This is a genomic window from Nocardioides sp. (assembly GCF_030150155.1).
GTDB lineage: Bacteria > Actinomycetota > Actinomycetes > Propionibacteriales > Nocardioidaceae > Nocardioides.
Genome location: NZ_JASLGR010000031.1, coordinates 1 through 162,083, shown reverse-complemented (window position 1 = coordinate 162,083; position 162,083 = coordinate 1). Strand labels below are relative to the sequence as shown.

174 protein-coding genes, 1 tRNA gene and 2 riboswitches are annotated in these 162,083 nt (G+C 70.2%); of the genes, 81 read left to right on the top strand and 94 right to left on the bottom strand.

Features of this window, described 5'->3' with window-relative positions; translation table 11 throughout:
• Window positions 1–245: 245 nt before the first annotated feature.
• Window positions 246–938 carry a Crp/Fnr family transcriptional regulator gene (locus Q1V88_RS09765; RefSeq protein WP_300680881.1) on the top strand — a complete coding sequence of 231 codons (693 nt, stop codon included), beginning with the start codon at window positions 246–248 and terminating at the stop codon, window positions 936–938.
• Between the two features lie 187 nt (window positions 939–1,125).
• Here the strand turns inward: Q1V88_RS09765 and Q1V88_RS09760 are convergent, their stop codons facing one another.
• Together Q1V88_RS09760 and Q1V88_RS09755 are read right to left on the bottom strand one after the other, a co-directional pair.
• A complete protein-coding gene (locus Q1V88_RS09760) occupies window positions 1,126–2,835 on the bottom strand; it encodes an amidase (protein WP_300680879.1) in 1,710 nt (569 codons plus the stop codon).
• A 10-nt stretch (window positions 2,836–2,845) separates the two neighbouring features.
• Window positions 2,846–3,250, bottom strand: coding sequence for a phage holin family protein (locus Q1V88_RS09755; protein WP_300680878.1), 405 nt, complete (start codon window positions 3,248–3,250; stop codon window positions 2,846–2,848).
• A gap of 57 nt (window positions 3,251–3,307) precedes the next feature.
• On the opposite strand from Q1V88_RS09755, the gene Q1V88_RS09750 reads away from it, so the two are divergent.
• Window positions 3,308–3,652 carry a hypothetical protein gene (locus tag Q1V88_RS09750; protein ID WP_300680876.1) on the top strand — a complete coding sequence of 115 codons (345 nt, stop codon included), beginning with the start codon at window positions 3,308–3,310 and terminating at the stop codon, window positions 3,650–3,652.
• On the opposite strand, the gene Q1V88_RS09745 is transcribed toward Q1V88_RS09750, so the two are convergent.
• Complete coding sequence (locus Q1V88_RS09745) at window positions 3,620–4,147, bottom strand: DUF1877 family protein (protein ID WP_300680874.1); 528 nt, start codon at window positions 4,145–4,147, stop codon at window positions 3,620–3,622. The two genes, Q1V88_RS09750 and Q1V88_RS09745, sit on opposite strands and share 33 nt — an antisense overlap.
• Window positions 4,148–4,181: 34 nt before the next feature.
• A complete protein-coding gene (gene nhaA, locus Q1V88_RS09740; RefSeq protein WP_300680872.1) occupies window positions 4,182–5,468 on the bottom strand; it encodes a Na+/H+ antiporter NhaA in 1,287 nt (428 codons plus the stop codon).
• A 114-nt stretch (window positions 5,469–5,582) separates the two neighbouring features.
• On the opposite strand from nhaA, the gene Q1V88_RS09735 reads away from it, so the two are divergent.
• A complete protein-coding gene (locus Q1V88_RS09735; protein WP_300680870.1) occupies window positions 5,583–6,593 on the top strand; it encodes an agmatine/peptidylarginine deiminase in 1,011 nt (336 codons plus the stop codon).
• A 47-nt stretch (window positions 6,594–6,640) separates the two neighbouring features.
• Here the strand turns inward: Q1V88_RS09735 and Q1V88_RS09730 are convergent, their stop codons facing one another.
• The gene (locus Q1V88_RS09730; RefSeq protein WP_300680868.1) at window positions 6,641–7,777 is read right to left on the bottom strand and encodes a GGDEF domain-containing protein; all 1,137 of its coding nucleotides are present in this window, start codon (window positions 7,775–7,777) and stop codon (window positions 6,641–6,643) included.
• Window positions 7,778–7,995: 218 nt separating this feature from the next.
• On the opposite strand from Q1V88_RS09730, the gene Q1V88_RS09725 reads away from it, so the two are divergent.
• Window positions 7,996–8,370 carry a nuclear transport factor 2 family protein gene (locus tag Q1V88_RS09725; RefSeq protein WP_300680866.1) on the top strand — a complete coding sequence of 125 codons (375 nt, stop codon included), beginning with the start codon at window positions 7,996–7,998 and terminating at the stop codon, window positions 8,368–8,370.
• Between the two features lie 81 nt (window positions 8,371–8,451).
• Here the strand turns inward: Q1V88_RS09725 and acs are convergent, their stop codons facing one another.
• The 7 genes from acs to Q1V88_RS09690 form a co-directional block, all read right to left on the bottom strand.
• On the bottom strand, window positions 8,452–10,428 hold the full coding sequence (gene acs / locus Q1V88_RS09720) for an acetate--CoA ligase (protein ID WP_300680865.1): 1,977 nt from the start codon (window positions 10,426–10,428) through the stop codon (window positions 8,452–8,454).
• A gap of 103 nt (window positions 10,429–10,531) precedes the next feature.
• On the bottom strand, window positions 10,532–11,173 hold the full coding sequence (locus Q1V88_RS09715; protein WP_300680863.1) for an acetate uptake transporter: 642 nt from the start codon (window positions 11,171–11,173) through the stop codon (window positions 10,532–10,534).
• A gap of 909 nt (window positions 11,174–12,082) precedes the next feature.
• Window positions 12,083–13,156 carry a matrixin family metalloprotease gene (locus Q1V88_RS09710; RefSeq protein ID WP_300680861.1) on the bottom strand — a complete coding sequence of 358 codons (1,074 nt, stop codon included), beginning with the start codon at window positions 13,154–13,156 and terminating at the stop codon, window positions 12,083–12,085.
• Window positions 13,157–13,445: 289 nt separating this feature from the next.
• Window positions 13,446–14,960, bottom strand: a complete 1,515-nt coding sequence (locus Q1V88_RS09705) for a cation acetate symporter (protein ID WP_300680859.1) — start codon at window positions 14,958–14,960, stop codon at window positions 13,446–13,448.
• Entirely contained in the window at window positions 14,957–15,364 is a 408-nt protein-coding gene (locus Q1V88_RS09700; RefSeq protein ID WP_300680858.1) for a hypothetical protein, read from the bottom strand. Before Q1V88_RS09700 ends, Q1V88_RS09705 begins: the two co-directional genes overlap by 4 nt.
• Entirely contained in the window at window positions 15,361–16,152 is a 792-nt protein-coding gene (locus tag Q1V88_RS09695; protein WP_300680856.1) for a LytTR family DNA-binding domain-containing protein, read from the bottom strand. The genes Q1V88_RS09700 and Q1V88_RS09695 overlap by 4 nt, the downstream gene beginning before the upstream one ends.
• Window positions 16,149–17,267, bottom strand: coding sequence for a histidine kinase (locus tag Q1V88_RS09690; protein ID WP_300680854.1), 1,119 nt, complete (start codon window positions 17,265–17,267; stop codon window positions 16,149–16,151). The genes Q1V88_RS09695 and Q1V88_RS09690 overlap by 4 nt, the downstream gene beginning before the upstream one ends.
• 91 nt (window positions 17,268–17,358) lie before the next feature.
• On the opposite strand from Q1V88_RS09690, the gene Q1V88_RS09685 reads away from it, so the two are divergent.
• Both Q1V88_RS09685 and Q1V88_RS09680 read left to right on the top strand, forming a co-directional pair.
• Window positions 17,359–18,018 carry a CDP-alcohol phosphatidyltransferase family protein gene (locus tag Q1V88_RS09685; RefSeq protein WP_300680852.1) on the top strand — a complete coding sequence of 220 codons (660 nt, stop codon included), beginning with the start codon at window positions 17,359–17,361 and terminating at the stop codon, window positions 18,016–18,018.
• On the top strand, window positions 18,011–18,553 hold the full coding sequence (locus tag Q1V88_RS09680) for a hypothetical protein (protein ID WP_300680850.1): 543 nt from the start codon (window positions 18,011–18,013) through the stop codon (window positions 18,551–18,553). The genes Q1V88_RS09685 and Q1V88_RS09680 overlap by 8 nt, the downstream gene beginning before the upstream one ends.
• A 40-nt stretch (window positions 18,554–18,593) precedes the next feature.
• Here the strand turns inward: Q1V88_RS09680 and Q1V88_RS09675 are convergent, their stop codons facing one another.
• A complete protein-coding gene (locus Q1V88_RS09675) occupies window positions 18,594–19,538 on the bottom strand; it encodes a 2-hydroxyacid dehydrogenase (protein ID WP_300680848.1) in 945 nt (314 codons plus the stop codon).
• Between the two features lie 143 nt (window positions 19,539–19,681).
• Here Q1V88_RS09675 and Q1V88_RS09670 point away from each other — a divergent pair, with 143 nt between their 5' ends.
• The 3 genes from Q1V88_RS09670 to Q1V88_RS09660 all read left to right on the top strand — a co-directional run bounded on the left by Q1V88_RS09670 (window position 19,682) and on the right by Q1V88_RS09660 (window position 22,661).
• Complete coding sequence (locus Q1V88_RS09670) at window positions 19,682–19,981, top strand: helix-turn-helix domain-containing protein (protein ID WP_300680846.1); 300 nt, start codon at window positions 19,682–19,684, stop codon at window positions 19,979–19,981.
• On the top strand, window positions 19,981–21,267 hold the full coding sequence (locus Q1V88_RS09665) for a HipA domain-containing protein (protein WP_300680844.1): 1,287 nt from the start codon (window positions 19,981–19,983) through the stop codon (window positions 21,265–21,267). The genes Q1V88_RS09670 and Q1V88_RS09665 overlap by 1 nt, the downstream gene beginning before the upstream one ends.
• Window positions 21,268–21,422: 155 nt before the next feature.
• Complete coding sequence (locus Q1V88_RS09660) at window positions 21,423–22,661, top strand: MFS transporter (protein WP_300680842.1); 1,239 nt, start codon at window positions 21,423–21,425, stop codon at window positions 22,659–22,661.
• Here Q1V88_RS09660 and Q1V88_RS09655 read toward each other — a convergent pair.
• On the bottom strand, window positions 22,607–23,518 hold the full coding sequence (locus Q1V88_RS09655; protein WP_300680839.1) for a class I SAM-dependent methyltransferase: 912 nt from the start codon (window positions 23,516–23,518) through the stop codon (window positions 22,607–22,609). The two genes, Q1V88_RS09660 and Q1V88_RS09655, sit on opposite strands and share 55 nt — an antisense overlap.
• 35 nt (window positions 23,519–23,553) lie before the next feature.
• Between Q1V88_RS09655 and Q1V88_RS09650 the strand changes: the two genes are divergently transcribed.
• On the top strand, window positions 23,554–24,276 hold the full coding sequence (locus Q1V88_RS09650) for an oxidoreductase (RefSeq protein ID WP_300680837.1): 723 nt from the start codon (window positions 23,554–23,556) through the stop codon (window positions 24,274–24,276).
• Here the strand turns inward: Q1V88_RS09650 and Q1V88_RS09645 are convergent.
• The 3 genes from Q1V88_RS09645 to Q1V88_RS09635 are packed head-to-tail and all read right to left on the bottom strand — an operon-like array spanning window position 24,269 to window position 26,417.
• Window positions 24,269–24,703: a hypothetical protein gene (locus tag Q1V88_RS09645; RefSeq protein ID WP_300680836.1), complete on the bottom strand. Its 435-nt coding sequence runs from the start codon at window positions 24,701–24,703 to the stop codon at window positions 24,269–24,271. The two genes, Q1V88_RS09650 and Q1V88_RS09645, sit on opposite strands and share 8 nt — an antisense overlap.
• The gene (locus tag Q1V88_RS09640) at window positions 24,700–25,920 is read right to left on the bottom strand and encodes a globin domain-containing protein (RefSeq protein ID WP_300680835.1); all 1,221 of its coding nucleotides are present in this window, start codon (window positions 25,918–25,920) and stop codon (window positions 24,700–24,702) included. Before Q1V88_RS09640 ends, Q1V88_RS09645 begins: the two co-directional genes overlap by 4 nt.
• Before the next feature lie 53 nt (window positions 25,921–25,973).
• Window positions 25,974–26,417, bottom strand: a complete 444-nt coding sequence (locus Q1V88_RS09635) for an Rrf2 family transcriptional regulator (RefSeq protein ID WP_300680833.1) — start codon at window positions 26,415–26,417, stop codon at window positions 25,974–25,976.
• 211 nt (window positions 26,418–26,628) lie between these two features.
• Here Q1V88_RS09635 and Q1V88_RS09630 point away from each other — a divergent pair, with 211 nt between their 5' ends.
• Together Q1V88_RS09630 and Q1V88_RS09625 are read left to right on the top strand one after the other, a co-directional pair.
• A complete protein-coding gene (locus Q1V88_RS09630; protein ID WP_300680831.1) occupies window positions 26,629–26,814 on the top strand; it encodes a hypothetical protein in 186 nt (61 codons plus the stop codon).
• Between the two features lie 8 nt (window positions 26,815–26,822).
• Window positions 26,823–27,578 (top strand): hypothetical protein, encoded by a 756-nt coding sequence (locus Q1V88_RS09625; RefSeq protein WP_300680829.1) that lies wholly within the window; start codon window positions 26,823–26,825, stop codon window positions 27,576–27,578.
• 290 nt (window positions 27,579–27,868) lie between these two features.
• Here the strand turns inward: Q1V88_RS09625 and Q1V88_RS09620 are convergent, their stop codons facing one another.
• Window positions 27,869–28,681: an HAD family hydrolase gene (locus tag Q1V88_RS09620; protein ID WP_300680827.1), complete on the bottom strand. Its 813-nt coding sequence runs from the start codon at window positions 28,679–28,681 to the stop codon at window positions 27,869–27,871.
• A gap of 54 nt (window positions 28,682–28,735) precedes the next feature.
• A riboswitch (cobalamin riboswitch) is annotated at window positions 28,736–28,881 on the top strand.
• Window positions 28,882–28,994: 113 nt separating this feature from the next.
• On the opposite strand from Q1V88_RS09620, the gene Q1V88_RS09615 reads away from it, so the two are divergent.
• The 10 genes from Q1V88_RS09615 (at window position 28,995) to Q1V88_RS09570 (ending at window position 37,005) form a co-directional block, all read left to right on the top strand.
• A complete protein-coding gene (locus tag Q1V88_RS09615; protein WP_300680825.1) occupies window positions 28,995–29,975 on the top strand; it encodes an ABC transporter substrate-binding protein in 981 nt (326 codons plus the stop codon).
• A gap of 1 nt (window position 29,976) precedes the next feature.
• Window positions 29,977–31,002: an iron chelate uptake ABC transporter family permease subunit gene (locus Q1V88_RS09610; RefSeq protein WP_300680824.1), complete on the top strand. Its 1,026-nt coding sequence runs from the start codon at window positions 29,977–29,979 to the stop codon at window positions 31,000–31,002.
• Window positions 30,999–31,817 (top strand): ABC transporter ATP-binding protein, encoded by an 819-nt coding sequence (locus tag Q1V88_RS09605; RefSeq protein ID WP_300680821.1) that lies wholly within the window; start codon window positions 30,999–31,001, stop codon window positions 31,815–31,817. Before Q1V88_RS09610 ends, Q1V88_RS09605 begins: the two co-directional genes overlap by 4 nt.
• 142 nt (window positions 31,818–31,959) lie before the next feature.
• Window positions 31,960–33,024 (top strand): septum site-determining protein Ssd, encoded by a 1,065-nt coding sequence (gene ssd / locus Q1V88_RS09600; RefSeq protein WP_300680819.1) that lies wholly within the window; start codon window positions 31,960–31,962, stop codon window positions 33,022–33,024.
• Entirely contained in the window at window positions 33,021–34,160 is a 1,140-nt protein-coding gene (locus Q1V88_RS09595) for a TadA family conjugal transfer-associated ATPase (protein ID WP_300680817.1), read from the top strand. The genes ssd and Q1V88_RS09595 overlap by 4 nt, the downstream gene beginning before the upstream one ends.
• Window positions 34,161–34,162: 2 nt before the next feature.
• Complete coding sequence (locus Q1V88_RS09590; protein WP_300680815.1) at window positions 34,163–34,924, top strand: type II secretion system F family protein; 762 nt, start codon at window positions 34,163–34,165, stop codon at window positions 34,922–34,924.
• Window positions 34,921–35,652 (top strand): type II secretion system F family protein, encoded by a 732-nt coding sequence (locus tag Q1V88_RS09585; RefSeq protein ID WP_300680813.1) that lies wholly within the window; start codon window positions 34,921–34,923, stop codon window positions 35,650–35,652. Before Q1V88_RS09590 ends, Q1V88_RS09585 begins: the two co-directional genes overlap by 4 nt.
• A 42-nt stretch (window positions 35,653–35,694) precedes the next feature.
• A complete protein-coding gene (locus Q1V88_RS09580) occupies window positions 35,695–36,054 on the top strand; it encodes a DUF4244 domain-containing protein (protein WP_300680811.1) in 360 nt (119 codons plus the stop codon).
• Window positions 36,051–36,446 (top strand): TadE family type IV pilus minor pilin, encoded by a 396-nt coding sequence (locus Q1V88_RS09575; protein ID WP_300680809.1) that lies wholly within the window; start codon window positions 36,051–36,053, stop codon window positions 36,444–36,446. Before Q1V88_RS09580 ends, Q1V88_RS09575 begins: the two co-directional genes overlap by 4 nt.
• A gap of 223 nt (window positions 36,447–36,669) precedes the next feature.
• Window positions 36,670–37,005, top strand: coding sequence for an Rv3654c family TadE-like protein (locus tag Q1V88_RS09570; protein WP_300680807.1), 336 nt, complete (start codon window positions 36,670–36,672; stop codon window positions 37,003–37,005).
• A 178-nt stretch (window positions 37,006–37,183) separates the two neighbouring features.
• On the opposite strand, the gene Q1V88_RS09565 is transcribed toward Q1V88_RS09570, so the two are convergent.
• Window positions 37,184–37,459: a hypothetical protein gene (locus Q1V88_RS09565; RefSeq protein ID WP_300680805.1), complete on the bottom strand. Its 276-nt coding sequence runs from the start codon at window positions 37,457–37,459 to the stop codon at window positions 37,184–37,186.
• Between the two features lie 70 nt (window positions 37,460–37,529).
• Window positions 37,530–39,809: a DEAD/DEAH box helicase gene (locus tag Q1V88_RS09560; RefSeq protein ID WP_366914074.1), complete on the bottom strand. Its 2,280-nt coding sequence runs from the start codon at window positions 39,807–39,809 to the stop codon at window positions 37,530–37,532.
• 43 nt (window positions 39,810–39,852) lie between these two features.
• Between Q1V88_RS09560 and Q1V88_RS09555 the strand changes: the two genes are divergently transcribed.
• Window positions 39,853–40,191: an STAS domain-containing protein gene (locus tag Q1V88_RS09555; protein ID WP_300680801.1), complete on the top strand. Its 339-nt coding sequence runs from the start codon at window positions 39,853–39,855 to the stop codon at window positions 40,189–40,191.
• Between the two features lie 94 nt (window positions 40,192–40,285).
• Window positions 40,286–41,773 carry a methyltransferase gene (locus tag Q1V88_RS09550; protein ID WP_300680799.1) on the top strand — a complete coding sequence of 496 codons (1,488 nt, stop codon included), beginning with the start codon at window positions 40,286–40,288 and terminating at the stop codon, window positions 41,771–41,773.
• Here the strand turns inward: Q1V88_RS09550 and Q1V88_RS09545 are convergent, their stop codons facing one another.
• The gene (locus Q1V88_RS09545; protein WP_300680797.1) at window positions 41,774–42,508 is read right to left on the bottom strand and encodes a hypothetical protein; all 735 of its coding nucleotides are present in this window, start codon (window positions 42,506–42,508) and stop codon (window positions 41,774–41,776) included.
• Window positions 42,509–42,605: 97 nt separating this feature from the next.
• On the opposite strand from Q1V88_RS09545, the gene topA reads away from it, so the two are divergent.
• The 7 genes from topA (at window position 42,606) to Q1V88_RS09510 (ending at window position 50,402) form a co-directional block, all read left to right on the top strand.
• Window positions 42,606–45,350 carry a type I DNA topoisomerase gene (topA, locus tag Q1V88_RS09540; protein WP_300680796.1) on the top strand — a complete coding sequence of 915 codons (2,745 nt, stop codon included), beginning with the start codon at window positions 42,606–42,608 and terminating at the stop codon, window positions 45,348–45,350.
• The gene (locus Q1V88_RS09535; RefSeq protein WP_300680794.1) at window positions 45,347–46,192 is read left to right on the top strand and encodes an alpha/beta fold hydrolase; all 846 of its coding nucleotides are present in this window, start codon (window positions 45,347–45,349) and stop codon (window positions 46,190–46,192) included. Before topA ends, Q1V88_RS09535 begins: the two co-directional genes overlap by 4 nt.
• Before the next feature lie 36 nt (window positions 46,193–46,228).
• Window positions 46,229–46,882: a dTMP kinase gene (gene tmk / locus Q1V88_RS09530; RefSeq protein WP_300680792.1), complete on the top strand. Its 654-nt coding sequence runs from the start codon at window positions 46,229–46,231 to the stop codon at window positions 46,880–46,882.
• Complete coding sequence (locus Q1V88_RS09525) at window positions 46,879–48,030, top strand: DNA polymerase III subunit delta' (protein WP_300680791.1); 1,152 nt, start codon at window positions 46,879–46,881, stop codon at window positions 48,028–48,030. The genes tmk and Q1V88_RS09525 overlap by 4 nt, the downstream gene beginning before the upstream one ends.
• The gene (locus Q1V88_RS09520) at window positions 48,027–49,592 is read left to right on the top strand and encodes an alpha/beta hydrolase (protein WP_300680790.1); all 1,566 of its coding nucleotides are present in this window, start codon (window positions 48,027–48,029) and stop codon (window positions 49,590–49,592) included. Before Q1V88_RS09525 ends, Q1V88_RS09520 begins: the two co-directional genes overlap by 4 nt.
• Window positions 49,593–49,670: 78 nt before the next feature.
• Window positions 49,671–49,746, top strand: a tRNA-Thr gene (locus Q1V88_RS09515).
• Window positions 49,747–49,946: 200 nt separating this feature from the next.
• Window positions 49,947–50,402 (top strand): hypothetical protein, encoded by a 456-nt coding sequence (locus Q1V88_RS09510; protein WP_300680788.1) that lies wholly within the window; start codon window positions 49,947–49,949, stop codon window positions 50,400–50,402.
• Window positions 50,403–50,458: 56 nt separating this feature from the next.
• On the opposite strand, the gene Q1V88_RS09505 is transcribed toward Q1V88_RS09510, so the two are convergent.
• Entirely contained in the window at window positions 50,459–50,749 is a 291-nt protein-coding gene (locus Q1V88_RS09505; RefSeq protein ID WP_300680786.1) for a hypothetical protein, read from the bottom strand.
• Between the two features lie 68 nt (window positions 50,750–50,817).
• On the opposite strand from Q1V88_RS09505, the gene Q1V88_RS09500 reads away from it, so the two are divergent.
• Together Q1V88_RS09500 and Q1V88_RS09495 are read left to right on the top strand one after the other, a co-directional pair.
• Window positions 50,818–50,997: a hypothetical protein gene (locus tag Q1V88_RS09500; protein WP_300680784.1), complete on the top strand. Its 180-nt coding sequence runs from the start codon at window positions 50,818–50,820 to the stop codon at window positions 50,995–50,997.
• Complete coding sequence (locus tag Q1V88_RS09495; RefSeq protein ID WP_300680782.1) at window positions 50,997–51,392, top strand: hypothetical protein; 396 nt, start codon at window positions 50,997–50,999, stop codon at window positions 51,390–51,392. The genes Q1V88_RS09500 and Q1V88_RS09495 overlap by 1 nt, the downstream gene beginning before the upstream one ends.
• A 300-nt stretch (window positions 51,393–51,692) precedes the next feature.
• Here the strand turns inward: Q1V88_RS09495 and Q1V88_RS09490 are convergent, their stop codons facing one another.
• The 28 genes from Q1V88_RS09490 to Q1V88_RS09355 all read right to left on the bottom strand — a co-directional run bounded on the left by Q1V88_RS09490 (window position 51,693) and on the right by Q1V88_RS09355 (window position 78,223).
• The gene (locus tag Q1V88_RS09490; protein WP_300680780.1) at window positions 51,693–52,607 is read right to left on the bottom strand and encodes a tyrosine-type recombinase/integrase; all 915 of its coding nucleotides are present in this window, start codon (window positions 52,605–52,607) and stop codon (window positions 51,693–51,695) included.
• A 1,910-nt stretch (window positions 52,608–54,517) separates the two neighbouring features.
• Window positions 54,518–56,620 carry a hypothetical protein gene (locus tag Q1V88_RS09485; RefSeq protein WP_300680778.1) on the bottom strand — a complete coding sequence of 701 codons (2,103 nt, stop codon included), beginning with the start codon at window positions 56,618–56,620 and terminating at the stop codon, window positions 54,518–54,520.
• Window positions 56,620–56,925 (bottom strand): hypothetical protein, encoded by a 306-nt coding sequence (locus Q1V88_RS09480; RefSeq protein ID WP_300680777.1) that lies wholly within the window; start codon window positions 56,923–56,925, stop codon window positions 56,620–56,622. The genes Q1V88_RS09485 and Q1V88_RS09480 overlap by 1 nt, the downstream gene beginning before the upstream one ends.
• A 22-nt stretch (window positions 56,926–56,947) precedes the next feature.
• Entirely contained in the window at window positions 56,948–57,124 is a 177-nt protein-coding gene (locus Q1V88_RS09475; protein WP_300680775.1) for a hypothetical protein, read from the bottom strand.
• Window positions 57,124–57,885: a hypothetical protein gene (locus Q1V88_RS09470; RefSeq protein ID WP_300680773.1), complete on the bottom strand. Its 762-nt coding sequence runs from the start codon at window positions 57,883–57,885 to the stop codon at window positions 57,124–57,126. Before Q1V88_RS09470 ends, Q1V88_RS09475 begins: the two co-directional genes overlap by 1 nt.
• Window positions 57,886–57,893: 8 nt before the next feature.
• Window positions 57,894–58,436 carry a M23 family metallopeptidase gene (locus Q1V88_RS09465; RefSeq protein ID WP_300680771.1) on the bottom strand — a complete coding sequence of 181 codons (543 nt, stop codon included), beginning with the start codon at window positions 58,434–58,436 and terminating at the stop codon, window positions 57,894–57,896.
• 71 nt (window positions 58,437–58,507) lie between these two features.
• Complete coding sequence (locus Q1V88_RS09460) at window positions 58,508–59,131, bottom strand: hypothetical protein (RefSeq protein ID WP_300680770.1); 624 nt, start codon at window positions 59,129–59,131, stop codon at window positions 58,508–58,510.
• Window positions 59,128–59,430 carry a hypothetical protein gene (locus tag Q1V88_RS09455; protein WP_300680768.1) on the bottom strand — a complete coding sequence of 101 codons (303 nt, stop codon included), beginning with the start codon at window positions 59,428–59,430 and terminating at the stop codon, window positions 59,128–59,130. Before Q1V88_RS09455 ends, Q1V88_RS09460 begins: the two co-directional genes overlap by 4 nt.
• Before the next feature lie 2 nt (window positions 59,431–59,432).
• Window positions 59,433–60,458 (bottom strand): hypothetical protein, encoded by a 1,026-nt coding sequence (locus tag Q1V88_RS09450; RefSeq protein WP_300680766.1) that lies wholly within the window; start codon window positions 60,456–60,458, stop codon window positions 59,433–59,435.
• Entirely contained in the window at window positions 60,455–62,701 is a 2,247-nt protein-coding gene (locus tag Q1V88_RS09445) for a hypothetical protein (protein ID WP_300680765.1), read from the bottom strand. The genes Q1V88_RS09450 and Q1V88_RS09445 overlap by 4 nt, the downstream gene beginning before the upstream one ends.
• Window positions 62,698–66,102 carry a hypothetical protein gene (locus Q1V88_RS09440; RefSeq protein ID WP_300680764.1) on the bottom strand — a complete coding sequence of 1,135 codons (3,405 nt, stop codon included), beginning with the start codon at window positions 66,100–66,102 and terminating at the stop codon, window positions 62,698–62,700. Before Q1V88_RS09440 ends, Q1V88_RS09445 begins: the two co-directional genes overlap by 4 nt.
• Window positions 66,103–66,171: 69 nt before the next feature.
• The gene (locus Q1V88_RS09435) at window positions 66,172–66,579 is read right to left on the bottom strand and encodes a hypothetical protein (RefSeq protein WP_300680763.1); all 408 of its coding nucleotides are present in this window, start codon (window positions 66,577–66,579) and stop codon (window positions 66,172–66,174) included.
• 74 nt (window positions 66,580–66,653) lie between these two features.
• Window positions 66,654–67,226 carry a hypothetical protein gene (locus Q1V88_RS09430; RefSeq protein ID WP_300680761.1) on the bottom strand — a complete coding sequence of 191 codons (573 nt, stop codon included), beginning with the start codon at window positions 67,224–67,226 and terminating at the stop codon, window positions 66,654–66,656.
• 78 nt (window positions 67,227–67,304) lie between these two features.
• Window positions 67,305–67,844 (bottom strand): hypothetical protein, encoded by a 540-nt coding sequence (locus Q1V88_RS09425; RefSeq protein WP_300680760.1) that lies wholly within the window; start codon window positions 67,842–67,844, stop codon window positions 67,305–67,307.
• A gap of 1 nt (window position 67,845) precedes the next feature.
• Complete coding sequence (locus tag Q1V88_RS09420; RefSeq protein ID WP_300680759.1) at window positions 67,846–68,046, bottom strand: hypothetical protein; 201 nt, start codon at window positions 68,044–68,046, stop codon at window positions 67,846–67,848.
• Window positions 68,047–68,064: 18 nt separating this feature from the next.
• The gene (locus tag Q1V88_RS09415) at window positions 68,065–68,508 is read right to left on the bottom strand and encodes a hypothetical protein (RefSeq protein ID WP_300680758.1); all 444 of its coding nucleotides are present in this window, start codon (window positions 68,506–68,508) and stop codon (window positions 68,065–68,067) included.
• Window positions 68,505–68,915, bottom strand: coding sequence for a hypothetical protein (locus tag Q1V88_RS09410; protein WP_300680757.1), 411 nt, complete (start codon window positions 68,913–68,915; stop codon window positions 68,505–68,507). Before Q1V88_RS09410 ends, Q1V88_RS09415 begins: the two co-directional genes overlap by 4 nt.
• On the bottom strand, window positions 68,912–69,361 hold the full coding sequence (locus tag Q1V88_RS09405) for a DUF6093 family protein (RefSeq protein ID WP_300680756.1): 450 nt from the start codon (window positions 69,359–69,361) through the stop codon (window positions 68,912–68,914). The genes Q1V88_RS09410 and Q1V88_RS09405 overlap by 4 nt, the downstream gene beginning before the upstream one ends.
• Window positions 69,362–69,363: 2 nt before the next feature.
• On the bottom strand, window positions 69,364–69,735 hold the full coding sequence (locus tag Q1V88_RS09400) for a hypothetical protein (protein WP_300680754.1): 372 nt from the start codon (window positions 69,733–69,735) through the stop codon (window positions 69,364–69,366).
• Between the two features lie 28 nt (window positions 69,736–69,763).
• Window positions 69,764–70,183 (bottom strand): hypothetical protein, encoded by a 420-nt coding sequence (locus tag Q1V88_RS09395; protein ID WP_300680752.1) that lies wholly within the window; start codon window positions 70,181–70,183, stop codon window positions 69,764–69,766.
• Window positions 70,183–71,238, bottom strand: coding sequence for a major capsid protein (locus Q1V88_RS09390; protein WP_300680750.1), 1,056 nt, complete (start codon window positions 71,236–71,238; stop codon window positions 70,183–70,185). Before Q1V88_RS09390 ends, Q1V88_RS09395 begins: the two co-directional genes overlap by 1 nt.
• A 28-nt stretch (window positions 71,239–71,266) precedes the next feature.
• Complete coding sequence (locus tag Q1V88_RS09385; protein WP_300680748.1) at window positions 71,267–71,698, bottom strand: head decoration protein; 432 nt, start codon at window positions 71,696–71,698, stop codon at window positions 71,267–71,269.
• Window positions 71,699–71,740: 42 nt separating this feature from the next.
• Window positions 71,741–72,241, bottom strand: a complete 501-nt coding sequence (locus tag Q1V88_RS09380) for a hypothetical protein (RefSeq protein WP_300680747.1) — start codon at window positions 72,239–72,241, stop codon at window positions 71,741–71,743.
• Window positions 72,242–72,587: 346 nt separating this feature from the next.
• A complete protein-coding gene (locus Q1V88_RS09375) occupies window positions 72,588–73,589 on the bottom strand; it encodes a hypothetical protein (protein WP_300680745.1) in 1,002 nt (333 codons plus the stop codon).
• On the bottom strand, window positions 73,586–75,112 hold the full coding sequence (locus tag Q1V88_RS09370; RefSeq protein ID WP_300680743.1) for a hypothetical protein: 1,527 nt from the start codon (window positions 75,110–75,112) through the stop codon (window positions 73,586–73,588). The genes Q1V88_RS09375 and Q1V88_RS09370 overlap by 4 nt, the downstream gene beginning before the upstream one ends.
• A 19-nt stretch (window positions 75,113–75,131) precedes the next feature.
• A complete protein-coding gene (locus Q1V88_RS09365; RefSeq protein WP_300680741.1) occupies window positions 75,132–76,808 on the bottom strand; it encodes a hypothetical protein in 1,677 nt (558 codons plus the stop codon).
• A gap of 7 nt (window positions 76,809–76,815) precedes the next feature.
• On the bottom strand, window positions 76,816–77,469 hold the full coding sequence (locus Q1V88_RS09360; RefSeq protein WP_300680739.1) for a hypothetical protein: 654 nt from the start codon (window positions 77,467–77,469) through the stop codon (window positions 76,816–76,818).
• 538 nt (window positions 77,470–78,007) lie between these two features.
• The gene (locus Q1V88_RS09355; RefSeq protein WP_300680737.1) at window positions 78,008–78,223 is read right to left on the bottom strand and encodes a hypothetical protein; all 216 of its coding nucleotides are present in this window, start codon (window positions 78,221–78,223) and stop codon (window positions 78,008–78,010) included.
• A gap of 266 nt (window positions 78,224–78,489) precedes the next feature.
• Here Q1V88_RS09355 and Q1V88_RS09350 point away from each other — a divergent pair, with 266 nt between their 5' ends.
• Genes Q1V88_RS09350 through Q1V88_RS09340 form a run of 3 tightly spaced genes read left to right on the top strand, consistent with a single transcriptional unit; the run spans window position 78,490 to window position 79,669 of the window.
• Window positions 78,490–78,840: a hypothetical protein gene (locus tag Q1V88_RS09350; RefSeq protein WP_300680735.1), complete on the top strand. Its 351-nt coding sequence runs from the start codon at window positions 78,490–78,492 to the stop codon at window positions 78,838–78,840.
• Between the two features lie 2 nt (window positions 78,841–78,842).
• Window positions 78,843–79,193: a hypothetical protein gene (locus tag Q1V88_RS09345; RefSeq protein WP_300680733.1), complete on the top strand. Its 351-nt coding sequence runs from the start codon at window positions 78,843–78,845 to the stop codon at window positions 79,191–79,193.
• Window positions 79,190–79,669 carry a MucR family transcriptional regulator gene (locus Q1V88_RS09340; protein ID WP_300680731.1) on the top strand — a complete coding sequence of 160 codons (480 nt, stop codon included), beginning with the start codon at window positions 79,190–79,192 and terminating at the stop codon, window positions 79,667–79,669. Before Q1V88_RS09345 ends, Q1V88_RS09340 begins: the two co-directional genes overlap by 4 nt.
• Window positions 79,670–79,724: 55 nt before the next feature.
• On the opposite strand, the gene Q1V88_RS09335 is transcribed toward Q1V88_RS09340, so the two are convergent.
• Together Q1V88_RS09335 and Q1V88_RS09330 are read right to left on the bottom strand one after the other, a co-directional pair.
• Window positions 79,725–80,072, bottom strand: coding sequence for a DUF6221 family protein (locus Q1V88_RS09335; RefSeq protein WP_300680729.1), 348 nt, complete (start codon window positions 80,070–80,072; stop codon window positions 79,725–79,727).
• Between the two features lie 13 nt (window positions 80,073–80,085).
• Window positions 80,086–81,591 (bottom strand): hypothetical protein, encoded by a 1,506-nt coding sequence (locus Q1V88_RS09330; RefSeq protein WP_300680728.1) that lies wholly within the window; start codon window positions 81,589–81,591, stop codon window positions 80,086–80,088.
• 383 nt (window positions 81,592–81,974) lie between these two features.
• Here Q1V88_RS09330 and Q1V88_RS09325 point away from each other — a divergent pair, with 383 nt between their 5' ends.
• Both Q1V88_RS09325 and Q1V88_RS09320 read left to right on the top strand, forming a co-directional pair.
• Window positions 81,975–82,100: a hypothetical protein gene (locus tag Q1V88_RS09325; protein ID WP_300680726.1), complete on the top strand. Its 126-nt coding sequence runs from the start codon at window positions 81,975–81,977 to the stop codon at window positions 82,098–82,100.
• A 221-nt stretch (window positions 82,101–82,321) separates the two neighbouring features.
• Complete coding sequence (locus Q1V88_RS09320; protein ID WP_300680724.1) at window positions 82,322–82,513, top strand: hypothetical protein; 192 nt, start codon at window positions 82,322–82,324, stop codon at window positions 82,511–82,513.
• 50 nt (window positions 82,514–82,563) lie between these two features.
• Here the strand turns inward: Q1V88_RS09320 and Q1V88_RS09315 are convergent, their stop codons facing one another.
• From Q1V88_RS09315 to Q1V88_RS09200, 24 genes are all read right to left on the bottom strand, one after another.
• A complete protein-coding gene (locus tag Q1V88_RS09315; protein ID WP_300680723.1) occupies window positions 82,564–82,902 on the bottom strand; it encodes a hypothetical protein in 339 nt (112 codons plus the stop codon).
• Between the two features lie 411 nt (window positions 82,903–83,313).
• Window positions 83,314–83,574, bottom strand: coding sequence for a hypothetical protein (locus tag Q1V88_RS09310; protein ID WP_300680721.1), 261 nt, complete (start codon window positions 83,572–83,574; stop codon window positions 83,314–83,316).
• Entirely contained in the window at window positions 83,571–84,074 is a 504-nt protein-coding gene (locus Q1V88_RS09305) for a hypothetical protein (RefSeq protein WP_300680720.1), read from the bottom strand. The genes Q1V88_RS09310 and Q1V88_RS09305 overlap by 4 nt, the downstream gene beginning before the upstream one ends.
• On the bottom strand, window positions 84,071–84,244 hold the full coding sequence (locus tag Q1V88_RS09300) for a hypothetical protein (RefSeq protein WP_300680718.1): 174 nt from the start codon (window positions 84,242–84,244) through the stop codon (window positions 84,071–84,073). The genes Q1V88_RS09305 and Q1V88_RS09300 overlap by 4 nt, the downstream gene beginning before the upstream one ends.
• Window positions 84,241–84,738, bottom strand: coding sequence for a hypothetical protein (locus tag Q1V88_RS09295; protein ID WP_300680716.1), 498 nt, complete (start codon window positions 84,736–84,738; stop codon window positions 84,241–84,243). The genes Q1V88_RS09300 and Q1V88_RS09295 overlap by 4 nt, the downstream gene beginning before the upstream one ends.
• Window positions 84,735–84,980, bottom strand: coding sequence for a hypothetical protein (locus Q1V88_RS09290; protein ID WP_300680714.1), 246 nt, complete (start codon window positions 84,978–84,980; stop codon window positions 84,735–84,737). Before Q1V88_RS09290 ends, Q1V88_RS09295 begins: the two co-directional genes overlap by 4 nt.
• Window positions 84,977–85,798, bottom strand: coding sequence for a hypothetical protein (locus tag Q1V88_RS09285; RefSeq protein WP_300680713.1), 822 nt, complete (start codon window positions 85,796–85,798; stop codon window positions 84,977–84,979). Before Q1V88_RS09285 ends, Q1V88_RS09290 begins: the two co-directional genes overlap by 4 nt.
• A 1-nt stretch (window position 85,799) precedes the next feature.
• Entirely contained in the window at window positions 85,800–86,684 is an 885-nt protein-coding gene (locus Q1V88_RS09280) for a hypothetical protein (RefSeq protein ID WP_300680711.1), read from the bottom strand.
• The gene (locus Q1V88_RS09275; protein ID WP_300680709.1) at window positions 86,684–87,349 is read right to left on the bottom strand and encodes a hypothetical protein; all 666 of its coding nucleotides are present in this window, start codon (window positions 87,347–87,349) and stop codon (window positions 86,684–86,686) included. The genes Q1V88_RS09280 and Q1V88_RS09275 overlap by 1 nt, the downstream gene beginning before the upstream one ends.
• Window positions 87,350–87,501: 152 nt before the next feature.
• Window positions 87,502–87,954 (bottom strand): hypothetical protein, encoded by a 453-nt coding sequence (locus Q1V88_RS09270; protein WP_300680707.1) that lies wholly within the window; start codon window positions 87,952–87,954, stop codon window positions 87,502–87,504.
• Window positions 87,951–89,969 (bottom strand): DNA cytosine methyltransferase, encoded by a 2,019-nt coding sequence (locus Q1V88_RS09265; RefSeq protein WP_300680706.1) that lies wholly within the window; start codon window positions 89,967–89,969, stop codon window positions 87,951–87,953. The genes Q1V88_RS09270 and Q1V88_RS09265 overlap by 4 nt, the downstream gene beginning before the upstream one ends.
• A gap of 11 nt (window positions 89,970–89,980) precedes the next feature.
• Window positions 89,981–90,157, bottom strand: coding sequence for a hypothetical protein (locus tag Q1V88_RS09260; protein ID WP_300680704.1), 177 nt, complete (start codon window positions 90,155–90,157; stop codon window positions 89,981–89,983).
• A 39-nt stretch (window positions 90,158–90,196) separates the two neighbouring features.
• Window positions 90,197–90,493, bottom strand: coding sequence for a hypothetical protein (locus Q1V88_RS09255; protein ID WP_300680702.1), 297 nt, complete (start codon window positions 90,491–90,493; stop codon window positions 90,197–90,199).
• A 186-nt stretch (window positions 90,494–90,679) separates the two neighbouring features.
• A complete protein-coding gene (locus Q1V88_RS09250) occupies window positions 90,680–91,297 on the bottom strand; it encodes a hypothetical protein (protein ID WP_300680700.1) in 618 nt (205 codons plus the stop codon).
• 62 nt (window positions 91,298–91,359) lie between these two features.
• Window positions 91,360–91,611 (bottom strand): hypothetical protein, encoded by a 252-nt coding sequence (locus Q1V88_RS09245; RefSeq protein ID WP_300680698.1) that lies wholly within the window; start codon window positions 91,609–91,611, stop codon window positions 91,360–91,362.
• A 128-nt stretch (window positions 91,612–91,739) separates the two neighbouring features.
• Window positions 91,740–93,194 carry a ParB/RepB/Spo0J family partition protein gene (locus Q1V88_RS09240; RefSeq protein ID WP_300680696.1) on the bottom strand — a complete coding sequence of 485 codons (1,455 nt, stop codon included), beginning with the start codon at window positions 93,192–93,194 and terminating at the stop codon, window positions 91,740–91,742.
• Window positions 93,191–94,750 carry a DUF6745 domain-containing protein gene (locus Q1V88_RS09235; RefSeq protein ID WP_300680694.1) on the bottom strand — a complete coding sequence of 520 codons (1,560 nt, stop codon included), beginning with the start codon at window positions 94,748–94,750 and terminating at the stop codon, window positions 93,191–93,193. The genes Q1V88_RS09240 and Q1V88_RS09235 overlap by 4 nt, the downstream gene beginning before the upstream one ends.
• Window positions 94,750–95,184 carry a hypothetical protein gene (locus Q1V88_RS09230; RefSeq protein WP_300680692.1) on the bottom strand — a complete coding sequence of 145 codons (435 nt, stop codon included), beginning with the start codon at window positions 95,182–95,184 and terminating at the stop codon, window positions 94,750–94,752. Before Q1V88_RS09230 ends, Q1V88_RS09235 begins: the two co-directional genes overlap by 1 nt.
• 32 nt (window positions 95,185–95,216) lie before the next feature.
• Window positions 95,217–95,585, bottom strand: coding sequence for a hypothetical protein (locus tag Q1V88_RS09225; protein WP_300680690.1), 369 nt, complete (start codon window positions 95,583–95,585; stop codon window positions 95,217–95,219).
• Window positions 95,578–95,781: a hypothetical protein gene (locus tag Q1V88_RS09220; RefSeq protein ID WP_300680688.1), complete on the bottom strand. Its 204-nt coding sequence runs from the start codon at window positions 95,779–95,781 to the stop codon at window positions 95,578–95,580. Before Q1V88_RS09220 ends, Q1V88_RS09225 begins: the two co-directional genes overlap by 8 nt.
• 97 nt (window positions 95,782–95,878) lie before the next feature.
• Window positions 95,879–96,235 (bottom strand): hypothetical protein, encoded by a 357-nt coding sequence (locus tag Q1V88_RS09215; protein WP_300680686.1) that lies wholly within the window; start codon window positions 96,233–96,235, stop codon window positions 95,879–95,881.
• 96 nt (window positions 96,236–96,331) lie between these two features.
• On the bottom strand, window positions 96,332–97,009 hold the full coding sequence (locus Q1V88_RS09210; RefSeq protein ID WP_300680684.1) for a hypothetical protein: 678 nt from the start codon (window positions 97,007–97,009) through the stop codon (window positions 96,332–96,334).
• 190 nt (window positions 97,010–97,199) lie between these two features.
• Entirely contained in the window at window positions 97,200–97,406 is a 207-nt protein-coding gene (locus Q1V88_RS09205) for a hypothetical protein (protein WP_300680682.1), read from the bottom strand.
• Window positions 97,406–97,645: a helix-turn-helix transcriptional regulator gene (locus tag Q1V88_RS09200; RefSeq protein ID WP_300680680.1), complete on the bottom strand. Its 240-nt coding sequence runs from the start codon at window positions 97,643–97,645 to the stop codon at window positions 97,406–97,408. Before Q1V88_RS09200 ends, Q1V88_RS09205 begins: the two co-directional genes overlap by 1 nt.
• A gap of 88 nt (window positions 97,646–97,733) precedes the next feature.
• Here Q1V88_RS09200 and Q1V88_RS09195 point away from each other — a divergent pair, with 88 nt between their 5' ends.
• Together Q1V88_RS09195 and Q1V88_RS09190 are read left to right on the top strand one after the other, a co-directional pair.
• Window positions 97,734–98,111 carry a helix-turn-helix transcriptional regulator gene (locus tag Q1V88_RS09195; RefSeq protein WP_300680679.1) on the top strand — a complete coding sequence of 126 codons (378 nt, stop codon included), beginning with the start codon at window positions 97,734–97,736 and terminating at the stop codon, window positions 98,109–98,111.
• Window positions 98,108–98,581, top strand: coding sequence for a hypothetical protein (locus tag Q1V88_RS09190; RefSeq protein WP_300680677.1), 474 nt, complete (start codon window positions 98,108–98,110; stop codon window positions 98,579–98,581). The genes Q1V88_RS09195 and Q1V88_RS09190 overlap by 4 nt, the downstream gene beginning before the upstream one ends.
• Window positions 98,582–98,600: 19 nt before the next feature.
• Here Q1V88_RS09190 and Q1V88_RS09185 read toward each other — a convergent pair whose 3' ends face one another.
• The gene (locus tag Q1V88_RS09185; protein WP_300680675.1) at window positions 98,601–99,893 is read right to left on the bottom strand and encodes a site-specific integrase; all 1,293 of its coding nucleotides are present in this window, start codon (window positions 99,891–99,893) and stop codon (window positions 98,601–98,603) included.
• A 219-nt stretch (window positions 99,894–100,112) separates the two neighbouring features.
• Window positions 100,113–100,718 (bottom strand): TetR/AcrR family transcriptional regulator, encoded by a 606-nt coding sequence (locus Q1V88_RS09180; protein ID WP_300680674.1) that lies wholly within the window; start codon window positions 100,716–100,718, stop codon window positions 100,113–100,115.
• Between the two features lie 97 nt (window positions 100,719–100,815).
• On the opposite strand from Q1V88_RS09180, the gene Q1V88_RS09175 reads away from it, so the two are divergent.
• The 3 genes from Q1V88_RS09175 (at window position 100,816) to Q1V88_RS09165 (ending at window position 102,596) form a co-directional block, all read left to right on the top strand.
• Window positions 100,816–101,760, top strand: a complete 945-nt coding sequence (locus Q1V88_RS09175; protein WP_300680672.1) for a chlorophyllase — start codon at window positions 100,816–100,818, stop codon at window positions 101,758–101,760.
• Window positions 101,761–101,867: 107 nt separating this feature from the next.
• Window positions 101,868–102,293 carry a universal stress protein gene (locus tag Q1V88_RS09170; protein ID WP_300680670.1) on the top strand — a complete coding sequence of 142 codons (426 nt, stop codon included), beginning with the start codon at window positions 101,868–101,870 and terminating at the stop codon, window positions 102,291–102,293.
• 123 nt (window positions 102,294–102,416) lie between these two features.
• Entirely contained in the window at window positions 102,417–102,596 is a 180-nt protein-coding gene (locus Q1V88_RS09165; protein WP_300680668.1) for a DUF1508 domain-containing protein, read from the top strand.
• Between the two features lie 56 nt (window positions 102,597–102,652).
• Here Q1V88_RS09165 and Q1V88_RS09160 read toward each other — a convergent pair whose 3' ends face one another.
• Window positions 102,653–103,807, bottom strand: a complete 1,155-nt coding sequence (locus Q1V88_RS09160; RefSeq protein WP_300680666.1) for an alcohol dehydrogenase catalytic domain-containing protein — start codon at window positions 103,805–103,807, stop codon at window positions 102,653–102,655.
• A gap of 48 nt (window positions 103,808–103,855) precedes the next feature.
• On the opposite strand from Q1V88_RS09160, the gene Q1V88_RS09155 reads away from it, so the two are divergent.
• Both Q1V88_RS09155 and Q1V88_RS09150 read left to right on the top strand, forming a co-directional pair.
• Window positions 103,856–104,638, top strand: a complete 783-nt coding sequence (locus Q1V88_RS09155; protein WP_300680664.1) for a glycerophosphodiester phosphodiesterase family protein — start codon at window positions 103,856–103,858, stop codon at window positions 104,636–104,638.
• A 9-nt stretch (window positions 104,639–104,647) separates the two neighbouring features.
• Window positions 104,648–105,571, top strand: a complete 924-nt coding sequence (locus Q1V88_RS09150) for an aldo/keto reductase (RefSeq protein ID WP_300680662.1) — start codon at window positions 104,648–104,650, stop codon at window positions 105,569–105,571.
• Between the two features lie 52 nt (window positions 105,572–105,623).
• On the opposite strand, the gene Q1V88_RS09145 is transcribed toward Q1V88_RS09150, so the two are convergent.
• From Q1V88_RS09145 to Q1V88_RS09110, 8 genes are all read right to left on the bottom strand, one after another.
• Complete coding sequence (locus tag Q1V88_RS09145; RefSeq protein WP_300680661.1) at window positions 105,624–106,223, bottom strand: HD domain-containing protein; 600 nt, start codon at window positions 106,221–106,223, stop codon at window positions 105,624–105,626.
• Between the two features lie 36 nt (window positions 106,224–106,259).
• Window positions 106,260–107,063 carry an ATP-binding cassette domain-containing protein gene (locus Q1V88_RS09140; RefSeq protein WP_300680659.1) on the bottom strand — a complete coding sequence of 268 codons (804 nt, stop codon included), beginning with the start codon at window positions 107,061–107,063 and terminating at the stop codon, window positions 106,260–106,262.
• Window positions 107,060–108,118 (bottom strand): ABC transporter ATP-binding protein, encoded by a 1,059-nt coding sequence (locus Q1V88_RS09135; protein ID WP_300680657.1) that lies wholly within the window; start codon window positions 108,116–108,118, stop codon window positions 107,060–107,062. Before Q1V88_RS09135 ends, Q1V88_RS09140 begins: the two co-directional genes overlap by 4 nt.
• Window positions 108,111–108,998, bottom strand: a complete 888-nt coding sequence (locus Q1V88_RS09130; protein ID WP_300680655.1) for an ABC transporter permease — start codon at window positions 108,996–108,998, stop codon at window positions 108,111–108,113. Before Q1V88_RS09130 ends, Q1V88_RS09135 begins: the two co-directional genes overlap by 8 nt.
• Window positions 108,995–109,936, bottom strand: a complete 942-nt coding sequence (locus Q1V88_RS09125) for an ABC transporter permease (protein WP_300680653.1) — start codon at window positions 109,934–109,936, stop codon at window positions 108,995–108,997. Before Q1V88_RS09125 ends, Q1V88_RS09130 begins: the two co-directional genes overlap by 4 nt.
• Window positions 109,937–110,019: 83 nt before the next feature.
• Window positions 110,020–111,621, bottom strand: a complete 1,602-nt coding sequence (locus Q1V88_RS09120) for an ABC transporter substrate-binding protein (RefSeq protein ID WP_300680651.1) — start codon at window positions 111,619–111,621, stop codon at window positions 110,020–110,022.
• A gap of 418 nt (window positions 111,622–112,039) precedes the next feature.
• Window positions 112,040–112,525, bottom strand: coding sequence for a DUF2231 domain-containing protein (locus tag Q1V88_RS09115; protein ID WP_300680649.1), 486 nt, complete (start codon window positions 112,523–112,525; stop codon window positions 112,040–112,042).
• 148 nt (window positions 112,526–112,673) lie between these two features.
• Complete coding sequence (locus Q1V88_RS09110) at window positions 112,674–114,152, bottom strand: malate:quinone oxidoreductase (protein WP_300680647.1); 1,479 nt, start codon at window positions 114,150–114,152, stop codon at window positions 112,674–112,676.
• A gap of 128 nt (window positions 114,153–114,280) precedes the next feature.
• Between Q1V88_RS09110 and Q1V88_RS09105 the strand changes: the two genes are divergently transcribed.
• The 7 genes from Q1V88_RS09105 (at window position 114,281) to Q1V88_RS09075 (ending at window position 123,005) form a co-directional block, all read left to right on the top strand.
• Window positions 114,281–115,363 (top strand): PLP-dependent cysteine synthase family protein, encoded by a 1,083-nt coding sequence (locus Q1V88_RS09105; protein WP_300680885.1) that lies wholly within the window; start codon window positions 114,281–114,283, stop codon window positions 115,361–115,363.
• 199 nt (window positions 115,364–115,562) lie between these two features.
• A complete protein-coding gene (locus Q1V88_RS09100; protein ID WP_300680646.1) occupies window positions 115,563–116,624 on the top strand; it encodes an MBL fold metallo-hydrolase in 1,062 nt (353 codons plus the stop codon).
• An 11-nt stretch (window positions 116,625–116,635) separates the two neighbouring features.
• On the top strand, window positions 116,636–117,115 hold the full coding sequence (locus Q1V88_RS09095) for a DUF3817 domain-containing protein (RefSeq protein ID WP_300680645.1): 480 nt from the start codon (window positions 116,636–116,638) through the stop codon (window positions 117,113–117,115).
• Window positions 117,116–117,160: 45 nt separating this feature from the next.
• Window positions 117,161–117,284: riboswitch (TPP riboswitch) on the top strand.
• On the top strand, window positions 117,274–118,374 hold the full coding sequence (locus Q1V88_RS09090; protein ID WP_300680643.1) for a thiamine ABC transporter substrate-binding protein: 1,101 nt from the start codon (window positions 117,274–117,276) through the stop codon (window positions 118,372–118,374). Its footprint overlaps the riboswitch before it by 11 nt.
• Window positions 118,350–119,972, top strand: coding sequence for an iron ABC transporter permease (locus Q1V88_RS09085; RefSeq protein ID WP_300680642.1), 1,623 nt, complete (start codon window positions 118,350–118,352; stop codon window positions 119,970–119,972). Before Q1V88_RS09090 ends, Q1V88_RS09085 begins: the two co-directional genes overlap by 25 nt.
• An 11-nt stretch (window positions 119,973–119,983) precedes the next feature.
• The gene (locus tag Q1V88_RS09080; protein WP_300680641.1) at window positions 119,984–121,021 is read left to right on the top strand and encodes a phosphatase PAP2 family protein; all 1,038 of its coding nucleotides are present in this window, start codon (window positions 119,984–119,986) and stop codon (window positions 121,019–121,021) included.
• 10 nt (window positions 121,022–121,031) lie between these two features.
• Window positions 121,032–123,005, top strand: coding sequence for an acyl-CoA dehydrogenase (locus tag Q1V88_RS09075; RefSeq protein ID WP_300680640.1), 1,974 nt, complete (start codon window positions 121,032–121,034; stop codon window positions 123,003–123,005).
• 92 nt (window positions 123,006–123,097) lie between these two features.
• Here the strand turns inward: Q1V88_RS09075 and Q1V88_RS09070 are convergent, their stop codons facing one another.
• Window positions 123,098–123,592: an inorganic diphosphatase gene (locus tag Q1V88_RS09070; RefSeq protein ID WP_300680638.1), complete on the bottom strand. Its 495-nt coding sequence runs from the start codon at window positions 123,590–123,592 to the stop codon at window positions 123,098–123,100.
• 81 nt (window positions 123,593–123,673) lie between these two features.
• On the opposite strand from Q1V88_RS09070, the gene dacB reads away from it, so the two are divergent.
• The 7 genes from dacB to folE all read left to right on the top strand — a co-directional run bounded on the left by dacB (window position 123,674) and on the right by folE (window position 132,281).
• A complete protein-coding gene (gene dacB / locus Q1V88_RS09065; RefSeq protein WP_300680636.1) occupies window positions 123,674–125,146 on the top strand; it encodes a D-alanyl-D-alanine carboxypeptidase/D-alanyl-D-alanine-endopeptidase in 1,473 nt (490 codons plus the stop codon).
• Window positions 125,143–126,180: a zinc-dependent metalloprotease gene (locus tag Q1V88_RS09060; RefSeq protein WP_300680634.1), complete on the top strand. Its 1,038-nt coding sequence runs from the start codon at window positions 125,143–125,145 to the stop codon at window positions 126,178–126,180. The genes dacB and Q1V88_RS09060 overlap by 4 nt, the downstream gene beginning before the upstream one ends.
• A 12-nt stretch (window positions 126,181–126,192) precedes the next feature.
• Entirely contained in the window at window positions 126,193–127,188 is a 996-nt protein-coding gene (gene tilS / locus Q1V88_RS09055; protein WP_300680632.1) for a tRNA lysidine(34) synthetase TilS, read from the top strand.
• Between the two features lie 47 nt (window positions 127,189–127,235).
• Window positions 127,236–128,963 carry an aldehyde dehydrogenase family protein gene (locus Q1V88_RS09050; protein ID WP_300680630.1) on the top strand — a complete coding sequence of 576 codons (1,728 nt, stop codon included), beginning with the start codon at window positions 127,236–127,238 and terminating at the stop codon, window positions 128,961–128,963.
• Window positions 128,964–128,989: 26 nt separating this feature from the next.
• Entirely contained in the window at window positions 128,990–129,541 is a 552-nt protein-coding gene (gene hpt, locus Q1V88_RS09045; protein WP_300680629.1) for a hypoxanthine phosphoribosyltransferase, read from the top strand.
• A 93-nt stretch (window positions 129,542–129,634) separates the two neighbouring features.
• The gene (ftsH, locus tag Q1V88_RS09040) at window positions 129,635–131,671 is read left to right on the top strand and encodes an ATP-dependent zinc metalloprotease FtsH (protein ID WP_300680627.1); all 2,037 of its coding nucleotides are present in this window, start codon (window positions 129,635–129,637) and stop codon (window positions 131,669–131,671) included.
• A 4-nt stretch (window positions 131,672–131,675) separates the two neighbouring features.
• Window positions 131,676–132,281, top strand: a complete 606-nt coding sequence (folE, locus tag Q1V88_RS09035; RefSeq protein ID WP_300680625.1) for a GTP cyclohydrolase I FolE — start codon at window positions 131,676–131,678, stop codon at window positions 132,279–132,281.
• 138 nt (window positions 132,282–132,419) lie between these two features.
• Here the strand turns inward: folE and Q1V88_RS09030 are convergent, their stop codons facing one another.
• Complete coding sequence (locus tag Q1V88_RS09030; protein WP_300680623.1) at window positions 132,420–134,615, bottom strand: methyl-accepting chemotaxis protein; 2,196 nt, start codon at window positions 134,613–134,615, stop codon at window positions 132,420–132,422.
• 152 nt (window positions 134,616–134,767) lie between these two features.
• Between Q1V88_RS09030 and folP the strand changes: the two genes are divergently transcribed.
• The 12 genes from folP (at window position 134,768) to Q1V88_RS08970 (ending at window position 146,298) form a co-directional block, all read left to right on the top strand.
• The gene (gene folP, locus Q1V88_RS09025; RefSeq protein ID WP_300680621.1) at window positions 134,768–135,586 is read left to right on the top strand and encodes a dihydropteroate synthase; all 819 of its coding nucleotides are present in this window, start codon (window positions 134,768–134,770) and stop codon (window positions 135,584–135,586) included.
• Between the two features lie 51 nt (window positions 135,587–135,637).
• The gene (folB, locus tag Q1V88_RS09020; RefSeq protein ID WP_300680619.1) at window positions 135,638–136,027 is read left to right on the top strand and encodes a dihydroneopterin aldolase; all 390 of its coding nucleotides are present in this window, start codon (window positions 135,638–135,640) and stop codon (window positions 136,025–136,027) included.
• The gene (gene folK / locus Q1V88_RS09015) at window positions 136,020–136,589 is read left to right on the top strand and encodes a 2-amino-4-hydroxy-6-hydroxymethyldihydropteridine diphosphokinase (protein WP_300680615.1); all 570 of its coding nucleotides are present in this window, start codon (window positions 136,020–136,022) and stop codon (window positions 136,587–136,589) included. Before folB ends, folK begins: the two co-directional genes overlap by 8 nt.
• Complete coding sequence (locus Q1V88_RS09010; RefSeq protein ID WP_300680613.1) at window positions 136,586–137,083, top strand: DUF3180 domain-containing protein; 498 nt, start codon at window positions 136,586–136,588, stop codon at window positions 137,081–137,083. The genes folK and Q1V88_RS09010 overlap by 4 nt, the downstream gene beginning before the upstream one ends.
• A gap of 9 nt (window positions 137,084–137,092) precedes the next feature.
• The gene (locus Q1V88_RS09005; RefSeq protein WP_300680612.1) at window positions 137,093–137,713 is read left to right on the top strand and encodes a hypothetical protein; all 621 of its coding nucleotides are present in this window, start codon (window positions 137,093–137,095) and stop codon (window positions 137,711–137,713) included.
• Window positions 137,714–137,861: 148 nt separating this feature from the next.
• On the top strand, window positions 137,862–138,833 hold the full coding sequence (locus Q1V88_RS09000) for a DUF2520 domain-containing protein (protein ID WP_300680610.1): 972 nt from the start codon (window positions 137,862–137,864) through the stop codon (window positions 138,831–138,833).
• Window positions 138,830–139,717, top strand: coding sequence for a pantoate--beta-alanine ligase (gene panC / locus Q1V88_RS08995; protein ID WP_300680608.1), 888 nt, complete (start codon window positions 138,830–138,832; stop codon window positions 139,715–139,717). Before Q1V88_RS09000 ends, panC begins: the two co-directional genes overlap by 4 nt.
• Window positions 139,718–139,743: 26 nt before the next feature.
• On the top strand, window positions 139,744–141,405 hold the full coding sequence (locus Q1V88_RS08990) for an L-aspartate oxidase (RefSeq protein ID WP_300680607.1): 1,662 nt from the start codon (window positions 139,744–139,746) through the stop codon (window positions 141,403–141,405).
• On the top strand, window positions 141,405–142,313 hold the full coding sequence (gene nadC, locus Q1V88_RS08985) for a carboxylating nicotinate-nucleotide diphosphorylase (RefSeq protein ID WP_300680605.1): 909 nt from the start codon (window positions 141,405–141,407) through the stop codon (window positions 142,311–142,313). The genes Q1V88_RS08990 and nadC overlap by 1 nt, the downstream gene beginning before the upstream one ends.
• Window positions 142,314–142,328: 15 nt before the next feature.
• Complete coding sequence (locus Q1V88_RS08980; protein WP_300680603.1) at window positions 142,329–143,111, top strand: type III pantothenate kinase; 783 nt, start codon at window positions 142,329–142,331, stop codon at window positions 143,109–143,111.
• Between the two features lie 76 nt (window positions 143,112–143,187).
• Complete coding sequence (locus Q1V88_RS08975; RefSeq protein ID WP_300680601.1) at window positions 143,188–143,511, top strand: Lsr2 family protein; 324 nt, start codon at window positions 143,188–143,190, stop codon at window positions 143,509–143,511.
• 213 nt (window positions 143,512–143,724) lie between these two features.
• Window positions 143,725–146,298: an ATP-dependent Clp protease ATP-binding subunit gene (locus tag Q1V88_RS08970; RefSeq protein WP_300680600.1), complete on the top strand. Its 2,574-nt coding sequence runs from the start codon at window positions 143,725–143,727 to the stop codon at window positions 146,296–146,298.
• Window positions 146,299–146,381: 83 nt separating this feature from the next.
• Here Q1V88_RS08970 and Q1V88_RS08965 read toward each other — a convergent pair whose 3' ends face one another.
• From Q1V88_RS08965 to Q1V88_RS08955, 3 genes are read right to left on the bottom strand one after another with little or no spacing between them, the layout of a single operon-like run.
• Entirely contained in the window at window positions 146,382–147,350 is a 969-nt protein-coding gene (locus tag Q1V88_RS08965) for a CU044_5270 family protein (RefSeq protein WP_300680598.1), read from the bottom strand.
• Complete coding sequence (locus tag Q1V88_RS08960; RefSeq protein ID WP_300680596.1) at window positions 147,347–147,889, bottom strand: RNA polymerase sigma factor; 543 nt, start codon at window positions 147,887–147,889, stop codon at window positions 147,347–147,349. Before Q1V88_RS08960 ends, Q1V88_RS08965 begins: the two co-directional genes overlap by 4 nt.
• Before the next feature lie 35 nt (window positions 147,890–147,924).
• Window positions 147,925–148,785 carry an A/G-specific adenine glycosylase gene (locus Q1V88_RS08955; RefSeq protein ID WP_300680594.1) on the bottom strand — a complete coding sequence of 287 codons (861 nt, stop codon included), beginning with the start codon at window positions 148,783–148,785 and terminating at the stop codon, window positions 147,925–147,927.
• Between the two features lie 82 nt (window positions 148,786–148,867).
• Between Q1V88_RS08955 and Q1V88_RS08950 the strand changes: the two genes are divergently transcribed.
• The 5 genes from Q1V88_RS08950 to Q1V88_RS08930 all read left to right on the top strand — a co-directional run bounded on the left by Q1V88_RS08950 (window position 148,868) and on the right by Q1V88_RS08930 (window position 155,413).
• Window positions 148,868–149,740, top strand: a complete 873-nt coding sequence (locus Q1V88_RS08950) for a hypothetical protein (RefSeq protein WP_300680593.1) — start codon at window positions 148,868–148,870, stop codon at window positions 149,738–149,740.
• Between the two features lie 286 nt (window positions 149,741–150,026).
• Window positions 150,027–151,583 carry a hypothetical protein gene (locus Q1V88_RS08945; protein WP_300680591.1) on the top strand — a complete coding sequence of 519 codons (1,557 nt, stop codon included), beginning with the start codon at window positions 150,027–150,029 and terminating at the stop codon, window positions 151,581–151,583.
• Between the two features lie 40 nt (window positions 151,584–151,623).
• Window positions 151,624–154,422 (top strand): LuxR family transcriptional regulator, encoded by a 2,799-nt coding sequence (locus Q1V88_RS08940; RefSeq protein ID WP_300680590.1) that lies wholly within the window; start codon window positions 151,624–151,626, stop codon window positions 154,420–154,422.
• Between the two features lie 235 nt (window positions 154,423–154,657).
• Window positions 154,658–155,089, top strand: a complete 432-nt coding sequence (locus tag Q1V88_RS08935) for a hypothetical protein (protein ID WP_300680589.1) — start codon at window positions 154,658–154,660, stop codon at window positions 155,087–155,089.
• A gap of 126 nt (window positions 155,090–155,215) precedes the next feature.
• A complete protein-coding gene (locus tag Q1V88_RS08930) occupies window positions 155,216–155,413 on the top strand; it encodes a hypothetical protein (protein ID WP_300680587.1) in 198 nt (65 codons plus the stop codon).
• Here Q1V88_RS08930 and Q1V88_RS08925 read toward each other — a convergent pair.
• Window positions 155,391–156,041 carry a phosphatase PAP2 family protein gene (locus Q1V88_RS08925; protein ID WP_300680584.1) on the bottom strand — a complete coding sequence of 217 codons (651 nt, stop codon included), beginning with the start codon at window positions 156,039–156,041 and terminating at the stop codon, window positions 155,391–155,393. The two genes, Q1V88_RS08930 and Q1V88_RS08925, sit on opposite strands and share 23 nt — an antisense overlap.
• A gap of 239 nt (window positions 156,042–156,280) precedes the next feature.
• On the opposite strand from Q1V88_RS08925, the gene Q1V88_RS08920 reads away from it, so the two are divergent.
• From Q1V88_RS08920 to Q1V88_RS08900, 5 genes are read left to right on the top strand one after another with little or no spacing between them, the layout of a single operon-like run.
• Window positions 156,281–157,561, top strand: a complete 1,281-nt coding sequence (locus Q1V88_RS08920; RefSeq protein WP_300680582.1) for an ABC transporter substrate-binding protein — start codon at window positions 156,281–156,283, stop codon at window positions 157,559–157,561.
• A 5-nt stretch (window positions 157,562–157,566) separates the two neighbouring features.
• A complete protein-coding gene (locus Q1V88_RS08915) occupies window positions 157,567–158,307 on the top strand; it encodes an ABC transporter ATP-binding protein (RefSeq protein ID WP_300680883.1) in 741 nt (246 codons plus the stop codon).
• Window positions 158,304–159,017 (top strand): ABC transporter ATP-binding protein, encoded by a 714-nt coding sequence (locus Q1V88_RS08910; protein WP_300680581.1) that lies wholly within the window; start codon window positions 158,304–158,306, stop codon window positions 159,015–159,017. Before Q1V88_RS08915 ends, Q1V88_RS08910 begins: the two co-directional genes overlap by 4 nt.
• On the top strand, window positions 159,017–159,889 hold the full coding sequence (locus tag Q1V88_RS08905; protein WP_300680580.1) for a branched-chain amino acid ABC transporter permease: 873 nt from the start codon (window positions 159,017–159,019) through the stop codon (window positions 159,887–159,889). The genes Q1V88_RS08910 and Q1V88_RS08905 overlap by 1 nt, the downstream gene beginning before the upstream one ends.
• Window positions 159,889–160,938 carry a branched-chain amino acid ABC transporter permease gene (locus tag Q1V88_RS08900; RefSeq protein WP_300680578.1) on the top strand — a complete coding sequence of 350 codons (1,050 nt, stop codon included), beginning with the start codon at window positions 159,889–159,891 and terminating at the stop codon, window positions 160,936–160,938. Before Q1V88_RS08905 ends, Q1V88_RS08900 begins: the two co-directional genes overlap by 1 nt.
• 77 nt (window positions 160,939–161,015) lie before the next feature.
• On the opposite strand, the gene Q1V88_RS08895 is transcribed toward Q1V88_RS08900, so the two are convergent.
• Entirely contained in the window at window positions 161,016–161,885 is an 870-nt protein-coding gene (locus Q1V88_RS08895; RefSeq protein WP_300680576.1) for a hypothetical protein, read from the bottom strand.
• Between the last annotated feature and the right edge of the window lie 198 nt (window positions 161,886–162,083).

The following is a 162,083-nucleotide window of genomic DNA, read 5'->3' as shown; positions in this document are numbered from 1 at the left end:
CGTGCGACACAAGCGCATGCACGAACGACGCAAGCAGGCGGCGGACCGAGAGTCACAGAAGTCGCAAAGCGCTCCAACATCTCGGCCCGCCAACACCAAGCCTACGAGCGTCCAGGTGGCTTGACGTTCCTTAGGAACTCACTCGCTGGCATCGCCGTGACATCGCCGAGCTTGTACCAGTGCGCGGACGTGAGTAATTCCACGGGTAGGATTCAGGTCACAGCCCCCTCGGGGGTGCCAGGTGAATGACGGAGGTTCCGGTGGACAACGACGTGCTGCGGCAAGCGCCGCTCTTCAGCGCGCTCGACGATGAAGCCGCCACCGCGCTGCTCTCGTCGCTTGTGGAGACGAAGCTGCGCCGAGGCGAGGTGCTCTTCCATGAGGGCGACTCGGGTGACCAGCTCTACATCGTCACCGACGGCAAGGTGAAGCTCGGACGTACCTCGTCCGACGGTCGCGAGAACCTGTTGGCCATCCTCGGCCCGGGTCAGATGTTCGGTGAGCTCTCGCTCTTCGACCCCGGCCCGCGCTCGGCGACGGTCACGGCCGTGACCGACTCGTCGTTCGCTGCGCTCAGCCACTCCGACCTGCTCCAGTGGCTCGAGGGTCGTCCGAAGATCGCCTCGGGGATGCTCGCCCAGCTGGCGGGTCGGCTGCGGAAGTCCAACGACGTCGTCGCCGACCTCGTGTTCTCCGACGTGCCCGGCCGCGTCGCCAAGGCGCTGCTCGACCTCGCCGACCGCTTCGGCCGCACCGCCGACGACGGGGTGCACGTGCACCACGACCTCACGCAGGAGGAGCTCGCCCAGCTGGTCGGCGCTTCGCGTGAGACGGTGAACAAGGCGCTGGCCGACTTCGTGTCGCGTGGCTGGCTCCGGCTGGAGCCGCGCTCGGTGGTCATCCTCGACCTGGAGCGCATGGGACGGCGCGCCCGCTGATCGAGTTCCGGGTTTCGCACGGTCGAGATCCGGGTTTGTCACAGTCGAGTCCCGCCGTCGGTACGCCGAGGGCGGGACTTCGGCGTTGGTGGGGGCTGCACGGTGGTGAACCCGGAAGTGGGCGGTGGTGAACCCGGAAGTCGGTGGTGGTGAACCCGGAAGTGGGCGGTGGTGAACCCGGAAGTCGCTAGAGGGGTGGCGGGGTGCGACGGGAGCCCGAGCCCGAGGCCTCGACCGCGACGCCGAGGCGGAGCAGGACGGTGTCGTCGTACGCGCGACCGGCCAGCGTCACGCCGACGGGCATCCCGATGTCGGCCAGGGTCCCCATCGGCACGGTGACGGTGGGGATGCCGAGGTGGCGTGGGACCAGGTTGCCGTTGGCTACCCAGACCCCGTTGCGCCAGCCCGCGTCGGCCGAGGCCGGGTTGACGTCCATGTCGGCCGGACCGATGTCGGCGACCGCAGGGAAGATCACCGCGTCGAGGCCGAGGGCGTCCATCCATGTCTCCAGGTCGATCCGCCGGGTCTCCTCCAGCCCGCGCACCCCTGCCTCCAGGGTGGGGATGTCGAGGAACGAATCGTACGGATGGGCGGCGACCTGCGCCGGATAGTCGGCGATGTCGTCCTCGAACCCGTCGTAGCGGTCCGGCAGCGCCCCCGGCGGGGCCGGGAAGATCGTGGCGCCGTCGACCCCGGCCAGGCCCGAGAGCGACGGGTCACCGTTGGCGGCCAGGAAGTCGTCCCACGCCCAGGCCGACAGGTCGACGATCTCGCGACGCAGGTACTCCGCCGAGACCAGACCCCGCGTGCCGATCGTCGGCGCCCCCGCCCGGTCGCCCTCGTAGTTCGTCACGACCGGCAGGTCGACCTCGACCACCTCGGCTCCGGCCGCCTCCAGGTCGGCCCGCAGGTCCGCCCACAGCTCCAGCAGCGAGGGCCGCGGCACGATCGCCTGGCCGGTCGGCCCGCCGATCCCGGTCGCCCCGACGCCGGCGTCAGGGTCGGTGCCGAGGTACATCCGTGGCACCCCCAGACGGCGTCCACGCAGAGCCGAGGTCGGCTCCGGGGCGCTCCCGAGGCCGACGTACGACGGCGGGCGCACCGCCTCCACGGGTGGGATCGTGACCCACGGCTGGGCCCGCCAGAAGTCCCCACGGACGATCTCGTCGGGGGCGACGATCACGTCGAGCACCTCCAGCAGGTCCGCCATCGTGCGGGTGTGCGGCACGACGACGTCCATCGTCGGCACCAGCGGCCAGTTGCCGCGCACCGAGATCACGCCGCGCGAGGGGGTGTAGGCGCACAGGGCGTTGTTCGAGGCGGGGCCGCGGCCTGAGGACCAGGTCTCTTCGCCCAGGCCGAACGCGCACAGCGAGGCCGCGACCGCCACCCCGGAGCCGTTGGAGGAGCCGGAGCCGAACGGCGCGGCCAGCCAGGCCGGGTTGTACGGCGACTCCGCCCGGCCATAGAGGCCGCGCTGCATCCCGCCGTTGGCCATCGGTGGCATGGTCGTCTTGCCCAGGCAGACCGCACCGCCGGCACGGAGCCGGGCGACGGTGAACGCATCCCACTGGGCGATCAGGTTGGCGAAGGCCGGGGAGCCGGCAGCGGCGCTCAGGCCGGCGACGAGGTAGGAGTCCTTGACCGTGTACGGGATCCCGTCGAGTGGTCCGAGCAGCGCCCCCGCGGCACGGCGGGCGTCGGAGGCACGGGCGGCGGTCAGCGCCGACGGGTCGTCGACGACGACGGCGTTGAGCCGGGGCCCGTCACGGTCGAGCCGAGCGATCCGGCCGAGGTAGGCCTCCACCAGGGAGACCGAGGTGGCCTCGCCCGACTCCAGTGCGGAGCGCAGCGTGGCGATGCCGGCCTCGACGACGTCGAACCCGGCCATCGTCATGCGTCCTGGCTCAGGCCTTGCCCTTGAAGGCCTTGGGGATCTCGCGGCCCTGCGCGATCGCCCGCTCGGGCGCCTTGACCTGCTTGACCTTCTTCACTCCGACGAAGACCAGCAGGCCCGCCAGGAGCAGGTAGAGCGCGAAGACGATCAGGAACGCCCACTGCAGGTCGAGACCCGAGCCGTTCCAGTGGATCAGGAAGCCGAGCGCGATGGAGAACATGATGATCGCCAGCACGGCCAGGAACCCTGCCGCGGCGAAGAGCGCGATGCCGATGCCGCCGTTGGTCACGCTGACCTTGAGCTCGGACTTCGCCAGCTCGATCTCCTTGGAGACCAGCGACGAGATGTCGCGGCTGGCTTCGGCGACGAGACGGCCAATGGTGGGCTCGGTGTCGGTCCCGCTCTGCTGCGTCATGCGGCTGACCTTACTAGGGTGAGGGCCGAGTCTTCGTCTTCATCTCGGGAGAACTCCATGATGACTTCACTCAGTGCACCTCGACGTCGATCCTTCACCGGGGTCGCCGCGGCGACGCTCGCCGTCTCCCTCGCGCTTCCACTGGCCCTCGCCCTGGCCCGCGTACTCGGGCTGGGGCCCGCTGCCTGGGCCGGGGAGACCCGGCAGGCCGTCGCCACAGCCACAGCGACAGCCACGGCCACGGCGACGAGCGACCAGGGTGACAGCGGCAACGGCTCCGCGACCGCGGTCTGGGTCGCGATCGCGGTGGTCGTGTTCCTCGCGGTGAGCGGCGGCGGCTGGCTCGCGCGGAGGTTCAGGGGTGGTCGTTCAGAACGCGACGGAGAAGATGACGTGCCGTGAGTCGGCGGCGGCCTGGGTGTAGAACCGGGTGAGCTCGGCGAGCCAGCCCCACGCGTAGTCGCCTTCGGACGTTCCGTACTCGGGGTTGCGCAGGTCCGAGGGCATCGCCCGGTAGAGGGCGAGGAACCGGTCGTGGTCGATCGTCTCCAGGAAGGCGGCGACCTCGGCGACCTGGGCGGGGTCGTTGTAGGTCAGGAGGGCGGTCTCCAGGTCGTCGTTCAGGACCCGGTGGCCGAGGATCGCGCCTCGCGCGGGCCAGGTGGCGGGGTCCGACCACCAGTCCTGGTCCGGTCCGATGCCGGCGTACGCGTTGGGGCACAGGGCGCAGCTGATCGGATCCCAGGCCTTGTCCAGCTCGCAGGCGAGCACGAGGCCGGCGTCCCACATCCGGTCCTCGATGTCGGCGACCCTCTCGTCGAGAGCGGCGTCGTCGGCAGCGGCCAGCAGGCTCTCAGCCGTCGCGTCGTCCAGTCCGAAGCACATCCCGCGCACCATCGCTCAAGACTCTCACGACGCTCACGCAGAGTCCTCAGGCGAAGACGTCCGGCGTGCCGTCCCCGTCGGCATCGACCGTCTCGGCGTCGGCGATCCGACGGTAGACCCGGTTGCGGTAGCGCAGCACGACCGAGGCCAGGGCGGCGGCCAGCACCGATCCGGCCAGGACACCGACCTTGACGTGCTCGTCGCGCAGCGAGGCAGGGCCGTAGGCCAGCTCGCCGATCAGCAGCGAGACGGTGAACCCGATCCCGCCGAGGATCGCCATCCCGACCACGTCGACCCAGGCCAGCTCGTCGTCGAGCTCGGCGCGGGTGAAGGTGGCCAGCAGCCAGGTCGCCAGGGTGATCCCGACCGTCTTGCCGACCACCAGGCCGACCACGATCCCGATCGCCACCCGGTCCGAGAGTGCGTCGGTGAAGCCGTGCCAGCCGCCGACCGTGACCCCGGCCGCGAAGAAGGCGAAGACCGGCACCGCGATCCCGGCGCTGATCGGACGCAGCAGGTGCTCGAAGTGCTCGGTCAGACCCGGCTTGTCGGTGTCGCCGTCACGGCGCAGCACCGGCACAGTGAACGCCAGCGCGACACCGGCGACGGTGGCGTGGATCCCGCTGGCGTGGACCAGGGCCCAGGTCGCGACGGCCAGTGGGAGGAGCAGCTCGGGACGACGTACGCGTCGTTGGACGAGGACGCCGAAGGCGGCCAGCGGGACCAGGGCGAGCAGCAGCCAGCCCAGGTGCAGGCTGGAGGTGTAGAAGATCGCGATCACCACGATCGCGAGCAGGTCGTCGACCACGGCCAGGGTGAGCAGGAAGGTGCGCAGCCCGCTGGGCAGGTGGGTCGAGATCACCGCCAGGATGGCGACGGCGAACGCGATGTCGGTCGCGGTCGGGATCGCCCAGCCGCGCAGGCCACCACCGTCGAGGTTGATCAGAGTGAAGAGCACGGCGGGCACGATCATCCCGCCGACGGCGGCGGCGACCGGGAGCAGCGCCCGGCGCGGATCGCGCAGGTCACCGGCGACGAACTCGCGCTTGAGCTCGAGTCCGGCGACGAAGAAGAAGATCGCCAGCAGGCCGTCGGCCGCCCAGGAGCCCAGGGAGAGGTCGAGGTGCAGCGAGTGCGGCCCGATGGTCCAGTCGCGCAGCGACTCGTACGAGTCCGACCGGGAGGTGTTCGCCCAGATCAAGGCGATCACGGCACCGGCGATGAGGAGCAGACCGCCGGTGGTCTCGGCGCGCAGGATCTCCGCGGTGCGGGAGTGCTCCAGCCAGCTGCCGCGGCGGAAGAGATGGGGGCGAGTGTGTCCAGGTGTGGTCATGGCGCCTTCGGGGTCGAGAACGTGACTGCCGACCAGACTTCCCGGCTCACCTGACTCCAGGATATCGCCGTTCGGCCCGTCGCCGGGCATCCACCGAGGTCGTAGGGTCGGGTCATGGGACCGCTGATGCCGCCCGAGTGGGCTCCGCAGGATCGGATCTGGATGGCCTTCCCGGCGCCGGGCTACTCGCTGGGAGACACAGCGGCCGAGGCCGCCGAGGCACGTACGGCGTGGGCCGCGGTGGCCAACGCCGCGGTCCGGTTCGAGCCGGTCACCGTCGTGGTCGACCCGAGTGAGCGGATCGCGGCCCGGGCCCTGCTCGACGACGACGTGGAGATCATCACCGCCCCGTTGAACGACGCCTGGATGCGTGACATCGGCCCCACCTTCGTCCATGCCGAGGACGGCTCGGTCGCCGCGGTGGACTGGGTCTTCAACGGCTGGGGTGCTGCGGAGTGGGCGGAGTGGGACAAGGATGCCGAGATCGGCCTCACCGTCGCGGCCGCGGCCGGCGTGCCGGTGATCGACTCCCCGATGATCAACGAGGGCGGCGGGATCCACGTCGACGGCGCGGGCACGGTGCTGGTCACCGAGACGGTGCAGCTGGGCGAGGGCCGCAACGCGACCTGGACCAAGGCCCAGGTCGAGGCCGAGCTGGCCCGCACGATCGGGGCGACCGACGTGGTCTGGCTGCCGCGCGGGCTGACCCGCGACTACGACCGGTACGGCACCCGGGGGCACGTCGACATCGTGGCGACGTTCGTCGCACCGGGCCGGGTGCTGGTGCACCAGCAGACCGACCCGGCTCACCCCGACTTCCTGGTCTGCACCGCCCTCCGCGAGCTCCTCGCCGAGCGGTTCGAGGTGATCGACCTGCCCGCTCCGCGTCAGCTGCGTGATGGCGAGGGATGGGTGGACTGGTCCTACGTCAACCACCTGGTGGTCAACGGCGGCGTGATCGCCTGCTCCTTCGACGACCCGCACGACGCCCAGGCGGTCGCCATCCTGGAGCGGGCCTATCCGGGGCGCGAGGTGGTCACCGTCGACGCCCGTCCGATCTTCGACCGCGGCGGCGGGATCCACTGCATCACCCAGCAGCAGCCGTCACGGCGCGGGGTGCGCTGAGCAGCAGAACCGCCGACCAGCACGCCCGGCGGCAGGGTGGCCGTGGGTCAGCCGCGGCGGGGCTGCGGGATGCTGGCCAGACCGCCCCCGCGGCGCTTGGCGGAGTACATCGCGCGGTCGGCCGAGATCAGCAGGTCCTCGACCTCGCCGTCGCCGTCGTACTCGGCGACGCCGACGCTGAGTCGGACCGCGACCTGGGAGTTGGTCACGGCCAGTGGTCCGGTGGCGTTGCTGACCACCTCGGCGGCCAGCTCCTCGGCCTCGAGTGAGTCCAGGCCGGGCAGGATCACGACGAACTCGTCGCCGCCGAAGCGCCCGACGGAGTCGCCGACGACGGACTTGAGCCGGCCGGCGACCTGATTGAGCACCTCGTCGCCGGTGAGGTGGCCGTGGTCGTCGTTGATGCTCTTGAAGTCGTCGAGGTCGATCACCATCACCGACAGCGGCGTGCCCTGGGTGCGGGCGTCGCGCACGGCGTGCCGCAGGACCGTGTTCAGTCCGCTGCGGCTCATCGTGTCGGTGACCGGGTCCCGCTCGGCCATCGTGGCCATCGCCTCGACCGAGTTGGGGTTGATCCGCAGGAAGGTCCCGGTCATGAAGACCATCGCCGCGAAGGCGCACGTCCCCATGATCCGTACGTCGGCCAGCTGGGCCCCGACGCCGACCAGGACCGACGCCGCGGCAGCCGAGGCCAGCCAGCGGTCGAGGCCGGTGGTGTTCTCGGCCCGGCGGATCGCGGCCGCGGCACCGATGGCGATCAGGAGCATCATCCCGACGCTGTGGATCTCGTAGCAGACGCCGTACTGCTCATTGCGCCACGGCGTCGTGGTCCAGAACAGCCTCTCCCAGACGTGCTCGGGCAGGAGCGCGGAGCCGGCAAGCAGCACCGGGGGCGCGGCCAGGAAGAGCTGCATCGGGCGGCGCGGCCACCAGGAGCGGAAGGTGACCCGGCGGGCGACCATCAGCCAGGCGGTGACGGCGACGGCGACGCCGGTCAGGTAGAGCGCGCTGATCCGGTAGGGGAGCGGGCCGACCAGGTAGTAGGACGCGCAGACGTTCCAGACCGCGACGCCGATCGCTCCACCGGCGAAGAGCCAGCGGTCCCGGAAGGTCGGACGGTGGAACCAAGGGAGGAGAGCCAGCACTCCGCTGAGCGCGGCCACCGTCCAGCCGTACGCGATCACGTCAGACTTGTCCCTCGTAGAAGTCCGTCCCGAGGCATCAATCGTTTGATGTGGTTGCCAGCGTAGTGCCAGGACGGTCCCGGTTCCCAGGACTATGCGGGGTCATTCGTACTAGGCGCATCGTGGCCCATTGGTCCTGAGGGCCCAGGACCGGGGCCCGGGTCGAGGACCGGGGATGCGCCCTTGACCAATGCTAGAACTCGTTCTAGTTTCGGGCTATGACTGCGAGCCGCGAGGCCATCCTCGAGACGATCAACTCCTACGTTTCCCTGGTTGCCTCCGGCACCGCCGACGAGATCCTGGCGCTGTATGCAGCTGGCGCCACTGTCGAGGATCCGATCGGCAGCGAGGTCCGCACCACGAGGGAATCCATCCACGAGTTCTACGCCGTGCTGGAGGACCTCCAGCAGGACGCCACGCTCCAGGTCGCCAAGGTGGGCGACGGCCAGGCGGCGTTCCTCTTCGAGCTGGTCACGAAGACCGACGACGCCACGTACACGGTCGCCCCGATCGACGTGATGACCTTCGACGACGACGCCAAGATCACCAGCATGCGGGCGTTCTGGTCCGACGAGGACTTCCAGGTCAGCTGATCCCTGAACGCGCCGGAGCCCGGGGAGAGCAGTGGTTGCTCTCCCCGGGCTCCGGTCTGGTATCGCCTGACCTCGGAGGGGTCAGTCCTCGGTCGAGGTGGCCGAGCGGGCCGAGATCAGGTCCATGATCGAGGCGTCGGCCAGGGTGGTGGTGTCACCCACGTCGCGCTTCTCGGCGACGTCGCGGAGCAGGCGGCGCATGATCTTGCCCGAGCGGGTCTTGGGCAGCTCGGGGACGATCATGATCTCGCGCGGCTTGGCGATCGGGCCGATCTCGGCACGGACGTGGTCGGAGAGCTGCTTCTCGATGCCGGATTCCGGACCGCCCGCGACTCCTTCTTTGAGGATCACGAATGCGACCACTGCCTGACCGGTGTCGGCGTCGGTGGCACCCACGACCGCGGCCTCGGCCACGGCGTGGTGGGAGACCAGGGCCGACTCGATCTCGGTCGTGGACAGGCGGTGGCCCGAGACGTTCATGACGTCGTCGACGCGACCCAGGACCCACAGGTCCCCGTCCTCGTCCTTCTTGGCACCGTCACCGGCGAAGTAGTAGCCACGGTCGGCGAACATGGACCAGTAGGTGTCGACGTACCGGTCGTCGTCGCCCCAGATCGTGCGGAGCATCGACGGCCACGGCTTGGTGATGACGAGGTAGCCGCCCGAGCCGTTGGGCACCGAGTCGCCCTTGTCGTCCACGACGTCGGCACCGATGCCCGGCAGCGGCGTCATCGCGCTGCCCGGCTTGCCGTGCGTGACGCCCGGCAGCGGGGAGATCATCAGGGCGCCGGTCTCGGTCTGCCACCAGGTGTCCACGACCGGGGTGCGGTCCCCACCGATGACACGGCGGTACCAGACGTACGCCTCGGGGTTGATCGGCTCACCGACCGATCCCAGAATGCGGAGCGAGGAGAGGTCGCGGGCGGCCGGGATGTCGTCGCCCTGCTTCATGCACGAGCGGATCGCGGTCGGGGCGGTGTAGAAGAGCGTCACGCCGAGCTCCTCGATGATCCGCCACCAGCGGCCCCGCTCGGGAGCGTCGGGGGTGCCCTCGTACATCACCTGGGTGACGCCGTTGGCCAGTGGACCGTAGGTGATGTAGGAGTGCCCGGTGATCCAGCCGATGTCGGCGGTGCACCAGTAGATGTCGGTCTCGGGCTTGAGGTCGAAGACCGCCCAATGCGACCACGCCGTCTGGGTCAGGTAGCCGCCGGTGGTGTGCAGGATGCCCTTCGGCTTGCCGGTGGTGCCCGAGGTGTACATCACGAACAGCGGGTGCTCGGCGTTGAACGCGGCCGGGGTGTGCTCGGGCGACGCGGCGTCGACCACGTCGTGCCACCACAGGTCCTTGTCCGTCCACGCGACGTCCTGGCCGGTGCGGCGTACGACGAGCACGTGCTCGACCTCGTGGCCCGCGTCCGACGCCTTGACCACTGCCTCGTCGACGGCCGGCTTGAGTGCTGCCGGAGCGCCACGACGGTAGCCACCGTCGGAGGTGATCACGAGCTTCGCGCCGCAGTCCTCGATCCGGGCCGCCAGGGCCTCGGCGGAGAAGCCACCGAAGACGACGGTGTGGATCGCGCCGATGCGGGCACAGGCCTGCATCGCGACGACGGCCTCGGGGATCATCGGCAGGTAGATCGCGACCCGGTCGCCCTCGCCGACACCGAGCTCGGTCAGGGCGTTGGCCGCCCGGGAGACCTCGTCCTTGAGCTGGGCGTAGGTCAGGTCGCGCTTGTCCTCCAGGGGCTCGCCGACCCAGTGGATCGCCACCCGGTCGCCGTTGCCGGCCTCGACGTGGCGGTCGATGCAGTTGTAGGAGACGTTGAGCTCGCCGTCGCCGAACCAGCGGAAGAACGGGGCGTTGGAGTCGTCCAGCACGGTGGTCGGGGGCGTCGCCCAGGTCAGGCGCTCGGCCGCGGTGGCCCAGAAGGCGACCGGGTCGGCCTCGGCGTCGGCGTACGCGTCGGCGGTGACGTTCGCAGCAGCGGCGAGGTCGGCCGGCGGTGCGAAGCGGCGCTCTTCGTGGAGCAGGTTCGAGAGGGTCTCGTCAGTCACAGGTGGGGTCCTTTCTGAGGATCCACGAACTCAAAGGGGGAGTGGCCCGGATCACAGTCTAGAACCCGGTGATCGCGCCCGGCCGCTCCCCCTTTTCGGTGGATCAGTGGGTGCGGACGACCGGTGCGCCGGTGGGCAGCACGGTGCGGCCGAAGGTGGAGTTCGCGACGCCGGCGAAGGACGTGTACCAGGCCACCACGGCGGTCGCGATGCCGACGAAGCCGCCGATCTTGGTCAGGTTCGGGGTCGTGGTCAGGTCACCGAGGGTGAGGAACGCGAACGTGATCGTCAGCAGCGTGAAGACCACCACCAGAGCGGTGTTGGTGCGGAACGACGAGATCCACATGTAGGCGGTGAAGATCGTCCAGCCGAGCAGGAAGAGGCCGACGCCGTGCTGAGCCTCGGCGGGGGCGAACGACGACAGGTCCGTGCGGGTCGCGAGGTACCAGAAGGCCAGCCAGAAGCCGCCGTACGAGGCGAACGCGGTGGCGCCGAAGGTGTTGCCCTTCACGAACTCCCACATCCCGGCGAGGATCTGGACGATGCCGCCGTAGAAGAGCGCGACGCCGAAGACGACCGGCTCGGCCTTGATGATGTCGGCGTTGGCGAAGCTCAGGATGAACGTGGTCAGGGCGAACGCCGCCAGGCCGAGCGGGCCCGGGTCGGCGAAGGAGGCTCCGGTGGCCGCCGGGGCGGACTCGGGGCTGGTGCGTGCGGCGGGGACGCTGGCATGCATGGCGGTCATGGTCGGCTCCTTGTCGAAGGGCGGCTCTCCGGGTGAGGGAGGGTGCCGCGGGATCTGGGATCGACGCTAAGACGGCATGTGATCGGCGTCACAGAGCCTGGAAGGTCGCCAGCGACGGGCGGTGACGTCGGTGCGACCAGTTGTCGGTCGTACGACGACGAGCGGTCGTTCTGTCGCGACGAACGGTCTCGTTCGTGGCGGTAGGGAATCAGCGGGCGCGTGTGATGCGGACTGCCTTGCTGTACCGCGAGACTCCGTACGGCGAGACCGCACGCACGCGGACGGCGCCTGGATGCCGAACCGTGATCCGAACAGTCCATGTGCCGGCGGGGCTCACGCGAACACTTCGGACATGCCGGAATCCGCGTCGTCCTTCCCGCCTCAAGGAGATGTCAACCGTGACGCCGGTAGGGGACGGTCGAGCCTTCCCTGTGATGCGTGCAGTCGTTCCCTTCCTTGTCGCGCGGATCGCCGAAGGGGTGGGCAGGCGTCCTTTCACAACGACTGTTGTCGACGTGGTGCCCGTCACGGCGAGTGTCTCTGGATCCAGCGTCTGGAAACGGAGAGGGTGTGCGCCGATGTACCTGAAGAGTCGGGTGTCTCCCAGAGTGACCTGGTGGGTGCCAGGATTCAGGACCTCCTGGCCTGGAGTGGGTTTCAGGTCCACCACGCGGATGGCGTCGCCGTCAACGATCTGGGCTTGTGCTGACCATCGCGTAGTGACGTCGGTGCTGACGATCGCCACCACCGCCTCGATCCGTCCGGAGAGCTCGGGGAGCGACACTGGTGCGATAGTCACTGATGCGTGGGGGGCGGCGGTGGCCGTCGGCAAGAGCGTGAACGCGCCGACGAGGGTGAGGAGCAGGCCAAGGATGGCTGCTGGTCGGCATAGCGGTGTCGTTCTCATGTTCACAGTGCCCCGTACATTGCTCGCACGCCGTTCCAGTCGCCGCGACCAATTTCTCGCGTGTTGTCCCAGCATGCGGCGATGGTCGGGGCCATGGCCTGATGGTAGGTCGACACATGGTTCAACCCGAGAGCGTGGCCCCATTCGTGAACCAGGACGCTCTCGAGGTCGTACTTTCCAGAGCACGATGGGCCGATGTCGTCGACTGCTGCCCATGGCTGGGCGCTGTTCAGGGCTATGGAGAAGCGGCCATCGCCCCACAGACAGGTTTGAGCGAGAACTGTGGTGCTCGATCCGAAGTTCGCCCAGGCGATGACGTTTGCTGTCGGACGTGACAAGCAGTTGCCGAGTGACTGCTGGTGGGCCGTGGTGCTATTTGCGCCACGCACCGTCTCGAGGAGGACATAGTGCGCAATTCCGCATTGCGCATAGATTGAGTTCCATGCCCAAGCAGCGTAGTGCAAACGGTTGTTCACGTTACTTGCGAGGAGCCCGGGGTTGCCGGCTGAGTTGTACGCCCAGTTGACTCGGTAAAGGCCGTTGACGAGGGTCGATGTCTGAGTAGTTCCAGACAATGCATACGGCGCCGCCGCACTGCACTTATCGGCGGGCTGGGGGTCGTTGATGACGCTAATTCCCACGGGGGCGGCATCGGCAGGCTGGGGTGTTGTCGCCGTCCCTTGTGTTGGTCCTTGGGGCGGGTGGATGTGACGCCTTTCGGCTTCCTTCAGGCGCAGCGATGCGAGCGAGGCTCCCTGGAGTCGCTGGGCATAGTCATCTACCTCGGCTCCGGTCCCTGATTTGGTGGGTCGGTGGGACGCCCTTGCTTCGGCGATATCAAGATCGCGTCCGAAGAACGATCCGTCTTGGAATCCGACGAGTGATCCGTCGGTGGTGCGGTAGAGGCCAACCTCTGTCTGTTCTGACTCGTTTGCTGCATCGATATATCCCATCACCCACTGCGACTCTGCTGGCGCGGCCAGACGCACGCCATTGTCGAAGGACACCGTTACGTCGCGAGGGTGACACGCGCGCTTGACTCCTTGTCCCATCGCATCTGCATCGCGACTGTTCACGGTGGCCGTCTCTGCGCACCCGAGGGGAGCCGCATTGGCGCTCATGAGTGGAAGGGCGCCGCACGATATCGCCGCCGTGAGGACTGAAGTTGCTAGGACTTGGAAAACGACCGTCCGCATGGGAGCTTCCTTGCTGCGCTGAGTGGCAGATGCGCAGCCAACCTTCCGGGTTGAGGCGCTGTTTCTCTCGCTGTCTCGGCAACCGGGCAGCAGGTGGTTGAGATCTTGTTATCCGCGTGACAAGTCTTGCTCGAAGCGGTGCCTCGGGATCTCCTGATCACCGGGGAGGTCAGGCCCGGGTGCGGAACCCGCTGCGGTCGACCGCGACGGACTCCGGCGCGTGCAGCCGGATCATGGTCCGCAGCACGTGCGCCGGGACCGTCGCCGAGGTCGCCACCGAGACCGCGATCATGACCGCGAACGCGAGCGGGACGGTGACCATCGCCGGCTGGGCCAGCAGCGCCCCGCCCAGACCGGCGGGGGTGTAGCCGGCCATCGCGCAGACCACCGCCACCCCGGACGTCGCACCGCCGACCAGGAGTCCGGCGACCGCTCCGGCGGCGGTCAGGCCCCGCCACCAGATCCCGAGCAGCAGCAGCGGACAGAACGTCGAGGCCGAGACCGCGAAGGCGAGCTCGACGGCGTGGGCGACGGCCAGTCCGGTGCTCAGCCAGGTCAGGGCCAGGGTGATCAGGGCGCCGCCGATCGCCGCCACCCGGAAGGACGCCACCGGCGGCAGTCGGCGCCCGACCACGTCCTGGCTCAGCACCCCGGCCAGGGAGAGCACCAGCCCCGAGGAGGTGGACAGGAACGCGGCGAACGCGCCAGCGGCCAGCACCGCGGTCAGGACGTCGGCGAGCGTCCCGCCGAACGCCGCCCCGGGCATGGAGAGCAGGCTGGCGTCGGGTGAGGTCGAGGTCCCGATCAGGTGCCGCCCCAGGACGCCGTACGCCGGCGGGAGCAGGTAGAAGACGCTGAGCAGGATCACCACGTTGACCGTCGTACGGCGGGCGGCGGCTCCGTCGCGGTTGGTGTAGAACCGCACCACGACGTGGGGCAGCCCCATCGTGCCGAGGAAGGTGGCGAGGATCAGGGAGTAGGTCAGGTAGAGCGCGTACGGGCCCTGCAGCGGCTCCAGCCAGGCGGCGTCCGCGGTGGCGTCGAGATGGCGCCACACCCCTGCCGACCCGCCACGCGCGCTGATCGCGAGGAAGGCCAGCGGGATCAGCAGCGCGGCCAGCTTCACCCAGTACTGCACCGCCTGACCGAGGGTGATCGAGCGCATCCCGCCGGCCGCGACGCCGACCACGACGACCACCGCGACCAGGGTCGAGCCGACCCACTCGGGGGCGCCGGTGACCAGGTGCAGGGTCAGTCCGGCGCCGCGGAACTGGGGGATCAGATAGAGCGCGGCGATGATCACGACCAGGCCGCTGGCCACCCCACGCACCACCGCCGACTCGAGCCGGAACTCGGCGAAGTCGGGCAGCGTGTAGGCCCGCGACCGGCGCAGCGGCGCTGCCACGAAGAGCAGCAGGATCAGGTAGCCGGCCGTCCAGCCGACCGGGTACCAGAGCATGTCGGCACCGCGGGCCAGGATCAGTCCGGCGACGCCGAGGAAGCTGGCCGCCGACAGGTACTCGCCACTGATCGCCGCCGCGTTGACCACCGGGGTGACGGTGCGCGAGGCGACGTAGAAGTCACTGGTGGTGCGCGAGACCCGCAGCCCGAAGACCCCGACGGCGAGGGTCAGCACCACCACCGCGCCGACGGCGATGACGGCCAGGGTGGCACCCGTGCTCACCGGCCGCCCGCCTCCGGTCCGGCGGTGTCGGAGAGGTCGGTGGGCAGCACCAGGTCGTGGAAGTCCTGCTCGTTGCGCTCGGCCCGGCGCACGTAGCCCACCGCCAGGGCGATCAGCACCGGGTAGCAGGCCACCCCGATCAGCACCCACGCCACCCGCACGCCGCCGACGTCGCCGGTGCGCAGCGCCGGGACCAGGACGAAGAGGAGCGGCAGCAGCCCGACCGTGAGCCCCAGCGCGACGGTGACGCCCAGGGCCAGCCGGAACTGGCTGCGCATCAGGGAGCGCAGGTACACCTCGCCGATCGGTGACTCGGCGTCGAGCTCGGAGACCACCGTCGTACGTCGTCTCCGGGCCGAGACCGGTGCGGTGACCCTGACCCGCGGTGGCGGATCGGGGTTCACGACGGTCCGCCCGTGCCGCCTGAGGCGTTCGTGCCGCCCGAGGCACCCGGCGTCCGGGTCCGGCGCAGCTGCTCGCGCACCGCAGGGGTGTGGCGTCGGCTGACCGGCAGGGTGTGCGGCCCGATCCGTACCGTCAGGCGCCCCTCGGCCTCGATGATCTCGTCGGCACGGCCCAGCGGCATCAGCACCGAGCGGTGGATCCGGAGGAAGCCGGCCTCGCGCCAGCGTTCCTCCAGCTGGCTGATCGGCATCCGGACCAGGTGCGACCCGGTCGCGGTGTGGAGTCGGGAGTAGTCGCCCTGGGCCTCGACCCAGAGCACCTCGGAGCGTTGCACCAGCCGGGTCACGCCGCCGAGCTCGACGGCGATGGCGTCGTCGGTGCTCGGTTCGGCGGTCGGTGTCGCGGACGCGTCGGCGAGACGGCGTACGGCCTCACGCAGGCGCTCCTCGCGGACGGGCTTGAGCAGGTAGTCCACGGCGTGCAGCTCGAAGGCGTCGACGGCGTGCTCGGTGTGGGCGGTGACGAAGACGATCGCGGGCGGCTCCTTGAACCGGCCCAGCACGGCGGCCAGGTCGAGTCCGGACAGGCCCGGCATGGCGATGTCGAGGAAGACCGCGTCGACCTCGCGGGTGCGCAGCGTCTCCAGGGCAGCGGTGCCCGACGAGGCGGTCAGCACGGTGCCGATCCGCTCGTCGCGGCCCAGCAGCCAGGAGAGCTCGGCGAGGTTGGGCTCCTCGTCGTCGACGACGAGCGCGACCAGGCCGGTCGGCGGGGGCTGGACGGTCATGGCCTCACTCCGCTGGCGAACTTGGGCACCCGCACCGTCACCTTGGTGCCGGCGCCCGGGGCTGTCTCCACGACAAGACCGTAGTCGTCGCCGAAGGTGGAACGCAGCCTCTCGTCGACGTTGAACAGGCCGACCGAGTCCAGGGAGGTGTCCCCGGCCAGGACCGCCCGGATCCGCTCGGGGTCCTCGCCGACGCCGTCGTCCTCGATGGTGACGATCGCGTCGCGGTCCCCGGCGGCCCCGTCGCGGGCCGAGATCACCACGGTGCCGCCGTCAGGGGCCGCCGCGAGGCCGTGCCGGACGGCGTTCTCCACCAGCGGCTGCAGGGAGAGCACCGGGATCGTGATCGGCAGGGTCTCGGGAGCGATCTGCAGCTCGACCTGGAGCCGGTCGCCGAACCGGGCCTGCTCCAGCACCAGGTAGCGCCGGATCGAATCCAGCTCCTCGGCGATCGTGGTGTAGTCGCCGAGGCGGCGGAACGAGTGTCGGGTGTAGTCGGCGAAGTCGAGCAGCAGGTCGCGGGCGCGACCCGGGTCGGTCCTGACGAACGAGGCGATCGCGGTCAGGCTGTTGTAGACGAAGTGCGGACTGATCTGGGCCCGCAGCGCCCGTACCTCGGCCTCCATCAGGCGGCGGCGGGAGGCGTCCAGCTCGCCGAGCTCGAGCTGGCCCGAGACCCAGTTGGCGACCTCGTCGGTGGCGCGCGCCAGTCCGGCGCTGGCGGTGTCGGCGTACACCTGGAGGGTGCCGAGCACCCGATCCTCGACCACCAACGGTGTCACGATCGCCGCACGGACCTCGCAGCTCGGCTCGGTGCAGCTCAGGTCGCGGCGGTCGAAGACGAGGGCGGTGCCCTTCTCGATCGCGACCGCCGCCAGGTCGGCGGCCTGACGGCCGTGGTGCTGGGCGTCGCCGTCCCAGGCCAGCAGCCGAGTGGTGTCGGTGAGCGCCAGCGCCGGGGTGCCGAGCAGGTCGTGGAGGTGCTTGATCGCCTTCTCGGCGCTGGTCACCGAGAGCCCCTCGCGCAGTGCCGGGGCGGCCAGGGAGGCGGTGTGCAGGGTGCGGAAGGTGGCGTGGTCGGCCTCGGATCCGAGGTGTCGTCTCTTGCGCCGCACTGGCTCAGCGTAGGACGAGCCCCGACCACGACACAGCCCGAACGGCGGTGCGGGTTGTGTCTCGGGGGTGTAAACGCGAGAGTCTGGACCCATGACGGCTCCCATCGGCTTGGCAGACCAGCGGGTGCAGTGGCGTACCTGGGCAAACCTGATCACCCTGATCCGCACCGTCGCGGCCATCGTGCTCGGAGTCGTCGCGATCGTGCAGGTCTCGGTCCCGATGCTGGCGATCGCGTACGGCGTCTACTGGGTCGGCGACTCCGCTGACGGCAACGCCGCCCGGATCCTCAAGCAGGAGACTCGCTTCGGTGCCGTCTTCGACATCCTGTGCGACAGGGCCAACTCGTCGCTGCTGCTCGTCGGCCTGCTGGCGATGCACCACGAGTTCGCGTGGCCGCTGGGGATCTACTTCGTCCAGTTCATGGTGATCGACCTCGTGCTCACGCTGTCGTTCCTGCTCTGGCCGCTGGTCAGCCCGAACCACTTCTACTTGGTCGACCGCACGGTCTACCGGTGGAACTGGTCGGTGCCGGCCAAGACCGCCAACACCACGCTGCTGATCCTGCTGCTGCTGGCCTCGGACCAGTGGGGCCTGCCGGTCTGGGTGGTCTCCCTGGTCGCGGTAGCCCAGCTGGCGGTCAAGGTGGTCTCCTCGTTCAGGGTCTACGCCCTGATCACCGAGCTCGAGTCGGCCCGCGCAGCCGTTCATGGCGCCGGGCTGCTCCCGTTGACGGAAACGGCGCGTGCCTGAGCTTCTCGGTGCCTGCCTGATCGCACTCGGGGTGGGCTACGCCTCGGCGCTGATCCCTCTGATCAACGTCGAGGCGATCGCGCTCGCCGGGGGTGCCGCCACCTCCGTGCACGGCGCGATCGCGGTCACCGCCGCGCTGGCGGTGGGCCAGACCCTGGGGAAGATCACGATCTTCTACGGCGTCCGCACCGGCCGGAAGGCGGCGGTCAAGAAGAAGGCCGAGGCCGCCCTGGAGGAGGCCGAGGAGACGCTGGAGGAGGACGAGGCCCAGCATCTGACCTGGCGTCAGATGACCTGGAAGGGCCGGATCGCCTGGCTGCGCTCTCTGATGATGGAGTCGCTGGCCCACCCGTGGCAGGGCCCCGCGGTCGTCTTCGTCTCCGGCTCGGTCGGCATCCCGCCGCTGCTGATCACCGCTGCTGCGGCCGGTATCTCGGAGATGAAGATCGTGCCCTTCGTGATCACGTGCTTCACCGGCCGCTGGCTGCGGCTGCTGGTGATCGCGGTGCCGGCTGCGCTGGCGTTGCACCACTGAGCAGCACCGACCGCCACTGGGCAGCACTGACCGCCGGGCGTCACGAGATGTTGAGCAGCTCCTCGCCGTTCGCGTAACGCCACAGCTGCTGGTGCACGAGCCGTAGCGCCCGGGGCCGCATCGCGGCCGACGTACCGCCGATGTGCGGTGTGATCAGCACGCCGGGCGTCCTCCACAGCGGGTGGTCGGCGGGCAGGGGCTCGGGGTCGACCACGTCGATCGCGGCGCTGATCCGGCCCTGCGCGCAGGCGGTGACCAGGGCGTCGGTGTCGACGATCGCGCCGCGGGCGACGTTGACCAGCAGGGCGCCGGGCTTCATCCGGGCGATCATCTCGGCGTCGAAGAGCTCGGTCGACTCCGGGGTGGCCGGCAGGATCAGGATCACGACGTCGGCCTCGGGCAGCAGTGCCGGGAGCTCGTCGATGCCGTGGACGTGGCCCGCCTCGGTGGTGCGGGCGGTGCGGGCGACCATCACCGGCTCGGCCTCGAAGGCCTCGATACGGGTGCGGATCGCGGCGCCGATCGCCCCGGCGCCGACGATCACGACACGCTTGTCGGCCAGACCCGGCAGCCACTGCCGGTCCCAGATCCCCTGGTCCTGGAGTCGGGTGTAGCCGGGGATGTTGCGCAGGCTCGCCAGCGTCAGGGTCACGGCCAGCTCCGCGGTCGCGGTGTTGTGGATCCCGCGGCCGTTGCACAGCCTCACCCCGGCCGGGACATGGTCGACGATCTGGTCGATCCCGGCCCACTGCACCTGGACCGTCTCCAGACGGGGCAGCCGACCGAGCAGCTCATAGAAGCTGGGGTCGAACGTGTACGGCGCCACCAGCAACGTGACCTCCTCGGCGTGGTCCGGCATCCCGGCGTCGTAGTCGACGCTCTGGATCCGCAGCCCCTGCGGCAGCGGCCCGACGGCCTCCAGCTCGTCGAGGCTGAACGGGACCCAGGCGAGGCGGTCGGACGGAGCGACGGGGAAGTCAGGCACTGAACCACTGTGGCGCAGGGGACGGAGGGGGCGCCAGGGGGTGTCCGTGGGGTGCTCCTCACCTGCGAGTGTCATGGATCCCTGACTTTTGGCAGAAGTCATGGATCCATGACATTTCAGAAATGTCGGGATAGCCTGACGACATGGAGCCTTCGGTCGGCTCAGATGAGTGGCCCGTCTCAGCCTGGGAGCGGGTCGGCTATGCGGCGCTCGGACAACGGCGGCGCCTGGGTATCACGCAGGCGGACCTCGCCCTCCGCAGCGGCGTCAGCCGCGCCTGGATCGTCGCGTTCGAGCGGGGTCACCAACGGGCCGACCCGCAGAACGCCTTGCGGGTGCTCGCTGCCCTGGGTCTCGAGCTGGTCGTTCGTCCTGTCCAGGTCAGTGCCCGCCAGGAACGTGCCGATCAAGCGCTCGCCACGATCTTCGGAGACGACGACTGATGGCGAGTCGGCTGAGCCTCACCGGTGTACTCGTGGTGGCGATGGACGGTGTCGAGGTCGGCGAAGTCCGCCGCAGCCGAGCGGGCGAGCTCTCCTTCACCTACCTCGACGGCACCCCCTCCCATCTGGTGGTCTCCCCGCATCTACCGGTCTCGTCGAGGACCTATGGCCATGCCGCTGTGGAGCCCCTCCTCGCTGGGCTGCTTCCCGACAACGAAGCGGTACGCCGACGCTGGGCCGGGCAGTTCGCCACCGACGAGACCCCGTTCGATCTCCTCGCCCACATGGGTCTCGACTGTGCCGGTGCGATCCAGTTCGCCAGGCCCGAGGAGCGCCATCTCCTCGTCGAGGGCGCCGGAGACCTGATCCCGGTCAGCCGCGGCGACATCGCCGTGCGGCTGAAGGCCCTCCGCGCCCCCGGCGGCGAGTCGGGTTGGACGCAACCTCGTGAACAGTGGTCCTTGGCTGGGGCCCAGGGGAAGTTCACCCTCGCCCAGGGCGTCGACGGCTCCTGGTACGAGCCGCTCGGCACCGCGCCGAGCACCCACATCATCAAGCCGGGCATCACGGGCATGACCTCCCAGGCTGCCGTCGAGTTCGCGACTACCCGTGCTGCGGCCCGGCTGGGTCTGCGGACCACGAGCATCGAGTACGCCGACTTCGAGGGCCAGGAAGCCGTCGTCATCGAGCGCTTCGACCGGGTTCGTCTCACCCCGGCCGACCGCATTCTCCGGCTCCATCAGGTCGACCTGTGCATGGCCGCCGGGGTCATGCCGGGACGCAAGTACGAGCGCGATCGCGGGCCGAGTGCGGCGGCGCTGGCCTCGATCGTCCGGAGGCACACCCGCGAGGCCGACGTCGTTCGTTTCTCCGACGCGCTCCTGTTCAACTACCTGTCGAACAGTCCCGACGCTCACTCCAAGAACTTCGCCCTGCTCTATGGCGGGACCCGGGCCCGGCTGGCACCGCTCTACGACCTGGCGACCGGGCTGCCCTACGACAAGAACGACGCTCCGGTGCGCTCCGCCTTCCGGATCGGGGGTGTGGCGAACTTCGGCGAGGCCTACGAGAAGCACTTCGTTCGTCATGCGGAGGAGTTCGGCCTCGATGTCGATGAGCGACTGGGGCGCGTCCGGGACCTGGCGGCGCGCATCCCCGAGGCGATGCGTGAGGCCATGCTGACCGACCTCGGCGGCGAGGTCGGCGCGACGTTGTGGCGCAGGACCAGTTCGGGGCCAGGCCGGATCGACTCGTTCTGTCGTCGCGTGGTGCACCGGCTCGCCTGAGGACGGCGTGCACGTCATCCCGATCGGGGCCCTGGGGCCCTGAGCGGACGCTGAGCATCGTGGAAATCGGTCAGGGTCGTCGTACGATCGGGGTGTCTCCCCGAGCCACGGACGGCTAGAGCCGACTTCGGGTTGAGGCCAGGAAGTGGACCTCGATGTCGTTTGTGGGTTCCTATGCCCGTCTGCTCGACGGGCCTCGTCGTCGTGCCCTGGTCGCGGCTGGACTGATCGGCCGGATGCACCGGTCGATGACCAACCTGGCGCTGATGCTGCTGATCGCCGACCGTGCGGGCAGCTACGGCACCGCCGGCCTGATCGCCGCCGCCTCCGTGATCGGGGTCGGTCTCGGTGGGCCGGCCTGGTCCCGGGGCGTGGACCGTCACGGCCAGCGGGCGGTCATCCCGATCGCCCTGGTCGCCGGGGTGGTCAGCCTGGTCGGACTGCTGCTGGTGGTCGAGCTCGACGCCCCGGTGTGGACCTGGGCGCTGGGCAGCTTCGCCGCCGGCGCGACCTCGCTCGACTTCGGCACCCTGATGCGGAGCCGGTGGGCGGCGATCCTGACCACCGAGGAGGACAAGCACACCGCGCTGGCGCTGGAGTCGATCCTCGACGAGCTCTCCTTCGTGCTCGGCCCGGCCCTGGCGGCGATGATCGCCGCGGCGTTCGGTGGCGGGATCGCGATGACGGTCGCCGTCGTCGCCGCGGTGCTCGGCGGCCTGGTGCTGTGGGACAGCGCCGAGCGCGCATTCGTGCCGCTGGCGCCCGTCGCCGCCACCGAGCAGCGTCTCCGCCGCCTGCTGCCGACCGGGGTGGCACCGATGCTGCTGGCGTACGCCGGCCTCGGCCTGCTCTTCGCCTCGGTGGACCTGTCCTCGGTGGCCGCTGCGGAGGACGCGTCGATGTCGTGGCTCTCCGGCGTGATCATCGCGGCGTTCGCGGGCGGCTCGGTGATCGGTGGCCTGGCTGCCGGTCCGCTGCTGTCGTCGTGGAGCCCCATGCGGCGCCTGATCGTGACCGGACTGGCGTTCGCGGTGATGCTGCAGGTGCTCCTGCTGGCCTCCGACGCCCGCTGGATGCCGCTGCTCGGCCTGGTGGCCGGGCTCACCACGGCACCGCTGCTGATCTCGGCGATGGGGTACATCCAGCTGCACGCCGAGCCCCATCGCCGTACCGAGGCGATGGCGTGGCCCTCGGTGGCGCTCTCCATCGGCGTCACCATCGGCTCGGCCGCGACCGGGGCCCTGATCGACTCCGCCGACGCGTTCCAGGGCTACCGGGTGGCGTCGCTGGGCGGCGTGATCGTCGGCGTGACGGTGCTGGGCGTGTGGCTGTGGAGCCGTCAGTGCCAGGTGAAGAGCTTGACCTCGTCGGTGCCCGGCTCGTCGCGACCGTAGCTGTCCAGCACCCGCGGTAGCGCGACCGCGGTGTCGGTGCTGATCGACTCGTGGCTGCTGTTGAGCAGGGTGGTCGGTGCGACCGGCGGCGCCGGGGTCTTCGGCTGCTTCGCGGTCACCCGGGCGCGCCAGGCGTGGCAGACGTAGGGGATCCGCATGCCGCCGGTGCCGCGGCCGTAGTCGTCGTACAGCGCCTCGACCTTGGCACGGATCTCGGCCCGCTCGGCGTCGCTGAGCCCGATCTGCTCCGAACGGCTCAGGGCCAGGTCGACGACGGTGTCGCGGTCCACCTCCTGCCAGAACGTGAACGCTGCGTGCTCGACGGGGGCGAAGTAGCCCGACTCGACCAGCACCTCGGTCGGGTCGACGTCACGGCGGGTGGGCGACATGATCGCGCAGAGCTTGCGCACCCACGGGATGGACTGGTCGGGGATGTTCCAGACCAGCGCCAGGTGGCCCTCGGGCTTGATCACGCGAGCCATCTCGGGCAGCGCCTTGTCCAGGTCGAACCAGTGGAACGCCTGGGCGGCGACGACCACGTCGACGCTCTGGTCGGGCACCGGGAGCTGCTCGGCCGAGGCGCGGGTGGCGCGGATGTCGGGCAGGTGGGTGGCCAGCACGTCCAGCATCGCGTCGTCGGGGTCGGTGGCGAAGACGTGGTAGCGCTGCTCGACCAGGGAGCGGGTGAGCTTGCCGGTGCCGGCGCCGAGCTCGAGGACGGAGACGAACGTGGTGCCCGGAGTGCCGATCAGCCACGAGACCGCCTGGTCGGGGTAGCTCGGCCGGCCGCGGTCATAGGCATCGGCCACTGTGCCGAAGGAGAGTGCGGAGGGGGCCGGATCAGCCTGTGCAGCCATAGGGTTCAGATTAGTCGCCGTTAGCCTTGTGACCCGTGACTGATCCGTTGGCGCGACTCGTGTCCTTGGAAGGAGTGGCGTCGGCGTACGCCGCCACCCGTGATGGCATCGATGTGATGCTGCGCGACCGGGGCCTGCGCAAGACCACCCCCGAGCAGACGGCCGAGTCGCTGCTGCGCGGCGCGCACGCCTCGGCTGTCCTCGAAGGGTCCGCGTCGACGCTGGAGGAGGTCCGCGCCGACGGCGGCGACGCGATTGCCCGCGACGCGGTGCGGGTCTCGACCGAGGTGCTGGGACTGGTGCCCGTGCTGCGACAGTCGCCGTTGCAGGCCTTCGCCCGGCTGCACGCGGTCGCGGCCCTGGGCACCCTCACCCACGCCGAGCTGGGCCGCCCGCGCTCGGCGAAGACCGCCGAGCGGCTGCAGTTCATCTCCGGGCTGCTGCTCGCCCCCACCACCGCGCCCGCCCTGGTGGTCGCCGCGGTGGTGCACGCCGAGCTGGCCACCCTGGCGCCGTTCGGCTCGCACAACGGGATCGTGGCCCGCGCCGCCGAGCGCCTGGTCCTGGTCGCGCGCGGTGTCGACGAGAAGTCCCTGACCGTCCCCGAGGCGGGGCACCTGACGCTGCGCGCCGAGTACGAGTCCAACCTGCAGGGCTTCGCGTCGGCGACCCAGCCCGGCGTCCATGCGTGGCTGCTGTACGCCGCCGAGGCCTACGCCAAGGGCGCCGAGGCGTCCCCGGTGGCGCGGCTCAGCTGAGCGCGGCGGTTCCCAGGGCGATCAGCGCCGCCACCTTGAGCAGCTCCAGGCCGACGTACCACCAGTGAGCGGTCGAGCGCGGGGTCTCGGGTCCGGTCAGACCGGCCAGGACCGCGTCCGAACGCCGACCCAGCGCCGGCCGTACGCCGACCAGCTGGACGCCCAGCACCACGATCGCGGCCACGGCGGCCAGGGTGACCCCGGAGGTGGGGCCGCCGAGCAGCACCGCCAGGGCCACGACGACGGCGAACAGGCACTCGACGGCGTTGAGCGCCCGGAACACCAGCCGTCCGATCCCGAGACCGATCGGCAGATCGACCCCCGGTGCCCTGAACTTCAACGGCGCCTCCAGGAACGAGATGGCCAGCACCATCCCGAGCCAGAGCCACGCCGTGGCGGCGACCACTGCGGCGGCCCCGTGGCTCACGCCGGCACGACCTCAAGACCGGGTCCGAAGACCTCCAGGTGGATCCGGGTGGCGTCGACGCCGCGAGCGCCCAGCTGGCTGATCGTCGAGGCCATGAACGGCGCCGGGCCGCACAGGTAGACGTCGGCGTCGGCCGGCAGCGTTACCGAGCGGAGGTCGATCCGGCCGAGGTGCACGTCGGAGGTCTCGGGCTGGGTGCCGAGCACCTCGTAGAACCGCTCCAGGCGAGCGCCGGGCAGCCCGGCGACGAGCTCCTTGACCTCGCTGCGGTGGGCGTGGTGCTGGGCCCCGCGGTCGGCGTGGATGACCAGCACCTCGCGCTCGGACCCGGCCGCGCGCAGGTGGCGCAGGTGGCTCACCATCGGGGTCAGGCCGACGCCGGCCGAGACCAGCACGACGGGGGTGGTGCCCTCGATCAGGGTGGCGTCGCCGAAGGGCAGCGACGCGGTCACGGTGTCGCCCTCGAAGACGTCGGTGTGCAGGAACGTCGAGACCTCGCCGGGCTGGCCCTCATCGATCGCCTTGACCGCGATCGTCCAGGCGCCGGAGGTGGTGGTGTCGGTGAGGCTGTACTGCCGGATCTGGCGGGCGCCGTCGGGCAGGCGGACGCCAACGGAGATGTACTGCCCGGGCTGCCCCGCAGGCAGGGGCTCGCCGTCGGCGGCGGTCAGGGTGAAGGAGACGGTGCTCGGAGTGAGCTGGGCGCGGTCGCTCACCACGACGTCGCGCCAGACCTGGCCCGGGGCGACGCCGGCACCGGCGTACAGGCCCTTCTCCAGGGTGATCAGGCTGTTGGCCATGTGCCAGTAGACCTCGTCCCAGGCGGCGGCGACCTCGGGGGTGACGGCCTCGCCGAGGACGTCGACGATCGCGGCGAAGAGGTGCTCGTGCACGATCGGGTAGTGCTCGGCCAGCACGCCGAGGGAGGCGTGCTTGTGCGCGATCCGGCTCAGCACGGCGATCGGCTCGGGGCCGTCCTCGTTGAGCAGGAGCGTGGCGTACGCCGCGATCGAGGCGGCCAGGGCACGCTGCTGGGTCCCCAGCGCCTGGTTGCCGCGGTTGAACAGGTCGCGCTCCAGCTCGGGGTGGGCGGTGAAGAGCCGCCGGTAGAAGAGCGGGGTGATCTCGTCGATGGCGGCGCCGACGACGGGCAGGGTGGCGGCGATGACAGGGGCAGCGGTGGCCGAGAGCCGCGCCGAGGGGGTGCCGTTGTTCATGGTCATTCCTGTCTGGTGCGAGGTGACGGCTACGCGGGTGTGAGCCGTTTTCTTCAGGCCTGCGGACGCGTGGTGAGCGAGAGCAGGACCTGTTGGGTCGGGGGTGCCGCCATGTCGGCGACGGTCAGCGGGTCGAGCACGGCCAGGAAGGCGGCCTGGGCGCGGGCCAGGGCGCCGCGCAGGCGGCAGGCCTCGCGCAGTGGGCACGGGTTGGCGCCCTCGCACTCGACGACCTCGTCGGGGCCCTCCAGGGCCCTGACCAGGTCACCGACGGAGACGCCTCGTCCGGCCTCGGTGAGCCGGATGCCGCCGCCGCGACCGCGCCTGGTCTCGATCACCTGGAGGTTCTCCAGGGAGGTCACGACCTTGGTGGCGTGGGTGTAGCTGACGTTGAGCTGACGGGCCAGGTCGCGGGTGGTGGCGGTCTCGGCGGCGTCGAGGACCGCCAGTCGCATTACCAGTCGCAGGCCGAGATCGGTGAACCCGTTGAGCTGCATGAGGCGAGCGTAGCCGTAACTCGTATCTGAATTGCGAATTAAAGCGGAGTGACGTGCGACACGTGGAAGGCGTGGGCGTTGGGCCGCGCCGTCGGAGTCGTGACGCCGTCCTGTTGACAGTGCAGGGCCTTGGCACTTCTCGACGCCCGAAAATGTCGGCGGGAGCGTGCATTCTGTACGAGGATGAACGAACCGACGGAAGGAGCTTGTGATGACTGTGGTGCTGGAGCCGACCGTGAGTGCCTTGGAGGCGGAGAGGTCAGCTCTGCTGAAGGCCTCGCCGTTTACCGAAGGCGAGCTTCGCGTGCGTGCCCTGTCCTTCAGCCTGACGCCCGATGAGTCTCGACTCCTTCGGCGCCTGGAAGAGATCGGGTATCTGTTGGGCGAGAACGACTAAGCAGGAGGATGACTAATTCCGCCACGCTCACGGAGTATGCAGAGGCGTTCGCCAGTGAGTTGACGACGACATTCCGGGGTGTGTTCGGGGAGTCGATGCCCGAATTCGTCGCCGAGACGTCTCCACGGAGGAGTGGCGCAACCCAGCGACTGCTGGTGCACCCCGTGGATAGTGTCGACATCTGTTTGCAGATCGCTGGTATGCATGCTCTGACGCTCATTTGTAACTACCACTGTGTATGGGACCACCAGTCCAAGTACCTGAAGGTGGCAAAGGCGGACATTCATGTCCGGCCCGCCGGTGACGCGACGCCGTTGTTCCGTTACGAGTTCGTCGAGGGTATGCAGTCAGCCTTTCCGAGCGCTCATCTGCAGATCCACGCGCATCGTGATGAGTTCTTGTTTGCGATGCTTCGTGCTGACAGGGGGAAGCCCGCCTCCCGGGCCAAGGCGGTCACTGGTGGATCGAAGACCGCACCGCCGCGATTGTCGAACGTGCACTTCCCGGTCGGTGGGCCACGAATGCGGCCCTGCGTGGAGGACATCCTTCAGATGCTCATTAGCGAGTTCGCTGTGGCCACGGCGCCCGATGCGCAGGACGTGCTCGACGCCGGCCGTGCGCGTTGGCGGCGTCACCAAATTGGTGCAGCCGTGCGGGATGCGCCCGCCGAGGCGATGCGAGTGTTGCGGGAGATGGACTACGTCGTCCATGAGCCACCGTCTGGCCCAGTGGCCGAACGGTGGGACCGCCTGACGCGCTTCTAGGAGCGACTTGCGGTGTCTGGACAAGGGTCGGCGGCACCCGGCTCAGGGGAACCGGGTGCCGCCTCCATTCACTCGCCCAAAAGTGACCAAGCGTGCACTTGTCCTATTGCTGCCGGCGGGTTATCTGTCCGCATCGATTCAGCGTCCTCAAAGAAGGAAAGATCACCGCGTGGGTGCCCCGGGCGTGTGGCCTTGTTGTGTTGTGCTTCTGGTCCCTGTCTACGCCTCAAACCAGCCCAGAACAAGGGTTGATCTTCGCCTGTCTCGGGAGGATGGTGGGAGGGTTGAGGTCAGGCGCTACGGCGACGACGGGCGTTGCGCACGTTGGCCCACAGCACCCCGCCAGCGACGACGACGCCACCCACGGCCAGGGCTGCCAGGGTCGGCTTGGCCGGCGGCAGCGAGATCGAGGAACGCAGCGCGATCGGCTTGGTGAAGACCAGGATCGGCCATTCCCGCTCGGTGGCGGTGCGACGCAGCTCCTTGTCGGGGTTCACCACGAACGGGTGTCCGACCGCCTCCAGCATCGGCACGTCCGTGATCGAGTCCGAATAGGCGTACGACGACTCCAGGTCGTAGCCCGCGACCTCGGCCAGCTCGCGGATCGCCGACGCCTTGTTCTCGGCGTACGCGTAGAAGGTGATCTCGCCGGTGTAGCGCCCCTCCTCATCGATCCCCACCTGGGTGGCGATGACGTGGTCGGCGCCGAGCATCGCGCCGATCGGCTCGACCACCTCGGTGCCCGAGGCGCTCACGATGATCACGTCGCGTCCGGCGGCGTGGTGCTCCTCGATCAGGCCGACCGCCTCGTCGTAGACCAGCGGGTCCACGACGTTGTGCAGGGTCTCGGCGACGATCTCCTTGACCGTGGCGACGTCCCAGCCCGCGACCAGCTCGCTCATGAACTGGCGCAGCTCCTCCATCTTGTCGTGGTCGGCACCGCCGAGGACGTACATGAACTGCGTGTAGGCACTGCGCAGCAGCGTCTTGCGGCTCAACAGGCCGCCGGCCTGGAACGGACGCGAGAACGCCAGAGTGCTCGACTTCGCGATGATCGTCTTGTCGAGGTCGAAGAACGCTGCTTCCTTCGGGGTGGTTCCCACATCCTCATCGTACGGGGGTCCGCAGGCCGGTGTGGGGTGGAAGCCCTGATACGTTCCGCCTGCGGATCTGTCGATGCCGCACAACTGAACACATCCCGCCACCGCTCAGGGGAAGCCGGTCGAAGTCCGGCGCTGACGCGCAACCGTAGGTCGAGGTCACTCGACGAGTCGGAATGCCTGACGGTGGCTGACCTCGATCCGCTGTCGCGAGCACAGCCGAGGCCCTCGACGGCCTGGGTGTGGTGCAGCAAGGTCGTCGCCCCGGGGCAGGGGTGCGCCTGGCGTCAGCGGATCTCAACGCGAAGGACGCACCATGAGAAACCGCCCGCTGTACGCCGTCGGCCTGCTCGCCACGACACTCCTTGCCGGCTGCGGCACCGGAGCCCCGAGCTCCGACACCACCACTGCCGCCTCGTCGGGTTACCCCGTGACGGTCACCAGCTGTGGGGTCACCTCCACCATCACGGCCAAGCCCGAGCACGCCGTCACCCTCAACCAGGGTGCGACCGAGGTCGCGCTCGCGCTCGGCGTGCAGGACCAGCTCGCGGGGACGGCGTACCTCGACGACGCCGTGCCGCAGAAGTGGAAGGCCGCCTACGACTCGGTGAAGGTCCTGGCCCAGGAGTACCCCTCGCACGAGGCACTGCTGGCCACCCAGCCCGACTTCGTGTACGCCTCCTACGCCAGCGCCTTCAATGCCAAGGTCGCCGGCACCCAGGCCGAGCTCGCCAGTCAGAAGATCGGCTCCTACCTCTCGCCCTTCGGCTGCGAGAACAAGGCCGAGCGCCCCGCGACGACCTTCGACGCGGTCTGGGACGAGATCGACGCGGTCGCGACCGCGTTCGGCGTACCGCAGCGAGGCCAGGAGCTGCGCACCGAGCAGCAGACCGAGCTCGACACCATCTCGGCCGCCGCGGCCGGCAAGGGGCTGAGCGTGCTCTGGTACGACTCCGGCACCAAGACGCCGTTCGTGGGCGGCAACGCCGGTGGCCCGCAGCTGATCCTCAACGCGGTCGGTGCCACCAACGTCTTCGCCGACCTCGACGGCGCCTGGGGCGACGGCACCTGGGAGAAGGTGATCGCCGCCGACCCCGACGTGATCGTGCTCGCCGACGCGAGCTGGGACTCCGCGGCCGACAAGATCGCCTACCTGGAGAAGGATCCGGCGCTCAAGAAGCTGACTGCGGTCAAGGAGAGGAAGTTCGTCACCCTGCCGTTCTCGGAGTCCACCGCCGGCGTTCGGCTGGTCGACGGGGCCTCCTCGGTGGCCGAGCAGATCGCGAAGCTGCGCTGAGATGACACGACGGTTCACCGTCCCCGTCATCGCGCTCCTCATCCTCGCGGTGGTGGCGGCGGTGGCCGTCGCGGTCGGTGACGTCTCCGTCCCCGTCGACCGGGTGATCGCGGTGGTCGCCCGCCGCCTCGGCCTGGGCGAGCACGGCGTCAGCCTGTTCGAGGACCAGATCGTGTGGCAGCTGCGCCTGCCACGGGTGATCAGTGCCGCCGCCGTGGGCGCCGGCCTGGCGCTGTGCGGTGCCGTCCTGCAGTCCCTGACCCGCAACGACCTGGCCGACCCGTTCCTGCTCGGCGTCTCCAGCGGTGCCGCCGTCGGCGCCGTCACCGTGATCGTGCTCGGGGTCGGCTTCGCCGGCGTGGTCGGCACCGCAGCGGTCGGGGCGGCGGCGTTCCTCGGCGCCCTCGCCGCACTGGCGGTGGTGCTGGTCCTGGCCCGCGGGCGCGGCGGTGTGCTGCCGCCTGCCCGCACGATCCTGGCCGGAGTCGCCGTGGCGCAGGTCTGCACGGCGTACACCTCCTTCATCGTGATCGCGAACTCGGACTCCGACGGCGCGCGGCGGGTGCTGAACTGGACGCTCGGCTCCGTCGCCGGGATGCGGTGGCACTCCACCCTGGTCGTCCTCGCCGTCGTCGTCGCGACCACCGTCGCCGTGCTGCCCCTGGCGCCCCACCTCGACGCGTTCGCGTTCGGTGAGACGTCGGCACGCTCGCTGGGGATCGAGGTCGAGAAGGTGCGCTGGCTGGTGATGGCGGGGACCGCGCTGGTCGCGGCCGTGCTGGTGGCGTACGTCGGCGCGATCGGCTTCGTCGGACTCGTCGTCCCGCACGTCGTGCGCTTCATCACCGGTCCGCGCCACCGGCGGCTGCTGCCGCTGTGCGCGATCGTGGGTGCGATCGTGCTGGTCGTGGCCGACACCGTCGCCCGCTCCGTGATCGACGGACAGGAGATCCCCGTCGGTGTCGTCACCGGGCTGCTGGGCGCTCCGTTCTTCGCCTGGCTGCTGCGACGGGAGGCGGCGCGATGAGCCTGAGGGCGCGCGAGGTCTCCTGGCAGATCGGCGCGGTGCCGGTGCTGTCCGAGGTGGACCTGACGATCACGCCGGGGGTGCTGACCGGGCTGCTCGGGCCGAACGGCTCGGGCAAGTCCTCGCTGCTCCAGGTGCTGGCCGGGCTGCGACGTCCGACCGGCGGCTTGGTCACGCTCGACGGCGTGGAGCTGGGCCGGCTCTCGGCCCGCGAACGGTCCCGCACGATCGCGTTGGTCGAGCAGCAGGCCGCCACCGACCTCGAGCTCACCGCCGCCGACGTGGTGGCGTTGGGCCGGATCCCGCATCGAGGACGCTGGGGCGCGGTGGCCGCCGATCGGCCGGTGATCGAGGCCGCGATGGCGATCTCCGACGTCGGTGACCTGGCCTCACGGCGCTGGCACACGCTCTCCGGCGGGGAGCGCCAGCGGGTCCACCTCGCCCGGGCGCTGGCCCAGGAGCCCGAGGTGCTGCTCCTGGACGAGCCGACCAACCACCTCGACCTGCGGCACCAGCTCGACTTCCTCGACCGTGTCGCCCACCTCCCGATCACCAGCGTCGCCTCGCTGCACGACCTCGACTCGGCCGCGGCGTTCTGCGAGGAGCTCGTCGTGCTGGCCCACGGGCGCGTGGTCGCGCACGGGCCGGTGGCCGACGTCCTCACCCCGGAGCTGGTGCGGGAGGTGTTCGGGGTGGAGGTGAGCATCGAGCCTCATCCGCAGGATGGGCGGCCGCATGTGCGGTGGGAGCGGCGGGTGCGGGATCGGGGCGCTCGGGACTGGGGTGCTCGGGACCGGGGCGCTCGGGAGGCGTGAGTCTGGGGGGAGCGGGTCTCATCCGTCCCATCCGTCGCACGGAGGACCCGGAAGCGTGCACTGACTGACCGGGGGTGAGGCGTCCTCCCCAGCCGCGGGGCAGGCGCCCCCGCAGCGCCCGTGAGCGGGGCAGGGTCGCCCCATGTTCTCCTCCCGGCGCGCCGACCCCACGTCCCTCGACCAGGCCCCGGTGGCCCTGCTGGTCACCGCCGACGACTGGCTCCGTGACGTCGTGGTCCGGCTCGGCGCCGCGGCCGGGGTGGCGGTGGTGGCGGTCGATGAGATCGGGGCCGCCTACCAGGCCTGGGCCGGTGCCGGGGTGGTGCTGATCGGCTGTGACAGAGCCGCGTCGCTGGCGACCCTGGCACCGGAGCGGCGCTCGGGCGTCTGGGTGCTGGCCCCGGCAGGACAGGCCGACAGCGTGCTGCGCTCGGCCCTGCTGCTCGGGGCCGAGCAGGTGGTCGAGCTTCCCGACGCCGAGCCGGCACTGGCCGCCCTGCTCGGCGACCTGGGCGAGGCGGGCGGCCTGCGCGGGCTGGTGATCGGGGTCGTCGGAGGCTCCGGCGGGGTCGGTGCGACGACCTTGGCGTGCGCGCTCGGGCAGGTCGCCGAGGCCCCGGCGGTCGTCGTCGAGCTGGAGGCCCTGGGCCCGGGCGTCGACCGGGTGCTCGGGCTGGAGGAGACCTCTGGAGTCGGCTGGGCCGAGCTCGGCTCCAGCCGTGGTCGGCTCAACGGTCGGTCGCTGCGGGAGGCGCTCCCGGCGGCCGACGGGCTGGCGGTGCTGACCGTCGGCCGTGAGGTCGAGCTGCCCGCGCCGTCGGTGGTGCGCGAGGTGCTGGCGGCGCTTCGGCGGGGTCACGAGTGCGTCGTGCTCGACCTGCCCCGGCCGGGCACGACCCTGTGGGACGAGATCGTGCCGCGCTGCGAGTCGGTCGTGGTGGTCGCCGACGGCTCCGTCACCGGCGTCGCCTCGGCCGGCCGAGTGGTCCGCCTCCTGCCCGACGCCACCCGCGCCTGTGCCGTGCTCCGCGCCGGGCGGAGCGATCCGGTGCTGGTCGAGTCGGCCCTCGGGATCCCGGTGGTCGGGCTGTTGCCGCGCTCGCGGCGGATCTCCGAGTCGATCGACCTCGGGTACGGCCCGGTCCGTTCCGCGCGCGACCCGCTCGCCCGGGTAGCCCGCGCGACCCTGGCGGCGGTGTCCCGATGAGCGCCGAGGCCTTCGACGACCTCGTCGGTCAGGCCCGTGCCTGGCTGGCCACCAGCCCGGGCGACCTCACCCCGCACCGGGTCGCCACAGCGCTCCGCGCGGCGGGTCGGCCGGTCGGCGACGCGTCGGTGCTGGCGGTCTACGAGGAGCTGCGGCGGTCCGTCGTCGGGGCCGGGCCGCTCGAACCGCTGCTGCGCGAGCCGGGCGTCACCGATGTCGTGGTCAACGGCGCGACCCAGGTCTGCGTCGATCGCGGCGCAGGGCTGGAGCCCGCCGGGGTCACCTTCCCCGACGACGGTGCCGTGCGCCGGCTGGCACAGCGTCTGGCCGCGGGAGCGGGGCGCCGCCTCGACGACGCCTCGCCCTACGTCGACGTCCGGTTGGCCGACGGCACCCGGTTCCACGCGGTGCTGGCGCCGGTCGCCCGTCCCGGCACCCTGATCTCGCTCCGGATCCCTGCCGCGCGCACCCTGGACCTGGCCGAGAGTGTGCCGGTGCCTCTGCTGGGGCTGGTGCGTGACGTCGTACGCCGGCGGCTGGCGTTCCTGGTCAGCGGCGGCACCGGGTCGGGCAAGACCACGCTGCTCGCCGGTCTGCTCGGGGAGGTGCCTGCACACGAGCGGATCGTGATCGTCGAGGACGCGCGCGAGCTGGAGCCACGCCATCCCCATGTGGTCGGGCTGGAGGGGCGCCCCGCCAACGTCGAGGGCGTCGGGCTGGTCGCGATGCGGGAGCTGGTCCGCCAGGCGCTGCGGATGCGGCCCGATCGCCTGGTCGTCGGGGAGGTGCGTGGTGCTGAGGTGGTCGAGCTGCTCGCCTCGCTCAACACCGGTCACGAGGGCGGCTGCGGCACGGTGCACGCCAACTCTGCCGGAGACGTCCCTGCCCGGATCGAGGCGCTCGCGCTGGCGGCGGGGCTGGGACGCGCGGCGGTGCACAGCCAGATCGCGGCGGGGCTGGACGTCGTCCTCCATGTGGCCCGCGACAGCCGGACGGTGGTCGAGATCGCCGTACCGCATCGGGGAGCCGACGGTCTGGTGACGATGGCCTCGGCGGTGACCTGGTGCGACGGAGCCGCCGTGCTCGGCCCCGGTGCTCCGACACTGGCCCGGCGACTGGGGCGAGGTGCGTTGTGACGGTGCCTGTGCTGACCGCTGCCGTCGCGTGCGGCGGGGCTGTCGTCCTGATCGTTCCGGGCGGGTTCGCGGTGCCGCAGCCCCGGGGCGGGCTCGGCGCGGTGGGTCTGCTCGGGGTGGCGGTGGCGCTGGCCTGGGCGCAGCCCCATCTGGCGGTGCTGCTGGTCGGACTCGGATGCGGCCTGCCTGCCGTGATCGCGTTGGTGGTGCGTCGACGCCGCGACCGGGCTGCTGCTGCCACCTCGCAGCGTCTGGTCGAGGTCTGCGAGCAGGTCGCCTCCGAGCTGTCGGCCGGGCTGGCGCCCGGTGTCGCGTTGGCGCGCGCAGCCCAGGCCTGGCCGGTGCTCGCCCCGGTCGCCGAGGCCGCGCGGGTCGGCATGGACGTGCCGGAGGTGATGCGGGGCTTGGCCACGACCACGCCGGGTGCCGAGCGGCTGCGGGTGGTCGCGGCGGCCTGGCAGGTCGCCCATGCCAGCGGAGGACCGGTCGCCGCAGCCCTCGACGGGGTAGCCCTCGAGCTTCGTGAGGGGTTCCGGGCCCAGCGCGTCATCGACGGTGAGCTGGCCTCGGCGCGGGCGACCGCGCGGCTGGTGGCGTTCCTGCCTCTGGCCGCGCTGGCGATGGGCTCCGGGGTCGGCGGCGACCCGTGGCGGTTCCTGCTGGAGACCCCGATCGGGCTCGGGTGCGGTGCCGCCGGGGTGCTCCTCGGCCTGGTGGGGGTGTGGTGGATCGACGCGATCGCCCGGGCGGTGAGTCTGCGATGAGTCAGGTGCTGGTGGTCGCCTGCGTCGCCGCTGCCGCCTCCCTCCTGCCGCGGGTCGGTGAGCTGGGGCGGACGGGGGTGGGGCGTGCTGCGGCGGGAGCCGAGGCGGTGTCGGGGCCGCAGGAGTGGTGGCTGCGGCGCTACCGGTGGCTGCTCGCCCCGGCGGTCGGGGCAGGAGCCTGGGTGCTGCTCGGTGGCACGGTGGGGATGGTCGCTGCGGTCGGCTGCACCGCGATCTGCTGGCGGATGATCGGGCGTGCCGAGCCGGAGTCGGCCCGGCGTCGCCGTGAGGCGGTCGGCCGCGATCTCCCGGTCCTGGTGCACCTGGTGGCGATCGGGCTGCGGGCCGGGGTGGACCCGGTGAGCGCCCTGGTCACCGCGACCGCGGCGCTGCCGGGGCCTGCTGCCGAGGAGCTCGGGCGCCTGATCGCACCGCACCGGCTCGGCGTCGATCCCGACCGGTTGTGGGCAGGGGTCGCCGCGGTGCCGGGGCTCGAGCCCCTGGGAAGGACGTTGGCGCGGGCGGGGGAGTCAGGTGCCTCGGTGGTGTCGGTGATCGACCGCCTTGCTGTGGAGGTGGGGCGCGAGCAGCGCGCGGCGGTCGAGGACCGGGCGCGCCAGGTAGGGGTGAAGGCCGCCGTCCCGCTCGGGGTCTGCCTGCTGCCGGCCTTCCTGCTGGTCGGGATCGTGCCGGTCGTCGGTGGCCTGGTGGGGTCGCTCGGCCTATGAGCTTCCGGCGGCATCGGGTCGCCGGGGAAGGAGGAGGACGTGATGGCAACGATGCAGGACGCGACGCCGAGGTGGCATCGAGATTCGCTGCGACGACGGGCGGGCCGGCGTGCGCAGGGACGGGGTCGGGTGGCCAAGCGCGGGCCGGTACGACGGCGTGAGGCCGCGGCCGACGCCGCGACCGAGGGCGATCCGGGATGCGGCCCGGCCGGTCGGGTGGAGTCCGCCGCTGCGTCGGCCTCGGAGGGTGGCCAGCGGGGGATCACGACCGCCGAGTACGCCGTCGGCACCGCCGCCGGAGCCGGGCTCGCCGGGCTGCTGTTCAAGATGCTGACCGGAGGGTTCGGGGACGAGCTGCTGCACAAGCTCTACGCCCACGTGCTCTCGCTGCTGGGGCTGTGAACCGCCGCGTCGTCCGACGCCCGGCGCGGGGAGCGGCGACCGCCGAGCTGGTGGTCGCCCTCCCGGTGCTGGTAGCCGTCACCGTGCTGCTGACCTGGTTCCTCACCCTCGGGATCGCGCAGGTCCGCATCGTCGACGCCGCCCGCGAGTCGGCTCGGGCGCTGGCCCGCGGCGACGACAGCGCCGCCGCGCTGGCGCGGGGCCGCGAGGTCGGCCCCGCGGGCACCCGCCTCCAGGTCCGGTCGGGCTCGACCTCAGGATCGCCTGGGACAGGGATGGTCACGGTCGTCGCCCGGGCCGTCGTGCACGGCCCCGGCGGCCTCTTCCGCCTGCTCCCGGTCACGGTCCGGGCAGAGGCAACGGCAGTACAGGAGACGTCCGATGCCCCCTAGCCGACTTCCGGGTTCGCCACCGCCGAGTTCCGGGTTCACCACGGTCGAGTTCCGGGTTCGCCACGGTCGAGTTCCGGGTTCGCCACGCGCGACTTCCGGGTTCGCCACGCGCGACTTCCGGGTTCGCCACGGTCGAGCTCCGGGTTCACCACGGCCGAGGTCCGGGTTCGCCACGGAGTCGGCGCGGCAGATGCCCGGCCGCATGAGGCTGGGAGGTGATGCGGTGAGGAGTCAGCGTGGGTCGGTGGTCCCGATGGTGGTCGCCTGCGTCGGGGTGTTGGTGCTGGTCGGGATCGGCTGCGCGATGGCCGCCGCGGCAGTCGTGGCCCACCGACGGGCCCAGTCCGCCGCCGACCTCGCGGCGCTGGCCGGTGCCCAGTCCCTGAGCCGAGGCGGCGACGGATGCGCCGCCGCCGGTGATCTCGCGGTGCGCAACCACGCGGACCTCGTGTCGTGTGTGAGTACGCCGACCTCGGTCACGGTCGTGGTCGAGGTGGGCGTTCCTGGACGTTGGGCAGGGCTGGCCGACGTACGGGCGAAGGCGCGCGCCGGGTGGTGAGCCGGTGGTGAACCCGGATCTCGGCTGTGGTGAACCCGGAACTCGACCGTGGTGGACCCGGAAGTCGGCGGTGGTGAACCCGGATCTCGGCGGTGGTGAACCCGGAAGTCGGCGGTGGTGAACCCGGATCTCGGCGGTGGTGAACCCGGAAGTCGGCGGTGGTGAACCCGGATCTCGGTCAGGCTTCGGGGGACTCTCCGTGACCGAACTTCTCCGCCATCTTGGCGTACTCCTTGCGCTCGGCGCGGCGGCGCAGGCCCAGGGACGCGCCCCAGCGGGTGACGTAGAGGCCGAGCACGATCAGGAGGGCCGCGATCATCCCGGTGATGAAGACGGTGGTGGCCCCCATATGGATGCCGAGCAGGCTGGCTGCACCCTGGTCACCGGCGGTGAAGAGACCGATCACCACGAGCAGGGCTCCGAGCAGGATCATGACGAGTCCGAAGGCGAGCATGGTCTGACCCTAAGCCTCGATGCACCGATTCGTCCGCTGCTGCGCAAGGCGGAGGATCGGGGGATCGGGGCTACGCCTGGAGGAGTGCCCGCAGCAGGCGGGCCGCACCGGGTTTGTCCAGCGGGTTGTTGCCGTTGCCGCACTTGGGGGACTGGATGCACGACGGGCAGCCCTCGTCGCACTCGCACGACTCGATCGTCTCCAGGGTCGCGCCGAGCCACTCGCGGGCGGCGCGGTAGCCCCGCTCGGCGAACCCGGCACCGCCCGACTGGCCGTCGTAGACGAAGACCGTGAGCTGGCCGGTGTCGGGGTGCACGGCGGTCGAGACGCCGCCGATGTCCCAGCGGTCGCACGTCGCGAACAGCGGCAGCAGACCGATCGAGCAGTGCTCGGCGGCGTGGGCCGATCCCGGCAGGTCGGCACCGTCCAGACTGGCGGCATCGAGCACACCGGGCGGCACCGTCCACCACACCGCCGACGTCCGCAGCGTGCGCACCGGCAGGTCGAGCAGCTCCTCGGCGATGATCTCGCCGCTGGGCACGCGCCGCTTGTGGAACGAGACCACCTGGTGGGAGACGTCGACGTCACCCCATGAGAGCCGGCAGCCGCCCCAGTCCTGGTGCTCCCGACTGGCGACGATGCTGATCTCGGTGACCTCGCGCGCCATCGTGGAGTACGGCGGCGACGCCCGCTCCATTGTCGCGACCCGGTCCTCCAGGTCGAGGTGGTCAACCAGCCAGGTCTCGCCCATGTGGACGTAGACCGCTCCCGTATGCGCCGTCGAGTGCGCACGCCCGATGTCGACGGTCCCGACCACGCGGCCCGAGGAGCCCTCGATCAGCTGCACGTTGCCACCGTCGGCCCCGCGGATGTCGATCAGGTCCGCGGCGCGGCGGTGGTCGGTCCAGAACCAGCCCCGTGCCCGATGGCGCAGCACCCCGGCCGCGGTGAGCTGGTCGAGCAGGTCGGGGGTGGTGGGCCCGAACAGGTCGGTGTCGGCCGAGGTGACCGGCAGCTCCTGGGCGGCGGCGCACAGGTGCGGGCCCAGCACGTACGGGTTGGACGGGTCGAAGACGGTCGCCTCCACCGGCTGGCCCAGCAGCGCCTCAGGGTGGGTGACGAGGTAGGTGTCGAGCGGGTCGTCGCGGGCGATCAGGATCCCGAGCGCGTCCTGCGCCCCGCGCCCGGCCCTGCCGATCTGCTGCCACAGCGCGGCGCGGGTGCCCGGGTAGCCCGCGATCAGCACGGCATCGAGCCCGGTGACGTCGATCCCGAGCTCGAGTGCGTTGGTGGCGGCGATGCCCCACAGGTCACCGGAGCGGATCGCCTCCTCCAGCGCCCGGCGCTCCTCGGGCAGGTAGCCCCCGCGATAGGCGGCGACCCGGCCCGGCAGCGAGGCGTCGACCTCGGCCAGGTGTTGCTGCGCGGTCAGGGCGACCTGCTCGACCCCGACCCGGGAGCGGACGAACGCCAGGGTGCGCACCCCCGAGACCACCAGGTCGGTCAGCAGGTCGGCTGTCTCGGAGGAGGCGGCACGTCGCAGGGGCGCCCCGTTCTCGCCGGCGTACGCCGTCAACGGAGGCTGCCACAGGCCGAGCGTGACCCGTCCGCGAGGCGATCCGTCCCGGGTCACCGGGACGACCGGCAGCCCGGTCAGCCGCTGCCCCGTCACCTCGGGCTCCGCGACGGTGGCCGAGGCGAGGATGAACGTCGGCGAGGCGCCGTACGACGCCGCGATCCGGCGCAACCGACGCAGCACGTGCGCCACGTGCGCGCCGAAGACCCCGCGGTAGTGGTGGCACTCGTCGACGATCACGTACGACAGTGACTTGAAGAACGACGCCCAGCGGGTGTGCCCGGGCAGCAGGGAGCGGTGCAGCATGTCGGGGTTGGTCAGGACGTACTCGCCGAACGCGCGGGTCCACTCGCGCTGCTCGCGCGGGGCGTCGCCGTCGTGGGTGGAGACCCGGACGTCCAGGTCGAGTGCCTCGACCCGGGCGAGCTGATCCTGGGCCAGAGCCTTGGTCGGCGCGAGGTAGAGCACCGTGGCGCCGCGCTGACCGCGGTCGCTGCGGGCGGTGAGGATCCGGCTGAGCGCGGGCAGCTGGTAGGCCAGCGACTTGCCCGAGGCGGTCCCGGTGGCGAGTGCGACGTGGGCGCCGGAGACGGCGGTGTCGGCGGCGATCACCTGATGACGCCACGGACGCTCGATCCCGCGAGCCTGAAAGGCCTCCACCACGCGCGGCTCCGCCCAGCCGGGCCACGCCACCGTGTCCGCGGTCCGAGGTGGCAGATGCTCCAGGTGGGTCAGGCGTCCCTCTCGTCCCGGTGCACTGGTGAGCCGGTTCACAAGGTCTGCCACCGAACTCACGTCGGCATGGTTACATAGGGGCGTGGATTTCAGCGTTTCGACCTCCGAGCTCTCCGGTGCCACGGTGGTGGCCGTCGGTGGGGAGATCGACGTGTACACAGCGCCCCGCCTGCGGGACAAGCTGACCGAGCTCGTCGACGGCGGCGCCTACCGCCTGATCGTCGACCTGGAGGCCGTGGACTTCCTCGACTCCACCGGTCTGGGTGTGCTGGTCGGTGGCCTGAAGAAGGTCCGGATGCACGACGGCATCCTCACCATCGTGTGCACCAACGAGCGGCTGCTGAAGATCTTCAGGATCACCGGACTCGCCAAGGTGTTCGACATCTACCCGAGCGCCGACGCGGCCGCCGCGGACCTCTGACCCGGCCCGACCCCGCAGGCGCCGCACCCGGCGCCCGATCGGCCCGAGGACGTCGCCGTCGAGGCACGCCTGCGGCACGCCCTAGGCTTGCGCCGTGGCCTCCCAGCAGCTGAACGACCTTCCGCACCGTCTCCGCGACGCCCTGACCGATGCCGGCTTCACCTACGACCAGGTGGCCGAGCAGCTCGGGCCGCTGGCGCACGCCGCGCTGGGGCGCAACGAGACCACGCCCGGTCGGCGTCGTACCGCCGGCGGCTCGCCGCTGGAGACCCTGATCCGGCTGTTCCTGCTCCAGGTGCCGGTCGACCTCGCCGCCGCCGAGGCGGCCCTGCCCGGTCTGGTCGACGAGCTGGCCGTGCACGGTCTGCTGGAGCAGTCGATCGGCGAGGTCGCCGCCCGGATGGACGTGCGGCCCTATTCGGTCGATGCAGCCACCGACGCCCACGATCTCTGGGTGGTCTCCGACCTCACCCCCGGCCTGGACGGCGGCCCGCAGCGGGTCGGCGCCAACTACGTCCTGGGGATCAGCCCGGCCTCGACCTCGCTGGCCCAGCTCACCATCCGCGACGAGGTCGGCACCAGCCTCGACCTCGGCACCGGCTGTGGTGTCCAGGCGCTCCACATGGCCCAGCACGTCGACCGCGTGATCGCGACCGACGTCAACACCCGTGCGCTGTGGATGACCTCCTTCAATGCCGCGCTCAACGACGTCGCCGACAAGGTCGACGTCCGCAACGGCTCGTTCTTCGAGCCGGTCGCCGGTGACCGGTTCGACCTGATCGCCACCAACCCGCCGTTCGTGATCTCCCCGGCGACGGGGGAGCGTCTGGTCTACCGCGACTCGGGCCTGCCCGGCGACCGTGTCGTCGAGGACATCGTCAGGGCGGCGCCGGACCTGCTCAACGCCGGCGGCTGGTGCCAGATCCTGGCCAACTGGGTGATCAGCGCCGACCGACCGTGGGACGAGCGCCTGGCCGGCTGGCTCGGTGAGGAGACCGACTCCCTGATCGTCCAGCGCGAGATCCTCGACCCGGCCGCCTACGTCGAGCTCTGGCTGAAGGACTCGGGCCACTGGGGCGGCGAGGACTACCTGTTCCGCTACGACACCTGGCTCACCTGGATGGAGAACCAGGGCATCGAGGGGATCGGCTTCGGCTGGATCAACCTGCACAAGACCGGCGGCTCCGACGCCCGCCGTGAGCTGGTCGAGTGGCCCTACGACGTCGAGCAGCCGATCGCCCCCGCGATCGCCTCCTGGGGCGAGGCGGTCCGGCTCGAGGTCGAGCTCGACTCGCACCTGGTCGCCCCCAGTGACCTGCAGGAGGAGAGCCTGGGCGCGCCCGGCGCCGAGGACCCGAACGCGATCGTGCTGCGCCAGCAGCGCGGGCTGCGTCGTGCGCACTCCGCCGACACCGTCACCGCCGCATTGGTCGGCGCCTGCGACGGCGACCTCTCACTGGGGCAGATCCTCGACGCGGTCAGCACCCTGCTCGAGCTCGACCCGGCCGAGACCCGCGCCACCTACCTGCCGGTGGCGCGGACCCTCGTCGACCAGGGCTTCCTCACCGTCTCGGAGTCCTGATCACCCGGCCGGGGCGAGCGCTGCCTCGTGCAGCGCCCGCTCCCGGACCTCGATCAGGCGGCACCGCACCCCGGCGACCAGCAGCGCGGGGGAGCCGAGCGGCTCCAGCGGGGCACGGTCGACCGGCCAACGCCAGTCGTCGGCCCGCGGCTCACTCCAGCTGAACAGGCTGCGCACCGCGACCTGGACCTTGCGTCCGGTCGAGGAGCCCGCCTGCCGGCTGTCGAAGCACTCCCGCAGGGTCCGGTCGGTGACGATCCCGCTCGGGTAGAGCAGGCCGTTGGCCCGACCGACCGCCCACGCCACGCCGTGCGCGAGCCCGCCGGGGCGCTGATCCACCGTCAGCCCCGGCCGCTGGGCGAAGACCAGCACCAGGGCGCGCAGGCACGCCAGCGTGAATTCCGGGGTGAAGAGTCGCTCCCCGGCGGTGAGGAGCGCCGCCGCGGTGGCGGCGAACAGCTCCCGCTGCTGGGGCGGCAGTCCTGCCGGGGCGCCGGGAGCCGGCCCGTCCCACGGTCGGTCGTGCAGGGCGAGCACTGCTTCCCGGCCGCCGCACTGGGCGTCGAGCCAGCCCAGCGCTCGCTCCCAGTCCGGGGGCTGTGGGGGCGCCACCTCGGTGACGCGGGGTCCGTCCAGGACCTGCGCCATCAGGTCGCGGCACTGCGGGCAGAAGTGCAGGAAGGGGTCGCGGGTCGTCACTCCGCACAGGGATGAATCGGTGGTGTCGTCGTACATCTGGACCTCCGTGGTGATGTGTGGAAGTCGTCGTCTGTGAGGCCATCAGACCAGCCGCCGCCGACAGTTCTGGACAGGACCGAGTACCTTTCCCCACGTGGCACACAAGTTGGTGATCGTTGAGTCCCCCGCGAAGGCACGCACTATCGGCGGCTATCTGGGGGACGGCTTCGTCGTGGAGTCGTCGATCGGCCACATCCGTGATCTGCCGCAGTCGGCCGCCGACACGCCGGCCAAGATCAAGGACAAGCCGTGGGGTCGTCTCGGCGTCGACACCGAGAACGGCTTCGAGCCGTACTACATCGTGCCGCGCGACAAGAAGAGCCACATCACCAAGCTCAAGGGCCTGCTCAAGGGCGCCGACGAGCTCTACCTCGCCACCGATGAGGACCGCGAGGGAGAGGCCATCGCCTGGCACCTGCTCGACGAGCTGAAGCCGAAGAACATCCCGGTCAAGCGGATGGTCTTCCACGAGATCACCAAGGCCGCCATCCAGGAGGCCGCCGCCAACCCGCGCGAGCTCGACATGGACCTCGTCGAGGCCCAGGAGACCCGCCGCATCCTCGACCGGCTCTACGGCTACGAGGTCTCCCCGGTGCTGTGGCGCAAGGTCCAGTCCGGGCTCTCGGCCGGCCGCGTGCAGTCCGTGGCGACCCGGCTCGTGGTGCAGCGCGAGCGGGATCGGATGGCCTACAAGGTCGCCTCGTACTGGAGCCTGGAGGGCAGCTTCGACGCCGGCTCCGCCGCGGGCGGCGTCCGGATCTTCCCCGCCAAGATCTACTCCGTCGACGGCACCCGCGTCGCGACCGGCTCCAACTTCGACTCCGAGGGCAAGCTCACCGGCAAGGTCGTGCACCTGGACCGGTCGAAGGCCGAGGCCCTCGTCGAGGCGCTCTCGGACACGACGTACGACGTCCGCAGCGTCGAGTCGAAGCCGTACCGTCGCAGTCCGTACGCCCCGTTCCGCACCACCACGCTCCAGCAGGAAGCCAGCCGCAAGCTCGGGATGAGCTCGTCGGTCACCATGTCGGTCGCCCAGCGGCTGTATGAGAACGGCTTCATCACCTACATGCGTACCGACTCCGTCAGCCTCTCCGACACCGCCATCCGTGCGGCCAGGGCGCAGGTCAACGAGCTGTACGGCGCCGACTACCTGCCCGACGCACCGCGGGTCTACGCCTCCAAGGTGAAGAACGCCCAGGAGGCGCACGAGGCGATCCGGCCCTCGGGCGACACCTTCCGCACCCCGGCCCAGACCGGCCTGACCGGTGACCAGTTCCGGCTGTACGAGCTGATCTGGATGCGCACCGTCGCCTCCCAGATGAAGGACGCCGTCGGCCAGACCGTCTCCATCCGCCTCGGCGGTGCCGCCACCTCCGGTGAGGACGTCGTCTTCGGCACCTCGGGTCGCGTGATCACGTTCCACGGGTTCCTCAAGGCCTACGTCGAGGGCACCGACTCCGCCGACTCCGAGAAGGACGACGCCGAGACCCGGCTGCCGAACCTGACCGAGGGCGACCAGGTCACCTCGGCCTCGCTGGGGGCCAGCGGCCACGAGACGAAGCCGCCGGCGCGCTACACCGAGGCGACCCTGATCAAGGAGCTCGAAGACCGCGAGATCGGTCGCCCGTCGACGTACGCCTCGATCATCTCGACCATCATCAATCGCGGCTACGTCTACAAGAAGGGCACCGCCCTGGTGCCGGCCTGGATCGCGTTCTCGGCGACCCGGCTGCTCGAGGAGCACTTCACCGACTACGTCGACTACGACTTCACCGCCTCGATGGAGCGGGTGCTCGACGAGATCGCCGGTGGCCGCGCCACCCGCGAGGACGAGCTGGGCCGGTTCTACTTCGGGCCGGCCGAGGGCGCTGCCGACGACGGCCAGAGCCACCGCGAGGGCCTCAAGCAGATCGTCGACAGCCTCGGCGACATCGACGCCAAGGGCAACGCCACGTTCCCGATCGGCGGCGAGGACTCCGGCATCCAGCTGCGGGTGGGCAAGTTCGGCCCCTACCTGGAGGGTCCCGACGACGACGGCACCCCGCTGGGCAAGCGCGCCAACGTGCCCGACGACCTGCCCCCCGACGAGCTCACCCTGGAGCGCGCCAAGGAGCTGCTGGCCAACCCGACCGGCGTCGACATCGAGCTCGGCGTGCACCCGGAGTCGGGCCTCAAGGTGGTCGCCAAGGCGGGGCGCTACGGCCCGTACGTCACCGAGGTCCTGCCCGAGGACGCGCCCAAGAGCGCCAAGCCGCGCACCGCGTCGCTGTTCAAGAACATGACGCTGGAGTCGATCACGCTCGCCGAGGCGGTCCAGCTGCTCACCCTGCCGCGCGTCGTCGGTGCTGCCGAGGACGGCGAGGAGATCACCGCCCAGAACGGCCGCTTCGGGCCGTACCTGAAGAAGGGCACCGACTCGCGCTCGCTGACCAGCGAGGACCAGCTGCTCACCATCACGCTGCCCGAGGCCCTGGCGATCTACGCCCAGCCGAAGGCCCGCGGTCGTGCCGCGGCCGCCCCGCCGCTCAAGGAGTTCGGCAACGACCCGGTCTCGGGTGCTCCGATCGTGGCGAAGTCGGGTCGCTTCGGCGACTACGTCACCGACGGCGAGTACAACGCCACCCTGCGCAAGGAGGACGACCTCGCCACGATGACGCTGGAGCGGGCGGCCGAGCTGCTCGCCGAGCGTCGCGCCAAGGGGCCGGCCAAGAAGGGCGCGAAGAAGACCGCCAAGAAGGCGGCCACGAAGAAGACGGCGGCGAAGAAGACCGCCACCAAGGCCGCGGCGAAGAAGACCGCCGCCAAGAAGACCACGAAGACGGCCGCCAAGAAGGCATGACCGAGACCGCCTCGGGCGGCACCGCGGCCGTCACCAGCACCCTGACCCGGAACGACGGCACCACGTTCCGGCAGTTCAGTGTGGACGGCGACGTGCGCCCGGAGGCACCGGTGGTGGTGCTCTCCCCGGCGATGGGGATGCCGGCCGGGTACTACCTGACCGTCCTCGACGCGCTCGCCGCCGCCGGCCTGCACGGGGTGGCCTACGAGCAGCGTGGCCACGAGAAGGGCGGCCAGCCGGCCGGGTGGCGACGCAACTTCGGGTACGCCGAGCTGGTCGAGGATCTGGTCCAGGTGATCGCCCAGGCCCGCAGCGCCCACCCTGACTCACCGGTGATCGTGCTGGGGCACAGCCTCGGCGGGCAGGTCTCGGTCGCCGCGATCGGGGAGCACCCGGGGCTCTACGACGGCCTGATCCTGATGGCCTCCTCGACGCCGCACTGGCGGCACTGGAGCCGCAAGATCCTCGCCGCAGGCGTGCTCTTCCCGACGATCGCGAACGTGCTGGGCCACTTCCCCGGCGACCGGCTCAAGTTCGCCGGCCGCGAGGCCCGCCGGATGATGACCCAGTGGGGCACCCTGGCCCGCTCGGGCCGGCTGCCGCTGGGCGAGGACGGGCTGGGCGCGGTCGACGTGCCCGTGCTGGCGGTCTCGATCGAGGGCGACTGGCTGGGCGTGCCGAGCGCGGTGGACGCGCTGTGCGCGAAGCTGCCGGCCTCGACGGCGCTGCGGGTGCACGTCGACGAGGAGGGGATCGACCACTTCAAGTGGGCGCGGCGTCCCGCCTCGGTGATGGGCTCCATCACCGACTGGGTGGCGACCCAGCCCGCCTTCTCCCGATGAGGGCGACCGCATCGTGGGTCCCGTAGATTTGGCCGCGTGAGTTCCGCAGGCGTCTACGCATCGACCGGGGTCTTCGTCTGCTTCGAAGGTGGCGAGGGATCGGGCAAGTCGACCCAGTCCCAGCGCCTGTCCGACGCCCTCTCCGCGCTCGGCTACGACGCGCTGCTGACCCGGGAGCCCGGCGGCACCGCCGTGGGCCGCACGATCCGTCAGATCGTGCTCTCGCCCGAGACCGGTGCGCTGGCCGACAAGACCGAGTCGCTGCTCTACGCCGCCGACAAGGCCGAGCACGTCGAGACGCTCGTGCTGCCCGCCCTGGAGCGCGGCGAGGTCGTCATCATGGACCGGTACGTCGACTCCACCTTGGCCTACCAGGGCGCCGGTCGGACGCTCCCGGTCGCCGACGTCGAGCGGATCGCCCGCTGGGCGACCGGTGACCTGCGCCCGCACCTGACCGTCGTACTCGATCTGGAGCCGGCTGCAGGCCTGAGCCGGTTCGAGGGCCGTGACCGGATCGAGGGGGAGTCCCTGGAGTTCCACCAGCGGGTCCGCGACGCGTTCGTGGCGATGGCCGGCCGGGACCCCGAGCACTACCTGGTGCTCGACGCCCGTGCCCCGATCGAGGAGATCCACGCCGCGATCCTAGAGCGGGTCCGGCCGCTGCTGGACCAGGCGAAGGCGCACGGATGAGCGTCTGGGACGCGCTGGTCGGCCAGCGCCGGGTGATCGCGTCGTTGCGCGACGCCGCGCACGGCACCGGGATGACCCAGTCGTGGCTCTTCACCGGTCCGCCGGGGTCGGGCCGCTCCAACGCCGCCGTCGCCTTCGCGGCGGCGCTGCAGTGCCGCCAGGGCGGCTGCGGGGTCTGCCACGAGTGCCACACCGTGCTGGCCGGCTCGCACGCCGACGTCCAGGTGGTGCGCACCGAGAAGCTGTCGATCGGCGTCGACGAGGTCCGTGACCTGGTACGCCGTTCCGCGCTCTCCCCCGCCGGGGGCCGCTGGCAGATCCTGATCGTCGAGGACGCCGACCGGCTCACCGAACAGGCCAACAACGCGCTGCTCAAGGCGATCGAGGAGCCCAGCGACCACACCGTGTGGATCCTGTGCGCCCCGACCGTGGAGGACCTGCTGCCCACGATCCGTAGTCGTTGCCGGCTGGTCACGCTGACCACGCCGATGGCGAGCGAGGTCGCCGAGTTCCTGATCCGCACCGAGGGGGTGGACGACCGGCTGGCGTCGTACGCCGCCCGGGCCTCGGCCGGCCACATCGGTCGGGCCAAGGCGCTGGCCCGGGACGAGGCCACCCGCAACCGCCGTCGTGACGTCGTCGCGCTGCCGGCCAAGCTGCGCAGCCTCGGTGCCTGCATGCGGGCCGCCACCCAGCTGGTCGAGGTCGCCAAGGAGGAGGCCGAGGCGATTACCTCCGAGCTCGACGCCCGGGAGAAGGCCGACCTCGACGCCGGCTACGGCGTGGTCGAGCGGGGCCGTCGTCCGCGTGAGTACGGCCCGGCGCTCAAGCGTCTGGAGGACGGCCAGAAGACCCGCGCCAAGCGCCGTGTCCTGGACGTGATCGACCGGGGCCTGATGGACCTGGTCAGCGTCTACCGGGACGCGATCGCGCTGGCCACCGGCGCCGGCACCACCCTGGTCAACGAGGAGATCCGGGCCGACGTCTCGGGTCTGGCCGAGCGCTCCACCCCGGAGCAGAACCTGCAACGGATCAACGCGATCTTCGCCGCACGCGAGCAGATGCTCGAGTTCAACGTCCCGCCGGCACTGGCACTCGAATCGATGATGGTCTCGCTGCGCGACACCGAGCAAGGAGCACATAGGTGAACAAGCCCTGGGTCAGGATCACCGTCTGGGTGATCGTGGGCGCGCTGGTGCTCGCCGGTGCCGCGACCGCGATCACGGCGCTGCTGAGCTCGTCGTCGAGCTCGACCACCAGCAGCACGCCGACGCCGTCGGAGGCCTCCCCGGAGGCGGGCTCCAGCGTGGCGCCGACCGCCGCGTTGCAGAAGTTCTACGGGCAGCGGCTGACCTGGAGCTCGTGCCGCGACTCGTTCTCCTGTGCCAAGCTCACGGTGCCGCTGGACTACGCGAACCCGACCGGGCAGACCATCCAGCTCGCGCTGCTCAAGGTCCCTGCCTCGGGTCACCGGATCGGCTCGCTGGTGGTCAACCCCGGCGGCCCGGGGGCGCCCGGCACCGACTACGCGGCCTCGGCCAAGGAGTCCTTCGGCGCCGCGGTGCGCAACGCCTTCGACATCGTCGGCTTCGACCCGCGGGGCACCGGCGAGTCGGCGCCGATCGACTGCCTGTCGGACGCGGACCTGTCGACGTACATCAACCTCGACCCGGACCCCGACACCGCCGCCGAGGAGTCCGAGTCGTTCGCGTTCGGGGTGACGTTCGGCAAGGGCTGCGTCGCCAAGTCCGGTGCGCTCGCCTCGCACGTCTCCACCGTGGAGGCCGCCCGCGACATGGACGTGCTGCGCTCGGCCCTGGGCGAGAACGAGCTGACCTACTTCGGTGCGTCCTACGGGACGAAGCTGGGAGCGACGTACGCCGACCTCTTCCCGACCAAGGTCGGGCGCTTCGTCCTCGATGGCGCGATCGACCCGGCGCTCAGCACGGCGGAGATGAACCTGGAGCAGGCCCGCGGCTTCCAGACCGCCCTGGACTCCTACATCGACAACTGCCTGACCGGCTCGAAGTCCTGCTACCTGGGCTCCTCGCGCAGTGAGGCGCAGGCGAAGATCAGTGCCTTCCTGGACCAGCTCGACGCCAAGCCGCTGACCACCAGCGACGGCACCCAGCTGACCGAGGGGGAGGCGTTCCTCGGGATCGCGCTGCCGCTGTACTCGCGCGACTACTGGTCGATCCTGACCTCGGCCCTCAAGGACGCCTTCGACGGCAAGGCCGACACCCTGCTGGCGCTGGCCAACGCCTACGTCAGCCGCGACGGCACCACCTTCACCGACAACTCGATGGAGGCGATCTACGCGATCAACTGCCTCGACGACCCGTGGGCCCTGACCACGGCTGCCGAGGTCGACGCCGTCACGCCGAAGTTCCTGGAGGCCTCGCCGACCTTCGGCCGGATCTTCGCGTGGATGGACACCGCCTGCGCCGGCTCGCAGGTGAAGAGCACGTCGGCCCCGCATGCGCTGCACGCCAAGGGCTCCGCGCCGATCGTCGTGGTCGGTACGACGCGCGACCCGGCCACCCCGGTGCAGTGGGCGAAGTCGCTCGCAGCGCAGCTCGACAACGGTGTGCTGGTGACCCGTGACGGCGACGGCCACACCGGCTACAACGCCGGCAACTCGTGCGTGGACAACGCGATCGAGAAGTACCTGGTCAACGACGTCGTGCCCTCCAACGGGCTGGCCTGTTAGCGCGGTGTCCCCGGTTTCACGTCTGGCTGGGGCTGTGGCTATGCTTTCGCTCGTCGCAGTCGTGATCGACGGTGACACGCCGCCTTAGCTCAGTCGGTAGAGCACTTCACTCGTAATGAAGATGTCGTCAGTTCGATTCTGACAGGCGGCTCCATCAGGAACGTGGCCCTGATCAGCAGAAACGCTGATCAGGGCCACATCTGTTTCTGTGCTTGAACGTTGGCGTGACACACAAATAGACACACAGCCGCTCTCACTGTCCCCCGCCTGACCCCACAGGACTCGGGTTGCGGCCTGTCGGGTCCTTAACGAGTTCCTCGGACATGCAGCGCTGTGGGCCCTAGGATCCTCGACGTGAAGCGTCTCGCACTACTCGCCCCGCTGCTCCTTCTCGCTGCCTGCGGCGGGGCCAGCCCGAGCGCTGCTCCGACAGCAACGGTCACCGTGACGGTGACCGCCAGCCCGGAGGAGGCCGCGACGTCTGACGCCGCTGACACACAGACGGATGGTCTCTACCTGCGCCCGGAGGACTTCACGCTGAAGGTGAAGATCACCGACAAGCAGTGCTTCGGCTCCGCTGGCTGCAGCATCTCCTACAAGGTGACCCCGGTCTACCACGGCGACGTTTCACTCATTGATGGGATGGCATACGACATCACCTACTCGGTGTCGGGTGATGAGTCGGGCAAGCAGATCGGAACCATCTCCGTCGGTGATGACGGTTCGTTCAGCCAAGAGGAGGAGACGATGACCACCAAGTCGTCGTCCGTGAAGGTAACCGCCCGCGCCACGGACGTGGAGTTGTACTAGCGGCGGCACCCCTCGCAGCCCGCCGAAACTTCAGGGCCGTGGCTCGCGCCAGAGGATTACTCCTTCGGTCCGACGCTCTCGATGCCGATTCGGACGGCCCATGCGATCAGGCCGGCGAGCGCGCAGAGGGTCCCGAGGCCGGCGACGATCAGACCGCACATGACGCCGATGGCGCTGCCCGTCTCGTCGGTGCCGTAGATACCGGCTTCGGTGCCCGGCCACGTGAGGCCAGCGACAACGCCGCCGCCGATCGCAACGACGAGGCCGGCCCAGAGGAGGCTGATGGCGAGGTTCTGCTGCTGCACGTGGTGCGGGGTAGGCGCCTTGGCGCTTTCCGGTGAGGTCATGGCGGGACCGTAACCCGCATCTGCTCGCCCTGTCCGGGGAACCAGCGGTCGGGGCGTACCCTCGTGGCGTGCTCACGTTGTACGCCACGATCCGCAACAAGGCTGACATCAGCGAGAAGCGCGAGGTCCAAGCCGAGGGCGTCGACTACGACACGGCCCGCGCCCAGCTCCTGGCGCAGATCCCGGATGGCTGGCAGAACGTCGGGACGTCGCGGTGGCCCGCGGTCGAGCGGGCTGCGGAGGACTGATGCAGGTCCGTGCGTCGCGGGAGGACCGGCTCCTGGTCGCCGTGATCAACGGGACCGTGGCGCACGAGGCCTGTAGCGGTACGCCGGTCGACGCTGCGGTCGCGGTGGTCCTGGACTCCGCGACCGAGCCGGCCGTGAAGTCGACGCCGAAGCGGCCAGGGCGCCGGGCTCGGCTGCGGGTCGATCTGCTGACCGACGTGGCCGGGACGTTCCTCGGTGCGAGGTCGTGGTGGGCGCCGGCTGCGCACCAGCTCACGGTCGAGGCGATCAAGGCGGCGGGGCACGTCCCGGACTGGGACGCGATCCGTGCACGGGCGGTGGAGGCTGCAGCGGCGTCCGATCCGCAGCCGGGCGGGATCGGCTCACCGCCTCGACCGTCGATGCCAGAGGACTGACCCAGCGGCGACCGCGTTCGGGAGGTGGCCGCCGCCGGGCTGACCCACGGGTTGCGTCGTCAGTCGCGAAGGAGTGCGGGTCGGCAGGACCGTAACCCCGGGCCGGGGCCTGCTGGCCGGGCCTCCGGGATCGGGTGTCGGCGCGGTGAAGGATTGTCACGGGCGTGACAAATGTCGACCGCCGCCACGTCTGGCAGGGGTGGTCCGGGGGTCGGATCACCGGAGTCGGGAAACCCGACTTCGGTGGCCGTTCGCACCGGAGTCGGGTTTCCCGACTCCGGTGCAATTATCGCACGTCGGTCAGGCTGCGATCCGGGAGGCGACCAGGTGTGAGCCGTGCCCAGAGAGCCTCGAGCGGTTGAGGTCGTAGTGCCGCTGTGTGGTCCTGGGGTCGGCGTGGTCGGCGAAGTCCTGGGCCTCGGCCAGGGTGCCGCCGCTGTCGAGGATGAGGGTCACCGCGGCCTTGCGGAGCAGGTGCGGGTGGAGGCGGCGATCGAACCCGGCTCGCTTGGCGATGGTCTGCACCAGGCCGGCACCGGCATGGCGGGTGAGGCGCCTGGTCCCGTCGAGGGTGGTGAGGAGCGGGCCCGTGTGCCGGCCGACCGTGGCGGCCTCCAGGATCGGGATGGCCTGGTACGGGATCGGGGCGACGACCTCCCGGCCGCCCTTCCTGACGAAGCGCAGCACCCGGTAGCCCTGCTCGATGCGGTGCACGTCCGGTATGTCGAGGGCGCACGCTTCCGAGATCCGCAGGCCCATCATCGACAGCAGCGACGCGAGGGCGTGGTGGCGGGGGCTGGTCTCGGCCGCGGCGCGGAGGAAGCGGCGCATGTCGTCGCGGTCGAACGGCGCCTCGCTGCGGTGGTGGATCTTCGGGAGCCGGGCGTAGGCCGACGGGTCCCGGGGGATGGTGCCGTCTGACGCCGCGAGCCGGTACAGGCCTCGGACCGGGGTCATGGCGGTGTTCACGGTCGAGGAGCTCATCTGCCGGGAGAGGGACAAGTGTCGGATGTACAGCTCGACGTGAACTCGCTCGACGTCGGCCAGGGGGTCGAGGCCCTGGATCCGGCACCACTCGTACCACTCGCCGAGGTAGCGCCGGTAGAGCTCGTGGGTGCGGGGGTTCTGGTAGCGAGCCAGGAACGCCACAGCGGCGGTCTCGGCCGGAGACATCGCTCCGGGACGGAGCAGGTGGGTTGCGATAGCGTGCGGCACAGCGCACACCTCCGATCTGTGTTCGGGGTGTTCGTCAGGCCTCGTCGGTGGGTGCAACCACCGGCGGGGCCGTTCCTTTGTCCCGCGCACGGTAGCCCGAGCAGCCCGTCGGAGACCTGAGGCGAAGGTCCCGAAACGCAGAACCGCCCCCGCCTGCCGGAGCAGACGGGGGCGGTTCGGTTGGCCGGGATCAGCCAGGCATCTCGGTGTACGAGCAGCCATTGATCAATCGGTACTCGCTCAGCGCCTCCTGAGCCCGCCGGTAGGCGGCGTACTCAGGATGCGTTTCCTCTGGGCCTGCGAAGGTTGGCGCCGGAAGGCTTCTGTCGTCGCGTCTCTCGAAAGCCGCAGTCGCTGCAGCCTGCGTGGTCTCCACCTCGGCGTACAGCCTTGCCTCTTCGTCGGGGTCGCACGTTCCATGCTGCATGGCACCGAGACTAGGTCGCCGCCGGCCGTCCGGGGAACCCCCGCTGCGGGCGACTTACTGCGTCGTAGGGGTTGGGCGGGTTGGACCGGGCTCCGAATCCATGTGCCCATTGCGCCTCATTCCCCTGCGGGATGGCCCTGGCCTCTCATAGGGTGGCGCTGTCCCATGTCACCTGGAGGGCTAAGTGACAGTACATGCCATCGGAGTGGCGTTCGCGTTGCTCGCGGCGCTATTCGTGCTTCGGCGCCGCTCGCTAGCCATGGTCCTGGGCGCCTCCGCGGCGTTCCCGACTTCGGCCGCACTGACCATCTCGGGCCAGAGCGTCCCGCCGTTCTATGTCATCGGACTGGCGGCCTGTGCGGGTCTTGTCGTCGGACGCACGAGAGTCTCCAGCGCGATGATGACATCCCTCAGGGTATTCGTGTTTGCCGTGGCGGTCGTCACACTGCTCGGCCCGACCCTCTTTCATGGCACGCCAATCCTTCTGCCGCGAGGCGGTATCGATGGGCAGATCAACTTTCCCACGCCCCTTGCCTATACGGCCTCGCAGGCAGCTCAGGTCTTCTATCTCATCATTGGCGTAGGAGTGGCCTCGTATGTTGCATCGCGGCGCGACGAGGCCGCTCGGGCGGTTCATGCGTGCTTCGCCGTCGGAGTCGGGGTTGGGACCCTTGCGCTCGTTGCACACAAGGCAGGCGCGCCGTGGCCCGACAGCCTCTTTCGCAACTACGCGAGCGTCAACTACAACCCGTTCGAGACGCGCTTCTATGGGACCTTTTCCGAGCCTTCGTATCTCGCAGTCTTCTCGGTGACTGCGATCGCCTTCTATGCCGCACGCCTCTTGATGGGAACGAGGCGGAAGGCCCTAACGCTGCTCGCTATCGCCGCGGCGACAGCGCAGTTGGTCGAGGCTGATTCGGGAACGGCCATCCTTGGCGGCGTCCTGGTCGGTGCGGGCTTCCTCACGGTCTACCTCGCAGGCTTCCTTGCGGGCACCCGAAAGATGCCTCCGCTGGTCGCTGCGGTGGGGCCTTTTGCGATTGTCGCCATTCTTTGGTTCACGAATGCCATCGGCTCTGTGTCGGACATGATCTCCGAGAAGGCCGCCTCGGGCTCAGCGACCAATCGCTTTGCCGCAGACCGCTTCTCCCTCGACCTCCTAGCCCACACCCATGGGATTGGGGTGGGGCTAGGGGCGAATCGCCCTTCAAGCTTCCTAACGATGCTGCTTTCGTGCGTCGGGGTCATCGGGCTCGCACTCTTTGTTGTCGCCCTCGTTTGTGCGCTTAGGTCGACCTCGGACGACCCTCGTATGGTCGCGGCGAAGTGGTCCCTCGTGGCGCTCGTCGTGGCGAAGTGCGTTGCTGAGCCGGCCATCTCGACCCCGCTCCTATGGCTCCTTTTCGGCGTGATCGGTGCCCTGAGCGCGCCCAGTGCGCGCGGCGATCACGACCGACAGCGCGATCGCCGCGCGCGCCAGGGCCTAACCGTTATTTGCCAGGGCAGTGACGATGGGCGACTGGACGGTCGCAGTGGAGTTGCCTCCGCCGATGAGGCCAATACCGACATAGACGCGCGTCCCAACGGCATGACTCGGAGCGGTGCGGGCGAACCCGCTTGAGCCGTCACTGTACGTCCATGCCACTGTGGCCCGAGTCCTACTGACGGTGACGAGGCAGTCTGCCGTTCCGACGGCGTTTGGCAGGGTGATGTCCATTGCGACATTCCCGCCCGGGTCGATGAGATAGCGGAATTTGTTCGTGGTGCCGACCGCAGTGACGTCGATCTGGTGGCGGAGTTGGTACACGGTCGAGTCGCCAGGCGGAATCGAGATGATGGTCTGCGAGGTCGCCGTGATCGTCGCCCCAACCTGATGGAATTTCCCTGTGATGGGCCCGGGGATCATTCGCATGCCGAAAGTTCCACTGGCAGCCATCGGACTGCCCGGGTAGACGTCTGGGGCAGCGAGAGCCCCGGCCGACGGCATGACGGTGCTATGGGGGTCTACGAGGAGGCGGGCTGAGGAAGAGGTGATCCGGTGCAGCGGGCTCGTCGTATCGGTCCACGCAATGCGACCTCCTCGGGTGACGACCTGGGCATCCCCGGATAGGTCGAAGAAGGCCACGCGGCCACCCGTCGAGTCGAAGGGGAACATCCACGGCGTACTGACTGTAATGACGCCGCTGTCGGCCTGGATGTAGGAGTCCAAGCCGAGTTCGAAGTGGCAGCCATCAAGGTCGATCACGCACGCACCGCCCGTGGCACCAGTGACCTTGACTGCGACCTTAGAGCGTTCGAGATCGACCCCGTCGAGTCGAACGTGGGTGCCATCCACGGCGGTGCCGTCCTGCCAGAATCCGGCAGTGCTGCAACTCTGGATCGCACCGCCCGTGATGGTCATGCTTGCGCCTGAGCCGCCGCCGATGCCGGAGAAGTCCCACTTCACGCCAGTTCCGCAGTGGTGGATGTTGCAGTTGTCGATGCGCCACAGCCATGAGTTGTACTTCGCGCGGATGCCAGTAGTCACAGCCGTGATGTTGAGGTCTCGGAGAACCAGTCCATACGCCCAGTCGGAGCTGGCCTCTCCGCCAACGATGCCGACTCGGCGGAGATCCAGGTTGGCGATCTGGGGTAGCCAATTCCCGAGTAGATCGGCGGATCCGCCGATCTTGATGTAGCGGTTCGGGCCGGTCCCATCCGTCTGGATGATCGCCCCTGATGGGCCATTTCCGTAGAGGCCGACGGACCGCGGAACCGTGATGTCGGCAGCCGAGATGTCAACCACGCCGTCGGGGATGCCGAGCATCCCGCCGCCCGTGGCGGCAACGCGGTCAATGGCGGACTGCAGGGATTCGCTGATCACCTTGACCCCGGTCGGGAGCGGCGTGGAAGCCGCAAAGTTGGCCTTAAGCGCGATCTCTGCCGGTGTTCCGGGGGTCTGGATCTGCTCACCCACGAACGCGGCGGAGTCGACCATCGACGTGGGCAGCTCGGTCCGGACCTCGGCGCCGGACCCGAGGGTCAGGACGAGATCCTGCCCATCGACGGAGGCAGCTTCGACACCGAACCCGCGGGGGCCCTGGACGATCGGGGTGCCGCTGCTGGTGGGCACCGGGAGGAGCTTGACCAGATCGCACACCAGCGTGCCGATCGGGAGACCGAGAGCGGTGGCTTCCTCGGCGGTCTCGATCGGGCTGGCGGTGTCGGCGGCGATGCGGACGTCCTGGGAGGGGTACTTCACCACGGTGCCGGCGGCCTTGACCCCGGCGTACTCCACGGTGTGGGTGGCCTTCCCGGCAGGGATCTGGGGGTTGACCTTGTCCGAGGTCATGTCGACGACCCGGATCCAGCGGGAGCCCGACCGGGTGAGGTAGCCGGAGTTGTCCAGCGTTGCGGGGTAGACCGCATGGCCGGAGTTCCAGCCGATGGGGCTGCCGCCGGCGACCTTGGCGTAGGTGGTGAGCGGGGTGAGGTTCACGGTGCCCGCGTCGCACCAGACGGTGTCGGGGTCAGTGCCGGCGTCGTCACCGTCAGCGACGACGAGCCCGAACCGCCCGACCACGTAGATGAAGTCGAGGTCGGCCATCAGAAGCCCGCCTCGCTGCCCGGGTCGACGTCGGTGTCGCTGGCAGGGGTGCCGGGGCTGACGTTGGCCTTGGCGAGACCGGCGACGACCAGCAGAACGAAGGGGCCCGCCCAGGCAGCCGCGGTGGTGAGGAGCCCGATGGTGCCGGGCACGAACAGCACAGCGATGACCAGGGCAACCAGGATGATCGCGGCGGCGATGATCGCGACGGCGTACACCAGGTCACGGCGGCTGGTCGGCTGACGGCGAAGCCAGCCCTTCAGGCGGGGGGCGAGCAGGTCGATGATCAGGGCCAGAGTCTTCATCAGGGGGTTCTCCTCGAGGGGGTCAGGAAGGCTCGGCGTCGAGCCAGGAGCCGGTGGTGGACACAGAGACGTGGTCGAGCTCGGCGAGAAACTCGACGCACCAGGGGCCGCACGCGGTCGGCGTGACGGCCCCTGACGAGGTGCTGGAGGTGGCCGCGACGACGTGGGGGTGGGCGGTACAGCGCCGCGGGCCGGCCATCAGTGGATGACCTGCAGGGCGACGCCACGGAACGGGTGGTCGGTGGCGACTGCGGCGCGCACGTAGGGCGTCACGCCGGCGATCTGGACTCCCGGGGCGGGGAACGCGGCGGCCTGCATCATCGTGCCGAGGTTGCCGCCGGACTTCTGGGTCCCGAGGAGCTGGACCTGGCCGGCGGTGATCTCGACGTTGTCGAGGGCGTTGAGGTCTCCGCCGATGATGACGACGTCGATCCCGGCCGTGTGGGCGTCGGCTACCCGTTTCGCCAGACGCCGAATCGTTCGCCGTGCGATCCCGGCCCGCAGGGTCCAGGACGCGCCGGCCTTCTTCCGGGCGTAGGCCTGCCACCAGGACACGATGTGGGTCGCGATGACCCGGACCCGAAGTCCGTCGATGGTCAGGTCGGTCTCGGTGGTCTTCCGGGTGGGGGTGATGCCCTTGCGGCCCTGGGACAGCCACCGCACTGCCACCCGGCCGACCTGGGACTGGGCGCGGCTGGCGGTGGCCGGGGTGCTGATGCTGATGACGTTCTCAGATCCGGGGCGGTCGCCGGCGTGGGTCCAGCCCGCGAAGGTGCGGCGCCAGATGCGGCGCATCCGGGGGTAGGCGATCTCGCAGCCGAGGACGATCCAGGCGCCGATGGTGGTCGCGAAGTCGGCCAGGGCCTCGGTCGCGCGGATCTCGTTGGCCTTGCTCATCCGGGGGTTGGAGCGGATGTTGCCCAGCGCGATCGTCAGGACGGTCGTGGTCTTCTCCGGCACGGTCGGCCTCACTTCTTCGGGAGCTGGTCGAGGGCCTCGCGGAGGCCCTTGGCACGGCCGGTCTTGCCGTTCCTCTTCGCGGCTGCGAGGGCGGCGGTGAGCAGGTCGCGTGCCTTCGCGACACGGGACCGCGGCGGGGGCGGGGCGGCGACGTTGATCGCGATGGCGGGGTCGACGTCGTTGCCGTAGCGGTACGGCTCGGTGCGGACCTCGAAGTGCAGGTGCGGCCCGGTGACGTTGCCGGTGGCGCCGGTCTTGCCGAGGACGTCGCCGACCTTGACCTGGTCGCCGACCTTGACCTGGCGCTGGTCGAGGTGGGCGTACAGCACTTCGTAGGCCCTGCCGTTGATGGTGGACCGGACCACGACATGGAGGCCGTAGGCGTTGCCCCAGCCGCCGCCGTTCTGGGCCTCGATGACCTCGCCGGCGGTGGCGGACTGGATCGGGGTGCCGACGGGGGCGAGGAAGTCGGTGCCGGTGTGGTGGCCGGCTGCCCACATCTTCCCGGGGACGCCGTACTTGGTGCCGATGGGCTGAGGGACAGGACGCATGATGGTTCTCCTGAGCGTGGGTGCGGGCCCGGTGCCGGGTGGCGTCGGGCTGGGATGGCGGGAGGAGCTGGTCAGGCCGGCTCGGTGGGTGGTGCCGCGTTCAGGGCGGTGTCGATGACACGGAGCACGGTCGCGGATGCCTCGGCGGCGTTCGCGATGGTGGCCGAGGCTTCGGTGAGCTCGCCAGCGAGGAGCTCCTCGATGCGTGCGAGACGGGCTGCGTGTTGATCCAGGACGCCGAAGTCTCGGGTCTGGCGGGTCTTCACCACAGCGATGTCGTCACGCAGCGCCTCGGCCGCGGCCTCGGTCCGGCGGACGGAGTCATTCAGCGATGACCCGCCGTTGGGGTGGATCTCGTGATGGATGCCCTCGACCTTGCCCGCGACCTCGCTCACCGTCCGCGCGAGCTGGGCGACGATGTCGGACAGGGTCGCGACCTGGCTCCCGATCGACGGGATCGCAGGCTGCGGGTCGGCACCGGTGATCGCGTTGGCCGGCACGGCTGGCCGGCCAAGGAGCACAGTCTGGACGGACTCGTCACGGTCTCGCTTGGCTGCGAGGCGGGGTCGGACCCAGCGCGCCCATCCCGCGATCAGGGCGCCGACGGCCGCGATTGCGAGTGCGAGGTCGATCCAGTCTCCGACGTTGCCAGGAGCGGGGGGCACGACCCAGCCGGTCAGAAGAAGGCGGCTCATGCGGCTCCGATCGCAATCCAGTCGTAGGTGACTGTCGTGGTGGTGGCGGTGCCGTCTCGGTGCTGGCCGCCGACAGTGAATCCAGTCGGCGACTGGCTGTAGGCCGTGGACGTGAACAAACCGTTCGACGAGGTCGCGGTGACCCTGGGGGTTGCCGAGAAGGCGGAGGCGAACGTCACCGCAGCGGCAGCCGCGGAGGCAGCGGAGAAGGTGACCATGGTTGTTCCCGTCTGGATAAGTACGCCGGGGGCAGGGGAGAAGCGCGTGGGGTCCGCCTTGGTGGTGACATTCCATGTCATGGTCAGCCTTCCTTTGCGCCGGCGTCAGCGAGGATCGCGGCCCAGTCCCGGGCGACCATCCCGCGGGGGGTGAGGGTGATCTCGCCCGCGGGGACGTTCCACTCGGTGGCTTCGCTGATCACGTCGGTGACGGTGGTGTTGCGGTTGGGTCGGGGGTCGGGGTGGCCAAGCAGTCGGACCATCGCGCCAGCGGTGAGGATCTGCCAGGCGGCGGCGAGGGTGAGGCCGCCGTAGATCTGCCCGGCACCGAAGGTGATCCCGCCGGTCCAGGATCCGGTGGTGGCCTGGGCGAGGAGGGCGTTGAGCTTGGCCCGTGCGGCCGTGGAAGTCATCGGGCCGAGCGGGGTGAGGTCGACCTTCTTGACGACCCGGCCGGTGCCGACGCTGTCGTAGGCGGTGGCGCCGTAGGGGTTGAAGTACCAGGCGACGAGGACGTCGGCCATGTTCTCAGTGGCCCACGACAGCTCGCCGGTGCCGGGCAGGAGGAACAGGCTCGGGGTCTGCGGGTCAGCGACCGTGGTGACGAACCCGTCCGGTCCGACGAACGGTCGCGCGCCGGCCGACGACCACGATCCGAGGAGCTCGCCGACGTAGGTGACCTCCGCAGTCGAGTCGGTGGCGGCGTAGGGAGTCGCGGAGATCGACGTGGCCCGGGTCCAGCCGACCCAGCCGTTCGTGATGGCGGTGTCGATCGCGACGTTCGGGGTCGAGGTCGTGAGGCCGGCCGCAGTGAGGCAGACGGCGGAGTTCCCGTCAGTGGCGTGCCCGACGATGTGGACGCTGCTGTCGTTGGTCCAGTCGACCTCGGAGACGTACCCGCCCAGCAGCGGCCGGCCACCGAGGGTGACCTGGCCGGGCGCGTCCTTGACGACCCAGGCCGGCGGGCGCCGTGTCCCGCGCAGCATCGAGAACGTCGCCGACGCGGGCCCACAGACCTGGTCGGTGCCGAACTCGCTGCGCAGGACCAGGTCGCCGATGGGGTACTCCAGCGACGCGGCGTGACCTGCGATGTGGATCTGCGGGGTCATGCGACGTGGGTGCCGAACCGCTTGTAGAGGGACCCGGCGAGGCGGGTGGTGGCACAGCCTGTGGTGATCGACGCGATGCCGAGCACGCCCGGGGTGCCGGCGTGCTGGTCGAACCCGAGGATCGCGGACCCGGGGGCCTGGATCATGTAGGAGCCGTCGGCGGTGCCGAACCAGATCCTGGGGGTCGTGTGGCCGGCGTCGGCGGCGTCGAGTCGGACGAGCTCGACGTTGTGGCCGTCGTAGGTGCCGGAGGTGTCCAGGAGAGTGACCTGCCCGTCGAGGGACGTGAGGTAGAGGTCGTCGATCCGCATCGCCCCCGAGCCGGTCAGCGTCATGGTGACGGTCCCTCCGGTGGCTTCGCGCACGCTGACGACGCCGATCGGGACGATCGTGTAGGTCCCGGTCGCGATCGTCGGCCAGATCGGCACCGTGGACGCCACGAGCCGGGTGGAGGCCGTGCCGTCGGGGCCGGCGAGGGTCGCCGTGTACGTCGTGGCCGTGGGGGCGTAGACCGACGCGTAGGCCATGTAGTCACCGGCCGGCACCGACGCCCGAGGCAGTGGGAACGCCGCCGCGGAGAGGTTGTAGGACCCCGACATGGCGTTGGCGTCCGACGCAGTGCCACTCGCGCCCGATGCGCTGCGGCAGGCGATGAACTTCGCGCCCGATGCGACCAGGGTCTGGGCGCCGAGCGGAATCGCGGTGGCTACCGCCTTGAGAGAGATGTCGTCGTAGTACCCGGCGACTCGCGGGACGATCCGGACGCTCACAACGCCAGCCGGCACGATGAAGGTCGAAGAGAAGTCGTTCTGGGCTGCCGCAAACAGGGTGGGGATGTAGATCGTTCCTGACCCGTTGGCGGGAGAGAGCGTCGTTCCTGCGGCGTCGGTGTAGTAGCGGACCACTGGGGCGCAGACGCGGTTGGAGAAGTACGAACCGCGGACCGTGTAGGACTTCCCTGCAGTGACAGCGAAGGCCTTGGACTGGATGCAGTTCGCGATCGCCGTCGTGGCAGCCACGGTGGTGATGGGCGAGTGGGCGGTCAGCATGGAGTGGGTGCCGGTGGCGGGGTTGTCGGTGGACCACTCCCGGGTGGCGGTGCCAACTGCGGACCATTCGCTGATGCCCGACTCAAAGGAGGGGTCTGTGAAGAACTCCGAGGGGTCGACGTCATAGCCGATGAGGGACAGGGACAGGTCGGTGCGCTGGGTGCCCTCGATCGCGACCGCACGCGCCTGGACCTTCCCCGTGAGGGTGCCGAGGGTCCAGACCTGGGAGATCGCGTCGATGGAGGTGATGATCGTGGCGCCCTTGGGCCCGGAGACCAGGACCGAGACGCTGGTGACGCCGGAGGCCGGGAGCGGGACCGCGACGTCGAACGCAACCGTGATCGTCCCGGCGCCGGCCTTGACGAACTTCACAGCCTCGGGCGGACTGACCGCGATGCCGCCGACCGTGAACGTCGCCGAGTAGGTCCCCATCGCGGGAGCCGACGGCGGCGTCACCGCGTAGGTGCCCTGGATGCGGACGGACCAGCCGGTGACCGACGAAGGCATCGCTGCGGTGACGGCGTAGGCCAGGCCGATGCTGGCCCCGGCTGCGCCGAGCGTTCCGCCCCCGGAGACGAGACCGCCGTAGGCGTTCGGGGCGATCTTCCCGCTGATGGCCCCCTGGGAGGCCGTGGTGTAGCCGGTCTCAGAGGACCCGTCGGACCACACCACGGTCGCCGGTACGGTCCCGCCAGGGGTCGGCGGGGCGTCGAAGGTGGTGAGGTCGACCGCCCGGGCGAAGGGCCGACACACCAGGGTCAGGACGTAGTCCCGCTTCCCGGTAGTCGCTTCGTGGGTGGCGTCGAAGTCGGTGCTGGGCTCGGCGTGCCACACCTCGTAGACCGAGGTCTTCGCTCCTGCAGCGGCAGGGGTGAGGGAGAACAGACCGAACCCGTCCCACCGCAGCGCCATCTCGAGCGCCGCGGCGGTCAGGCCGAGCGCTTCGCCCGGCACCGGGGCCTTCGATGCGTCGAGCCGGACCGGCACCGTGATGATCCGGTTGCCGAACCGGTCGACCCGCTCAGGGTCACCGTCGAGGAGCTGGGACGCGATCGCTTCCACGGCGGCCTCCGGCTTGGCGAGGTCGAGGTCGTCGTTGAGGACCCCGACCTTGCAGCCGTACTCGTTGACCAAGTTGGAGATGAGGTCGAACCCGTTGATCACTGCCGCGGGGTCCTGCAGGGGAATCTTCACGGTCGGGCCGCCTTCGTTGCTGCGCTGGACAGGGACTTGGTGGTGGCCTTGGGCTGTGCCTTGCGGGTCTTCTGCGCCTCGGTGTGCCGCTTCTGGGCGGCCTTCTTGGCCGACTTCTGCGCCGCCTCGATCCGGTGCACCGCGGCGTTGAGCTTCTTCAGCTCAGCGGTCTGCCGGGTCTCCTTCGCGTCGTAGATCGAGTCGGAGCCGTAGGACGCAGCGGCCTTAGTCGCCTTAGTCGCGGCGGCGTAGTTCGCCGAGTAGGCGGCGAGCTCAGCGTTGGAGGCCTTGGACGCCATCCGGAGCCGGTCGATGTTGCCGTCCTTGATGAGCTCCTCGAACGCCGCACCCTTCAGGCCCCGGCCGGCGAGGCTCTTCTCGAGCCGGAGGTACTCCTCGCTGGTGGCCTTCTTGTTGAGCAACGCAGCGTTCGCGCCGGCGATCGAGTTCGGGGCGTACTTCGCGGCGGTGAACGGGGACATGTCGGCGCTGCTGGTGCCCCACAGGTCAGCGGCGAGCCCGTCGGTGATGCTCGAGGAGAGCGCCTCGGCTGACGCCTTGGTCGCGTCGAGCGCTGACGAGGCGTCGGTGGCGGCCTTCTTCAGCTTCGCCAAGGCCTGGGTGACCGTGAGCCCGGAGACGTTGATCCCGGCGATCTCGGTTTTCTTGCCGTACCGCTTGGCCTTCTTCTTCACGACTCCGCCCGAGGCGAACCCGACGACACCTCCGGCGGCGAACCGGCCCGACAGGCTGGGCGCTGCCATGTGGGCCGGCGGTGCACCGAGCGCGGCGCGCAGGCCTTCGACGCCGCTGGTGCGGGCCATGTGGTTGGCCCAGTCGACGTACTCGGTTCCCACCGCGGCGGTCCATTCGGGCCGCATCACGGCCTCACCGCCGGAGAGGTTGAGCTCTCCGCCGGTCGGTGACGTGAAGTGGTGGACATCGCGGCCCGGCGTGTAGCCGGGCATCGTGCCGCCGTCTGCGAAGGACAGGACCCCGCCGAGGGCTTCGTTCTGCGGGAGCCCGGCACGCTTGCTGTCGTAGGACCGCTTCACGACGTCGATGTAGGTCGTGGCCTTGGTGCCGTTGAGCTTCGCGAGCTGGGCCTGGAGAACGTGGATGTCCGTTGTGGCCTTGGGGATCCCGTTGAGCTGGATGTCGACGAACCGCTTCTTCCTGAGGCCGTTGAGGCGGTCGATCAGCCCCTGGATCTGCTTGCGGCCGCTCGCCGAGGCAGCGGGGAGCTGGGTCTTCAGGTCGACGATGGCGTCCTTGATGAACGTGTCACGCCGCTTGCCCTTGAGCTGGTCAGAGACCTGCTCGATGGCCTTGCCCATCGCGGTGAGGTTGTCGTAGTTGTCGGACCCGACCATCCAGTTCTTGGAGCCGGCCATCGACTTGCGGAGTGCGTCGATCGCGTCCTGATAGCCCGACAGCGCAGACCGTTCGTCCATCCAGCCGTTGAGGACCTTCACCGCCGTGGCGAGGCGCTCGGTCTCCTCAGCGGCCTTCGTTGCGGCGCGGCCGTAGGTCTGGTTCGCTGAGGTGGCGCCCTTCGCAGCAGCGGCCTGGTCGCCCTGAGCTTGTCCCGCCGCGACAGCCTTGTCGTGCAGCTTCCCGAGGTCTTCGGCGATCGGGGAGTACATCTTCCCGGTGATCCCGGAGGCGATGTCGCCGGCGGTGAACAGATTCACGCCGAGTTCCTTGAGGCTGTCGCCGCCCAGGAGGGTGGCCTTGACGACCTCGTCGATGCTGATGCCGTACTTCTTCAGCTTGTCGGTGGTCTTGTCCCCGAGCTGGTCCAGGACCCACTTCCCGGAGGCATCGGTGAACGCGCCGGTCTGGGCGTCAAGAGTGCCGGTGAGGTCCTTGACGGACTGAGCGGACTTGTCCTGCCATGCCTTGAAGTCCATGAGGAGGCCGACTCCGCCGCCGACCGCGGCACCCCAGGGGCCGGCCATCATGCCCATCATCGCCATCGTGGCGGTGTTGGTCAGGCCGAGGCTGCCTGCGGCGCCGGAGGCTGCGATACCGACGGCACCGAGGACAGCGGCGCCCTTGCCGAGCCCGACCAGGGTGCTGCGGGTGCGGGTGACCGCGGCGCCGTAACGCTCGATGTCGCGCTGGCTCTGCGCGCCGGCGGTCGCGTTGATCGCCCGCATGGTCTGGATGTCGCCGTAGAGGTGGCGCACAGCGAGCGCGGACCGGCCGGTGGCTGCCGCGAACCGGCCCGTCGACACGACCGCCTGACCCATCGTCGACCTCGTCGCTGCACCGAACGCGGCCTGGGCCAGACGCAGGGTCGAGTACGCCGTGATGAGCCCCATCAGCGGGGTGCCGAGGTCGGAGTCCGCGATCGCGCCGATGCCGTCGGACAGCAGGGTCAGGGCCGGGACGACAACGGCACCGATCGGGGCGGCCGCGGTGCCGATCGAGACGATGGTGCTGGTCAGGGACCCGAGGAGGTCGAGGACTTCGGGTCCGGTCCGGTGGACGTAGTCCAGGAAGTCCTCGAACTCCGCAGAGCCCTGCAGGCCGTCGGTCCAGTCCGCGAACCGGGCGGTCATGGACTCCAGGCCCGTGGAGAAGTCCCGGGTCAGGGGGGCCATGTCCGTCATCAGGGTCACGAGCCCGGTCGAGATGTTCCCCAGGGAGTGGCCGAGCTGGATCAGGGTGGGGCGGGCGTCGGTGTTGAGGTAGTCGAAGAACTCCCGGTACTGCCGCGAGTTCAGGCCACCGCCAGCCTCGGCAGACAGTTGCCCGAGCCCGGAGGAGATCTCCCGGACGAACGTCCGGGCCTTCGGGAGGAGGTTGAGGGCCTGATCGATACCGAGCATCAGACCGGGCAGGAACTCGCCCTGGGCGTCGCCCTGCAGCTTCCGCAGCGCCAGGGTGAGGCCGTCGAGGTACTGCACGAACGCGGCGCCCTGCGGTCCGACCTTCTTGTACGCCTCGCCCAGCTTCTCCAGGTTCGCGGTGGTCGGCTCCAGCTGGTACTTGTTCAGCGCCTTGTACGCGTCGGTCATGCCGTACAGCGCGGTGACCGCGACACCGATCGCGGCTACCGAGACCCCGATCTCCGCGGTCAGGCCGCTCAGTGCGGGGATCACCGACACCGTGATCGGTGCGGCGGCCGGCCCGACCGCGGCGAGGCCAGCGGCGAGGAGGGAGAGCCGGTTGCTGTAGGAGTCGAGGTCGCGGCCGTTGCGGCGGGTGGACTCCCCGACCCCGTCGATACCGTCGCGGCACCGATGCGAACTGTCGGGGGTGTTGCGCATCTCCCCGTTGAGGGCACGCAACTCGCGGTTGAGCAGCGCGACCGCGGCGGCATCCTCAGCCAACGCCCGGGTGAACCCGGCGTCCTGCATCGACAGTTCGACTGCCTCGCGACGAACACCCACAGCTAGCCCTCCTTAGGTGCGGGAACCGACCGCCACCCGGCAAGGGGACGGTCGGTTCATGTGGTGCGGCTACCGACGTTTGCGGTGTCGGTGGCGCCCCGGGGTCGGGGCCTTGGCGGCGTCGGCCTCTTCGCGGGTCAGGCCCTTGATCTGGACCGTTCGACCGTCCTCTGGCCGCGGGTCCTTCGCTGGGGCGTCCTCGCCACGCTTCTTCGCCTCGTCGGCGTCGGCCTCGCCGAGCATTCGGCCGTACTGCTCTTGGGATGCACAGACCGGACAGACCCGGGTGCCGAACCCCCAGAAGAACTCGGCGTCATCAGCGATCTCGGGCGGGAACCCGCATCCGTCGCAGACGGTCGCCTCGAACTCGCCGAGCTCGACCATCCGGGCCCGCTCGAAGTCGTCCCATTCGGCCTCCCGGGTGACCAGCGTGAAGCCGGTCATCCGGGAGCCGGTGGGGCTGGTCTCGTCGACCACGTAGTGCTCGTGTCGCTCGGTGGGCTCCCAGCCGAGCAACCGCTTCTCGGAGATCCCGAGAGTGCGGGCAAGTTCTAGGCGTCGACGTCCGCGAGGATCGCGGCCAAGCCCAGACGGAATTTTGGGATGTCCTGCCTCTCGTACAGGCCCACCACCAACCCCGCGAGGACCTTCTTCGAGGGCCGCTGCAGGTTCAGCGCCGCGAACGCGCCGGGCACGATCGGCTCGCCTTCGTAGGCCACGACGTACCGCTCCAGGTCCTCGATGAGGGCCTCGGAGTTGCAGTACCCCTGCGTGATCTCGATGTCGTCGTCGTATCCGGGCTGATCCTGGTCCCGCGCGGGGTGCTTGAGTCGCCACTGGACCCAGTCACCGTCGGACCGGGTCGCCTCGATCGTGAGGTCGGCTTCGTACTCGGCCATCAGGTCGGTGACCTCGCCGAGCCGGGCACGCAGCTCGGTCTCCTCAGGCGACTGCACCGTTCCGCCGATGGGCTTGGGGCCCGCCTGGGCACGGGTCTGCTGCAGTTGCTCGATCAGGAGCCCTGCCTCAACGACGTAGTCCTGCCCCTTGCCCACCGCGGTACGTCGGGTGGTGCGGGGCCGGCCAGTGGACTGCTCGGACATCAGGTCCGTCAGGGACTTCACCATCAGATTCCTCCAGCCGAGTTGCCGAGTTGACCCCCGTCCGCCACTCGGCGGGACGGACGGGGGCGTTCAGGAGGGTCAGGCAGCGATCTTGTGGTCCTCGACGATCGGCTCGCCGCCGACGACGAGGAGGGACTGCTTGGCCGAGACCCGGTCGTACTCGCCGTCGCCGGTGCGGCCCTTCTTGCGGACGCCGGCCTTGATGAGGAAGACGTCGGCGACGTCACCGGCGGCGATCTCGTCGACGGTGCCGTCGTACCCGTCCAGGACCACAGCGGTGAGGATCGTGCCGGGCTCGAGGAGCTCGTACACCGCGTTGGCCGCGTAACCGGGGGTGCCGAGCTTCTGCGGGACGTAGGAGTACTGCGCCTCCACCGCGGGGTAGTTGATGTTCCCGAACTCGGTCTCCGACACCGTGGAGCCGAGCTTCTTCGGGGCCTCGCCCGTGTTCTGGTTCGGCGTGAAGTCGAACGGGCTGTACAGGAACAGCGAGGCGAAGAGCGAGTCGTTGATCTCCGACAGCGTGGGGATCCCGGTCGCGGCGGCCGGGGCGGTCTTCATGAAGATGACGAGCTTGTTGCCGTCGCTCTTGACGGTCTCGGGCATCACAGCGGGCATGTCAGTTCTCCTCGGTGGTGGCGGCCTGGCGGCCACGGCGGTTCTTCTGGCTGGCGGTCGGGGCCGGCTCGGGGTCCGACTCCGGCTCGGGGGCGGGGTCGTTCACCTCGGTGGGCTGGTCGACCGGCGGCGGGGTGTCCTCGGTGGCGGCACGGTTGGCGTGCTGCTCGGCCAGGGCACGAGCGAGTACGGGGTTCGGCATGGGCGTGGATCTCCTTGTTCAGTGGGCGTAGGTCCACGACGACGACGCGGAGTAGTAGCCGTCGTCGGGCATGGGGGCCGATCCGTTCTCGAACCGGATCTGGGTGGTCGTCCGGTCGCCGATGCGGGCACGCACCCTCCGCAGGGCGCGGTCGATGCGGACGTTGACCCAGTGGGCCTCGTTCGGGGTACGGCCCACGGCGACGACGTTGATCCGCCACCCGAGGACGTCCTGGCCACCGCCGAGGTTCACGACCTCCACGTAGCGCTGGCTGAGCGCGACCACGGCGTACCGGTCAGGCTGTGCGGCCACCCGCAGGGCCTGGTCGGGGTGGTTCTTGTCCCCGGGGACCATCCCGTACTCGTAGGCCCGGGTGTCGGCGTCACCGTCGACGAACTGGGCGTTGATGAGCGCGAGCACCTCGGTGGCGTGAAGGCGCTCGTCGACGATCAGGCTGTTCATCGCTGCGGCCAGAACAGGTGGTCGAGGAGGGCCTGGACCTCACGCTCGAAACGCGGCAGAACCGTGTCGGTGGCCTGGGCGAGGTTGTTGTGCGCCGGGTTGTTCCGCGACCCGCCCTCAAGGATCGGAGCGAGGAGCCCCTGCCCTTCAGGCAGAGGACCGAACTCGGCCGAGATCGACCCGGTGCCACCACTTCGCGCCATCTCGACCTTGCTGGCCGAGATCTTCGCGGGGTACTTCCGGGCGTGAGCCCGCGAGGTCCACCTGGCGATCCGCTTCGACGTCGCTGCTCCGTCCTTCGCCACATCGGCGATGAGGCGCTTCCCGCGGCGGTAGAACTCGGGGCCGGCCTTCTTCAGGTCCTCCTCGAGGTCGATGAGGCCCTGGTGCTCGACGGTGATTCTCACGCCCACTCCTTGGGCCGGGGCACCGCCGTGACGGACAGGCGCCGTTGGATCTTCTGGTCGGCGGTGGTGGCCTCGGTGATGCGGAACACGAGCCCGGCCAAGACCCCGGCGGTGACCTCGTACAGGTCGCCGTCTTCGAGGTCCTCGGTGGTGGCAGGCAGGAACAGGGTCCGAACGGCGACCGCGCGCTCGACTTCCCCGGAGTCCTGGTCGCGGTACGACGCCGCGTTGGAGCCGCTGCTGTCGCGGATCCGACCAGGCAGGTCGAGGTGGACGAGGACCCACGCTGCTGTCTCGGCGCCGGTGGTCTCGTCCTGGACACCGCGGTCGGTCTGACGGCGGACGTTCCCTGTCGAGCTGCCGTTCTCCGCGCCCATGCGCTCCTCGGCCAGTGCACGGAGGTCCTCGACGGCCTCCGAGATCGCCGCACCGAACCCGGTGAACATGCTCAGAGCCCGTGCCGAAGACGGATGTTGCCGTAGGACCGGCGCCGGCGAGCCTTCACCCCGAGCAGCACGCGGCGTTCCTCGTCGGTGAGGTACACCCCGGCGCGAGTGGCGTCGCTGAACCGTTCGGTCTGCGAGCCGTCATCGACAGCCCGGGTGACCGAGGTCAGGCCCTTCGGGTTCAAGATCGCCCGAGCAGCGACCTCCAGGCCGATGGCCTCGATCTCGCTCGGCACCGACACGCTCCGGTCGGACCACACGGCGTAGACGAGCCCGTTGGCGAGCTTCGCGATCGTGACCGCTCGGGCAGGGAGAGGGGTGTTGCACTGCAGGTAGGAGGCGAGTGTGTCGGTGTCGAAGATCTCGTCGGCCACGTGGCTCGCCTCCTACCTGCAGGTGTGTTCAGTTGTCGCCGGTGCTGGCGTTGGCCGCCTGGACGGCGTCGTCGCCGACCAGGAGGCTGACCAGCTCGGGCTTGTTGGCGGCCTTGGGGACCTCGATCTGGTCCTCGTCGGCGCGACCGGCGTTGCGGGCCTCGATGGCCTCGACCAGCTCCGCCTTGGTGAGGGCGGTGTAGTCGGGCTTCTCGTCGACCGGCGGGGTGCTGACACCGAGGTCGCCGGTGCCGGCGTTGGCCGCCAGCGGGTCCTGCGGCGTGGCGGGCTCCTCGACGGGGTTGCCGTCGGTGAAGCAGTGCGGGCCCATCTGGCGGGCGGCCCATGCCGGCACGGAGTCGCCCGGGGAGAAGAGGACCTTCTCCATCGGGTTGTTCTCCGCGCCGACATAGACGTGCACGCCGTCGGCGATGACCTTGGTAGCCATCAGGCGACCGTCGCCACCATGAGCGCCCGGGGCCGGTCGATGATCGGCATACCGACGGCGTCCACGAAGGTGAACTCGCGGTAGGGCGGGCCGACCTTCTCGACGACACCGACGATGCCGGGGGCGTTCTCGAAGGCGAAGTCGGCTTCGGAGGAGTCAACGAGTTCCAGCGCGGTGGCCGAGACACCCCACACGGTGCGGCCCAACTGGTGGGTCTTCGGGGGAACGAAGTACACCTTGTTGACCGGGGTGATCCGGACAGAGACGTCATCGACGTCAACCTGGGCGTCGTACACGCCCTCGATGGGCGGAAGGCCCCGGGCGCGCAACGCCTGGTCGAGCTGCTCGCGGGCGAGGAACGCGGCCGGGCCCAGAAGGTTTCCTGCGGCGTTGCGCAGCTTGATGTTGGCCAGCCACAGCGCCAGCGTGTCGATGCTGACCCACATCCCGCCGGGGGCGAACCCGGCCGTGGCGGTGTACGCCTTGGTCCAGGTGAAGATGTCACCCAGGACGTCGGCGTCGTAGTTGCCGTCGGTGTCGGTGTGGGAGTGCAGGACAGCCGCGGTGACGAAGTTCCCGGCCGGCACCTGGAAGTCAGCCTCCAGGGTCAGACCGCCCTCGTTGATGAGGGAGAACTTCCCGTCAGTGAGGACGTCACCGCGGGCCTGCTCCATCCGGTTGATGACGTAGCCGGTGAGGGTCTGGGCGTCGTTGTAGACGGCCTGCGTGAGCGCCTCGGTACGGGTGCCGCCAGTGCGAGCGAACTGGATCTTCAGCCGCTCGTACTCACCCATGGTGAGGGTGTCCGACAGCGGCGGGAGGGTCACGGTGCGCAGCGTTCCCACGTCGCGGCGGGCACGGTGGAGGTTGGCGTCGAAGGCCCGGAACCGCGCGGTGCGGTTGGTGCGGGTCAGCTCCGTGACGTCGACCTCGTTGGAGTCGATGTAGACGTTGGGGAGGATCTGGTCGAGCATGAACTCGGCCGGGGTGGGGACCTCTCGAACGAAGTCGATGAGGTCGTCAGGGGTAACGACGCCGTCGTAGACGATAGCCACGGTGGTGGTTCCTTTCTCAGGTCCGCGATCAGGCCGCGAAGAAGATGGTCGGGAGGTCGGCCTGGCCGGCGGTGTCGATGTAGCCGCCCGCCGCTGCGGTGGCGGAGGTGAACGGCAGCTTCGACACCGAGATGACTGCGAAGGCCTTCAGCAGGGCGCAGCCGACCTTGGCCTTCTGGGTGCCGTTGGGCTGGATGACGTGCACCGAGGCGCGGAGGATCCCGACAGCGGTCTCCCGGCCGTCGCTCGCCGTGTTGAGGTACGGGCCAAGGAGACCCGTGGAGGTCTTCTTGCCGAGCACGGTGCCGGCGGGGATGTAGCCCTTGGCGAAGTGCTGAGCCTGGGTGAAAAGGCTGACGTCGAGGGTGCCGCCGTCAGTGAACGGAACGCCGGGACTGGAAAGGTCCCAGGCGAGGTTCTCGGACTGGAACTGGGTCTCGTAAACACCGATATCGGTCACGGGAGGGTCCTACTTTCAGGTCGGCTGACGGCAGGGGTGCTGTCAGCTGGTGGGCTTGCCGAACCGCCTCTGGGCCTCTGCCTTGCCGGCGCTGGTGGTGGCGGTCTGCTGCTGGCCGGTACGCCGGCCGGCGCCGAAGTCACGGCGCTTGGTCTGGTCGCCCGTGTCGGGCGTGAACTTCTTGGCGAAGTTCGCGATCTTGGTGCCGTCGATGCCGCTGTCGGTGATGTAGGCGTCGACGTTGAAGGCCACGGCGATCTCGTCGAGGTCGTCGCCGGTCACGCCGTTGGCCTCCAGGGCGGCACGGAAGATGGCCGTGGCGGCCGTGCGCCGCTCCCCGGCAACGCCTTCCTGCTTGCCGGCTTCGCGGGCAGCGGCGATGTCCTTCTCCGCGGCGGTGAGCTGGGCGGCCTGGTGCTCGTCGAAGGCCTTGAGGTCCTGACGGACCTGGTCGGCCGAACGGTCGCCGAGGAGTTCCCTGAAGGCGGTCTCGTGCTTCCGGGAGTGGTACTTCCAGTAGGCCGTGGCCTCCTGGTCGCTCATCTCAGCGACGGGAGTGTCTTTCGGGAACCCGAGGTCGTTTCCGCCTCCGGTGGTGCCAGTCGCACCAGTCGCGCCGGTGGCCCCGGTCGGCCCGGTGGCACCAGTTCCAGTGGCACCGGCCTGGCCAGCGGTCTCGTCGCCGCCCATGACGGGCCAGCAGACGCGACCATCGGGGCGAACCCAGATGGCCTGGATGGGATCACCCGTGAGCGGGTGAACCTTCGTGGGGTGGATCGGAAGAGCAGAGGTGCCGGGCATGGGTGATCTCCTGTCGGAGTGAAGTGGGTGACCGCGCCCTGTCGGTGCGGCCTGGCCCCGCAACACGGCGGGGTGAACGTGGGGCGGCTCAGCCGCCGGCGGCGATGCGTTCGAGCTTCGCGATGAGGCGCCGCTGGTACGCCAGGGGCTTGGCGACGTCTGAACCCGCTGCGGCGCGGCTCTCCAGGGAGGCGAGGACGGGGTGCAGCGCGGCGAGCTGCTTCGTGGCCTGCGCCGGGGTGATCCCGGTCGGCTTCGCGATCTGCTGCGGTCCGGTGAAGTGCTGGCCGGCGACCGTGAGGGTCGGCCCGTACTCGCCGTGCTCACGGACCTGGTAGCGGACCTTCGACAGGGAGTACCTGTCCGCCTTCCCTCCGGCCTGCTGCTTGGCGAGCTTGTACAGATCCGAGGTGTTGAGCTCGGCGGCCGGGTCCTTCCCGTCCAAGATCGGGAGGGTCTTGCACCGGCACGACGGCGGGTGGATCGGCAGCAAGTCGCGAGTGGAGTAGATCTGGTCGGCCGCGGCGATGCAGAGACCGCAGGTCCCCGACTTCGACAGCTCGGGGTGGATGACCCGTCGGTAGTGCGTGACCCCGACGGCCTCGTAGGAGTCCCGCTCGGCTTCGCGGACGGCCAGCATGATGTCGGTCTCGATGAGCTCGAGCTCGCGGGCGAACGCTGCAGCTCGCGCAGCCGCCTCGTCGCCCGTTGTGGCGAAGGTGTCGCGGTAGACCTGGGCGGGCCGGGAGTGCACTACGACCGGGTCGGCGCCGCCCCGGATCGTGGGGGTGCTGATCCTCGGCACCACGATCCGCCGGCGTCCGGTCAGTGCGGAGATGATCTGCCCGACGACCTCGCTGGCATGGCTGGAAACGATGCCCTGGGCATCAGCTGACGTGGCCGCGACGACCGCCGCCGTGGTGGCCACGGCAGCGTCGTCGTACCACGCGTCGAACTGGGCCCACGCCGCCGTTGCGAGAGCCCCGGCTCGGGCGGCCACGCTGTCGGATGCCGCCTGTGCCTGGGTGAGCCACGCTCCGGCCACGACGGCGGCCGGGGTGAGGGTGGGCTCATCGGCGGTGATGGTCACGCGCTGGCCTGCGTCGCGCCAGCATCCGTCGTGGGGCTCGGCGCCGAGGCGGTGTCACCGCCGGGGAAGAGGAGGTCCCGGTTGCGGAGCTCGCGGATGCGGTCGACCACGTCACCGGGCGACATCTGCAGGACGTCAGTCCAGATCGCCTCGGTCGGGAGGACACCGCGCAGGTTGTTCGCGGCCGCGGACATCTCCTGCAGCGAGAACAACTGCATCGGGCCCCAGATCGCCTCGATCTTGGACACGTCAGCACGCTGGGTGTCGCTCTGGAACTCGAACGCGAGCGCGATGGTCTGTGCCCACCGCGCCTCAGCGCGATCGCGGCGGTCCCCGATCTCGAAGGTGTGCTCTTCCTTCTGGGTCGATGCGCCCTCGGCGGAGCCGTTCGCAGCGTCGGGGGTGATCAGGTACAGCGGCATCGCGGCGGTGAAGGCGAGCCACTGCAGGTCGGACTTGATCGCGTTGATCGCACCCTGGTTGTCGACCTGGGCCGATTCCCAGATCTTCGCGCCCTTCGGGAGCCGCCACAGCGCGTCCGGTGCCGAGGTGAACATCCCAGCCCAGTCGTCGTCAGACCACTTGGTCGGGTCGAGCGGACGACCGTCCTCGTCTGTGGCATCCGGGTCGTCGTCGTACTCGCCGGGATCCTCTTCCGCCATCTCCAGGGCACGCTGTCGGAAGGCCTGGATCTTGGAGGTCCACCACTCGTTGAAGATCCGGTCGTTGATGCGGTCGAGGTGCTCGAGGTGTCCCTCGATCTCGGAGCGGCCGTTCTTGTTCTCGAAGTGCACCATCGCGACCCGGTTGTTCGGGATGGTGTCGAACTTGTCGAAGTCCCAGTCCCACCGGTCGGCCAGCACGAAGGGCTTCCGGCCCGCGAACAGGGTCGAGGTCGGCACCTCGCAGAACGCGACGTACAGCGCGCCGGGCAGGAAGAGGTAGGCGTAGTCGATCCCGAGGGGCTCGTTGCGGAACATCTTCAAGCCGGCCAGCACCTCGCCAGTGGCGGGGTCGTCCTCGGTGATGCACTCCAGTGGCGTCTCGGCGGTGATCAGCGACCACGAACGTGTTCCGTCCGGAGGGGTGATGATCGTGTAGGCGTCACCGAGGCCGAGCATGTCGTCGTGGACCTGACGAGCGCGGAGCCGCAGCTGGTTGTGACGCATCAGGTCACGTGCCTTCTCGTCGCCGAGCTCGTCGTTGGCCGCGGCGGTGCGGAAGTCCCGCAGCCCCATGCGGTTGGTCGTCGCGGACACGATGCGAGGGGCGACGTTGAGCCGGCCGATGCGGCAGTGCTCCCGGAACTCCGGAGCCCAGTCGCGGTGGATGTCCTCCCGCAGCGGCGGGTCGCCACGCAGGTAGTCGTCCAGGAGTTCCAACCCGGGGCGGACCTTCGACGGCTTCAGCCCCCGACGGTTGTACCTCTGGGCCCCCGAGCGACCGGCACGGCGGTCGTGGAGCTTCCCCGACAGATACTTCAGCCACCAACCTGGGGAGTTCGGCTCCTCGGTGTCGATCATGCCGGTCTCCCTCCGTCGTTCAGCGGATCCGCTTCACTGCCTGCCGCTTCTTCTTCACCCGCGGTTTCGCGTTGGCCTTGAGCGCCGCGAGGTACGCCTCCCAGGACAGGACGGCGGCCATCTGGGCGTCGAACTTCCGGTCGAGCCGGATCTTCTTGAGGATGTAGAGACGGCGTTCGCGTTCGTCGTCCTCGTCGTCCCAGATGTTGAGGTAGCGCCGTCCAGCCGCGGCGGCGTGGTCGGCGAACGCCTTCTCGAGCGGGTCCAGGTCTGGGTCATCACCGGCGTGGGCGAACGTCACCGCGCCGGACCGCATGGCCTCGGTGTAGTGCTTGATCGCGAATGCCATCGGACGGTGCTGCTGCGTGAACCACTCCTCGACGCAGCCCCACTTGCCTGCCCAGGAGCCGATGGTCTCGGTCCAGTGCGGGGGGTCGCAGTTGAACCGCCACACCTCGTAGTCGGACATCATCTGCTTGACCGACTCGGTCACCTCGGCCTCGTCGATCTCCCACTCATCGTCGTCACCGAGGTCTGCCGGTCGTTCCCACAAGGCGTGGATCTGCTGCTTGCCCGTGGCGATCTCGGTGAGAACGATCGCGGTGGAGTCACGGAACCGCGCCCCATCGAAGCCAGCGACGACGAACGCACCGGGCTTGATCCGTCCCGGGACGCGGAGCGTCTTGCGCAGGACCGGGTCGAAGGCCTGCTCAGCCGAGCGAGTCCAACGGTTCAGCCAGACGCGCTCCAGGAAGTTCCGGTCTGCCTTCGGGTCATCCCACTGCGCGGCGATGTCCTCGAACTGGCCGGGAGCGTACTCCCCGACCGGGCCCGTGGCTTCCTCGACAGCGACGAGGCGTTCGGCCTTGACCTCGAGGTTGTAGTTCCCGCTCGCCCACCGGTGGAAGTAGAAGAGCCGCGGCTCCTCGATCTTCCCCGCCGCGATCGCCTCGGCCTCAGCGTGGAGGTCCTCGGCCACCGAGTTCTCACCCGGCTCGCCGGCGGTGCCGACGTACAGCCCCCAGGCATCTTCCATCGGCCGCTTCGGGAGGTTGGCGCGCATGGTCTGGTGCGCCTTCTTCTGCATCGGCGTGTGCAGACGGTGCGGTTCGTCGAACCCCTGGAACGTGGTGCGCGCGCCGTCACGAGCGCCGGGTGAGTTCGCGACCGGCAGCGCCTTGCCGTCGGCGGTCCCGCGCTCGCTGAGCCGGATGATCCGCTCCTGAGTCGCGTCGAACAGGTCGGCGTCCGGGCCCTCGGTGATCATGTAGAACAGGGCGCCGTAGGCGAGCTCTTCGACCTGCTCGAGGCTGACCGACAGAAGCGGGATGTACGGCGCTGTCACCGGCCGGCCGACCGGCTGACCGTAGGCGTCGAACCCGTCGCAGCGGACCGGACCTTCGGGGTGCAGTTCGGCTTCAGAGACCCACGCGAGGAGCTCGGTCTTCGCGAGGCCCTTTCGCACTGAGTAGCCGGCACGCTTGTACCGGCGTCGGCCGGCGAACTTGTGGCCTTGCGGGTACACCTCGTAGAAGCTGTAGATCGCTGCGCGCTTGTCGTCGTCGAGGACCGCCGGCTCTCCCTGCACGGAGCCGGGGCCGAAGATCATCCGCTCCTCGATCAGCTGGCAGACCTGCGGGCCGAGCGTCGGCCACGGCTCCTCTGGGTCGAAGCGCGGGACGACGAGGGTCCCCATCGGAGGCTCAGCTCACGACGGCCAGGTGAGCGCGAGGATCGTTGGCCGGCGTCGGCTGCTTCGCGGGCGGCTTGGACGGGCTGCCGTTGCCCCGCCGCTTCTGCCCGCGCTCCTTGGCTTCCTCGGCCGTCTCGATCGTCCACTCCAGCCGCCGGCGTGCGTAGGGCGAGAGCCCGAGGTCGGCGCGCTGGAGCCGGTACTCGGCCATCGCGTCCTTGCGGGCCTTCGCGGTCGGGGCGGTCCAGATGTCGTCGTACAGCAGGGCGACGACGAACACGTTGTGCACGTCGGAGGCGTCCCACTGCATCGCCATCGGCGACGTCCACACCGCTGCCCACCACGCCTCGGTCTGCAGGTGCCAGGAGGTCTCGACCTCGTAGCCGTCGGCGTCCCACCGAGGCGGGTGGCTCGGGAGGTCGGGGATCGAGTTGTTCGCCGCGACGAGCGACTCGATGATGGCCGCCTTCGTTCCCCCCTTGGACAGCTGCGCGTCAGCGGGTCGGGAGAGGTTCGCCAAGTCGATGGCCTCACGGAGCGTGACCATGTTCATGGCCTCGTAGTCCTCGCGGCTGACGGTCTCCTCGGCGCGGGTCAGCGTCGCCTTGGTCGCCACCTTGTTCCGGCGAGCGCGGGTCGAGGGGTCCTTCTTCCGTGCGGGCATGCGGGCCTCCCATGTCGGGACGTGGTCGCCCCGTGTCGGGGCTTGGTGGGACGCCCGATGAAGGCGGGCTTTGGCCCCCGTTCCGGGGCCCGCCCCAGAAGCTGGGGAACCGTACAGGGCACGAAGAGCAGCCCCCTTCGGTCCCGAGGGCGGCGGGGGTGGGAGGAGGTCCCCCACCCCCTCCAGGCGCCGGTCTGGGGCTATGCCAGGGGCTGGCCGGCCTGCTCGTTGCACCGCTTGTGAGCGGGGCCGAGGGGGCCGTTCCTGTCCCGTGTGCGGTGGTGCGCTGCGAACGACTTCGGGTGCGGGGCCCTCAGTGCGAAGTCGATCGGCTGGCCGCAGAGCTCGCAGGGCGAGCGCTTGACCTTGGCTGTTTGCCGCAGGCTGGCCGCTCGCTTTACGTGGCCGGCGTCGTAGTGGCGCTCGTGCCGTGAGCCGTAGCGGCTGCGCTCAGTGCGGTAGTCGCGGGGCGGGTGAGAGGTGCAGGGCTGCAGCTCGTCGCAGCCGGCATTGGTGCAGCGGCGCGGGGCTCGCGGCATCAGTCGTCGTCGCCATGCTCGGACAGCTCGGCTGCCCTGAGCATCCCGATGCGCTCGATCCAGGACATGCCCTCGGACCAGGCTTGACGGAGGCAGACACGGCCGTCGGGGGTGATGACCTTCAGGAGTACGACGACGTCGCTGATCAGTTCGCCGTCTGCGGGCTCATGGGTGACTCCCAGGCTGTCTATCAGCTGGCCCATCGGAGTGCTCATCGCAGACCCCCTGAAATGACGAAACCGGCTTCAGGGGATGCAGTCGCCCCGTTGCCGGTGATGCGAGGGTATCTGAGTGACTGGTGGGATGTCACGAACGGAGACAGGGCGTGTCTTGCCGCCTCCGCAGGCGGAGGGATCGGCGGAGAGGGGCGCGGGTGGGTCGCTCGAGAGGCGGAGGGTGATCGCGAGTGAGCTGGAGCCGGTCTGAAAGATCTTCTGTATACCTCTATACAGCCACCAGGGTCGGCTGTATAGTTCTATACATGACGACGAGCTACTACCGCATCCAGCACGAGGACCGCGACGTGCAGGAGCTCCTGGACCCCGAGTTCCAGGTGTCGTTCAACTACAACGGCCGGGACGAGGACATGCGCGCTGGCATCTCGGTGTGCGCCTCGCTGGACGACCTGGCCCGCTACATCGCCAACTCCGGCGTCGAGATCGACCCGCACCACTCCGTCATCGTGGAGTTGACCGGCCCCTACAGCGACGACGAGCCGTGTGACGCCGACCAGGGCGAACTGCTCATCATGCCCACCGCAATCATCAAGGTCACCGACGCCACCGAGGCTGGGTTCTATGACCTGATCGACGCAATCTACGAGGAGATGTGACCATGACCGACTGGACCGCATGGCTCGGCCCCGCCGCTGACGAGATGACCGACCACCAGCGCGAGCGTTTCGAGCGCGAGGCCGCCGAGGCGATCGACCGAATCGGAGACGACCCCGACCTCCAGGAGGAGCGAGACGCCGCGCTCTCGGCGATCGTGCAGTACCTCCTCGGCGAGACGACGATCGACGAGGCTGGCGAGGCTCGAACCCGCACCCAGCGCGAGGCTCGCTATGCCTCCCTGGCGGCCCAGCAGATCGCGCGGCTGGCGGTTCAGGACGGCATGTCCGAGGAGGAGGCGGGCTGGCGCGCCCACCTGACGCGAATGACGGTCAGGAAGGCACTGGGGAAGTGAGGTTCGGCGACCCGTCCGGCCAGGGTCGCTTCGGCATCCTCGACGACGACGGCGCCACGGTCCTGTGCCATGAGTGCGGCCAGCGGTTCCGCAGCGTCGGCCACCACCTGCCCGGGGCGCACGGAATGACTCCGGCGCAGTATCGAGCGGCACACGGCCTCGCCGTGGGCATGGCGCTGGTGTCGTCTGTGTCGAGCGAGCGAGCGTCGGCCAGCGCGATCGCCCGCGGCATGGCGTCCGTCGAGGGGCGACGTGACCCAGCCAGGGCGTCGGCGGCTCGCGACCCGGAAAGGATCGCTCGGGCCAACTCTTCGCGCGACCGGGACCTGGAGGCGGGCCGGCGCCTGCTCGAGCTCGGCTATCAGGGGATCGATGACCTGCTCGGTCGGACGGCCAGCCTCGGGCCGCGTGAGGCATCCCGGGTGAGCGGTATCCCCGAGGCGACCATCCGTCGGTGGAGAAAGCGTCCCGAGTAGCCTGGCCCGACGTGACCCTCTACGCCACCATTCGCTCAGCCGACCAGGTCGAGCGTCATGGACGCCACTCCTCTCGGCAGTCGGAGTGACCGGCGTAGGGGAGAGCGAGGAGCCGGAGCGTAGGACAGGGGAGCAGGACTGACGGCGCGCCGTCATAGTCTGCCTCCTCATTGACGGCGCAGGTCCGACACTCACCCGTGTATGCACGCGCCCCGCGATCGGGAGCAAGGACGAGCTCGCCGTGCTCATCCACGATCCGCCGCTTGGCCTCGCACTCGGCCAGCACGCGGGCCGTGATCGCGTAGTTGCCGGGTATCCCGTCGCGGATCTCGAACCTCGACACGTTGCTGGCCGTGGCCTCGTCTTCGGCGATCCGTGCCAGCAGGAACTCAGTGATCGTCATGTGCGTGATCCTCTCAGGCGTTGGTGAGTCGGGCGAGGTGCTTGCGGTGGATGTGGAGTCGGTCGGCTGCCGCGGTCGGGGTCATGCCGCCGCGGACGAGCTCGCGCCACTGGGCTTCGCGGTGGCGGCGGTCCGCGGCGGCTGCGGCCTTGGCGGCGGTGTGGGCGGTCGCGGCGAGGTGGCGTGACCACAGGTGGGGCCAGAGGACGAGGACTCGGCCGGTGGGTCGGGCGGTGGTGGGGTGGAGTTCGCAGTAGGCCGGGACGACGTCATCGTGGCTGCCGCGCTGGCGGGGCTTGAGGGGCCGGCCGTCGTGGGGGCACCGGAAGGTGCCGGGGTCGTAGGTGCGCTTGCAGCTGCTGCATTTCACGGGGAGATGTCGGACGGGGAGGTCGAGCCAAGCGCGGACGGTGACGGGCTGGCGGCCGTGGGCCTTGAGCATGTCGATCGCGTCGGTGCGGGTGACCCATCGGTCGGTGGTGTCGGTGCGGAGGTCGCGGGCGAGGGCGTCGGTGTAGCCGTCGTGGTCGTACCAGGTGCCGCAGTCGAGGCACTTCCAGCGGTCGAGGTCGGGGTCGCTGGTGTAGGTCGGGGTGGGTGGGGTGAAGTCGGGGCAGCGGGGGTTGAAGCAGAACTGCGGCGGGGTGGTGTGGGTGATGCGGCCACCGCAGGTGGTGGCGCCCTGGCGGCGTCGGGTGCAGGACTTCGTCGGGCCGGCCGGGTAGGGGTGGCCGCAGTCGGTGCAGGTTCGGGTGGCGGGTGTGGTGGTGGTGCAGGTGGTGCAGGTGTGTCCGGTGACCCAGCGGGCGCCGGGGATCACGACCAGGGTCGGTGGGGTGTCCTCGTGGGTCGGGTTGGGGCAGTGGACTCGGGAGCGTTCGGGGCGGCGGCTGGCGCCGAGGATCGCCTCGAGGTTGGTGCGGGCCTTGCGGACGTCGGCGGCGAGGTGGTCGAGGTGGTCGGGGTGGGTGGTGATGATCCAGTTGACCTGTGCGGCCAGCCAGGTGGCTTCGGTGGTCAGGGTGGCGATGTGGTCCCAGTGGGCGTTCAGCTCGTCGCGGTACTGGTCGGTCCAGTAGCGGAGGACCTGGAGGGCGGCCATGTGGTCGTCGTCGTCTTCGTCGACCGCGGGGGTGTCGCCGGGGTGGTAGCCCTTCGGGGGTGTGCCTGCGCGGTCCCAGGCGGCCTGGGCGAGGTCGTGGCGGCGCGCCCACTTCGCGAGGTCGGCGACCGGGGCCAGCGCGACCATCGCGGCACCCCCGGGGAGTGGTGAGCGGTCGATGCGGGCGTTGGCCAGCGCGACGGCCTGGCCAGCGAGGAGCGGCGCGAGTCGGGTGATCTCGGTGAGGTCGCGGGCCATCTTCACCACGACCGGGGTGTCAGTGGTGGGGGTGGCCTGGGCCCGGGTCATGGAGTGGGAGCAGTCCGCGCAGCACGGCCGACCGGTGGTGTTCCAGCGGGTATCGCACACCGTGGTCGGGCAGGAGCACGGGAGCGGGAGGACAGCGATCGTGGTCATCAGTAGCGGTTCCTGTCAGATCGGGTTCGGCGACGGCGCTCAGCCGCCGCCTGCTTCTTGAGCCGCTCGTAGCGGCCCTCTGTTCCGTGGCCGAGGTGCCAGTGGCCCTGGCACCTGTAGGCCTTCATCCGGCCACCCTCGGGGCGTCGGATCCCGTGCAGGGACCGCTTCGCTGACCCCTCGGACGGGAAGGCCTTCTTGTCGGGGTGGTGGGGGCATTCGGTCATCGGTGGGACCGCCTGCTGTACGGAGCCCCAGCCGGGGAGGGCTGAGGCACAGAGGAGATGAGCAGCGGCACCACGGCCGGCCCACTCCAGGCCTGCCAGAACCGACGCTCCGTGCACCCGCTCGGGTGCGTCGCCCTCCGTCGAAAGGACACTCCAGTGCTGGAGAACATCCGGGCCGCCGCCCGCCGCCACCCGCTTCTGATCCGGGTCGTGCTGGGCCTTAGCCACCACGTCGTAGTCGAGATCGCCACCCACATCGTGATGATGCTGATCGCCGGGTGAACCAACCGGACAATGGGCATCCCCGCAGGAATCGGGCCGATTGGCCCCGGCGGGGTGTGGGCATAGGGACGCGTTCGTGGAGTTAGCCGTCGGGGCAGGGCACTGGGGTCCTCCGGTGTTGGGCGGGAACTGGCGGCAGAACGGCTGCAAGGTCGCGGTTGGTGGCCTAAGTTCGGCGGCACCGGCAGCACAGGGCTGCCCGAATTGAAGAAGGCAGAGTTATGGCAACGGAGAATCAGGGGGCAGCGCGAGATGTCCTGTACGCCGCGATCGAGAAAACGGTCAACAACGGAGAACTCGACGAGCTCTTCATCGCGGACAAGGCCAGGGCCCTGCGTGAACTGGCCACGGCGTACCGACTCGTGGCCGGCGGACCGCAGCCGGGTTCCGTGACGGTCCAGAACCAGAGCTGACACGACTGCCACCTGGTTCTCGGGCCAGGTAGCGGCAGCCGACTGCAGCATCATGGCGTGACCTCGTGCCACTCATCATGCGGGTAGATCCGGTGCTCGTCCGGGCCGCTGGCGTGCGGCAGGTCGAACTCCGGGTCCTGGCGTTCGCCCTCCATGTGGCAAAGCCAGCCACCTGGTTCAATCCAGTTCCATCCCGACATGCTGCCATCGGGGTAGACCGACCGATAGCGGAACCCATCAGCGCACACTGACGCGGCCTGATGGCCCTTGGAGCGGACGTACTCAGCGGCGGCCTCGATCTCCTCGATCGAGTGGCCGATCTCGTAGTACTCCGACCGGAACGCCGTGATCCTCTCCAGGCGTTCGAACACACGGGGCTGACCCATCACGCCTCCTCCCCGCCACGCCTACCGAGCCGTGTGGAGCGAGACAGCCAGTACGCGTCGATGCGTGTGACGTGGGTATCGGTGACCTGTCCGGTGGTCATGGTTCGGCAGTTCTCCTCGACCTGGGCCTTGCAGGACGGGCACGCGACGGCGTTGGCCTGGCGGGTCATGAGTCACCTCCGGGCCGAGTGGAGGGCTGGCTGGTCTCCTGACAGCCAGCGGCGGTGCAGTGAGCGATGCCGCCCTCCCAGGCCACGGTCACGGTGTCCCGTTGCCTGTGCTCGTCAACCGGGCAGACCCAGAACCTGACGCGAGCGTTCCCGAGGACTCGCATCAGGAAGTCCTCGTCCGATTCCCCATCATCTCGCGGCCTCATGGGGTCCGGCGCGACCAACTCGGCGGTAGGCGTGGTGCTCACTGGGCACCTCCTGTCTCGGCCGGCAGGCCCATCACGTGCGAGAGCGCGATCCCGCCCGGGTAGCCCTCGACCATGACGGCAGGGGTGTGGCCGCCGAGCATCCACGCCTCCGAGCGAGTCTTGCTCTCGCGTCCCTCGCCCTCACGCGCGCCAGGCCAGAAAAGGACCGGCGTGCCGATCGGGACGATCTGGTTGAACTGCTCGACCTGCCGCAGCGTCTTGCCCATGCGTCGCGGGCTGCTCGTCACGCTGCTCACCCCTCGCCTCCCGTCCAGCCCGACCGGCGGGCATCATGCAGGCACGCCGGGCACATGCCGGGGTCGCCCCCATCCACCGGCCGACCACACTGCGAGCACGGCGACGTCTCCTCGGGGCCACACGCGCACCCCTCGCTCAGGCTGGGCGTGAAGCCGCACCCTTCGCAGGCGACCTCAGCCAGCGTCTGCGCCCCAGCAGGCGACAGGGCGGGCGGTGGGAGCACGCGCCCCACGCTGTTGCCGACATACAGGGCATGGTCGCCGTCTACCCAGAAGAATCCGGGGGTCACTTCGGCTTCACGCCACCGCCCGTCGTCGAACAGGACTAGGCGGCGGTCGCCGGGCGCGAATGCCTCCTCCTCGACCGCCTCACTTACCCCCACCTCCCCTGCCTCGATGGTCACGGTGACCGAGGTGGGTAGGCCAAGGGTGACGAGGTCGGAGCAGGTCAGCAGGTCGCCATACTGCTCGTGGCTCAGGATCTTGCGGATGGTGCTCATCGGGTCTCCTCGGTGGTCAGGGTGCTTGCTGCTTGCTCGGCCTGTTCGAGCACGAGCGTGTGGCGGTCGTTGTGGCCGCCCTGGGTGTCGGCGTACCGGGCTCGGTCGTCGATGACGTCGTCAGGCGTCGCGGTGCTGGCACTGCAGGCGGGGCAGGTCTCGGTGCTCACTTCTTCTCCTTGGGGGTGCCGTCGTTGAGTAGGTAGACCGGTCGGCCGTGCCAGAGCACGACCGGGACCGTGGTCGGGTCAGCGGTCGATGTGGGGAGCAGCCAGCCGGCCTCGGCGGCGGCGTGGCGGTGGGACTCGATCCAGCCGTGGCAGCCGTCGACCCCTGTGCCGCAGAGGAGGACGAGGTTGCCGGGCTGGTTGAGCTCGGGACGGCTGGTGCCGCCCATCCCCCGGGGGATGCGGTGGTGGATGGAGTACGGGTAGACCGGCCAGGTGCGGGCCTGGTCGTCGAGGGACAGCACCCGTGTCGCGCAGCGTTCACACCGGCCTTCTGCGCGGGCCTTCACCAGGAGTCGGACCGTCTGGGACGGGCCGGTCGCCGTGGCGCGGCGGTGAGGTCGACGGGGACGGGTCCTGCAGGTCTCGGCTGGGGTGCGACGCAGCCCGCTCCGGGCCTGCAGCGGCGTCTTCCGGGTCAGGGACGTGCGCTTCATGCTTCGGCTCGCTTGATCGCCTCGAGGAGCTCCTCGACCAGGGTCACGGTCTCGACACGGGTGAGGGCGATCTCGACGTTGAGGAGGTTCACGTCAACGATCCCGGTGCCGGGACGGGCGGTGACCTTGACCCGGTCGCTGATCGACGGCGCCCACACGGACCCCTGAGAGCAGTTCAGGGCGTCACCGAGGGTCGGGGTCGGGAACGTGGCGTTGAGGACCTCCACGGGGAGCGTGCTCATCGGCAGAACCCGAACAGGCGGCGGCGATGGGGCTTGGACTGAGCACAGGCCGCCCGGATCGCCTTGTCCCAGTGGGCGTCGGAGACGACCGGACCCGAGTACTTCACCGGCGTGTCGGACTCAGTGCCGGCTACACGTGGCTGGACGGTCCCGCCGGCGGCGGCGAGGCGCTTGAAAACAGCTGCCGTCTGATTCGTCGCATGGCCCGCGGTGGCGTCGATGGAACGCGATGCGGGGACAGGACAGGTGATCGCGTTGTAGATCGCCCGGGCCCAGCGGGCGTCACCCAGGGCGGTGTGGCGGACATCAGCGGCCGGAGGAGTGACCCCGAGGGCGGCACCGAGGTGGTCGGACACCCACGGGACGGGCTGAGGCCTGCCGAGTCCGGCCAGCGCGCCGGCCGCCATCGCCTTCACGTCGACGATGCCGTAGTGCCATGCCGGAGCCAGTCCGTGGGCACGGAGGTCGCGGCCGAGGGCTTCGGTGTCGAAGCTGATCCCGACGCCAGCGACGATCGCACCGCGGGTCCACTCCTCGACGAGCTCGACGGCGTCGACGAGCTCGAGGACGTGGATGTCGGCGGCGCCCTGGTCGCGGGACGCGGCGTAGAGGTGGTGGCGGTCATAGAACCGGCCGACCTTCAGGGCCTGGGCATCGGCACCGGAGAGGTCGACGTTGGTGATCTGGATCGCGATCTCGTCGCTGGTGCCGTCGGGGTGCTGCTTGACCATCGCGAGCTCCCAGATCTGGCGGTCGGGTCGCAGGGAGGTGGTCTCGGTGTCGAGGAACACGATCGGTGGGGTGCTGGCGGCGGGCATGTCAGGCCTTCTTTCGGGTCGGGGTGGCGTCCTTGTCGACGCCGATGGATTCGGAGATGCAGGGCACGCACCTGGTGGCGGTGCCGGACTTGCCGTGGATCGGGCACGGCTCGGAGACGAGGGCGAGGTCGCCGGGCTTGCGGAGTTCGCGCCAGCCCGGGAGCCAGGCCTGGGCGAACGCCGGGGGCTTGTTGGCCTGGTAGCTCCGCAGCGCGGAGGTGACCAGGGCGGCGTCACCGTGGAGTTCGATCAGTGCCTCGATCTCGGTGTGCTGCTCGGTCGTGAGGCGGTCCCAGCGGACGACGAGCTTGCGGGCCTCCAGGGCGTTGCGGAGGATCTCCAGGGCCGGCGGCAGCGGCGGCGTGGGAGCCGTGTCGACCCCTACTGGAACCTCTGCTGCCGCCGCAGCCTTAATACGGGTCGGGTCGGGTCGGGTCGGGGTAGGTGTGACTACCGGTGTGACGTCGCTGTGAGTCACAGCGACGTCACGCTGTGACACCGCCGCGTCCTTCTTCTTCTCGCGGGACTTCCGCTGACGTTCAGCGGCTGCCTCCCGGCCGGCCAGGACCTCTTCCTTGGATGGGTTCTGGTCGAGGAAGTCGTGGACCTGCATCAGCCCAGGCACTCCGGCAGGGCAGGACTTCGTTCCGCATCCCTCGCCCAGGCCGTGCCACAGGTTCACCCGCGTCAGGTGCTTGGCGTCAGCCGAGTTGCCGCCCATCTCGGCGACCATGTGGGCGCCGAACTTCCCGTCTGTGAGGTTGCGGGCGCACCAGGTCCCCATCGACGTCCACAGACCGATGGCGCGTAGCCGTGCCGCTCCCCGTGGGATGTCGAGGACCTTCGGGTGGGAGTCGAACCCGTCGTCCATTCGGAACCAGACCATCAGGCGGCCTTGGTGGTGTGCTGGTTGCCGTTCCAGTCAGGGTTCGCGCGGGCCACGAGACGGCGGTAGAGCGGCTGGAGGTCGTGGCGATCGCACCAGCGCTCGAGCGCTTTCCGGGTGACGTCGAGGTGGGAACAGACCTTGTTGATGTCGTGCCCGGCATCGTCGGCGTCCAGGAGGATGTCGTAGCGGCTGGAGTCGCCCCTGCCGGACTCATCCGGCTGCTCGGCGAGGTCGTCGATGTCGTTCCACGCCAGCGGTCCGGGCCAGCCCTTCGCGCGGGCTTCAGCAGCGGCGGCGGCAGACGGTCCGGGATAGCGATAGAGGCGGGTGTAGGCGTCGGCTACGGCGAGCGCGGTCTTGGCGAGGACACGTTCGTTGCTGTTGCGGATCATCGCGATCGTGGAGAACGCGATACCGGTCTCGTTGGCGAGTTCGTCCAGCCCCCAGCCGATGACAGCCAAGGCACGGAGCCGCCGTCGAGACGGTTCAGCACCGATCAGTCCGTCGGTCGGTCGTCGGGCGTTGAGGATCTGGGCGGACACGACAGGCCCAAGGCTCACTCTCCGGCCCTTGCGGTACTGGGCGAGGATGTAGCCGAACCGACCGGGAGGAAGCCCTGTGGCCGACCCGATCGCTCGGGAAGTCCAGCCAGCCTCGATCATCGGAGCGAGGTGCGCCCAGGCCACGTCGTTCGGGACGCGCCATGCGAGGCCGCCGGCGCGGCGGGAACTCCGGATCTTTCGGGTCCTGCGACAGGGCGGGCATGGGCAGGTTGTCCAGTACGAACCAGCCCGTCGGATGCAGGTGATGGTGCTCATCGGGTCATCGCCGTGTTCAGCTCGCGGACGACCTGGGTCAGGGTGGCCTGGTCGGGCTCCCACAGGCCCTGCTTCCCGAGGGCCGGGACCGGCCGGTGGAACAGCCGTGGCCGGGTGAGCTCGTGGTGCTTGCGGTACTTGAACGCCCAGGGCGAGCACCGGCAACCGCAGTCGGCCGAGGAGTGCACGCTGGTGATCTCGACGACCCCGATGATCGCGCCGACGGACCACCGGGCATCGGAGGCGGCCGGTGCACCGAGGACGGGGACCTTCTCGCCCGTGATCTGCTCGTACAGGTCGAACGCCGAGGCGTCAGCGAGGGTCTGGGCGGTGTGGATCAGAAGCGGCCCGCGGTGCTTGTACGCCTGGGTGCGGTTCTCGACCAGCTTCGGCGCCGTCGGGTGGAAGATCGCCCCTGCATGGGGCTGACGGATCGTCAGGCACTTCATGCTGCCACCGCCCCTCCGAGGGACTCGGCCACCGCAGCGATGAGGTCGCGGGCTGCCGGCGGGGTGACGGCGTTGCCGCAGAGCTTGACGCGCTGGCGGCGGGTTCCGGACCAGATGTAGTCGGCGGGGAACGCCATCCCGGCGGCGACCTCGTGAGGTTCGAGCATCCGGAAGAGGCAGTCGTCGACGTGGGCCGCGGCGGCGTCGATGTCGCCCGGGGTGAGGAGGGACTGGTGTCCAGCGGTCGTGAGGGTCCGCATCACCTCGCTGGCCGGGGTGGTCATCTCGGCGCCGCCGGAGTTGTTGCGGTGGATCAGGGCGTAGCGGTCGACGGTGGTGAGCGTGCCGACCGGTCGACTGGCGGGCTGGGCGCTCTGTGCGGTGCCGTAGTACGGCATCACCAGGGCTGAGGTCTCTCGGGTGGTCATAGTGCGGTGGGCTTCCGTTGTGGGGCGGGCATCGTCGTTCCAGGTCCCCCCGGCGGGCACCACAAGCGCAGCTCCGCCGCCTGTGGCGGTGGTGCTCGTCGGCAGGGGCTCGTTGAACGCTGGGTGGGCGCGGTTGGTGTGGTTGTTGGCCTGGATCAGCGCGTGGTGGTTGCCCGAGGCGGTGATGGTCGACATGGGGTGCGTGGCCGACCGAGCGTCAGATCCACCGCCGCGGAGCTCGGCGAGGAACGGTGGCGCGACGACGCCGTGGCTGGCGCCGTCGGCCACGATCGTGGGCAGAGGTGACACCGCGGGGTCGATGTTGCGGTCCCGCTCGCGGAACTGGGTCAAGAACGGCCCCGGCTCGATCAGGGCCTTGCTGGTGTCGTTCGCGGTGAGGGTGCTGACCGGCTCGTCGACGCCCCGGGTGCGGTAGTCGAAGCGTCGTTCGAGCATGAACGGCGGCACCGCGATGGCGTCGAGGTGGCGGGAGGTCTGGGTGCGCAGCGGGGTGTCGGCCGAGCTCACTCGGTCGCCAGCGCGGCCTTCCAGCGGCACCACGAGGGCCTTGGTCTCCTGGGTGTGGAGCGTCTTCAGCGTGTCGAGGGTGGACCAGGTGCGGTAGTAGCCGTTCGGGTCGCCATAGGCGGTGTGCTTCGGGTCGGCGGCGTCGTACTGGTTCCCGCCGGCCTCCAGGTGGAACGGTGCCCAGTACTTCGCGATCCCGGCCGCGATCCGGCGGCGGGTCTTGTCGGCCAGCGGCTTGGCGCGGTCACCGATGCGGGTTCCTCGGATCGACCAGTCGATCGCTGCGGCGGCCGGGAGGTAGCCGGGCTCCACGGTGGTGCCGCACGCGCCGTGGAGGTAGACGTACTGGCTGCGGTACTTCCCGACGGTGCGGCCGTTCTTGAAGACCTGCTGGGACTCGACCACCGACGCGCAGGTTGGGCACCACGCGAGGGGGCGCATGACCCGGTCGACGTCGGGTGCACGGTTCCCCTTGAGCCAGCAGACGATGTAGAGCCGGTCGCGGGACTGCGGTGCCGGGTCGCCGTGGGCCTGGGCGTGCATCGAGTTCAGGGACACGACGCGGTGCTCGTAGCCGAGGTTCGCGAGGCTGCGGCGCCACAGGGTCCAGGCGTCGCGGTACTTCACGTTGGTGGCGATGTCGACGACGTTCTCGATCACCATCGCGGCGTACCGGTGGTGCTCAGCGAATCGGAGGACGTCGAACATCAGGAGCCGGGAGCGCTGCACGATCGCGGTCTCGGGGTCCTCGTCGACGAGTTCGGGGTCGAGGAGGGACAGGAGGTCGTCGCCGCTGCTGATCGGGACGTTGGAGTACTTCCCGCCCGAGGCCTGGGACCACTTCGTGCACTCGGGTGAGGCCCAGAGGATGTCGGTGCGGGGGAAGAACGCCGGGTTCTCCTCGTGCAGGTCGACGGCGGCGTGGTCGGCGGTCGGGTGGTTCTGGTTGTGGACCTCAACAGCGAGAGGCCAGTGGTTCGCGGCGATCTTGATCTCCACGTCGGGGACCTGGATCGCGCCGGTCGATGACCCTCCCCCACCACAGAACAGGTCTGTCACGGTCAGGCTCATCAGTTCGCGACCTTGATCAGGACGGTGCGGACCGGGCAGTTCGTGGCGACCACGTAGACCGGGTAGGTCGTCACGGTCTTCGTGGTCGTGGCCGGCTTCGCCGTGGTGCTGGTCTTCGCCGGGGTCTTGTGCGTGACGGAGACCGGGGCGGGCTGGTGCTGGTGGATGGCGAACATGGGGTTCTCCTTTGAGGAGGTCGTGGAAGGTGGGGTCGGTCAGCCGTTGCCGGACTCGTGGACCGGGTTGGCGGGCTGGGGGCTGGTGGCGGCGAGCAGCTGGGCGGCCCTGGCGGTGACCTCCGAGGCCAGCACGAACGCGCCGTCGGAGTAGGTGTGCTCGAGGTCGAAGGTGACGACGTCGCCGACCCGGGCAGGTCGGTCACGGACGACCATCTCAGCGGTGCAGGAGTAGCCGTAGACCGCTCGGGATCCGAGGTCGATCCCGGGCTTCCGTGTTGCGGACCAGGTCCCGATCGTCTTGTGATTGACGCGGATCACGCCGTGGAGCGACATCAGGAACGCTCCGCTCCGGACCGAGCGGAGGGGTCGTGTTGCCAGCACCAGACGCCGCCGGCATTCGCGGCTCGGCGACATTGGCGGCGCCATAGTGGGCGGGAGCGGCCCCGATCCTTGTAGACCGGACCCTCGACATGGGCGGCGCACAGGCTCGTGACGCTCTCGGCGGCAGGTGTCGTCTGCTCACTCATCGCCGGCCTCCGATCCGGTTGAGCTGTTGTCGAGTCCCTGGAGGACGAGGGGGCGACCAGCGGCGAGGAACTCACGGACGCTGGTGTGCAGGAACGCCAGCAGCGGACCGACGAGCATGTTCATGCACTCCTTGGCCTCGGCCTCACTGGTCGGGGATCCGAACCAGAGATCGGCGGCGGCGCGGGAGTCCCCGTTCATGCAGGCGATCAGCCATCGGGAGACCCAGCGGACAGCGGGGGCGGCTTGGTCGATCGGGACGCGCCCGAGCGGGGTGTGGACCTCGAAGGTCCAGATGCCCGGCTCGGTGTCGCCTGAAGCGCTCGTCCTCATGCAGTGCGCGATCCAGACGAGGCAGTAGAGCACCGTGTGGAACTTCGCGGGGTCGTCCAGGTCCAGCAGGAGCCGGTCGAAGGCGCGTGCACGGGCGGTGGCCGCGTCGGGTTCGTCGGAGGCGAGGGTTGCGAGGAACTCGAGGGCCTTCTCGCTCGCAGCGACGATCCAGTCCGTGTCGGCGCTGTTGGGCCCGGACGGCGGTGTTGTGACGTCGTCCTGTCGGCACGGTAGGTCCGGGCACTGGCAGTCGGCGAGGAGGTCGGAGGACTCGACCACCACGATCCCTTCGCAGCGGTGCGGGCTGGCTGCGCTCTGGCAGGGCGGGCACAGTGCGGCCATCACGCCACCGCCCGGTGCTGGTGGGGCTCGGGGGCGGTGAGGAGGCGTTCGGCGTGGAGGCCGGCGTTGAGGAGGGTGGCCTGGGCGTAGGCGGGCTGGCCGGTGGCGGCGAGCTCGGTGGCGTCGGCTACCGCGGTGGCGAGGATGGCGTCGGCGGCGGCGATGTTCTGAGCCGGGACGCCAGCGGCGCGGAGTTCGATGGCACGGAAGGCCGGAGCCGCTGCCTTGTCGATGGTCTCGAAGGTGGTCATCGTGGGGTGTCCTTGTCGTGAATGTGGAGGCGGTGGGCGGGGTATCCGCTGATGAGTTCGCGGACCCTGGTCTCGGTGGTCTCGTAGGTCTCGCACCACTGGCGGATCAGGTGGAGGGGCTGCGCTGGTCAGGCATCGGCCAGGGCGAGCTTGAGGGAGTCGAGCTGTGCCTGGTCGCCGGTGGTGAGCGGGTAGCCGACCGAGCGGGCCCACTCCCACAGGTCGACGGTGCGGGCCACCAGAGAACGGTCGAAAGCGATCTCGGCGGCGTCGAGGGCGGTAGCGATGAGTCCGGCGACGAGCCGGATCAGCATCAGCCGGGCGCTGGACGGCAGCAGGGTGGCCAGCGCGTCGGCGTGGCCGTTGATCACCGAGACGAGCTCCCAGGACTTCTCCGGCCTGATCTCGGCTGGGACCTGGATCATGTCGGCGTGCACGGTGCCGGTCGGGTAGTTGAACCCGCCGTCGGAGCGGGCCAAGAGCGGCACCAGCGCGCCGGCGAGCGCGGCGAGCGGGTCGGACTTCCCCGACGCCGCGGGGAGGATCGTGTTCAGGTGGTCGGTGAACCACTGGGTGCGGGTCTCACGAACCACCCGGGCGGCCTCGCGCGCAGCGGCTGCCGTGGCATAGGCGTCGGCCCTTGCGGCCTCACGGGCTGCGCTCACCTCGGCGGCGGCCGGGGTCGGCTCGGGGTCGTCGGCCAGCGGGATCGTGAGGGTGTGACCGCCGGGGTTGGCGCACACCACCGTCATAGGCGCGAACGTGTCGATCGGTTCGGGGGCGAAGTAGCCCAGGCACCCGTCGTGCCCCTCGGGGCTAGCCAGCGGCGTGCCGCGCCAGGTGCCGGTGTGGAGGTACTCGAACTCGACCCCGTCGGCGCCGCGGTCGGCCAGGGACAGGGCCCGGTAGCCGAGGGTGTCGTACTCGGCGGCCGTGGCGCGGTTCGCTGCGATCCGGTCCCGGCGGGAGCGCTGCTGGTTCACGACGAGCTGGAAGTCAGCGGTCCCCGCGGCGGCGGTGAGCTCGGCTGTCGCGTCGGGGTCGGCGCCGAACTCGATCAGGACCTCAGCGTCAGCGAGGCTGATCTGGCCCTCGTGGACCCGCTCCAGCTGATCGGGGTCGAGCTTCGCGAGCCGGAGCCGAGACCGCACGGTGCCGACGTTACGTCCCGTCGCCCCAGCGATGTGCTTCGGGCTCATCCCTGCGAACGCGAGCTGCTCGTAGCCGATGGCTTCCTCGACCGGGGTGAGGTCGGTGCGCTGGAGGTTCTCGATCAGCATGAACGCCGTCTGTCCTGTGGTGTCGCCAGCAAGGTCGGCGCGGATGATCGCCGGGACGACGTCCTTGGCGGCCTTCACGGCACCGTCGTGGCGGCGGTTCCCTGCGATGGGCCAGTAGCAGGCCTCGTGCCCGGCGGTGCACCACCCGGCGTCGACCGGTACCAGGGTGATGGGCTGGAGGACGCCCTGCGATGCGATCGACGCGACCAGCTCGGCGTCGGCGACGGTCTCCAGGCGGACGTTGTTGGGGTGAGGGTGGATCAGGTCGACGGGCACGAGCTGCCCGATGGTCTCGGTGGTCATGATGCGCGCACCAGCCCTCGGTAGGCGGTGACGGGGACGTCGAAGAGTTCGGCGGCAGCAGTGATCGGGTCGGCGTGATGTGCCGGCACCGGGAGACCGAACACGCGCCGATGTCCGCCCTTGTCCAGCGATGCGTTGGTGACGACGAGGATCCGGGCCCGCTCGTCGTACAGCTGCATGTCGCTGGGGAGGTCGAAGAGTCGGATCTCGTGGGGGCTGTTGCCCGGGTCCGGCGCCGATGCGACGAGCGTGAGACGGTGGAGGACGTTCTCCCATCCGATCCGCTCGATACCAGCGCGGCGGATCTCGGAGTTCGGCTCCTTCAGGACCCGCTCGAGGTCCCAGGAGAAGAAGTCGTTCGGCACCGCGAGGCCGTGCCAGTAGTTCAGTGCCCAGCCGTCGCCGTAGACCTTCGCGGGGCCGGTGGCGTTGTGGAGCTCGTTGTTCTGGTCGAGGTGGATCTCGGTCTGGCGGTCCGAGACGATGCAGAACTTCGGGTGCATGATTCGCTGGCCGCCGTTGAGGGCTGCCTGCTCGTAGTGCCGCCACTTCTCGTAGACGGGAAGGTCGAGGCCGGCGATCCGGTCGAAGAAGGACAGGTACGACGGCCAGGCCGACCAGTCGCTCCCGCCGTCCCGCATCTGGTATGCCGTCCCCGTGCAGCGAACCAGGAACGCAATCAGCCCGCCGTCAGCGGTGGCCGAGCGGGTGGCCGAGGCGGTGGCCGAGTAGGTGGCCGAGTAGGTGGCCGAGTAGGTGGCCGAGTAGGTGGCCGAGTCGGTGGCCGAGTAGGTGGCCGAGTCGGTGGCCGAGTAGGTGGCCGAGTCGGTGGCCGAGCGGGTGGCCGAGGCGGTGGCCGAGTAGGTGGCCGAGGCGGTGGCCGAGTAGGTGGCCGAGTAGGTGGCCGAGTAGGTGGCCGAGTAGGTGGCCGAGCGGGTGGCCGAGTCGGTGGCCGAGGCGGTGGCCGAGCGGGTGGCCGAGGCGGTGGCCGAGCGGGTGGCCGAGTCGGTGGCCGAGGCGGTGGCCGAGTCGGTGGCCGAGTAGGTGGCCGAGGCGGTGGCCGAGTAGGTGGCCGAGTAGGTGGCCGAGTAGGTGGCCGAGCGGGTGGCCGAGGCGGTGGCCGAGTCGGTGGCCGAGTCGGTGGCCGAGTCGGTGGCCGAGCGGGTGGCCGAGGCGGTGGCCGAGGCGAGACTGAACGGCTCTCTGCCCTCGATCCCAACGGTGATGGCGTACTCACAAGCCGGAGCGATCGCCGCCATCAGGTCCGCATCGGTCATGGTGCGGCCGAAGAGCGCGACATGACGGCCGGGGTTCTCCCGAAGCCACCACACGCCTGCGGCGACCCCGCCGGCAACTGAGGCAGCCAGCGGGGACTTCACGAACGCGATCGCCAGTGGACGGGCAAGGTCCGCGGCGTCGTAGAGGCCGTTGATCGACTCGATCATCTTGGGCTGGTCGCAGGGTTCGGTGGAGAAGGCGTTCGCGATCCAGTAGTCCGCCCACGCTCCGAGCTGTGCTTCGTGCTCGGGGTGGTCCTTGAAGCTGTAGAGGCTCATCAGTCGGCCACGCGCTGCCACTCGCCGGCGAACTCGCGCTGGCGGCGGATCTCGTAGGTGCCGTGGCCGATGCCGAGGACGTTGTGTTCCTCGGTGTGGATCAAGGTGGCCTCACTGCCGAGGGTGACGGTGAGCCAGCCCTGGACGAGTTCGTCGTCCTGGTTGGCTCGGGGGTTGGGGAGCCAGAGGCACTCACCGGTGAGGGTGTGGAGGGTGTGGGTGTTGGCCACCTTCGTTTCGGCGCGGACCACGACCACCCCGGCAGGGGTGATGGGGTGGGCGCCGGCGCTGCGGTCGGTCGTGACCTTGAGGATGAGGACGTCGCCCTGGCGCTGGTTGCCGATCAGGACGGGGACCTCAAGGTCGAGGTGCTCGATGCTGTCGAGGCTGATGCCGCGGCTGGCGAGGATGCTGGCGTTGGTGTGCTGGTTCACGATGGATTCCTTCACTCGGGGTGTGGTGGTGTTCAGTCGGTCTTGAGGGATGCGGGAGCGGCGGCGTGGGCCTGCCAGACGCCGATGTTCTTGAGGTGGGTGGACTCCAGGCGGGAGGGTTCTTCGCCGACGAGGACCATCAGCGGGATCCCGTTCTCCTTGCGCATGGAGTAGGACCGGAACCGGGATCCGACGAGGCCGTGGTTCCCGGCCGGGAGACGGTCGCGGATCGTGTTCGCGGAGAACGGCTTCCCTGACGCGATGGCGTCCTCGATGGTCTTGTCCACGAGGGCCTTGACCCGGGAGTCGGCCGCGAGGGCAGCGTTGTCGATCCCGGTGTCGCGGGCCTGGCGTGCGGCGGCGAGCTTCTCCGCGATGGTCATGACGGGCTGTTCACTCATCGCCGGACCCCGATCCGAGCCGAGTGAGCGGGCCGAAGTCTCGGTCGAGCATCGTTGGTGTCCCTCGACACGCGCCGTAAGCGCCGTTGGGTTCGCGCCGGTACCAGATGCCCGAGAACGACTTCCAGACTGAGCCGTCCCTGTCCACCAAGGTCGTGTCGCTCTCGGCAGCAGGTGTCATCTCGGTGGTGGTCATGAGCGGGGTCCTCTCGTCTCGAGGTAGAGGGCGAGCAGCGCGATGACGGCGAAGAGGCCGAGCGCGGCCAGCCCGATGAGCGGGTTGGTGTTGGGGTTCACCGGCGGTGCGGCTTCGCGGTGGCGGCAGCGACCTGGATCCAGGCGTCGCAGAACTCCCCGATCACGGTGCTGTGGGTGCACGCCCCGGTGGCGTTCCAGGTGAGCCGGGTGACCGGCACGGCCTCGAGGTACTCGGCCCAGGCTTCGACGTCGGCGTGGGTGGCGACGGTGAACTCGATCCGGGGCGAGTACTCGGCCGGGACCTGGTTGGGGTGGCCGGTCTCCTGCCTGGCACCGACCCTGATCGGTGCCGGGAGGCCGCAGGCGGCAGCGTGGTTCCCGATCAGGACGGCTGCGGCGAGGTTCTGGAGCGCGGTCCGTGCGGGGACGCTGGTAGCGACGGTGGTGTCCATCTAGACTCCTGGGTGGTTGGTGCCGCCCCTGGCTTCCTACGGCTTCGAGGGGCGGCGCTGCTGTTTCTCGGGGAGGGACCTGACCGGCTGGGTGGGTCAGGCCGTGGGGAGGAGTTCGCGTTCCCAGGTCGGGAGGTAGCGGTCCTGGGCTCGCCGGGCCACCGCGATGTCGACGCGGTCCTGCTGGATCCGGGCGGCCCGGATCACGTCGCGGTCGTACTGCTCGGCTTCGCGTTGGGCGACGATCCGTGCTCGTTCCTCAGGGCTCCGTTCGGCCGATTCGAGCTTCCGGCGGTGGCGGTAGAGGTCGAGCTCAACGGCACGCAACGCCTTGCCCTCGGCGGTCGTCGGGTTCCGGGGTGCGCACCCGAACCGCATCATCAGGACCCGTCCGATCTGGTGGGACTCCTCGACGCTGCGGGCCCACCCGGCGATCGCGGCGAGGTCTTCGACGGTGAGGTTCCCGAACGCGGCATCCATCTCGGCGCGGGTCGTCGTCACCGGTGCACCACCGGCAAGGCGGGCGGTGCACCGGCGACACACTCGACGGTCCGATCCAAGCACCGCGACCCCGTCAGGGAGCTGCGCGAGGCGTCGAGTGCGGGCACCGCAGACCGGCAGGAGCCGGCCGGTGGTGCAGACGTGGGCGACGGCCTTGCCGTCAGCGGTCGGGCGGAGCCGGCGGGCGACCGCGGCGCTGCCGGGCCGTTCGGCCAGGACACTGCCGGAACGCAAGGCGGCGACCAGGAGGAGCGCGGGAGCGATGGTGGCCATCACCGGTACTCCTTCCTGGGGGCGTGACGCCGGGCCAAGAGGCGCTGCCGGTGGGTGATGGACCGGCACCTGGACCGGCACCTGGACCGGTCCAGGGCCGCGGCCCGGGCCTTCCGATCACGCTGAACGTCGGACCAAGCCGAGACCGCGAAGGAGAGAGCCAAGAGGCTGACGAGAAGGCACACGAACATCAGCCGGCCTCAGGAAGCGACTCGATGTGGTCGTGCAGCGACTTGGTATTGACCAAGACCCGTCGCCCCTCGTTCTTGCCGCGGATCAGCCCGGCTCGGAGCCATTCGTCGATCGTCCACTCGCTCACGGCGCTGTCCCGCGCGGCGTCCTTGCGGGACAGCCAGGTAGGCAGGATCGCCGGCGGCGCCTGCTTCTTGGCGGCCATCAGGCTGCGCTCCCGCACTGACTGCTGTTGACGGGCTGGATGAAGGTCTCGATGGGCACCCCGAGCCAAGCGGAGATCGCGACAAGGTCCGAGACGCTGAAGTCGGACTCGGCGTTCATTCGGCGGGAGACGGTGCCGGGTGTGACGCCGAGTTTTCCGGCCAGATCGCCCTGTGTCTTGCGCTGACGAGCAAGCTCGGCGCGGACGGCGTTCGCGGCGTACTGGGTGGGTGTGGTCACGTCGTTGAGTTTGTATGACTCGGCATACGGTGTCAAGTAAGGCAGACAACTATTCCAAAAGTCATACACTCTGTGTCAGTATGTCCGCATGGACATGCCTTCCCCGGAGTACCTAGCCAGGTTTGAAGCGGCGCTCGTGATGGAGATCAAGGCGGCTCGCGCTCGTCGCGGGATCACCTCGTCGCGTGAACTCGCTGAGCTGCTGGGGGAGAACCCTCAGTGGGTCTCGAACCGACTAGACGGGGGGAACCCTCGGACGGGCAAGCGTGTGGCGATCAGCGTCACCGACCTCATGCGGATCGCAGAGGTCTTGGAGATGCAGCCGGTGGATCTCATCAAGGCTGCCGAGAAAGCGGCCTTGAGTGAAGCGGTTGAGGTGGTTGCGGTGGAGTTCGGTAAGCAGCGGCCGACTGGTTCGGTCAGGACTGCTGCGCGCAGTCCTCGCAAGCCGGATGGTCGCCGGTGATCGATGTTCTGTCGGAGTCGGTCCCTACCCTCCCCGTCGTGCCGCATCCACCATTGAATCCCTGGCGCCGGTTCGCGAAGCTGGTTCACATCGAACTGCGGTGGCACCATCCGGAGGACGATGAGTCCTTGGGTCTTACGGACTACGACGCGGGCACGATCAGCCTCCGGACGGACCTCGACCAGGCTCAGCGCCGGTCGACTATCTTGCATGAGCTCCTGCATGTCGAGCGCGGCCCCGCGGCCGACGTCCCTGTGCTCGTTGCGCGGGAAGAACTGCGCGTCGGGCGAGAGGCGGCCCGGCTGCTCTTGCCCGACATTTGCAAGGTGGGCGACGCGCTTGCCTGGGCGCAGAACTACACCGAGGCTGCCGACGAGCTATGGGTCGACTTGGACACGTTGCTCGATCGCCTCGACTCTCTGCACCCAGTGGAGCTGCACTACCTTCGTCGTCGGCTGGCTGATCAGTAGTCAGGGTGCGCCTCACTGCTCATGCGGGTGTGCCTTCGATGGCGGAGGGCGACGCACCCTGGAGTCTCGGTGCGATCTTCTCCAGTGCCTCAAGTGCACGCTCAGTTCTGACGTGCTGGTAGCCCCGTGTCGTAGTGATCGACGAGTGGCCCATGATCGCGGTGATGATCTTCGGGTCGACGCCGGCTTCCATGAGCAGCGTCGCCGTGGTGTGCCGGGCCTCGTGGCGGACGTAGTACCTGCCGGTGGCGTGCCGAACCGGCTCGCCGAGGAGAAGTGAGGCGGAGTCCTGGAGTGACTGCCACTCCTCGATGTCTGAAGGAGTGCGGGCGGGGTTGCCGTCCGCGTCGGGGAAGACGAGGTCCCACTCACTGGCTGGCGCAACGTCCCTCCATGCCAGCAGGGCCTCCCTGAACCACGGCACCATCGGGATCACTCGATAGCCGGACTTCGACTTCACTTCGACCAGGTGCCAGGCCCCGGTCAGGTGGCGGGACCTGTAGCCGCGCGGCATCCGGAAGCCCTTGGACTTGTCCTTCGCGTCGAGGTACTGGAGCTCCTGGAGTTGCCAGCAAACCGTGATGGTCCCGCGATCGAAGTCGACGCCCTCGTCCCATGTCAGGCCGAGGCTCTCGTTCGGGCGCAGTCCGTTGATCAGCGCGCCGAGCCACCGTGCGGCATGGGGCAGGGTGGCGGCGGCCTGGAGGACTGCGCCGGCGTGGGTGACCTCAAGCTCGGTCCGGTCGGACTCGCCGACCCCGGGGGAGGGAACGTGAAAGATCCGCTGTGGCACGTCGTGGCCCTCAAGGACTGCGTCGGACAGCATCTTGATGGCGGTTCGGAAGACGCGCAGTTGCGACGACGTGGCGGCGTCGTCTTCGGCCATCGCCGTCATCACGGCCTCGATGTCGGATGGGGCGAGGGACGACAGCTTGCGGGTGCCGATCGCGTCGGTGATCTTGCTGACTGCCCATCGGTCGGCCACGAAGGTCTTCGGTCGGACCTTCGTCTCCCGTGACTCGATCCACTTCGATCCCCACGACAGCACTGAGGTGCTGGTCCGTGTCGACACTGAAGCCCCCTGGCGTGCCACCTGCTTGATCTTGGCGTCGACCTTCTTGCGGCACTCCGCCTCGGTCTTGCCGTAGACGGTGACGATGCGGCGCTTCCCATTGGGGTGGTAGCCCGCACTGACCCTGCCCATCCAGCGACCATCGCTCCGCTGCGAGATCCCGCCCGTCCCGTTCTGTCGGCGCTTACCCCTAGTGTCCGCCACGTCTCCACTGCCTCCCGCTAGTGCCTGCCTTGACACACAAAAGTACACACAATGACACACAAGTCGACATGACCCGGCAGGACTATTTGAGCGTAGATCGGGGTCCGTTGAGCACCCATTCTACTCACTCGTAATGAAGATGTCGTCAGTTCGATTCTGACAGGCGGCTCCATCAGGAACGTGGCCCTGTTCAGCGGAAACGCTGAACAGGGCCACTCTTCATTTCGTCTCAAGGTGAGGCCGCGACGGCGTGACTCACGCCGGGGTGATGTCGGAGACGCCCCCGGCCGGCTCGGGCAGCGGTCGGGCGCAGCCAGCCAGGAGTCTCCGCACCATCACGCGGGCGTCCTCGCGCTCGTAGTCGGGCCCGAGGATGCACAGGTTGCCGACGGCTCGCATCAGGACGTACGGCGTCAGCGTCAGGTCGAGCTCGCCGCGGGCGGCGGCCGCTTCGACGAGGAGGCCGCAGGCGGGCACCAGCTCGTCGAGCATCAGCGAGTGCAGTTCCCCGAACGCGGCATCGTCGGATTGGAGCGCCATCCCCAGGCCGTGCTTGGTGACCAGGAAGTCCACGAACGCATCGATCCAGCGCTCCAGTGCGGCAGCGGGTTGGGTGGACTCCTGGAGCTCGTGGGCCAGGGCGACGCAGGCGTCGATCTGGTGGCGGTAGACGGCGACGACGAGGTCTCCGCGGCTGGGGAAGTGGCGGTAGACCGTGCCGAGCCCGACCTGGGCCAGCCCTGCGATGTCGCGGATCGGAGCGTGCACGCCCTCGGTGACGAAGATCTGCGTCGCCGCGGTGAGGAGTGCTTGCCGGGTGCGTTGGGCGCTTGCCTCTCGGGCGCTGGGTTGCGCGGACATGACTCTCCCTTGCTTCGCGGAACAGCGTTCCGTTAATGTTGCGGAACCAGGTTCCGCTAAGTATGCGGCACCGCTCTCTTGAACAGGAACTCCACTCATGTCCTCGCACGCACAGCACCAGGTGATCGCGATCAAGCCCATCGTCGTTCCGACGGAGCAGCGCCCGATCGACCTGCACGTCAAGGTGACCGCCCCGCGGGAGGGGGAGGGCCTGCCGGTCATCGTCTTCTCCCATGGCAACGCCTGGTCGATGGATGGCTACGAGCCTCTGGTCGACCGCTGGGCCGCGGCTGGCTTCGTCGTCGTCCAGCCCACGCACCTCGACTCCCGGCGCCACGGCATCGGCTTCGACGACCCGCGGTTCCCGACCATCTGGCGGGTCCGGGGCGCTGACCTGGGGGCGGTCTTCGACCACCTCGACGACGTCGCGGCACAGGCTGGTCTCGGTGGCCGGGTCGACACCTCCCGGGTGGCGCTGGTGGGTCATTCGTGGGGCGCGCAGACGGTCGGCATGCTGCTCGGCGCCGGGGTCCTGGGGGCGAGCGGAGAGCCGGGGGAGGACTTCTCGCGTGCGGACATTCGGGCGGGGGTCCTGATCGCCGCAACCGGCACCGGCGACTCCCTGCTGCCCTTCGCCCGGGAGCATCTGTCGTTCATGTGGCCGGACTACAGCACGATGGTCGCCCCGGCGCTCGTCATCGCCGGCGAGAACGACCAGTCGCGGATGTCCGGCCGTGGGCCGGACTGGTTCCTCGACGCCTATGAGCTGAGCCCGGCGCCGAAGAGCCTGGTCGTGGTCCCGGGCGGCGAGCACACCTTGGGCGGCATCGCCGGAGAGGCGGTTGCGGAGACGACCGACACCGATCCGGCAAGGGTGGCCCTCGTGGCCGACGCGGTGAGCAGCTACCTCCGCACGGCCCTCGACGTCGATCCGCAGGCATGGGCGGCGTTCGGTGACGCGGCGGCCGTCGCAGGCACGGTGACGCTCACTGAGAAGGCTGCGGAGCAGGAAGGCCGACACGATGGCCGACTGGATGGCTGACTCAGTGGTCGCTGGGGGTGCCGGTCTCACTCAGTGTGACCGGCGTCACAGGGTGCTCGAATCTTCGCTACGGTGTGCGCCGTCCACCTTGTAGAGGGAGAAATGCCATGACTGTCATCACCGGGACCGACGGGTCCGAGCGCGCCGAGCGTGCCGTCACCACCGCCGCTGGCGTGGCGCTGGCCCTGGGCCAGCCCCTCGTGGTCGTCACGGTCCACCGGGAGTTCGGCGGGGAGACCTTCGGCCGGCTCGACGAGGAGCAGCTGATGCACCCCAGCGAGCACGCGGGGGCGATCGCCAACCAGTCGGCCCGCCGGGTCGTCGAGGAGTTCCCCGGCCTGGTCGCCGAGGGGCGCGCGTACGCCGGCAAGCCCGCCGAGGGCCTGCTGCTCGCGGCCGCCGACGTCGACGCGAGCCTGATCGTGGTGGGCAACCGTCGCGTCCAGGGCGCCGGTCGGGTGCTGGGCAGCATCGCCAGCGAGGTCACCCGCCAGGCTCCGTGCGACGTCTACATCGCGCACACGCAGGAGTAGCGGCAGTGGGCTCGGGCCGCGATCCTCAACAAACCTTCACGTTGCGGCCCTAGCCGTGCGGGTGGCGGCCCGTTACGTTGAAACCCGCGGTCACAGGGGCCGTGCAGTGACTCGGAGGTACTGATGGCTGGCAAGTTCGAGGTCTACGAAGCGTCCAACGGCAAGTTCCACTTCCGGCTCAAGGCCGGCAACGGCGAGATCGTCGCCACCGGCCAGGGCTACGCCTCCAAGCAGGGCGCGATCGACGGCACCAAGGCCGTCCAGCGTGCCGCTGAGGGTGCCGAGGTCCACGACCTCACCTGAGACATCGGCCGTCCCGTGGCCCGGGGGTGTGGACACGGGACGGCCGAGCTGTCCTGTCAGGCGTCGTGTGACGCCGTCAGCCGAGGCCTGTGCAGCACGACCTTCGTGGTCCGCGCCGCATAGGCCTCGGGTGCGTCTGCCCAGTCGGCCAGCACCGTCGTGACCTTCTCCGCCGGGAACCCGGTCTCGGCGACGAACGCCAGCAGCTCGGGCAGGGCCGGGCGGATGTGGGAGACCCCGACGTTGAGGGTCGCGCTGGTGGCGTACATGTCCATCACCGGCAGCTTGGTCGAGGCGCCGACGTAGTAGCCGGTGCCGGTGCAGATCCCGCCGGCCCGCAGAGCCCGCAGGGCGTCGCGCAGACCCTGCTCGGCCGAGGACGCCTCGACGGCGACGTCGTACCGCGTCGGGAGCGAGCCGAGGACCGACGTCCAGCGCTTGCGCTGCACGCTGATCACTCGGGCGCCGAGCTCCTCGGCGATCCGCAGGCGCTCCGGGTCGTCATCGACGTAGTCGACCGTCGCAGCACCCGAGCGCACGGCGATCCCGGCGGCGTAGAGCCCGATCGAGCGGGCGCCGCCGCCGATCACCAGCACGGTGCCGTCGGGGCGCTGGCGCAGCGCCGGGACGACAGCGCGCCAGGCGTCGGTCAGGTTGTCGCTGGCCGCGGCCAGCCGGAGCGGGTCGATCCCGTCGGGCACCCGGACCAGCATCGCGTCGGCGTACGGCACTCGGACGGAGTCCGCCACCAGCCCGCCCCACGGCCCGCTCGCCGGCCCGAAGCCGTACGCCGCCAGCATCCCGCCCGGACTGGAGGTGACCGCGACCGAGCACTTCGCGGTCAGGCCCAGCCGGCACTCGCGGCACTGCCCGCACGAGATCGCCCACGGCACGATCACCAGGTCACCCACCGCCAGCGAGGTCACCGCGGGGCCGACCGCGGTCACCTCGGCGATCGCCTCGTGCCCGATCCCGAACGGTCCCTGGAACGGCACCTCGCCGGCGATCGCGCCGATCGAGGGGTCCAGCAGGCCGAGCCTCAGGCCGGCCTGCATCGGACGGGAGACGGGGCGGTGGATCGGCAGCGAGTCACCGTCGCAGCGGCTGGCGATGATCGGGCGGACCAGCACGTCGGTGGGCTCGACCAGCACCGGATCGGGGCGGTCCACCCAGGCCAGCTCGCCGGTCTTGATGAAGTTCAGTTCGCGCACTCGTGTGTTCCCGTCCATCGCCGTCGAGCCCTCGCCTAGCCTAGTGACGTGATCAGCGCCCACCGCCTGGGCGTCGGCTGGTCGGTCGGCCCCGGCGGTCTCCGCCAGGCCCTCGACGAGCTGGCCGCCCTCGGGATCGACTACGTGGAGTTCGACCTCCAGCGCTGCGTCGACGGGGTCGTCGTCGCGGTGCACGACGCCACCGTCACCATCGCCGGACGCGAGCGCTGGATCGGCGAGGTGACCTTCGCCGAGCTGGCGGCCCACCTGCCCGACCTCTTCCGGTACGACGACCTCCTCGGGGCCCTCGCCGCCACCGGTCTCGGCGCCCACATCGACCTGAAGTTCACGTCGCCGTCGTACGCCGACCCGGAGCGCGTCTGGGAGGTGCAGGCCGTGGCCCGGGCGGTCCAGGTGCTGGGCGTGGCTCGGGTGGTGGCGACCACCAAGCACGCCGAGTCCGTGCTGGCACTGCGGACCTGGGCCGATCAGCAGCGGATCGCCCTGCGGGTCGGGCTCTCGCTCGGCACCGGCACCCGTGGGCTGCCACTGGGCCGCGCGGCCCGTCAGGTGTGGGGCGAGCTCTTCCCGGGACGGCGCTTCGCCGCGGTGCGGGCGAACGTGATGGTGGCGCACTACTCCCTAGCGCGGCTCACCCTGGCGCGCTTCGCGCGGCGGCGGGGGCTGCCGTTGCTGGTGTGGACCGTCGACTCCCCGCGGGGGCTGGCATACTGGCTGCGTCCGGGGCGGGCCTGGCTGGTCACGACGAACAGGCCGCTGCAGGCTGTGAAGTTCCTGGGCACGCGGGACAGGCACTCCCTGTCGCCCTAGGGTGAAGGCATGACGCGGATCGGCACCAGTGACCTCGACGTGGCAGGCCTCAACCTGGGCGGCAACGTCTTCGGCTGGTCGGCCGACAAGGTCTCCAGCTTCGAGATCCTGGACGCGTTCGTCGCCGACGGCGGCAACTTCATCGACACCGCCGACTCCTACTCGGCGTGGGTGCCGGGCAACTCCGGTGGCGACTCCGAGCTGATCATCGGCTCCTGGATGGCCGAGCGGGGCAACCGTGACCACGTCGTGGTGGCGACGAAGGTCTCCCAGCTCCCGGCCCGCAAGGGCCTCGCGCCCGACAACGTGCGGGCCGCCGTCGACGACTCGCTGCAGCGGCTGCGCACCGACCGCATCGACCTCTACTACGCCCACTACGACGACGCCGACGTTCCGGTCGCCGAGATCGCCGGGGTGTTCAGCGAGCTGGTCGACGCGGGCAAGATCCGCTACCCCGCGATCTCGAACTTCAGTGCCGAGCGGATCGACGGCTGGTTCGCCGCGGTCGAGGCCGACGGGCTGCACGCCCCGGTCGCCCTGCAGCCGCACTACAACCTGGTCGAGCGTGGCTTCGAGACCAACGGACTGCGGGCCGCGGCCGAGCGCTACCAGCTCGGGGTGCTGCCCTACTACGCGCTGGCGGCGGGCTTCCTGACCGGCAAGTACCGCCCCGGTGCGATCGTCGACAGCCCCCGCGCGCAGGGGGCCGCGCGCTACCTGGACAGCCACCTCGGCACCCTGGCCGCGCTCGACGAGATCGGTGCCACCCACGGTGTCTCGCCGACCACGGTGGCGCTGGCCTGGCTGCGCGAGCAGCCGACCGTGGTCGCCCCGATCGCCAGCGCCAGCCGGACCGAGCAGCTGCCCGACCTGATCGCCAGCCTCTCGTTGACGCTCTCCCCGGCCGAGCTCACGACGCTCAGCGAGGCCTGAGCGCCGACGGCGGGAGCGGGCCGAGACCCGGCACGCCCCCGCCCCGCGCCCCTCAGGCGATCGGGCTCTCCACCTGCAGGGCCGGGTCGCCCCACGACTTCGGCTCGCGACCGAAGACCTCCTGGAGCAGCGGCAGGAACTCGCTCATCGGCAGGGTGTCGTAGTCGGGGTCGAAGGAGACCGCGTCCCAGGCGGCGCAGAAGTGCGCGCAGGAGTCGAAGTACTCCGAGTCGCGGTAGCGCTCCCGGGCGTCGGTGCCGATCCCCATCGCCTCGCCGTAGTGGTAGGTCTGGAAGACGCCGTGGTGCTTGACCACCCACCAGGCCTCGTCGCTGACGAACGGCTTGAGGACCGCTGCGGCGACCTCGCTGTGGTTGTCGGGGGAGAGGTCGTCGCCGATGTCGTGCAGCAGTGCGGCCACCACCATGTCGGTGTCGGCGCCCTCGCGCAGCGCACGGGTCGCGCTCTGCAGCGAGTGCGTGTAGCGGTCGATCTGGTAGCCGTAGGTGTGGCCCTGCATCGCCTCCAGCTGGCGGACCAGGTTCGGCACCAGGTTCTCCTTGCGGTGCCGGGCGGCCTCGGCGGCGATCAGTGCGATCTCGTCGGGGGTGGCGTCGTCCATGCTGGTGAAGCTGACCATCTCGAGTGTCATGTGCTCTTCCTTGTCATCGATGGGAGGGGAATGGGTTCACCCGCGCAGGGCGCGCGGGATCGGACTGGGGACGGCGGCGAGCAGGTCGCGGGTGTACTCCCCGCGCGGTGCGTGCAGCACCTGGGTGACGGGGCCCTGCTCGACCACCCGGCCGCGACGCATCACCAGCACGTCGTCGGCGATCACCTCGACCAGGGCCAGGTGGTGGGTGATGAAGAGCAGCGCGAGGCCGAGGTCGCGCTGCATCTCGCCGAGCAGCTCGAGCACCTGGGCCTGCACCGAGACGTCGAGCGCCGCGGTCGGCTCGTCGCAGACCACGAAGTCGGGCTCGACCACCAGTGCCCGGGCGATCGCGACCCGCTGCAGCTGGCCGCCGGAGAGCTCGACGGGGTGACGGCGGGCGAACCGGGCGCCGAGGCCGACCCGGTCCAGCATCGCGGCGGCCTTGGCCTCCCGCTCGGGGCGGGTGCCCAGGCCGTGCACCAGCAGTGGCTCGGCGATCGAGTCCAGGATCGTCATCCGCGGGTTGAGGCAGCTGTACGGGTCCTGGAAGACCATCTGCATCCGGCGCCGCATCTCCCGCATCCGGGCCGGCGACAGCGTGGTCAGCTCGACGCCGTCGAACCGCACCGTGCCCTCGTCGGGGTCGATCAGGCGCAGCACCAGCCGCCCGACGGTCGACTTCCCGGCGCCCGACTCGCCGACCACGGCGACCGATCGGCCTCGGGGGACCACGAACGAGACGTCGTCCACCGCCTTCGCCGCCGCCGTCGTACGTCGACGCAGAGCGGGCCGGCTGAAGGACTTGCCCAGCCCGGAGACCTCCAGCAGGTTCGTCATGCGGTGACCCCTTCCAGGACCAGGTCGGCGGAGCGGTCGCAGCGCACCCGCCGCTCACCCGGCGGCTCCGCCTCGAGGGTGAGCAGGGTCGGGTGCGAGGTGGCGCAGGCGTCGATCCGGTGGGCGCAGCGCGCCTCGAACCGGCAGGTCTGCGACAGCGTCCCGGGCGGCGGGATCGTGCCCGGGATGGCACGCAGCGGCTCCCCGCTGCCCAGTGCCGGGATCGAGCCGAGCAGGCCCGAGGTGTACGGGTGGCGGGGCGTGGTGAAGAGGTCCCCGATCGGGCCCTGCTCGACCACCTCGCCGGCGTACATCACGACGACGCGGTCGGCGACGTCGGCGACCACACCGAGATCGTGGCTGATGAACATCACCGAGAGCCCGGTCTCGTCCTGGACCCGGCGCAGCAGCTGGAGCACCAGCGCCTGCACGGTGACGTCGAGGGCGGTGGTGGGCTCGTCGGCGATCAGCACCGACGGGTTGCCGCACAGGGCCGCCGCGATCGCCAGGCGCTGGGCCATCCCGCCGCTGAACTGGTGCGGGTAGGACTTCGCCCGCTGCTCGGGATCGGGGATCCCGACCGCGTCGAGCATCTCGATCGCCCGGGCCCAGGCCGCCTTGCGGCTCATCCCGAGGTGGACCCGGGCGACCTCGGCGACCTGCTCGCCGGCGGTGTAGGCCGGGTTCAGGCTGCGCAGCGGGTTCTGGAAGATCATCGCGACCTCGCGGCCACGGATCTTGCGCAGCTCGCGCTCGGGCAGGCCGACCAGCTCGCGGCCGCGCAGCCGGATCGAGCCCTGCGCGATCCGGCCGTTCTTGCGGCCGGCCAGGCCCAGCACGGCGGTGGCCGAGACGGTCTTGCCCGAGCCGGACTCGCCGACCAGGGCGAGGGTCTCGCCGGGGTGGAGGGAGAACGAGACGTCCTCGACCACCCGGGTCCAGGTCCTGCCGGTGCGGTACTCCAGGGTGAGGCCCTCGACCTCGAGCAGCGGCTCGGTGGCGGGCGCGGGGGGTGGTGCGGCGTGCAGCGGGGAGGCTGCCGGGCGCTCAGTCATCGTTGTTCCTTCCGGTGGAGACGAGCGTGCGGCGCAGTCCCTCGCCCAGCAGGGTGAAGGCCAGCACGACGCTGAAGATCATCAGTCCGGGGATCCAGACCATGTTCGGCGCGATCGTCATGGTCTGGACGGCGGTGCTGAGCATCGCGCCCCAGCTCGAGGTGGGCGCCTCGACGCCGAGCCCGAGGAAGCTCAGGCTGGCCTCGGCGCTGACCGCGACGCCGAGCGCGACCGAGACCTGCACCAGGATCGCGGGGACGACGTTGGGCAGCACGTGCTTGGACACCACGCGCAGGGGCGTACAGCCGATCGAGAGTGAGGACTCGATGTAGGTCTCGCCCATCACCTCGCTCGTCGCCGCGCGGGTGACGCGGAAGAACTGCGGCGCGAAGATCAGGCCGACCGCAGCCATCGCGTTGGTCAGGCCCGGGCCGAGGACGGCCACGATGGTGAGGGCCAGGATCAGGCCGGGGATCGACATCAGGCCGTCGAAGATCCGCGACAGCAGCGCGTCGAGCCAGCCGCGCCGGTAGCCGGCCACCAGCCCGGTCGGGACACCGATCGCGACGCTCACCCCGACCGCCACGGCCGAGGCCTGCAGCGTCACCCGGGTGCCGTAGATCAGCCGGCTGAGCACGTCGCGGCCGAAGTCGTCGGTGCCCAGCGGGTGCTCCCCGCTGAACGGCTTGAGCCGCTGCATCAGGGACTGGACGTTCGGGTCGTGCGGGGCCAGCAGCGGGGCGAAGATCGCCGCGAGCACGATCAGCAGCAGGTACGCCGCTGCGGTGGCCGCCAGGGGCTCGGTGCGCAGGAAGCGGCGCAGCCGCCCAGGCGTCGCGCCGGGGAGCGTCTGGTCCGGCGTACGGGTGGAGGTACTCATGTCCGCACCTTCGGGTTGAAGTAGCCGTAGGAGATGTCGACCAGCAGGTTGATCACCAGCACGATCAGGGTGGTGAGCGCGACCAGGCCGAGCAGCACCGGGATGTCGCGGGAGAGCACGCTGTTGACCGCGAGCCGGCCGATCCCGGGCAGGTCGAAGACGCTCTCGATCGCGACGGTGCCGCCGAGCACCTGAGCGAACCGGTAGCCGAAGACGGTGGTCACCGGCACCGCCGCGTTCTTGGAGGCGTGCTTGACCAGCACCCGGGGCCGGGACAGGCCGCGGGCCTCGGCGTTGGTGATGTAGTCGAGCCGGAGCACCGAGGAGAGCGCCTGGCGGAACTGCATCGTCACCTCGGCCATCGGCAGCAGCGAGAGCGCCAGGCCGGGCAGGAGGAGGTGGGAGAGCCAGGGCCACAGGCCGGCCGAGAGCGGCTCGTAGCCGATCGAGGGCAGCCAGCCCAGGTTGACCGAGAAGAGCAGCACCAGGACCAGGGCCACCCAGAACGGCGGCAGCGCGATCGCGGCCGAGGCCAGCGCGGTGATCACCCGGTCGACCGGGCGGCCGTGCCGGACGGCGGCGAGCATCCCGGCGCTCAGCCCGACGATCAGGGTGATCGCCATCGCCACCACGACCAGCGAGATGGTGACGGGCAGTCGGTCGCCGATCACGCGGGTGACCGACTGCCCGTTGGCGAGCGAGGAGCCGAGGTCTGCGTGCACCGCGGAGGCCAGCCAGCTGCCGTAGCGGGACAGCAGCGGGTGGTCCAGGCCGAGGGTCGCCCGGATGGCCGCGATCCGTTCAGGGGTCGGGTTCTCCCCGGCCAGCGCCGCCGCCGGGTCACCGGGGGCGAGGTCGACCAGGACGAAGACACAGAACGTGACGGCGATCAGCACCGGGAGGGCGACGCCCAGGCGTCGCAGGGCATACAGAGTCATCGTGCTCTCCGCTCAGTGACCGACCCGGGGGGCGCTGATCGCGCAGCGCCCCCGGGGCGTGGGAACCAGGTGAGGTGCTCGGGTCACTTGGTCTTGCCGATGGTGCGGTAGTTCGGGAAGCCGCTGCGCAGCCACGGCAGCTCGGTGATCCCGCCGATCTTGGCGCTGCGCACCCAGACCTGCTTGCTGCGCACGATCGGCACCCAGACGTCCTTCTCGGCCATCAGGTCCCAGATCTTGAAGTAGTCCTGGGCACGCTGCTCGGTGGTCTTGCTCGGGTCGGCGGCCTCGGTCGGGAGGTTGCCGAGCAGGTCGCCGTGCCCGCGCAGGGCGTCGAAGCCGGCGGTGACGTAGTACGTCAGGGTGCTGGCCGGGTCGGGGGCCGGGCTGGCGTTGATCACCTGGGCGTCGAGCTCGCCGCGGCGGTACATGTCGTCGATCTGGGCGAACGGCACCGACTTCAGGGTGACCTTGATCCCGGCCTTGCCGAGCTGGTCCTGGAGCGCCTGGGCGACGGGCTCGGCGGTGGAGCCGGTGGCGGCGGCGATCGTCAGGGAGGCGCCACCGGCGTCGGTGACGAGCTTCTTGGCGGCCTCGAGGTCGAAGCTGCGGGTGGTCTTCATGTCCGGGTTGTGCGCCCAGAAGCCCTCGGCGTAGAACTGGTCGGCCGCGGTGGCGTTGCCGCTGAACAGGCCGTCGACCATCTCCTCGCGGTTGACCGCCAGCGCGATCGCCTTGCGGATCTCGGGCTTCTTCAGGTCACCGCGCTCGGCGTTGAGCATCAGCATCACCGGCGTCGCCTGGGTGACCAGGTCGCCCTCGAACGCACCCTGCTTCATCTTGGCCAGCGACTCCTGCACCGGGGAGGCGCCGGAGATCTGGGCGACGTCGAGGTCACCGGTCTGGACGCCGTTGATCCGGGCGGCCTGGTCGACGACGGTGCGGACCACCATCGTCTTGGCGTAGGCGGTGTCCTTGTTCCAGTAGTTGTCGTTGCGGGTGTAGTCGACCTCCTGGCCCGAGGTGACCTTGGTCGGGACGTACGGGCCGGAGCCGGCCGTACCGGGGTCGGTGGCGAGCTGGGCCCCACCGTTCGCGAACGCCTTCGGGCTGACCATCATGCCGGCGTTGAGGGTGAAGGCGGCGGGCAGCTCGGCGCCCTCGCCCTTGACCAGGTCGAGCTTGACGGTGGTCGGGTCGACGACGGTGATCTTGGTGATCGGCTCCAGGGTGGCGACCAGGGCGCTGCCGGCCAGGGTCTTGCCGCGCTCGAGGTTCGCCTTGACCACGCTGGCGTCGAACTTCGTGCCGTCGTTGAACGTGACGTCGTCGCGGAGCTTGAGGGTCAGGCTGGAGCCGTCGGCGGCGAACTCCCACGACGTCGCCAGCATCGGCTTCACGTTGTAGTCGGAGTCCATCTGGGTGAGCGAGTCGTAGATCAGGAACGTGAACGTGTTCTGGCCGATGTTGTTCTGCAGTGCCGGGTCGAGGATCGTCGACGGCGAGGCGGTGCCGATCGTGATCGTGGCGTTGCGGTCGTAGCTGCTCGGGTCGGCCTTCGAGGTCGAGCCCGTCCCGGTCGTGCCGGTGTCGGAGCCGCCGGAGCCGCAGGCGGCGAGCGGGGCGATCAGCAGGGCGGAGATCAGCGCTGCGGTGGTGGTCCGCCAGCGGCGGGGGGCGGTCAACGGCTCGGCTCTCAACATCGGGTGGTGCCCTTCAACTCGGCCAGCGCTCAGGCGCGGGGGTCGGGTGCCGTGAGGACGGATGTGCCACGGCTCGCGCGGTCACGGCGACCGGAATCGGCTGTGACCCGCATCACGTGAAGGTAGGAGGTTTCGGCCTCCAGGGCAAGAGTAATGCCCAAATCTTTTAATAGATTCGAACGGGCTGAGCGGCGTGGGCGGGGCGATCTGGGGAAGTTAGGGTGGGCTACCTACCTATGAATGTTCAAGAGGTATAGGTTGCAGATCACTCCGTGAGTGAGCGACGTCGGCGCGTGCCGGCCGAGCGACGCCGGGGCACGACGCACGACGGCCCCGGCGAGGCCTCCGCAGCGTTCGCGGAGGCCCGACCGGGGCCGTGACGGAGAGGGGGAGGAGGCGCTCAGCCGCCCTGGCCGACGTCACCCCAGGCGGCCTTCGCCCCCGAGTCGCCGACCCGGTAGACCTGGACGCCCGCCGCGACGGCGGCGACCAGGGCGAGGATCGCCACGACCCAGGTCACCGCGGCCGGTGCCGAGGTGCCGCGCTGGCCCTCGGGGCGCTCCGTGGCCGGCGTACGACGACCCAGCAGGACCCAGACGAGGAGCAGGACCAGGAGGGGGATCGCGAACCAGATCAGCTGGTCGCCCAGCGCCGCGTGACGGCCCGGGTCGCCGACCTTCTTCTCCAGGGACTCACCGCTGGAGGTGGCGACCGGGATCAGGGCGGTGGCGACCGCCGCGATCGCGACGATCGGCCAGCCGTAGTGCCGGCGCCACGAGGGCCGCAGGACGAGGGCGATCGTGCCGAGGATCGCGAGCGGGAGGAGCACCACGACCGCGTGCACGACGAGGGGGTGCACCGGCAGACCGTTGAAGGTGTCGAACATGGCCCCAGTCTGCTCGCACCATGCGCCTGCGCACATGATCTCAACCTGAACGTTCATCCGATCGAGCCGAAATGACCCGGAGAAGCCACTGACCCCAGCGGTCGAGGCCGGGGCCTCGTCCGCTGGGGTCAGGACGTGATCGTCGCGATCAGTTGATCTGGAGCACCTTCGCGGTGCGGGTCAGCGTCTCCACGGCCAGGGCCGGGTTGTCACCGAGCTTCGTGCCGTACGTCGGCACCAGCTCAGCCAGCTTGGGGGCCCAGCCCGCGAACTCGGCGGGGAAGCACTTGTGCAGCACCTCGAGCATGATCGGGGTGGCCGTCGAGGCGCCCGGGGAGGCACCGAGCAGGCCCGCCACGGTGCCCTTGCGGCCGGTGATGACCTCGGTGCCGAACTGGAGGGTGCCGTCGGGGCGGATCACCTGGACACGCTGACCGGCGGTGATCTTCTCCCAGTCGCCGGCCTGAGCGGCGGGGAAGTACTCGTGGATCGAGGAGAACTTCTTGCTCTTGGACTTGAACACCTCGGTGACCAGGTATTTCGTCAGCGGGATGTTGTGCCGCGCGACCTTGAGCATCGGGCCCAGGTTGCCGCCGTTGATCGAGCCGAAGAAGTCCAGGAACGACCCCTTCTTGAGGAACTTGGGGGTCCAGCCGGCGTACGGGCCGAAGAGCAGGTGGCGGCGGCCGTCGATCACGCGGGTGTCGAGGTGCGGCACCGACATCGGCGGGGCGCCGACGGCGGCCTGGCCGTAGACCTTCGCCAGGTGCTGGTCGACCAGCTCGGGCTTGGAGGTGCGCAGGAACTCACCGGAGACCGGGAAGCCGCCGAAGCCGCGGATCTCCTCGACGTTGGCCTTCTGCAGCAGCGGCAGGGCGCGGCCGCCGGCACCGACGAAGAGGAAGTCCGCGGTGTAGTGGAACTTCTCCTTGGTGTGGCGGTCCTTGCCCATCACGTGCCAGGTGCCGTCGTTGGTCTGCTGGATGCGCTTGACGTCGGCGCCGAGGCGGACGGTGGCGCCCTGGGCGACCAGGTTCTCGGTGAGTAGCTTGGTCAGCGTGCCGAAGTCGACGTCGGTGCCGGCCTCGTGGAACGTGGCGGCGAGCTTCTCGCCGGGCTTGCGGCCGTTGATCAGCAGCGGGGCCCAGGCCTTGATCACCTCGGGGTCCTCGGAGTACTGCATCCCGGCGAAGAGCGGGTGGTCCTTGATCGCCTCGTAGCGGGCCTTGAGGAACGCCACGTTCGCGTCGCCCCAGACGAAGGACATGTGCGGGGTGGTGCGGATGAACGCGGCCGGCTCCGGGATGGCGCCGGACTCGACCAGGTAGGACCAGAGCTGGCGGGAGAGCTGGAACTGCTCGTTGACCGCGACGGCCTTGGAGATCTCGACGGTGCCGTCGGCCTTCTGCGGCGTGTAGTTGAGCTCGCACAGCGCCGAGTGGCCGGTGCCGGCGTTGTTCCACGGACCGGAGGACTCCTCGGCGAGGCCGTCGAGGCGCTCCAGCAGCGTGATGTGCCAGGTCGGCTCGAGCTGCTGCAGGAAGGTGCCGAGCGTCGCACTCATGATGCCGCCGCCGACGAGGACGACATTCTTCTCAGTGGGAAGTGCACTGGTGGAGCTGTCCATACGTGTCATTCTGGACCTGAACTACCCCAGGTAACGATTCGGGGTCAACGATCCGTACGTCACAACCCTGCGCGCGCACCCCGCGCGTGAGGGGCGTGCTCGCGGCCTAGGCTTCGGACATGCCGAGCATGCCTGCCGCCCATCGTGACTGGATCGACGAGGCGGTGCGCCGGGTCGAGGCCGACTCCAACCGCAGTGCCGACACCCACCTGCACGTGCTGGGCCTTCCGGCCCCGATCGGCGAGGCCGGCCTGGAGCTCTACCTCAAGGACGAGTCGGTCCACCCGACCGGATCGCTCAAGCACCGCCTGGCCCGCTCGCTGTTCCTCTACTCGCTGTGCAACGGTTGGCTCGGGCCGGACTCGACCGTGGTGGAGGCCTCCTCGGGGTCGACCGCGGTGAGCGAGGCCTACTTCGCCCGACTGATCGGGCTGCCGTTCGTGGCCGTCATGCCGCGCTCGACGTCTCCGGCCAAGATCGCCCTGATCGAGTGGTACGGCGGCACCTGCGCGTTCGTCGACAGTGCCGGTGAGGTCTACGACGAGGCCCGGAGGATCGCCGCCGAGCGTGGCGGGCACTACATGGACCAGTTCACCTACGCCGAGCGGGCCACCGACTGGCGCGGGAACAACAACATCGCCGAGTCGATCTTCGCCCAGCTGGAGTGCGAGCAGCACCCGGTCCCGGCCTGGATCGTGGTCTCGGCCGGCACCGGTGGCACTTCGGCCACGATCGGCCGCTACCTGCGCTACCGGCGGCACTCCACCCGTCTGCTGGTGGCCGACCCGGAGGGCTCGGCGTTCTTCGACGGCTGGGCCGCCGACACCTCGGACGCGGTCGGCCGCGGCTCCCGGATCGAGGGGATCGGCCGGCCCCGGGTGGAGCCGTCCTTCGTCGGCGGCGTGGTCGACGACATGGTCAGGGTCCCCGACGGCGCCAGCGTGGCCACGATGCGCTGGGTCAGCGAGCGGCTGGGGCGCACCGTCGGCCCCTCGACCGGCACCAACGTGTGGGCCTCCCTGCAGCAGATGGACCGGATGCGTGCCGCGGGGGAGTCGGGCAGTGTGGTGACGTTGCTGTGCGACTCCGGGGAGCGCTACGGGTCGACGTACTACTCCGACGACTGGCTCGCCGAGCAGGGCATCGACCCCACGCCGTGGGTCGAGGCGCTGGCCTCCTACGACCTGACCGGGGTCGTGCCGAAGGTCTGAGTAGAGACACCGGGTCGGGGCCCGCGAAAAAGTTTCTCCGAAGTCGCGTCATGGGGTTCCCGGCGGTCCGTCTCTCCCACGAGGGTCGTCCACCGGTGGGGGGTGGACGACCCTCACCTCGGTCGCCCCTCGGTCCTCGCAGGATCGCCTGGGTGGGACCTCCGCGCTCGGCGGCAGCACCGTCGTGCACGATGGGGGCATGTCGATCTCTGTCCCGACCGGTGCCGCGATCTCTCCTGACTCCGGGGAGCACTGGAGTGCGCCCGGTGCGGTCCGGGTCGAGGAGGGGCTCTACCGGATCCCGTTGCCGCTGCCGATGGACGGCCTCAAGGCGATCAACGTCTACGTGCTGGAGACCGCCGAGGGCCTGACCCTGATCGACGGCGGCTGGGCGATCACCGAGGGCCGAGCCGCGCTGGAGGCGGGTCTGAAGCAGATCGGCCGCCGGTTCACCGACATCCGGCGCTTCCTGGTCACCCACGTGCACCGCGACCACTACTCGCTGGCCCGCACGCTCGGCACCGAGGTCGGCGCCGACGTCACGCTCGGCCTCGGCGAGAAGCCGACGTTCGACATCATGGCCGACCCGGAGGGCTCCGAGGGGCCGAACATGGTCGACCAACTCCGCGAGGCTGGCGCGTTCGAGATCGCCGAGGTCTTCGAGTCCTTCGACGCCGACGACGGTCGGGACCCGCGCTCGAACGCCTACCCCGACACCTGGCTCGACGGCGACCAGCAGATCCGGGTCGGGGAGCGGACCCTGGACGCGGTGCACACCCCGGGCCACACCCAGGGCCACTTCGTCTTCGCCGATCAGGCCGCCGGGGTGCTCTTCGCCGGTGACCACGTGCTGCCCACGATCACCCCGTCGATCGGCTTCGAGCCGGCCGTGGTCGACCAGCCGCTGCGCGACTTCATGAACTCCCTGACCCGCGTCCGCGAGCTGCCCGACCTGCGGCTGCTGCCCGCCCACGGCCCTGTCGCGCCGTCCACGCACGCCCGGGTCGACCAGCTCCTGGCCCACCACGAGCAGCGGCTCTCGCTCTGCCTCGACGCCCTGGCCGGCGCCGGGTCGAAGAACTCGCTCGTGGTGGCGAACGACCTGCCCTGGACGCGGCACGAGCACGCCTTTTCCACCTTGGATATGTTCAATGCGGCCCTCGCCGTGATGGAGACCAAGGCTCACCTGGAGCTCCTCGTCGCCCGCGGACAGGCCACCCGTGCCGTCACTGCCGACGGCGTGGAGTTCACCCTCGCCTGACCAGGAGCATCATGTCGTCGCCGTACACCCAGCCCGCCCGCTGGACCCCGCAGCGTCTCTTCCGCACCGTCGCGGTGGCGGAGGCGATCACCTGGACGCTGCTGCTGATCGGGATGGTGCTCAAGTACGTCACCGACACCACCGAGCTGGGGGTGCGGATCGGCGGGATGCTGCACGGCGTGGTCTTCATCGCCTACTGCCTGACCACCATCGTGGTGGGCGTGGACGAGCGGTGGAAGGTACGCCGGATCGTGCTCGGCCTGGCCTCCTCGATCCCGCCGTTCTTCACCATCTGGTTCGACCTGGCCGCTGAGGCCAAGGGCTGGTTCACCGGCTCCTGGCGGCTGGCCACGCAGGCCCCGCGCACGGTCGTGGAGAAGGTCGTCAGCTGGCTGATCCGCAAGCCCGGCCAGGGCCTGATCGCCGCGATCGTCGCCGTCGCCGTGCTGACCTGCATCGCCCTGCTGGTCGGCCCTCCCGCCAGCAGCTGACCCCTCCCGCCCTGCCTCCCACGGCAGTGGCGTGGTTACACTCCCCGGGTCAGACAGGGGAGCCCTGAGGTGCATCGCACCGCCCGGGCTGAGAGTGCGGAAACGGATCCGCAGACCCTCCGAACCTGCACCGGTTAGCACCGGCGAAGGGAGTCGTGATGCGGAAGCGCGCACGTACCAAGTCCACTCTGCCCGCCCACACCTCGATGGCTGCGGCCGCGGCGGCCGTCCTGGCCTCCAGCCTCATCCTGTCCGGATGTGGCTCCGATGCGTCCTCGGGCGCCTCGGCGGGTGCCTCGAAGGCGCCGACCACGCTCACCGTGGTCACCCATGACTCGTTCTCCCTGCCCGACGCCCTGATCAAGGGGTTCGAGAAGGAGAGCGGTCTGACGGTGAAGCTCGTCGCCAGCGGTGACGCCGGCCAGCTCACCAACAAGCTCGTGCTGACCAAGGACAGCCCGATGGGCGACGTCGCGTTCGGTGTGGACAACACCTTCGCCTCGCGGGCGCTGGAGGCCGGCGTCTTCGCCGACGGCACCCGGGTCGACAGCGCTGCCGGGGCGAAGGCCTACGACCTGCCCGGCGACGACAAGGGCGCGCTGACCCCGGTCGACAACGGCAACGTCTGCCTCAACGTCGACACCACCTGGTTCGCGAAGCACAGCCTCACCCCGCCGAGCACCCTCGACGACCTGCTCAAGCCGGCCTACAAGAACCTCACGGTGCTCCCCGGCGCCGCCACCTCCTCGCCGGGGATGGCGTTCCTGCTGACCACGATCGCCGCCGAGGGCGACAGCTGGCCGACATACTGGAAGAAGCTCATCGCCAACGGTGCCGAGCTGACCCAGGGCTGGTCGGACGCCTACGAGGTCGACTTCACCGCCGGTGGTGGCAAGGGCACCAAGCCGATCGTGCTGAGCTACGACTCCAGCCCGGCCTTCACCGTGGCCGACGGCAAGACCAGCACCCAGGCGCTGCTCGACACCTGCTTCACCCAGGTCGAGTACGCCGGCGTCCTCACCGGGGCGAAGAACCCCGACGGGGCGAAGAAGTTCCTCGACTTCCTGCTCACCCCGGCGGTGCAGAAGGCGCTGCCCGACGCGATGTACGTCTTCCCGGTGGTCGCCGACACCCCGCTGCCCGCCGACTGGGCGGCCTTCGCGCCGCGGCCGACGAAGCCGTGGACCGTCGACCCGGCCCAGATCGACTCCCACCGCGATGAGTGGCTGCGGACGTGGACCGACGTGACCAGTCGCTGAGGCGACGGTTCCGTCCCGCACTGATCCTGCTCGGTGCGGCAGTCCCGCTCGCCGTCCTGGGAGTCTTCTTCCTGGTGCCGGTGAGCGGGATGGTCAGCCGCGGCTTCCAGCCGACGTACGACGGCACCGGCGGCGGTGTGGGCGGCGTGCTGAGCGTGCTCGGCCGACCCCGGGTCCATCGGGTGCTCTGGTTCACCCTGTGGTCCTCGGGGCTGGCCGCGACGCTGACGGTGCTGCTCGGCGTGCCGGCGGCCTCGGTGCTCTACCGGCTGCGCTGGCGCGGTCGGGGCGTGGTCAGGGCGCTGGTACTGACCCCGTTCGTGATCCCGACCGTGGTGGTCGGGATCGCGATCCGCCAGCTCCTCACCGACGGCGGGCTGCTCGGCGGGCTCGGCCTGGACCACTCCGCCGCCGCGATCGTCGGGGCCCTGGTCTTCTTCAACATCCCGGTCGTGGTCCGCACCGTCGGCCTGGCCTGGGAGAGCCTCGACCCCGAGCCCGGTGAGGCCGCCGCGCTGCTCGGGGCCGGCCCGTTCACCCAGTTCCGGCGGATCACCCTGCCCGCGCTCGCCCCCGCGATCGCCGGCTCGGCGGCGGTGACGTTCCTCTTCTGCGCGACCGCGTTCGGCATCGTGCTGATGCTCGGCGGGCTGCGCTACTCCAGCGTCGAGACCGAGATCTACCTGCTCACCACCAACCTGCTCGACCTCCAGGGCGCGGCGGCGCTGTCGCTGCTCCAGCTCGCCGTGGTGATCGTGCTGCTCGGGGTCACGTCCCGGTTCCAGCGCCCGGTGGACGCCGAGCGCGGGCCCGCGGCACCGCGTCGGGCCGCGCGTGCCGACGTACCGGCGATCGCAGTGACGGCCCTGGTCGTGATCGTGATCGCGACCCCGCTGCTCACCCTGGTCTCGGGCAGTCTCCAGCGCGACGGGGCCTGGACCCTGGCGAACTACACGTCGCTGTTCGAGACCGCCGGACCGGCGATCAGGACCAGCCTGATCACCACCGCCGAGGCGACGGCACTGGCGATGCTGCTCGGCGGCTGGGTGGCGGCGATGGTGAGCCGTCCCTCGCTGAGCCCGACCGAGGCCCGCGTACGCCGAGGCCTGGACGCCGTCTTCATGCTGCCGCTCGGGGTCTCGGCGGTCACGCTCGGCTTCGGCTTCCTGATCACCCTCGGCTCGTGGCGCGACAGCCCGTGGCTGGTCCCGATCGCGCAGGCGCTGGTGGCGCTGCCGCTGGTGGTCCGCACCCTGGTCCCGGTCTGGGCCGGGGTCGACGACCAGCTCCGCGACGCCGCCGCGACGCTCGGTGCGAGCACCCGGCAGATCCTGCTCCGGATCGACCTGCCGCTGGTGCGCAGTGCCTTCATCTCGGCGGCGGGGCTGGCCGCGGCGGTCTCGCTTGGCGAGTTCGGGGCGACCAGCTTCCTGGCCCGCGACGGCCATCCGACGCTGCCGATCCTGATCTACCGGCTGCTCTCCCACCCCGGAGCGGCGAACTTCGGCGGCGCGCTGGCGGCCTCCGTCGTGCTGGCCGCGCTAAGTGCCGCGGTGCTGGTCATCGGCGAGAGGGTCGCCTTACCCCGTCGACGGTAAAGTGTCATTCCGTGTATCGCCGTGCCCAGTTGTTGCTCCTGATCAACGCAGTCGGCATCGGTGCCGCGGCCGTCATCGTGTCGATCGCCAGCGGCAAGCCGTTGGTCGACCCCGACGGCAGCTTCCTGGGCCCGTCCTGGATGCGGCTGCCGCTGCTGCTCGCGGCCGCGATCCTGCTCGACCTGCTGCCCCGCACGCTGTGGTTCTCGCGCTGCCGTCCCGCGCAGATGCTGCCGGTGCTGCGCGAGCGGATCGGCACCCACTGGAACCGTGAACGGCTGACCCTGGTCGCCGTCGGCGTGATCGCGTTCTACGTCATCTACGTGTCGTACCGGAACCTCAAGTCGGCGCTGCCGTCCCTGATCCACTCGCAGTACGACCACGAGCTGCACCTGATCGACAGGGCGCTCTTCTTCGGCCACGAGCCGGGCGCGGTGCTGCAGGACATCTTCGGCACCCACATCCTGGCGTTCTTCTTCAGCTACGTGTACCTGTGGTTCCTGCCGCTGGTGCCGATCGCGGTGACCTGCTGGCTGGTCTGGTCGAAGAACCTCGGCTACGGCTACTGGTTCGTCTGCTCCCAGGGCCTGGCCTGGACGCTGGGCACGATCTCGTACTACATGCTGCCCACGATCGGTCCGGGCCTGCAGTACCCCTACGTCTACACGCCGCTGACCCACACCCCGACCACGGACCTGATGGACTCGCTGGTCAACGCCCGCCACACAGCGTTGTGGGACCAGCAGGCCAACGCCGCCCAGACCGTCGCCGGCTTCGCCTCGCTGCACACCGCGATCACGCTGCTGGTCGCGCTGATGGTGCAGTACACGCTGCGTCAGCGCTGGATCAAGATCCTGTTCTGGGTGAACTTCGGCGTCACCGTCTGCGCCACGCTCTACTTCGGCTGGCACTACGTCAGCGACGACGTCGCCGGCGTGCTGATCGCGCTCGCGTCGTTCTACTTCGGCGGCCTCGCCAGCGGGCAGAGGTTCCGACGCAAGGGCACCGTCTCACCCGAGCCGGTGCCGGAGGTTGCTCAGGTCCACTAGCGTCAGGGGCATGGGGGACGAATCCGTGCCGACCGACCTGACCACCGCCCTGCACCAGATCCTCGCCGGCCCGCACGCCGACGTCCGCGCGCGGGTGCTCGAAGGCCTGGGGCCGTACGCCTCGGTGCTGAGTGAGGCCGAGGAGCTCGGCTTCGAGGAGTTCCGCGAACGCGTCCGCGAGGTGGTGCTCGAGCTCGCCGACTCCGGCCTGACAGTGCTCGGCTTCCCGACCGAGTACGGCGGCGGGGGCGACGTCGGCGCGTCGATCGCGGCGTTCGAGACGCTGGCCCACGGCGACCTGTCGGTGCTGGTCAAGGTGGGGGTGCAGTTCGGTCTCTTCGGCGGCGCGATCCTCCAGCTCGGGACGCAGCGGCACCACGACGCCTACCTCGACGACCTGATCCACGGTCGGGTGCTGGGCTGCTTCGCCATGACCGAGCACGGCCACGGCTCCAACGTCGCCGCGATCGGCACCGTCGCGACCTACGACCCCGCGAGCGAGGAGTTCGTCCTCACCACCACGGCCGAGGACGCCTACAAGGACTACATCGGCAACGCCGCCGAGCATGCCGAGCTCGCGGTGGTCTTCGCCCGGCTGGAGATCGAGGGCGAGTCGCAGGGCGTGCACGCGTTCGTGGCGCGGATCCGGGAGCACGGTCCCGACGGGCGGGCGGGGCGGCCCGTGGCCGGCGTACGGATTGCTGACGACGGCCGCAAGATGGGCCTCAACGGCGTCGACAACGGCCGGATCTGGTTCGACGGCCTGCGGATCCCGCGGGAGAGCCTGCTCAACCGGTTCGCCGACGTGGCCGCCGACGGCACCTACGCCAGCCCGATCGAGTCGGTGAACCGGCGCTTCTTCACCATGCTCGGCACCCTGATCCAGGGTCGGGTCTCGGTCGGCGGCGCGGCGGTGACGGCGAGCAAGGTCGCCCTGACCATCGCGATCCGCTACGCGTTGCAGCGCCGCCAGTTCGAGGGCGGCGAGGACGGGGCCGAGACGCTGCTGCTCGACTACGGCCAGCACCAGCGCCGGCTGCTGCCGCTGCTGGCGCGCAGCTATGCGCTGACCTTCGCCCAGGAGGTGCTGGTCGACCAGCTGCACGCCTCGTTCAACGCGGCGCCCGAGACCGAGAGCGGCGATGAGGCGCCCGAGGAGCGCCGCGAGCTGGAGTCACGCGCGGCCGGCACCAAGGCGGTCGCGACCTGGCACGCCACCCGGACCATCCAGGAGTGCCGCGAGGCCTGCGGCGGATCCGGCTACCTGGCCGAGAACCGGTTCGCCGCGCTCAAGGCCGACACCGACGTCTTCACCACCTTCGAGGGCGACAACACGGTGCTGATCCAGCTGGTCGCCAAGGGCCTGCTGACCAACTACTCGGGGGAGTTCTCCTCGATGGACCAGCTCGACCTGGTCCGCTTCGTCGCCGGCCAGGCGGTCGAGACGGTGGTGGAGAAGACCCAGGTGCACAAGCTCCTGGAGCGGGTCCGCGACCTGCTGCCGAGCGGCGAGGGCGCCGGTCGGGAGCCCGACATCCGCGACGCCGACTACCACCAGGCGATGCTGCGCTTCCGCGAGGAGCACATGCTCGCCGGGGTGGCACGGCGGCTCAAGGGCGGCGTCGACCGCGGTACGCCGGCCGGGACGGTCTTCTCCCACGTCCAGGACCACGTCATCGCCCTCGGTCACGCCCACGTCGACCGACTGGTGCACGAGGCGTTCGCCGACCGGGTCGCCGGTCTGGAGGAGGGGCCGGTCCGGGACCTGCTCGACCTGGTCGCCGACCTGCACGCGCTCAGCGTGATCGAGGCCGATCGGGCCTGGTGGATGGAGCACGGCCGGCTCTCGGTGCAGCGCAGCAAGGCGATCACGGCGGAGATCAACCGGCTGTGCCGCGAGCTGCGGCCGCACGCACGGACCCTGGTCGACGCGTTCGGGATCCCCGAGGCGTTCCTGTCCACCGGCCGGGCCGAGGACCAGTGAGCTCGCCTCAGGCCTGACCTGGGGACAATGACACCGAGGGCGCTCCGCAACGGAGCGCCCTCGGTGTCATTCGTCGCCGGCTCGGCGGCGGCTCAGTGCTCGCCGGCGTCCTTCAGACGCTGGAACGAGGCGGTGATCTCGGCCTCGGCGGCCTCGCGGCCGACCCAGTCGGAGCCCTTGACGTGCTTGCCGGGCTCGAGGTCCTTGTAGCGCTCGAAGAAGTGCTTGATCTCGCCCAGGGTGAACTCGTCGACGTCACCCAGGTCCTGGATGTGGTCGAAGCGCGGGTCGGTCGGGACGCAGAGGACCTTCTCGTCCTGGCCCTTCTCGTCCTCCATCACGTACATCGCGACCGGGCGGGCCTCGACGAGGACGCCGGGGATGAGCGGGAACGGGAGCAGGACCAGTGCGTCCAGCGGGTCACCGTCGCCACCGAGGGTGTCCTCGATGTAGCCGTAGTCGGCCGGGTAGACCATCGAGGTGAACAGCACACGGTCCAGGCGGAGCTTGCCGGACTCGTGGTCGACCTCGTACTTGTTGCGGGAGCCCTTGGGCACCTCGATGAGCACGTCGAACGTCACAGTCATACCGGTAGTCTCCCCGACGAGGGTCACGGATGCGATTTGAGGGTTCGACGAGTGGGTAGGTCGCGAAAGGTCTTTCGCTGGGTGGCGTCGCTGCTGGTGCTGGCGGTGGTGGCAGCCGTCGGGGTGGTCGGCTACGACCGTGGCTGGTTCGATCGCTGGCTCGACTCCGACCCGGCCGCAGGCGCTGACAGCGCCGCGGAACCGTGGAACGTCGCCGTCCCGTCGCCGAGCGCCGTCGCCGCGAGTACGTCGACCCTGGACGCTGCGAAGGTGCGGGCCGCACTCAAGGGCCACCTGAAGGCCGCCGACCTCGGTGACCACGTGGTCGGCGAGGTCTCCTCGATCTCCGGCGCCACCCTGGCCTCGTTCGGCACCGGGTCGGCCACCCCGGCCTCGACCACGAAGCTGCTCACCGCTGCCGCCGCCCTGCACGTGCTCGGCCCGGAGGCGACGTTCGCTACCACGGTGGTCTCTCCGGCGGCGGGGCAGCTCGTCCTGGTCGGCGGCGGCGACCCGCTGCTGGCCTTGAAGCCGGTGAAGTCCGAGCTGCTGCCCCGCGCCGACGTCACCACCCTGGCCCGCACCGCCGCCGCTGCCCTCAAGGCCAGCGGGGTCACCCGGGTGCGCCTGTCCTACGACGACTCGCTCTTCACCGGACCGACGACCAGCCCGAGCTGGCCGGCCAACTACGTGCCCGACGACGTCGTGTCCCCGATGAGCGCGCTGCGTCTGGACGAGGGTCAGCTCGACGACGGCCGCGACCTGACTCCGGCCACCACTGCTGCCCGGAAGGTCGCGGCCGTGCTCCGCGCCGAGGGCATCACCGTCGCTCACCGGATCCGCAAGGCCGCCGTCAGCACCGCAGGGACCGACACCGAGATCGCCCGGGTCACCAGCGCCCCGCTGCGCGACATCGTCCAGCACACCCTGGAGACCAGCGACAACGACGCCGCGGAGACGATGGCGCACCTGATCGGGGCCAAGGCCGGCGACGGCTCCTTCGCCGGCGGGGTCAAGGCCACCACGGCAGCGCTGACCGACCTGGGTGTCCCGCTCGACGGCGTCCGGCTGTACGACGGCTCCGGGCTCTCCCGCAAGGACCTGATCACCCCGGCGGCCCTGACCGGGGTGCTCCGCGCCGCGGCGACCGACCCGGACCTGCAGTCGCTGGGCTACGGGCTGCCGGTCGCCGGATTCTCGGGGTCCCTGCTGGAGCGGTTCACCGACGCCTCGGGGACAGCGGGCCTGGGCGTCGTACGGGCGAAGACGGGGACGCTGACCGGGGTGAGTGCGTTGGCCGGGTTCATCGCCGACGCCGACGGCACCCCGATGGTCTATGTCGTGATGGCCGACGAGGTGCCGGTGACCAAGACGCTCGCGGCGCGCAGCGCGCTCGACGACGCTGCGGCGGCGCTGGCGACGTGCCACTGCTCCACGCCGGCGCCCGCGACCCCCAGCACCCCCACCACCCCGGCAACCCCGGCAATCCCGAGCACCAGCACGTCGCCGAGCACCCTCACCTCCGACCAGCCCTCGGCTACGGTCGCTCCATGAGCGCCGTCCACGACCTGGTCGATTGGAAGTTCGCGGTCCGGGTCGGGCGCAAGCTCGCCAGCGACGGACCCGTCGTCACCCGCGCCGAGGCGGCCGCGGCCGTGGCCGAGCTGCGTGCCGACGCCGCCCGCTCGACCGGTCTGGTCCGCGAGTTCACCGGCCTGGTGGCACCGGAGAACACCGCGCCGGTGCTGGTCGTCGATCGCGGCGGCTGGGTGCAGGCCAACGCCGACGGCTTCGCCACCCTGCTCGCACCGGTCGCGGACCGGCTCACCGCCAAGCGGGCCGCCGGTGCCGTCGCCGGTGCGGCGACCCGCAAGATCGCCGGGGCGGAGGTCGGCGGGCTGCTCGGCTTCCTCAGCTCCAAGGTGCTGGGCCAGTTCGACCCGTTCACCGCGCCGCACGGCCGGCTGCTGCTGATCGCCCCCAACGTGGTCCACATCGAGCGCGAGCTCGACGTCGACCCGACCGACTTCCGGCTCTGGGTCTGCCTGCACGAGGAGACCCACCGGGTGCAGTTCACCGCCAACCCGTGGCTGCGTGACCACCTGATGGAGCAGGTCTCCGCGATCGCCGAGATGACCGACACCGGGTCGCTCTTCGACGACCTGGCCGCGAAGGTCGGCGAGCTGGTCAAGGGCGAGGGCGCCACCGGCAGCCTCGCCGACCTGGTCAGCTCCCCCGAGCAGCGCGAGGTGATCGACCGGGTGACCGCGGTGATGTCGCTGCTGGAGGGCCACGCCGACGTGGTGATGGACGGTGTCGGCCCGAGCGTGATCCCGTCGGTGGAGACGATCAGGGCGAAGTTCGGCGAGCGCCGCAAGGGCGTCGGCACCCTGGACCGGCTGCTGCGCCGACTGCTCGGCATCGACGCGAAGATGGCGCAGTACCGCGACGGAGCGGTCTTCGTCCGGCACGTCGTCGACGCGGTCGGTATGGAGCGGTTCAACACGGTGTGGACCAGTCCCGAGACGCTGCCGCTGCGCAGCGAGATCCACGACCCCGGCGCCTGGATCGCCCGCGTCCGTCCCTGACAGACTCCTGCCATGGCGCTGCACCCCTCGATCGCTGCCGTCCGCCGAGGTGTCAGGAAGGCGTTGGCCGAGTGCGCCCCGGGTGACACCGTCGTGGTCGGCGTCAGCGGCGGCCCCGACTCGATGGCGCTGGCCGCCGCGACGATCGTGGAGGGCCACAAGCTGGCCCTGCGGGTGATCGGTGCGACCGTCGACCACGGCCTCCAGGTCGACAGCGACGTGGTCGCCGAGCAGACCGCCGGGCGGCTCGCGGCGCTGGGCATCGACGAGACCGTCACCATCTCGGTGAGCGTCGACGACCCCGATCGCGCCGGTCCCGAGGGGTCCGCCCGTCAGGCGCGGTACGCCGCCCTCGACCAGTACGCCGACCACGTCGGCGCCCGACTCGTGCTGCTCGGCCACACCCGCGACGACCAGGCCGAGACGGTGCTGCTCGGTCTGGCTCGCGGGTCAGGCGGGCGCAGCCTGGCCGGGATGCGGCGCGCGTTCGGGCGCTACCGGCGTCCGCTGCTCGACGTCGGCCGGGACGACACCGTCACCGCCTGCCAGGTCGAGGGGATCGAGACCTGGCACGATCCGCACAACGACGACCCCGGCTACGCCCGGGTCCGGGTGCGGCGCACCGTGCTGCCGGTGCTGGAGGAGCAGCTCGGCCCGGGGATCGCTGCGACCCTGGCCCGCACCGCCGACCAGCTGCGCAGCGACACCGAGCTGCTCGACGACATCGCCGAGAACGAGTGGCGCTCCCTGGGCGGGACGCTGGCCGCCGACGTGCTGGCCGGGTACCCGACCGCGATCCGTACCCGACTGCTCCGCCACGGGGCGCTGGCCGCCGGGGCGATCCCCGCCGAGCTCACCTTCGAGCACATCCTCGGGCTCGACGCCCTGGTCACCGACTGGCACGGGCAGAGGTGGATCGACCTGCCCGGTCTGCTTCGTGCGATCCGCACCGAGGGGCGGATCACCTTTGTGTCATCGACCAGTTCCGGGGCGCCGGCCGGCGGCTAGGGTGGTGGTGACGTGCATCACGCCGGCTGCTCCAGGAGGCACCCCTCATGTCGATCGACCCCGCGACCGCCGTACCGCTCGAGCTGAACGACGAGGTCCGGGCGGCCCTCGACGCCGATGTCGCGGCGCTGGCTGCCGGCATCGAGCGCTGGGCGGCGATGCCACTGGCCCGCCGAGCCCGGCTGATGGCGCAGGTGCACGACAGCGTCGCCGCCCAGGACCAGGCCTGGACCGATGCGGCGGTGGCGGCCAAGCACACCCCGTCGGCCCTGGCCGGCGAGGAGTGGTTCAGCGGTCCGTACGTGACGATGGACGGATTCGGCGGTGTCGCGCAGAGCCTGGAGCGGCTCGCGGCGGGGCGCTCCCCGATCGAGGGGCTGCGCACCGGGACCGCGCCGGGTGGCAGGGCCACGGTGTCGGTGCTGCCGACGACGGCGTACGAGCAGGTCCTGCTCAGCGGGTTCAGTGCCGAGGTCTGGCTGGAGCCCGGCGTCGGTCTGGACCAGGCCGAGCGTGAGGCAGGGCTCGGCGCCCGCGACACCGGCGTCAACGGCGGCGTCGGGGTCGTGCTCGGTGCCGGCAACGTGTCGGGGATCGGGCCGCTGGACGTGCTCTACGAGCTGGTCGCGTTCAACCGTGCCAGCGTGCTCAAGCTCAACCCGACGTTCGCCAGCCTCAAGCCGGTCTACGAGGCCGCGCTGGCGCCCCTGATCGAGGCCGACCTGCTGCGGATCGTCAACGGTGCCGCGGCGGTCGGTGGCTACCTCACCGGTCACGACGGGATCGACCACGTCCACATCACCGGCAGTGCGATCACCCACGACGCGATCGTGTGGGGCGTCGGCGAGGAGGCCGAGCGTCGCCGTGCGGCGGGGGAGCCGAAGCTGACCAAGGCGATCACCTCCGAGCTCGGCGGGGTTAGCCCGATCATCGTGATCCCCGGTGAGTGGTCCGAGGCCGATCTGCGCTACCAGGCCGAGCACGTCGTCACCCAGCGGCTGCACAACTCCGGGCACAACTGCATCGCCGGGCAGACCCTGGTGCTGAGCGCCGACTGGCCGCAGCGTGATGCGTTCCTGGCGGCGATCCGTGAGGTGCTCGACACCCTGCCGGCCCGCGGGCCCTGGTATCCGGGCAGCGACGCCAAGCTCGCCCTGGCCACGCAGAGCTATCCCGGGGCGGAGTGGCACACCGACAACAGGCTCCTGATCCAGGTCGACGAGACCACCTCTCAAGACCTGTTCAGCACCGAGTACTTCACCTCCGTGCTGGGCCACACCTCGTTGCCGGGCACCGGAGCGGTCTTCTTCGCCAACGCCGTCGCCTTCGCCAACGAGCGCCTCGACGGCACCCTCGGCGGCTCGATCATCGTGGCCCCGGCCGACCGCACGGCGATGGGTGGCGCGTTCGACGCGATCCTGGCCGACCTGCGCTACGGCACCATCGCGATCAACGCCTGGAGCGCGATGGGCTTCCTGCTGCGCGGTGCGCCCTGGGGCGCCTTCCCCGGCAACACCCTGGACGCGGCGGGCTCGGGGATCGGCGTGGTGCACAACAGCTACCTGCTCCCGCGGACCGAGCGGACCATCGTCACCGGTCCGTTCCGGCCCTTCCCACGCTCGGTGCTGCACGGCGAGCTCTCGCTCTCGCCGAAGGCGCCGTGGTTCGTCACCGCCCGGACCGCAGCCACGACGGCGCAGCGGATGACCCGCTTCGTCGGCAAGCCGAGCTGGGTCCGCATCCCGGGCATCGTGGCCTCTGCGTTCCGAGGTTGAACCACCGGGCGGATAGGCTCTCCTTCGTGGATGCGGAGACCGTGCAAGACGACCTGATCAACATTCTCTTCACCGAGGAGCAGATCCAGGGCAGGCTCGCTGAGATGGCCAAGCAGATCGAGGCCGACTACGAGGGCGAGGATCTGCTCGTCGTCGGCGTCCTGCGCGGCGCCATCATGGTGATCGCCGACCTGACCCGGGCGATGAACCGCCACGTCGAGATCGACTGGATGGCGGTCTCGTCCTACGGCTCAGGCACCACGTCGTCGGGCGTGGTCCGGATCCTCAAGGACCTCGACTCCGACCTGCACGGTCGCCACGTGCTGATCGTCGACGAGATCATCGACACCGGCCTGACCCTGAGCTGGCTGGTCGCCAACCTCTCCAGCCGTGGCCCGGCCAGCGTCGAGATCGCCACCCTGCTGCGCAAGCCTGAGGCTCTGCAGATGCCGATCGAGCCGAAGTACGTCGGCTGGGACATCCCCAACGAGTTCGTCGTCGGCTACGGCCTCGACTACCGCGAGCAGTACCGGAACCTGCGAGACATCGGAACACTCGCCCCCCACGTGTACTCCTAGGGGACAATTGAGTACGCCGGTACGTTTTGCCTGTTGAGGGTGACCGGCCGGACATCCGCCGTCTGCATGACCGCATGAATTGAAGAGAAGCCTGTGAAGCGTTTCGCCAAGAATCCACTGTTCTGGATCATCGCCGCCGCCATCGTGGTGGTTCTGGGTCTGCAGTACCTCGCGCCCCGAAGCGGTGGTGCCGAGATCCCGACCTCGCAGATGATCAAGTACATCGACGAGGGCAAGGTCCAGTCGATCACGTTCGTCGACGGCGACCAGCAGATCAAGGCGACCCTCGACAAGGGCACGCGCTCGGGCGGTGACTCGGTCTCCACGCACTGGGTCGACGGTGGCCAGGAGGCGATCCTCGCCAAGGTCCAGACCCAGGTCGACAAGGGAACGATCGAGAAGTTCAACTCCGAGGTCGCCAAGCCCAGCGTGCTCGGCTCGATCATCAGCTTCCTGCTGCCCCTGATCCTGATCGTGGTGCTGTTCCTCTTCCTGATGAACTCCGTCCAGGGCGGTGGCGGCCGCGGCGTGATGCAGTTCGCCAAGTCCAAGGCGAAGCTGATCACCAAGGACATGCCCAAGACGACCTTCGCCGACGTGGCCGGTGCCGACGAGGCTGTCGAGGAGCTCCAGGAGATCAAGGAGTTCCTGGCCGAGCCCGCGAAGTTCCAGGCGGTCGGTGCGAAGATCCCCAAGGGTGTGCTGCTTTACGGCCAGCCCGGAACCGGCAAGACGCTGCTGGCCCGCGCCGTCGCGGGCGAGGCCGGTGTGCCGTTCTTCTCGATCTCCGGCTCGGACTTCGTCGAGATGTTCGTCGGTGTCGGTGCCTCCCGGGTCCGTGACCTGTTCGAGCAGGCCAAGGAGAACGCCCCGGCGATCGTCTTCATCGACGAGATCGACGCCGTCGGTCGCCACCGTGGCGCCGGCATGGGCGGCGGTCACGACGAGCGCGAGCAGACCCTCAACCAGCTCCTCGTCGAGATGGACGGCTTCGACGTCCGCGGCGGCGTGATCCTGATCGCCGCGACCAACCGTCCCGACGTGCTCGACCCCGCCCTGCTGCGTCCGGGCCGCTTCGACCGCCAGATCCAGGTCGACGCCCCCGATCTCGCCGGTCGCGAGAAGATCCTCTCGGTCCACTCCCGGGGCAAGCCGCTGGCGCCCGACGTGGAGCTGACCACCGTCGCGCGCCGCACCCCCGGGTTCACCGGTGCCGACCTGGCCAACGTGCTCAACGAGGCCGCGCTGCTCACCGCGCGGGCCAACGAGAAGCTGATCACGAACGAGCACATGGATGAGGCGATCGACCGCGTGATCGCCGGTCCGCAGCGGCGTACGCGTCTGATGAGCGAGCACGAGAAGCTGATCACCGCTTACCACGAGGGCGGTCACGCCCTGGTCGCTGCGGCGATGCCGCACAACGACCCGGTGCAGAAGGTCACGATCCTGCCGCGCGGTCGCGCACTGGGCTACACGATGGTGATGCCCGACGAGGACAAGTACTCCCAGACCCGCTCGGAGATGCTCGACAAGCTCGCCCACATGCTCGGTGGCCGTGCCGCCGAGGAGCTGATCTTCCACGACCCGACCACCGGTGCCGGCAACGACATCGAGAAGGCGACCAACCTCGCCCGGGCGATGGTGACGCAGTACGGCATGACCGAGCGCCTGGGTGCGATCAAGCTCGGTACGTCGGGCTCCGAGCCGTTCCTCGGCCGCGACATGGGCCACCAGCGCGACTACTCCGAGGAGGTCGCCGGGATCGTCGACGAGGAGGTCAAGAAGCTTCTCGCCACCGCGCACCAGGAGGCCTTCGACCTGCTCGAGGAGAACCGCGACGTGCTCGACTCGCTCGTGCTCGCGCTGCTGGAGAAGGAGACGCTGGGCAAGGAGGAGATCGCCGAGATCTTCAAGCCGCTGCGCCGTCACCCGCTCCGTCCGGCCTGGACCGGCTCGGACACGCGTCGTCCCTCCGACATCCCTGCGATCGAGATCCCGCAGTGGATCCGCGAGCGCGACCAGGCTGCCGTCGAGGCTGCGCAGAAGAAGATCGGTGGCGCCGGCTCGACGCCCGCCGGTGGCATCACCGACGTGCCGTCCAAGCCGCTTCCCCTTCCCGAGCAGGGCTGATCGCGTGACCGACCCGATCTCCCTGGACCCGACCGCGGTCCACCCGCCGTTCGACCACGCCCGCGCCGAGGCGGCGATCCGTGAGCTGCTCTACGCGATGGGGGAGGACCCGGACCGTGAGGGTCTGCTCGACACCCCCGCTCGCGTCGCCCGGGCCTACGCCGAGGTGACGCAGGGGCTGCGCCAGAGCGCCGAGGACGTCCTCACCACCACTTTCGACATCGGCCACGACGAGCTCGTGCTGGTGCGCGACATCGAGTTCTGGTCGATGTGCGAGCACCACCTGGTGCCGTTCACGGGAGTGGCCCACGTCGGTTACATCCCCGAGGCGGAGGGCAAGATCACCGGGCTGTCCAAGCTGGCCCGCCTGGTCGACGTCTACGCCAAGCGGCCGCAGGTCCAGGAGCGGCTCACCAGCCAGGTCGCCGACTCCCTGATGGAGATCCTCAAGCCGCAGGGCGTCATCGTCGTGATGGAGGCCGAGCACCTGTGCATGACCATGCGCGGGGTGAAGAAGGCCGGCGCCAGGACGATCACCTCCGCGGTGCGCGGCACGATGCGCTCGAACGCAACCACGCGTGCCGAGGCCTTCGCGCTGATCAACCGCTGACGTCGACCGCTGACGTCGACTGCTGACACCCACCGCTGACGCGGGCCCCGGCTGCACCACCGAGTCCGGGAAGCACACAGGGGCGGCCCCGAACGGGGCCGCCCCTGTGGCGTTCCCGGCTCACCGCCGGGCTCGGGGTCAGTACCGGAACCGGCGCACCAGCAGGTCGAGCTCGGTCGCCAGACCGGCCAGGGAGGTGGCGGCCTGAGCCGTGCCGGACGCACCGTTCTGCGTCACCGCAGCAGCGGTCGAGGCGCCGACGGCGTCCTCGGCGATCACCGACGTGCCCGCGGCGGCCTCGGTGACCGAGCGCGAGATCTCGTTGGTGGTGGCGGTCTGCTCCTCGACCGCGGCGGCGATGGTGCCCTGGGTCTCGTGGATCGCGTTGATCACGGTGCCGATCTCGGTGATCGCGGTGGCGGCCCCGGCGCTGTCGTGCTGGATCGCCTCCACCCGGCGGGCGATGTCGTCGGTGGCGCGGGCGGTCTCGGCGGCCAGGTCCTTGACCTCGTTGGCGACCACGGCGAAGCCCTTGCCGGCCTCCCCGGCACGCGCCGCCTCGATGGTGGCGTTGAGGGCGAGCAGGTTCGTCTGGGAGGCGATCGTGCTGATCACCTTGACCGCGTGCCCGATCTCGCTGGACGACGTCCCCAGTGCTTCGACGGCCTCGGTCGCCGTACGTGCCTGAGTGACGGCGCGGGCGGCGACGTTGGCGGCGTCGGTCGCGCTCCGGGCGATCTCCCTGATGCTCGCGCTCATCTGCTCGGTGGCCGAGGCCACGGTGTGCACGTTGGCCGAGACCTGCTCGGCCGCGGCCGAGACGTTGCCGACCCGGGCGGTGGTGTTCTCCGCGGAGCCACCCATGTCGGCACTGACGGCGGTGAGCTCCTCGGCGGCGGCTGCCACCGAGGCGGCGGTCTGGCCGATCTGGCTCATGCTGGTGCGCAGCGAGGAGACCAGCGACCGGATCGAGTCGGCCATGTGGGCGACGTTGTCGGCCGAGCTGTTGGCGTCGTCGAGGCGACCCACCGACAGCTCCTGGGTGAGGTCGCCGGCAGCGACGTCGGCCAGGTAGTTCATCAGGATCTCCACCCGGGCGGCGGTCGCCGCGGCGGCTTCCTCCTTCTCCCGCTGACGAGCGGCCTCGGCCTCGGCCTCCCGCTGGCGAGCGGCCTCGTCGGCAGCGAGCTGGTCGCGCTCGCGCTGGGCCTCGGCGGCGGTGGCGGCCCGCTCGGCCTCGGCAGCGGCACGCTCCCGCTCGGCGTCGGCGGCAGCGGCGGCCCGCTCCAGCTCGGCGCGCTCCTCGATCGAGCGCTTCTCGGCCTCGGTCCGGGCGACCCGCTCGGCCTCGGCGTTGCGGCTGGCGACGTCACCGGCCTCGAGTGCCTCGATCACCTGGTCCACCGCGGTCGCGATCGCGCCGATCTCGTCGGCGTTGTCGTGCTGCACGCGCTGGCTCCGGTCACCGCTGGCGATCGCTCGCAGCGAGACGATCACCTTGCGCAGCGGCTTGGAGACGCTGCGGACGGTGAGCCAGCCGGCCAGTGCCATCAGCAGGAACCCGACCGCCGCGACCACCAGGGTGATGGTCTGCAGCGAGTTCACCGCTGAGTCGATGTCGCTGAGCTGGCGCTCCACGGCCTTGTCGACGAAGTCGTCGGCCTCGTTGAAGGTGGCGTTGATCGCGCTGGCGTCGGCACCGCCGGACTCGCTGGACAGCGTCGAGACGGTGCCAAGGTCGCCCTTCTTCCCGGCCTTCACCATCCCGGTGAGGTAGTCCTCGTGGGTGCCGATCAGGCGGCTCAGCTTGCGCAGGTAGTCCGCGGCGATGCCGGTGGTGTCGAGCTTCTGGGCGGTGTCGAACTTCTCCAGGGCGGTGGCGTAGTGCTGCTGCGCCGACTCGGCGGCCAACGTCGACGGCTTCGGGGTCGGCACGACCGCCTCGGGCTGCATCTCGTTGTAGATCGCGATCAGGTACTGGTTGGTGTAGGTCCGGGCCAGCAGCCACTCGGAGTAGCCCGCGTTGAGCTTGCTCGAGACCTGGGCGCTGCTGCGGTTCTGCGAGATCAGGGTGCTGACCGAGGCCGACTTCATCGTCGCCACCACCGAGACGATCACCAGCACCACCAGGGTCAGGGCGACCATCGTCCACAGCTTCTGCACGATCGTGATCCGCTGATGCCAGGCCACGGTGCTGCGCCGGGTGCCGGGCTGGCGCTGCGCTGCGGGCTCGCTGGGAGGCGCCGGGGGAGGCGTGGAGGGACCGGCAGCCGTGCGGGCCTGAGGCACGCGGACGGTGTCGTGGGGCAGGCGTGGCGCATCGACGGACGTCATGCTCGCGTGATCGGCATGGGGAGGGCCGGGTTGACCAAAAAGCCGATCCGGACCGGCCGGCCCGGTGCTAAAGTTCGCGCCGCGTCCGCGTCAGGCCCGTAGCGCTCGGGCCCTTTGTCCCTGGCGCCGAGTGATGGCCTAGCGTTAAGGCCATGTCTGCGCTCCTGATGGGCATCGTCAACGTCACGCCGGACTCGTTCAGCGACGGCGGACGGTTCCTGGCGACGGACGCGGCGATCAGGCACGGTCTGGAGCTGGTGGCCGACGGCGCCGACCTGCTCGACATCGGTGGTGAGTCGACGCGGCCCGGTGCCACCCGCCCGCTGGTCGCCGAGGAGCTCGCCCGGGTCGTCCCGGTGATCCGGGCGCTGTCGGCCGAGGGCGCCCTGGTCTCGGTGGACACGATGCGCTCGGAGGTCGCCGCCGCCGCGATCGACGCCGGCGCCAGCATCATCAACGACGTCTCCGGCGGGCTCGCCGACCCCGCGATCCTGCCCGTGGTGGCCGACTCCGACGTCCGCTACGTCTGCATGCACTGGCGTGCGCACGGCTCCGCGATGCAGGGCACCGACTTCACCCAGTACGCCGACGGCGTCGTGCCCACCGTCGTGGCCGAGCTCGGCGAACGGGTCGACACCGCCCTGGCGGCGGGGATCGACGCCGAGCGGCTGATCCTCGACCCCGGTCTGGGCTTCTCCAAGACCACCGAGCAGAACTGGGAGCTGCTGCGCGATCTCGACGCCTTCGACGCGTTCGGGATGCCGCTGCTGATCGGGGCCAGCCGCAAGCGGTTCCTCGGTGAGCTGCTCGCCGGTCCCGACGGCACCCCGCGGGCCGTCGACGAGCGGGAGTCGGCCCACACCGCGGTGGTCGCGCTGCTGGCCGCCCGGGGGGTGTGGGGCCTGCGGGTGCACGACGTACGCGCCGCCCACGACGCCGTGGCGGCGGCCGCCATGATGACCACGCGATGATCAGTCGATGACCGGCCGACGACCCGGCCCGATCCCACGGGAGAAGAATCAGTGAACGCACGACAGATCGACGAGCTCGCCGTCTACGGCGTGGAGTGCTACGGCTACCACGGCGTCTTCGACTTCGAGCGCCGTGAGGGCCAGATCTTCGTGATCGACCTCGTGCTGGGCCTCGACACCAGCACCGCCGCTGCCACCGACGACTTGCGCGAGACGGTCCACTACGGAAACCTCGTGGACGACGTCAAGGCCGCCGTGGAGCGTGATCCTGTGGATCTCATCGAGACGTTGGCCCAACGGATCGCGGATGTGGTCCTCTTGGAGCAGCGTGTTGAATGGGTCAAGGTCACGGTCCACAAGCCTGACGCCCCGATTCAGGCGACATTCCGGGATGTCGCACTGACCATCACTCGAGCCAACGGAGGTCCTCACCGTGAATGACTCGCCCAGCCCGTTCGCGATCGACGCCGACACCCTCACGGGTGAGATGAAGCCGATCCGCCGCGCCGTCGTCGCCCTCGGCTCCAACCTCGGCGACCGTGAGAGCAACCTCCAAGGTGCCGTCGGCCAGCTCGCCGACACCCCCGACGTGTGGATCACCGGCGTCTCGCCGGTCTACGAGACCATTCCGGTCGACTCGCCGGAGGGTTCCGGCGACTACCTCAACGCCGTCGTCCTGCTCGACACCACGTTGCCGGCGAAGGTCCTGATGGACCGTGCCCTGGCGATCGAGGAGGCCTTCGACCGCACCCGCACCGAGGGTGTGATCAACGAGCCGCGCACGATCGACGTCGACCTGATCACCGTCGGTGACAAGGTCAGCGACGAGCCGCACCTGCAGCTCCCGCACCCGCGGGCCGCCCAGCGTGCCTTCGTGCTCAAGCCCTGGTTCGACCTCGAGCCCGACGCCGAGATCCCCGGCATCGGTCTGGTCGCGGAGCTGCTCCAGGCCGCTGACGCCACCGGCCTGACCCTGACCGACATCACGCTCGTCGTCGATTGAGCGAGCCGACCCCACCACGAGATCCGCATCGGGCACTGCGCCCGACGTCGGCGGGCGTGCTGACCGCAGCCCTCGTCGTCGGTCTCGTGGTGGGCTGGCTGAGCCACCGCGTCTGGGACTCCTGGTTCGGGCACGCCCCGGTCGTCACCTGGGCGCAGCCGGTCGCGCTGGTCGGTCTGGCCGCGCTGCTGGGGCTGGTCGCGTGGGCGACGTACCGCAGCACGCATCCGCGGGCAGGGGGAAGCGGCGGGCGGCTGGAGCCTCACCAGGCGGTCAACCGGCTGGTGCTCGCACGGGCGTGCGCCATCGTCGGTGCCCTGGTGGGTGGCTTCTACCTCGGCTACGCGGTCAGCTGGCTGTGGGTCGACGTCGAGCTGGCGCACCAGCGCCTGATCCGCTCGCTGGTCGCGGCCGTCGGTGGTGGACTGATCGTTCTGGCAAGCCTTCTCCTCGAGCGGGCGTGTCGCGTCACGGGGGACGATCCGGAGGCTTAGCCTCCGAACATGACTTCCCCATCTGTCACACGAGTCACACGTCGCCGGTCGCGCAGTGCACGCGTCTCGGTGGCCGTGGGGCTGATCGCCCTCGCTGCGCTGGCCGTCGTCGGCGCCGTCGTCAGCGGTAGCCACCTCGCGGTGGGCTGCGCCGCTGCCGCCGCGGTCCTGTGTGGTGCCGCCGCCACCCGGATCGTCCACCTGGAGCTGCTCGACTCCCGCGTCGAGGCCGCCCGTGACCGTGCCGAGCAGGCGCAGGGCTACGTCGCCATCACCGAGGCGCGGATCGCCGAGCACGGTGCCGAGACCACCCGGCTGCAGGCGCGGCTGGAGGGCCAGGACGAGCGCCTCACCCGCGACGCCCAGGTGATCGCCGACCTCGAGGGCGCCCTCGCGGCGGCCCACCAGCGCGCTGCCGAGGCGATGAAGCAGCGCGCCGAGGCCACCCGCAACGCCGACGCCTGGCTCGCCCGGGCCGAGGGCCGGCTGGAGGAGGCCGAGGCCCGCGCTGCCGAGGCGATCCTGCGGGTGCACGAGCTGGAGATCGAGCTGGAGGCCACCCGGGCCGAGCTCCAGGCGCAGCAGGCGCTGCACTCCGGCTGGACGGCCAAGCCTGCCCAGTCCGCCTGACGGCGGCGTGTGGGGCAAGTCACAGGAACGGCCTGTTCACACGGCTGTCACCTCGGCGTAGCGTCGTCGTTCGGACACGAAACGTCCGGCACTCTTACCGGCCCCGACTGGGGTGGGCGGCGGGGCTGGAACGAAAGGTTGGACGGGCATGGATTCCATCGTGGGATCGACAGCGCAGCGACCGCTGCGCGTGGGCGTCATCGGCGCCGGGCGTGTGGGCGCGGTGCTGGCCGCAGCGCTGCGCCGCTACCGGGCCGCCGACGGGGCGCCCGACTTCGAGATCGCCGCCGTCGCCGGTGAGTCCGACGCCTCGCGTCGCCGGATCGCCGACCTGCTCCCCGGCGTCAGGATCGCCCGGCCGACGGCCGTGGCCCGCGCCGCCGACATCGTGCTGCTCACCGTCCCCGACGACATGCTCGGCAACGTCGTCACCCAGCTGGCCGCCGCCGGCGCGCTGCGCCCGGGCCAGTACGTCGTCCACACCTCCGGCCGGCACGGCCTCGCGATCCTCGACCCGGCCCGTGAGGTCGGTGCGCAGACGATCGCGCTCCACCCCGCGATGACGTTCACCGGCACCGCCGTCGACCTCGACCGGCTGGCCGGCTGCGTCTTCGGCCTCACCGCCGCCACTCCCGACCGGGAGTTCACCGAGTCTCTCGTGCACGCCCTGGGCGGCCGCCCGATGTGGGTGCCCGAGGAGATGCGGACGCTCTACCACGCCGGTCTCGCGCACGGCGCGAACCACCTGGTCACCCTGGTCACCGAGGCGATGGAGATCCTCTCGGCCGCGGGTGCCGACGACCCCGCCGGGACCCTGCGCCCGCTGCTGACCGCGGCCCTGGACAACGCCCTGGAGCACGGCGACGCCGCCCTCACCGGCCCGATCGTGCGCGGCGACGCCGGCACCGTGGCGGCCCACCTCAACGACATCCGGGCCAACGCCGTGCAGACCCTGCCGTCGTACCTGGCGATGGCACGGGCCACGCTCAGCCGGGCCGTCTCCGACGGTCGGCTGCTGCCGATCCGGGCGCTGAAGATCCGTCAGATCCTCGACGCCGCCGAGTTCGGGCTCCCCCTGGCGGAGTTCCTCGGCGCCGAGTCTGATTCCATCGAGCAGTGACCACCACCGCAGCACAGCTCGTCTCCACCCGCTCCGATCTCGCCGCCGTCCTCGCCGAGGCCCGGCGTGCCGGTGAGCAGGTCGCGCTCGTCCCCACGATGGGGGCGCTGCACGACGGCCACGCCAGCCTGATGCGGCTGGCGCGCGAGCAGGTCGGAGCCGCGGGCAAGGTCGTCGTCACCGTCTTCGTCAACCCGCTGCAGTTCGGCGCGGGGGAGGACCTGGACCGCTACCCGCGCACGCTGGAGGCCGACCTCCAGGTCGCCGGCGGCGCCAGCGCCGACGTGGTCTTCGCTCCGAGCGTGGACGAGGTCTACCCCGGCGGCTTCACCGAGGCCACCGTCGCGGCGATGACCACCGTGGTGCCGGGCACCGTCGCCGACATCCTGGAGGGCGCCAGCCGCCCCGGACACTTCCGTGGCGTCCTGACCGTGGTGGCCAAGCTGCTCGGCCTGGTCCGACCCGACGTGGCGGTCTTTGGGCAGAAGGACTACCAGCAGCTCGCCCTGATCAAGCGGATGGCCGACGACCTCTGCCTCGGCATCGAGATCGTCGGCGCCGAGACCCGGCGCGACGACGACGGGCTCGCCCTGTCCAGCCGCAACCGGTACCTCAGCCCCGCCGAGCGCACCAGCGCCCTGGCGCTGAGCCGGTCGCTGCGGGCGGCGCAGGCCGCGACGGCGTACGGCGTCGACGCAGCCCGCCAGGCGGCGCTCGCGGTCCTCGACGAGGAGCCCGGCGTGGCACTGGACTACCTGGCTCTGCGGGCCGCCGACCTGGGTGACCTGCCCGCGGAGCCGACCCCCGGCACCGAGGGCCGGATCCTGATCGCGGCACGGGTCGGCGCGACGCGTCTGATCGACAACCTGCCCTTGCAGTTCTGAGTCGGGTCAAGGACTAGGGTTTCCGGGTGACCGAGATCCGTCTTCCCGGCAAGCTCCTCGCACCCGCTCCCGGGTGGACCGCCAAGGCCGACGTCGTCATCGTCGGCAGCGGCATCGCCGGTCTGACCGCGGCACTGCGCCTGCGCGACCAGGTCGACACCATCGTGGTGGTCACCAAGGACGTGCTGGCCGCGGGCTCGACGAACTGGGCCCAGGGCGGGATCGCCGCCGCGCTCGGCGAGGGTGACACGCCCGAGCAGCACGAGGTCGACACCCTGGTGGCCGGCGCCGGTGCCTGCGACCTGGACGCCGTCCGGGTGCTGGTCGGCGAGGGCGCCGAGGCGGTGCAGGAGCTGATCAGCTGGGGCACGAACTTCGACAAGGAGGACGACGGCACCCTCTCCCTCGGGATGGAGGGCGGTCACCACCGTCACCGGATCGCGCACGCCAACGGCGACGCCACCGGTGCCGAGATCCAGCGCGCCCTGATCGAGGCGGTCAAGGCCGCTCCGGAGATCCTGGTCTTCGAGCACGCGATGGTGGTCGACCTGGTCCCCGCCGCCGACGGCGGGATCGCCGGTCTGACCCTGCACATCGTCGGCGAGGGCGACGAGGACGGTGTCGGCCTGGTCCTGACCCGCTCGGTGATCCTCGCCTCCGGCGGCCTGGGCCAGGTCTTCTCCCAGACCACCAACCCGTCGGTGAGCACCGCCGACGGGATGGCGCTCGCCTTCCGTGCCGGCGCCCGGCTGCGCGACCTCGAGTTCGTCCAGTTCCACCCGACCGTGATGTACCTCGGCCCCGACTCCGTCGGCCAGCAGCCGCTGATCAGCGAGGCCGTCCGCGGCGAGGGCGCCTTCCTGGTGGACTGGGAGGGCAACCGGTTCATGACCGACGTGCACGAGCTGGCCGACCTGGCCCCGCGTGACATCGTCGCCAAGGCGATCATGAAGCGGATGATCGAGACCGGTCACCCCAACATGTGGCTCGACGCCCGACACCTGGGCCAGGCCGAGTGGGAGCACCGCTTCCCGAACATCCTCGCCTCGTGCCGCTCCCACGGCGTGGACCCGCTCGTCGACCTGATCCCGGTCGCCCCGGCCTGCCACTACGCCAGCGGCGGCGTGGCGACCGACCTGTGGGGCCGCTCCTCGCTGCCGGGGCTCTACGCCACCGGCGAGGTGGCCTGCTCGGGGGTGCATGGCGCCAACCGGCTGGCCTCGAACTCGCTCCTGGAGGGGCTGGTCTTCAGCCGCCGGATCGCCGAGGTGCTGCCCGGTGAGCTGCGACAGTGGTCCGAGGTCGCCTCCGACACCCGTCCGGTGGGCCTGGCCCACGGCGACGTACGCCGCTCGCTGCAGGAGACGATGAGCGGCAAGGTCGGCGTGCTGCGCGGCGCCGCCGGACTGGCCGAGGCGTCCCGGGAGCTCGACGCGATCGCCACCGCGGTCGACGCCGACACCGAGGTCACCTCGACGGCGTGGGAGAACACCAACCTGCTGACCGTCTCCCGGCTGCTCACAGCGGCCGCCTCGGGCCGCGAGGAGACCCGCGGCTCGCACTGGCGCGAGGACTTCCCCGAGCGCGACGATGCCGACTGGGCGGGCCACTTCGACGCCCTCAGCACGCCCGGCACCGGCGCCGCCACCGTCACCTTCACCCCCGCACCCGCAACGGACCAGCACTGATGAAGCTCACCGAGACCACCGCCCTGCCCGAGACCCTGCTCGCCGAGCTGGCGATGGCGGGGATCGACGTCGACCACCTGATCACGATGATCGGGCTCGCCGTCGACGAGGACCTGCCCGCCGACGACTCCGTGGACGTCACCTCGGAGGCGACCATCGCCGCCGAGGCACGCGCGCGTGGCGACTTCGCCGTCCGTGACGCCGGCGTGGTCTCGGGTCTGGGGGTCGCCGAGCTGGTCTTCCGGCTCGTCCTGGGCGACGACGTCACCGTGTCGGGCCGGGTCCCCGACGGCACCCGGGTAGCACCCGGTGACGTCGTGATGGTGGTCGAGGGCTCGACCCGCGGACTGCTCACCGCCGAGCGCACGGCCCTCAACTTCGCCAGTCATCTTTCAGGCATCTCGACAGCCACCGCGGCCTGGGTGGAGGCCCTGGAGGGCACCGGCACCCGGGTGCAGGACACCCGTAAGACGATGCCGGGGATGCGGAACCTGCAGAAGTACGCCGTCCGGGCCGGCGGCGGTGTCAACCACCGGATGTCGCTGGTCGACATGGCCCTGGTCAAGGACAACCACGTCATCGCGGCGGGCGGGGTGGTGCCGGCGTACGAGGCGATCAAGCGCGACTATCCCGAGCTGCCGATCGAGATCGAGGTCACCACCCTGGCCGAGCTGCGGGAGCTGCTCGAGGTCGGCTGTGATCGGATCATGCTCGACAACATGAGCCTGGAGGAGATGACCGAAGCGGTGGATATCACCGCTGGTCGCGCCATTCTCGAGGCGTCGGGCGGGCTCACTCTGGAGCGTGCCCGCGCCGTTGCCCAGACCGGAGTGGATCTCATCGCCGTCGGTGCGTTGACGCATTCCGTGACGGTCTTCGATATAGGTTTCGATCTTGAGGATCTCTGAGATCAGGATGGTGAGATGACGCTGCTCGCGGTCGATATCGGCAATGCGCACACCCAGCTGGGGCTGCTGCGCGATGGCGAGGTCGTCGGCGATTGGCGGGTGTCGACCGATGAGCGTCGTACCAGCGACGAATGGGCGATCACCATCTCGGGTCTCCTGTCCGACCGCCTTGCGGAGTTGACTGGAATTGCCATCTGTTCAACTGTCCCGGCAGTGCTGACGGAGTGGCGGGAGATGCTGTCGAGGCATTTTGCTGATCTTCCGCGGGTCATCGTGGAGCCCGGAGTTCGCACCGGAGTGGCGGTGCAAATGGACAATCCGCGAGAAGTCGGAAGCGACAGGATCTGCAATGCCCTGGCGGCGGCGACGCTCTACGGCGGGCCCTGCATCGTGGTGGACTTCGGCGGCACCGCGACCACCTTCGACGTGGTCAACGCTGCCGGGGCGTACGTCGGTGGCGCGATCGCCCCGGGGATCGAGCTGGCTCTGTCGGGGCTGGGCCGGCGTAATGCGCAGCTGCGAGAAGTCGAAGTCAGTCGGCCCCGCACGGTGATCGCGAAGAACACCGTCGAAGCGCTGCAATCGGGGATTCTCTTCGGAATGGCCGCGCAGGTCGAAGGCCTGGTCGCCCGGATGGTCGGCGAGCTCGGCGTGGAAATCGACGGGGTCGACGTGATCGCCACCGGATATCTCGCACCCCTGGTTTTGGAGGTCATGGAGGGCGACGGGATCTTTACCGATGACGCTCCCTGGCTGACTCTTCAGGGTCTTGAAATGATCTACCGTCGCAATTCTTAGACTTTTATGCCATTGTTGGTGCTGGTCCGGGGGGAGGCTCGGATCCACCGGACAATCGACGTAAAGGAAAAACGACATGGCTCAGAAGGTCCAGATCATTCTCGAGGACGACATCGACGGCGGTTCGGCCGACGAGACCGTCACGTTCGGCCTTGACGGCTCGAACTACGAGATCGACCTCACGTCGGCGAACGCCGACAAGCTGCGTGACGCGCTCGCTCCGTTCATCGGTCACGCCCGCAAGGTCGCCCGCAGCGGCAAGGCCGGCGCCGCGAAGAAGTCCACCGGTGGCACCAACGCTGCCGAGGTCCGCGCCTGGGCGCGCTCCAACGGCTTCGAGGTCCCCGAGCGCGGTCGCATCCCGCTCAACGTCAAGGAGGCGTTCGACGCCGCCAACTGATCACTGATCAGTCCTCGCCTGGTCCCGCGGTCGTGACGGCCGTGGGACCAGGCGTTTCTTGTCCCGTGCCGGCCGTCGGGGGTGCCGGTGCGCGGCCTGTTCGCTCACAGCGGATGGGATTTCGTCGGAACCGGGAACGCGTAGGCTGGTGACAGGGTTAATCCCTGTGTCACCGGTGACACTGCCGTGTCGACCCGGTCGAAGGAGGAGCGAATGTTCGAGAGATTCACTGACCGAGCCCGTCGGGTGGTCGTGCTGGCCCAAGAAGAGGCCCGCATGCTCTCCCACAACTACATCGGCACCGAGCACATCCTGCTCGGTCTCATCCACGAGGGTGAGGGCGTCGCCGCGAAGGCCCTGGAGTCGCTCGACATCTCGCTCGAGGCCGTCCGCGCCCAGGTCGAGGAGATCATCGGCCAGGGCCAGCAGGCTCCCTCAGGGCACATCCCCTTCACCCCGCGCGCCAAGAAGGTGCTCGAGCTGTCCCTGCGCGAGGCGCTGCAGCTCGGCCACTCCTACATCGGCACCGAGCACATCCTGCTCGGCCTGATCCGTGAGGGTGAGGGCGTCGCCGCCCAGGTGCTGCAGAAGCTCGGCGCCGACCTCAACCGGGTCCGCCAGCAGGTCATCCAGCTGCTCTCGGGGTTCCAGGGGAAGGAAGGCCAGCCCGGCCAGACCGGTGGCCCGCAGACCGCCGGTGTCGGTGGCTCCGAGGCGCCCTCCTCGTCGCTGGTCCTCGACCAGTTCGGCCGCAACCTCACCGCCGATGCGCGTGAGGGCAAGCTGGACCCGATCATCGGCCGCGAGCCGCAGATCGAGCGCGTGATGCAGGTGCTGAGCCGACGCACCAAGAACAACCCGGTCCTCATCGGCGAGCCCGGCGTCGGCAAGACGTCGATCGTCGAGGGCCTGGCCCAGGACATCGTCAAGGGCAACGTCCCGGACACCCTCAAGGACAAGCAGATCTACACCCTGGATCTGGGTGCCCTGGTGGCCGGCTCGCGCTACCGCGGTGACTTCGAGGAGCGCCTCAAGAAGGTGCTCAAGGAGATCCGCACCCGCGGCGACATCGTCCTGTTCATCGACGAGATCCACACCCTGGTCGGCGCTGGTGCGGCCGAGGGTGCGATCGACGCCGCCTCGATCCTCAAGCCGATGCTGGCCCGTGGCGAGCTCCAGACGATCGGTGCGACCACCCTCGACGAGTACCGCAAGTACCTCGAGAAGGACGCCGCGCTGGAGCGCCGCTTCCAGCCGATCCAGGTGCCCGAGCCGTCCATCGCCGAGACCGTCGAGATGCTCAAGGGCGTCCGCGACCGCTACGAGGCGCACCACCGCGTCACCATCACCGACGAGGCCCTGGTCTCGGCGGCGACGCTGGCCGACCGCTACATCTCCGACCGCTTCCTGCCCGACAAGGCGATCGACCTGATCGACGAGGCCGGGTCGCGGCTGCGGATCCGTCGGATGACGGCTCCGGCGGACCTGCGCGAGTTCGACGACAAGATCGCCGAGGTCCGCACCCGCAAGGAGGCGGCCATCGACGGCCAGGACTTCGAGGCCGCTGCGCGTCTGCGTGACGAGGAGAAGCAGCTCATCGGCGCCAAGACCGAGCGGGAGAAGGCCTGGCGTTCGGGCGACTCCGACAAGGTCGCCGAGGTCGACGAGGCCCTGATCTCCGAGGTGCTCGCGATCGCGACCGGCATCCCGCTGGGCAACTTCTCCGCCGAGGAGTCCGCGCGACTGCTCACCATGGAGGAGGAGCTGCACAAGCGGGTCATCGGTCAGGACGAGGCCGTCAAGGCTGTCGCCCGCGCGATCCGTCGTACCCGTGCCGGTCTCAAGGACCCGAAGCGTCCCGGTGGCTCGTTCATCTTCGCCGGCCCGTCCGGCGTCGGAAAGACCGAGCTGTCCAAGGCGCTCGCCGAGTTCCTGTTCGGCTCCGACGAGTCCCTGATCTCGCTGGACATGAGCGAGTACGGCGAGAAGCACACCGCCTCGCGTCTGTTCGGGTCGCCGCCCGGATACGTCGGCTACGAAGAGGGTGGCCAGCTCACCGAGAAGGTCCGCCGCAAGCCGTTCTCAGTGGTGCTCTTCGACGAGGTCGAGAAGGCCCACCCGGACATCTTCAACTCGCTGCTGCAGATCCTCGAGGAAGGTCGCCTGACCGACTCGCAGGGCCGCGTCGTGGACTTCAAGAACACCGTGATCATCATGACCACCAACCTCGGTGCTCACGAGATCAACAAGTCCGTCTCGCTCGGCTTCGGCAACACCGACGACGCCGGGTCGTACGACCGGATGAAGGCGAAGGTCACCGACGAGCTGAAGAAGCACTTCAAGCCGGAGTTCCTCAACCGTGTCGACGAGGTGATCGTCTTCCCGAAGCTGGTCAAGACGCAGATCCTCGCGATGGTCGACAACTTCATGGGTGCGATCGACAAGCGCCTCAAGGACCGCGACATGGGCATCGAGCTCACGCAGGCGGCCCGCGAGCTGCTCGCCGACCGCGGCTTCGACCCCGACCTGGGTGCGCGACCGCTGCGTCGCACGATCCAGCGCGAGATCGAGGACCCGATGAGCGAGAAGATGCTCTTCGGCGAGCTGGGTGCCGGCGAGATCGTCCTGGTCGACGTGCAGGGATCCGGCCCGAGTGCCGAGTTCACCTTCACCGGTCAGAAGTCGGCGCCCGTTCCGGACGTGCCGCCGCTGGAGACTGCTGGTCTGACGGACCCGCTGAGCGACCCGCTCACGGAGCCGATCGACCTGGAGAAGCACGAGGACTGAGGTCCGAAACGCGAAGGAGCCCCGCTGAGCGGGGCTCCTTCTGCGTTTCCGGGTCGTTCAGGACCCGTGACGGCTCGTCCTCATCAGTCGTCGGCCCGCTTGGCGTTCCGCAGGATCGCTGCTGGGACCGCGTCCACGACGTCCATCGACTGCTGCGTCGTGGTGTTCACCGGCGTGCCGTCCTGCAGCGTGACCTCCTCGACGATCTCCGCTGTCGCGGTGGAGAAGCGCAGCGAGGCGACGGTGCCCGGCCGGGCGTGCTCGTCGACGAAGACGAACTCAGCGACCGGCCGGCCCAGGGCGTCGGTGGTCGTCGTACCGAGGTCGACGTGGGGGTTGCGCTGGAGCACCTCGATGGCGGCCACCCGCAGGGCGCGGGGCGCGAAGCCGCCGCGCAGGAAGTCCCCGATCGCGACGAAGACCGCCTCGTCGGTGCTGGTCGAGCCGCTGACGTGGCGGCGCAGGTAGGCGTCGAGCCTGTCCGGGTCGGTCGGCAGGCCCGCCAGGTAGGACGGGCTGGGGTAGTTGAGCCAGGCTCCACCAGCCCGGAACCGCATCACGTCGGGGGCCGGCAGCGGGGGCGTCCGGTCGTTCGAGGCCAGCAGCGTGTCCTTGCGCCACAGGGTCCCGTCGGTCGCGATCCAGGACTCCGACGTCGAGGTCGCCACGGTGATGTGGTCGGGGTGGTCCCAGTCGACGTTGCGCTCCATGTGGGTCCGCTCGATCACATGCAGGAACTGGCCGGGCCGGATGTCGTCGTACGGCGCCTTGCTGGCGACCTGGGCCAGGACGGCGAGCTCGGCGGCTGCGGCAGGGGTGGCACCGCCGGGAGCGTTCCGGGGCACCGCGAGCGGTAGCCCGACGGCGAGGGCGGCAGCGACGACCCCGACCCCGATCAGCACGCGGCGCCGGGGTCGGAACGTGACCGGCGGGGCGGTGTCGGGGGTGGCCAGGATCGTGTCGAGCACGTCGGCACGGTCCGCGGGCGCCCAGGCGGCGTCGAGGTCGGCGGTGGTGGGGCGCTGCTGGGCGAGGCGGTCGAGGGTGTTCATGCGAGTTCCTCTCGGACGGTGGCACGAGGGCTGGGGGAGGGTTCGGGGGCGTCGAGCAGGCGGCTGAGCCGCGCCCGTGCCCGGGAGAGGCGGACCTCGAAGGCCCGCGTCGAGCAGCCGGCGACCAGGGCGGCGTCGCGCGCCGTCAGGCCGTCCCAGCTGGTGAGCAGCAGGGCCTCGCGTTCGAGGGCGCTGAGCTGCTCCAGGGCCTCGAGGACGGCGGTCCGCTCGACGGCCTCCGCCTCGGCGCTCGGGGTAGCGACCGGGAGCGGCGCGAACTGCGCGGCGGTCCGGGTGAGGCGTGCCCGACGCAGCACCGAGCGGTGGTGGTTGCGGATGATGTTGCGCGCCGAGACCAGCAGCCAGGGCAGGGCGTGGTCGGGCACCTCGTCGATGCGCCGCCAGGCGAGCAGGAAGACCTCCGACACCACGTCCTGGGCGATGTCGGGGTCGGTATGTCGCACCGCATAGGCGTAGAGCCGCCCGCTGTGCTCGTCGAACAGGCCGCGCAGGCGGACCTCGTTGCTGTGGATGCTCACACCGGGGAATGTCCGCTCACAGCCCGAACCTCACATCACAGCGTGAAGGTGTCGGGTCCGACCTGGGTGACCAGCCCGTCGGCGAGCAGCCCGGCCAGGGCACGCTCACGCTGCTCGACCTTGTCCCAGGTCGCCTCGATGCTGGTGCGGTGGACCGGGCCGTCGGCGTCCCGCAGCACGGCCATGATCCGGCCGCGGCACTGCCGATCGGTGCCGGCCCAGGCCTGGGCCTTGCGGGCAGGTCCGTCGTACGCCGGCCTCCCGGCCTCCACCCACGCGCACTGGGTCCGCACCGGGCAGTCGGCGCAGCTGGGGGAGGAGGCCGTGCAGATCAGGGCGCCGAGCTCCATCACGGCCACGCCCCACACCGGCGCGGTGTCGGGGCCGGGGAGCAGGTCGGTGGCGAGGTCGCGCTCGGCGCGGGTGATGGAGGTGGGCGGGAACTCGGTGCCGCTGATCACGCGGGCGAAGACCCGGCGGACGTTGGTGTCGAGCACGACATGGCGGGCGCCGAAGGCGAAGGAGGCGATCGCCGAGGCGGTGTAGTCGCCGATCCCGGGCAGACCGAGCAGCTCCTCGTAGGTCGCCGGTACGTCGCCGTCGTACTGCTCGACGATGGCGGTCGCGGCGGCGTGCAGACGCTGGGCGCGGCGGGGGTAGCCGAGGCGGCCCCAGGCCCTGACCGCCTCGCCGACCGGCTCGGCGGCCAGGTCGGCGGGCTCGGGCCAGCGTTCCATCCAGGTCTGCCAGACCGGCAGCACCCGGACGACCGGGGTCTGTTGCAGCATGAACTCGCTCACCATGACGCTCCACGGGCTGGCGTCGGGTCGCCGCCAGGGCAGATCGCGCTGGTGGGCGTCGTACCAGTGCAGGATGGCGTCGTGGAGTGGGCTCATGGCAGGCACGATTGTCCCTGTTCGCGGGCCCTGTCGGTGTGGCACCCCGGAACTCAGGCGTCACACCTTTAACGTTGGACCCATGTCGTACGACCGGTCGCTCACACGTGGACCGCTCCCGGCGTCGGTGTACTGGCGTCGGCGGGCCGCCGTTCTCGGTGTCCTGCTGCTCCTCATCATCGGAGTCGCCCGCCTCTTCGGTGGCGGAGGGAGCGACAACAACGCCTCGGTGAAGCCCGCTGCGAGCACGACCTCGCCGGCTCCGGTCGTGCCCGAGAACGTCGGTGCCCCGGACGCGTCCCTTGGTGCCTCCGCCGGCGCCACGACGACCCCGAGCGGCTCGGCGACGGTGACTCCGGCGGCCCCGACGAGTCCTGCGACCACGCTGCCGCAGACCCCGGCCGCGCTGCCGACCCCGACCGGGCGCTGCTCCGACGACGACGTCAGCGTCTCCGCCGGGATCGACAAGGCCGAGGCCACGCGCACTGTCGCGATCAACCTGACCATCAAGACCAACGTCTCGGCCGCCTGCCTGTGGAGCTTCGGCGCCCAGGCCGTGCAGGTCGAGATCACGTCGGGCAGCGACCAGATCTGGTCGACGGTCGAGTGCCCCAAGGCGATCCCGACCCAGACGCTGACGCTGCGCCGCGACACCCCGGTCCAGGTCACGGTCAACTGGAACTCGCGCCGCTCCGACAGCACCTGCTCCGACCACACCCAGTGGGCGGTGCCCGGCTACTACCACGCCCAGGTCGCTGCGCTCGGCGGGGAGCCTTCTGACATCCAGTTCCGGCTGACCAAGCCGACCCCGGTGGTCACGACCACGCCGTCGCCGACCGCTACCGCCTCGGCGAAGGCCGGCACCGGCGCGAAGTCGGGCACGACGGCGCCGAAGAACCCTGCCTCGAAGGGCGCCCGGTCCGAACCGACCGGCACGCCGGTCCATCCCGACTGACGGGTGGTGAACCCGGATCTGGGCGGTGGTGAACCCGGATCTGGGCGGTGGTGAACCCGGAAGTCGGCGTGGGGAAACCCCCACACTTACCGCCGACCCCCTCCCCTGAGGGCTGCTCCACCGCGATGCTGACGCCGTCGGATCGACGGAAGGGCAGCAGTGGTGAAGCGGTGGGCAGGGGCGACGGCCGCCCTGGTGGCGACGGTTGCGGTCTCGCCGCGCCCGGCTGACCTGTTCCTGACCCGGCTCGCCGCGTCCTGACCGCCCTCACCCCGAAGGAATCCCGATGGTTCGTCGCTTGCTCGTCCTGCCCGTGATGGCCGTGGTGGCCGCCCTGTGGTGCGTGCTCCCTGTCCCGCTCGCGGTGGCGGGCGGCGGCAACGACCTCACCGACGGACAGGCGATGTACGTCGTCTCCACGACCGGCACCACCTACGTCGCCACCGACGTGATCCACGGCGGCTTCGCCGCGATCGGGACGGCAGCGCTCCAGCCCCACGAGTTCATCGCCGCAGCGGCCTACGACGCCCCGGCGGGAACGGCGTACGTCGTCGTGACCGCGACCACCGCCTCGGCGTCGTCGTCCACCCTGGCCAGCCTCGACCTCAGCACCGGTGAGCTCACCCGGATCGCGCGGTTCGCCAACCAGGAGGTCTTCGGCCCCAACCCGTACCCGCTGGTCCAGGGCATCGCCGTCACCCCCGGCGGCCTGATGTACGCCGTCGCGCAGGGCGACGACCTGACCAGCCCGGCGATGACCCTCTACGCCGTCACGCACACCGCCGACACCGCGACCCTGAGCGCGAAGGGGAGCACCGGCGTGCCCTACCTGCGCGCGATCACCGCCGACCCGAGGTCCGGCCTGCTGGTCGGCCTGCGCGAGGAGTCGACCCACGGGGTCGTGGTGATCAGCCCCGCCAACGGTGCGCTGCTCGGCAGTGCGCTCAGCGTCGGATCGCTGCCGTCCGGGACCTATGCGCTGGCCGTGGACCGCGATGCCTCCGACCAGAAGGTGTGGGCGCTGACCTACGGCACCTCCAGCGGCTCGGCGCTGTGGGGCGGATCGCTCGGGTCGACCAGCGTCGCGTTCAGCGCCAACACCGGTGCCGGCGGCACGATCACCGATGCCGGTGGCGCGCCGATCCCGGCGTACGGGCTGATGATCGCGCCGAAGCGGGTCGAGTTCGGCGCCGGGATCACCGGCACGGCGCGGGTCGGGGCGGTGCTGACCGCGACCACCGGTGACCTCGCCTCCGGGGTGAGCGTGACCTACCAGTGGCGGCGCGACGGCACCCCGATCGGGGGAGCGACGGCGGCGACGTACCGCCCGACGACGACCGACGTGGGTCGGGCGATCACGGTGCGCGAGGTCGCGACGCAGGCCGACCGGCTGCGGACCACCTCGACCAGTGCGGCGGTGACCGTCGCGGCCGCGTCGACCGGCGGCACGGGCAGCGGAAGCGGCCACGGCACGGATGCGGCGTGCGGCGGCACCCGGCCCGTGATCGCCGGCACCCCGCGTCGCGGCCAGCGGCTCCGGGTCGCCTCCTGCACGGTCCCCACCACCCTGGTCTGGCACGGCCACCGGTATCGGGGCGTCGTGCTGGACCCATCCCGGCGCCGGCAGCGGGTCACCCTCGGCAGCACCACCGTGACCGTCCGGCTGACGACCGCCTGGCTCGCCCGGCATCGGGTGGTCGGCACCCGGCCGACGCTGCGGCTCACCGGTCGGCTGGTCCGCCGGATCGACGGCGCCCGGCTCCAGGTCCGGGTCACCGTACGGGTGCCGGGAGCGCGCGCCGTGCGGCTGCCGCTGTCGGCAGCCACCACCCGGGTGCGGTGAACGACGGACAGCAGCGCCGTGATGCGTCACCATGCCCTGTATGACCACCGCGGCGAGCGGCCCCCACCTCCTCGGCCGCTCCGAGGAGCGCGCCGTCCTCGCGGCGTTCCTCGACGGACGTGACGCCCACAGCCCGACCATCGCCACCCTCGAAGGACCCGCCGGGATCGGCAAGACGGCGCTGTGGCGCTCGGCGCTGCACCATGCCGAGCACGGCGGCTGGCGGGTGCTGTCGGCGGCGGCGTTCGAGGGGGAGACCGGCCTCGGCGCGGTCACCCTGGCCGACCTGCTCGGGAGCGTCGCCGATGCCGAGACCGCCCGGCTCTCCGCGGCCTACCGGGACGTCCTCGACGCGCTCCGGCACGGGGAGGACGCCGGGAACGACGCGGCCCTGGCGGCAGCCTTCACCGCCCTGCTCGGCTCGCTCGCCGAGCAGGCGCCCACCCTGGTCGCGGTCGACGACGTGCAGTGGCTCGACGACCGCTCGGCCGAGACCCTGACCTTCGCCGTACGCCGTCACGGCACGCCCCGGATCGCCTTCCTGCACACCCGCCGGACCGACCGGCCCCAGCCCGCCGAGTCGGCACTGCGCGACCGCGCGCTCTCGCTCTGGCTGCCGCCGCTGGGAGCCGACACCGCGCGCCGGCTGGTCGCCGAGCGCGTCACCGGTCTCGGTCGGACCCAGGTCGCCGAGGTCGTCGCGGCAGCGGCCGGCAACCCGCTGCACGCCCTGGAGTTGGGCCGCGCCGTCGTCCGGAACGGATGGGCCGGGGTCGCCGCGACCGTGACCGGACTGATGGGGGCGACCGTCGAGGCCCTGCCGGCTCCGGCCCGGACCGCGGTCCTCGCGGTCGCGCTCAGTCCCGCCGTACGCTCCGGAGAGCTGGCCGCCGCCGTCGGCCTCGACGCGGTCGAGGAGGCGTTCGCCGCCGGGGTGCTGGAGCGCGCCGGGGACGAGGTCCGGTTCGTGCACCCGCTGGTCGGGTCGGTCGCCGTCGAACTCTCGGGCGCTGCCGAGCGCCGCCGGCTGCATGCCGCGCTGGCCGACGCGATCGCCGACGACGCCCGGCACTGGCTGCATGCGGGCCGGGCCGCGCAAGGCCCCGACGAGGCACTGGCAGCCGCCCTGGCGCGGGCCTCGGGTCGGGCGGAGGTGCACGGCCGGCGCCGCCCGGCGATCGAGCTGGCCGAGCATGCGCTGAGGCTGACCCCCTCGCACGCCGCCGAGCGTGACGAGCGCCTGGTCGCGCTCGCCGAACGCCTCCAGCAGGCAGGGGAGATGGCGCGGGCGCGGGAGCTGCTCGGCGACGTCGCGGGGCTGGGCGGAGCACGGTTGCGAGCCCGGGCCTACCTGCTGCTGGTCGACGTCGATCCGGCGCCGCTGCCGCAGCTGCAGGAGCACCTGGACCGGGCCGCGATCGAGGCGGGCGAGGACCCCTGCCTGCGGGCGCACGTCCTGGTCGAGTCGGCGGCGTTCGCCGTCCGCGGTCATGTCGAGCGGATCGGGGACGCGGCCGAGTGGGCGCAGGAGGCGGTGCGTCTGGCCGGGGAGGACACCGGTCTGCTGCGCCGGGCGCTCTTCGAGTGGGCCTGGGCCCGGGCGGCCGCCGGCGAGCCGGTCGCAGCGCTGCTGGAGCGTGAACGGAGCCTCCCGGGGCCTGCTGCGGTGGCGGCGTACGGCGTCGAGCGGGTCGCCCTGATCACGCGGATGTGGCGCGGGGACCTGGCCGCGTCCCGGGCCGCGTTCACGACCATGCTGCGGACCGCCGACGAGCAGGGCGAGCGCGAGTCGGCCGGCGCCGCCCTGGTCCAGCTCGCCGAGGTCGAGGTCAGGGCCGGCCGGTGGGAGGCGGCGGCGACGGCGGCCGACCAGCTCGCCGAGGCGTCGCTGGTCCAGGACGTCGACCCGGCGATGCGGCGGCTACGCGCCCAGATCGCCGCCGGACGCGGGCAGGTCGCCCTGGCCCACGAGCTCGCCGCCGAGGCGATCGCGAGCGCCCAGGCGGTCGGGATGCGCTGGCAGGAGCTCGAGGCACGGCGGGCGATGGGGGTGATCCTGCTGCTGGAGGCGGGTGGGGTCGGCTCTGGGGCTGGGGCTGGCTCTGGGGTCGTCTCCAGGGTCGGCGCCGGGCTGCCCGGGGATCGGGACCGGGCCGCGGCGGGAGCGGTCGTGGCACTCTCCTCGGTCTGGACGCACCTGCGCGAGGGCGGCTTCGGCGAGCCCGGTGCGTTCCCGGTCGCCGCCGAGCTGGCCGCAGCCCTCGCCGCTACCGGGGCCGTCGCCGGTCTGCAGGAGGTCGTCGGGGCGCTGGCTGAGGTAGGTGACGATCACCCGTGGGCCGCCGCCGCGCGCCACGCCGCCGAGGGACACCTCGCGCTGCTCACCGGTCCGGGCGGCAGCGGCGTCGATGCCGCGATCGGGGCGTTCGGTGAGGCCGCCGACGGGTTCGGGGCGCTCGGCTTCGCCTTCGACCAGGCCCGCTGCCTGAGCCACGCCGGGAGCGCCGCACGTCGTGCCCGACGGCTGCGCGAGGCCAAGGCGCTGTTGGGGGAGGCGGCGGAGAGGTTCGATGCGCTCGGGAGCAGCGGGTGGTCGGCCGGCGTACGGGCGGAGGCGGCGCAGCTCGGTGGGCGGCCCCGGACCGCGGAGGGGACACTGACGGCGACCGAGCGCCGCGTCGCCGAGCTGGTCGCGCAGGGGCTGCGCAACCGCGATGTCGCCAAGCGGCTGGTGGTCTCCGAGTCGGCGGTCGAGGCGACACTCTCGCGGCTGTACGCCCGCCTCGGGATCAGGTCGAGGACCGAGCTGGCAGCGCGGTTGCCGGAGCTGGCCGAGTGAGGTGGCGAACCCGGATCTGGACGGTGGTGAACCCGGAAGTCGGCGGTGGCGAACCCGGAAGTCGGCGGTGGGAAACCCTCAATTCGGGGATCTTCATCAGGAATTTCTCAGGAATTGCATCAGGAAAGCGTGTGATTGACGTCTGTGACGTGAGAGGTTCCTACGTGGGACCTCACAGGTCCGTACACATACCTGCCTGCGCACCCTCCACGCGCAGACTCTCGGAAGGCTCCACATGAACGTCTACAAGATCCGTCTCGTCGCCGCTGCCCTCGTCGTCGGCTCGCTCGGCACGCTCGCCGCCTGCGGTGGTGGCGGTGGCCGTCCCTCCGCCGACAAGATCGCCGGCGTGCTCAAGAGCGAGACCTCGACCTTCGGTGACATCTCCGACTCGGTCGCCAACTGCATGGGCAAGGCGTTCCACGACTCCGACCTCTCCGACGGGTTCCTCAACGCCCTGGTGGAGAAGAAGGAGAACTACAAGCCGAGCAGCAAGGACAAGGACGCCTTCACCAAGGTGACCACCGGTGCGGCCGGCGAGTGCGCCAAGGACGCCGTCAAGGACCTCACCTCCTCGCCGAGCGCGTCGATCGACCCGAGCGACCTGCCGAGCATCGACCCGTCGGCGCTGTCGAGCATCGACCCGTCGGCGTTCGCCTCGAACTGAGCCCGTCGGCGCCTCGCGCCGGACACCCGAAGGCCGCCTGCCCCGTGGGGTCGGGCGGCCTTTCGGCGTCCGGTTACGATGACGTGCGCGCCGGGCTGCTCCGGTGCGAAGCGTGAAGGTGGAGAGATGTCTGCGGTACTGAAGGTGCTGGCCGTCCTGGCTGCGATCGGGATGCTGGCCCTCGGCGGCATCTGGACCGCCCAGGCCAACGGCTGGATCGGCCACGCCACCCCGTCGCGGGGCATCGCCACCGTCGGCGGACTCCTGGCCGGCCTCGGCGTCGCGCTGCTCTACGTGATCTTCACCAGCGGCCGGCGCCGCTGATCTGCGCCCGCTGCGGCGCGACGAACCAGCGCAGCGGCGTATGGGCCACCAGAGCCACCAGGCGGAGCAGCAGCGGTCGCAGCACGAAGAACGTGCCGAGCGCGACCACGCCTCCGACCAGCAGGCCGGCGATCACGTCGAGGGGGAAGTGCACCCCGATGTAGACCCGGGCCGCCGCCATCAGGATCGCCAGGCCGACGGTGATCAGGCCCAGCCGACGGTGCGCCAGCAGGACGCCGATCGCGACCGCCCCCGCCATCACCGAGTGGTCGCTCGGGAACGAGTAGTCGGTGCTGTGGTGCGCCAGCACCAACGCATGTGAGAAGACCACGAAGGGGCGCGGCTCGGTGACCGCGTTGCTGATGAACTGGTTGAGCCCGACCGCGATCAGCATCCCGAACGGCGCCCAGACCGAGGCCGCCACGCTGCGCGGCTCACCCGTGGACCGGGCGCGCCACCACGACCACAGCAGGATCAGGGCGAACACGACGACGCCGTACTGCGCGAAGAGGCGAGCGGGGGTGTGCAGCCACGGGGTGTGCCGGGAGAACGTGTTGACGGCGTCGAACCACCGTTCGTTCAGTCCCGCCCAGACCACATGCTGATCGTTGCCCGCCGCCGCTGTCATGCCACATCTCCACCCTGATCGTCGCCGATCGTCACTGCTTCCGGGGGCGGAGCACCCGCCACCGGGACGCACCGTAGGCCGACGTTGCTGCAACGAACCTGACCGCGCGTTCACGTCCCGCCGAAACTTTCGATTTCCGCCACCTTTCCCTCCGAAGCGCAGCTGTGTGACGCAGGTCACCTCATGCTGACGCTCATGTTTCGCGCGACCGAGCGCGTCATGACCAGGGAGATTTTGAGATGAAGCTGGTTCGTCCCACCGGAGTCGCGGCGATCGCCGTCGCCTCCTCGCTCACCTTGGCCGCCTGTGGGGGCGGCATCGGCGGCGCATCGGGCTCCTCGGAGTCGGACACCTTCACGATCGGGTTCGTGACCACCGACACCGGCTCGCTGGCCGACTTCAGCACGCCGAACAACTACGTGGTCAAGCAGATGACGGCGTACTTCAAGGACCACCCGATCAAGGCGGGTGACAAGGAGTACAAGGTCAAGATCGTCACCGCCGACTCCCAGTCCGACACCTCCCGGGCCGGCCAGGTCGCGGCCGACCTGATCAACAACGACGGTGCCAACCTGCTGATCTCCGACGGCACCCCGACGATCGACAACCCGGTCTCGGAGCAGTGCGAGGCCAACTCCGTGCCCTGCCTGACCAGCGTCAGCCCGTGGCAGCCGTTCGCAATCCGCAGCGGTTCCAAGCCGGCCGACCTGAAGTGGAGCCACCACTTCTTCTGGGGCCTGGAGGACGTCGCCCAGATCTACGCCAACATCTGGAAGGCGATCCCGAACAACGGCAAGGCCGCCGGGCTCTTCCCCAACGACGCCGACGGCACCGCCTGGGCCGCGAACTTCCCGACCCTGACCAAGGACTCCGGGGTGACGATCAACAACCCCGGCGCCTACACCGACGGCACCAAGGACTTCTCCGCCCAGATCTCCAAGTTCAAGGGCGACGACGTCATCGTCGGGCTGCCGATCCCGCCGGACTTCACCACCTTCTGGAAGCAGGCGGCCCAGCAGGGCTTCAAGCCCAAGGTCGCCACCATCGGCAAGGCGATGCTCTTCCCCAGCGTGGTCGAGTCGGTCGGCAAGATCGGCAACAACGTCTCCACCGAGGTCTGGTGGCACCCCACCTCGCCGTTCACCAGCTCGCTGACCGGGCAGACCTCGCAGGAGCTGGCCGACGCCTACGAGAAGGAGACCGGCAAGCAGTGGAGCCAGCCGCTCGGCTTCGCCGAGGCGCTCTTCGAGGTCGCCGCGGCGGCAGTGCAGAAGGCAGGTTCCACCGACGCCGCCGCGATCAACACCGCTCTGGGGACGCTGAGCGTGGACACGATCGTGGGGAAGGTCGCCTGGGGCGCCGACCCGAACGTGCCGGCGTACGTCGCCAAGACGCCGGTCGCGGGTGGGCAGTGGCGCCTGTCCACGAACGGCAAGCATCCGTTCGATCTGGTGATCGTGGAGAACTCGCTCAACCCGAAGACGCCGCTGGGTGGCAAGCCCGAAGCGCTGACCTGGTGAGCCCGATGACACCGCTGCTGCGTGTCGACGGCCTGGCCAAACGGTTCGGTGCGGTGGTCACCGCCGACGGCATCTCCTTCGAGGTGCCCGCCGGCGCGGCCCTGGCCGTGCTCGGACCCAACGGCGCCGGCAAGTCGACGCTCCTGTCCATGATCAGCGGGGCGCTGCCCGCCGATGCCGGGACCATCACCTACGACGGTCACGACATCACCCACACCTCGGCGGCCAAGCGCAGTGCCGCCGGGATCGCGCGAACCTTCCAGGTGCCGCGGCCGTTCTCGGGGATGACCGTCTTCGAGAACGTCCTGGTCGCGGCCAGCTTCGGTGGCGGCCAGCGCGGTCGGCACGCCTACGAGCGCGCCGCCGCAGCGGTCGAGACCGCGGGGATGTCGCGGCTGGCCAACGAGAAGGCGGGCGCCCTGCGCCTGCTGGACCGCAAGCGGCTGGAGCTGGCGCGAGCACTGGCGACCGACCCGAAGCTGATCCTGCTCGACGAGATCGCGGGCGGCCTGAGCGAGCACGAGCTGCCCGAGCTGATCCGGGTGCTGAGCGAGCTCAAGGCCTCCGGCGTCACGATCGTGTGGATCGAGCACGTCGTGCACGCGCTCAACGACATCGCCGACTCGGCGCTCTGCCTGGCCGGCGGCGAGATCATCGCCAGCGGCACGGTGCGCGAGGTGATGGCCCACCCGAAGGTGCTCGAGGTCTACCTCGGGGCCGTGGCCGGTGCGGGGGAGGTCGCATGAGCGCGCTGCTCGAGCTCGAGGGTGTCAGCACCCACTACGGCGACTTCCAGGCGCTGTACGGCATCGACTTGACCCTGGCCGAGGGCGAGACCCTGGCCGTGATCGGGGCCAACGGCGCCGGCAAGTCGACGCTGCTCAAGACCATCGCCGGTCTGATGCCGACGACCGACGGCGCTGTCTGGTACGACGGCGACGACATCGCCCCGCTGCCGTCGTTCACACGGGTCGAGGCCGGGATCGCGCTCACCCCGGAAGGTCGCAAGATCTTCCCGAGCCTCACCATCGAGGAGAACCTCCTCGTGGGGGCGTACCGGAAGCGGCCGGGTCCGTGGAACCTGCAGCGGATCTACGAGACCTTCCCGCTGGTCTCGGACCGGCGCGAGCGCTACGGCGCGCACCTGTCGGGCGGTGAGCAGCAGGCCGCGGCGATCGCCCGTGCCCTGATGAGCAACCCCCGGCTGCTGCTCCTCGACGAGGTCTCGCTGGGCCTGGCCCCGGTCGTGGTCAAGGAGATCTACGCGGCCCTGCCCGCGATCACCGCCCAGGGCACCACCGTGCTGGTCGTCGAGCAGGACCTCAACCAGGCGCTCTCGGTCGCCGACCGGGTGCAGTGCCTGCTGGAGGGCAGGACCGTGCTGGAAGGTCCGGCCGAGGGGCTGGACCGCGACGCCGTCGCGGCGGCGTACTTCGGACTGGAACGGAGCCACTGATGGGCACCACTCTCAACGCCATCGTGCAGGGCATCCTGCTCGGTGGCCAGTACGCCCTGCTGGCGTGCGGGCTCTCCCTGATCTTCGGTGTGATGCGGATCGTGAACCTCGCGCACGGGACCATCGCGGTGGCAGCGGCGTACGGCGCCTTCTGGTGTGTCGACACCCTGGGTCTGCCCACCTGGCTGGCCCTGGTCATCACCGTGGTCGTCTTCGCCGGGATCGGCTACCTGCTCCAGCGGGGGCTGTTCAACAGGGCGCTCAAGGCCGGCGAGCTGGAGCCGCTGCTGGTCTCCTTCGGGCTCTCGATCGTGGTGGTGAACCTGCTCCAGGAGCACTTCAGCGCCGACTCGCGCCACATCGGGATCGGCTCCTTGGAGACCGCCTCCCTCAAGATCACCGGCGACATCTCGATCGGCTGGTTCTCCGTGCTGGTGCTGATCGCGGCGGTGCTGGTGATCGGGGCGATCGAGCTCTTCCTCGGCCGCACCTCGCAGGGCCGGGCGATGCGCGCCACCAGCGACGACCCCGACACCGCGCGGGTGATGGGGATCAACAACGCCCACGTCTACGCGCTGGCCACCGCGATCGCGATCGCCACCGTCGCGCTGGCCGGGGTGGTGATCGGGATGAGCACCGTCTTCTCGCCCGGGTACGGCGACCTGGTGCTGCTCTTCGCCTTCGAGGCGGTCATCATCGGCGGCCTCGGGTCGCTGTGGGGCACCCTGGCCGGCGCGCTGGTGCTCGGCGTCGCCCAGACCGTCGGTGCCCAGATCGACCCGGCGTGGGGCGTCCTCGCCGGACACATCGTCTTCCTGCTGGTGCTGCTGCTGCGCCCGCAGGGCCTCATGTCGAAAGTGAAGGTGGCCTGATGAGCGCGCTCACCGCATCCACGGGTTCTCCGTCGCCGTCCTCGTCCTCGCCCTCGGGCTCGTCGGGGGAGGTCAAGGTCGCCCGCGGGGACGTCAAGGGCGGCATCGCCTTCGGTGTCCTGGCGGTCGCGGTCGTCGTGCTCGCCGTGGTGGTGCCCTACACCGTCAGCCTCGGCCAGCTCGGCAACCTGGTGAACCTCTTCACCCTGGTCATCCTGGGCACCACCTGGAACTTGCTGGCCGGCTACGGCGGCATGGTCTCGGTCGGGCAGCAGGCGTTCATCGGCGTCGGCGGCTACGGCACCTTCTACATCGCCGACACCCTCGGCGTACCGCTGATCGGGGCGGTGCTCTGCTCCGCCGTGGTCTGCGTCGCGGTCGCCTACCTGGCCTCGTTCCTGGTCTTCCGCCTCGTCGGCGGCTACTTCGCGATCGGCACCTGGGTGGTGGCGGAGGTGATCAAGCTGCTCACCACCCAGTTCGACGCGCTCGGTGGCGGGGCCGGGATGTCCCTGGACGCGTTCCGCGGTACCGACCGGGTCACCCGGGTGGCGACGGTCTACTGGCTGGCGCTGGCGGTCACCGTGATCGTGGTGCTCGGCACCTACCTGCTGATGCGCTCGCGGGTCGGGCTCGGCCTGACCGCGATCCGTGACGAGCGTGTCGCTGCGGCCAACGTCGGCGTCTCGGTCGACCGCGGCCGACGGATCGTCTACCTGGCCGCGGCCGGGGGAGCGGGCCTGGCCGGTGCGCTGATCGCGATCAACAACCTCCGGGTCGGCCCGGAGTCGAGCTACTCGGTCAGCTACACCGCGGCGATGATCTTCATCGTGATCATCGGCGGGATCGGCACGATCGAGGGCCCGATCGTCGGGGCGGTGCTCTACTGGGTGCTGCAGAACCAGCTCGCCGACCTCGGCACCTGGTACATGGTGATCCTCGGCGTCGTCGCGATCGTGATCGTGCTGGCCGCCCCGCAAGGCCTGTGGGGTCTGGTGACGCGGGGCAAGCTGCACGCGTTCCCGGTGCACTACCGGCTGCGGGGCTGAGCCCGGCCGGCGTACGAGCCGGAGTCGGTACGACGAGGGGCCCGCTTGCGCACGCAGGCGGGCCCTGCGCCGTCCGGTCAGGTGTTGATCAGGTCGGCGTCGTCGGCCAGGGAGGTGTCGGGTCCGACCTCCAGGCACTCCAGGTCGGGGTCGGCCAGGAGGGCGTCGCGCAGTGGCACCGAGCACCCGATCAGGGTGCTGTCGAAGTCGATCTCGGAGAGCACGATCCAGGCGTGGTCCTCGGGCCACCACAGCGTGGGCGACTGGGTGGCGTGCTGCTCGCGCATCTGCCGGGCGAACTCGGCCGAGGCGGCCTGTGGGTCGATGGGGGCGGGCTCGTCGCTGTCGAGGCGAGCTGTCACCCGCCAGGCGATCCCCGTGGGGGAGTCGCTCTCCTCCTCCCAGCCGGCGACCTCGAAGTCGACCGCGTGGTCCGGCACGGTGCCGATCGACGTAGGCCCGAAGAGCAGGTAGTCGCGACCCGGTAGCGCGACGGTGGGCGCCGTACGCCAGCTGTTCGGGAGCTGCCCGAAGCCGTCCCAGAGAGCGAGGTAGCACCGCTCGGGGGTCTCGGTGTGGCGGCTGAGCAGGGTGGCGAGCCGGGTCAGGGTGTCGCGGTCGAGGGTGCCCTCGGTCGGGTCGCTCCGGAAGATCTCGCTCTGGACGTCGCTGTGGAAGACATCGTCGTCGGCGCTGTCGCGGGTGAGGGCGCGCCACTGCGCTGCTGGATGGAGCACGGTCCCGTGGCGCTGCGCCGCCTGGGCCCAGGAGCGATCGTCGTCGCGGCCGGGGATGCCCTGGTCGGGGCGGTGGAAGAGCCGGACGTACGCCGGGTAGCCGCGCGGCAGCAGCTCGTCGACCCGGGCGCCGAACGCGGGTATGGCCCCGACCAGCCACTGGGCGGGGGTGAGGTCGGCACGCGGTTGGAGCGGTGACGCGGGGGCCATAGGTCGACGGTAGCCGGGGCGGCTGAAGTGCTGGGTCGCAGCTTTTGTCGGTGGGTGTGTCTAGAGTCGGGGTAGATCGTCAGTGAGGGCACCCCGAGATCCGTAGGGGCGAAGCCGGCGCACGAAAGAGACGCGCACCTGGTCGGGTGTGTGACGTGTGCGAGCCGCCCCGAGGAGGTGTCCGCTGATGAGTCAGGT

Excerpts from the sequence above, each read along its gene's own strand:
- Q1V88_RS09765 (WP_300680881.1), top strand. The coding sequence starts at position 246 with ATGACGGAGGTTCCGGTGGACAACGACGTGCTGCGGCAAGCGCCGCTC.
- Q1V88_RS09760 (WP_300680879.1), bottom strand. The coding sequence starts at position 2,835 with ATGACGATGGCCGGGTTCGACGTCGTCGAGGCCGGCATCGCCACGCTG.
- Q1V88_RS09755 (WP_300680878.1), bottom strand. The coding sequence starts at position 3,250 with ATGACGCAGCAGAGCGGGACCGACACCGAGCCCACCATTGGCCGTCTC.
- Q1V88_RS09750 (WP_300680876.1), top strand. The coding sequence starts at position 3,308 with ATGATGACTTCACTCAGTGCACCTCGACGTCGATCCTTCACCGGGGTC.
- Q1V88_RS09745 (WP_300680874.1), bottom strand. The coding sequence starts at position 4,147 with ATGGTGCGCGGGATGTGCTTCGGACTGGACGACGCGACGGCTGAGAGC.
- nhaA (WP_300680872.1), bottom strand. The coding sequence starts at position 5,468 with ATGACCACACCTGGACACACTCGCCCCCATCTCTTCCGCCGCGGCAGC.
- Q1V88_RS09735 (WP_300680870.1), top strand. The coding sequence starts at position 5,583 with ATGGGACCGCTGATGCCGCCCGAGTGGGCTCCGCAGGATCGGATCTGG.
- Q1V88_RS09725 (WP_300680866.1), top strand. The coding sequence starts at position 7,996 with ATGACTGCGAGCCGCGAGGCCATCCTCGAGACGATCAACTCCTACGTT.
- Q1V88_RS09715 (WP_300680863.1), bottom strand. The coding sequence starts at position 11,173 with ATGACCGCCATGCATGCCAGCGTCCCCGCCGCACGCACCAGCCCCGAG.
- Q1V88_RS09695 (WP_300680856.1), bottom strand. The coding sequence starts at position 16,152 with ATGACCGTCCAGCCCCCGCCGACCGGCCTGGTCGCGCTCGTCGTCGAC.
- Q1V88_RS09685 (WP_300680852.1), top strand. The coding sequence starts at position 17,359 with ATGACGGCTCCCATCGGCTTGGCAGACCAGCGGGTGCAGTGGCGTACC.
- Q1V88_RS09670 (WP_300680846.1), top strand. The coding sequence starts at position 19,682 with ATGGAGCCTTCGGTCGGCTCAGATGAGTGGCCCGTCTCAGCCTGGGAG.
- Q1V88_RS09665 (WP_300680844.1), top strand. The coding sequence starts at position 19,981 with ATGGCGAGTCGGCTGAGCCTCACCGGTGTACTCGTGGTGGCGATGGAC.
- Q1V88_RS09660 (WP_300680842.1), top strand. The coding sequence starts at position 21,423 with ATGTCGTTTGTGGGTTCCTATGCCCGTCTGCTCGACGGGCCTCGTCGT.
- Q1V88_RS09655 (WP_300680839.1), bottom strand. The coding sequence starts at position 23,518 with ATGGCTGCACAGGCTGATCCGGCCCCCTCCGCACTCTCCTTCGGCACA.
- Q1V88_RS09640 (WP_300680835.1), bottom strand. The coding sequence starts at position 25,920 with ATGAACAACGGCACCCCCTCGGCGCGGCTCTCGGCCACCGCTGCCCCT.
- Q1V88_RS09635 (WP_300680833.1), bottom strand. The coding sequence starts at position 26,417 with ATGCAGCTCAACGGGTTCACCGATCTCGGCCTGCGACTGGTAATGCGA.
- Q1V88_RS09630 (WP_300680831.1), top strand. The coding sequence starts at position 26,629 with ATGACTGTGGTGCTGGAGCCGACCGTGAGTGCCTTGGAGGCGGAGAGG.
- Q1V88_RS09625 (WP_300680829.1), top strand. The coding sequence starts at position 26,823 with ATGACTAATTCCGCCACGCTCACGGAGTATGCAGAGGCGTTCGCCAGT.
- Q1V88_RS09615 (WP_300680825.1), top strand. The coding sequence starts at position 28,995 with ATGAGAAACCGCCCGCTGTACGCCGTCGGCCTGCTCGCCACGACACTC.
- Q1V88_RS09610 (WP_300680824.1), top strand. The coding sequence starts at position 29,977 with ATGACACGACGGTTCACCGTCCCCGTCATCGCGCTCCTCATCCTCGCG.
- Q1V88_RS09605 (WP_300680821.1), top strand. The coding sequence starts at position 30,999 with ATGAGCCTGAGGGCGCGCGAGGTCTCCTGGCAGATCGGCGCGGTGCCG.
- ssd (WP_300680819.1), top strand. The coding sequence starts at position 31,960 with ATGTTCTCCTCCCGGCGCGCCGACCCCACGTCCCTCGACCAGGCCCCG.
- Q1V88_RS09595 (WP_300680817.1), top strand. The coding sequence starts at position 33,021 with ATGAGCGCCGAGGCCTTCGACGACCTCGTCGGTCAGGCCCGTGCCTGG.
- Q1V88_RS09585 (WP_300680813.1), top strand. The coding sequence starts at position 34,921 with ATGAGTCAGGTGCTGGTGGTCGCCTGCGTCGCCGCTGCCGCCTCCCTC.
- Q1V88_RS09580 (WP_300680811.1), top strand. The coding sequence starts at position 35,695 with ATGGCAACGATGCAGGACGCGACGCCGAGGTGGCATCGAGATTCGCTG.
- Q1V88_RS09565 (WP_300680805.1), bottom strand. The coding sequence starts at position 37,459 with ATGCTCGCCTTCGGACTCGTCATGATCCTGCTCGGAGCCCTGCTCGTG.
- Q1V88_RS09545 (WP_300680797.1), bottom strand. The coding sequence starts at position 42,508 with ATGTACGACGACACCACCGATTCATCCCTGTGCGGAGTGACGACCCGC.
- Q1V88_RS09535 (WP_300680794.1), top strand. The coding sequence starts at position 45,347 with ATGACCGAGACCGCCTCGGGCGGCACCGCGGCCGTCACCAGCACCCTG.
- Q1V88_RS09525 (WP_300680791.1), top strand. The coding sequence starts at position 46,879 with ATGAGCGTCTGGGACGCGCTGGTCGGCCAGCGCCGGGTGATCGCGTCG.
- Q1V88_RS09505 (WP_300680786.1), bottom strand. The coding sequence starts at position 50,749 with ATGACCTCACCGGAAAGCGCCAAGGCGCCTACCCCGCACCACGTGCAG.
- Q1V88_RS09495 (WP_300680782.1), top strand. The coding sequence starts at position 50,997 with ATGCAGGTCCGTGCGTCGCGGGAGGACCGGCTCCTGGTCGCCGTGATC.
- Q1V88_RS09485 (WP_300680778.1), bottom strand. The coding sequence starts at position 56,620 with ATGGCCGACCTCGACTTCATCTACGTGGTCGGGCGGTTCGGGCTCGTC.
- Q1V88_RS09480 (WP_300680777.1), bottom strand. The coding sequence starts at position 56,925 with ATGAAGACTCTGGCCCTGATCATCGACCTGCTCGCCCCCCGCCTGAAG.
- Q1V88_RS09475 (WP_300680775.1), bottom strand. The coding sequence starts at position 57,124 with ATGGCCGGCCCGCGGCGCTGTACCGCCCACCCCCACGTCGTCGCGGCC.
- Q1V88_RS09465 (WP_300680771.1), bottom strand. The coding sequence starts at position 58,436 with ATGCGTCCTGTCCCTCAGCCCATCGGCACCAAGTACGGCGTCCCCGGG.
- Q1V88_RS09460 (WP_300680770.1), bottom strand. The coding sequence starts at position 59,131 with ATGAGCCGCCTTCTTCTGACCGGCTGGGTCGTGCCCCCCGCTCCTGGC.
- Q1V88_RS09455 (WP_300680768.1), bottom strand. The coding sequence starts at position 59,430 with ATGACATGGAATGTCACCACCAAGGCGGACCCCACGCGCTTCTCCCCT.
- Q1V88_RS09450 (WP_300680766.1), bottom strand. The coding sequence starts at position 60,458 with ATGACCCCGCAGATCCACATCGCAGGTCACGCCGCGTCGCTGGAGTAC.
- Q1V88_RS09425 (WP_300680760.1), bottom strand. The coding sequence starts at position 67,844 with ATGCCCGCTGTGATGCCCGAGACCGTCAAGAGCGACGGCAACAAGCTC.
- Q1V88_RS09420 (WP_300680759.1), bottom strand. The coding sequence starts at position 68,046 with ATGCCGAACCCCGTACTCGCTCGTGCCCTGGCCGAGCAGCACGCCAAC.
- Q1V88_RS09415 (WP_300680758.1), bottom strand. The coding sequence starts at position 68,508 with ATGAACAGCCTGATCGTCGACGAGCGCCTTCACGCCACCGAGGTGCTC.
- Q1V88_RS09405 (WP_300680756.1), bottom strand. The coding sequence starts at position 69,361 with ATGTTCACCGGGTTCGGTGCGGCGATCTCGGAGGCCGTCGAGGACCTC.
- Q1V88_RS09395 (WP_300680752.1), bottom strand. The coding sequence starts at position 70,183 with ATGGCTACCAAGGTCATCGCCGACGGCGTGCACGTCTATGTCGGCGCG.
- Q1V88_RS09380 (WP_300680747.1), bottom strand. The coding sequence starts at position 72,241 with ATGAGCGACCAGGAGGCCACGGCCTACTGGAAGTACCACTCCCGGAAG.
- Q1V88_RS09370 (WP_300680743.1), bottom strand. The coding sequence starts at position 75,112 with ATGATCGACACCGAGGAGCCGAACTCCCCAGGTTGGTGGCTGAAGTAT.
- Q1V88_RS09365 (WP_300680741.1), bottom strand. The coding sequence starts at position 76,808 with ATGGGGACCCTCGTCGTCCCGCGCTTCGACCCAGAGGAGCCGTGGCCG.
- Q1V88_RS09360 (WP_300680739.1), bottom strand. The coding sequence starts at position 77,469 with ATGCCCGCACGGAAGAAGGACCCCTCGACCCGCGCTCGCCGGAACAAG.
- Q1V88_RS09355 (WP_300680737.1), bottom strand. The coding sequence starts at position 78,223 with ATGAGCACTCCGATGGGCCAGCTGATAGACAGCCTGGGAGTCACCCAT.
- Q1V88_RS09350 (WP_300680735.1), top strand. The coding sequence starts at position 78,490 with ATGACGACGAGCTACTACCGCATCCAGCACGAGGACCGCGACGTGCAG.
- Q1V88_RS09345 (WP_300680733.1), top strand. The coding sequence starts at position 78,843 with ATGACCGACTGGACCGCATGGCTCGGCCCCGCCGCTGACGAGATGACC.
- Q1V88_RS09335 (WP_300680729.1), bottom strand. The coding sequence starts at position 80,072 with ATGACGATCACTGAGTTCCTGCTGGCACGGATCGCCGAAGACGAGGCC.
- Q1V88_RS09330 (WP_300680728.1), bottom strand. The coding sequence starts at position 81,591 with ATGACCACGATCGCTGTCCTCCCGCTCCCGTGCTCCTGCCCGACCACG.
- Q1V88_RS09320 (WP_300680724.1), top strand. The coding sequence starts at position 82,322 with ATGGCAACGGAGAATCAGGGGGCAGCGCGAGATGTCCTGTACGCCGCG.
- Q1V88_RS09305 (WP_300680720.1), bottom strand. The coding sequence starts at position 84,074 with ATGAGCACCATCCGCAAGATCCTGAGCCACGAGCAGTATGGCGACCTG.
- Q1V88_RS09295 (WP_300680716.1), bottom strand. The coding sequence starts at position 84,738 with ATGAAGCGCACGTCCCTGACCCGGAAGACGCCGCTGCAGGCCCGGAGC.
- Q1V88_RS09290 (WP_300680714.1), bottom strand. The coding sequence starts at position 84,980 with ATGAGCACGCTCCCCGTGGAGGTCCTCAACGCCACGTTCCCGACCCCG.
- Q1V88_RS09285 (WP_300680713.1), bottom strand. The coding sequence starts at position 85,798 with ATGCCCGCCGCCAGCACCCCACCGATCGTGTTCCTCGACACCGAGACC.
- Q1V88_RS09280 (WP_300680711.1), bottom strand. The coding sequence starts at position 86,684 with ATGGTCTGGTTCCGAATGGACGACGGGTTCGACTCCCACCCGAAGGTC.
- Q1V88_RS09275 (WP_300680709.1), bottom strand. The coding sequence starts at position 87,349 with ATGATCGAGGCTGGCTGGACTTCCCGAGCGATCGGGTCGGCCACAGGG.
- Q1V88_RS09270 (WP_300680707.1), bottom strand. The coding sequence starts at position 87,954 with ATGAAGTGCCTGACGATCCGTCAGCCCCATGCAGGGGCGATCTTCCAC.
- Q1V88_RS09260 (WP_300680704.1), bottom strand. The coding sequence starts at position 90,157 with ATGTTCGCCATCCACCAGCACCAGCCCGCCCCGGTCTCCGTCACGCAC.
- Q1V88_RS09255 (WP_300680702.1), bottom strand. The coding sequence starts at position 90,493 with ATGTCGCTCCACGGCGTGATCCGCGTCAATCACAAGACGATCGGGACC.
- Q1V88_RS09245 (WP_300680698.1), bottom strand. The coding sequence starts at position 91,611 with ATGACCACCTTCGAGACCATCGACAAGGCAGCGGCTCCGGCCTTCCGT.
- Q1V88_RS09240 (WP_300680696.1), bottom strand. The coding sequence starts at position 93,194 with ATGACCACCGAGACCATCGGGCAGCTCGTGCCCGTCGACCTGATCCAC.
- Q1V88_RS09235 (WP_300680694.1), bottom strand. The coding sequence starts at position 94,750 with ATGAGCCTCTACAGCTTCAAGGACCACCCCGAGCACGAAGCACAGCTC.
- Q1V88_RS09225 (WP_300680690.1), bottom strand. The coding sequence starts at position 95,585 with ATGAGTGAACAGCCCGTCATGACCATCGCGGAGAAGCTCGCCGCCGCA.
- Q1V88_RS09220 (WP_300680688.1), bottom strand. The coding sequence starts at position 95,781 with ATGACCACCACCGAGATGACACCTGCTGCCGAGAGCGACACGACCTTG.
- Q1V88_RS09215 (WP_300680686.1), bottom strand. The coding sequence starts at position 96,235 with ATGGACACCACCGTCGCTACCAGCGTCCCCGCACGGACCGCGCTCCAG.
- Q1V88_RS09210 (WP_300680684.1), bottom strand. The coding sequence starts at position 97,009 with ATGGCCACCATCGCTCCCGCGCTCCTCCTGGTCGCCGCCTTGCGTTCC.
- Q1V88_RS09205 (WP_300680682.1), bottom strand. The coding sequence starts at position 97,406 with ATGGCCGCCAAGAAGCAGGCGCCGCCGGCGATCCTGCCTACCTGGCTG.
- Q1V88_RS09195 (WP_300680679.1), top strand. The coding sequence starts at position 97,734 with ATGGACATGCCTTCCCCGGAGTACCTAGCCAGGTTTGAAGCGGCGCTC.
- Q1V88_RS09180 (WP_300680674.1), bottom strand. The coding sequence starts at position 100,718 with ATGTCCGCGCAACCCAGCGCCCGAGAGGCAAGCGCCCAACGCACCCGG.
- Q1V88_RS09175 (WP_300680672.1), top strand. The coding sequence starts at position 100,816 with ATGTCCTCGCACGCACAGCACCAGGTGATCGCGATCAAGCCCATCGTC.
- Q1V88_RS09170 (WP_300680670.1), top strand. The coding sequence starts at position 101,868 with ATGACTGTCATCACCGGGACCGACGGGTCCGAGCGCGCCGAGCGTGCC.
- Q1V88_RS09165 (WP_300680668.1), top strand. The coding sequence starts at position 102,417 with ATGGCTGGCAAGTTCGAGGTCTACGAAGCGTCCAACGGCAAGTTCCAC.
- Q1V88_RS09150 (WP_300680662.1), top strand. The coding sequence starts at position 104,648 with ATGACGCGGATCGGCACCAGTGACCTCGACGTGGCAGGCCTCAACCTG.
- Q1V88_RS09145 (WP_300680661.1), bottom strand. The coding sequence starts at position 106,223 with ATGACACTCGAGATGGTCAGCTTCACCAGCATGGACGACGCCACCCCC.
- Q1V88_RS09140 (WP_300680659.1), bottom strand. The coding sequence starts at position 107,063 with ATGACGAACCTGCTGGAGGTCTCCGGGCTGGGCAAGTCCTTCAGCCGG.
- Q1V88_RS09135 (WP_300680657.1), bottom strand. The coding sequence starts at position 108,118 with ATGACTGAGCGCCCGGCAGCCTCCCCGCTGCACGCCGCACCACCCCCC.
- Q1V88_RS09130 (WP_300680655.1), bottom strand. The coding sequence starts at position 108,998 with ATGAGTACCTCCACCCGTACGCCGGACCAGACGCTCCCCGGCGCGACG.
- Q1V88_RS09125 (WP_300680653.1), bottom strand. The coding sequence starts at position 109,936 with ATGACTCTGTATGCCCTGCGACGCCTGGGCGTCGCCCTCCCGGTGCTG.
- Q1V88_RS09115 (WP_300680649.1), bottom strand. The coding sequence starts at position 112,525 with ATGTTCGACACCTTCAACGGTCTGCCGGTGCACCCCCTCGTCGTGCAC.
- Q1V88_RS09110 (WP_300680647.1), bottom strand. The coding sequence starts at position 114,152 with ATGGACAGCTCCACCAGTGCACTTCCCACTGAGAAGAATGTCGTCCTC.
- Q1V88_RS09105 (WP_300680885.1), top strand. The coding sequence starts at position 114,281 with ATGCCTGCCGCCCATCGTGACTGGATCGACGAGGCGGTGCGCCGGGTC.
- Q1V88_RS09100 (WP_300680646.1), top strand. The coding sequence starts at position 115,563 with ATGTCGATCTCTGTCCCGACCGGTGCCGCGATCTCTCCTGACTCCGGG.
- Q1V88_RS09095 (WP_300680645.1), top strand. The coding sequence starts at position 116,636 with ATGTCGTCGCCGTACACCCAGCCCGCCCGCTGGACCCCGCAGCGTCTC.
- Q1V88_RS09090 (WP_300680643.1), top strand. The coding sequence starts at position 117,274 with ATGCGGAAGCGCGCACGTACCAAGTCCACTCTGCCCGCCCACACCTCG.
- Q1V88_RS09075 (WP_300680640.1), top strand. The coding sequence starts at position 121,032 with ATGGGGGACGAATCCGTGCCGACCGACCTGACCACCGCCCTGCACCAG.
- Q1V88_RS09070 (WP_300680638.1), bottom strand. The coding sequence starts at position 123,592 with ATGACTGTGACGTTCGACGTGCTCATCGAGGTGCCCAAGGGCTCCCGC.
- Q1V88_RS09060 (WP_300680634.1), top strand. The coding sequence starts at position 125,143 with ATGAGCGCCGTCCACGACCTGGTCGATTGGAAGTTCGCGGTCCGGGTC.
- tilS (WP_300680632.1), top strand. The coding sequence starts at position 126,193 with ATGGCGCTGCACCCCTCGATCGCTGCCGTCCGCCGAGGTGTCAGGAAG.
- Q1V88_RS09050 (WP_300680630.1), top strand. The coding sequence starts at position 127,236 with ATGTCGATCGACCCCGCGACCGCCGTACCGCTCGAGCTGAACGACGAG.
- Q1V88_RS09030 (WP_300680623.1), bottom strand. The coding sequence starts at position 134,615 with ATGACGTCCGTCGATGCGCCACGCCTGCCCCACGACACCGTCCGCGTG.
- folP (WP_300680621.1), top strand. The coding sequence starts at position 134,768 with ATGTCTGCGCTCCTGATGGGCATCGTCAACGTCACGCCGGACTCGTTC.
- Q1V88_RS09005 (WP_300680612.1), top strand. The coding sequence starts at position 137,093 with ATGACTTCCCCATCTGTCACACGAGTCACACGTCGCCGGTCGCGCAGT.
- Q1V88_RS09000 (WP_300680610.1), top strand. The coding sequence starts at position 137,862 with ATGGATTCCATCGTGGGATCGACAGCGCAGCGACCGCTGCGCGTGGGC.
- nadC (WP_300680605.1), top strand. The coding sequence starts at position 141,405 with ATGAAGCTCACCGAGACCACCGCCCTGCCCGAGACCCTGCTCGCCGAG.
- Q1V88_RS08980 (WP_300680603.1), top strand. The coding sequence starts at position 142,329 with ATGACGCTGCTCGCGGTCGATATCGGCAATGCGCACACCCAGCTGGGG.
- Q1V88_RS08975 (WP_300680601.1), top strand. The coding sequence starts at position 143,188 with ATGGCTCAGAAGGTCCAGATCATTCTCGAGGACGACATCGACGGCGGT.
- Q1V88_RS08970 (WP_300680600.1), top strand. The coding sequence starts at position 143,725 with ATGTTCGAGAGATTCACTGACCGAGCCCGTCGGGTGGTCGTGCTGGCC.
- Q1V88_RS08965 (WP_300680598.1), bottom strand. The coding sequence starts at position 147,350 with ATGAACACCCTCGACCGCCTCGCCCAGCAGCGCCCCACCACCGCCGAC.
- Q1V88_RS08955 (WP_300680594.1), bottom strand. The coding sequence starts at position 148,785 with ATGAGCCCACTCCACGACGCCATCCTGCACTGGTACGACGCCCACCAG.
- Q1V88_RS08950 (WP_300680593.1), top strand. The coding sequence starts at position 148,868 with ATGTCGTACGACCGGTCGCTCACACGTGGACCGCTCCCGGCGTCGGTG.
- Q1V88_RS08945 (WP_300680591.1), top strand. The coding sequence starts at position 150,027 with ATGGTTCGTCGCTTGCTCGTCCTGCCCGTGATGGCCGTGGTGGCCGCC.
- Q1V88_RS08940 (WP_300680590.1), top strand. The coding sequence starts at position 151,624 with ATGACCACCGCGGCGAGCGGCCCCCACCTCCTCGGCCGCTCCGAGGAG.
- Q1V88_RS08935 (WP_300680589.1), top strand. The coding sequence starts at position 154,658 with ATGAACGTCTACAAGATCCGTCTCGTCGCCGCTGCCCTCGTCGTCGGC.
- Q1V88_RS08930 (WP_300680587.1), top strand. The coding sequence starts at position 155,216 with ATGTCTGCGGTACTGAAGGTGCTGGCCGTCCTGGCTGCGATCGGGATG.
- Q1V88_RS08925 (WP_300680584.1), bottom strand. The coding sequence starts at position 156,041 with ATGACAGCGGCGGCGGGCAACGATCAGCATGTGGTCTGGGCGGGACTG.
- Q1V88_RS08920 (WP_300680582.1), top strand. The coding sequence starts at position 156,281 with ATGAAGCTGGTTCGTCCCACCGGAGTCGCGGCGATCGCCGTCGCCTCC.
- Q1V88_RS08915 (WP_300680883.1), top strand. The coding sequence starts at position 157,567 with ATGACACCGCTGCTGCGTGTCGACGGCCTGGCCAAACGGTTCGGTGCG.
- Q1V88_RS08910 (WP_300680581.1), top strand. The coding sequence starts at position 158,304 with ATGAGCGCGCTGCTCGAGCTCGAGGGTGTCAGCACCCACTACGGCGAC.
- Q1V88_RS08905 (WP_300680580.1), top strand. The coding sequence starts at position 159,017 with ATGGGCACCACTCTCAACGCCATCGTGCAGGGCATCCTGCTCGGTGGC.
- Q1V88_RS08900 (WP_300680578.1), top strand. The coding sequence starts at position 159,889 with ATGAGCGCGCTCACCGCATCCACGGGTTCTCCGTCGCCGTCCTCGTCC.
- Q1V88_RS08895 (WP_300680576.1), bottom strand. The coding sequence starts at position 161,885 with ATGGCCCCCGCGTCACCGCTCCAACCGCGTGCCGACCTCACCCCCGCC.